We start from the raw sequence: 230,686 nt of genomic DNA on the forward strand, positions 1-230,686 counted from the left end.
CGGGCGACCATTCAGGCACCACGGGGACGGGAGGCGGCCCGAGTTTTTCAAACTCGACGCTGCCATAGACGATCTTGCCGTCGACGATGGTCAGTACCGATTCGATCCATTTGACCGCTTCATCCTCGATGTGGAAATAGTCCGCCGACAACGCAATCAAGTCGGCCAGTTGCCCGACCTTGATCTGGCCTTTTTTGCCTTGCTCGGAGGAAAACCAGGCACTGCCGTGGGTGAAGAGTTCCAGCGCGGTGTCGCGGCTCAAGCCTTGCGGGTACAGCGCCAGACCACCGACGGTGCGGCCGCTGATCAGCCAATACAGCGAAGTCCAGGGGTTGTAGCTGGACACGCGCGTGGCATCGGTGCCGGCGCCGACCGGAATGCCTTCGGCCAGCATACGAGCAATGGGCGGCGTGGCTTCGGCAGCCTTGGCGCCGTAACGGTCGACGAAATATTCGCCCTGGAATGCCATGCGGTCCTGGATCGCAATGCCACCGCCGAGGGCTTTGACCCGTTCGATGTTCTGCGGGGTGATCGTTTCCGCGTGGTCGAAGAACCACGGTAAACCGTCGAACGGAATGTCGCGATTAACCTTCTCGAACACGTCGAGCATGCGGCTGATGGATTCGTTGTACGTGGCGTGCAAACGGAACGGCCAGCGCTGTTCCACCAGATGGCGGACCACCGGTTCCAGTTCCTGCTCCATGGTTTGCGGCAGGTCGGGGCGGGGCTCGAGGAAGTCTTCGAAGTCGGCCGCCGAGAACACCAGCATTTCCCCGGCACCGTTGTGCCGGAGAAAATCATCGCCCTGACCGTAGTGGGAGGTGCTGGTCCAGTTTTTGAAGTCGGTCAGCTCTTCCTTGGGTTTTTGCGTGAACAGGTTGTAGGCAATGCGCACCGTGAGCTGCTGGTCTTTGGCCAGTTGCTGGATGACTTGATAGTCGTCCGGATAATTCTGGTAACCGCCGCCGGCGTCGATGGCGCTGGTGACACCCAGGCGATTGAGTTCGCGCATGAATTGGCGGGTGGAGTTGACCTGATATTCCAGCGGCAGTTTCGGCCCCTTGGCCAGGGTCGAGTAGAGAATCATCGCATTGGGCCGGGCGATCAGCATGCCCGTCGGGTCGCCATTGGCATCGCGCTGGATTTCGCCACCCGGCGGGTTCGGCGTGTCACGGGTATAACCGACCACTTTCAATGCCGCGCGGTTGAGCAGGGCACGGTCGTAGAGGTGCAGGACGAACACCGGTGTATCCGGCGCGGCCTTGTTCAATTCATCAATCGTCGGCAGGCGTTTTTCGGCGAACTGGAACTCGTTCCAGCCACCGACCACTCGCACCCATTGCGGCGTGGGCGTGCGGTCCGCCTGATCCTTGAGCATGCGCAACGCATCGGCCAGTGAGGGGACGCCTTCCCAGCGCAGTTCAAGGTTGTAGTTGAGGCCACCACGGATCAGGTGCAGGTGCGAGTCGTTGAGACCGGGAATCACCGTGCGGCCGTGCAGGTCGATAATGTGTGTGCCGGGGCCTTGCAGGGCCATGGCCTGGGCATCGCTGCCGACCACCACGAAGTGTCCGTCCTTGATCGCGACGGCGCTGGCTTGAGGTTTTTTGCGATCGACGGTGTGCAGGCGTCCGTTGTACAGGATGAGGTCGGCGGGGGCGTCGGGCATGGTTTTACTCCCTGCGAGTAGCGGGCTGATCCAGGCACCGACGGCGCCTGCCGAAAGGCCTTGCAGTACACGTCGGCGGTTAAATCCGTCGTGGTCGTCAGGTGGGCTCATGGGCAGTGCTCCGCGCAAGGTTCTTCATAAAAAAGCGAGGGCAAACAGCCGATGTCTGACGCATGCGGCCAGAAGGAATATAGACGGCAAATCCACAGGTAGCCGTTTTCCGATGGCGAAAAACGACGAATCCCGCCACGAGGGGCGGGATTCGTTTGCAGCCAGGCGTGCTCCCGAAGGTCGGGAGCGGCGCGCTTAGGCCGGGAACAGCTCGGACAGTTTCATGGCCAGCATCATGTCGCCTTCGGCGCGCAGTTTGCCGCCCATGAAGGCTTGCATGCCGTCAGTTTCGCCGCTGACGATGCCTTCCAGGGTTTCGCCGTCCATGACCAGAGTCACCTGGGCGTCCGGGTTTTCGCCTTCCTGGAGCTCGCAGGTGCTGTCTTTGACGATCAGCGAGAAGTTCTTGGTGTCGTCGATGCGGAAACCGAATACCAGGTCCAGACCGGCAGCAGCGGCTGGGTTGAACTTGGCTTTCATTGCTTGTACGGCATCAGCTACGGAGGTCATGGTTCGATCCTTTCTTGGGTAATAAGAGCTGGGTGAATACAGCCAGGGTCACACTAGTCCGGACTCAGCGAAACGTGATGAGTTCCGGGGTCTTCAACAGCTGCAGGTGCGCATGACTGTTGAAAGAAGACAGAGCCACCTCGCGACCGCGAAACTTCAGCAGGTTGAGCGAGGTGTTGACGATTTGCCAGTTCAGTTCAAACGCCTGCTTTGCCGGCATTTGCGTAATGAGGTGGAGCAGGGCCGTGATGGTACCGCCGGAGGTGAACACGGCGATTTTCTGGGTGTTGTCGGCGCTTTCGAGGATTCGCTGCAGACCGGCCTGCACCCGTTCGACAAACCCCAGCCAGCTTTCCAGCCCCGGTGTGTCATAGGTGCCGGCGAGCCAGCGTTCGATAATCAGGGCGAAGATGCGCTGGAACTCACCGCGGTTTTGCGCGGCGTTACGCAGGATGTGCAGCGCTTCGGGTTCGTCAGGTAGCATGGCCGGCAGCAGCGCGCGGATCACCGCGTCGGCGTCGAACTCATTGAAAGCAGAATCGATTTCCAGCGCGGGAACCGGCAGGCCTGCCGCAGCGAACTGTTCCAGAGCGCTGTTGGCCGTGTGTTGCTGGCGGCGCAGATCGCCCGAGAGGCAGCGATCGAAGCTGATACCCAGCTCAGCGAGGTGCTGGCCGAGGACTTCTGCCTGGCGAATACCGGTCGGCGACAGGACGTCATAGTCGTCTGCACCAAAGGAGGCCTGGCCATGTCGAATCAAATAGATACTGCCCACGTCCGCGTCATCCCGGTACGTTGAAGGTTCGGCGAGGTTATGAGGATGAAGGTGAGCTGTCAATGAAAAAACATACGCTTGTTTGAAATGCCCGTTACAGGGCTGTTGCCAGAGGTTACACGGCTGGCCGCCGGGGCGGCGCATGGGTATGCTGGAGGTATCCCGCGCGCGTTTTTGCAGCGCATCGTATTAAAGGAGTCCCTGTGGAGTTTTTTGCCGAGTACGCCGTTTTTCTGGCTAAGACCGTGACACTGGTGATCGCCATTCTGGTGGTCCTGGCCAGTTTCGCGGCGTTGCGCAGCAAAGGTCGACGCAAGTCGGTCGGCCAGTTGCAAGTCAGCAAACTCAACGATTTCTACAAAGGGCTGCGCGAACGCCTGGAGCAAACCCTGCTCGACAAGGACCAGCTCAAGGCCTTGCGCAAGGTCGAAGCTAAAACCGAGAAAAAGCAAAAGAAAAAACCCGAGATAGCCAAATCTCGGGTGTTCGTGCTGGATTTCGACGGCGACATCAAGGCGTCGGCCACCGAAAGCCTGCGCCATGAAATCACCGCGCTGCTGACCCTCGCCACGCCCAAGGATGAAGTGGTGCTGCGTCTGGAAAGCGGCGGCGGCATGGTTCACAGCTACGGCCTGGCGTCCTCGCAACTGGCGCGTATCCGTGATGCCGGTGTGCCGTTGACCGTGTGCATCGACAAGGTCGCGGCCAGCGGCGGCTACATGATGGCGTGCATCGGCGAGAAGATCATCAGTGCGCCGTTCGCGATTCTCGGCTCGATCGGCGTCGTGGCCCAGTTGCCTAACGTCAACCGCCTGCTGAAAAAGCACGACATCGACTTCGAAGTGCTGACCGCGGGCGAGTACAAGCGCACCCTGACGGTGTTTGGCGAAAACACCGAGAAGGGCCGCGAGAAGTTCCAGGAAGACCTGGACGTCACTCACCAGTTGTTCAAGAACTTCGTTTCCCGCTATCGCCCGCAACTGGCCATCGATGAAGTGGCCACCGGTGAAATCTGGCTCGGCGTCGCGGCGCTGGACAAGCAACTGGTGGACGAGCTGAAAACCAGCGATGAATACCTCGCCGAACGTGCGAAGAAGTCCGAGTTGTACCACTTGCACTACGCCGAACGTAAAAGTCTGCAGGAACGCATCGGCATGGCGGCCAGCGGCTCAGTCGATCGTGTGCTGCTGAGCTGGTGGAGCCGGTTGACCCAGCAACGCTTCTGGTAATACTCAAAAAGCATCGTCGTTCAAAAATGAAACCGTGGATACTTCCCCGGTTTCATTTTTTTTTGCGGGTTTTAAGCCCAAACGTTTTCCTTCCGGCGATTGCGAATTTTCCTGAGGTCATTGTCGATCGTTCCCGCTTCCGGTTGATCCGTGGTCAGTTAGGGTGGTGTTCCTGAAATGCTTGCAATGGAATGCACCATGCCTGACCACCCTCATAAAGACGACAATGCACCGACCTTGCCCGGCATGCGCGAGGCGCTGAAGTCCGTCGTGGATGCTGCGCTGCCGCAGACTCCCGGCCAATTTGGCGAACACCTGATCAAAGAAAAGTGGGGGCATGAAATAGCCCCGACAACCGCACAGCTGGTGACACTCGATTACGACTACGCCGGGCGTTCTGCGCAGAACGGCATCCATCAGGGGCGGGTGGCGAGTGCCATGTCCCTGGTACAGGTGCTGATTTCCAACTATCAAACTGTGGGTGACGGGCGCTTCGGCGAAACCGCGTTTGGCTTGTACACGCCACCCGATGTCGGGCCGTCCATCGTTGTTACGGGACGCGCCGATGAGTTGGCCGACCCCGGTAACGACTTTCACTACACCTACGAAGGAATTTATCGCCGAACCGTTCCGCAGCGCTACGGACCGCTGACCCAGATCGCCGTGAGGCCCGCTGACTTCAAGAAGTGGGTCTGGGAACTGGACCTCCAGGACCGATATCAGGCTTACCTCGATCAAACCTGGCCATCGGACGAAGTGATCGTCGCACCCAGCCCCCACGCACTGAAAACCTCGGTCAAATCCGCCTTCGTCATGGCTGCTTTTCTGCAGCGGTACGAGAACAGTCTGACCCCAAAGGGGTTCGAACTGGCCATGCAGGCGGCAGGGTTGCCGGCGGATCAGGCATGGTCAACGCTGACGATCGAACAATTGCAGGTGCCCACCAGGGGGCCCGCGATGCTCAAGATGGGGCGTTTGAAGCTCTATCGCTACACCGCGCAAGATATCTGGGGCTACCGTGATCCTGGCGGCAGGATTGTGGTGTACATCCCTGGTAATTCTTCGCCTCTGCACGCATTTGACGATTCCGGGCAATTGCACCAATGGGTTGTGAATCAGGGTAGGGATGACGATACGAAACGGGCCTTGGCCGCCCATTTTTCCGAGGATGATCGCAAGGACGGTACTTTCCATGCCGGTGTATTGACGGCGCTGGAAGGCATGGCGGTCTATCCGAAGGAACACCGGCTGACCAAAGAGGCGGGGTTCTTCAACGATGACGGCTTATGGGAACCAGCCCGATACATCGGTTTCGATGAATCGCCATCAGGCACCGATCTGTTTGCCCAGCTGGTACTGAGCATGAAAGAAGCCTCCCGGGCCAGTGTCAAAACCATTCGTGACGATGCGCAGGTCAACCGGGATAACTTGAGTGCGGTCGTTGAACCGGTCGTGCAGTGGATCAATCGATTTGGGCCTTTGGCGTTGTTTGTGCCCGGTGGTGAAGGGTTACTGGTGCTGGCAGGCATCATCGACGCCGGGTATGGCCTTGATCAGGCCGTCAACGGTGAAAGCTCAAGTGATCGATCGGCGGGTGTGACGCGCACGGTGTTTGGCTTGCTCAATGCGCTGCCGCTGGCAGGCGCAGGGGCGGCCCTCAGGAGTGAAACTGCCGAGGCCCGCGTCATTGCCGAAAGAGTGCGTGAACCTGGCGCAGCACCGGGGGAGGAGGTTGCCAGTCCGGCACCGGATCAGATTGTTGCCCCGACTTCCGGACCACCGAACCTGGCGCTGCCGAGTCGCGTGGAGCTTATCCGCGGAATCGGCCCGTCGGTGGCGTCTTTCAGCGATGAAGTGCTGGCGCAAATCGGCAAGGTCAGTGCAGTCGATGACGACATGCTGCGACTGATGCAGGCCAGGCGCCCGCCGACACCTTTGCTGGCCGATACCATCAGCCGCTTCAGGATTGATCAGGAGCTCGGGCAAGCCACCGTGTCGCAGGGCGAGCGAGTCGTACTGTTCAACAGCCGTTACGAAGCGCTTCAGCACTCGGAACATGAATGGGGCCGGCTGTTTCAGCGCCAATACCCAGGCCTCCCCAAAAGCGCCATTGAGCAGATGCTCGACCGCTATGGCGTGGACATCCAGAGTCCACCCGACCCGGTTCAGGTCCGGCAAGTGTTCAACCGTCTCGACAGCAAGGCCCGCCAGTATCAACAACATGTGCGGCTCAATCGTGCCTATGAAGGCTTGTACCTTCGGTCGGTGGTTAGCCCGGAGTCGGACATACTGGCCCTGCATTCCCTCAAAAATCTCCCCGGATGGCCAAAAAGCCTTCGAATTGAGGTGCACGACAGTTCCCTCGCAGGCCGGGTTCTGGACCGTAGCGGTGCGTTTGACGCCGCCAGTGTTCGACGGCTGATAAAGGTGGGAAACCGTTACCAGAGTCGCGATGTGCCAACGGACTTTTATGAAGCGGTCCTTGAAATCCTGTCCGGGGACGAACGTGAGGCGCTGCAACTTTCATCGCTTGATCCGGCCCGCGAGTTGCAGCTGAAAGTCGGCGACCGGGCAATGCCTCGCTCCGAACTCGTGCTCGGTCTGGACAGGATGGATTCCGGTCTGCCCTTCGAGGCGCAAGGGCTACGCGGCGGCTTCCCCGGTGCGCCACAGGGCGAAGGGTTGACGCACGAGATAATGAGGTTGCAGCTCAAGGAGCTTTATCCGGACTTCTCGAATGCTGAGGCCGATGAACTGCTACAGCGTGCGGGCGGCGGCGCTCAGGCACACATCGATCAGTTGAGACAACAATTTCAACAACTCCACATCGACTTGAGTAGCTGGATCGATCAGGTGACGGAAGACATTCAGGACATGGACATTCCCTTCCTGAACGAAGCTGACAACGAGGCACAGGGGCTGACTGATGAGCAGATTGAAGAACATAACGCTGACATGGTTCAGAACGCCATGCACTACGAGCGTGAAACCAGGATCGAGCTGGCTGAGGAGCTGATCGCTCTCTGGCAAAAGCGGGCATCGCAAGATCAACGCGTCTATTCAGGCGAACAGCTTGTGGGGTTCAAAGTCGACCTGGCGGGCGAGGACTATCATCGATTGCCGGCCATGAACATCCGGTTCAACGAGATCATCGAGTTGTCGATGCCACACTTCCATGTGACCGAGCGTGAAACCTTGAATGGGTTCCTCGAGTGTTTTCCGAATCTGCAGACCTTGAATCTTGAGAGTGCCGAGCTGACTCAATTCGACGCCCAGGGCAGGGCGCAGACCGTTCTGCCGACGGCCATGTTCAGCCTGACTCATCTCACGTCGCTGAATCTTAGGGCCACGGGCCTGGTGTTCACCGAAGAGACGGCGTCGCAGTTGGCCGGGTTGGTCAGGCTTCACACGCTGGACCTGAGTGAAAACCCATTGAGCGTACCCCCCGTGCTGCTCGGGATGAATGACTTGCGTCAGCTGAACCTGAGCGACACTCAGATTACCCGATGCCCGATCGGCATCAGGGATGAGCCCTACATGATCTCACTGGATTTGCGTGATAACCGCATTACCCGGGTTCCACCCGCGGTGATGAATCAGGCCGTCTCGGTGGATCGTGTGCTGCTGTGGGGTAATCCACTGACGGACGAGGACACGCTACACCGACTGATCAGTCATCGTGAGCAAACGGGAATCAATTTATGGCTGAGCGCGCCAGGCGCTGACTATGGACAGCCGACTGTGTGGCTACGAGATTGCGACGAACCGCTGCAACAGTCCCGACAAACCCTTTGGCAGCGGCTGGCAGGCAACCCCTCGGGTACGCGGTTTCTAAGCGCAATAGACAGGCTGAGTCTGACCGCCGACTTTCAGGTCAGTTATCAGTCGCTTCAGGCACGGGTCTGGCGACTCTTGGAAGAGGCAGATGTTTCAGACGAAGTATGGAGTCGATTGAGCGCGGTGCGTGGGCGGTTTGAAAACCCATTGGTGGCTTTCAGGGCGCTGGAGCAGCGCGCAGGTCTTTAAACGGATTTATCCGTGGGTTGTACAAGGAGGAAGCCTTGAACCCCGCGAAGGGGTTCAAGGTTTGACGATCAGCGGCGACGGAACAGCGGCAGCGGTTCGTCAGTAGCAGCCTGATAGGTCACCGAGAAGTCCTTGAGACCTTCCAGGGCTTCGTACGGGTCTTTATCGGCACGAATCGCAAAGGCGTCGAAACCGCAGCGGTGCAGGTAGAACAGCTGGTCGCGCAGAATATCGCCAATCGCCCGCAATTCGCCTTTGAAACCATAACGGTCACGCAGCAGGCGGGCGTTGGAGTAGTTGCGGCCGTCGGTGAAGGCAGGGAAGTTCAAGGCGATGACCTGGAAATTTTCCACGTCGTCACCGATTTCTTCCGCTTCTTCATCGGCATCCAGCCATACGCCCAGGCCGCCATCGCGGGCCTTGAGCATGCGGCTGTGTTCGCGCCACAGATGCAACGGGACGATCAGGTCGTCGCAGTTGCTGATCTCGTCGATGTTGAAATCTTTCGGCAGCAAGTGCCAGGTTTCGTCGACGACTTCGTTGTTCTTAATTATTCGCTGCATAGACGCGCTCCTTGAAGAGGTCGATGCCAATACGCTGATAGGTGTCGATGAAACGCTCGTCTTCGGTACGTTGTTCGATGTACACGTCGATCAGCTTTTCGATCACGTCAGGCATGGCTTCCTGGGCGAAAGACGGGCCGAGGATCTTGCCCAGGCTGGCGTCACGGCTGGCGCTGCCCCCCAGGGACACCTGGTAGAACTCTTCGCCTTTCTTGTCCACCCCGAGGATGCCGATGTGGCCGACGTGGTGGTGACCACAGGCGTTCATGCAACCGGAGATGTTCAGGTCCAGTTCGCCGATATCGAACAGGTAATCCAGGTCTTCGAAACGACGCTGGATCGACTCGGCGATCGGGATCGACTTGGCGTTGGCCAGGGAGCAGAAGTCGCCGCCCGGGCAGCAGATGATGTCGGTCAGCAAGCCGATGTTCGGCGTGGCGAAACCTTGCTCGCGCAACTCGCCCCACATCGCGAACAACTGACTTTGTTCAACGTCGGCCAGAATGATGTTCTGCTCGTGGGAGGTGCGCAGCTGACCGAAGCTGTAGCGATCGGCCAGGTCGGCAACGGCATCGAGCTGCTTGTCGGTGATGTCGCCCGGTGCAACACCGGTCGGCTTCAGGGACAGGGTCACGGCCACATAACCCGGCTTCTTGTGAGCCAGGGTATTGCGGGTGCGCCAGCGCGCGAAGCCCGGGTGTTCCTTATCGAGTTCAGCCAACGCCAAGGTCTGGTTGTCCAGCGCCTTGTACTCCGGGTCAACGAAGTGTTTGGCCACGCGATGTACTTCGGCATCGGTCAGCGTGGTCTGGCCACCGCGAAGGTGTTCCATTTCCGCATCGACTTTTTGTGCGAAGACTTCAGGGGTCAAGGCCTTGACCAGAATCTTGATCCGCGCCTTGTACTTGTTGTCACGACGGCCGTAGCGGTTGTAGACCCGCAGGATGGCGTCGAGGTAGCTCAACAGGTCTTGCCACGGCAGGAATTCATTGATGAACGCGCCGACCACCGGGGTACGGCCGAGACCGCCCCCCACCAGCACACGGAAGCCCAGCTCGCCTGCGGCGTTGTGCACCGGCTCAAGGCCGATGTCATGGACTTCGATGGCCGCACGGTCGGAAGTCGAACCGTTGATGGCGATCTTGAACTTGCGCGGCAAGTAAGCGAATTCAGGGTGGAACGTAGTCCATTGGCGGACGATCTCGCACCACGGGCGCGGATCGATCAGCTCGTCGGCAGCGACACCGGCGAACTGGTCGGTGGTGACGTTGCGCAAGCAGTTGCCGCTGGTCTGGATCGCGTGCATCTGCACGGTCGCCAGTTCGGCAAGGATGTCCGGGATGTCTTCCAGCGCCGGCCAGTTGAACTGTACGTTCTGCCGGGTGCTGATGTGGGCATAGCCCTTGTCATAGTCGCGGGCAATCTTCGCCATCATTCGCGTCTGGCGCGAAGTCAGTTGGCCGTAAGGCACCGCCACCCGCAACATCGGCGCGAAGCGCTGGATGTAAAGGCCATTTTGCAGGCGCAGGGGGCGGAATTCTTCTTCGCTCAGCTCGCCTGCCAGATAGCGTCGGGTCTGATCACGGAACTGCTTGACGCGGTCCTCGATGATCCGCTGATCGTACTCGTCGTATACGTACATATAAGTCCTGTTCTCAGGCTTGGGCCGGTCGGATCCAGTTGCGTTTTTCGCTTGGAAGTCTCCGATACTGCCTCGGCAATTCTGCGCGCACGGCCGCGCACTCCCAACGGAGCCGGGGCAAGATACCAGTTTGCAGTTATGCGCAAAAGTGATGTTTGAGTATATGTAAAGAACCAAAACGACTAATGAGATCCAATGAGGCAAAACCCACATTTGTGGTGCGGGCAATCATCGTCTTAACTGTGCTCGAGTCTTTATGCAATCACCGATAAAACCGACAAGAGGCGATGCAATGAGCAACCCTACCAAAACGTCAAAACCCGATAGCACGGTCGATGCTTGGGCCATTCTGTTCCTGATCATCCTGGTCGTGGGCACCGCGGTATTTTGGGTCAGCCATCAATAACCGACCCCGTCCGGGTCCCATTCCGACGATTGTCGGACAATAACCGGAATAAACGCCGTTTTCCGGGACTTCGCTGGCTATAATGCGCGGCGAATTGCCGGGGGGCTCGGACGATCAATGTTGAAGTTTTTCTACTCATTCCTGCTCATGTGCGGCGCGGTTTACGGACCCGGTGCGCGCGCGGAATCAGTGCTGTTTCTGAGTCCCGGGAAAACTGACGAAGCCTTCTGGATCAGCTATTCGCAATTCATGCAGGCGGCAGCCACGGATCTGGGCATTGATCTGCGAATTCTCTATTCCCGACGCATGCCGGAGCTCACGCTGGCGCAGGCCCGTCAGGCGCTGCAAGGCCCTGATCGTCCGGACTATCTGATGTTCGCCAACGAACAGTACGTCGCCCCGCAGATCATTCGCCTGGCCCAGGACAGTGGGGTAAAGCTGTTTATGGTCAATGCGTCCCTGACGGCCAATCAAATGAGCCTGCTGGGTGAGCGCCCCGAGCGCTTGGGCAGCCTGGTGCCCAACGACGAGGAGGGTGGCTACCTGATGATCAAGGAACTGATTCGCCAGCATCCGCCCGTGGCGCCCGGTCAGGTCATCGAGTTGCTGGCGTTTTCCGGTCTGAAGATCACCCCTTCGGCGCAACTGCGCGAGCAAGGCATGATGCGGGCCTTGGCCGAACACCCTGAAGTACGTTTGCGCCAACTGGTTTATAGCGGCTGGACCCGGGAGCGGGCGTATGAACAGGCCAAACTGCTGTTCAAGCGTTACCCGAAGGTCTCGCTGGTGTGGTCAGCCAATGACGAAATGGCGTTTGGCGCCATGCAGGCGTTTTCGGAGACGGGTGGGATACCCGGCAAGGATGCGTTGTTCAGCGCGGTCAACACCTCGCCGGCGGCGTTACAGGCGACGGTCGACGGACGCATCAGCGTGCTGTTGGGCGGGCACTTCACGTTGGGCGGCTGGGCGTTGGTAGAGTTGCATGATCTTGAGCTGGGCGTGGATCTCACCCATTACGGCGGCCGAGACCGGCGAATCCCGTTGCTGCAACTGATCGACAAGGCACAGGCCAGGCGATTGCTGGCCATGGGGGAATCACCGGATTACGGTGTGAACTTCCGTCGTCTTTCAGCCAAGGGCCGGCCCACGTCGTATCGCTATCCGTTCAGCCTGCAAACCTTGATGCGCTAAACCCCGGCCAGATGCACCACCAGTTGCACGATGCCATACAGCGTCAATGCGAACACCGCGGTGAACAAAATCCCCAAAATCACGAAATGACTGGGCTTGCCGTGAGTGAAGTCCCGCGCCCGGTTCTTCCCGCTCTGCACCCCGAACGCCGCCGCCACGACGCTGTGCAGCATCTGCCAGAAAGTGGGCGGCTTGTTGTCGCCTGGATCGTCCATAAACCCCTCGTCTCCCGTTTGAGTAAGACAAGCATAGACAACCCACGCAAAGAAGATCGCCCCCGGCGCTGCCCGGTATAAATATGTACCGCCCTGGACGACAAGCCTGCTGATTGACTGGTGCTTCATTTAACCGCATCAGGTATTGCCACATGAGTGGAATCCCACCGGCCCGGGAAAAGGGCCTTCACAACCATTTCATCAAAAAAAAGCTGCACGATCGGATACGCCACCTGACCCCGGCAAACATCCGGGCTCTGGATCGGGCGAGAACCCCGGGAAACCTGGCCGAAAATGTCATGCCGGACTGGTTTCAGAACGCCTCCAGCGACCTACGACAAACTGTACGGGACGACCAGAAGCGCAGTCGAACCTCCAATGAAACCCTGGCAAAAACACTTGCCGGGCTCAAAGGGGTCACCGAATTCGCGCAACCGTTGCTCGAAGCGGCGCTGCAAAAAAAGTTCGGATTGAAAGTTGATGTTGCGCAGACCTGGCTCTATGAGCCCTTTGCAGGCTCGCTGATCACTCACCAGACACTGCTGCAACTGGCACTGCGCAATTTTGAACAGGACCAGGCGTTTGATGAGCGTGACGTCATTGCTGAACGAGGTATACGGGCTGCCAATCTGGAAACCCAAGGAGGACCTTACGGTTGGGACTATCCGCAAAAGGGCCCTTCAACGCGCTACAGGATCAAGAAGCTGCCGATAAAACCCGCCGATTTCGCCTTGCTATGCCGTGAACTGGATATCGGCAAGCAGTATCAGGAACACCTGACGGCGATGTTTGACGCCGCGGACAGGGCGGCCACCGTGCGCACCCAAACGGTCGACGCGTGGAAGGACAGCCTGCGGGTGCATGCCCATATTGCCCATCTCAAATCGCTGATCACGCCATCGGCCTATCGCACATTGCTCGCGGTACTCAACGGCGACAAATCGCCAACACTGGACGGTGAGAGCGTCACTTGCAGTCAGTTGCATGTGCTCGGGTCGCCTGTCAGTGAGCTGTTTGTCATTGGCGCAAGACGGCGCAAAAGTAAAAAGGTCGACTTCAGCTGGACCCATCCCGGCGTAAACCTGTTTGACGTACTGGGTTACCGGGACTCGCGGATCATCGTCTGTATTCCGGGTGATCCGGTGGCGCCGGTCATGGAATATGCCTCGCTCAAGTCCTTTGAAAATGACCTGAGCTACAGGCTGCGCGATGTGAATTACCAGCGCTCTTTCCTCAGGCTCATCCCCCACGGTGATGCGGGCAAGTTTCTCGGCAAGACCAGGAATGCTCTGCAAACACTCAAATGGAACCCGGATTTCCCTTACCGTAAACAGACCCTCTTGGGGCACATAGACGGTATTTACGAAAATGTTTACCGGGACGCGCCGACTCTCGATATCAGCGAAGAATTTTTTGATACGCCGCTGTTCGGCGAGCTGTACATTCGGCACCAGACGCGCCTCAAGGAGACTGCCGAGCAACTGGCGGTGCCGACGGCCAAGGTCGATCATGACGCCTGGTATGAACGACTCGCCCACTATGCCGAGTGGGGACTGAGCATACTCAACGTGGCCGCATTTTTTGTGCCCGGCCTGGGCGAGGTAATGATGGCCGTGATGGCTGTGCAACTGACCACAGACATTTATCACGGGGTTGAAGCCTGGAGCATCGGGGACACGGATCAGGCCTGGAGTTATTTGAAGTCAGTGGCCGTGAACGTCGCATTCATGGCGGCTGTAGGCGCGGTTGCCAGTAAAGCGCCGAAGATGCTGTCCACACCCATTATCGATGGCCTGGTCAAGGTCAAATTGCCGTTTGGCAGCGAACAGTTGTGGCGGCCTGGCCTGAGGCCCTACCTGAGCGACAGGGTCTTGCCGGCGGGGCTCAAGCCCAACACGCTTGGGCAGTATGAAGTGGGCGGCAAGACCTGTCTCAGGCTCGACGGTAACGTCTACGAACAAACCTTCGACCCCACGCTGAACAAATGGCGTCTCAAACACCCGACGGACTCGAACGCTTACTCCCCCGTTCTTGAGCACAATGGAGAAGGCGCGTGGCGTCATCGTTTCGAGCGCCCGCTGGAGTGGGATCGTGCCACCTTGTTACGACGTCTTGGCCCGGTCACCGACGGTATTGACGCGGCGACGCTGGAGAAAATCGCCGATATCAGCGGTGTTGACGATGGCGTGCTGCGCAAGATCCATACGGATAACCTGCGCATGCCATCAGCGTTAGCCGACACGTTGCGGCAGTTTCAAATCGACCGTCAGCTCAATGAAATGATTGAACAGATTCGTCTCGGTCAGCCGGTGCCGGACAGCCGCTATAACGACGTCTTGCCGCAAGTCATCAATATGCCGCGTTGGCCGCAGGGGCGGGTGATCGACGTGTTCGACAACGCAAGCCTGAGCGGTGCTTCATCCCGCTACGGTAAGGCGTCGACGCCCGTGAAGCCGAGCATCAGGATTTCCCGTGAGGAGGTGTCTGCCGGGAAATTGCCCGAACGCGTGCTTGCGACACTGGATGAGGAAGAAATCGTTCGCTTGCTGGGGGGCGAAGGTGCGCGGGTCGATGCGGAGCGTGAATCGGTTTTTCGACAACAGCTTGGCGATCAGCTTTCGGCCAACAAAACTTCGTTGTTCGACAAACTCAGTCAGGACTCCACGGCAACAACGCGTGAAATTCAGGCGCTGCAACGTATTTTCCCCAGTCTATCGACGGACGCGGCGCAAGAAGTCCTGGCCAATGCCACCGCCAAGGAACGGCTGCACATCAAACACGCCGGGCGACTTCCCACCAGTCTGTTGCTCAAGGGGCGTGCGCGCGCCCGGGTGACTCGGCTGAACAAGGCCCTGGCCGGGTTGCAGCTGGAGAGCATGGCGTCATCCGACAGCCAGCGCCTGGCGCTGCACAGCCTGGAAAAACTCCCCGGCTGGTCGAAAAACCTGCGCCTGGAAGTTCGTCAGGGCGATTGCGATGGAAAACTGCTCGACAGCATCGGTAGCGAGACGGCGGAGCACCTCAAATACCTGGTCAAGGAAGGCAATCAACATCATCAAGCCAACCAGTTCCAGGCCTTCGACCAGCAAAAAAACGCGTTGAACAGCGTGCCGAAAGCAGGCGACAACTTCTTCTCTTCGGTCATGCATGCGTTGCCGGACGACGTCCGCACTAGGTTGGGCATGCCCAATGTGGCGCAGGGTGCCAAGTTACAAAAGACATTGGCCACCTATGCCATGGGCCACCGTGACCAGATGATGGCAACCCTCGTGCCCAATGCCGCCACGCCACGATTCCGTCCGCCGGTGCGACTGGTCGACGGCAGGGTCGGCTACCCCTTGAGCGGGCGAGGTGCCGGCGCAACGGTGAATCCCTCGTTGGTCTCCAGGTTGCGGGATGTTTATCCGAACTTCTCCGATGAGTTGGCGGAATCGATGGTCATCCAGCTTGCGCTGGATGGCATGACCGAAACGCAGATCGCCCATTTTCTGAGCATGCGGGGCCGGGAATACGAGGCACTGACGGCGCAGCTCGAACAATGGGTGCACAGCGGTGGCCAGAATACTGTCCGCCATCAAGTCGCACAGAACATTAAGAGCGTCTGGCAGCAGCGGGGTATTTACGATGGCGATGCCAGTGTTTCTCTGGACGTGGGTGCTGCAGACAGCCTGCCGGAACTGGCTGGCAATTTTCCTCACGTCAGTCGTCTGAATATGAGCGTTGGTGGCGTATTGAGTCAGACACCGGAAGCCTTTGTGCGCCAGTTCCCCAACGCCCGGTCGCTAACGTTGGGGATCCCGGATGGCGCCGATAGGGTTCAACTGGCCGAGAGGCTAAAGGCACTGCCGAGTATTCGTGAACTGCGGATGGCAGGGCCGCTGGGTCCGCAATTCACCGAAGCTGCCCAATCGGTGATAGACGCCATGCCACACCTGCAACGATTGGACGTGATCGGCATGGCGGACGAGCTGGATGTCAGTCGCCTGACTCAACTGCATTCGTTGAGTGTGAACGGGACGACAGAGGCCTGGCCGAAGGGCGCTCTGCAATTGCCACAGCTCAGGTCGCTGGATCTCACTCGCTCAAGCGTCAAGACACTTCCCCCGGAATGGCTCTCCGGGCATGAATCACTGTGGCCTGGCATGAAACTCAACTGGGCCGGGCTGGGCCCTGAGGACTTCGTGAGGGCTTACGAGTATGTGCACGACAATCCTGCGCATTTTCTGGATACCGGGCAAATGCTGGATCGTTATTGCCAAGGCACGCTACAGAAGGCTTTGGACACAAGTGACGAACTTTCGAAGATTGCCCTTGGGCGAATGAAGGCTGAGGGCTTGGCAGGGCGGGCGTTGCTGGCACGGGTCAATGCACTGCGCCAGGATGGACAGGCTTTGCGACAGCAACTGGAGGCGTGGCAGCAGCGAACAACAATAGCCAATGGTCGGCAAGTCAATATTCGGGAACGAGAATCCGTTGCCCGGCGAATCCGTGAGTGCTGGCGTGATGGTCTGCGTAAACGCTATGGCGGTACGCAGGAGGCACAGTCTTCGCAACCGCAGGCCGGGTCTTCAACGGTGCGGCCACGGCCTGTCATGCCGCGACAAATCATTTCATCGACGCTTGATTTGTCCGGCTGGGCGCTAGGCGATCTGCCTGAACTGCCGGCGTTGTCAGCAACGAATTTTGCTCATGTGCACACCCTGAAAATGTCGGGTGTGGTGGTCTCATCCGAGGATTTCAGTCGATTTTTGAGCGGTTTCACCGACATTCGCGAGTTGGATCTGAGTAGCAATCAACTGCAGGATCTTCCGTCGGCATTGGGCAACTTCGCGAAACTCACTGATCTGGAGCTGAGCCGAAATCACCTGACCATTACCCTGAGTGTGCAGCGACGCTTGAACCGGTTGTCTGCCCTTGAAAGCCTGGACTTGCGCTATAACCGGCTCGATTCGCTGGATGTCAGCGCCATGACCCGCTTGAAGACCTTGCGTGTGGGTCATACCGCTATTAAAGACTGGCCCGAAGGTGCGCTGGACTTGTCCGGCCTCGGCAAGCTCGAGTTGAACAACAGCGCGATCACGACGATTCCCGAGGCTGCCCTGACCGGCCATGACGCTTTATGGATTGATATGACTGGCTGTCGGTTGACGGTCAAGGCCCGCACCGATTTGCTGGCGAGTACACCTTCCGAAACACCCATGGGTATTCCCAGAACCGCCTTGCAGGTGGGCATTACCGTGGGTGAACCCGAGTATTTTCCGGTTCTGGTCGCGCAAAATCCGGACTTGTTATTGTCGCTGCCCGTTGTACCGGGCAATGACCTGACACGCTTGACCCCGCAAGCCCGCTTGCAAAGGCTTGACCCGGATCTGCCAGGCGCCGAGGCGATACAGGTGATTGATGAGTTGACGTTACGTCATGGCGGCGCTGGCCCCCTGTATGAGCAATTGGCGAAATGGGACAGCCAGCATCAGGCATTGACGAAGGTCCTGAACACATGGATCGAAACCCCACCCCAGCGGATGGGCGAATCCTCGCCTCCTGTGTGGATCGCAGCCACCGCGCGTCGTCAGGCAGCTGACCGGATAATGGCGTGCTGGAGGCAGAACCTTCGCGGGGCGCAGGCCGTGGAGAACGCATCGGGAGGTTATCCCCTTGATCTGTCCGAAAGCCCCTTGGGCAATCTCCCGGCTCTACCCGCCGACTTCGCTCATGTCGGTGCGTTGAACCTGAACAACGTGTATCTGAGAGAGGAGGGGCTAAGCGATTTCCTCGGTGCGTTTACCCATGTTCATACCCTGGCGCTGAATGCCATCGCGCTGTATGCCTTGCCGGAGTCAGTGACCTCGTTGAACAGCCTCAAGCGACTTTCGGCAGTCAATAACCGTTTTTCCAATGCGCTTCAGCTCCAGCGTCAGCTTGCAGGATTGAGCCACCTGGAGTCATTGAATCTGGCGGAAAACTGGCTTGAGTCGCTGGATGTCAGCCCTCTTGCCCGTTTGCAGGCCCTCGATTTGAGTGGCAATCGCCTGATCCTTTGGCCGCAGGGAGCGCTTCAGCTCCCTTCGCTCAGGGCACTGGATTTGCGCGACAACATGATCGAGTCCATTCCGCCGGTCCTGATGGCTGACGAGCACAGGGTATTGCGTGCAGGCACGAATCTGGCGAGCAACGAAACTCTGGATGATGCGAGCCTGCTAATGCTGCGTAATGAGGTGCAGGCGGGCGAGCAGATAGTGGGATGGACGCCAGAAGAGATTGACGAGGCGTTGGAGCAGTTTAACCGCAGCAGCGACGGTGGCAGCTCTAGCGACAGCGTTAGCGATGACTCGATCGCAAGTGACGTAGACGTGGATATGGATGAGGTGACAGGTACTGACGCCCGTGAGCGTTGGATCGCTCCGTCAGCAGCCGACTCAGAGGAATTGACACAGATATGGAACAACTTCGAGCAAGCGCACAACAGTAAGTTCTTCTTCAATCTGCTGACCAAAATGGAAGGTACGAATGACTTCCTCACGGGACGTGCTGATCTTGTGCGGCGGGTCCATACCGTATTGAGGGTGGCCCATAGCGACGCAGGTCTGAGGGATACGATATTCGAGATGGCGAGGTCTGGCGCCACCTGCGTTGATGGTCAAATCCTGTTGTTCAGCGATATAGAAGTGAAGGCTTTCGAATTTGAGACCGCGAAGTCAGTTTCCCCGGGCCAACAAGGCAGCGTTTTGTTCAGGCTTGGCAGGAGCCTGTTTCGCCTTGGCGAAGTCGAGAAAATCGCTAACCGCGACATTGTCCAGCGCCAGGCACAGCGCCGTTCAACTGATCCGGCGGAAGTGCGGCTGGCCTATCGTATCGGCCTTGCCGAGCGACTTGAGTTGCCGGGGCAACCAAGAGGCATGCGCTACAGCGGCAACGTTTCGTCTGCCATGCTGGATGCGGCCCATGCTGAAGTGATCGCCGCAGAAGAATCGTCGGCATTTATTGATGATTTGGTCGGCCACAAGTACTGGAGCGACTATTTGAAGGGCAAATACCCTGAACGGTTTGTCCAGGTGCGAGAGGGTTTCGCAGGCAGAGAGGATGAGGTAGACGAGGCGTATCCAAACTACGGCGAAGGCGCGCCGGAGCAGTACAAAACCGCCATGCGGGCGATAGAAGCAGACCTTCTTTTCGAGCAAGGAAAGTTGGTGCGCGAATTGTCTGAAAAAGAACGGACGCTGGTGGGGCTTTAACGTTTACTTGCAGCTTTGATAAGAACCCCGGGAGTCGCACCAGTCGACTCCCGGGACCACCATCAGTTGTCGTAACCCAGGTTCGGCGCCAACCAGCGCTCGGTCACGCTCAATTCCTGACCCTTGCGCGACGTGTAGCTCTGGACCTGATCCTTGTCGATCTTGCCCACGGCAAAATACTGCGCCTGCGGGTGAGCGAAGTACCAACCGCTGACCGCTGCCGCCGGGAACATGGCGTAGTGCTCGGTGAGGAACACGCCGCTGCGGCCGGCTTTCATTTCCGAGGCCTCAGGGTCCAGCAGTTTGAACAGCGTGGATTTCTCGGTGTGATCCGGGCAGGCCGGGTAGCCCGGGGCAGGGCGGATACCGGTGTATAGCTCTTTGATCAGCGCCTCGTTGTCGAGCGTCTCGTCCTTGGCATAACCCCAGTAGTCTTTACGGACCTGCTGGTGCAGCCACTCGGCGCACGCCTCGGCCAAACGGTCGGCCAGTGCCTTGACCATGATCGAGTTGTAGTCGTCGCCGGCATCCTGATAGGCCTTGGCCACTTCTTCGGCACCGATCCCGGCAGTGGTGATGAAACCACCCACGTAGTCGGTCACTTCGCTGTCCTTCGGTGCAACGAAGTCGGCCAGGGAGAAGTTCGGTTTGCCGTCGGTTTTGATGATCTGCTGGCGCAGGTGATGCAGCTTGGCAATCGGCTTGCCGTCATCGCCGTAGACTTCAATGTCATCCTCACGCACCTGGTTGGCCGGCCAGAAGCCGAACACCGCACGGGCGCTGATGAGTTTCTCGTCGATCAGCTTGGCGAGCATTTCCTGAGCATCGGCGAACAGCGCGGTGGCGGCTTCACCGACCACTTCATCCGTGAGGATGCGCGGGTACTTGCCGGCCAGGTCCCAGGAGATAAAGAACGGCGTCCAGTCGATGTATTCGGCCAGGACTTTCAGGTCGATGTTGTCCAGCACCTTGGCACCGGTGAACGTCGGTTTGACCGGCTCATAAGTGCTCCAGTCGAACTGCGGCTTCTTGGCGATGGCCGCCGGATAGCTCAGGCGTTCGGTACGGGCGCTGCGGTTGGCGGTGCGCTCGCGGACTTCGATGTATTCCAGGCGAGTCTTCTCGATGAACGCCGGCTTCAATTCCTTGGACAGCAACTGCGTCGCCACGCCCACGGCGCGGGAAGCGTCGGTGACGTAGATCACTGCGTCGTTGCTGTATTTCGGCTCGATCTTCACCGCCGTGTGCGCTTTCGAGGTGGTCGCGCCACCGATCATCAGCGGCAGGTGGAAGTCCTGACGCTGCATCTCGCGGGCGACGTGGACCATTTCATCCAGCGAAGGCGTGATCAGGCCGGAGAGGCCGATGATGTCGCACTTCTGCTCCTTGGCCACCTGCAGGATTTTCTCCGCCGGCACCATCACGCCGAGGTCGACGATGTCATAGCCGTTACAGCCCAGCACCACGCCAACGATGTTCTTGCCGATGTCGTGCACGTCGCCTTTTACCGTGGCCATGAGGATCTTGCCCTTGGCTTCCGGTTTGTCGCCTTTTTCCAGTTCGATGAACGGGATCAAGTGAGCCACGGCCTGCTTCATTACGCGGGCGGATTTCACCACTTGTGGCAGGAACATTTTGCCGGCGCCGAACAGGTCGCCGACGATGTTCATGCCGGACATCAGCGGGCCTTCGATCACTTCGATCGGGCGAGCGAACGACTGACGGGATTCTTCGGTGTCTTCAACGATGTGCGTGGTGATGCCTTTGACCAGCGCATGTTCCAGACGCTTGTTGACGTCCCAGCCGCGCCATTCTTCGGTCTCGGCTTCCTTGACGCTGCCGTCACCCTTGTACTTGTCGGCAATGGCGAGGAGGGCGTCGGTGCCTTCCGGGGTGCGGTTGAGCACTACGTCTTCCACGGCATCACGCAGCTCGGCCGGGATCTGGTCGTAGATCTCCAGCTGGCCAGCGTTGACGATACCCATGGTCAGGCCGTTGCGGATCGCATACAGCAGGAACACCGAGTGAATCGCCTCGCGCACCGGGTTGTTGCCGCGGAACGAGAACGACACGTTGGACACGCCACCGGAGGTCAGCGCGTACGGCAGTTCGTCACGGATGTAGGCACAGGCGTTGATGAAGTCGACAGCGTAGTTGTTGTGTTCTTCGATGCCGGTGGCGATGGCGAAGATGTTCGGGTCGAAGATGATGTCTTCCGGCGGGAAGCCGACTTCGTTGACCAGAATGTCGTAGGAGCGTTTGCAGATTTCTTTCTTGCGCGCTTCGGTGTCGGCCTGGCCGGCTTCGTCGAAGGCCATCACGACGACTGCGGCGCCGTAGCGTTTGCACAGTTTGGCGTGATGAATGAACTGCTCGACGCCTTCCTTCATGCTGATGGAGTTGACGATGCCCTTGCCCTGGATGCACTTGAGGCCGGCTTCGATCACTTCCCACTTGGAGGAGTCGATCATGATCGGTACGCGGGAAATGTCCGGCTCACCGGCAATCAGGTTGAGGAAGGTCACCATGGCCTTCTTCGAATCGAGCATCCCTTCGTCCATGTTGATGTCGATCACCTGGGCGCCGGCTTCGACCTGTTGCAGGGCGACTTCCAGGGCTTCGGTGTAGTTGTCTTCACGGATCAGGCGGGCGAACTTGGCGGAACCGGTGATGTTGGTCCGCTCGCCGACGTTGATGAACAACGAGTTGCGATCGATGGTGAACGGTTCCAGGCCCGACAGGCGGCAGGCCTTTGGAATGTCCGGGATTGCACGCGGCGCATAACCGGCCACCGCTTTGGCGATGGCTTCGATGTGACCCGGCGTGGTACCGCAGCAGCCGCCGACGATGTTGAGGAAGCCGCTTTGGGCAAACTCTTCGATGACCTTGGCCGTTTCCGCCGGCAGTTCGTCGTACTCGCCGAATTCGTTCGGCAGGCCGGCGTTCGGGTGCGCGGAAACGTGGGTGCTGGCCTTGTTCGACAGCTCTTCCAGGTACGGACGCAATTCGCTGGCGCCGAGGGCGCAGTTCAGGCCGACCGAAATCGGTTTGGCGTGGGCCACGGAGTTCCAGAACGCTTCGGTGGTCTGGCCCGAAAGCGTGCGGCCGGAGGCATCGGTGATGGTGCCGGAAATCATGATCGGCAGTTCGACGCCGAGTTCTTCGTACACACCTTGCACGGCGAAGATCGCCGCTTTGGCGTTCAGGGTGTCGAAAATGGTTTCGATCAGGATCAGGTCGGCGCCGCCTTCGATCAGGCCTTTGGTGGCCTCGGTGTAGTTTTCCACCAGTTCATCGAAGGTCACGTTGCGGTAGCCGGGGTTGTTCACGTCAGGCGACAGCGAGCAGGTGCGACTTGTAGGACCGAGCACGCCAGCGACGAAGCGCGGCTTGTCCGGGGTTTCCAGGGTCTTGGCGTCTGCAACCTTGCGCGCCAGACGTGCGCCTTCTACGTTTAGCTCATACGCCAGGCCCTGCATGCCGTAGTCAGCCTGGGACACCTGGGTGGCATTGAAGGTGTTGGTTTCCAGAATGTCGGCGCCGGCATCCAAGTAGGCTTTCTCGATGGCACCAATCACGTCCGGGCGCGTCAGGATCAACAGGTCGTTGTTACCCTTGACGTCACTTGGCCAGTCGGCGAAGCGTTTGCCGCGGTAATCCTGCTCCTCGAGCTTGTAGCTCTGGATCATCGTGCCCATGCCGCCATCGAGAATCAGGATGCGCTCTTTGAGGGCGTGCTTGAGAGCTTGAAGGCGAACACTGCGATCGGACATTTGGACTACTCGGAAAGACCATGACGAAGGGGCGGGATAATAGCAAACCTGTGCGGTTTTAGAGCATGTCCCGGTTTTGCATGAATATCGCTCATGTTGGAGTGGGGTGCAGATCGGTAGAATCGCGGCGTTTTTTCATGATCGGGACCAGGGATATGTCTTATCGCGTCATCAGCATGGTGTTGCTGTTTTTAAGCTGGGGCGCTGCCGCGCAGGATCCGGCGATTTCCTCTGCCATTTCCTACAGCCGCGATATACAACCGATCTTCACCGAAAAGTGTGTGGCCTGCCATGCCTGCTACGACGCCGCCTGTCAGCTCAATCTGGGCAGTGGCGAAGGGGCTGCTCGTGGCGCCACCAAGATCCCGGTCTACGACGGCGATCGCCGCCAGGCTGCCGCGCCGACCCGGCTGTTTTATGACGCCTTCGGTAAACGCGCCTGGCAGCAAAAGGACTTCTATTCGGTGCTCGACACTCAGGGCAGTCAGGCCGCGTTGATGGCGCGGATGCTTGAGTTGGGCCACAAAACTCCCTTGCAACCCAACGCCAGGTTGCCGGAGGACATCGTCCTTGGTCTGAACCGGGAAAACATGTGCGCCTTGCCGGCCGAATTCGACGGTTACGCCAAATCACATCCCCAAGAGGGCATGCCGCTGGCGGTCACCGGCCTGACCGACCAGCAGTACCAGACGCTGCAACGCTGGCTGGCGTCTGGTGCGCTAATTGACGAGCAAGGCCTGGTGCCGAGCGCCAAGGAAGCGTTGCAGGTGGTGCAGTGGGAGAACCTGCTCAATGCACCGGGCGCACGGCAAAGCCTGGTGGGGCGCTGGTTATTCGAGCATTGGTTTCTCGCTCATCTCTATTTCAAGGACGGCGAGCCGGGGCATTTCTTTCAGTGGGTGCGTTCGCGCACGCCGACCGGTCAGCCTATCGATCTGATCAACACACGCCGCCCGAATGACGACCCGGGCACTCAGGTGTATTACCGCTTGTGGCCGGTGCAAGGCGTGATTGTGCAGAAGACCCACATCACCTACCCGCTGAGCGCGGCGAAGATGGCACGGATCAAAAGCCTCTTCTATAACGGCAACTGGCAGGTCCACGCCTTGCCGGGCTACGGGCCGGAGCGTCGGGCCAATCCGTTCACTACGTTCGAGGCGATCCCGGCCCAGGCGCGTTATCAATTCATGCTCGATAACGCCGAATACTTCGTTCGTACGTTTATTCGCGGCCCGGTGTGCCGCGGCCAGATCGCCACCGACGTGATCCGCGATAACTTCTGGGCAATGTTCCAGGCGCCTGAGCACGACCTCTACATCATCGATCCGAAGTATCGCGGCCAGGCCACGCCGTTGCTGGCGATGCCGGGGCAGAACGACGATGTCGGCAGCATCCTGAGCCTGTGGCATGACTACCGCGACAAGCGTAACGAGTACGAGGTGTTGCGCCGTGACAGTTACGCCGATGCGCCGGCGCCGAGCTGGTCGACCTTATGGGCTGGCAACGATAACGCCTTGCTGACGATCTTCCGGCATTTCGACAGCGCCTCGGTGAGCAAAGGCCTGATCGGTGACGTGCCGCAAACGATGTGGTTGTTCGACTTCCCGCTGCTGGAGCGAACTTATTATCAGTTGGCAGTCAATTTTGACGTGTTCGGCAACGTCTCCCATCAGGCGCAAACCCGGCTGTATTTCGACCTGATCCGCAATGGCGCCGAGCAGAACTTCCTGCGCTTGATGCCCGCCGACTCGCGGGACGACTACCTCGACGACTGGTACCAGAGCGGCGGCAAATTCAAGATGTGGCTGAACTACGAGGCCATCGATAACGACAAAGAGACGGCGCTGGTACTGGACGAAAAAGACCCGAAACGCGATTTCGCCCTGCAGCTGCTCACCCGTTACGGCGACCTCAACGCCAAGCCTGATCCGATCAACCGTTGTGACGGCGCTTATTGCTCGCGGCCGAACATTGACCCGGCCTTGCAGAGCGCCGAGCAGGCCTTGAGTCGCCTGACTTCGCGTCCGGCGGCCGGGCTGAAGGTTATCGATCAGTTGCCGGAAGCGACCCTGCTGCGCATCGAAACCGCGAGCGGCAAGCGCGAGGTTTACAGCCTGCTGCGCAACCGCGCGCACAGTAACGTCGCGTTCCTGCTCGGTGAATCCCTGCGTTATCAACCGGGGCTCGACACGATTACCATTTTTCCGGGCGTGCTCAGCAGCTATCCGAACTTCATGTTCAATATTCCGGCCGAGCAAGTGCCTGAGTTCGTGGACGAGATGGAAAACGCCAAGGACGCCAATCGCTTCGAAAAAATCATCGAGCGCTGGGGCATTCGCCGCAGCCATCCGCAGTTCTGGTTCTACTTCCATGACCTGAGCCGGTACGTCCACGAGACCGATCCGGTGGAAGAGGGCGTGCTGGACATGAACCGGTACGAGAATCTTTGATCGACCTTTGACTGTTGGCCGGTGTCGGATTTATCAGGCACCGCAGATTCCAAGGGATCTGCGGTGGTTTAACTCCGGGATCGGGAGGGCCGTCGATGTTGATTTCAGTACAGGCACTGCGCGCGCTCGCGGCCTGGACGGTGGTCTGCCACCATTTCATGCAGATATTTTTCGACTTCCAGGCCCGTGGGCCGATAGGACAAATGTTCATCGACAAGGGGGCGGTGGGGGTCGACATCTTCTTCGTCATCAGTGGGCTGGTGATTTTCCTGTCCACCGAGGGCAAATCACTGCCGCCGGGGCGCTTTCTGCTGTATCGGCTGTTCCGCATCGTTCCGGCGTACTGGCTGTATACGGTGTTGATGGCGCTGTTGGTGGTATTCGCTCAACCGATTCTGCCGGATCAGACCGTCGACTGGTCGCATTTCCTGCTGTCGCTGTTGTTCATTCCCACGGAAAACCCTGGCGGCTACGGGATTTATCCGACGCTCAACGTCGGCTGGACCCTCAACTACGAAATGCTCTTCTACGTGCTGTTTGCCTGGGCGCTGCTGTTCCGCATGCAGGTTCGGCTGCTGATCGTCGCGGCGCTGCTGTTTGCGGTGTGTCAGGCCTGGACCGGCTACGGCTGGATCAGCGAGTTCTACCGCTCGGACATTGTTTATGAATTCTTGCTGGGGATGGCCATCGGCATGATTTACCGTCGCGGCTGGATCAAGCCCGGGTTCTGGCTCCCGTTGCTGGGCATTGGCGGCGCGTTGCTGGCGATTTATCACCTGGCGCCGCAGCCACGGTTGCTGGCCTGGGGCCTGCCGAGCGCGGTGCTGGTGATGGCGTGCATGGCGCTGGAGCGCTATTTCGAGCACAGCCGGGTGCTCAAACTGCTGGGCGACTGCTCCTACTCGGTGTACCTGATGCACGTGTTGGTGCTGTCCGCGGGTGGTTTTGTCGCACAGCGTTATGGCATCAATCCCTACGTGATGTTCGCCGTTTGCGTCGCGACAATCGGTCTGGGCTCGTGGGCAAGTTACGAATGGGTGGAAAAATGCAGCTATCGGTGGCTTAAAGGCCGAATCGACGGCGAATTGGCTATCGAGGCAGTCCCCGCTCTTTCCCGACAAAAATACTAGGACTTTGTACGGCGCGATGATTGGCGTAAACTGCGCCCAAGCCTGCGAGGAGTTTCCATGACCGCTATTACCATTACCGACGCCGCCCACGATTATCTGGCTGATCTGCTCTCCAAGCAGAACACCCCAGGCATCGGCATCCGCGTCTTTATCACCCAGCCTGGCACCCAGTACGCCGAAACCTGCATTGCTTATTGCAAGCCGGGCGAAGAAAAACCCGAAGACACGGCGCTGGGGCTCAAAAGCTTCACCGCTTACATCGACTCGTTCAGCGAAGCCTTCCTGGACGATGCGGTAGTCGATTACGCCACCGATCGTATGGGCGGCCAGCTCACCATCAAGGCGCCAAACGCCAAAGTGCCGATGGTCAACGCCGACAGCCCGATCAACGAGCGTATCAACTATTACCTGCAAACCGAGATCAACCCGGGGCTGGCCAGCCACGGCGGTCAGGTCAGCCTGATCGATGTGGTCGATGACGGCATCGCCGTGCTGAAGTTCGGCGGCGGTTGCCAGGGCTGCGGCCAGGCAGACGTCACCTTGCGCGAAGGCATCGAGCGCACCTTGCTCGAGCGCATTCCCGAGCTCAAGGGCGTTCGTGACGTCACCGACCACACGCAGAAAGAAAACGCCTACTACTAAGTAAGGTGTTCGCTGCAGACATAAAAAAACGGCGCCCCGTGAGCGCCGTTTTTTTATGGGTGAAGTCTTTAAAGATCGCAGCCTTCGGCAGCTCCTACAGGTATACGCATCCCATGTAGGAGCTGCCGAAGGCTGCGATCTTTTGATCTTATGGGCGATACAAATGCGCATGCCCGGCACGGTACAGCGATGACTCACTGAAGTGATCACTGCCCAACACCCGTCCCACCAAAATCAATGCCGTGCGCCGAAACCCCTTGGCTTCAACCTTCGCGGCAATGTCTTCCAGCGTCCCCACCACCCAATCCTGATCCGGCCAGGTCGCCCGGTGAATCACCGCGATCGGGCAGTCCGCGCCGTAATGCGGCAGCAACTCGGCCAGGATTTTCTCCAGATGATTGACCCCCAGATGGATCGCCATGGTCGCCCCGTGCTGCGCCAGGCTGCCGAGCGCTTCGCCGGCGGGCATCGCAGTCTTGTCGGCGTAGCGGGTCAGGATCACGCTTTGCGACACGTCCGGTAACGTCAGTTCCGCACCCAGAAGCGCCGCGCAGGCCGCCGTGGCCGTGACGCCGGGAATGATTTCAAACGGGATGTCGAGTTCGCGCAGGTAGCGGATCTGCTCGCCAATCGCACCGTAAAGACTCGGGTCGCCGGAGTGCACCCGGGCCACGTCCTGGCCCTTGGCATGGGCGGATTTGATCAGCTCGATGATCTGTTCCAGGTGCAGTTCGGCGCTGTTGACCACCTGCTCGGCGCGATGGCCATCCAGCACGGCGGTGGGCACCAGGGAGCCGGCATAGATGATCACCGGGCAGCTGCGAATCAGCCGTTGGCCTTTGACCGTGATGAGTTCCGGGTCGCCGGGACCTGCGCCAATGAAGTAGACGGTCATCGTCGGTTCCTGTGAGAAAAAGGGGCTGGGCAAGGCTTCAGATGAAGATTGCTCATGATCGAAGGCGGGGATTATCGAGGATTTCAGGCGGCGCCGGCCAATGCCAAGGTGGCCTGGGCATATTTTTGTCGTGGAATCAGCAACTTTGCTGGTGCCTGGGCCAGCTGTTCAGCCAGGGCCAGGGCGGCACTTTCCGCGACGCCGTAGCAGCCGGTGCGTTCGAACGCGATGTCCGAGCGGTGGCTGAGTTGCGGTTGATAGCCGGCCAGTTGTTCGCTGCTGAAGTACATCAGTGGGAGTGCGAGTTGTTCGGCCAGTTCGATCAAGCCAGGTTCTTCGCGCTTCAGGTCGATGCTGGCCAGGGCCTTGATCTGGTGAAGTCCGATTTTATGAGCCTGTAACGCCTGATCGAGCAGCGCCCGCAGCGTGCTGACGGGGCAGCCGCGCTGGCAGCCCAGGCCGACCACTAAAGTCGGCGCTGTGCTGATCTCAGTCATGCGTGGTATTGACCATCGCTTTTGCGGCGGAACAACCAGGCACTGATCAGGCCCAGGGCCAGCCAGAATGCCACGTTGGTCAGCTGCGAAGCGATTTTGAACTGAGCTTCCAGGGCTTCCGGTGCCATCATCGAGTGGACTTCCGGTTGTGGTGCGCCGATCACATGAGGAACAGCCAGAATGGCCACGCCGAGCACTTTCATCAGCCAGTGACGGCTGAACACGATCAATGCGATGCCGACCGCGGTGGAGGCAGCCGTGCCGATCCACCAGATCTGCCGCTGCGCCAAATCAGCCGCGGCAGTGCCCGGCAGCTCGGGCGGCAGACCAAGGGTCGGTGCCAGCACGAACGTGGCGTAACCGGCCAGGCCCCAAAGCAGGCCTTGGGAGGTTTTGGTCGGTGCGCGCAAGGTGTAAAGACCGGCCAGCATCAGGGCGAAACCGACCGCTACCACCAGGTTGCCGCCGGTGGTGGACAGCACGCGCTGCCAACCGTCTTCCGGTTCCCAGGCTTCGGCATCGTGAGTGTGAGCGGCGACAGCACCTGCGGCGTGTTCGTGAACTTCAACAGCAGCCGGCTCGGATTTTTCGTAGGTCTCGGCCTGCAGAATCAGCGGAGCCACCCAGAAGCTTTGCAGCAGGGTCAGCAACAGGGCGGCCAGAAGCCCGGTGAACCCTGCGGTTTGCGCAATACGCTTGATCATGTCATCAGGTCTCAATGGCACGGGAATGCAGAGCTGTGGCGGGTATCGTGAGCGGCGTTGTGCACTGCTTCGATGTGCGAGAAACCGGCGAAATACACAAGGCACGCACCCAGGATCGACGCGCATGCGGCGGCGGTCAGGCGTTGAGTCAGGGTAATGGTGGTGCTGGCGGTGCTCTTATCGGTGTTGCTGCCGGTACTGCTGATGATCGACATGGCGCTTCCCTCTGGTCTGTCAGCGGGTGATATAGAGCGCATGGAAGACCCCTGCGAATCGGGTACGCAGAGGTTCAAACAGCGCCCGCCCACCGCGGGTTTGTTATTCAGTGATCGTAATGGTCACTTTGTGTTGCGGGCCGGTCTCCGGGCTCACGAGGGGCACTGGCTTTCGCCTTGACCTGCAAGCATCACCTTCCCATGCCGAACTGCTGGCACAGTGGATCTGACGCTTCGCTCGCTTACCGTTGCGGGGGCAGCACCGGACTGACATGACTTTAGAGTAAAGCACATGATTCACCGGTTTCCCGTTTCACCCTGTGAAGGGCACCCGTAACAAGGCGTGTAGGAGAGCATGGGCGGGGGTTGGGCGTCAATTGGCAAGGGTTCTCAACTCGGTACCCAGGTGGATACCTGTGGTGAGGGGGGCGCAATCAACTTGCGGACATTGACCCGCCCCGACACGATGCGTAGCCTTGCGCTTTCGAGGTTCTTCGGCGTCTGCCGAAGCTAAGAAGGGAACGCGGTCGATGCCGCGGCTGCCCCCGCAACTGTGAACGGTGATGTTCGCTGCCACGCCACTGCAAGCCCTGTGCAACGGGTTCGCGGGAAGGCGCAGCGAATGCCAGGCCCACAAGCCCGGCAAACCGTCAGCCAGGAGACCTGCCTCGACACAGATTCTCACTACAACCGGGCGGGGTGATCCGGTGGCGAACTCTTCCGCGCGCGCATCCGTCGCAGCGATTGTCGTCCCGTATGCCCGCCACCTTGCCAAAGGGCATCCGATGAAAACACTGGCCAAACTCCCCGTCACCATCGTTACCGGCTTCCTCGGCTCGGGCAAAACCACCTTGCTGCGGCACATGCTCGACAACGCTCAGGGCCGTCGTATTGCGGTGATCGTCAACGAGTTCGGCGAGCTGGGCATCGACGGCGAGATCCTCAAGCAGTGCTCCATCGGCTGCACTGAAGAAGAAGCCAACGGCCGCGTCTACGAATTGGCCAACGGCTGCCTGTGCTGCACCGTTCAGGAAGAATTCTTCCCGGTGATGCGCGAATTGGTCGCCCGTCGCGGTGACCTCGACCACATCCTCATCGAAACCTCGGGCCTGGCCCTGCCAAAACCGCTGGTACAAGCCTTCCAGTGGCCGGAAATCCGCAGCGCCTGCACCGTTGACGCGGTCATCACCGTGGTCGACAGCCCGGCGGTCGCCGCTGGCACCTTCGCGGCGTTCCCGGACCAGGTCGATGCCCAGCGCAAACTCGACCCGAACCTGGACCACGAATCGCCGCTGCACGAACTGTTCGCCGACCAACTGGCCAGCGCCGACCTGGTGATCCTCAACAAGGCCGACCTGATCAGCCCTGAAGACCTGGCCCGTGTACGCCTGGAAGTCGCTGAAGAACTGCCGCCTGCGGTAAAAGTCATCGAAGCCAGCAGCGGTCGCGTGCCACTGGACGTGCTGATCGGCCTCGGCGCCGGCTCCGAAGAACACATCGACAGCCGTCACAGCCATCATGATCATCACCATGAGGGTGAAGACGATCACGATCACGATGCGTTCGACTCCATCTCCATCGAACTGCCGCAAGCCGACGAAAGCCTGCTGCTGGACGCGCTGACCCAATTGGTGGTTCAGCACGGCATTCTGCGCGTCAAAGGCTTTGCGGCGATCCCGAACAAGCCGATGCGCCTGCTGATCCAGGGCGTGGGCACCCGTTTCGATAAGCACTTCGACCGTCAGTGGGGCGCCGATGAAGCGCGCACCACGCGTCTGGTGTTGATCGGCCAGGAACTGGACGCCGCGCTGCTCGAATCGCAATTGCGCGCTGCGCTCAGCGTTTAAGCCATGCACCTGCTCAGGACCCAGCCCGGCGGTTTCGTGTCGGATGACAACATTGCCGACCTTGGACAAACCCCCGCCGAGCTGGTGATCCTGTGCAGCGGCGACTCCAGCCTCGCGCTGCTCGCCGAAGCTGCACAGCAGTTGCCCGACGATTACCCGAGCGTGCGCCTGGCCAACCCGATGCAGGTGCAGAATCACGCGTCGGTCGACCTGTATGTCGACGAAGTGCTGCGCCACGCCAAGGTGATTCTGATTTCGCTGCACGGCGGCATCGCCTATTGGCGTTACGGCGTCGAGCAACTGGTGCAACTGTCGGAGCGCGGCGTGCAGCTAATTCTGGTGCCCGGCGATGACCGCCCGGACCCGGAACTCAGCGACCTAAGCACGGTGGGCGCGGAAGACCGCGACCGCCTCTGGCAGTTTCTGCGTCAGGGCGGCATGAGCAATGCCCTGGATTTTTTCCGCTGCCTCGCCAATCGTTGGCTGGACCGCGACTACGCCTGGGCCGAGCCGCAAACCCTGCCGCGCACGGCGATTTACCACCCGCACAAAAGCCCCGCTGAACTGAAGGATTGGCAAGCCGATTGGCAGGCCGATCAACCGGTCGCGGCGGTGCTGTTCTACCGCTCGCATTTGCAAGCGGCCAACACTGGCTTCATCGATGTTTTCTGCCAGCGTTTGCAGGCGGCAGGGTTGAACCCGTTGCCAATTGCCCTGGCCAGTTTGAAAGAGCCCGGCTGCCTGACGGTGGTCGAGGACCTGTTGGACGAAGTCGAGGCCGGCGTGATTCTCAACACCACCGGTTTCGCGCAATCCAGCCCTGAAGCGCCGCACTTGCGACCGTTTCGCCGCAACATCCCGGTGATCCAGGCGATCTGCGCCCAGGATAACGAGCCCGGTTGGCGCGCCAGCGAACAGGGCCTCGGTCCACGTGATCTGGCAATGCACATTGCGCTGCCGGAACTGGACGGGCGGATCATCAGCCGACCGATCAGCTTCAAAGACCTGGCCTGGCGCAGCGAACGCAGCCAATCCGATGTGGTCTGCTATCGACCACAACCGGAACGCATGGATTTTGTCGCCGAACTGGCGCGGCGCTGGATTGATCTGGCGCGAGTGCCCAATGCTGAAAAACGCATCGCCTTGATCCTCGCCAATTATCCGACCCGCGACGGTCGCATCGGCAATGGTGTCGGCCTCGACACGCCGGCCGCGGCGCTGAACATCCTGCGTGCGCTGCATAAAGAAGGTTATCCGCTGCCCGCCGAATTGCCCGACACGGGCACCGCGTTGATCCAGCAATTGCTCGGCGGCGTCAGCAATCACCTCGACACCCTCGACCAGCGTCCGTGTCAGCAAAGTCTGTCGATGGACGACTACCTGCTGATGTTCAACGCCTTGCCCGAGTCCAATCGCCAAGCCGTGCTGGAACGTTGGGGCGCGCCGCAAATCGATCCGATGTGCCGTGGCGGGCGAATGATGATCGCCGGGCTGCGCTTTGGCCTGACCTTCGTCGGCATCCAACCGGCGCGGGGTTATCAGGTGGACCCGAGTGCGGTGTATCACGACCCGGACCTGGTGCCGCCTCACGGTTATCTGGCGTTCTATTTCTGGTTGCGCAACACCTACGGCGCCCACGGCGTGATCCACGTCGGCAAGCACGGCAACCTCGAATGGCTGCCGGGCAAAGGCGTCGGGCTGTCGGAGCATTGCTGGCCGGATGCGCTACTCGGTCCGCTGCCGAACATCTATCCCTTTATCGTCAACGATCCGGGCGAGGGCGCCCAGGCCAAGCGCCGTACGCAGGCGGTGATCATCGATCACCTGATGCCGCCGCTGACCCGCGGCGAAACGTACGGCCCGTTACGCAACCTCGAATTACTCGCCGACGAGTATTACGAAGCGCAATTGCTCGATCCGCGCCGTGCCCGGGAATTGCAGCGCGACATTCTGCAACTGGTGCGCGAGACGCACATCGACCGCGAACTGCAGCTGGACGAAAAACTCGACAGCGATGCCGATGCGGCGATCTGGCTGCCGCGTCTGGACACCTATTTGTGCGACTTGAAAGAGTCGCAGATTCGCGACGGCCTGCATGTGTTTGGCGAGTCGCCGACCGGGCGCTTGCGCATCGATACCTTGCTGGCGTTGTTGCGCATTCCGCGTGGCGATGGGCGTGGTGCGCAATCGAGTCTGCTGCGAGCCTTGGCCAAGGCGTTCACGTTGGGCTTCGATCCGCTAAATTGTGCGCTGGCCGAACCTTGGACCGGACCGCAGCCGATTGAACTGCAATCCCTCAGTGATGAAGTCTGGCGCACGGCGGGCGATACCCGCGAGCGTCTGGAGCTGTTCGCCGCGCAACTCATCACGCAAACCCTGAATACCAACGCCGAACCCTTTGGAAACGAGCCTTTGTGGCGAGGGAGCTTGCTCCCGTTGGTTCGCGAAGCGGACCCAAAAGATGGGACTGCTGCGCAGTCCAGCGGGAGCAAGCTCCCTCGCCACAAAGGCCTGCTCCCACAGGAGGCGAGTTGGGATGAGGTCAGCGCCATCATCGACAGCCTGCGCGAAGTCGTCGCGCCTAGGCTGGACGCCTGCGGCCCGGCGGAAATGCGCGGTCTGCTCGACGCCCTGAACGGCCGCTTCGTGCCGGCCGGCCCCAGCGGTGCGCCGAGTCGCGGTCGGCTCGATGTGCTGCCGACCGGGCGCAACTTCTATTCGGTGGACGTGCGTAACCTCCCGACCACCACCGCGTGGCGCATCGGTTTCCAGTCGGCCAACCTGATTCTTGAACGACACCTGCAAGACCACGGCGATCACCTGCGTCAGCTCGGCCTGTCGGTGTGGGGCACCGCGACCATGCGCACCGGTGGCGACGACATCGCCCAGGCCATGGCGCTGATGGGCGTGCGCCCGGTCTGGGCGACGGGCAGTCAGCGGGTCGACGACTTCGAAATTCTGCCGCTGAGTCTGCTGGACCGTCCGCGGGTGGATGTGACGTTGCGCGTCTCCGGATTCTTCCGCGATGCCTTTGCCAATCTGATCCGCCTGTTCGACGCCGCCGTGCAAGCGGTCGCCGCCCTCGACGAACCGGACGACCTCAACCCCTTGGCCGCCAAGGTGCGTGCCGAGCGCGAAGCGTTGATGCAATCGGGGCTGGATGAAGACGCGGCGAAGCGTCAGGCCGGTTGGCGCATCTTTGGCGCCAAGCCCGGTGCTTACGGCGCGGGCGTGCAGGGCGCCATCGATGGTCGTCTGTGGCAAAGCCGCGACGACCTGGCCGAGGTTTATCTGAACTGGGGCGGCTACGCTTACGGCGGCTCTGACGAAGGCACCGCGGCGCGAGAACAGTTCGCTCAGCGCCTGAGCCAGGTGCAAGCCGTGCTGCAAAACCAGGACAACCGTGAACACGACTTGCTCGATTCCAACGACTACTACCAATTCCAGGGCGGCATGCTCGCGGCGGTGGAAAGCCTCAGTGGTGAAGCGGCGGCCAGTTACCATGGCGACCACAGCCAGCCGGACTTGCCGAAGATCCGCACGTTGAAGGAAGAGCTGAACCGGGTGATTCGCTCCCGGGCAGCCAATCCGAAGTGGATCGACGGCGTGAAGCGCCACGGCTATAAGGGCGCGTTTGAACTGGCGGCGACGGTCGATAACCTGTTTGCTTTCGACGCTACAACGCAGCTGATCGACGATCACCAGTATGCGTTGCTGGCAGATGCGTACTTGCTGGATCCGGCGACCCGGGACTTTGTCCGCGAACATAATCCGCATGCGTTGCGCGACATGACTGAGCGAATGCTGGAGGCGCAGCAGCGGGGGATGTGGAAGGAGCCGGGCGAGTATCGCGAGGCGCTGGAGAATTTGTTGCTGGATATTGAGGAGGAGGGGTAGTGGTTGTTTCGGTATTTTTTACGGCCTGAAATCCACCCCTCTCCCCAGAGGGGAGAGGGGGCTGATCTACATCGTTTCCAAAACTTGAGTTCAACCTGAAGGCCCAGGTCGCAGAATTTCGTTTAAACAACCCGATCAGTCCCCTCTACCCTCTGGGGAGAGGGTTAGGGTGAGGGGGCGATCCCCCTGACACCCCACCACCAAATCAACGACCACGGACCCAGACAAACCATGACCGACACCCCCCATTTCCCGCTTTCCGCCGTGGTCGGCGCCGACGATCTCAAACTCGCCCTCTACCTGACCGCCATCGACCCGAAAATTGGCGGCGTGCTGATCGAAGGCCCGCGCGGCATGGCCAAATCGACCCTGGCCCGAGGCCTGGCGGATCTACTGGCCAGCGGCCAATTCGTCACCTTGCCGCTCGGCGCCACCGAAGAACGGCTGGTCGGCACCCTCGACCTGGACGCCGCCCTCAGCGAGGGTCGCGCACAGTTTTCCCCCGGTGTACTGGCCAAGGCTGACGGCGGCGTGCTCTACGTGGATGAGGTCAATTTATTGCCCGATCACCTGGTGGACCTGCTGCTGGATGTGGCCGCCAGCGGCACCAACCTGATCGAACGCGACGGCATTTCCCATCGGCATTCGGCGAAGTTCGTGCTGATCGGCACCATGAACCCGGAAGAGGGTGAGCTGCGTCCGCAACTGCTCGACCGCTTTGGCCTGAACGTCGCCCTCAGTGGCCATACAGCACCGACTGAGCGCGGCCAGATCATCCGCCGACGGCTGGATTTTGACAGCGATCCCCACAGCTTCTGCGCCGAATGGGAAAGCCAACAGCAGTCTCTGCGCGAACGTTGCCAGAAGGCGCGCAGCGCGCTGGCAAGCATCCCGCTCGACGATCATGCACTGGCGCAGATTACCGAGCGCTGCTTTGCCGCCGGTGTCGATGGCTTGCGGGCCGACCTGGTCTGGTTGCGCGCGGCGCGTGCCCACGCGGCGTGGCGTGGGGCGAGCAGCATCGCCGAGGAAGATATCGACGCCGTCGCCGAATTTGCCTTGCGCCATCGTCGCCGCGAGCAGTCGCCTCCGACACGGCAACAAAGCCAGCCGCCTTCCACCCAGCATTCCACCCCAAGCGAAGGCCAGGGCCAATGGGGGGAAATGCCCGCTCAGGCGCTCCCGGTCGGCGCACGACGTGACGTGCCGAGCTGGCCAAAAAAGCCCTAGGCATTCGCCCTCGATCTGACGCGGGGGCGAATGCCAGACCCCGCGCCGGACGGCTGGACAATGGCAAGCAGGGTAAACGTCACGCGGCGCGCAGCGGCTCGATCAACTGGCCGGGCACCTTGCTGAACGGCCGCCCGCGTCAGCGTGATGATGTCTTGTTTCACCTGCGCACCCGTTCGCCCCACGAACTGTGGCTGGTGATCGTCGACGCTTCGGCTTCGACTCGTCGCCATCAGGCGTTGAGCGATGCCAAGGGCTTGCTCGCGCAACTGTTCGACGATGCCTATCGCCAACGTGCGCGTCTGGCGTTGCTGACTGCCAGTGGTCATGTGCCGAAGTGGCAGGTGCAAGGGTTGAAAGCCTCCGCGGGTTTGCGCAACTGGCTTGATGGGCTGGGAGCTGGCGGTGGTACGCCGTTACTGGCGGCGCTGGGTGAGGCAGGGCGCTGGCTGGCGGCACGACAAAAACGTTTTCCGGCGGAACATCAGCGCTTGTTGCTGGTGACCGATGGCCGATTGAAGGACTGGTCGATGTTGCCGGCGCTTGATTGTCCGGGTCTGCTGATCGACATCGAACGCGGGCCGATTCGGCTTGGACGGTCTAAAATCCTGGCTGCCGACTTGCAGGCCGAGTACCGGCATATCGATGACATGTAGAGGTCGCAGCAGTCTTTCACAGGAGTGAACCATGCGCGTTCTAGCCGCCAACCATCAGGATGATTTTCGCGTCAAGGCCTACGCCGGTACCAATGGCGTGCTGTTGGCCATGGACCTGGCCGAACCCCGCCGCAAAGGCCTCTTGGGTTTCGCCATCGAAAAACAGCAAGGCCCCAAGCCCTGGCTGTTCCTGTTCAACAGCCTGACTTTCCCCGGCAAGGTGCATACGTTTCCCCAGTTTCATGCGACCCCCAGCGATATCGCACCGTTGCAGAAATTTCGCTGGGCCGATTACGCGGTCAATCCGGGGATGACGATCCATTACCGAATCCACCTGGCCTACGGCAGCGTTGATGCGCCGCAACTGGGTGAATTCCTGGAAGTGACGGTCACCTCCGACAATGGTCAGCCGAATCACCAAAGCGTGATCTTCAATCGCGCAGTGGCTGCCAGCCAGGCGTTCCAGCGCAAGTTTCCCGAACTCGACGCGCTGATCAGCGCCAACAAGAACCTGCCCATCGAAGCCTGGCCGGATGCCCCGCGGCAATGGCTGGAAAACGGTTTGCTCGGGCGTTTGCTAGGGTTTATCGAGCGTGCGGTGGATGGCCAATGGGCGCTGGACATTGCTATCTACGAGTATGAATTGCAGGCCATTGTCGATGCGGTCAATGCCGCGTTCGAGCGTGGGGTCAACGTTCGAGTCCTGTATCACGCTCAACCGGGTGATGAAGACACCACCATGAACGAAACCAGCCTGGAAAAAATCCCGGCAGAGAACAAGCGCGGGCGGGTCACCCACAATATCTTCCACAACAAATTCATGGTGCTGAGCCGGCTCGACGCGGCGGGGCAGCATCAACCCGAAGCGGTGCTGTGCGGCAGCACCAATTTCACGCCCAACGGCGTTTACCGCCAGGCCAACGTGGTGCATGTGCTGGACGACACACGCGTCAGCGCCAGCTATCTGCACACCTTCGAGCAGGTCTGGGCAAACCCGGCGGATGTCGGCGCCAGCCGAAACTGGATCACCCAAAACAACCCGATGGATCCGCTGCAACCGACGTTCGCCGGGTTCTCTCCACGCTCGGGCGGAGGGGATCTGGATGAGTTTGTCGAAATCATCAACGCCGCGAAAAAGGACGTGCTGTTCGTCACCGCGTTCGCCTTGCCCGACGACATCCTGAACGGTTTACTCGGCCAGCCCCACGACGATATTTTGCGTTACGGCCTGCAAAACACCGCCAGCCGTATCACCGGTTTTCACGCCGACCGCACCGCCGAATTCGCCGCCACCGCGCTGCTCAACACCGGGCTGGAAGGGTGGCTGCGAGAGAACATGAAGGGTCAGAAGGGCAACCTGCTGGTGCACACCAAAGCCGTCGTGACGGATTTCACCAGCGATGCGCCGACGATCATCAGCGGTAGCCACAACCTCAGTGCCGCGGCCAGCAATGGCAATGACGAGAACTACCTGATCATTCGCGGTGATACCGATCTGGCAGACCGTTATGGTCTGGAGCTGCTGCGGTTCTACGAGCATTACCGCTTTCGCTATTTCGCCAAGAAGCTTGCGCTCAAGCAGGTCCAGCCATTGGCGACGGATGACAGCTGGACTGATGATTACTATCGCGCGGGGGATTTGCGGATGCTGTCGAGAATGCGCTTCTCGGGGCGATAAGCGCTATGACCTGTTCATCGCCTGCCGGTACTGGCGAGTCCGCCGGGCGATGTACACGCGGTCGAGGATCAATGCCCATAACGCCGAAACGTCAGGATGGGTCTTGCGCCCGCGGCTCAGGCGATTGAGCTGGAATTTCACCACGGCCATGCTCGCCAGTGCTGCCAGGGGTTTGCGCTTCCAGAGAATCGGCGGCAGTTGCGGGTGACTGTTCTGGCCTTCGCGCCAGCGTTTGACCAGTTGAGGTTCAATCGCCAGCGCCGTGCCGATGCCGGCCATGGCGATGCCACTGTCGAGCACCTGTTCGACGATCGCCAGGCGTCGAATCCCGCCTGCGGCCATCACCGGCACGAAGGCATGGGCTGCGAAGCGAATGCCCAGCGGGTATTGGCGAGGTTCAAGCCTTAGCGCCGAGTGCTGCAGTCGAGGGGGCAGGGATCGGATTGCGCATCAGCGTGCCCACCACCAGCGCACCCAGTAATGCCAGCAAACCTGCAACCCAAAGCAGCAGGCTGAAACCACCGACGAAGGCTTGCCGGGCCAACGGCTCGACCACGGTGCGCGCGGTTTCTGGCAGCAGGCCCATCGCCGCCGTCATGTCGCCGGCCACCACCCGTGAAGCAATGCTCTGTGTTTGATCGAGCCATTGCGTGCCATGTTCCGACAGACTGGTGCGCAACAACAGCTCGGTATGACTGGACAGCAACGCGCCGAACACGCCGATGGCCAGCACGATGGCGCTGAAGCGCATGGTGGTGCTCATGCCTGAGGCCATGCCAGTGCGCTCCCGTGGCACGCAGGCCATGATGTTCTTTTGCGTATCGCCGTTTAGCAGCCCGGCACCGGCGCCCGTCACGGCAATCGCCAGGGCGAAGGGCAGGTAACCGCCGCTGCTGACCGCCCAGGCGCTGAGCAGGTTGCCGCTGCCGACCAGGGTCAAACTGGCGGCCATCAATGTGGCGGGGGCAAATCGATTCGCCAGACGTACGCCGATGCGCGGGCAAATCAGCATGGTCAGGGCAAACGGCAACATCCCCAGCCCTGAAGCGATGGCCGAGAAACCCAGGCCGTTTTGCAGGTAGAACGGCAGCAGGGTCATCATCACTTGGGCGCAACCGGCGTAGGCAAACATGCCCAATAGCGCGCCGATGAAACGCGGGATGCTTGAACAGTTGCAGGTCAACCATTGGCCGCCGCTGCAGCCGTTCAATCACTACGAACAGCCCCAGCAACAAGGCGCCTCCGATCAGCCGAGCGTAGGTCAGCGGGTTGCTCCAGCCGATCCGGTTCGCCTCGATCAGGCCCCAGATCAGGCACAACAAACTCGCACTGAACGCCAGGCTGCCCCAGGGATCGAGGCGTGCGGACTGAGTGTCGCGGGACTCCGGCACGGCGCGCCAGACCATCACCATCAGGAACACTCCGACGGGCAGGTTAAGGTAGAAAATCCAGCGCCAGCCCATGTATTCGGTGATCAGCCCGCCGACCGTCGGCGCGGCGGTCATCGCCACCCCCATGCACGCGCCCCAGAACGCCCAGGCCTTGGCCCGTTCCACTTCATCGTGAAAGGTGTGGCCGATGGAGGCGAGGGCCGAGGTCAGCAGCAAGGCCGCGCCGACACCCTTGATCGCCCGGGCGATGTCGAGGAACAGCGCATTGGGCGCGGCACCGCAACCGATGGACGCAAGGATGAAAATGCCCAGCCCACAGAGCAAGGTTTTTTGCCGGCCGAAGCGGTCGGCAATGCTGCCAGCCGGCAACAAAAGAGCGGCGAAGGCCAGCATGTAAGCGCTGACGACCCATTCGATGTCGGCAAAGTTAGCACCCAGGTCGCGGGCGATCGTGGGCAGGGTGACGGCGACAATGTTGGTGTCGAGAACGATCAGCGAGCAAACGCCTGAGGCTGTGAGTAACGTCAGTCGCGGACTTACCTTGGGTTTGACGGGCATGGCAGCGTTTCTCTACTGTAAAAGTCTGTGCAGCTTATCGCCGGCTGCTACTTTCCTTGTTAGGTACGCCTTGTCACTTCATTACCTTTGAGCTAACGCAACGATGGATATTCGGCATTTCCGCTATTTTCTGGCCGTTGCCCGGCAAGGCAACTTCACCCGCGCCGCCGAACAACTCGGTATCGCCCCGCCGACCTTGACTCGACAGATCCAGGACATGGAGAACGAACTCGGCACGCGATTGTTCGTGCGCCAGACACGTGAAGTCAGCCTGACCGAGGCCGGCGCCGCGCTGCTGATCGAAGCGGAGGCGACAGTGCGGCAATTCGAATACGCTCAGTACAACGCCCAGCGTGCCGGGCGCGGGGATATTGGCCATATCGAACTGGGTTACGTGGCTTCGGCGGTGTATTCGGGCTTGCTGCAGAAACAAGTGCAAGCCTTCAGCCGCGAGTGTCCTGACGTCAGCCTCAACGTACGGGAAAGTCCCATGGCGTCATTGCCGATGATGGTGGTCGAGGGGCGTTTCGATATTGGCTATGTCCGCTCACCCATGACCTTGCCGGAAGGCCTGGATGCCATTCGCCTGGATGCAGAAGGTTTTGTGCTGGCGGTGTCGGCCGAGTCCTGGCTGTGCCGATTGCCAGAGATTGGTCCGGAACATTTGCAGAACGAGACGTTCATCCTGCCGGAGCAAATCAGCGGCACCCTGCAAGTCGCCGCCGAGGGTGGATTTGCGCCGAAACTGGGGGCGCAACCGGGTGGGCTGGTGGCGGTCATTGCATTGGTGTCGTTGGGGCAGGGCGTTGCAGTCGTGCCTGAATCAGTGGTCGGGCATGTGGGTTTGCCCGGTGTGTTGTACCGGGCAATCAAAGGGTGCGAGGCGAGTTCGTGGTTGTCGTTGATTTATCGTCGGTTCGAGAAGTCTGCGGCGGTCGCCAGGTATATCGAGCAGGTCAAAAATCGCTAAGCGCGAAAGCAATCTAACAGCACACCCGCCGATTCAACTGCCGAGTTGCGCGAGGCACAGTGCGCAACATTCGCAGGGTCTGACGCAACCACGCCAGATCGTGAGCCGGTTTACGCTTCGTCGTTGTCGGTTTCACCTTGCCAATGTGCCTGGCGAAGTCTTCCTGCAGGGTTTGCTCAGTGCCGATTCCCTTGAGCTTCTTCAGCAGCTTCCCATCCTTGTAAAACAACACGGTCGGAGTGCCGGTGACGTTCGGGTGGCGGGGTGATTCGCTGGTATTGAGCATGTAGATGTTCGCGTGATGGCGATATCGCTCGCCGATCTGACGAAAAATCGGCCCGGCTGTTTCGCAGGCGGGGCAGTGCTGACTGCCGAAGTAGAGGATGACCGGACGCCAGGTTTTCAGGGCTTTGCGGTAGACCGGGGCCAGTGCTTTGCGCGCGTTTGTTGAGCTCATTGAAATCTCCTTTTTCACAGGGCACCAAGTGTCTGCTGACGGTAAAGGAGAGGGGAGGATAGGTCTACTGTCAAAAATTACAGGTCTATTTGGTCAGCGTAGGAGCGTCTGAAACAGATCGTGCCGTTGGTCGGTTAGTTGACAGACCTGTCAAGTTTGACAGTTGTGATTATTTTTGGCCCCGCGCTGAATAGCCGGACTGTTTTCATACGGTGCCATGCACTTTATGGAGCACAGGGAGGGACTTTTTCACACTGACAGGAGTTACACCATGACCGGTAAAAATTTAGTTGGAAGTAAAGATAATCTGATAGTCGATAGTGAGTTCACACAAGGCGAGAAATACTGGCAGATCCACCTGCCTCCCTCTACCCCCGCCTGGGCCGAATTTCGTGATGGTTACTGTCACGTGAAGGGTGGCGCTAACGTCGGACAAAATTTGGAGCTGAAACTTGGCAAGTACCATTTTTCATTCGAAGGTCTTTTTACAGATGTGACCACAAGCTACGCCAACCTAGCGCTAGAACTTTCAGGTCTGCGCAAGCAAATCGATGTAAAGAGTGGGTCCGACTTCACACCGTATGAGTTCAATTTTTCCGTAGACAAAACAGTAGCTGAGGGTGACTACGATTTTTTTAGTTTAATGCTGGTAGGGAATGAGAACGGTGGAAAATTTCGCAACTTGAAATTGGTTTTGGTGGGCTGAGGTTGAGACGAACCTCCCCGCTGAATCTTTGATTGGCATTCGAATTTTCTTGATTACTCAGGCACAAAACGATTTCGCCATAGCGGTCAACGTTGTGGCGTTATCGCCACACCGTTGACAATTTTCGCGGGGAAATTCTCCTTGTACTTTGAGTACCAGGATGTTGTTACACGCGTCATTTTGTTTCATGTCGACTCATCTCTGTAGCCAACGGTAGCGCTTTTCAGCCGCCGTGTGCGGTGACGTGGTTTGACCGGTCGCTGACATCTCCTTGATTCAAAACATTTTCCATTTCCTCTAAGACACTCTTCGTCGTCTGTGGCACACTTTCTGCTGTCTATTCCGTTGTTACATACCAATATCCGGTATAGCGGAATAAACATCACCCTGGAGTGCTTGCCATGCATCGCCGACCTTCCTTGTTTAAAGCGTGTGTTTTTGTTCTCGCGGCTTCGGCTGCTGTCATGGGTGTGGCCCAGGCGGCGGACAGCAAGCTCGATAGCGTGCTGGCCCGCGGGAAACTGATTGTGGGCACGGGCAGTACCAATGCGCCGTGGCACTTCCAGGGAGCGGACGGCAAGTTGCAGGGGTTTGATATCGATATCGCGCGGATGGTGGCCAAGGGGTTGTTCAACGATCCGAGCAAGGTCGAGTTCGTGGTGCAGTCGTCCGATGCGCGGATTCCCAACCTGCTGACCGACAAGGTCGACATGAGCTGCCAGTTCATCACCGTGACTGCCAGCCGAGCGCAGCAAGTGGCGTTCACGCTGCCGTACTACCGCGAAGGTGTCGGCCTGCTGTTGCCGGCCAACAGCAAGTACAAGGAAATCGAAGACCTTAAAGCTGCCGGTGACGGCGTGACCGTGGCGGTGTTGCAGAACGTGTACGCCGAAGAACTGGTGCATCAGGCGTTGCCCAAAGCCAAGGTCGATCAGTACGACAGCGTGGACCTGATGTATCAGGCGGTGAACTCCGGTCGTGCCGACGCCGCGGCCACCGATCAGTCGTCGGTGAAATACCTGATGGTGCAGAACCCAGGCCGCTATCGCAGCCCGACCTACGCCTGGAGCCCGCAAACCTACGCCTGCGCCGTCAAACGCGGCGATCAGGATTGGCTGAACTTCGTCAACACCGTTTTGCATGAAGGCATGACTGGCGTGGAGTTCCCGACCTACGCGGCGTCGTTCAAGCAGTGGTTCGGGGTCGATCTGCCGTCGCCAGCCATCGGTTTCCCCGTCGAATTCAAATGATCCCGTGAGAGCGGGGCGGTTCCGATCGCCCCGTTCAAGGTACTGCTGACCATGAACTATCAGTTGAATTTTGCCGCTGTGTGGCGCGATTTCGACACCTTGCTGGCGGGGCTCGGTCTGGGCCTTGAGCTGGCGTTGGTGTCGATCGCCATCGGTTGCGTGATCGGCCTGATGATGGCGTTTGCTTTGCTGTCAAAGCACCGCGCGTTGCGGGTGCTGGCGTCGGTGTATGTGACGGTGATCCGTAATACGCCGATTCTGGTGTTGATTCTGTTGATCTACTTCGCGTTGCCGAGCCTGGGGATTCGTCTGGACAAGATCCCGTCGTTCATCATCACGCTGTCGCTGTATGCCGGGGCCTATCTGACTGAAGTATTTCGCGGCGGGCTGTTGAGCATTCCCAAGGGGCAACGTGAGGCCGGGTTGGCGATCGGTCTGGGCGAGTGGCAGGTCAAGGCGTACGTTACGGTGCCGGTGATGCTGCGCAATGTGCTGCCGGCCTTGTCGAACAACTTCATTTCGCTGTTCAAGGACACCTCGCTGGCCGCGGCGATTGCCGTGCCGGAGCTGACCTATTACGCGCGCAAGATCAATGTCGAGAGCTACCGGGTGATTGAAACCTGGCTGGTGACCACAGCGCTCTATGTGGCGGCCTGTTACCTCATTGCCATGATGCTGCGTTACCTCGAGCAGCGTCTGGCGATTCGCCGATAGGAGGCCACATGTACGAATCCCCTAGTTGGTTGCATGAGTTGTGGGTTGCCCGGGAAGTGTTGTGGCAAGGCTTTTTGACCAGTGTGCAGGTCTCGGCCCTGGCGATTCTGTTGGGCACGATGGTCGGCATCGTCGCCGGCCTGGTGCTGACGTACGGCAAGTTCTGGATGCGCGCGCCGTTTCGGTTTTACGTCGACATCATTCGCGGCACGCCGGTGTTTGTCTTGGTGCTCGCCTGCTTCTATATGGCGCCCGCTCTGGGCTGGCAGATCAGTGCCTTTCAGGCCGGTGCGTTGGGGCTGACGCTGTTTTGTGGCTCTCACGTCGCCGAGATTGTGCGCGGCGCGTTGCAAGCACTGCCCAGCGGCCAGATGGAAGCGAGCAAGGCCATCGGCCTGACGTTTTATCAAGCGCTCGGTTACGTGTTGTTGCCTCAGGCGTTGCGGCAGATCTTGCCGACCTGGGTCAATTCCTCCACCGAGATCGTCAAGGCCTCGACGCTGTTGTCGGTGATCGGTGTGGCCGAGTTGCTGCTCAGTACGCAGCAGATTATCGCCCGGACGTTCATGACCCTGGAGTTTTACCTGTTCGCCGGATTTCTGTTTTTCGTCATCAACTACGCCATCGAATTACTCGGCCGGCACATTGAAAAGCGGGTGGCCTTGCCATGACTCAATCTTCGCTCTCTAACGCAAAAGATGCTCAAAACGGTCAGCCCCTGCTGGACATTCGCGGGTTGCACAAAAAGTACGGCCAGCTCGAAGTGCTCAAGGGCGTCGACCTGACTATGCAGCGCGGCAACGTCGTGACGCTGATCGGTTCCAGCGGTTCGGGCAAGACCACGCTGCTGCGTTGCGTGAACATGCTCGAAGAGTTCCAGGGCGGGCAGATCATGCTCGATGGCGAGTCCATCGGTTATGACGAGGTCAACGGCAAGCGCGTGCGGCACCCGGAAAAAGTCATCGCCCGGCATCGGGCCATGACCGGCATGGCGTTCCAGCAGTTCAACCTGTTTCCGCACCTCACGGCGTTGCAGAACGTCACCCTCGGTTTGCTCAAGGTCAAAAAGCTGCACAAGGATGAGGCGGTGGCCTTGGCAGAAAAATGGCTGGAGCGGGTCGGCTTGCTGGAAAGGCGCGATCACTTTCCCGGTCAGTTATCCGGTGGTCAGCAGCAGCGCGTGGCGATTGCCCGGGCGATTGCGATGAACCCGAGCCTGATGCTGTTCGACGAAGTCACTTCGGCCCTTGATCCGGAACTGGTGGGCGAAGTGCTGAGCGTGATCAAAGGCCTGGCCGAGGACGGCATGACCATGCTGTTGGTGACCCACGAAATGCGCTTCGCTTTCGAGGTCTCGGACAAAATCGTTTTCATGAATCAGGGGCGGATCGAAGAGCAGGGGCCACCCAAGGAACTGTTCGAACGCCCGCAATCACCGCGTCTGGCTGAATTTCTCAAGAACACGCGGTTCTGATTTTTTCAAAAGAAGTCTTTAACGTTTCAATCAGGAGAAACACTCATGAGCATTACTCGTTACGGCACTGGCAGTACTGCCGCTGGCGGTCAGCCTCGCCCTTTCGCCCGCGCCGTTGAAGCTGATGGCTGGCTGCACGTTTCCGGGCAGGTGCCGGCGATGGATGGCGAAATCATTGTCGGTGGTATCGTCGAGCAGACTCACCAGACCATGAAGAACCTGATCGCGATTCTCGAAGAGGCCGGTTATGGCCTGGAAGATGTGGTGCGTGCGGGTGTGTGGCTGGAGGACCCAAGGGATTTCACCAGTTTCAACAAGGTATTCTCCGAATACTTCAAACCCGAGCACGCCCCGGCCCGGGCCTGTGTGCAGGCGAACATGATGGTCGATTGCAAGGTCGAGATCGACTGCATCGCGTACAAGAAAAAGGCCTGAGATTTGCGGTGAGCTGAGGAGCGCCTTCACCCTAACCCTCTCCCGGAGGGCGAGGGGACTGATTTGTATCGATGCGGGTTGTGATGTCAGTCAGATATTCAAGCATCGATACGGTCAGGCTCCCTCTACCCCTTGGGGCGGTCCGACGTTTCGGGAGGGCGGGGGGTGAGGGGTGGTCCTGACTGACACCACCATCCCGGCCAGTTACTATCCCGGCGACTTTGTATGAGAACCACTGACATGACCGAAGACACCATCAAGCGCCGGGCTCGCGGTCTGGACCGGGCGTTCGATATCCTCGATTTCCTCAAGGAAGTCGGCAAGCCCCTGCGCCCGAACGAAATCGCCAGCGGCATCGGCAGCCCGAAATCCACGGTCTACGAGTTGGTTGCCTCCCTGCTGGAACGACGGATTCTGGAGGCCGTGGGCAAGGACGGTCACGTCTACCTCGGCCGTCAGCTGTATTTCCTCGGGCAGGCGCATTTACGCCATTTCGACCTGACCCGCGAGGCCGATCATGCCTTGCAGGAGATCGTCAGCCAGACCCGCGAAACCGCGCAGATGTGCCTGCTCAACGGGCGAAAATACACCGTGGCCTTGATGAAAGAGGGTGAGCGGCATTTCCGCATTTCCTCGGACATCGGCGAGAACGCGCCGATTCCCTGGACCGCTTCCGGGCGCCTGCTGCTGGCGCACTTGAGCGACCAGGAAATCGTCGACCTGATTGATCACGACGACTTCATCCTGCCCAACGGTGAACGCCTGCCGCTTGAACAGTTTCTCGGTGAAATCCGTCAGGCCGCTATCGACGGCTTCTTCTCTTTCGATAGCGTTGCCGACACCTTTACCCATTGCTTCGCCGCCCCGGTGAAAGACCCGAACGGCGTGGCCATTGCGACCCTGTGCATCGTCGCCCCACGGGCCGATGCCAAGAACAATTACAACGACTACCGCCGGGTGCTGATCGACAGTGCCAACAGCCTGGCCCGTCGCATCAACGAATAACCGCGGCTGCCCGCGGCCGCGAATGTGAGGAGTTCGACCATGTTTTCTGCCAAAAATACTGCCACCGTGGAAAAGGGCTTTGCCCACACAGGCGCCAATCTGGTGCGCGACGTCAGCCTGCCTGCGCTGGTGCTGCACCGCGAAGCGCTGGAACACAATATTCGCTGGATGCAGACCTTTGTCAGCAACAGCGGTGCCGAGCTCGCCCCCCACGGCAAAACCAGCATGACCCCGGCACTGTTTCGCCGCCAACTGGACGCCGGTGCCTGGGGCATCACCCTGGCCAGCGCCACGCAAACCCGCGCGGCTTACGCCCATGGCGTGCATCGGGTACTGATGGCCAACCAATTGGTCGGTACGCCAAACATGGCGCTGATCGCCGATCTGCTGGCCGATCCGGCCTTCGAATTCCATTGCATGGTCGATCACCCGGACAACGTCGCAGACCTTGGGGCGTATTTCGCCTCGCGTGGAGTGCGCTTGAACGTGATGATCGAGTACGGCGTGGTCGGCGGTCGTTGCGGTTGCCGCACGGAAGACGAAGTGGTCGCGCTGGCCAAAGCCATTGCTGCACAACCAGCCCTGGCGCTGACCGGGATCGAAGGTTACGAAGGGGTGATTCACGGCGATCACGCGGTGAGCGGCATCCGTGCGTTCGCTGATTCGTTGGTACGCCTGGCCGTGCAATTGCAGGACAGCGGCGCGTTCGCCATTCCCAAGCCGATCATCACGGCGTCGGGTTCGGCCTGGTATGACCTGATCGCTGAATCCTTCGAAGCGCAGAACGCCGGCGGGCGTTTCCTCAGCGTGCTGCGTCCCGGCAGCTACGTGGCCCACGATCACGGCATCTACAAAGAAGCACAATGTTGCGTGCTCGACCGCCGCAGCGACCTGCACGAAGGCCTGCGCCCGGCGCTGGAAGTCTGGGCTCACGTGCAGTCGTTGCCGGAACCGGGCTTTGCGGTGATCGCCCTGGGTAAACGCGACGTGGCCTACGATGCCGGGTTGCCGGTGCCGCTGTTGCGTTACAAGGCGGGCGTGGTGCCGGCGACGGGCGACGACGTCAGCGCCTGCAAGGTGACGGCAGTGATGGACCAGCATGCGTTCATGACCGTGGCGCCGGGGGTTGAGTTACGGGTGGGGGACATTATTTCCTTCGGCACTTCGCACCCGTGCCTGACGTTCGACAAGTGGCGTATCGGGTGCTTGGTGGATGAGCAGCTGAATGTCATCGAGACCATGGAAACCTGTTTCTAAGGCTTGATTCGCGTCCGGCCGTTTTGCGACCGCTTCGCGCTCGAACGCAGGCTTCGCCAGCGGCTACATAAAGCGGGTTCGCCACGCACGTGTAGCAGTTGCCGCAGGCTACGTCCGGCTGCGCAGCCGTCGTGAGCGGGTCAACATGAGAATTCAACAATGAACACCATCAGCACCCTCGGCCCCAACACCCCGCGCATCGCCCTGATCGGCGAATGCATGATCGAGTTGCAGCAACGCGCCGACGGCAGCCTGCAACAGAGTTTCGGTGGCGATACCTTGAACACGGCGGTCTACCTGTCCCGGGAGTTGGGCGAGGGCGGCACGGTGGATTACGTCACTGCGCTGGGCGACGACAGTTTCAGCGATGCCATGTGCCGGAGCTGGGCCGACGAAAACATCGGGCTCGGAATGGTCCAGCGCTTGCCCGGCCGATTGCCCGGCTTGTATTGCATTCAGACTGATGCTGCCGGCGAGCGGCGTTTTCTTTACTGGCGCAACGAGGCGGCAGTCCGTGATTGTTTCACCACCCCGGCCGCCGCGCCGATCCTGGCGGCACTGCCGGATTACGATGTGCTGTATTTCAGTGGCATCACCTTGGCGGTACTGGGTGTGCAAGGTCGGGAGAAGTTACTGGAAACCCTGATCGAAGCCCGGCAGCGGGATGCGCGGATCGTGTTCGACAACAATTACCGGCCACGTTTGTGGGCGTCGATCGAAGACGCACGGGCGGCCTATCGCAGCGTTCTGCCCTATGTCGACCTCGCGTTGCTGACCGTCGATGACGAGCAGGCGCTGTTTGATTTTTCCGATTGCGAGGCGGTATTTGCGGCTTACGAACAGATTGGCACGCCTGAAGTGGTACTCAAGCGCGGCGCCGAGGCGTGTCTGATTCGTTGTGATGGCGAGTCGTTTGAAGTGCCGGCGCAGGTGGTCGAGCGGGTCGTGGACACCACGGCGGCGGGGGATTCATTCAGCGCGGCGTATTTGGCCAGTCGCCTGAAAGGAGGCAGCCCGGTCGAGGCTGCTGAAGCGGGGCATCGGCTGGCGAGCCGGGTGATTCAGGTGCCCGGGGCACTGATCCCAAAAAATTGAAATGCAGATTTTGTGGCGAGGGAGCTTGCTCCCGCTTGAGTGCGCAGCGCTCACAAAAACTTGGGGCCGCTCCGCAGCCCAGCGGGAGCAAGCTCCCTCGCCACAGAGGCCCAAAGGCCAATCGATCAATCCCGGTAAAACACCTGCACCAGGTGATAGCCGAACTTGCTCTTGATCGGTCCGTGCACAACCCGCAACGGTTTTTTGAAGATCACGGCATCGATCACCCCGACCATCTGCCCGGGCCGCACTTCACCCAGATCGCCGCCGCGCTTGCCGGACGGGCAGGTGGAATACTTCTTGGCCAGCACATCGAAGGCTTCGCCCTTGGCGATGCGTTGTTTGAGCTGCTCGGCTTCTTCCGAGGTTTTCACCAGAATATGGCGGGCTTGAGCTTTCATTGGGGCAGGTACCTTACAACGGTGGTGACAGCATGGCGCGCGATTATGCCTCAACTCACTCCGGTTGGCCGATCATCGCGCGAATCTTGTTGGCCAACAGGTCCATGGAAAAGGGCTTGGCCACCATGTCCATGCCTTCCTCCAGGAAACCCTGGCGCTCAGCGGCTTTTTCCGCGTAACCGGTCATGAACAGCACTTTGAGCTCGGGGCGATGCTGGCGCGCAATCTCCGCCAGTTGCCGACCGTTCATTCCCGGCAGCCCGACATCGGTGACCAGCAAATCGACCCGCAGGTCGGATTCCAGCAGGGGCAGGGCGGTCTTCGCGTCTTCGGCTTCATGGGCGTGATAACCCAGCTCGTTGAGCAGGTCGAGCACCAGCATGCGCACCGCCGGATCGTCCTCCACCAACACCACGGTTTCACCGGCAATCGCGGCCGGCGCCTCGCTGGTGACCGGCATCAGGACGTTTTCGGGCTCTGCGGCGTGCAGCCGCGGCAGGTACAGGCGAACGCTGGTGCCCTGGCCCGGCAAGCTGAACAGGCTGACATGCCCGCCCGACTGTTGAGCAAAACCATAGATCATCGACAGCCCAAGACCGGTGCCCTGGCCGATGGGTTTGGTGGTGAAGAACGGGTCGAAGGCCTTGGCCAGCACCGACGGTGTCATGCCGGTGCCGTTGTCGCTGACGGCAATCATCAGGTAATCCCCGGCCTTGACCGGTTCCAGGGTGTTGATGTCACTGCTGTCGAGGTAAACGTTGGCCGTTTCGATCCGCAACTCGCCGCCATCGGGCATGGCGTCCCGGGCATTGATCACCAGATTGAGCAGGGCATTTTCCAGCTGGCTGACGTCGGTGCTGACCGGCCATACGTCATCGGCCAGTTGCAGTTTGAGCTCGATGTGGTCGCCCTTGGTCCGGCTGAGCAGATCTTCCAGGGAATGGATCAGATCATTGGCGTTCAGCGGTTTGCGGTCCAGTGACTGCCGCCGGGAAAACGCCAGCAGGCGATGGGTCAGGGCGGCGGCGCGGTTGGCCGAGGACACGGCCGCCTCGCTGAAACGGCCCACCTCGGCGGCGCGCCCGTCGGCGATGTAGCGCTGCATCAAGTCGAGGCTGCCGATGATCCCGGTGAGCATATTGTTGAAGTCATGGGCGATGCCACCGGTGAGCTGGCCGAGCGCTTCCATCTTCTGCGCATGCCGCAACGCCTCTTCGGCGCGCTCGCGTTCGAACATCTCGTTCTGCAGTCGCTGGTTGGCTTCGGCCAATTGTTGGGTGCGGGCGGCGACTCGTTCCTCGAGCGTTTCGTTGAGATTGCGCAGGGCTTCTTCGGTCTGTTTGCGCTCGGTTTCGTCGATCACAAAGATATAGAAACCATTCACCGCACCATCCGAACCGTGGCGTGGCAAGTAATTCATCAGGGCATGACGGATGCTGCCGTCACGGTGCGGGGTGCTGATGCTGAAACAACAAGGCTTGCCGGACAGTGCCTGGGCGATGTGCTCGGCGCGCAAGGCATAGGCTTCTTCACCCAGTACTTCACGGATGGTTTTGCCAAAGAGCTCCTGAGGTGTCAGCCCGTACCAGTCGAGGTAGGCCGCATTGTTCAGGCGAAAGCGTTCCTCGCTGTCCACGTAGCTGATCAGGATGGGCATGGCGTTGATGATCAGTTGCAGCTCGGTCTGGCTTTGCCGCAAGGCTTGTTCTGTGTGTTTACGTTCGGTCAGGTCCAGGGCGGCGCCGAGGAAGCGGATCGGCCGGCCATGGTGGTCCTTGTAGCAACGACCCCGGGCAAACACCCAGCGCAGCTGACCGTCGGCCTGCAACAGGCGATATTCCTCGGCATACTCGGTGCCATGGGTGATGGAGTACTTGATGCTGCGGGCGACCATGGCGCGGTCTTCCGGGTGCACGCCCTGAAGGTAGGCGCTGATGGGCAACTGGCTGGCGAGCAGCGGATCGATGCCGTGTAATTGGGCGAAGTGGGTGTCGGCAATGAAGCGGTCTTCGTTTATGTCCCAGTCCCAGGTACCGACGGCGTCGGTGGCCGCGAGGGCCAGTTGCAGACGCTCCTCGGTTTCGTGCTGGGCCTTGAGGCTGGCAGCCGAACGCTGTTCGAGTTCGAGGGCGATGCGTCGGCGTTCGTTGGTTTCGATGGCAGTGACCAGAATCCCGGCGACCTGGGCGCTTTCATCGCGGATGGGGCTGTAGGTCAGGTCCAGCCAGAAGTCGGAATCATGGCCATCACGCTGCAAGGTGAAGCGCTGTTCGCTGTAGGTCCGCACCTGTCCTTGTAGGACGGCGCTGTAAATGGGGTCGGTAAAGTCTTTTAACTCTGGCCAGATCAGGTGTGTCGGCTGTCCGAATGCGTGTGGATGCTTGCTGCCGGCCAGCAGGGCAAAGCCGTCGTTGTAGATCTGCGTGAGCTGCGGCCCCCACAGCAACAGCATGGGCATCGGCGAATGAATCACAATATCCACGGCGGTTCGCAGGCTTTGCGGCCAGGTACTGGCAGCGCCCAGCGGGCTGCGTCTCCAGTCCAGTCGGGCAATCAAGGCCTGGGCATCGCTGCCGGTCGGTGATGCGTTCATCAAAATGTCCTGCATTTAAGTCGGTGTAGCGGCGTCAACTATCCTTGTACCGCAGTAGACGCTGTATGACCCTTTTTGGGTCATTTTTATTCATTGAATGCTTCGCGGGTGCTTTTTGCCATGGAAATCGATGCACTGTTAAGGCTCCTGGCCAGCCAGAATGGCTCCGATCTTTATCTGTCTACCGGTGCGCCACCCAGCGCACGGTTCGAGGGTGTGCTCAAACCCTTGGCCGATCAGCCGTTCAAACCGGGAGAAGTCGCGGCCATTGCCGCGTCCATCATGGACGCCGAACAGCGTCTGGAGTTCGACCGGGAGCTGGAAATGAACCTGGCGATCTCTTTGACCGGTGTCGGGCGCTTTCGGGTCAACATCTTCAAACAACGCAACGATGTGTCAATCGTGGCACGCAATATCAAACTCGACATTCCGCGTTTCGAAGACCTCAAGCTGCCATCGGTGCTGCTCGAAACGGTGATGCTCAAACAAGGACTGATGCTGTTCGTCGGCGCCACCGACTCGGGCAAATCAACCTCGCTGGCGGCATTGATCGACTATCGCAATCGCCACAGCAGTGGCCACATCATCACCATCGAAGACCCGGTCGAGTACATCCATCGGCACAAGAAATCGATCATCAACCAGCGCGAGGTCGGCGTCGATACCCGCAGTTTTCATGCTGCACTGAAGAACACCCTGCGCCAGGCGCCGGATGTGGTGCTGATCGGCGAAATCCGTGACCGCGAAACCATGGAGCATGCACTGGCATTTGCCGATACCGGTCATCTGGTGATTTCCACCCTGCATGCCCACAACGCCCATCAGGCGCTGGACCGGATCATCAATTTCTTTCCCGAGGAGCGCCGCACGCAGCTGCTTCACGACCTGGGCAACAACCTCAAGGCGTTCGTGTCCCAGCGGTTGGTACACACCCGGGACGGTCAGCGACGGGCGGCGGTGGAAGTGATGATCGGCACGCCGACCATCGGCGACCTGATCCGGCGCAATGAGTTTTCAGAATTGAAAGGGATCATGGAGAAGTCTTCAGAGGCGGGGATGCAGACCTTCGATGGGGCGCTGTTCGAGCTGTTTGTCGAGGGTGCGATCGATGAAGCAGAGGCGTTGAAACATGCGGATTCATTGAACAACCTGCGCCTGCGGCTGAAAATGCACGCCGAAGCCACGCCCGGCCCCCATACACCACCGGGTGAATGGGGGCTGATGGACTGACCCCATAGGAGCTGTCTTCGGCAGCACCTATAACAAGTTAGTTGTCGCAGGTGTTGTCGGTGAAAAGAATTAAAGCATGCTGATTGTTGACTAATAATCTGAAGTTACATCTGGAACTTTAGGGGTGCCACTTTTGTAAGTTGCTTGACATTCGGAGCGCGTGATTTGATGGGCCGGTTTTTGGCTGGCTAGTTGTACTGTGGTTGGTCTGTTGGAAATGTTACTTAATAGATTTGCTCTGGATTGTTCGGTTTGAGTAAGTAAGATCGGCCAGGACTGAATAAGTCAGTCAGCTAATTTATTAAGGTTGGGCTATGTATTTTGAATTAAGTGATAAGTTCTATAAACCTCTGGGTGGTTTCGGCAGAGAAGAGGCATTGCGTCAAGACGCGGATGCCGCTGAGCGGAAATTGATTTTGGGTGAACTGAAAGCTTGTCTGGCAGATTATGAACAAAAATTGATTTTGGACAAACTGAACGGTTGTCTGACAGATTGCAGTAGCGACAAAACAATAGATTGGTTTGATTACGAGATGGAGTTAAAGCAGGGCTCGTCGTTGTATGAGATCTATGTGCCGGGAAGCGTTCTGTTCAACGAATTGCTCAATACGGTTGCAATAAGAAGCGCACTCACCCAGGAAAACATGGGTGACGCCGAACTTATTCGTGTTACCCATTCTGGCAAGCTGGAAGTGTATGACGGCCATGGTTGGAGAGACCTCGTCGCGCTGGGATATTTTGACCACCGTAAGGCTGTTCGAGCTTCAATGGAGATCTTGGCGGACATCGCCAAAGAGGCCGGAGGTTGCCTGTGGGCGGACAACATTGTGATTGTCGATCAGTGGCTTCAATTTTATGGCTTCCATGTGCCAAAGACCGTTGCGCAGCTCACAAACCTGATCGGTTACTTCGAGTTTGATTGTCCTGAAGTCGATCATTTTGGCAATTATTGGGGGCAGATCATCACCGATGATCAATCGTTGATCGTATTGTCTGCCGAGCAACTTAACGATATTCGTCAGGCCACTGCAAAACTTATAACTGCGGACAAAAAGCTGCTGGACACACTGTACCGCGAAACGGGTGGCACTGTTGCAACGCACGATAACGCCGCCGAATGTATCGTTCGGTTGGCCAAGTATCCGGCGGCCCAAGCCTGCGCCATGAAACTCCTGAAGGAACTGGACTGGTTCGGTGCAACATCCGGGCAAGACGTCTCTGCACAGGCTCTTGGGCAACTATTGATAACCGCTATTTTGCTGGAGGTGTATCCGCACATTGGTAACGCTCAAGCCAGAAAGAGTATCGGCGGGTTCGATTTGTATGCACCGACCCATGTCGAACGATCTTCGTCGGTCGTGCGCAAGGATCTGGAAACCTTTCTACACAGCAAAGGCTGGGTGAATCCTGTCGTGGCGCCATTGGCATCGCACCTGCTGCTGGCGGAAATCGCGCCAGAATTTCTGGTCAAGGGTGTCCCGTCGTCGCTGATGATGGGTTCGGTTGGCTGGGTATCCTTCTGCGTTGGAGTTGCCCTGGTGGAAGCGGTCACCAAGGGCGCTTCGCGGGTTTTGACGTATACGCAGATTATGGCGTATGCCGAACTGGAGCCCGTCAGTGATCCGCTGGCACGTCTGCGGGATTTGGCAATGCTCGATCCAATCGTTGACTGGGCCTTGATGAATGACGTGGTGACGACAACGGAACTTAAGCAAGCGGAAAAGGAAACGACTGAGCGGGCAATGACAAAGTTCGAGGAGTACGTGGATCGCACGCACCTTGCCCGCGCCTATACCAGCGCCATTCCAAGCAGAAAAGACATCGCACGGGCGGCGATCAGGGGTGTCGAGCCAACGTGTGCCCTGGAAGATAAAACGCTCTATCAGCAACCCGGCCTACCTGGCTCACATACCGCCATGTCTATGGTCGACCTGCATATGTCCGGTGACCTGGTGGGTGGCGAGTGGGATCTGCTTGGGGTGTTCCCCGACGAACACGCTTACGGTGCGCCCGATTTGCTTTCAAGTATTACTAATCAAAAACATGAAGGTTACTATGATCCATCCATCGTCAGCATTCACAAAAGCTATCCGAGGCTGCAGCGGCTGGAGCCTAATGATCATAAGTATCACCGCCAACTGCGGGGTTACCTCGGCAGTTTGAACAATGCGGTGGTCAGAAATGTGAAGATGGCCCTTTCACACATGCCTCCCTTCGATCTGGAAACTTTTCTGAAAGGCAAGATCACCTTCTTTACCCTTCGCGGCCCGGCGATAGAGACCTCTTCCAGCCGTTTTGGGGGGCCGTTTACAATTAAAAAAAACTACGAAACCCAACAAGGCAAAGATGCTGTCACGGGGCGTTTTGGTATTGTCATGTGCGCGGCTCATGGAAACACTGTTACGTGCTATGAACTGTTTACCTTGCGTGGTGAACTACGTAGAAACAACACGCTTGGTGCGCTGATCGCCAACACCGGAAAACTGCAGGGCGTCGCCAGAGTGGATTTTAAAGGTGATCTGACAGCGCAACAGATACCGATGGATCCAGAACGATTGCCGATTATCCTCAGTGAATACACTGATGGTCTTGTAGAGGACAGTTCAGCCAGCAGCAGCGTGGCGATAATTGACAAGTTGGGTGAACTTGCCGCGCCGGCTACGCCATCGGAGCGCAAGCAGAGCGTTTATCAGAATTTTGAAAATCCGCAGCTTGTTAGAATTGCCAAGTTCATCGTCAATCATCGTCCGATGATGACGTTTGACGAACTTGAAGCAGTAGCCACTGTGCCAACAGTGCTTGAAACCCAGCGCAAAAAAGGCGAAGAAACTGCGACGTATATTGTCGATCTGGTCGTTCCCTTTAAAAAGTGCATCGAGGATCTATCTTCCGGGGAGCACAATCGGATGGTCGATGGGATGTATGGCTGCGTTATGGATGTCATCGCAGTGGGTGGGGGGCTTGTGGGGGCTGGCGCCAAAGCACTCAGCATCTCGGCGAAGGCTATCTCCATGGCTTCCAAAGCCGTCCGCCTGACCAAGCTCGCTTTCGTCACATCTGTTTCCCTCTTCAACCCCGTGGATGGCGTGCCTACGGCATTGTTCGGAGTCGGGAAACTCGTCCATAAGGGGGCGCTACGCTTTAACAGGCAGGCTCAAGAGATGCTCGGACTGGCGCAGTCCCAGTTGCACAAACTCAATGGCCGTCATAAAACCTACGACCTGGTTCGCGCAGCCAATAGCGCCGATATCACCGGACAGGGTACCTGGCGACCCCATGGTGTAACCGGTAACGCGCTAACGGTGGTGGCCGGGCGGAAGGCCCACCAATGGTATGCCCTTGATCGACTGGGCAAACCCTGGGGGCCAAAACTGAAAAACTTCACCTTTCAGGCCCCTATCCGGTTGCCGCGATTCAATAAGACATTGCCCGTCAGCTATACCCGACGGTTCATTGAGCAAAGCTTGCCGCTGGCGCGTACAAAAATCGACAACGCGATCAACGTCTTGACCCGTCTTGACTTGACGAAGCAACGCAACGCAATCATCAAGGTAATGCTGGGAAGCAACTCGAGCGATGCATTCGAACGGTTGGTGAACTATCTGAGATTGGTCAGGGCAGACTTTGCAGGTCTTTCCATCAGTAATATTTTTCTCGATCCGCTCAAGAACACTAACAATATTGCTGCTTTCAACATGGACGATTACAAGCAATGGAAAGCTGCAAAAGACCAGGCCGACACGAAATTCATCGAAATCTATACGCCCAATATCAACAAGCACTTCATCGGTCTGGGCTTCAACCATGACGTCGTGGCAGACGACTTGATTCATGAGGTGTTCCACGGTGCTGCACAAACTGATGATGTCAGCTATGCCCGCGATGCAGGACGCAACGGCGAAAGAGGGCAATTGCTGGATGTGGCTGCACTGCTGAACCTGGCGTCGGGACATCTGCCGGTTTCAGATGAGGGCCGTGCCTGTCACGCCAGTTCCAAGGCCTTTGAAAATGCTGACTCACTGGCGGTGACCACCTCGCTGCTGAGCCAGCTGTTTACGGACAAGGGTAGTTATGAACTCAATATGTCCATCCTGCGCGGCGCGCTTGAAGCAAACCCCGGTAGCGCGATTGACGAGCCGGTTCTGATCACTCTAAACAACGCTATTGCGCCGAATCCTGACAGTGGAAGGCGCCCACCTGGTTCGCGCATGGATTAACACACACCCGCATGATTGTTTAAGTTCCGAGTTCCGGCCGATCCCGAAACTGCTCAAGCGCTTCGGGATTGGCCAAGGCATCGGTGTTTTTTACCTTCTCACCATGCACCACGTTGCGCACCGCCAGTTCCACGATTTTGCCGCTGATGGTGCGCGGTATATCGGTCACCGCGACAATCTTCGCCGGCACATGCCGCGGTGTGGTGTTGGCGCGGATCACCTGGCGAATCTGCTGCTGCAGTGCTTCGTCGAGTTCGACGCCCTCGCGCAATCGCACGAACAGCACCACCCGCACGTCATCCTGCCATTGCTGACCAATAGCCACGCTGTCCAACACTTGCGGGACTTTCTCCACCTGACGGTAGATTTCGGCGGTGCCGATGCGCACGCCGCCGGGGTTGAGCACGGCGTCGGAGCGTCCGTGGATCATCATCGCGCCATGGGGCAATTGTTCCGCGTAATCGCCTTGGGCCCAGACACCTGGGAACTGACTGAAATACGAGGCTCGGAGCTTTTCCTGCTGGGGGTCATTCCAGAATCCGATGGGGATTGCCGGGAAGTGCCGGGTGCACACCAGCTCACCTTTTTCGCCGATCACCGGCTGGCCGTTGTCGTTCCAGACTTCCACCGCCATGCCCAGGCTTTTGCCTTGTATCTCGCCACGGCGCACAGGTTGCAGCGGATTGCTGTTCACAAAACACGAAACGATGTCGGTGCCGCCAGACATCGAGGCCAGGCACAGGTCAGCTTTGACGTCGCGGTAAACGTAGTCGTAACTCTGCGGCGACAACGCGGAACCGGTGCAGAGCACGGTTTTGAGGCTACTCAGGTCATGGCTTTCGCGAGGTTTGATGCCGCTGCTTTCCAGGGTCGCGAGGTACTTGGGGCTGGTGCCGAAGACACTGATGCGTTCGTCGTCGATCAGGTCGATCAGGCGCTCGGGGGCGGGATAAAACGGCGAGCCGTCGTACAGCACCACCGCGCTGTCCACCGCCAACGCCGAGACCAGCCAGTTCCACATCATCCAGCCGCAGGTGGTGTAGTAGAACAACCGGTCGCCGGGGCCGAGGTCGCAATGCAGGCCATGTTCCTTGACGTGTTGCAGCAACACGCCGCCGGTACTGTGAATGATGCACTTCGGCACGCCAGTGGTGCCGCTGGAATAGAGGATGTACAGCGGATGCGCAAAGGGCACGGGGACGAAATCCGGCTCGCCGCCAGCGTCGTAGAAGTCATCCCAGAGCGTCACGTTGGCCCGGGTGTGGAAGTGTTCGATGTGCGCCTGCGGTCGGGCGTAAGGCACGACAATCAACTGCTGCAAGGACGGCAAGCGTTCGAGGATTTCATTGACCTTGGCGGTCTGGTCGATGTCCTTGCCGGCATAGCGGTAACCGGCGCAGGTGATCAGCACTTTGGGCTCGATCTGGCCGAAGCGATCGATGACGCCCTGGGTGCCGAAGTCCGGTGAGGAGCAGGACCAGATCGCTCCCAGACTGGTGGTGCCGAGCATCGCCACGAGGGTTTGCCAGGTATTGGGCATGCACGCCGCGACGCGGTCACCGAGGCCGACACCGGCGGCTTTCAGGCTGTTTTGGAAACCGGCGACATGCTCGGCCAGTTCGGCCCAGGTCAGGTGTTCACGCTGGCCGTTCTCGCCGATGGCAATGACCGCCACGGCATCGTCGCGACGGCGCATCAGGTGTTCGGCGAAGTTCAGGGTGGCGCCGGGAAACCATTGGGCGCTGGGCATTTGCGCGCCCTCGACCAGCACAGCGTCCGGTTGATCGTGGAAACGGATGTCGAAGAAATCGACGATGGCCTGCCAGAACGCTTCACGCTGATCGATGGACCATTGATGCAGGGCAGGGTAGTCGTCGACATGGAGGTTGTGTCGCTGATTGATGAAGCGCCGAAAGGCCTCCATGCGGGTTTTGCCGATGCGTTTGGCGCTGGGTTGCCAGAGGATGTCGGACATGGCTTGCCTCTTCTTTCTTATGTATACGCACACTGGCTTTTGTGGCGAGGGAGCTTGCTCCCTCGCCACAGGGATTGGTGGCGGGTTATTGCGCCAACCACCCACCATCGATATTCCACGCCGCGCCACGCACCTGGCTACCGGCCTCACTGCACAAAAACAGCACCAGTTCGCCCAATTGTGGCGGCGTCACAAACTCCAGGGAAGGCTGTTTCTCGGCCAGCAAATCATGCTGCGCCTGTTGCGGGTCGATCCCTTTGGCGATGCGATCATCAATCTGCTTCTGCACCAGTGGCGTCAACACCCAACCCGGGCAGATGGCGTTGCAGGTGACGTTGGTGGTCGCCGTTTCCAGGCCCACCACCTTGGTCAAACCGATGACCCCATGCTTGGCCGCGACGTAAGCCGCTTTGCCCACCGAGCCGACCTGGCCATGCACCGAAGCGATGTTGATGATCCGTCCCCAGCCCTTGGCGCGCATGCCTGGCAAACTCATACGGGTGCTGTGGAATACCGACGACAGGTTGATCGCAATGATCGAGTCCCAGCGCTCTGCCGGGAAGTCTTCCACCGGCGCCACATGCTGAATACCGGCGTTGTTGACCAGGATGTCCACGCCGCCGAATTCACGCTCGGCGTAGGCGATCATGTCGGCGATCTGCTCAGGGTTGCTCACGTCAGCCGGGTGATGGCCGACCTTGCCCCCGAATTGCTCGACCTCGGAAATCACTTTGGACGCATCACCGAAACCGTTGAGGATCAGGTTGGCGCCAGCCTTGGCCAGGCTGAGGGCGATGCCCAGGCCGATGCCGCTGGTGGAACCGGTGACCAGTGCAGTCTTGCCCGAAAGAGTCGTCATGAATACCTCACACAATGCCAGTGGCGTAGAAAGTACCGATCACCACAAAAACCGCCAGGGTCTTGATCAGCGTAATACAGAAAATGTCTTTGTAGGCTTCGCGGTGGGTCAGGCCGGTCACCGCCAGCAAGGTAATCACCGCGCCGTTGTGCGGCAGGGTGTCCATACCGCCACTGGCCATCGCGGCCACCCGGTGCAGCACTTCCAGCGGAATATTTGCCGCATGGGCCGCTGCGATGAAGTCATTGGCCATGGCTGCCAGCGCAATGCTCATGCCGCCCGACGCAGAACCGGTGATACCGGCCAGCAAGGTCACGGTAATCGCTTCGTTGACCAGCGGATTGGGGATGCTCTTGAGCCAGTCGGCCAATACCAGGAAGCCCGGCAAGGAGGCGATCACCGCACCAAAGCCGTACTCCGACGCGGTGTTCATCGCCGCCAGCAACGATCCGCTGACCGCACTTCTGCTGCCCTCGGCGAGTTTGCCTCGGATCGCCTGGAAGCCGAACACCAACACCATGATGATGCCGACCAGCAAGGCTGCCTGAACGGCCCAGATCGCGGTGAGCTTGGCGATGTCGGTGGTCACCGGCGCGGCCATGCCCGGCAGCGCGAGGCTGTGGGTCTTGCCGTACCACTGCGGAATCCACTGGGTGAACAACAGGTTCATGATGCCGACGGCCAACAGCGGCGACACGGCGATCCACGGGTTGGGCAGTTTGATGTCGGCAGCGGTTTCCGGCTCGTTGCGCAGTTCGGTGCCATAACCCTCACCGGCGCGCTGAGCCTTGTTGCGTTGGCGCTGCAGAAACAGCATGCCGGCGCAGACCACGAAGATCGCACCGATCAAGCCCAGCCAAGGCGCGGCCCAGGCGGTGGTGTTGAAGAAGGTGCTGGGGATGATGTTCTGGATTTGCGGGGTGCCGGGCAGGGCGTCCATGGTGAACGAGAATGCACCGAGGGCGATGGTCGCCGGGATGAGTCGCTTGGGAATATTGCTCTGGCGGAACATTTCAGCCGCAAACGGGTAGACCGCGAACACCACCACGAACAGCGACACGCCGCCGTAAGTCAGCAGGGCGCAGACCAGTACGATCACCAGCATTGCCTGGCGGGTGCCGAGCAGGCGAATCGCCGCTGCGACGATGGAACGCGAAAAGCCCGACAGCTCGATCAGCTTGCCGAACACTGCACCGAGCAGGAACACCGGGAAATACAGTTTGATGAAGCCGACCATTTTCTCCATGAACACCCCAGTGAAAGCGGGGGCGACGGCGGAAGGGTCGGTGAGCAGAACGGCGCCGAGGGCGGCAATCGGGGCAAAGAGGATAACGCTGTAGCCACGGTAGGCCGCGAGCATTAGCAGCGTGAGAGCTGCCAAGGCAATGATCACACTCATGGTGTGTCTCCTGGATTGTTATTTTTTTAGGGTGGATCTTGGTGGGAGAGGGCTATAGCGAGTTTCGTGCCAGACAGGCAAGCCGTTGAAATATAAGGAAATATGTAGATTGTTTGAGTGAGGTTTTGGTTGTTTGTCTCTATTTGGAGACTTGTGTCGGCAATGCCGGACTCATCGCGAGCAGGCTCGCTCCTACAGGTTGACCGAGTTGCGTGCACGAATGCGGTTAAATGTGGGGGCGAGCCTGCTTGCGAAGGTCTGTCTATCGATGGAGATTTGTGTCTCTTTATGGAGACTCCGCAATCCCCAACGCCACCATCTTCTTGTACAACGTCGACCGCCCCAGCCCCAATCGCGCTGCCGCTTCAATCACCTTCCCTCCGCATTGCGCGAGGGTGCTTTCAATCAACTGCCGATCAAACCGCTCACGAGCCTCACTAAACGTCTCATGCGCAACCGGCTCAATCGTTACCGACACCGCACGCTCTACCGGTGTGAACGTACCAATCGCCGCGCGGATATCCGTGGCATTCAGCATCAGGTCATCGCTGAGCAATGCCGCGCGCTCCAGCACATTGCGCAGCTCGCGAATATTCCCCGGCCAGGCATGTTGACCCAGCAGGTCCAGGGCTTCGCGGTTCAATTCGTGCTGACTGCGCAACTCCTCCAGAATCGCTTCACTGAGGGCTGGCAGGTCATCGAGTCGATCACGCAGCGGCGGGACCTGGATCGGCAGCACGTTGAGGCGGTAATACAGGTCGGCGCGAAATTCACCGCGTTTGATTGCGGCTTCCAGATCCGTGGAGGTCGCGGCAATCACCCGCACATCGCTCTGAATCACTTCGTTGGAACCCACCGGTTCGAATTCTTTCTCCTGCAGTACCCGCAGCAATTTGCTCTGCAGTGGCAACGGCATGTCGCCGATTTCATCGAGAAACAGGGTGCCGCCCTGGGCAATCTGTAACTTGCCGGCGCGGCCCTTGCGATCAGCACCGGTAAACGCGCCAGGCGCGGTGCCGAAGAATTCCGCTTCCAGCAACGATTCGGGAATCGCCGCGCTGTTGATGCTGACAAAGGCTTTGTGCGCGCGCGGCGAAGCGCCATGGATCGCCTGGGCCAGCAGTTCTTTGCCGGTGCCGGTTTCACCAAGCAGCAATACCGGAGACTCGGCGCTCGCGCTGCGCCGGGCGCGGCGTTTGACTTCGAGGCTGGCGGCGCTGGTGCCGATGAAGTGCGCGAAGTTGTACTTGGTCTGCCGCGCTCGCAACAGCGAGCGGGTGGACGCCAGTTCTTCCTGCATGCTCATGTAGCGCTTGAGCATCGGCGAGAGGCTGCGCAATTCGTCGAACAGCGCAAACCCGATGGCGCCGATCACCACGCCGGCGTCGTCATGAATCGGCAGGCGCATCACCACCAGCGGTTCTTTGGGGGTGTCCTGCATGTCGAGCAAAATCGGCCGACCGGTGCGCACCACCTCACGCAACAGACTGCCGGGGATCACGCTTTCGCAGGCCTTGCCGATCGCCACTTCCGCCGACTCCAGGCCAAAGCGTCGGGCATAGCGCTCGTTCATCCAGACGATGTTCGCATCGCGGTCGACAATCACCGTGCCTTCGCTGGACTGCTCGATGATCTCGAACAACGAACGGATCGCCAGCAAGCGAACGCGCTGATAGTCCTTGAGGCTTTCCGTGGTGTTCATTTGACGGCCCCAGGATGCGCCGCCGCCAACAGCTCTTTGGTATACGGATGCTGCGGTGAGTCGAACACTTCGTGGCTGGCACCGCTTTCCACCACTTTGCCGTCCTTGATCACGATCATGTCGTGAGCCAGCGCGCGGACCACCGCCAGGTCGTGGCTGATGAACAGGTAGGTCAGGCCATGTTTTTCCTGAAGTTGGCGGAGCAGGGCGACCACTTGTTTTTGCACCGTGCGATCCAGCGCGGAGGTCGGTTCGTCCAGCAGGATCAGCGCCGGTTTCAGCACCAGCGCCCGGGCGATGGCGATGCGTTGGCGTTGGCCGCCGGAAAACTCGTGCGGGTAGCGATGACGGCTTTGCGGGTCGAGGCCGACTTCTTCCAGCGCCCGAATCACTTCGGCCTTGCATTCGTCAGCCGTCAACTGGCTATGCACTTCAAGGCCTTCACTGATGATCTGCGCCACGGACATCCGCGGGCTGAGGCTGCCAAACGGGTCCTGGAATACCACCTGCATTTTCTTACGCCACGGCCGCAGCTGTTTTTGCGACAGGCCGTCCAGCACTGCACCCTGAAAGCGAATGCCGCCTTCGGAATCGAGCAAGCGCAGGATTGCTTGACCCAGCGTCGACTTGCCGGAGCCGGACTCGCCCACAATACCCAGCGTCTTGCCGCGCTGAATGTTCAGACTGATGCCGTCCACGGCCTTCAGGTAGGTCTTGCGCTGAAACAGCCCGCCACCGAGGGCGAACTGAACGCGCAGATTGTCCACTTCCAGCACGTTCTCGCGCTCGTCACGGGGCAGTGCTTCACCATCCGGTTCGGCGTTCAGCAAGACGCAGCTGTAAGGATGTTTCGGTTCGGTAAACAGTGTTTCGCAAGGTGCCTGCTCGACGATTTCCCCGGCCTTCATCACGCAGACTCGCTGGGCAATGCTGCGCACCAGATTGAGGTCGTGGCTGATCAGCAGCAGCGACATGCCGAGACGCTGTTGCAGGGATTTGAGCAGCAGCAGGATCTTGCGCTGCACCGTCACGTCCAGCGCTGTGGTCGGCTCGTCGGCGATCAGCAGCTCCGGTTCGCAGGCCAGGGCCATGGCGATCATCACCCGTTGCCGCTGGCCGCCGGACAATTGATGGGGATAGGCCTTGAGCCGCTCTTTGGGTTTCTGAATGCCGACCAGATGCAGCAACTCGAGAATCCGCTCTTGCGCGGCTTTACCGGCCAGGCCCTTGTGCAGCAACAGGGTTTCGCCGATCTGCTTTTCGATGCTGTGCAGCGGGTTGAGCGAGGTCATGGGCTCCTGGAAGATCATCGCGATGCGGTTACCCCGCAGTTCTCGCAACACCTTGGCCGGAGCGCCGACCAGCTCCCGGCCACGGTAGCGAATACTGCCCGTGGTTTCGGTGCCAGTCTCGGGCAGCAGTTGCAGGATCGAGTGAGCGGTCACCGACTTGCCGCAGCCCGACTCGCCCACCAATGCCAGGCATTCGCCAGGGCGGATGTCCAGGCACAGATTGCGCACCACGGTCTGGCCACTGAAGGCGACGCGCAGGTCACGGATTTCGATCAGGTTGTTACTCATATCAGCAGTCCGCTTCATGACCTTGGATCAAAGGCGTCACGTAACGCCTCGCCAATAAACACCAGTAAAGAAAGAATCAGCGCCAAGGTGAAAAACGCCGTCAGCCCCAGCCACGGCGCTTGCAGGTTCTGCTTGCCTTGACCGATCAACTCGCCCAGCGATGCACTGCCGGCGGGCATGCCGAAACCGAGGAAGTCCAGCGCTGTGAGGGTGGAAATCGCTCCGGTCAAAATGAACGGCAGATAACTCAGCGTCGCATTCATTGCGTTGGGCAGGATGTGCCGGACGATAACCTTGCGGTCGGTCAGGCCCAGCGCCCGCGCGGCTTTGACGTATTCCAGGTTGCGTCCGCGCAGGAACTCGGCGCGCACCACGTCCACCAGGGCCAGCCAGGAAAACAGCGCCATGATCCCCAGCAGCCACCAGAAATTGGGCTCGACGAAACCCGACAGGATAATCAGCAGGTACAGCACCGGCAGCCCCGACCAAACCTCCAGCAACCGTTGACCGATCAGGTCGACCCAGCCGCCGTAATAGCCTTGCAGGGCGCCGGCAGCGATGCCGATCAGTGCGCTGACAAACGTCAGCATCAAGGCAAACAGGATCGACACCCGCGCACCGAAAATCACTCGGGCCAACACGTCCCGTGCCTGGTCGTCGGTGCCCAACCAGTTGACCTTCGTCGGAGGGCTGGGCGCGGGTTGGTTGAGGTCGTAGTTCGGCGTGTCGTCGCTGAAGGGGATTGGCGGGAACAGCATCCAGCCACCGTCCTTGTGAATCAGCTTCTGCACATAATCGCTGCGGTAGTCCGCCTGGAACGGCAGCTGCCCGCCAAATTCCTGCTCGGTATGACGTTTCAAGGCCGGGAAGTAGAGGGAGCCCTGATAGCTGACGATCAGCGGTTTGTCGTTGGCGATCAGCTCGCCACCGAGGGTCAGCAGGAACAGGCCGACAAACAGCCACAGCGACCACCAGCCACGACGGTTTTTCTTGAAACGCTCAAAACGACGACGACCTAACGGCGAGAGTTTGAACATCAGGCGTTCCTCGCGGCGAAGTCGATACGCGGGTCCACGAGGGTGTAGCAGAGGTCGCCGACGATTTTTATCAAGAGACCGAACAGCGTGAAGATGAACAGCGAACCGAATACCACCGGATAGTCCCGTGAAACCGCGGCTTCGTAGCTCATGCGACCCAGGCCGTCGAGGGAGAAGATCACTTCGATCAGCAAGGAACCGGCGAAAAATACGCTGATGAACGCCTGGGGAATCCCTGAGACCACCAGCAGCATGGCGTTGCGAAACACGTGACCGTAGAGCACTCGGCGTTCGCTCAGGCCCTTGGCGCGGGCGGTAACCACGTATTGGCGCGTGATTTCATTGAGAAAGGAGTTCTTGGTCAGAATGGTCAGCGTGGCGAACCCGCCAATCACCAGCGCCGTCACCGGCAATACCAGGTGCCAGAAGTAATCGGCGATTTTGCCCACGGTCGACAGCGATTCGAAGTTGTCCGAGACCAGCCCGCGCACCGGGAACCAGTTCAACGAGGTGCCGCCGGCGAAGACCACGATCAGGAACATCGCGAACAGAAACGCCGGCATGGCGTAGCCGATGACGATCGCGGTGCTGCTCCAGATATCGAAGTGGCTGCCGTGGTGCACGGCCTTGCGGATGCCCAAGGGAATCGACACCAGGTAGGTGATCAGCGTCGCCCAGAGCCCAAGGGAGATGGTCACCGGCATTTTTTCCAGGATCAGGTCGGTGACGGTCGCGCCACGGAAAAAGCTCTTGCCGAAGTCCAGGCGCGCGTAACTGGTGAGCATCAGCCACAGGCGTTCGTGCGCCGGCTTATCGAAGCCGTACTGCTTTTCGATGTCCTTGATCAGTTGCGGGTCGAGGCCGCGACTGGATCGGGAGGTGCCGGACATGCGTTCGCTGGAACCGCCGCCGACACTCGCGCCGCCAATGCCTTGCAAGTGCGCGATAGCCTGTTCCACCGGGCCGCCCGGCGCGGCCTGGACGATGATGAAGTTGACCAGAAGAATGATCACCAACGTCGGAATGATCAGCAGCAAACGCCGCAGTATGTAAGCCCACATCAGTGCGGCCCTCCAGGTCTGCCACGGCTGATTTGCTCAGCGGTCATCTGTTGGTTGGTCAGCGGCGTGGTGCTGATTTCCCACCAGCTCTCGATGGCTTCGTCATTGCTCGCTTGCTCGTTGGGCCTGCCGAAACGATTCCACCACACGGTGGAGCTGCCCGGCGGGTAATAGTTGGGAATCCAGTAGTAGTTCCATTGCAGCACCCGGTCCAGGGCGTGGGCGTAGTGCAGCATTTCGGGTTGGGTGGTGGCGCGAATCAGCCCGGCGATCAGTGTGTCGACCGCCGGATTTTTCAACACCATGTAGTTATTGGCGCCAGGGTCGTTGGCCGAGACCGAGCCGAAGTAATTGAGCAGTTCACCCCCGGGCGACGTCGTGACCGGGTAGCCGGTGACGATCATGTCGTAGTCGCGGCTCATCAGGCGATTCACGTATTGGGACGAGTCGATGCGACGGATGTTCATGTCGATGCCGATCTGTTTCAGGGTGCGCTTATAAGGCAGCAGCAATCGGTCCATGCCGTTCTGGCTGACCAGGAAAGTGAAACTCAATGACTTGCCTTCGGCATTGACCAGTTGATCGCCATCGGGTTTCCAGCCGGCCTGTTTGAGCAAATCGAGTGCCTGCAACTGTTTGTCGCGTATCACGCCACTGCCATCGGTTTTCGGTGCCTGGAAAACCTGGGTGAAAACCTCGTCGGGGATCTGCCCGCGCAACGGTTCGAGAATCGCCAGTTCGCCGGCGTCCGGCAGTTGTCGAGCGGCGAGGTCGGTGTTGGAAAAGTAGCTCTGCTGGCGGATGTACATGTCGCGCATCATCTGCCGGTTGCTCCACTCGAAATCCCAGAGCATGGCCAGCGCCTGACGCACTCGACGGTCCTGGAACAGCGGGTTTTGCAGGTTGAACACAAAGCCTTGAGCCGTTTGGGGCGCTTGTGTTGCCAGGTGCGCCTTTTGTAGGCGGCCGTCGCTCAGGGCCGGGCTGTCGTAGCCGATGGAGTAAGCGGTGGCGGAAAATTCTCGGTTGTAGTCGTAGGCACCGCCGCGCAGCACCTGGCGGGCGACGTCGGTATCGCCGAAGTATTCGATGCTGAAAAGATCGAAGTTGTAGAGGCCACGGCTGACCGGTAGATCCTTGCCCCACCAATCGGCATTGCGCGTGAAGGTGATGCTGCGGCCGGAGTCGACTTTGCTCACCCTGTAGGGGCCACTGCCCAAAGGTGGTTCGTAACCGCCGCCATTGGCGAAGTCGCGAGTCTTCCACCAATGTTCGGGAAACACCGGCAGGGTCGCGATATCGAGGGGCAGGGTACGGTTTTCATTGCTTTTCAAGTCGAACCGAACCGTCAGGGGTGATTCCACTTCGACGCCTTTGACGTCGGCAAATTGGGTGCGATAACGCAGGCTGCCCTGGGTCATCAACAGGTCGAAGGTGTAGCGTACGTCTTGGGCCGTGATCGGTTTGCCGTCGGCGAAGCGGGCTTTGGGGTTCAGGTAGAAGCGCAGGAACAACCCGTCCTCCGAGCGCTCCATCTTCTCAGCCACCAGACCGTACACGGTGTAAGGCTCATCCAGTGAACGCTGGGCGAGGGGCGAGTAAAGCAGGCCGTCGACCTGTGTGACGCCAATGCCTTTATCGATATAGGGCAACATATGGTCGAAATGACCGATTTCGACGGCCGAACGGCGCATCGTGCCACCCTTGGGGGCTTGCGGGTTTGTGTAGGCAAAATGACTAAAGCCGGCAGGATACTTCGCCGGTTCACCGTACACGGTCAACGCATGTTGCGGTGCTGCAGTCACACCAGTGACGCTCAACAACAGGGCCACGGCCGTGAACAATAAAGTAGGGAACGCCAGTCGCATTGTCAGCCTTAGAGCCGGGTGGTCAGTAACCGCAATTTGTACGCTAGCGGCGCTTCCCTCGCCACTCGTATCACGTAACCGAAACACAACGGCCCACCAAAAGGCGGGCCGTTGTGTAGAAAACTTGAGGCTTGATCAGTCCTGACGGCTGGTCACTTCCAGCAGGTGGTAACCGAACTGGGTCTTGACCGGGCCTTGCACCACGTTGATCGGTGCGCTGAAGACCACGGTGTCGAATTCCTTGACCATCTGGCCTGGACCGAACGAACCCAGATCACCGCCCTGGCGGCTGGACGGGCAAGTGGAGTTGGCTTTGGCGACTTCGGCGAAATCGGCGCCGCCTTCGATCTGGGCTTTCAGTTCGTTGCACTTGGCTTCCGAGGCAACCAGGATGTGACGGGCAGTGGCTTTAGGCATGGGAAAATGCTCCTTTCAATGTTCAGTAAAGTGCTGAGCCTACCGGATTCAGTGGCCTATTTCTCCTCAAAGTTCCGTCCAGACCCTGGAGGCCGGTATGGCATTCCTTTATAGACCGGCATTTCTCAGACGCTCCGCATGCTGCACATACAGGGCAATCGGGTCGATGCCCTTGCGCAACGGACCGGCGGTCTGGCTGAGGCTGTCCAGATGATCCAGCGGATAGTCGGACCGGATGACTTTGCCCAAATGGGAGCTGTAGCGGCCAACCAGGCCGTCGTTCTGCTCGGGTTCGGTGGTGAAGTATCGGGAAAAGGCGCGGAGAAACCCGTGCAGTGGACTCAGTGCATCAAGCCCTTTGTCGAGAGTGTCGCCCTGCAAGGTGCCGCTCCAGGAGTAATAACGTACGCCGTCGACCCGTTCGCGACCCTTGCCACCCCAGGTTTTCGGTAAGCCCTGGGGGTATTTGTCGTTGAACGCGCCTACGCCTTCGGTGGTCAGGGCATTCAGAGCAGCGATGGCGTTCTGCGGCAGGTGACGGTGGCCGCTGAGCAACGATAGAAAGTCTGCAAACAACGTTGCGACCGTCGCGGCGACATGTTCCGGCAGGCGGCCGGGCGTCAGCGCCTTGCGCAGGAAGTCGGCCAGTTCCGAGCCGTGATTCGGACCGCTGACGGACGTCACCGAAGCGATGGCCTCCGGCGCTGTCGCTGCCGCATAACGTGCGGCGAGTGCGCCTTGGCTGTGGCCGATCAAGTTGACTTTGTTTGCACCGGTTCCTTCCAGTACCCGTTCGACCTGCGCCAGAAGTTGGTCGCCGCGGGCTTCATTGCTATGGGTAGCCGACAGGTGCGGGATAAACACTCTTGCGCCTGCACTCCTGAGGGCCTGCTTGACGTCATGAAAGAGTTCGACCTTGCCGATGCGATCGAAGCCGAAGAGCCCGTGGACCAACAGGATCGGATACTGAGTGGTTGCATTCCGTAGCATGTTCTTTCCTTTTTCGCAGTCGTTCAGAGGTGTGTTGATGGGCTCACTCTAAAGCACACCCACTGTTCGGCGTTGTATGAAAAAGCCGCTGTAACCTGCTGAAAACGGAATAGAAAATGTACGAAAGTTCGAAAGTACATGAGGTCTTGGTCGGAATATTTGGACATCTTTTTATCTGTAACAGCACGTTTTACCGCGATGGCCTACTTCGGGAACACCGTTTGCCTGTTCATCGTGTCTCGATTCCGACGTCCAGTCCTCGATGGGAGGACTGGAAGAGGGTATGGCTCACGCCGATTGTTGATCGCTGCTCTGCGCTCTGAGCCGATCGGCTGCCTGGCGCAACAACAATTCCGTCCCGTTCCAGCCAAGGCAGCCGTCCGTGACTGACACGCCGTAACGCATTGACGGGCCCAGCGGTTGGCAGCCTTCGAACAGGTGACTTTCGATCATCATGCCGATCAGTGAACGATCACCTTGCAGGCGCTGTTCAAGCACATCGTTGAACACCGCTGGCTGACGCAATGGGTCTTTGCCGCTGTTGGCATGGCTGCAGTCGACCATGATCCGGGTCGGGATCTTCAGTTTGGTCAAATCGCTGTTCACCTGAGCGACACTGTCGCGGTCGTAGTTCGGTCCACGGTGTCCGCCACGCAGCACCAGGTGGGTGTCGGGATTGCCCGGCGTCTGAATGATTGCCGGATGCCCCTGGCTGTCGACACCGAAATGGCGATGCGGATGGGCGGCCGAGCGCATGGCGTCGCTGGCCACACCGACACCGCCATCGGTGCCGTTCTTGAAGCCGACCGGCATGCCCAGGCCGCTGGCCATTTCACGGTGGATCTGCGACTCGGTGGTGCGAGCGCCAATAGCGACCCAGCTCAACAGGTCATCGAAGTAGCCGGCGGCCATCGGTTGCAGCAATTCGGTGGCAATCGGCAGTCCCAGGCGGAGCATTTCGCGCATCAGCTCGCGGGACAGCGTTAAACCGCCGGCCATGTCGTCGCTGCCATCAAGCTGCGGGTCGTAGGCCAGGCCTTTCCAGCCGATGGTGGTGCGGGGTTTTTCGACGTAGGCGCGCATCACCAGCAGCATTTCATTGCTGACATCGGCGGCGAGGCGGGCGAGGTTGCCGGCGTATTCGAGGGCGGACTTAGGATCGTGAATCGAGCAAGGGCCGACAATGACCAGCAGACGGGAGTCTTCACCGTTGAGGATCGCGCGAACCGCTTGGCGGTGGGCGGCGACTTGCTGGGTCAGGGCGTTGCTGAGGGGCAGTTGCTGTTTGAGTTGCAATGAGCTGGGCAGACGCAGAGTCAGCGCTTCATTGGCAGGGCTCAAGATGGACAGCGGCAGAGCAGAGACGGACGAGTTCATATTCGGGCTTCCTGGGCTGGCGGCGGGTTCGTTCCCGCGCACTCGGCCCTACTGGGGTGTTCGACAATTGGCCGGATTGGCTGCGTGTGTGTGCTTGCCACCTGTGGGTGACCGATCGGAGGCGGCAGGCTGTCCCGAGCGGAGGCTGCTAAATCGCCAGGCGGTAAAACTGTCGTAACGGTAATAAGTGGCGTAGTTCATTGTTGAATCCTCTGGTTGTCTGGTGTGTCGCTAAAAATGTGCGGGGCTGAAAAAACAAAACCCCCGGTCGGGAAGCCGACCGGGGGTTGAGAAATCTCTGGTGGCGACCCGTTTAAAGTGGGCGCCGTGTGGGTATCAGGCGCGCCAGTGGCTAAACCAATACCCAAAATAAAAGCTGACCGGAGCACAAACGTCATTCACCCGGGCAGCCGCCACCGAGCGCAGGGCGCTGACGGTACGAAGCTGTGAGAGGGTGCTGGACATGGTCTTTCTCCGATGAATGCGCCGAGCTTACTCGAGGCCGGTACACGGATTCAATCAGAAAATGCTATCGATCACCGACGGCATTTTCTATCGCTTGAGTGCGTCGCCGGTTGTGACACACTTTGTGCTCCGCTTATATACAACGTCACAAGGACGAACCATGACGCCCCTGATCATCGCCGCTGCTCAATCGATCTCCATCGCCGGGGACCTTGCCGCCAACATTGTGTGGCATCAGCGCTTCATGCAACTTGCCGCGGAGCAGGGCGTGCAATTGCTGGTGTTCCCGGAGTTATCGCTGACCGGGTACGAGCGTGGACTGGCGGCTGAATTGGCCATTGCGCCAGACGCCGGGGTTCTGCAGCCGCTGCGGGATTTGGCGCGGGAAGTCGGGGTGACGACTGTCGTCGGGATGCCGATACGGCTCTCGGAAGATTCTCCCGTATTGATTGGGGCGCTGGTGTTGGGCGCTGATGGATCGCTAGGGATCTATAGCAAACAGCATCTGCATCCAGGCGAGGAGGTGGCATTTGCACCGGGAACCGGCGGCTCGACCCTGACCCTAGGTGCCGATACGGTCGCGTTGGCGGTGTGCGCGGATTTCTCTCACGCCAGTCATGCCGCCGCAGCGGCGCAGCAAGGCGCCGATCTCTATGCGGCGGGCGTGCTGATCACGGAAAACGGCTACGCCCCGGATACCGCGTTGTTGCAAGGCTACGCCCGCACTCATGCGATGGCGGTCCTGATGGCCAACCATGGCGGTGCAACGGGTGGCTGGGAATCGGCAGGTCGCAGCGCGATCTGGTCCTCGGACGGCTCGCTGATTGCGTCTGCATCCGGAACCGGTAACCTGATGGTCGTTGCTCGACGCAACGCTGACGGCTGGAAAGGGCAATTAGTGGAGGTTGCATTGGGGTGATGGTATTTGAATTACGTCCGGCGACATCCCGGGACCTCGACTTCGCTCGTGAACTGACCCGCAACAACATGCTCCGCTATTACATTCAGCACGATCTGCTGTGGCAGGACGAAGGGTTCGATGTTGGCTGGGCAGGGCGCGAGAATTGGCTGATTGTAAGTGGCAGTACCGTGTTGGGCTTTTTCAGTCTGAGTCGTGACGCCCAAGCCCTGTACATCCGCGAACTGCACGTCCTCGAAGCGTTTCGAGGGCAGGGCGCCGGTTCCTGGGCGATTGATCAGGTATTCGCCATGGCGTGCAAGGAACGGCGTCCGGCATTGCGTTTGACGGTTTTTGAAAATAATCCCGCGCAAGCGTTGTATGCGAGAAAGGGCCTGAAGGTGGTCGGCACGGACGCGTGTTTCCTGAGAATGCAGCGTGATGTCAATGCCTCGCCCGGCTGAAACACGTATACGACAAGCCTTTCAAGATGAATTGAAACTTTTTATATGACGCTTGCCGCTAGGTCTGCCAGTTGCTTTTTGCTAAGGTGTCGGCAACCCAATAAGACCATTTCGCGAGGTGTCTGCTTGATTAGGGTGCTAGTAGTCGATGATCATGATCTCGTTCGTACAGGCATTACACGAATGCTGGCTGACATCGATGGCCTGCAAGTAGTCGGCCAGGCTGAGTCAGGCGAAGAATCCCTGCTCAAGGCGCGTGAGTTGAAACCCGATGTGGTACTGATGGACGTCAAGATGCCCGGCATCGGCGGTCTTGAAGCCACGCGCAAATTATTGCGCAGTCATCCGGATATCAAAGTCGTCGCGGTCACCGTGTGCGAAGAAGACCCGTTTCCGACCCGGTTGTTGCAGGCCGGGGCCGCGGGCTATCTGACCAAGGGCGCCGGGCTGCCGGAAATGGTCCAGGCTATCCGCCTGGTGTTTGCCGGGCAGCGCTACATTAGCCCGCAGATTGCACAGCAACTGGCGATCAAATCCTTCCAGCCGACCAACGATTCGCCTTTCGACGCCTTGTCGGAGCGTGAAATCCAGATCGCGCTGATGATTGTCGGCTGTCAGAAGGTCCAGATCATTTCCGACAAACTGTGTCTGTCGCCAAAAACCGTGAACACTTACCGTTACCGCATTTTCGAAAAGCTTTCGATCAGCAGCGACGTCGAGTTGACGCTGTTGGCGGTTCGTCACGGCATGGTCGATGCCAGCCTCTGAAAATGACTGAAGTCTTCGATCCAAGCGCCTTTCTGTCGACGGTCAGTGGGCGCCCCGGTGTGTATCGCATGTTCGACAGCGAGGCACGCCTGCTCTATGTCGGCAAGGCCAAGAACCTCAAGAATCGCCTGTCGAGTTACTTCCGCAAATCCGGTCTTGCGCCCAAGACCGCGGCGCTGGTCGCGCGTATCGCTCAGGTCGAAACGACGATTACGGCCAATGAAACCGAAGCCTTGTTGCTTGAGCAGACGCTGATCAAGGAATGGCGTCCGCCCTACAACATCCTGCTGCGCGACGATAAATCCTACCCCTACGTCTTTCTCTCGGATGGCCAGTTCCCTCGCTTGAGCATCCATCGCGGTGCAAAAAAGGCCAAGGGCAAGTATTTCGGCCCTTATCCCAGCGCCGGTGCGATTCGTGAAAGCCTGAGCCTGCTGCAAAAGACGTTTTTCGTTCGTCAGTGCGAAGACAGCTATTACAAGAACCGTACGCGTCCTTGCCTGCAATACCAGATCAAACGCTGCAAGGCGCCCTGTGTCGGGCTGGTGGAGCCTGAGGTATACGCTGAAGACGTACGGCACTCGGTGATGTTCCTTGAGGGGCGCAGCAATGCGCTGACGGATGAGTTGTCCGCAGGAATGGAAGAGGCGGCGATCAATCTCGAGTTCGAACGTGCGGCCGAGTTGCGGGATCAGATTTCATTACTGCGCCGGGTCCAGGACCAGCAAAGCATGGAAGGCGGGACCGGCGATGTCGATGTGATCGCCGCGTTTGTCAATCCGGGTGGTGCCTGTGTTCATTTGATCAGTGTGCGTGGCGGGCGGGTGCTGGGGAGCAAGAACTTCTTCCCGCAGGTGGGTATTGAAGAAGACGTTTCCGAAGTCATGGCGGCGTTTCTCGGCCAGTACTTTGTCAGCAGTCCCGAGCGCGACTTGCCGAGCGAACTGATCGTCAACGTGGTTCACGAAGATTTCCCGACCCTGATCGCGGCCATCGATGAGCTGCGCGGTCGCGAATTGACCATCAGTCATAGGGTTCGTGGTACGCGAGCACGCTGGCAACAGTTGGCGGTCACCAATGCCGAGCAGGCCCTGGGAGCGCGACTGGCCAACCGTCAACACGTTGCTGCACGTTTCGATGCCTTGGCGGAAGTGTTGAACCTGGATGAGCCACCGCAGCGCCTGGAGTGTTACGACATCAGTCACTCCAGTGGCGAAGCGACGGTGGCATCCTGCGTGGTGTTTGGCCCCGAAGGTCCGATCAAGTCCGACTACCGTCGCTACAACATTGAAGGCGTCACCCCGGGTGATGACTACGCTGCGATGCACCAGGCCCTGACCCGACGCTTCAGCAAGCTGAAGGACGGGGAGGGCAAGCTACCGGACATTTTGCTGGTGGACGGTGGCAAGGGGCAGCTGTCCATGGCCCGCGACGTGCTCAATGAACTGGCCGTGCCTGATCTGATTCTGCTGGGCGTGGCCAAGGGCGCCACGCGCAAGGCCGGTTTCGAAACCCTGTACCTGAACGATGCTGCCCACGAATTCACCTTGCGCGGCGATTCCCCCGCGTTGCATTTGATCCAGCAGATACGCGACGAAGCTCACCGTTTCGCGATTACCGGGCACCGCGCCCGTCGTGGAAAAACTCGCCGCACGTCTACACTGGAGGGCGTTGCCGGCGTCGGACCGACCCGTCGCCGCGATTTGTTGAAACATTTTGGTGGATTGCAGGAGCTGTCTCGTGCCAGCATCGAAGAGATCGCCAAAGCACCCGGGATCAGTAAAAAGCTCGCAGAGTTGATTTATGCCAATCTGCACAGCGAGTAGAATGCCCCCTCACCTCGTAGCCAGTTGTGCCGATGAATATCCCTAATCTGATTACCGTACTACGCGTCCTGCTCATACCGATCTTCATTTTACTGTTCTACCTGCCGTATCAATGGAGCTACCTGGCGTCCGCCTCGGTGTTCGCATTTGCCGCCGCCACAGACTGGCTGGATGGGTATCTGGCCCGCCGACTGGAACAAAGCACGCCGTTCGGGGCTTTCCTCGATCCCGTGGCTGACAAGCTGATGGTCGCCGTTGCGCTGGTATTGCTGGTGCAAGAACATGGCAACCTGTGGCTCACGCTGCCGGCCGCCGTGATCATCGGTCGCGAGATTGTCGTCTCGGCACTTCGCGAATGGATGGCCGAACTCGGCGCCCGCGCTCACGTCGCGGTGTCGAATCTGGGCAAATGGAAGACCGCCGCGCAAATGCTGGCGCTGGTGATCCTGCTGGCCAATCCGTCGGATTTCACGTTCTGGGTGCTGCTCGGTTACGCCTTGCTGCTGATATCCGCGGGCCTGACGTTGTGGTCCATGGTCCAGTATTTGCGGGCTGCCTGGCCGCATCTGAAGACCGACGTGGAAAAGAAATAAACTTTTTTGAATCAAGGGGTTGACGGGGCATCTGGATTCTATAGAATGCGCCTCACCAAGACGCGGGAATAGCTCAGTTGGTAGAGCACGACCTTGCCAAGGTCGGGGTCGCGAGTTCGAGTCTCGTTTCCCGCTCCAAATATTACGCTGCAGATTTCCACTGAATTCTGCAAGCGATTGAAATCAGGACCTTCGGGTCCTTTTTTCGTTCCGGCGAGAAAAACTGAAATCCAGCACTGTCCGGTGCGTTTAAGTTCAGGATTAAGTCCAGGATCCTGAGGTAAAGATCGGCGATGACTGGCAGCGGCTCTCTATGTGTCGAGCAACTTGCTGATTGTCGGTGCATCAATCCACTGCATAAGAAAGTCCCCAAAGTCCCCAAAGTGCCAGCAAGGGCTTGTCGGTTGACCTCATTGAATGGACCGCCGATGGTGGGTTGAACACCACACCGCCCGGCCCGGGATTCCACCAGCCGACATCGTCTCGGTACCAGTTACCTTCCGATAAAACGACATAAAACTCTGCTGGGGGGTGTTTGTGGTACGGATAGCAAAGTTCAGGCTCCATGACCGCTAACCCCACTGTCATAGTCGAACATTCAAGCAGTGCGCCCTTGCCGAGAATCAGCGCATGTCGGTGCTTTTCTTCGAAAGCAGCATCGTCCCCTTCTGAAGCGGATCGCTTTATCCAGCGACTACTGGGCAGCAGGGCCTCAAGAGCCGATAGGAGAATCTTGAAGTCCCGTTCTGTTCGGGGTGCATCAGCCAATGCCCGCGTTACCGTGGGTTCCAGGCAAGCGGGCAGGGAGGCGCCCGAGAAGGGAGGCAAGCCGATGTCCAGGCGCGCATTGCTCAGGGAGCGAACACAGATTTCTGTATCCACGCCATCAACGCCACTCACTTGAGAATGCCGGGCCAGGATTCGCACAAGTGCCTCCCGCATCACCACTCCCTGTATCAGGCGTTCTTGTTCCGACATCTGTGGTAACGACTGCATCACCTTTTACCTCTTGAACATAATGGTGAAATCGCGCCTGAACCGATTCGGTTAATTGCGAAGTAATCGAGCTGTCGCACTGACAAAAACCAGCAGAACACTTACGCAGCCAAGAGCGAATGACAAGGTACACAGATGGGCGACCGCTCCGATAAATACGGGACCTATCAGAATCCCCGCGTAGCCCATCGAGATGACAGCGGGGATGGCTACCGCCTGTGGCATACGTTGCTGGCGGCCTACAGCCGTAAAGAGCACCGGGACAATATTTGAGCATCCAGCACCGACCAGAGCGTAGCCAATCAGGGACGCGGCCCAGCCGTCGATTCCAAGCGACACGATCATGCCCGCGGCTGCGCAGAGTCCGCCAAGCGCAACGACGCGTACGCCGCCTAGTTTGCTGACGATGGCATCTCCTGTCAGGCGGCCCACCGTCATCGCAGCGGCGAAGGATGCGTAGCCCAAGCCGGCGATGCTCGGCTCTAACCCTCGGCTCGAGACTAGGAAAACCGCGCTCCAGTCGAGGATTGCGCCTTCAGTGAGGAAGACGATGAAACAGAGCGCCCCTAAAAACAGCACGATACCCCTGGGCACCGCGAACAGGGGTCCACCCCGTTCAGTGCCGTAAGTCAGCAAAGCAGGCGCAGCCTTGTAAAGCGATCCCAAAACGGCGGCAACGATACAAAGCGCCGCAATCAGCGGATCGAGCCCGAAGGTCAATAAAGCGGTCATCGCCCCGGCGCCCAATATGCCCCCGACGCTGTAAAGGCCATGGAAGCCGGATTGAAGTGCCTGGCCGCTGTTTTTCTCGACAATGACAGACTGAATGTTCATGGCGCAATCAAGCATCCCCATGCTGGCACCAAAGATAATGACAGCGATGACCAGGCCCGGTAGCCACACTACGGTGCTCAACAGCGGAAGAACGGCACACAAGACAATCGTCGCCCAGATGACGACCGGGCGGCATCCATAGTGTGCAGTGAGATAACCAGCGAAAGGCATGGCCACAATAGATCCACCGCCCAGGCCAAGCAGCAGCAACCCAAGGCCACCATCGTCCAGGCCAGTGCGGGCTTTAACCAATGGGACCAGAGGCGCCCATGCGGACATGAGTAAACCCGCGATAAGGAAGGCGATGCGAGTAGACATCCGCTCGCTGTAGTTAGCCGTGGGTACCAACACCGGCGATGGAGCATTCATAATTCTCGGTAATCCTTATCGATGATGCTAGCCATCGTTTGTTCGGCTTAGACAGTACGGGTTTCTTGTGTGTTTTTGGCGGGCCTGGGTTTCGGAAAACCTAGCGCCTGCGCTCATACGTTGCTCTATAACTACTCGGCGCTACGCCAAAGAAGTCACGAAAGCGCATATGAAAATTGGCGAAACTACAGAAGCCGGTCGCAATCGCGATATCGGTGATCGGCCGATTGCTCTGCAGAATAAGCTGGCGTGCTCGAGTCAAGCGCAGCTCAAGGTAGTAACGGGTGGGCGTGGCGCCCACGAAACGACAGAAGCGACGCTCCAATTGTCGTCGGGAAATGTTCACACATTCAGCCAGTTCATCGATCGATAGCGGCTCTTCGATGTTCTTTTGCATCAGTTCTAAAGCGAGTTTCAGGGTTTGGGGCAAGGTGGGGTCAGAGTCAACAATGACAGTCGATATCCCAGAGACTTCAGAGGTTTGATCGCAACTGAGTATTTCCTCGACAGCATGGGTCAGCGACACGCCTTGTTTGGCGGTGATGAGCTCCAGCATCATGCGTAACGAGCTGCTGGCGCCGGCGCACGTGATACGGTTTTTGTCTATTACGTGAGTTCGACAAGAGACCAGCACTTTGGGAAAAACATCCTCCATCATCGCTCGTCCGTCTGGATGGAAGGCACACTCGACACCGTCCATTAGCTGAGCTTCTGCCAGGAAAAATGCCCCGTTCCACAAGCCTCCCATGGTCGCGCCAAGAGAGGCGACGTTACGCAGCTTGCGCCGTAATAGCGGGTCGCTGATCAGCCTCACTCGCAATCCACCGGCGACGATGAGTACGTCGATACGATCCGGAAGTTGTGATAACTCCAGGTCTGCCGAAATCGCAATTCCCAGATCGCTCATGACCAGACGGCTCTTGATGCCGACAGTCAACACCTCAAACGCCGGTGTTTCGCTAATCAGGTTGGCGGTCACCAGCGCATCGATAGCGCCGGTAAATGACATCATCGAGAAATTGTTCAAAAGCACGAAAGCTACACGAGTCACCGCCTGCGGCTTTATTGGTTTCTCTGCCGTATAGGAGTACCCCATGTTCTTGTCTTTGAGCACGCTCTCGAATACGAATGACATAAATCCTCTTTGACACCTGAGCGAATAGCTAAGAAACCGTAGCGGATCTACGCAGCGGTTTTTGGAGCAGACAGCAACAAATCAAAGAATGATTGGCAGTCATCACTACCGGGCAATGCTTCAACGCTGTTTTTTATGGCATTGCTGAGCGTGGCTCCCAAACTGTCATCAGCCAGTAAATGGTATTTAGCGGTGAGTTCGTCACTCGACATAGGGTTGCCGGGGTCGCCCTTGGCCGTCGCTGTCGGGCTTGTAAGACGCGTGCCGTCTTTCAGGGTAACGGTGACGCGGGACAGAATTTCCTCCGGGAACCTGGCGGACAGGTCAGGCGCCTCGTGAAGGGTAATTTTCTCGCTGATGCTCAAGATGTCTGGCGCATGAATGGCATCCCCGGTGACCTCTTTAGGGCCCAGCTTCCCGCGAACGATCAAGGCAGCCAGCGGGAACGCCAGCGCATACTGGGCCTCGTCCGCATTCTTCGGAAAATGCCCCTGCAAGCACACAGACTCGTGGAACGTTTCCACATCAATGGTCTCGATCAACTCAGCAGTGATGGCCGGATGTGCTCGCATCAAATCGGTCATGGCGGTGAGTGCCGGTTGCGCCCAGCGACATACCGGCCAAGGCTTGAAATATTGCTCGTCGATCTCCCAACGGGTTCCGATGTCCTGCCAGAAAGTGGAAATCTCCAAAGGTTCAACGGTGGCAGCTGGAGCGCCAGTGACACCGAGCTGTGCCATCAGTAGTGCGTTGAGTCCGGCATACGCCCCGGCGCCGTGGGCATCACGCAACATCGTCGGAAAGCTCACCAGGCGCATCATCGGGCACCTCGGGCCGAAGTATTCTGCGATACCCAGCGCATGACGGAATGTCGTTTCATCAAGCTTCAGCAGGCGGGCACCGGCGCAAACGACTCCGATCCCGGAAAAGGCACCTGAGGCATGATATTCAGGGGCGGTGGCCATCAATGCCTGTCCCGCCCGTAAGGCGGTCTCGTAACCGATGCACAGTGCGCTGAGGAACTCTTCGCCGCTGATGTCTTTACCCTGACTGCGATACGCGTCTACCAAAGCAACAATGGCCGGGACAACGGTTGCACCCGCATGCCCCTTGGAGGTGAAGTGACCTTCGTGTGCATCCAGGCTATCAACGCAGAAACCGCCTGCGTACGCGGCACCCAAAGGATGCACGGCCCTGCCATCGAACCAAAGGCGGCTGGACAGCTTGTTGGCAGAGTAGTGAGTGTCAGCGTAGGTTTTGAGCATCACGCTGGTTTGATTGTCGCGAGCACCGGCGGCCACACCAATGATGTCGAGCAGGCAGGTTTTAACCAACTCGCGTATATGCAGGGGCGCGTCCTGGTAACTGAAATTCTGGACGAATGAATACAACTGCATTTCATGATTCCTGAATGATGAACGCCGAAACGGATAAAAAGTTGCCCGGGGAAGGGCAACCTTTTATGCAGATTTAAATGAAGGGATTAATTTTTTGCGGTGGCGGTATTAGCGGCGGCTCGTGCGTCTACCAGCCAGCTGTCGTATTTCGCGTGATGGGCCGCGATCCATTCTTTGGCGTGACGAGTAATGTCAGCTGCACTTTTTTCACCATTGTGCATTTTGAGATTTTGCGCGCTTTCATCGTCAGTAGAGATCTGCATTTCAGACAGGAACTTCACGGCAGCCGGATTTTTCTCGGCGAATTCTTTGTTGATGACCGCTCTGACAGTGTCTACCGCGAAACCAAGGTTTTTGCCATTGAAGGTAGTGTTGACATCGTTCTTACCGCCTGGAAGATCCGTACGTGGCACGGTTAACCAAACAACATCTTTACCTTCGACCAGAACACCGGAGATCCACTGAGGTACCCAGGTGTAATAGAGAATTGGCTTGCCTTCTTTATAACGAGCAATGGTGTCGGCCATCAGGGCAAAATAGGAGCCCTGGTTATTTGTGACAGTCTTATCCAGGCCATAGGCTTTCATATGGTGGGCAATGATCAGCTCACAGCCCCAGCCGGGGTTGCAACCAGTCATGTCCGCTTTACCGTCGCCGTTACTATCGAACAGCTTGGCAATCTCTGGCTTTTTCAAATCATCGAGAGAGGTGATGTGATACTGGTCAGCGGTTTTCTTATCGATCATGTAGCCCTGCAGTACGCCCGGCATAATATTGCCGGTTTTCACCATCGCTTCATCACCGCCGGCCTTCGCGTAGAACGATTTGTGCAGTTCCTCCCACAGATGAACCGAGAAATCAGCGTCACCATTGGCAAGTGCAATCATCATGGTGGAGTACTCGGTTTCCTTAGGCGTCTGAACGTCGTAGCCCAATTCCTTGAGCCCCGCCATTGCGATCTCTCCGCGAAATCGCTCTTCGGCAATTGACGGGAAAATTGGGGTGATTGATACACCTTTTCCGGGCTCCTGCGCCGTGGCGGCTGATGCGAAAACAGGGGATACCGCTAGTACTAAAAGCGCCACAGAGTGAATGAATTTCTGTTTTATTCCGAAGGTTGTGAAGTTCATTATCGTTTGCCTTGGCTGGATTAAAGAAGTTGGCATTTCTTTTGGTTCACGACACGCCGCTTAGCGGAGTTAGCTTTCTTTAGGACTGACTTCTATTTTCATGACAGTGTTTTTTCTTTTCAGGCGATAAATGACGCCCGCCGGTCCTGTCTGGTACCAGTGTTCACCTTTGGTTGCCCTGTTACTGCGTTCGCCCATTGCCTGGGTCAGTCGGTCGAGGAAAATCGCCAGCAATACCAGACCCAGTCCACCGACGGTTGCCAAGCCCATATCGAGGCGGCCAATCCCTCGAAGTACCATCATCCCCAGTCCACCAACCGATATCATTGAAGCGATCACCACCATGGACAGTGACAACATCAATGACTGATTCAGACCCGCCATGATCGTCGGAGCAGCTAAAGGAAGTTGAACCCGCCTCAGCATCTGGCGTGGGGTGCATCCGAAAGCACGGGCCGCCTCAACCTTGTCTTCCGGTACCTGGCGAATCCCCAGGTTGGTGAGCCTGACCAGTGGTGCGACCGAAAAGATGATCGTGACCAGGACTCCCGGTACGTTACCGATGCCAAACAGCATCACCACGGGCACCAGATAAACAAATGCAGGCAGTGTTTGCATTGCATCGAGTACCGGGCGAAGAAGCATCTCCAGCCGGTCACTTCGGGCACACAGGACGCCCAGCGGAATGCCAATAACTGCACAGAAAAACAGTGAAGTGAGCACTAGGGCGAGGGTGATCATGGCGTCATTCCATACCCCGATCACTCCTAAGAGGGTGAGGGTGACGAAACAAAGTATGCCTATCTTTTTCCCTCCTATCTGCCAGCCGAAGAGCGTTGCAATAATAATGAATATTGACGGAGGAATAGCCAACAAGCCGAACTGAATACCATTAAGTACTTGGTCGATTGGCCATCTTATCGATCGGAAAACCTCGCGGAAATTATGAACCAGAAAGTTCAGGGCAACTTCTACCCATTGGCCCAAAGGGACGTTGATGGATTGAAATGGGTCTAGGAAATTGAATTCGTTCATGTAATCACCTGAATGTCCGAGCCTGGCAAGCCAGCAAATAAAGCCTGTTAGTGACGGCTCATTGTCTGAAGCAGTAGGCTCTTGGAGATCGTGCCTTTGAACACACCCTGGCGATCCAGCACGGCAACTGGATTAACGGCATCAGCAACGATGTGAAAGACGTCCTGTAGGAGTACATCGTCGCGCAGCGTAGGAGTGGATTGATCCATGGCGTACGGATGCTCTGCGCAAATTTTGGCGACATCACCCGCCTTGAGGATCTTCGAGGCATCAAAGCCTTTAAAGAAAGCTCTGACGTAATCATTCGCGGGGTTGCAAAGCAGCTCTTGCGGGGTCCCGATCTGTACTACCCGGCCACCCTCCATGATCGCGATGCGATGGCCGATGCGAATCGCCTCATCAATGTCATGGGAGATGAAGATGATGGTGCGATGCTGTTCTGCCTGCAGGCGGATCAGTTCGCCCTGCATTTCGTGGCGAATCAACGGGTCGAGTGCCGAGAATGCTTCGTCCATCAGCAGGATGGCGGGGTCGTTGGCCAGCGCTCGGGCCAGGCCTACCCGCTGTTGCATACCGCCGGACAGTTGGTGCGGATAGCTGTAGGCGTGGCCATCGAGCCCCACCTGTTTAAGTGCCTCAAGTGCACGTTTATGCCGTTCACTTTCCTCGACACCAGAGATTTCCAGGCCGAAAGCAACGTTGTCGATCACACTCATGTGGGGCATCAGAGCAAACGACTGAAACACCATGCTCATGTCTTTGCGACGAACGCTGAGGAGATCAGCATCCGACAGACCGGTGATTTCATTACCGTTGAGATGGATCGTTCCGGAAGTTGGCTCGATCAGTCGATTGAACAACCGCACCATCGTCGACTTCCCGGAACCGGAAAGTCCCATGATGACGAAAATCTCTCCACGTTTTACGGAGAAACTGGCATCAAAAACGCCAACGACTTGACCGGTTTTGCTGAAAATTTCACTTTTATCAGCACCGCGAGCCAGCATCTCCATCGCGAGCTTTGGCTGAGTACCAAAGACTTTGTAAATGTTTTTTACCGAGAGTATCTCGTCACCAAGACTCATAACCCCTCCTGCTGCAATTACGACGTAAGATCAAGAACTTATGTGTACGTATCTTGATCAGTTAAGACGGTGCTTGTGAGGGCAGTCAAACTGTGAGAAAGGTTGGGAATTAGTCATTGTGACCATCCTCTTTATTATGTGATGTTTATTATTTTTGTTTTATCGGCTCTGAATTAAGCAGTTCCTTGAGAACCAAGTTATTACCTAATAGAGTCAGCGTCTAACAACATTTATTCCAGCCAATCAATAACGTGATGTTATCAATCATTTAATTATGTCAGTTTGCGACTGCGGCGGTGCTAGTTGCGAACACGAATGCCGCTGGCACTGTCTTAGACCCTGTGTTTCAGCTACGCTCCAGCGTAGGCTCTGGGCGGAACCCTCTCGCCGATTTCGTCCCTAACGGCCCTCCAAAGGGCCCCGAACCGGATATTCAATACTCTAGGTTATGGTTAAGCACATCGATCCAGACATGACGCTGCTGAAAATGCCGTCTCTGAAAGCAGTGAAGTCATTCGTAGCCGCCGCCAAATATCAGAGCTTTACGCGTGCGGCTGAAGCGCTGTGCGTTACTCAAGCGGCAATCAGCCGTCAGATTCGGGAGCTTGAGGCGTACCTTGGGGTGGATCTTTTCAAGAGGGTGGGTCGAGCGGTCGAGTTGACGGAAGCCGGATCCATTTTTTTTGATGCTGCACAGTTATCTTTCGTTAACATTTCCCAAGCGGCGGAGCGCATTCGAACCAACAACGCTGGCAAGCGCACGTTGACGCTTTGCTGTTCTCCCGCGTTCTCAGCCCTTTGGCTCGCAGCGAAGCTGCCGGGTTTTTTTACCAAGAATGCAGACATCGACCTCAATCTGGTAACCACTCAAAACTTTTTGTCGATGGAACCCGGTGTCACTCCAGACATCTTCATCACCAAAATGGCCAGGATTCAGGATGGATATCGTAGCTATCCCTTGTTCCATGACGTCATCTACCCGGTGTGCACACCTCGTTACAAAGAGGAGCACCCTGAGCTGTCCAGCCTTGAAGGAATACGTGACGGAGTTTTGCTAAACCTCAGTCCCTATGGCAGATCCCAGGTAGCGGAGCATGTTGACTGGGGCGTTTGGCTGGCTTATCACGATGTTGATATCGAGAAACGCCCCCACGACAGCCCTCACGTTTTCAACGCAAATGACTACAACCTGGTAATCAGCATGGTGTTGACCCATCAGGGCGTAGCGCTGGGATGGAATCACCTGGTTGCAAACCTGATCGAAAACGGCACGCTGATTCGTCCAATCGAAGAAGAAGTGGTTCTCCACGAAAGTCAGCACTATCTGACATTCCGTGAAGACCGGATCAATGATGACGCGTGTTGTCGGCTACGCGACTGGATTCTGGCCCAGTTTTCCAGAGATGTTTAGAAGAGTATTGGCAGCACAATGACTCGGATTACGGGAAAGGGAGAGCGGGGGATGCCGGTGGTGATCATTCGTGGCTCTCACCACCGGCAGTGTTGCACTTAGCCGACAGATCTTAACGGGATCGTGTCATTGAGCTGTTCAAGCATCGTTTTGCAGTACCAATCATCAAACTGACATACACCAATTTCGCTGGCCACCGACAATGGGCCTGGCTCGTAAGCCGGAGAACTGACGCCGACCTGTGCCCCTTCAACCAAGGTGCGATCCTGGTCATTGGTTGCAAGCCAAACCTTGGTCAGGCGATCGATGTCGTAGTCGACACCTTCCTGCGCGTCCTTCTTGACGATCCATTTTGTAGTGACCAACGTCTCGCCAGGACCGATCGGCAGAACGCGGAAGCTCAGCGCGTGATCGCCCAGAAAGTGGTTCCAGGTTGATGGGTAATTGAAATAAAGCAGCGCACCGATGTTGGCTTCACCGGTTGTGTCCAACCGGCCGGCGACCGCAGGCTTGCCATCCATTGTGTAGCTGACTGCCCCGGAAAACAGGGGGATGCGCGTCATTCGGAAACGACCCTCCTCATCCATGACCAATCGACTAGGCAGACCTGCCGCCTCGCAGCGATCCCAGTGCTCTTTGAGTTCGAGATCTTCATCGCCGCCGGCGCCGCCCACTGATGGGTTGTCCACGAATGAGTGCATCAATTCCGGGTGAGTACAATCGCAGTGGTAGCACTCACGGTTGTTCTCGAAAACCAGTTTCCAGTTGCCTTTCTCGATGATGTTCGACTCAAACGCGACTTTGCAGTCGTCCAGGTTATGAGGCGCAACGAAAGGAGTGACGGATTTTCTGAACGACGAAAAGTCTGGGGCGACATCTGCAACGCACACATAGATGTACGTTTCGACCACCTCACAATGCACGGACTTCAACCCATGCTGAGACTTGTCGAAATCGTCCCCCATGTTCCCGGCGAACAGCAGTCTGCCGTCCAGCTCGAATGTCCATTTGTGGTAAGGGCACACCAGTTTGGCAACTTTGCCGCTTGCTTCCGGGCACACCTTGGAACCGCGATGGCGGCAGGCGTTGTGGAAGGCACGAATCTGCTTGTCTGCGCCGCGCACGATAGCGACAGGGTAATCGCCGATTTGCAGCGATAGATACTGCCCCGACTTCTCCAGCTCAAATGTGTGCCCTGCGAAGATCCAGCTTTTGTGCCAGATCTGTTCCAGATCCTGCCTGTAAACGTCTGGATCGCTATAGAGGGCACCTGGCAGCGCGTGGTCAGGCTTGCGCTGCGCGATAAGATTTGAAACTGCCGATTTAGTGCTCACGGTCAACACACTCCAAAATACCAAGGGGACGACACGTTCAGCCTGCTCAGCGAGGTGAGGCCAAACGGTCTTGAGTTCGCAGTACCGTCTGTGGATGCAAGCCCATCAAACCGTGCTGCTTCTATCCGCGAACCGGTACGTTTTGCGACGTCCAGAAAGCGCCTTACGAAAAATGTGCCTTCTTGGATGGGGGTGCCATCCGTGCACTCATTTCGTCCGAGTCCTTACTAATGCAGACATTCCTGTAATGCCGATGTTTGCATCAATAGCAATTTTCTACAGTTTCTATTCGAGCCCGGGCAAATAAATTCAAACTAATGAAACGAAGGTGCGAGGAATTCTATTATCCAATTCGTCGGTAGAATATCGCTGTTGTAAGGCTACGTCGGTAATCATGCACCAACAAGAAACTTTTACTCTTATCAATGCATAAACAAATGTTATCGATTGACGTCGCGGCCTTGGCAGGGAAATTTCAAGCCTTTGATAGTTAAGGTAATTTTATTTTTCATGACGAGCAAAGATACACCCTGGAAATGCATGCGCTGGAAATACACTCTATTGACCGTCTTCTTGGCCCATGCCAGTCTGGATTCAACGGTTAACCGTACTAGTCGTGTGTTAAGCATTGGGAACTGTCCCGTGAAACATGGAAATTTTATCGCGCCTCATGGCATCCAAACTGACGCGCTCGTTTATCTTCCACCTAATTCGTATTCGGAGCATTTATCTTGAAATTTGAAGGTATTTATACGCCAGCAGTAACTCCTTATAACTCGGACGGGGAGATTGACTGGAATGTGTACTCGCAAGTTTTGGAGTCGCTGATTGAGGCGAAGGTGCACGGCATTATTATCGGCGGGTCGACCGGCGAGTATTATGCGCAGACGAGCGAAGAACGCACCGAGTTGGCGGCCTACGCCAAAGATGTGATCGGCACTCGGGTGCAACTGATCGTCAGTACTGGGGCGATTCGTACCGAAGATGCGGTTCAGTACGCCAAGGATGCGAAATCGATCAAAGCGGACGCCATTCTTGTCACGTCCCCGCCTTACGCGTTGCCAACCTCACAGGAAAACGCGATTCACGCGCTCACTATCGATCGCGCAGCGGACTTGCCGATCATGCTTTATAACTATCCGGGGCGCATGTGCGTTTCGATGGATGAAGAGTATTTCACGCGTGTCAGCCAATCGAAAAACGTCGTTGCCATCAAGGAAAGTTCTGGCGACATGGGTCAGGTGCATATGCTGGCTCGGCAGTTCCCCAACATCGCCTTGTCCTGCGGATGGGACGACCAGGCCCTCGAGTTTTTTGCCTGGGGCGCTCGCAGTTGGGTGTGCGCAGGTTCCAACTTCCTGCCCAAGGAACACGTTGCGCTTTATGAAGCCTGCGTGATCGAAAAGAACTTCGACAAAGGCCGTCAAATCATGTCGGCGATGATGCCGCTGATGAATGCTTTGGACGGCGGCAAGTTCGTGCAGTCGATCAAGTACGGTTGCGAAGTTGCCGGATTGAAAGTCGGTAACGTGCGCCTGCCATTGCAGCCACTTGAAGCGGACGAAAAGCAGAGTTTCGCGTCGGTCATTACTGAACTCAAACGTAACGTAGCCAACATTTCTTCGGGAGCCAGCCATGGGTGATCTTCTGAGCAAGGCCGACTATGCCGCTCTGGCCAAAGACATTTCATTGCCATCCAAAGCGTTCATCAATGGCGCGTATACACCTGCGATCTCTGGCAAAACCTTCGCCACGAATAATCCGGCGACGGGGGAGTTTCTGACTGACGTCGCTGCCTGTTCGTCCGAAGATGTCGACTTTGCGGTGAGCAATGCCAAGGAAGCCTTTGAGGATGGACGCTGGAGATCTATTTCTCCTCGGGAGCGCAAAGCAGTTCTGTTGAAGTTTGCAAACCTGCTTGAAAGCCATCAATACGAACTGGCCGTCCTCGAAAGTCTCGATAGCGGCAAACCAGTCAGTGAATGTCAGTTGGTCGACATCCCGGACACCATCCACACGATCCGTTGGCACGCAGAACTGATTGACAAGATTTATGACAACACCGCTCCGGTGGGCAGTGACGCGCTGACCATGGTGGTCCGGGAGCCGATCGGCGTGGTGGGCTGCGTATTGCCGTGGAACTTCCCACTGCTGATGCTGGCCTGGAAAATCGGTCCTGCGCTCGCTGCGGGCTGCTCGGTCATCGTCAAACCTGCTGAACAAACCTCGCTGACCACGTTGCGTGTCGCTCAGCTGGCGTTTGAAGCCGGTATACCTGCTGGTGTCCTCAACATTGTAACCGGCACGGGCAAAGACGTCGGTGAGCCCATTGGTTTGCACAACGATGTCGACATGGTGAGCTTCACCGGGTCCACCGCGACCGGCCGCCGCTTCCTGCATTACGCCGCCGATTCGAACCTGAAGCGCATCGTCCTTGAATGCGGCGGAAAGAATCCGGCCGTGGTGATGGACGATGCCCAGGACCTGGATCTCGTCGCTCAGCATGTCGTCAATGGCGCGTTCTGGAACATGGGCGAAAACTGCTCCGCAACTTCTCGTCTGATCGTCCATGCGTCCGTTAAAGACGAGCTGCTGGAGCGCATGGGCGCCTACATCCGCGAATGGAAGATGGGTGATCCACTCGATCCTCAGAACCGCGTAGGGTCGTTGGTCAGCCCAGAGCATTTCGCAAAAGTGAAGTCGTACCTTGAGCACGCCGCTGCCGGAAAGCTTCAAGTTGTTTACGGTGGCGCGACCAAAGACGGGGCCTTTGTAGAGCCAACCGTAATTGACGGTGTTGGCCGAGACAACCGGTTGTTCCAGGAAGAGATCTTCGGCCCAATTCTGTCGGTCACTACCTTCAACACGATTTCCGAAGCCATTGCGCTGGCCAATGACACGGTCTACGGCCTGGCCGCCTCGGTTTATACCGGCAGCCTGCGCCGGGCGATCAAGTTGTCGCGGGAAATTCGTGCCGGCATCGTCACCGTCAACTGCTTTGGCGAGGGCGACGCATCGACGCCATTCGGCGGCTACAAAGAGTCGGGCTTCGGGGGGCGGGACAAATCGATTTTTGCTCATGACCAGTACACCGAAATCAAAACGATCTGGATCGATGTGTCTGATCGGTCGGATGAAGAGACCGGAAAATGAGCAGCCATACCATCAAGCGCCTGCCGGTAGACACCGGGGTTTCAGGTTGGGAGGCGATTTCCGCACGCACTGCGCCTGTCCGCATGCTTGATGGAAACGTGACGGCGGATTGGCTGATTATCGGTGCCGGTTTTGCCGGCTTGTCCGCCGCTCGCAGACTTTCACAGTTACACCCGGGTGACAGCATTGTTGTGGTCGATGCTCATGAAGTCGCCAAGGGGCCGGCGGGCAGAAACTCTGGTTTCATGATCGATGTGCCGCACAGTCTGTCGTCCGGGGAATACTCCGTGGCGAGTGAGTCTGCAACGGCGATGGAGATCACGCAAAATCGCTTTGCGATCGATTTCGCTGCGCAGGCGGCACGCGAGTACGGCATGTCTGCCGACACCTTCGACCCTTCAGGAAAGATCAACGCGGCCGCCACTGAGCGGGGATTGAAGCTGAACGTTAATTACGCCAAATCCCTTGAGCGCATTGGCGAGAAGTTCGAGATGTTTGATGCCGCGCAAATGCGCGAAATCACCGGGTCCACCTACTACCACGGTGGGATCTACACGCCCGGCGCAGTGATGATTCAACCCGCGCAATACATCAGAGACCTGGCAGCAGGGCTCGACGGGAAAATCACGCTGTTCGAACGCTCTCCGATTATTGAGTTGACCAAGCAGGGAAGCGGTTGGAGCGCTCGATCTCATAACGGTACGGTGCACGCACCCAAGGTCATCCTGGGGGTTAACGGGCACATTGAAGACTTTGGCCATTATCAAGGACGCCTGCTGCACGTCTTCACTTACGCTTCCATGACGGCGGCGTACAGTGATGATGAATTCAGGAAAGAGGTGCCGGGCAAAGCCAAGTGGGCGTTGCTGCCGGCGGATCCAATGGGAGCGACCGTTCGCAAGATCTCTTCAGACGGTCTCTCGCGAATTGTCATTCGGACAAAGTTCACCTATGACCCGAGTATCCAGGTCACTCCAGAGCGGGTAGCCGCGGTGGCTAAGGAGCAGCGACATTCCCTGGATGCGCGCTTTCCCGAGTTGAAATCCACGGCGTTGGAATTCAGTTGGGCCGGCCGCCTGTGCCTAAGTCGTAACAGCGCTGCAGCATTTGGCGAGATTGAAGAAAACCTGTACTCGGCTTGCTGCGAAAATGGACTGGGTACTGTGAAAAGCACCCTGGCAGGTGTGATGGTTGCGGAGTTGGCATCGGGTACGCGTTCGGAGTTTCTCGATAGCTTCAGTCACGCGCCAGGCCCCAGCAAGCTACCCCCCAAGATAATAACGAAACTGGGCGTCAGTTCGGTTATTCGCTGGCATGAGTTTTGGGCCGGGCGAGAAGGTTAACCAATTTTAGTTGTCGGCTTTTCCAATAAAGGCCGTTTAACAAGTCACTAATAAGAACGGAATAATCCATGAGAAATATCTGGAAGGCATCCTGCAAAGGGGAAGGGCATGACCGAAGTGCAATTGAAGAGCGACCGAACAAAAAATACTGCGCCCACTGTTGCCGCTAATCCTGGGGTCGCGAAGCCCCAACTCGGGATCTTTCTATGCTTGTTTTCAATGCTTATCTTTGCGAGCCAGGACGGAATAACCAAGGTGCTTGTCAAAGACTTCCCGGTTGCCCAACTGGTCATGATGCGCTATTGGGTGTTTGTCGTTTTTGCCCTCGGATATGCCGCCTGCCAAGGCAGGGCAAAAGCGTCGTTTCGCAGTAAGCACCCCTGGCTGCAAATCATTCGAGCGTTGCTGGCCGTGGGTGAAACCCTACTGTTTGCAGTGGGGTTACGATATTTGGGCCTGGCCGAAATGCATGCGCTCTATGCCGTATTTCCGCTGATGACACTGGCATTGGCGGGGTCGGTGCTTGGGGAGTTCATAGGTCTGCGGCGCTGGGTTGCTGCGGCGATAGGGTTCACCGGCACACTGATCATTCTCCGGCCAGGCGCGGGCGTCTTTGAACTCGCGGCGCTGATCCCCCTGCTGGCTGCTTTGGCGTTCGCGGTGTTCAACGTACTGACGCGCCGGATTAGCCAACACGACTCCTTTGCTACGAACATGCTCTACATGGCAAGTGTGGGTGCCCTGACGGTCACATTTGCGGGGCTGCCCGCATGGGTTACTCCGACTCCAGTCCAGGGCCTCTTGATGGGGATCCTGGCATTGACGGGAGTAGTCGCACAGATTCTCTTCATTCAAGCACTGAAATACGCGACCGCTTCTTCCCTGCAGCCGTTCAACTATGCGCTTCTGGTGTTCGCCACGTTGATTGGTGTGATCGTTTTTGCCGAGCGCCCGGACACCTGGGTGGTTGTCGGTGCAGCGCTGGTGATTATTGGGGGGCTGTATGCGATTAAGGCAAAGGCGTGAACGTACCTGAGTGTATGAAGTAATCAATGTGTGGTTGGTTTTCAGGGCGAGACACGACGATAAAAAAGGGCAGCTCAAAGCTGCCCTTTTCCCAACCTACTCCTTATGCCGCGCTAAATAGCTTGTGCGGATCCATGACGAATTTCTTCGGCACCCCGGCGTCGAACTCGTGGTAACCGCGCGGCGCGTCGTCCAGGCTGATCACCTGCACGCCGACGACCTCGGCAATGTTGATCCGGTCCCACATGATCGCCTGCATCAGCTGACGGTTGTACTTCATCGTCGGGGTCTGGCCTGTGTGGAAGCTGTGGGACTTGGCCCAGCCGAGGCCGAAACGGATGTTCAGGCTGCCATGCTTAGCGGCTTTGTTGACTGCGCCGGGGTCTTCGGTGACATACAGACCGGGGATACCGATATTGCCGGCGACCCGCACCACGCCCATCAGCGCGTTGAGCACATCGGCCGGGGCCTCGTGCTGCGCGCCGTCATGGCCGTGGCCTCGGGCTTCGAAGCCGACCGCATCGACCGCACAGTCGACTTCCGGCTCACCGAGCAGGTCGGCGATTTGCTCGTGCAGTGGAGTGTCCTTGGTCAGGTCGGCGATCTCGAAGCCCTGGGCCTTGGCATGCGCCAGACGCAGCGGATTGACGTCGCCGACGATCACTACCGCCGCACCAAGCAGACGGGCGGAGGCGGCGGCAGCCAGTCCGACCGGGCCGGCGCCGGCGATATACACGGTGCTGCCAGGGCCGACACCGGCGGTCACCGCGCCGTGGTAGCCGGTTGGCAGGATATCGGAGAGGCAGGTCAGGTCGCGGATTTTCTCCATCGCCTTGTCGCGGTCGGGCAGCTTCAGCAGGTTGAAGTCGGCATACGGCACCAACACGTATTCGGCCTGGCCGCCAACCCAGTCGCCCATGTCCACATAGCCATAGGCACCGCCGGGGCGCGCCGGGTTGACCGTCAGGCAGACGCCGGTGTGCTGCTCCTTGCAACTGCGACAACGGCCGCAGGCGACGTTGAACGGCACCGAGACCAGGTCACCGATCTGCACGTTCTCCACGTCACGACCCTTCTCGATCACCTCGCCGGTGATCTCATGGCCAAGCACCAGCCCGACCTGGGCCGTGGTCCGGCCACGCACCATATGCTGGTCGGAGCCGCAGATATTGGTCGAGACCACGCGCAGAATCACGCCATGGTCAATGCGCTTGCCGCGCGGGTCTTGCATTTTCGGATAGGGGATGGTCTGCACCTCGACCTTGCCTGCGCCGAGATACACGACACCACGATTACCAGACATGATTGCACCTCGCTTTTGTTGTTGTGAGAACACGGCCCTTGTACTGCGAAGGGTCGCGTGGCCTTACAGTGCGGCGGTATATGTCTTGCGTTTGCGCGTGAATGCAGATGGGTTGGAAGTCACCTTCCAACGACGCGTGATTAGCCGTCATCGTATCGATCCTACGCCTGGTATCAGCACCCGGCGAGAGCATTTAGCACCCAATCACCACCAGTTTCAGGACTCTCAACTGTGCATACGCGAACTCTCGCGGCATCGTCAGTTCCGACCGAGCTGGGCGAATTCGATCAAAACGGCAGTGGCAGTTTCGCCGTGCGCCCCCCATCCACCACAAGCACTTGCCCGGTGATAAAGGCCGATGATTCGGAGGCCAGGAAAACGACTGTCCCGCCAACATCCGCCGGCAATCCGGTACGCCCGACCGGGTGAAGGCGCAGGAGTGCCTGGCGCGCGGCACGCGGATCAGCTTGAGCGGCGAGGTACGCATCACTCAACTCGGAATTGATCCACCCTGGAGCAATGGCATTGCAGCGGATCCCGTCCCGGCCGAGATCGATTGCCAAGGCTCGGGTCAGCCCATGGATGCCCGCCTTGGAGGCACAGTACGCGGCATGTTCAGGGTTGGCGCCTAGCCCTTCGATCGACCCGATATTGATAATGCTGCCACCGCCTCGCAGACGCATCTGTGGCACCAACGCCTTGCACAAGAACGCTGGCGCCCGCAGATTGACTGCCAACATGCGATCCCAGTCCTGCTCGGTCATATCATCAATGGATTTCTCGAACATGAACCCGGCGTTGTTAACCAAGACATCGATTCCGCCAAGCTGCTCCTGGGCGAACTGAGCAATCAAATTGGGTGACTCCATCGAGGCGAGATCAGCCTCGACGAAATAGACTTGAGGGTGATTTTGCAAGTCGGCGTCCAGAGCCTGACGCTGAGCGATCAACACAGAAGCTCCCGCCTCAAGCAATTGTTCGGTGATGCCTCGGCCAATCCCTCGGCCGCCCCCGGTCACCACTACATTTTTACCATTGAGCATCGCTACCTCTCCTTAGCCGGATACCGGCTTGGCGCCTGTGACTTCTACCGTTTCACCGGCGATGTACCTGGCCTCGTCGGACGCCAGAAATGCGATGACATCCGCAATGTCTTCAGGCTCGGCGATACGGCCTAATGGCACGCTCTTGTTCAGTTCTTGCACGGCTTTGTCTGGATCCAGGCCGCGACGCTCAAAGCCGCTGCGTATCATCGGGGTATTGATTTCGTGCGGGCACACGGCGTTGACGCGGATACCCAAAGGGGCACAATCGCGGCCCAGATTTTTGGTTAACGCCGCGACAGCCCCTTTGCTTGTGCAATACGCCACATGAGCGGGGCCTGGATAAATGCCCCAGACAGATGATGTGTTGACGATTGCGGCACCCGGGCGATTTTTCATGTGCGGTATCGCGGCACGGCAGATGAAGAACACCGCATTCAGGTTTACGCCCATGGCGTCGAACCACATATCGTCAGTGGTTTCCTCAATCGTGCCGCGGGGAATGATGCCCGCATTGTTCAATACGATGTCGATCCCCGAAAAAATATCGACGGCCGTTTGGACAATCGCTTCGCAATATTCTTTTCGGCGTAAATCGCCTGCCACGTAGTGCACTTCGGCGCCCAGGTCACGGACTTTGGCGGAAATTGATTTGCAACCGGCTTCATCAAGATCAGACAAGACAAGCTTTGCGCCTTCTCGGGCGAACAATAGTGCTAACGCCTGTCCGACACCGCCGGCAGCGCCGGTAATGACCACCACTTTATTATTGAATTTCATAGGGCAACCTACCTGAAGTTTTTGGCGCAGCCATTATTTGGTTTCAATGGATCGCAGCGTCCAACAACTTTTTTACTGGGCCAAAGATGACGTGGCGTTATCCAAAAAATCGCGCGCGCAACAAACATGCTCTTGGTATAGCGAACATATGTCTAAAAAATGTACGCCCATGTACATGCCGTGTACGCCACAGATCCTGCGGTGTACAGTGACGAGGAATTTTCAAAGAAAGGTCAACCCGAATGTCACAGACAGGAAGGGCGAAAACCAAAGCGCAGGACGCAGGCTGGCGAGGCTCCGTCGATGGTTGGCTGGATGCCGCCTACGACGCTCTTAAAGAGTCGGGTGTGGATGCTGTGCGGGTGATGCCGCTGGCCAAGCGCCTGAATTTGTCTCGTACCAGCTTCTACTGGTTCTATGAAGATCGGGAGCAGCTGTTAGCAGCGCTCCTCGCTCGATGGCGGGACAAGAACACCGGCGGTATGGTCAGCCAATGTGAGAGTTATGCAGAAAGTATTTCTGAAGCGATTCTCAACGTCTTCGAGTGCTGGCTGAACCCTGAGCTGTTTGACTCGCAGTTCGAATTTGCCGTGCGCAGTTGGGCGCTGCAATCGGACGAAGTCAAAGCTGAAATCGCTTTAGCCGATGAAGCGCGGATGAATGCCCTGGCCGCGATGTTCCGACGGTTTGGTTACGACGTCGAGGGGGCTGACGTTCGGGCCAGGACGATCTACCTCACACAGATCGGCTACATCTCGATGAAAACCGATGAAGATATTGTCGTGCGATTTCGACGGATTCCTCAGTACGTGAGCGTGTTTACCGGCAAAGTACCGAAGAGGCGCGAGCTGGACCGCTTTTATGGAAAGTTCGGCTACGCAGAAAAAGAGCCGGGCGTTTTCGTCCCCTTGGTAGAAACATTCGAGGAGTCTCCTGCCGATGGAGAATAGAACCCTGGGCATCATTGGGGGCACCGGCTGGCTCGGGCGCGCAATTGCCGAGGCGCTCCTTGAAAGCGGCTTCATCAAGCCTGACCATTTGTTGATCTCGAACCGCTCAGGCGTCAGTAACTTCGAGCCAGGCGTGAAGCTGCTGGCCGACAACCAGCAGTTGGTGGACCTCAGCGATATTGTCGTGCTGTCCATCCGGCCGGAGCAGTTTCGCGAACTGCTGATCAATGCCCGCGGCAAGCTAGTGATTTCTCTGATGGCCGGAGTTCCGGCGGCAGCCATCAGCGCCGCAACCGGTGCGGATGTAATAGTGCGGGCCATGCCGAATGCGGCCGTGGAAATCAGGCAGTCGTTCACGCCTTGGTACTGTGCCGGAAACCTTGTTGAACGCGACCGCCAGTGGGTGCAGCGACTCTTCGAGTGCGTAGGTTCGGCGGACGAAGTGCCTGATGAAGACTGTATTGATTACCTCAGCGCGTTGTCCGGGACTGGGCCGGCCTTCCCGGCGATGTTGCAAATGGCACTGACTAATCAGGCGGTGGCTGCGGGAATTCCCCTTGCCATCGCGCAGCGCGCTGCACAAGGCGTAGTGGTGGGGGGCGGCCAGATGCTTGCCAGCCGCGATCCGCGGCAAATGATTGAGTCGTTGATGGCTTACCGTGGCGTGACGGCGGCAGCGCTGCAGTCGATGGCCGATCAGAACATCGAGTCCATTGTGGGGCAGGCAGTAAAGGCAGGCGCTGAGGTTGCGCGGCGGGGAATGTAGCCAGGGCAGGGGATATACAGTGAAGGCCCGCTAAAGGGCCTTCACCGTAAAAGGCGTCATCGGTTGCGATTATTCGGCCTTGAAGCAGTAGACAGCCAGTTTGTTGCCATCAAGGTCCCGAGCGTAAGCGGCATAGGCATTTTCAGCCCAGCTACGCGAACCCGGTTGGCCTTCACAGATCCCACCGGCCGCGAGTGCGGTTTCGTGGAATGCATGTACCGCAGCGCGATTTGGCGCTTCGAAGCTCACAGTCACGCCATTGCCAACGTTGGCAGGATTGCCGTTGGCGGGTTTGAGCACGAAGAACGACGGTTTATCCACGCCCCAGATGGAGCCGGATTCATCAAGGTCGGCAACACGGTTGAGGCCAATTTCTTTGAGAACGCCATCATAGAAGGTCCGTGCTTTGGCAAGGTCATTGGTACCGACAGTGACATGGGTAAAAACAGACATTTTGATTTCCTTTGGGTTGTGATGCGGGTGTGAGCGCTGGCCGATATCACGGCAGTGCCTTGGTCAGAAATGAATGACGGTGCGAATGCTTTGCCCGGCATGCATCAATTCGAAAGCCTTGTTGATGTCCGAAAGGCCAAGGTTATGGGTGATGAAGGTTTCCAGCGGAATTTCGCCGATGCTCGCTTTCTCGACGTAGCTGGGAAGCTCCGTGCGGCCCTTGACTCCACCAAACGCGCTGCCCCGCCAGACGCGCCCGGTTACCAGTTGGAAAGGGCGGGTACTGATTTCCTGGCCCGCACCGGCGACACCGATGATGATCGATTCACCCCAGCCCTTGTGGCAGCACTCCAGAGCAGCTCGCATCAATTTGACGTTGCCGACACATTCAAACGAATAGTCCACGCCACCGTCGGTGAGCTCGACAATCACGTCCTGGATGGGCTTGTCATAATCCATGGGATTTATGAAGTCGGTCGCGCCGAGCGATAGGGCGACGTCCCGCTTGGCCGGGTTGATATCAATGGCGATGACTCGCCCGGCGTTGGCCATTTTCGCGCCGATGATGGCCGCCAGCCCGATTCCGCCGAGCCCGAATATCGCAACGCTTGCCCCAGCCTCGACCTTGGCAGTATTGAGTACGGCACCAATGCCTGTGGTCACGCCACAGCCCAGCAGGCAAACCTGCTCTAGAGGCGCATCCTTGGGGATTTTGGCCAGGGAGATCTCCGGCAATACCGTGTACTCGGAGAAGGTCGAGCAGCCCATGTAATGGAACACCGGCTGGCCCTGAAAGGAGAAGCGCGATGTTCCGTCAGGCATCAGGCCCTTGCCCTGTGTCGCTCTGACTGCCTGGCACAGGTTGGTCTTGCCCGATAGACAGAATTTGCATTGCCGGCACTCGGCCGTGTACAGCGGAATCACATGGTCGCCGACCGACAATGACGTCACGCCTTCGCCGATCGACTCGACGATCCCTCCGCCCTCATGACCCAGCACGGCAGGAAAGATCCCCTCGGGATCGTCGCCCGACAGGGTAAAAGCATCCGTGTGGCAGACACCGGTTGCCACGATTCGTACCCGTACTTCGCCAGCCTTGGGCGGTGCGACATCGATGTCCACCAGCTGTAACGGCTGTCCTGGGCCGAAAGCGACTGCCGCCTTCGATTTGATGGTCACTGCTGACATGGTTTCCCTCTTGTTCATGGCGAGCCTCCGTTCCAACCGGAATGGAGGTTCGGATTCAGATTTCTTTCACCAGGCGCAAAGCGTCGTAGATGGCCGCGTGGGTGTTGCGAGCAGACACGGCGTCGCCGATCCGGAACAGCTGGAAGCGTCCTTCGGGATTGGTGACGATGTTCTGTGCCGTGCCGGCGATCAGGTCATGCTGCTCTACCGCGCCGCCATTGGTGGAGAGAGGACGCAGGTCGAAGTACAAGTCATCCAGGGGAAGGGTGCCGTGGTTGACGACCACCTGATCGACCACGCGCTGTTTGTGGACCTGCCCGTAATCGCTGCCGAAGGTTGCAACGAGCCCGTCATCACTTTTTTCCACTGTATCGACCCGATAGGTGACGGTGAAGGTGACGTCCAGGTCCTGCAGGCTGCGCATGTAGGGCACCAGGTTCATGGCCATGACTTCAGGTGCAAACGAGCGGTCAGGGGTCACGATTTCTACTTTCGCGCCGCTATTGGCGATGACTTCGGCTGCCTGTAGAGCAGCATGATCCCCCGCATCGTCAAAGATCAGCACGTTGCGACCGGGCTTGATGTCGCCCGAGATGATGTCCCAGGTTGAAACCACTAATTCGTTGCCCTTGCTGAGCACCTCGGTATCCGGCAGGCCGCCGGTCGCAACGATGACCACGTCAGGCTCGAAGGCTTGCACGGTGTCGGCTTCGGCCCAGGTGTTGAAGTGAAACTTCACCCCCAGCCGTTCACATTGCGCCATGCGCCAATCAATGATGCTGATCATCTCGCGACGACGCTCGCTCAACGCAGTCAGACGAATCTGCCCGCCAGGTTGGTCAGCCGCCTCAAGCACCGTGACATCATGGCCGCGCTCACCGGCGACCCGCGCCGCTTCCAGCCCCGCAGGGCCGGTGCCGACCACCAGCACCTTGCGCTTGACGGCGGCTTTGGGAATGTCATGAGGCATGGTGGTTTCCCGCCCCGTCGCTGCGTTGTGGATGCAGTAGGCCGCGCCACCCTGGTAGATGCGATCCAGACAATAGTTGGCGCCCACGCACGGGCGAATGTCTTCTTCGCGCTTCTCGATGATTTTGCGCACGATGTGCGGATCGGTCATGTGCGCGCGGGTCATGCCCACCATGTCCACTTTGCCCGAGGCGATCGCGTAGCGCGCCGTGGCCACGTCGGGAATCTTCGCCGCGTGGAAGGTCGGGAAGCCTGTTGCCGAACGGATCTCGCCAGCGAAGTCGAGGTGGGGTGAATTGCGCATACCCTGAATCGGGATGACATCGGTCAGGCCGGCGTCCGTATCGATGTGGCCGCGTACCACGTTCAGGAAATCGACCAGTCCGCTGTCCTTGAGCATGTGGGATATCTGCATACCCTCACTGGCATTGAAGCCACCGGGCAGTTCTTCATCACCGGTGTAGCGAACCCCGAGCAGAAAATCTTCGCCGACCCGTTGGCGGATGCCACGCAGGATGTCGAAGGTAAAGCGCATGCGGTTTTCCAGCGAGCCGCCGTAAGGGCCGTCGAGGTCATTGGTCAACGGCGACCAGAACTGGTCCATCAAATGCCCATAAGCCTGAAGCTCCAGACCATCGAGACCTGCCGCCTTCATGCGTTCCGCAGCGTCTACATAGTCCTTGATGATCCGCTCAATGTCCCATTCCTCCATTTTCTTCGGGAAGGAGCGGTGTGAAGCCTCGCGACGGTGTGACGGCGACACCACCGGCAACCAGTCGGCCTTGTCCCAGCGGGTGCGACGGCCCAGGTGAGTCAACTGGATCATCACTGCCGCGCCATGTTCGTGGCATTCATCGGTCAGGTCCTTCAACCATCCGACCACTTCATCCTTGTAGGCGAGCACATTGTTGAACACCGGCGGGCTGTCTCGGGAGACGGCAGCGGAACCGGCGGTCATGGTCAGGGCGACACCGGCCTTTGCGCGCTCCACGTGGTAGGCGCGGTAGAGATCCTTGGGCATGCCGTCCACAGGGTAGGCCGGTTCATGGGAGGTGGTCATGATCCGGTTTCTGAGAGTCAGATTCTTGATTTTATAGGGTTGCAGCAAGGGATCGCTGGACATCGTGGTGCGCTCCAAAGTGGGCTTCATCAGGCTTGGTGACTTGAAATTAGGATAAATGTACACCTGTGTCAATGGTTGGTGACACAGGTGTACATTTTGCTTGCGCAACAAAAAATCCAGGATTAACATCCGTCAAAACAAGGACTGAACCGGCTCATCCACGCCTGTCATCCATTGCATCGATTGATGAGTGCCCGAGGAAATTATGAAAGTGCTCGTAGCGGTAAAACGCGCCATCGACCCGAACGTGAAAGCTCGTGTTAAAGGTGATGGTTCAGGCGTCGACCTGAATGGCGTTCGCTTTGTAAGCGAACAGCTGACGGTGAGCGAAAGGCCTGACCTGTCGAGCGCTCGTGTCGTCGTTTCCGGTGGCCGCGGGATGCAGAGCAAAGCGAATTTTGCATTGATCGAACGTGTGGCAGACAAACTCGGTGGCGCCGTAGGCGCATCACGCGCTGCAGTGGACGCAGGTTTTGCCCCAACTACTTGCAAGTCGGGCAGACGGGGAAAATAGTGGCACGGGATCTCTACATCGCCGCAGGTATCAGTGGCGCCATTCAACACCTGGCGGGTATGAGTGGATCAAAGGTAATCGTCGCGATCAACCAGGACGCTGAGGCGCCGATTGCTAATTGAAAGTTTAATATGAGTTTCGCCAAAGGGCGGAGGAGGGCCGAACGACAGAAATAATGATAAATGATGTCGCATAACTATAATTTATCCAGACATATTAAATTTCCTTGTGAATACGATGGTGTTTCACTTTTATGAGGAAGGTTCATGCTTCTGCTGTCCTGCCAATAACTATTAATACAGTACGCGGAGATGCACATGATTACATTGTTCAGTAAAAGGTGTACCGGCTGGCTTGCAGGTTTGGTTATGGCCTCCAGCAGCCTGATTGCTCAAGCCGAGGAGCCCGCGCCTATCCGTATTGGTTGGGTGAATTGGTCGGATACGGAGATTGCTGTAAAGCTGGCAGACACGGCGCTGCGAGATCACCTGAAGCAACCGGTTAAATTGGTTCTGGCCGATATTGGTATTCAGTTCCAGGCGCTGGCTAACGGTAATATCGACCTGATTCCTATGGTGTGGCTGCCAAGCACTCACAAGTCCTTTTATGACAAATACCGCGACAAGCTTGAAGACTTAGGGGTGCTTTATGAGGGGCGGATTGGCATGGCGGTGCCTACTTCTATTCCTGTCAGTGAAATCGCCAGTGTCGAAGACCTCAACAAGCCAGAGGTAAGGGAAAAACTCGGTGGCAAGATTTTGACTTCCGAAGTAGGTAATGGTCAGTACAAACTTACGGAAAAGGCCATTAAAGAATATCGTCTTGATGGTTATAAGATGGTCGCTTCGTCAGAATCTGGAATGTTGAGCGAGTTGGATCGTAATCTGAAACGTGACAAGTGGTCTTTGATTAACGCATGGAGCCCGCACTGGATGTTCTCCAAGTGGTCACTGCGATATTTGGATGATCCGAAGCAGATTTTCGGAGGCTCTGAGCAAATCCACGCGGTTGCCCGCAAAGGTTTTAGTGCAGAACATCCCGATGTTGCTCGATTCTTTGCCAATTTCAAAATTCCTAAAGCTGACCTTGAGAAAATGATGGCTACTGCGCGTGATAGCTCGGCAGATAAGGTAGTTGCAGAATACTACGCAGCCAACAAGCCTCTCTTCGCCGCAATGTTTGACGGCACGACTGCTGCAACAACAGCGGGCCAGTGACGACTGCCACTGTCTTGTCACTATTTTGCAGTTCGATGCCCTTTGCAGTGAGTGAAGGGTATTGAGTGTTCATCTTGGGATCGGGTTTTTATAGGCGCCGGACACAGCCCATTGTATTGCCTTGTGGCGTTTTATGATGAGTGGTTCTTGAACTTTAGATCGAAAGAAATAAACGAGCAGTAGCATGCGGGTACGCTGTTGAATCATGTGACTCAGTGAGATTAAAGAGGGCGCTATCGTGCTTTCTAAGTTTTCTACCTAATTGATATTTTGGAAAGGAGAGCATACGTGACAGAGTTATTTGATATTCGGCTGGCTAGCAAACAAACAGCTTTCACTGAAATTCCAGTCATAGATATATCGTCGCTCATAAACGGCGAAAATCCACTGAAGGTGGCAAGCCAAATAGGTGATGCCTGCGAAAAGGTGGGTTTTTTCTATATAAAAAACCATGGCATTGACCAGCAGTTAATAGATGAAATGTATGCGCTTACCAAAAGCTTTTTCAAGCTTCCTTTTGATGAGAAGAACAAGCTCAATGTCGTAAATTCCGGGCCCACGCTACGTGGTTATATACCGATGTACGCGGAAAACGTCGATCCTGCTAATACCCGTGATTTCAAAGAATGTTTTGATTGCGGAGCTCATTACGATGAGGTCTCTCCATTTTTTGGTCCTAATCAAATGCCGTCTGCACTGCCGCAATTTGAGAAGGTTGCCGAAGATTACCATTCCTCTGTATTGGCACTCGCGCGAATGCTTATTGGCGGGATCGCGCTGAGCTTGGGTTTACCACAAGATTACTTTGAACATCTTCAACGTAAGCCCATCACTATCCAACGAATTTTGCATTACCCGCCCCAGATCGGAAGGGTCTCCCAAGAGGAGATCGGCATTGGCGCACACACGGACTACGGTTTCTTGACGGTCCTGTCCCAAGATGCAGTTGGCGGTTTGCAAGTCAGGAACCGCGCAGGGGAGTGGGTTACTGCCCCACCCGTTGAAGGCACTTTTATTGTCAACATTGGTGATCTGGTTCAAACCCTCACCAACGATCGCTACACCTCGACAATGCATCGCGTCATCAACACTAGCGGTCTAGAGCGCTATTCAATACCTTTTTTTATTGATTTGGATTTCGATGCGGTGGTTGAACCTGTGCCAACCTGCGTGAGTGAGGCTTTACCCGCGAAGTATGAAGCGTACACGTGTGGTCAACATAAATTTAAGCGTTTCGTTGATAGCTATGCGCATCTGAAAGTCGAATAGGGAGTTTTCTATGTGCATCCTCTACATGGCCGACCCCGCCGATGCGCAGAAATGGCGAGATGGCCTGTCAACGCTCGCCCCTCAACTAGAGTTCCGCCAATGGCCTGATATCGGTAACCCGGCAGAGGTGCACTACATCCTGGCTTGGGAGCCTCTTGGCAGCCTTGTGGAGCAGTTTGGCAATCTTCGGCTCCTCTACGCTGCCGGGGCTGGAGTTGATCAGTTCGATTTGGCCCGTTTGCCTGCTAACGTGTCGCTCATACGGCTGGTAGATAGCTCGATGGCGGACATCATGGCTGAGTATGTTCTGTTTGGTGTTCTTGCCTTGCATCGAGACATCCTCGCTTACGAAGAGGATCAGCGCAGGGGTCGTTGGCAACCTCGACCAATCGTGCACGCTTCACAGCGACGTGTTGGTGTCATGGGGGTTGGTAATCTCGGACGCGCTACGCTTGATCGCCTTCAGCCATTGGGATTTCAGCTCAGTGGCTGGAGTCGTTCTTCGAAGGAGGTGCCAGGTGGTCACTGTTACGTCGGCCTGGACGAATTAGAGGAGTTTTTAGGGCAGTGCGACATCGTTGTGAATATGTTGCCGCTGACTCCCGAAACAGACGGAATACTCAATGCAGCAAGGCTTGATTGTCTCCGTCATGGCGCTGGACTGATTAACGTGGGACGTGGCGCCCACGTTGTAGACGCGGATCTGCTCTCTGCGTTGGATGAAGGCCGTCTGGGAGGTGCCGTGCTGGATGTTTTGGTACAAGAGCCTCCCGCTCAAGACAACCCACTCTGGAAACACCCTCGAGTGCTCCTGACTCCTCATGTTGCAAGCGATGTGCAGATTGAAGGTGGTGTGGCGGTGATTGTTGAGAATCTCCAAAGAGAGTGCGAGGGACTGCCTCTCTTGAATGTGGTTGATCGGTCTAAAGGCTATTAGATATTCCGCCTGCGACAGCGGCAACGGTGACGGTCTCACGCTCAATGTGGCGGCCAGCGGGGGAAAGATCTGGCTTTTCCGTTGGCTCAGACCTCGATGTTGTCGCACTCCCCGGCCCCCCCTGGTAATCAGTCTGGCGCGAATAGATCTCCGGTCAGAGGGTTCTTATCGATGAGCGTATCAAATGTGGAGCTGCTGGACCGGGCAGCTGTCACCCAACGTAATGGTACCGAGAATTATCTGGGTGACTGGGTTGATCCGCGGGCCAGCAGCCTGCTCGGATTCACGGCGCTTGCTGCTCTATTTCAAGCAAGATGCACAGGGCCGTTTGCTGCTTGGCGGGCGGGGGCCATTTTCGGAACCTTCCCGGCAGAGCGATTGGGGACACCTGGAGCGTTCGCTGAGCGCGCTGTTCCCTCAACTGGCGGATGTTCCTGTCGGGTACCGTTGGAGTGGTCGGATTGCGCTGACTCAGAGCTTTCTGCCGCATGTTCACGAGCCGGCCCCCGGTTTGTCGATGTTGCTCGGCTACAACGGTCGTGGCATTGCTCTGTCCACTGCGTTAGGGAGGCATCTGGCAGCAAAGCTGTCGGGAGCTACGGAGGACTTCCCGTTCCCGGTCACGCCGCTACGCAAAATTCCGTTCCATGCGTTGCAGCGTCTCTATCTTGCCGCCGGGATTACCTATTACCGGGTACTGGATACTTTGTTTTGAAAACTTGCTAAAGCGTCAGTACTGCGTTGCTCATTGATCGTGCGTCCACAAAAGCGAATTCGCTACACTGCGATGCTTAATTATTGGGGCGCGGTTATGAACCTCTCTGACGCAACACTAGTGCTGCTTCTGGCAGCTCGAATCCATGGGACGGACGAAGCTGTCAGGGCTTCGGCGAAGAGCGTTGTGAAGAAGCTGCCACGTAGCAAACGTGATCTCATCTACAAGGTGATTGAATCAAAAAGTCCACTTCAGCTAGTGGGCTTTATTGCTGAGAATCTGGACGACTGACGAATCCCCACCGGTAGGCTGCCACGAGCGTATCTAGATTTTAGCGTTGGCGGCTACGTCGAATTTCCTCACTCAATGATTCCGAACCTCCTGTTCTGGGTCGCGATATTTCTGCTTCCCTGTTGAGGAGGCTTGAGGAGGCTGCCCGAAATAAGTGACCTCAATTCTCGCCACATCCTCCATCGCGCGCCGAGTATTCCTACATTTTTCCTTCAGCGCATTTGCTAGCGTAAACGGCTTGATATGCACGTTCACTCAGTGAAGGCGGTGAACCGTCTTTGGCAGGAAAGAAGGATTGGAAGGTGATGGATCACTCGCTCCCATTGAAGGTTGTTGATCAGGGAAAAATTGAATCGTTGCGCGAACGGATGGATGACGCAGGATGCATTTTCGAGTTTGTGATTGTCGCTCCTGACAGTGATGCTGTGGTCGATGAGTCAACGCATCGACGAGCTTTGTATGAGCTTTACGAGCAGATAATGGTTGGCCAACTTGATTGGCATTTTAGGCTCGTACAGGAATTACCTGATGCCGAGTACCCAGTACCGACCATAACGTGGGATTTGGACAAGGCCATAGCCACTCCATTGACTCCGGCGCAGGTTCGTAATCTGACACTGACCGATCGTTATGAACCAGGGTCGCTGACGCTCTGCGGCCATTTTCGTGGGGCCGTGAATTCGAGCGAATTTGAGGGGGGCGAGGAGGACAAAGCGCTCTTTCTCGAGTGGATCGAGGTGCTCGGGCTTCAGGATCAGAGCGATGTTGTCGTGCTTAACTGGATCAACGGTCTTGGGAGCGAGAGGTTTCATGATGACGACCTCGTCTCTGTAAGTGAGCCATGGAGCGAATACTTCAGTTCCGGGGCGGAATGGCGGAGCGGTTGGTGTTTGACGATCTGGAATCCTCGACTGCGCTCGCTCAGTGCGATTGCTGCCAGCGGCTAACCGAAGGCAGGGCGTATGTCAGACCTCTCGAGTGCTGCTTAATTGTGATCTTTGGGAAGTCGGCTCCTGCCCTCCAGGAACATTGCTTCGATCTCGGTAGGTTCGGGCTTCAGAGCAGTAATTCAGGCATCGTCGGCGGCTCAATCCCACTGTTGCAACTGAAACACTGACGTAATATTCGGACCGTACATTTTTCGACACTGGAATAAAGGTGCAAGAGGTGAATCGGCCATCAAGATTCTTGCGAAAACTGCTCGACTCGGTCGCCTCCAACAATGAAGTCGCAGCATCAGATGTTATGCGCGCAACTGAGCAGTTGGAAGACGATGTGCTGCGCCAGCGGTTGTTAAACCTGATTCACCAGCTCAATCAGGATGAAAATGACTTGCGATTGGCGCGCGACGACGTCCAGGGCGTCTCTATCAAACTGGCGTGACCGATCTCCCGCGACCGGACGAAATCCCAGTTGTAGCAGCCTCATGCTTCGTGCATGCAGAGTGGAGGCTCCGACACCGTTGAGTCCTGGCTGACCAAGTGAGTTTGGTTTGAGTACGAAAAGGCCCGAGAGGGCCTTTTTTTCTGTGTGGATTTACTCAGAACCGGTCTTAACTTGCTCACCAATAAGTTGGGCCAGTATCCGCACCGGTTCAGTAAAGCTTTGGCGAGACCTGTGTACGAGCCCGATATCACGGTGGAAGGTGTGCTGTCCGAGATCGAGCGCTCGTACACCTACGGGCCATTCCTGATGGGTTGCTGTCTGCGGCACCAGCGCTACACCAACGCCATTTTCCACTAGCTTGATGATCGCCTCTAGTTCATCCAGCTCGCAAACCTCCCGCAAGGTGAAATGCATCTGCCGAAGAAAGCGATCCACCTGCCTGCCACCAAAGGATGATCGGTCGTACCGAATGAATGGTTGGGTGGAAAGTAGTTCTGACCAATCTTCTCCCGGCACGTCGCGCGGGACGATCAGCCGGTAGGGCTCAAGCGCCAAGGTCGTCCAGCGTAGATCGCTTTGAAGCGAGAAGGGTGGGCGAATGATTGCGGCCATGTCGATTTCGCCGGCATCCACGAGGTTGACCAACTCCATCGATAGTCCCGGGATCACGCGGGTTCGGCATTGCGGGCATTGCTGGTGAAACTTGGCTAGTGCATCTGGAAGATAGGAACGCTGTACGGAAGCGATAGCACCAATGTTCACCAGAACGCTGGGAAGTCCGACTGTGGTGGAGCCCAGATTGTCGTAAAGCCGAAGCAGCTCTTGCGCTTGCAGGAGTATTTGATGGCCCATCCTGTTTAGGTGGGCTGAGCGTCCCTTCCTGTCGAATATCTCAAAGCCGAGCTCGGCCTCCAGACGCTGAATTTGGGCGCTCACTGCTGCTTGGGTGAGGCCGATTTTATTCCCGGCAGCGGCAAACGTACCTTCCCGTGCAACGGCGATGAGTGTTTTGAGTTCTTTGATCATTCACAAATATTAATTATGTTTCTAAGAAAATTATATTGATTTTTTTGTTTTGTTGGCCGCCCTACGATGTGCCTGTCCCCCGGCAACTGCCCGAACCTATAAGCCGATGTCGGTGGGACGGCGGAACTTGAAATGTCGCGAAAAACCAACGGCCAGCATTCATACGCTCCGTCCTTCACCAACAAAAAAACTGTATTGGAGTTCTGATGAGCCTCTCGCCTTTCCATCTCGCAATCCCCGTTTACAACCTCGCCGGCGCCCGCACATTTTACGGCGAAGTGTTCGGCCTGGAAGAAGGTCGTTCCAGCAACCAGTGGGTCGACTTCAACTTTTATGGACACCAACTGGTTATTCACGAACACCCAAAAACCGCTTCCCAGGAAAGTGTCCATAGCAATCCGGTAGACGGCCACGACGTACCTGTTCCGCACTTCGGCATCATCCTGGGTTGGGAAGAGTGGGAAGCGCTGGCCGAGCGCTTGAAGTCTTTCGGCACGGAGTTTGTGATCGAACCCTACATTCGTTTCAAAGGGCAGGTCGGCGAGCAAGCCACCATGTTCCTGTTCGACCCGTGCGGTAACGCTCTTGAATTCAAGGCGTTCAAGGATATGAGCCAGCTCTTCGCAAAATAAGAAAAGTGTTGGCACAACAGCGTTGTGCCATTTGAACTCAAGTGAGCTGGAAGCTCATGACTCTAGCAACTGCCAGTTAACGCAGTCCTTTCATTCCAACAAGAAGGCTAGACATGAAACGTATTCCCTTGGTGTGGCAAATCATTGCCGGGCTGTTGCTTGGCGTGCTCGTCGGTTGGTATTTCAATACACATCCGCAATATCAATTGTGGGTCAGTGCAGAGATTCTGAAACCGCTTGGCGACATCTTCATCAAGATGATGAAGATGGTGGTTGTTCCTATTGTGTTCTGTTGCATGATCCTGGGCATCGCCGGAGGCGGCGATAACAAGTCATTTGGTCGTATGGGAATAAAGTCGCTGGGGTATTTTTTTGCGATCACCGGCCTGGCGATTGTGATGGGTCTTTGTTTCGCGAATATCTTCGAGCCTGGAACAGGCACTGATATTTCCGGCATTACCCATAGCGCTGCGTCCATCACGATGGAGCCTTCGAAAGGCGCTCTCGTGATTGTGCAGAACATCGTCCCGGACAACGTCTTTGTGGCGATGTCGGAAGCGAAGCTGCTGTCGGTGCTGTTCTTCGCTGTCCTGTTCGGCATGGCATTGAACTCGCTACCTAGAGAGAAAAGCGCGCCAGTGGTCGCGGTGGTTCAGGGTATTTCCGATGCGATGTTCAAAGTTGTCTCAATCGTCATGGCGTATGCACCGATAGGCGTATTTGGCATGATCGGCGCTACCGTCGCGACCTTCGGCTTTGCCTCACTATTACCCTTGCTCAAGCTGATTGGCGTGGTCTACCTGGCACTGATTGTCTTTGCGTTGGTGGTACTTGGCGGTATTTGCTATCTGATCGGCGAGAATATTTTCAAGCTGATCAAGTATTTCCGAAATGAGCTGATTCTTGCGTTTTCGAGTGCCGCATCGGCAGCGGTCATGCCGCAGCTGATGAGCAAGCTCGAGAGCTATGGTGTTCCGCGCCGCATCGTCAGTTTTGTTGTGCCGGTGGGTTATGCATTCAATCTGGATGGTGCGTCGATTTTCCTTGGCGTGGCGACGATTTTTGTTGCCCAACTCTATGGTATCGACCTGTCGCTTTCTCAGCAGATTCTGCTGGTGGTCACGATGGTGCTGACCTCCAAAGGTGCTGCAGGGGTACCAGGATTTGCCATCATTATCCTGTCTGCAACATTGGCGTCTGCCGGTCTTCCATTGGAAGGGGTGGCGCTTATCGCGGGGATCTTCAGGATTATCGATAGCGGAACCACTACGCTGAACGTGCTGGGTAATGCCATCGCACCGTTGGTAATCGCCAAATGGGAGAGGGCGGCCATTGAGCCTTCTCGAGTCAATCCGATAACGCAAAAAGCATAGCGATCCACGAGTAGACGTCTGACAGGAAACGCTAACGGCTCAGTCAGTTCATCTGGTGGGGTGAGAGTTTCTAGACGACCGGTCTAGTTTTGTATAGGCTGCCTTCCCTATGAAGAAACCTATCCAAGACATGCGACAGCACATCATCGATGTGGCCAAGTCGCTTATGACCAACAAGGGCTACACCGCCGTCGGTCTGTCGGAAGTGCTGACAACCGCTGGCGTGCCCAAAGGGTCGTTCTATCACTACTTCCGCTCGAAAGAGGAATTCGGTCAGGCGTTGCTCGAAGAGTACTTTCAGGAGTACATCGGGCGCGTCGATATCGTGATGGCTGCGCAAGGAACCGGAGCCGAGCGGCTTTTGGGTTATCTGCGCTACTGGGCGCGGACGCAAGCCTACGATCACCCGGAGGAGAAATGCCTGGTGGTGAAATTGGGCGCTGAAGTCTGCGACTTGTCCGAAGACATGCGCACAGTGCTGGAGGAAGGCACCGCGCTGATCATCCACCGCATCACACGCTGTGTTGAGCAGGGCATGGCCGATGGTTCTATCACTATGACCCAGGACGCGGCGACATTGGCCGAATCTCTGTATCAGCTATGGCTTGGCGCCTCGCTGTTGGTCAAAGTCAAGAAGACCACGGCTCCCTTTGAAACCGCACTGATCACAAGTAAACGCCTGCTGGCCTAGGGGCGTTTTTTTTAACTGGTTTACTAGACGACCGGTCTAATAGTATGGGTATTCAACATGATTGATAGCAGTCGTAACACCGACCTTTTTTCGCCTGTGCAGATGGGCGCCTTGCAACTGAGTAATCGTATCGTCATGGCTCCAGTGACACGTAGCCGGATGGCGGAAGATGGCGTGCCGAATGAGCTGCACGCCACTTACTACGCCCAGCGTGCCGGCGCAGGCCTGATCATCGCCGAGGCCACGAACATTTCTGCTCAGGGCCGCGGCTATGCCATGACGCCTGGTATCTGGTCGGAAGAACAGGTGGCAGGCTGGAAAAAAGTCACTGACGCGGTACACGCGTCAGGCGGCAAGATCGTCAGCCAGCTATGGCACGTAGGCCGCTTCTCCAGCGTCGAGTTACAGCCAAACGGCGAGGCGCCGGTTGCTCCCTCAGCAATCAAGGCCGAAGGTACCACCTACACCAACAATGGCATGGTCGAAGTGTCCATGCCTCGGGCGCTTCAGATTTCAGAGATCCCGGGGATCATCGAGCAGTACAGGCATGCGGCAGAAAATGCAAAACGCGCCGGTTTCGACGGCGTGGAAGTTCATTCCGCCAACAGCTATCTGCTCGACCAGTTTCTGCGCGATTCCACCAACCAGCGCACTGACCAGTACGGAGGCTCCATCGAGAACCGGACGCGGCTGACGCTTGAAGTCACCGAAGCCGTAGTTTCGATCTGGGGCAGTGACCGGGTCGGTATCCGTCTTTCGCCGGTGACACCAGATGCGGGTAACACGCCTCCTGACAGCAACGTCATGGCGACTTACGGTTATCTGATTCAACAGCTCAACAGATTCAACCTGGCCTATCTGCACTTCGTCGAAGGCGCCACCGCCACTTCTCGCACCGTTCCGGAAGGGGTGGATCTGGACGCGTTGAGTGCGCAGTTCGAAGGGCCGTTCATTGGTAACAACAACTATGACTTGGAGATGGCGCTGGAACGCCGGGCGCAAGGCCGGATTGACGCGGTAGCGTTTGGTCGTTTGTTCATTGCCAATCCAGACCTTGTAGAGCGCCTGCGTCGTGGTGCCGAACTGACCATCGCTCCACGTGAGAGTTACTACGGCGGAGGCGCCAAGGGCTACACCGATTGGCCAACGGCCAGCTCCAACTAATGAGAGGTTCCCCTTGCGTCAATTCGGTGCGGGGAGGCTCCGTCGCGAAAGCATTTCGCCGCACAAGAGGTACTCAAGTATGAATTATCTGCAAAACAAGGTTGCCATTGTCACTGGCGCATCTTCCGGCATTGGTGCTGCCACCACTCGTGCACTCGCCGCACAAGGTGTCCGCGTGGTAGCGGCAGCACTCGATCAGAAAGGGTTGGAAGCGCTTGTTGGAGAACTGCGTGAGTCAGGGAGCGACGTGGTTGCTTTCACCACAGACGTTACCTATCTGGATCAAACCAAAGCATTGGCGAAGTTTGCACACGACACCTACGGCACCGTGGACATCTTGGTCAACAACGCCGGTCTGATGCTCTTTTCCAACTGGGTCGATCTGGCCGTGCAGGATTGGGAAAAGATGATCGATGTGAACATCAAGGGTTACCTCAACGCTACTGCTGCGGTTCTGCCGTTCATGCTGGAGCAAAAGTCCGGGCAGATTCTCAACATGGACTCTGTTGCAGGTCATCAGGTCGGGCCGGCGGCGGGTGTTTACAGCGCTACCAAGTTTTTCGTCCAGGCCATGACCGAGTCCATGCGAAAGGAGTTGGGTGTGCAGCATGGCATCCGCGTCAACACCGTCAGCCCCGGCGTCATCAATACCGGCTGGGCGGACAAGGTCAGCGATCCTGAAGGGCGCAAGGCTGCTCAGGAGCTGAACCGGATTGCCATTGCGCCTGACGATATCGCCCGTGCCGTGATTTACGCGCTCAATCAGCCGGAAAACATCACCGTCAACGATCTGATTATCTCGCCGACTCGCCAGGATTGGTGATCGTTGGTTGGCCATGCTGCGCCCATCCAGACCTGATGGGTAATCGGAAAATCTTTCAATCAGGAGTCCATCATGAGCAATCCAACTTACGTCCAGGAATACAACGCGATCGTCGACGTGCTTAGCCAATACAACGAAGGTGGTGCCAAGGCTGACAGCGCTTTGATGAAACCCGCGTTCAACGAGCAGGCCACCATGTTTGGGGTCGACGGCGACAAGCTCGTCGGCGGCGCGATCCAGAATTTGTACGACGTCATCGACAATTCTTTCCGCCCATCTCCCGAAGCCAAAGTCGCGATCGTTCGCATCGACATCGTGGGCACTGCCGCCAGTGCTCGGGTCGATACCGACAACGTTTCGGGATTTCGCTTCACCGACTTCTTCAACCTGCTGAAGGTAGAAGGCAAGTGGACGATCGTCAGCAAGATTTACCACACCCACCCGAGCGTTTGATCCCTCGATCACCTCTGGCGAGGTGCGTTGCACCTCGTCCCCAATAAAAGGAGAGAACCATGTCAAAGAACATCAAGGCAGTACCAACCTCCGAGTACAACGCTGTCATCGCTACCGCCAATCAGTACGTTGAAGGGCTGCGGGTGGGTAGCGCAGAAGGCGTTGCGCAAGCATTCCATAAAGACGCGGTGATGTACGGTTTTACAAATGGTGAACTGCTCGGTGGCCCGATCAAAAATCTATTTGATTTCGTTCAGAACAACGGCAGCGCCCCAGAAATCACGACTCGGCTCGACATACTGGCGATCACGCCCACGACCGCCGTGGTGCGTGTCGATATGGAAAAGGATGCGATCGGTGCCGACTACAACGACTACCTGACCCTGATCAAAATCGACGGCACCTGGAAGGTGATCGCCAAGGTTTATCACCAGTTCGAAGGTGGAGCGTCCACCGATCCCGGTTGATCAATGCCGGGGTCGGAGCTCGTTCATCGTCAAATGGAGGCGCGATCATGAGTAAAGTTTTCATCATCGGTGCCGCTGGCAAAGTAGGGCAGCGATTGGTTAAGCAACTCGCCGGGCGAGGTCACGAAGCAATCGCATTGCATCGGAAACCGGAGCAGGGAAGTGAGCTTGCGGCACTGGGCGTGATGCCTGTTGAAGCTGATTTGCTTAAGCTCGACTCCGGGAAAATGGCGCAGCTTATGTCGGACAGTGATGTCGTGGTCTTCACGGCAGGGGCGGGCGGCGCAGGTATGGATCTGACCAATGCGATTGATGGACGAGGATTGGAGTTGGCAGTGGACGCAGCCATTCAAGCGGGTATCAGGCGTTTCATTCTGGTCTCGGCCTTCCCCGATGCGTTGCGTGGTAGCCAGATATCCGAAGGTTTCGAAAATTACATTGCCGTGAAAAAACGAGCAGATGCTCGCCTGATGGGGGCGGATTTGGATTGGGTGATTGTGCGCACAGGAACGCTTCTGGAAGACACCGGCACTGGAAAAATCCGTGCTGATGTCACTATTCCCCACGGTGAAGTTTCAAGAGATGACGTGGCAGCGACACTTGCCGAGTTGATCGACCAGCCCAAGGTGAGCCGGGTCATTATCGAACTCACTCAGGGTGACACGCTAGTCTCCGACGCGGTTCGCAGGCTTGATCGTGGGCGTTGCTCGCAATGAAGTTGGTATTGGTTGGCGCTACCGGTCTTGTTGGGTGCGAGCTACTGAAACAGGCGCTCGATGATCCACGAATCAGTCTGGTGGTTGCACCGACTCGCCGTCCGCTTGCTGCGCATCCCAAGTTACACGCGCCTCTAACCGACTTCGACAATCTACCGGAAACAGTCGACTGGTGGTGGGCGGATGCCGTGATCTGCACATTGGGTACGACGATGCGGCGCGCTGGATCGAGAGACAGTTTTCGACTTGTTGATTACGAGTACCCGTTGCGTGTGGCGCGCTTGGCCAGGATGAATGGCACCACAGCATACGTTCTCAATTCGGCCACTGGGGCGAACCCAAAATCGAGCTTTTTCTACAACCGGGTAAAGGGTGAGTTGGAGACATCTCTTGCAAGGCTTGGATTTGATTCGCTCTCCTATGTGAGGCCGGGTGTCATCGGTGGGACGCGCGACGAACTGCGGTTGGCTGAGCGAGCACTGGTAGGTGTGCTGGGCCTGGTGGGGAGATTGCTACCCGTTCGCTGGCAACTTAATCCCGCGTCGCGGATCGCCCAGGTGTTGCTCGAGTCAGCCCTTGAGCATAGACCGGGTATTCACATCATCACCTCCGAGCGCTGCATTTGAGCCGAGGTTAGCTGTTTTCAAAAATAGAAAATCAGAAGGGAGATACACGATGCCAATGGTTGAGTTTTCCGCTGTCTTGGACAGCGATGCAGGACACGTCTGGGGCGTGTTGAAGAAATTTGGTGAGATTCATAAATGGCATCCCTCGATTGTCGAATGCAGCATTGAGGACAACCAACCTGATGGATTGGTTGGCTGCATTCGCAAGCTCACTTTGGCCGATGGCGCAGTTGTCAGGGAGCGCCTGTTATCGGTCGATGATCGAAATACAACGCTTTCCTACCGCTTCGAGGAGGCCCCATTACCGTTGGACAACTATGTGGCAACCGTGAAATTGACCTCTCTTACTGGACAGTCCAAGACGTTCATCAATTGGTCTGCCAGCTTCGACCTGCAAGATCTGAATACCGCAGAACAGTACAAGGAGCTCATTCGAGGACTGATCGTGGATGGCCACAATAGTCTCCAGCTATTTCTTACCCAGCACTGAGCACTCAAGCAGGGCTCCGATAGGGTATGACTCACCCACATAGGTTACAAAACAGTTCAAGCACATAGGCAACAGTTTTTAACTGGCACTGGTCGATGCACTGGCTGATGAGGTTGTGTTCAGGCGGACACGTCCGTCAGTGCTCGCCTTGCTTAAATCAAAAAATGAATTTTGTAATGATATAAATCGATCTGTGATTTTTGATGTGACCATGAAACCCACGACTATCTCGAGACTGTCATTCGGCAAAAACCGGGCAGGGGTAAGCGAGCGCGATCCGTAAGGTCGCGCTTGGCGAGAAGCGAGAAGCGAGAAGGGGTGGAGGTTATTCGAACAGCGCAGGATCTACTTTTTTACGCCGGGCCTGCTCCAGGTGTTTGCGCATCAGGTCTGCTGCTGCCAACCGATCGCCACGTTCCAGGCAATCGAGGATAGCGAGATGCTCTTCCGCTTGGCCTTTGCGCGGGGCTCGTGTGCTGGCTTGACGGTATTCCACAAGTCGACGCAATTGGTCGAGACGGCGGACGGTTTGCTGCAGGAATCGATTGCCGGAGCACGCCGCCAGTGTCTCGTGAAACAGTGAGTTCGCCTCGAACAGTTCCTGAGGAGTCATGGTCAGGTAACCACCGTTGGCAATGAACTCCTGTTGTTTGCGACAGGTTGCAAGCGTCTCACGATCTATTTGAAATGTGGGTGAGAGCAGGCCAGAGGGCTCGATGGTTACGCGGAATGAATAGCTTTCTTCATACGCCTCTACTGAGTCGATCATGGGTAGAAGCCGCCATCCTTGACCAGCACGTTGTTCAACCCATCCTTCCTGCTGGATGCGTGAGAGAACCGCCCTCAGCGCGGCCCTGGACACATCAAACTGTCGCATGAACTCAATCTCGGTAAATAGCTCGGGAAGCTGTCTGCTGAGACGTAGTTCGGCAAATTTCAGGTAGAGCGGATCGTCACTGCTTTCCATGACTTCCGAGGCGAGATCTACGAGATCGTCGCTGGAGCGGGCTAGAAAAAAGCCTCGATTTCGGTCGTAGGTGAGCATGCCCTTTTCGACCAAATGGCCCATGGCAAACTTGACTGGAGTACGTGAAACGTTAAGCGTTGCCGCCAGCTGTGACTCGACCAGGTGATGTCCTATATCAAAGCGCTCACGACGCACGTGAGAAACAATGTCACGCGCAATGCGTGCTTGCAGAGGGCTTAGAGGCATTGGATCGAGAACCAAATTGAGCTGACCATAGAATCACCATTCTAGCGTGTCGGTAAGCTTAACGGCAGAGACCATTTTTTGCCTCTGCCGGTGTTTGTGTTGCTCTGAGCGCCTATTTTATCGAAGTTGGTAGAAGGGAAACGCTCCGAACAACAGGCCACCAGCGAGCAGGCCGAAGCTGGCAAAAACTGCCCACTTGAGAGCGAAGCGCTGGTGGTCACCTAGATCGACTTTTGCCAGTGCAACCAATAGGTACAGGGACGGTACCAACGGGCTCAGCAGATGGACAGGTTGGCCGACCACTGAGGCGCGGGCAATTTCAAGGGGTGTGATTCCATACTGAACGGCTGTCTGTGCGATCACGGGCAGAATGCCGAAGTAAAACGCATCATTGGACATGAAGAATGTGAACGGCATGCTGACCAATGCTGTGAATACGGCCAGGAACGGGCCGAAACTGTGTGGAATGACAGTGAGCAAGCTTTTGGCCATCGCATCCACCATGCCGGTTCCAGACAGGATGCCTGTGAATATCCCGGCGGCAAAGATCAGCGCGGTGACGGCCAGCACATTCGACGCATGGGAGGCGATCCGTTCCTTTTGGTGTTCAATACTTGGATAGTTGATCATGATTGCCAGTGCGAAGCCGACCATGAAAAGCACTTGGATTGGCATGGCGCCCACGACAAGGCAAGCGATCAAGGCGAGTGTGAGAATCAGGTTTGGCCAGAACATTTTTGGACGGCGATGCACGTCACACTCTTCTGCCGATCCATTCCCCAAAGCCATCGATCCATGGTGAAAGTCTTCGAGATGAAGCACTCCGAGTACGGCACGCTCTTTGCGACCCAGCATAATGGCCGTAAATATGAGGCAGGCCGCCCCCATCAGCATGGCAGGAATCATCGGTAGGAATATCTCAAGCGCATCGACATGCAGGGCGGCAGCGGCGCGTGCTGTTGGCCCACCCCAGGGTGAAATGTTCATGATGCCGCTGGCGATATTTACTACACAGACCATACCCAGCACGTTCATACCCAACCGCTGGTAAAGCGGCAGAAACGCTGCACAAGCGATCATGTAAGTGGTCGAACTGTCGCCGTCCAGGGATACCAGCATCGTCAGCACGGCAGTGCCCACCAGAACCTTCAGCGGGTCTCCTTTCACCAACTTCAAGATGAAGCGCACGAGCCCGTCAAAGAGCCCCGCGTCGATCATGATGCCGAAGTAGAGAATCGAAAACGTCAACATCACGCCCGTTGGTGCGAGGGTTTTGACACCGTCGAGCATCATGCCGCCGAGGCCCGCGTAATGGCCCCCGATCAAAGCGAAAACGATAGGTATCAGGATCAGCGCAATCAGCGCCGATAGGCGCTTTGTCATGATCAGGTACATGAAACAAATGACCATTGAAAAACCAAGGATTGTTAACACGGTCGTACTCCCACTTTTGTTAGACGTATGTGGTTCTCGTCAGCCGCGTGGCTGTTCTAGATCCATAGTTATCAAGTCGAGGCTGGCTCGAACAAAAGGGGAGTGAGGATGGCGCTGGGGCATGTGAGCTTGATCATGGTGAGCCTCGACTTTCTTATGTTTATTTTTTCTACCGAACCTGATTGGGCGCTGCGTCAGAGGAGCGACTGTGCACAGTAGAAATCGTTGGTTGGGATACGTCCGATCTCAGGGTTGAGATGAATCGGATGAATCAACATTGATCTATATCGCTACAAAGTGCAATATGGCCCTCAACAAAAACATTGCCCGTACAGCCTGTGAGGATTAGCCAATGCCAAAGTCAAAGGGTCGAACCGTTTCTGCCAACGGCATCGAGTACCGTGTCAGTGATATTCGCGGGGTTGTGACTGACCTGGGTGGTGACTACACCAGGCTGCCCTATAGCCTGCGAGTTCTTGCCGAGAACGTTTTGCGTGGTGAGGGCGATCCTGAAGCTGCACTGAAAGTGATATGTGCCCGTTCCAAAGAATTCGACATCCCGTTCCGCCCGGCCCGGGTTGTGCTGCAGGATCTGCTGGGTACGCCAGCACTCGTAGACCTCGCTGGTTTGAGAGATGCCGTCGCGGAGAAAGGCGGTAATCCGCGCTTGGTGAACCCGGTGACCCCAACCCACCTCGTTGTGGATCACTCGCTCAACGTCGAGCGTTGGGGCGATGCCAGTGCTCTTGCTGATAACGAGGCAATCGAGCGCGAACGCAATGCGGAGCGTTTCCAGTTCCTGGATTGGTGTAACAAGGCTTTCAGCAATCTCTCCATCATTCCCTCGGGCAAAGGCATCCTTCACCAGATCAACCTTGAGCGCCTGACCACAGTTGTGGGTACTCAGCGTCGTGGCAACGAGCTGTGGGCTTTCCCGGATACGCTGGTAGGTACTGATAGCCACACCACCATGATCAACGCCATTGGTGTCCTAGGCTGGGGCGTTGGCGGTATTGAGGCCGAAGCCGCGATGCTGGGCAAATCACTGATGCTGCGCCTGCCGGAAATCGTTGGTGTTCGGCTGGAAGGCACATTGCCTCAAGGCTATCTCGCTACCGACATCGCGTTGGCTTTGACTGAGCAGCTTCGTAAAGCAGGGGTGATCGGCTCCTTCCTTGAGTTCTTTGGCCCGGGCGTACCCCAGCTGTCACTGGCAGACCGTGGAACCTTGTCGAACATGGCCCCGGAATTCGGTGCCACAGCAGCAATGTTCGCCATTGATGATCGGACGCTGCACTACCTCCGTATGACGGGGCGTGGTGGTCAGATCTCAGGCCTGACGGAGGCTTACGCACGCGCACAAGGTCTCTGGCATGACAGTCTGGCCGATGCTGAATACAACCGTGTCGTGACACTTAATCTCAGTTCTGTTGCACGTTCGATAGCCGGGCCTAAGCAGCCACACCAACGTATCGTATTGGGACAAAAGGCACCTGCCACCAATCTTCCTACCGGTCTGGACAATGGTTCGGTGGTGCTCGCGGCCATAACCAGTTGCACCAACACTTCCAACCCGCGCGGGGTTATTGCTGCGGGGCTGGTTGCGCGTAACGCACGCAAGCGTGGACTGAAGAGAGCCCCCTGGGTGAAAACCTCGTTTGCTCCTGGTTCCATGGTGGTATCGGACTATCTTGAGCGGTCTGGCCTGAATGAAGATCTGGACGCTTTAGGTTTCAACCTGGTTGGCTACGGCTGCACCACCTGCAACGGTATGTCCGGCCCGTTGCTCAGTGCCGAAATCGAAGACGAAATTCGTGCTCGCAAGTTGGAGACTGTGGCTGCGACTTCAGGCAACCGTAACTTTGAAGGCCGAGTCCACCCACTGGCCCGCGAAGTTTTCATCATGTCGCCACCGTTGATCGTCGCTTATGCGATTGCCGGCACCTACTTGATTGACCCAGAAAAGGACGCATTGGGTCTCGACGACAAAGGCGTACCGGTCTACCTGCACGAGTTGTGGCCGAGCGATGAGGAACTGACGCAAATCGAAGCAGATAATTTGACTGCCGATTTGTTCGACAAGGCCTACGAGGATGTTCCGCGTGAAGCAGGCTTGATCGCCAGCGATCTGCGCGCCGGTGTCAGCGACCAATATGCCTGGCAAGAAAGCAGCACCTACATCCGCAAACCTCCGTATTGGAGCGATGCGGTGACTGCGACAGACACCGCCAAAGACCTCAGCAACATGCGTGTGTTGGCCATGCTCTCGGACAACATCACCACCGACCACATCTCACCATCTGGCGCGATTCTTCCAGAAAGCGATGCGGGCCAATACCTGCAATCGCACGGCATCGCAGCACCAGACTTCAACTCCTATGGTACGCGTCGTGGCAACCATGAAGCGGCGCAGCGTGCGACCTTCGCAAGCCCTCGTTTGAAAAACGAACTCCTTGAAGATGGCCGTGAGGGCCCGTGGACGTTGCTTCTGCCCGAGGAAGAGGTCACCACGATTTTCCAGGCCGCCGAGATCTACGCACAACGTAAGCAGTCACTGATCGTTGTCGCCGGTAAGGAGTACGGAAGTGGTTCCTCGCGCGACTGGGCTGCAAAAGGCCCCCGTCTGTTGGGCGTTCGTGTGGTCGTGGCCGAAAGCTTCGAGCGTATTCACCGCACCAACCTGGCTGGTCTCGGCATTCTTCCGCTGCAGTTTGAGGACGGTGTTTCTCGTCAGAGTCTGGGCCTCAACGGACGCGAAACATTCAGCGTTGAAGGCATCAGCGCAGACTTCCAACCGGGCGCAAAAATCACGCTGGTGATCGAGCGTGAGAATGGTGAGAAAGAGAACATCACGGTCGTCAGTCGTCTGGATACCTTCGAAGACGTCCGCTACTTCCGCAGCGGCGGTCTGCTGCCACAGCTTCTGATCGAAAGCATGAAGAACGCATCCGTTAACTGATGCAACGCTGATCCGTTGGAGTAAATACAAGATGACCCAAAGACGTATTCCTGCCGTTTACATGCGTGGCGGTTCGAGCAAAGGTGTGTTCTTCCTTGACGAGAGCCTGCCACCGGCAGGCGCGGAGCGTGATGCGATCCTGCTTCGTGTGATTGGCAGTCCCGATGTCTACGGCAAGCAGATTGATGGGATGGGCGGCGCTACCTCCAGTACGAGCAAGGTTGTGATTATCGGTAAATCCAGCCGTGATGACTGTGATGTGGATTACCTGTTTGGTGCGCCGGCGATTGAGACCCCTGTAATCGACTGGTCTGGTAACTGCGGAAATCTGAGCTCGGCGGTTGGCCCTTACGCGATTTCCGAAGGCTTGGTGGATGCACCTCGCGATGGCATGGCAGTTGTCCGCATCTGGCAAGCCAACATCCAGAAGCGAATCATCACCCACGTGCCAATGCGTAATGGTGAGGTTCAGGAAGAGGGGGATTTCGTACTCGATGGCGTAGCTTTTCCTGCTGCCGAAGTTGTCTTGGAGTTCCTCAATCCCGGTGGTTCAGATGGCAGCATTCTGCCAACCGGAAATGCCATCGACGAATTTGACATTCCGGGTGTCGGTAATCTTGCAGTGACACTGTTGAATGCTGGCAACCCGACCATATTCGTAGACGCGGATAAGGTGGGCCTGAAAGGCACCGAAACTCAAGACCAGGTTAACGGTGATGCACAGTTGCTTGTACGGCTTGAAATCATTCGCGCCCATTGCACGGTGGCCATGGGCTTGGCCGAGAGTGCGGAAGAAGCAACGCGATTGCGTCCGCACACTCCGAAACTTTGCATAGTTGCTAGACCTCAAACCTACAAGGCAGCGGGTGGCAAACAGGTTGATCCAGGTGACATCGACGTGATTGCTCGGATTCTTTCGATGGGCAAGCTTCACCATGCGATCACTGGCACAGGCGCTGTAGCTGTCGCAGTTGCAGCGGCTCTTGACGGCACGTTGGTTAATCGCATCGTCGGCGATATCGGAGATCGTCAGGTTCGCATTGGCCACACCGCAGGCAGCGTCGCTGTCGGTGCGAAAACGACCCTCGTAGACGGTGCCTGGACAGTCGAAAAAGCAATCATGAGCCGTAGTGCTCGCCGACTAATGGAAGGCTGGGTGCGCATCCCCGAAGTGGTTTGAATTGCCAGTGTCATGCCGGGCAACCCTCGGCATGAGCACACCTGATTCAATGTCGCATTCGACGTTGACAGCAATTCAGGTGGCCTCACTGAAAATGCCCAAGTGATTAAAACCGGCATCCCTGTTTGCATGATTTTCAAAACGACCTGACCGCCTGATTCGCAGAGACCTGGAGTGCTTACTTTGATCGAACTACTCAACTCGCCAACGTTCTGGCTGGCAGTGGTGCAAATCATCGCCATCGACATCTTGCTCGGAGGCGACAACGCGGTTGTCATTGCATTGGCGTGTCGCAAGCTCCCGGAAGCTCAGCGCAATCGCGCCATTCTTGGTGGCGCGCTGGGTGCCATAGTGCTCCGCATCGTGATGATTTTCTTTGCACTGCAATTGTTGGAATTGCCGTACCTCAAGCTCATCGGGGCAGCACTGCTTCTCTGGATTGGTATCAAAATGCTCGTTCCAGAGAAGGAGGATGCGCATGACAACCTTGCAGCCAGTCCTCGGCTGTGGGGGGCGATCAAGACAATCATTGTCGCTGATGCTGTCATGAGCCTGGATAACGTTGTCGCGGTCGCGGGAGCTTCTAAAGGAAGCCTGGAGCTGGTGATCTTTGGCATCGTCATCAGCATTCCAATCATCATCTGGGGCAGCAAGCTGGTGCTCCATTTTATGGATCGGTTTCCATTGGTCATCACACTTGGGGCGGCATTGCTGGGTTGGATCGCCGGAAGCATGGCTGTCGGTGACATCAGCTTGCCAAGCCTCCCGTCATGGTCGCACTACGCAGCTGGGGTGGTCGGTGCGATGTTGGTCTTGATTGTGGGCATGCTCGTGAAGCGTCGTCAGCAAACTCATGGCGAGCCGTCTCCAGAGTCTGAAAGAGGTGAGCAGTTATGAGTTTCGATATTGCAGCTGTGTGCGGCGATTTGGCCCCTGATGGCGAACTGCGGGTAGCCATCAATTTAGGTAATCCAGTCCTGGCCCAGCGCGATGAAACCACCGGCACTTTAGGAGGCGTCTCTGTTGCGTTGGCAAATGCATTGGCACAGGAGTTGGGTGTCGCGGTCAAGCTGACTGCATACGATGCCGCCGGGAAGGTGTTTGCTGCCTTGGATGACGGGCAGTGGGACTTGGCGTTTCTAGCTATTGAGCCAGTACGCGCGGAGAAGATCGCCTTTTCAGAACCTTATGTGAGCATCGACGGCACCTACCTCGTTCGTGAGGAAAGCCCTTTCCAAAGTGCATCTGACCTGGATGCGCAAGGTCACAGGATTTCTGTAGGCCGTGGTGCCGCGTATGACTTGTATCTCACACGCACTCTTCAGCGAGCTGAACTCGTCAGAGGGGAGACGTCAGTGAGCGCAATTGATCTCTTTCTTGAGCAGGGATTGGAGGCGGCAGCGGGAGTGCGACAGCCATTGGAGCGGTTTGCAAAGTCAGCTCAAGGAGTAAGGGTGCTGGCAGACAACTTCACTGAAATTCACCAGGCGATGGCTGTTCCGAAGGCTCGGAGCATCGCAGCTGCGTACATCCAGGATTTTATAAGTCGTCGCGTGAAAGATGGCTTCGTGGCAAATGCGCTAGCCGAAAGTGGGCAACATGATGCGCGAGTTGCACTGCCAAAAGGGTACTAATCCAGACAGCATTTTTCCTCCGCTCTTCGGACATGCGAGGCGCGGTATCGCCTTCATCACTTTAGGTAAATAGAAAATGGCTAAAGCCTCGGACATCGTTGTTCAGTGGTTGGAAAGTGAAGGCGTCGAGTACGTCTTTGGTATCCCCGGTGAAGAAAATCGGATCTTCTCGAATCGCTCCTTCGCTCCTAGATCAAGCTCGTGCCGACTCGCCATGAGCAATCAGCAGGCTTCATGGCTGCCAGCGTAAACACCGGGTTGATTTGCAGTGGCGCCATTCGGCGGCATCAAACGCTCTGGCGTGGGTTGTGAAGGCTCCAAGTACGGCATCGAAGATTACCTTGAAATCAGATATTTCTGTTTTAGCATGTAGTGATGAGGGTAAGAGTGGAAAGTAAAAGCTGGTTGAATTATCTCGGAGCGCCATTGGTGGGAGTCATCGGTGGTCTGCTGGCGAGTTGGGTTAACTGGCCCTTGCCTTGGATGATCGGTTCGCTCGTTGCCGTGATACTGATCAGGTGTTTCACTCCCTGGCAGACCTTCCCTCTACCTGGTGGCCGTAAGACAGGTCAGTGGGTTGTTGGTATAGGGATTGGGTTACATTTCAATGCCTACGTAATCGATCAGATTGCGCATAACTTCCTCCCCATTTTGATCGGGGCATTCATCACTTTGGCTGCAAGCGGTGCCGGAGTCTGGATGATGCGGTCAAGTGGAGAGGATAAGGCGACGGCATTTTTTTCCTCCATGCCTGGTGGTTCTGCGGAGATGGTCAATCTTGCACTGCGCAATGGTGCGCAGCTAAATCGAGTTGCAGCAGCCCAAAGCCTGCGCGTGGTTATCGTAGTTCTGACGGTGCCAGCGGCCTTCAAATTCTTTCTAGGAAATGGCTCTACGACACACGACATTGCGGACGTCAATTGGTATTGGCTGTTGGGGTTGTTTCCAGCCGGCGGGCTCGCGGCTTGGGTGCTGGAATACTTTCGGCAACCCAACCCGTGGATGTTTGGCCCATTGTTTGTAACTGCCTCGGCTAGCGTTTTTTTTGACCTGCACTTAGGTTTGCCGAACGGAGCGAGTCAGTTTGGACAGCTTATGATTGGGAGCAGTCTTGGATGTTACTTTGATAGGTCATTTTTCAGGTACGCGCCGTCTTTCCTAGCACGTAGTTTCATGCCGACATGTTTGATGCTTCTTGTAGCCTCGATTGCTGCTGCCGGGCTCGGCTGGATGACGTCTATGGATTTTCGTGCGCTGACGTTGGGGATGATCCCTGGTGGAATTGCTGAAATGAGTTTGACGGCTGAAACGCTTGCGTTGTCGGTACCCTTGGTTACCGCCATGCAAACGCTAAGGCTCGTGCTGGTGCTTTTTCTTGCGGAGCCTCTATACCGTTATTGGCGGAGAAGAGGGGAGCAAGCTGTGATGATCCTTCGTCAGGTGCGTTTTAATGGACATCGTTCACTCGATGCAGGTTTTCGTCAGCGTCATGGAAACCGGCAGTTTCACCAAGGCAGCACAGGCCTTACACCTTCACCGGCCTGCTGTTTCCAAAACGATTCAGCTTTTGGAGCTGCAACTGGGAGGGCGATTGCTTAATCGAACAACTCGCCAGGTGAGCTTCACCCCTGAGGGTGAAGTGTTCTACAACCGGTGCAAAGCCATCTTGGCCGAGGTCGATGAGACCATGGCGTCATTCGGTAATCGTCCAGCACGACTCACTGGAAAGCTGCGTGTAGATATGCCTGTCGCCTTGGGGAAACTGCTTATCATCCCGTCCCTGATGGAGTTTAAAAGCCAATATCCAGATATCGAACTGACCCTTGGCGCGAGTGACAAGCCGATCGACATGATCGCAGAGGGAGTGGATTGTGTGGTGCGGTTGGGGCCCCTTGAAGACTCGAGCATGGTCGCTACCGGCATAGGTTTTCTACCGATGGTGACATGTGCTGCGCCGGCTTACCTTGAGCGCTTTGGAGAGCCCCGCACATTAGCCGACCTGGACACCCATCAAGCAGTCAATTATTTCTCCGGAACCCATCCACGGCCAATCGAATGGATCTTCGTCGTGGACGGGCAGGTGAAGACCATGCGCCTTAATTCGGGAATCAACGTGAATGATAGCGAAGCGTTCGTTGCGTCGGCACTAGCCGGGTTTGGACTGCTTCAAGCGCTTGAGTTAACGGTGCGAGAGCATCTAAAAGACGGTTCGCTTGTTCGAGTGCTGGGCGGTTACCCGGTACCTTCCAAGCGGGTCTCTATTCTCTACCCCCACCGAGACCTATTGCCGCCAAAGGTCGAGGTCTTTGTGCAATGGCTGAAGGCTTTGATGGCCACACATAACCTGGCCTAGACCGGATTGTTATTTTTGGGATAACAGTCTGTGTCTCTGGCCGGTCTTCTGGGCGGTGCAGTGACGGATTACCTTTGACGCTTTCCAGATACCGGGAGTTTACCCATGTCAAAAGTCGTCCGTTTCCACCGCGTAGGTGGCCCAGAAGTGCTGCAGATCGATGAAGTCGATGTACGTGAACCCGACGCCGGAGAGGTTCGAATCAAGGTGAAAGCTTTGGGGCTGAACCGCGCCGAGGCGATGTACCGTTCCGGCCAATACGGGTTCGTTCCTGAAATGCCTGCTGTCTTGGGTTATGAAGCAGCTGGCACCGTTGAAAGCATCGGAGAAGGAGTGACTGAGTACGCTGTAGGCGATGAAGTCAACGTAATCCCCGCGTTTTCCTTTGCTGATTACGGCATGTATGGCGAACTGGTCATCGCTCCGCTACACGCTCTTGTAAAGCAGCCTACTGGTATGACGGCAGTCGAGGGAGCAGCAACCTGGATGCAGTTTGTTACGGCATACGGCGCCCTTATCGACATTGGAAAACTCCAAAAAGGCCAAACTGCACTGATCCGCGCAGCTTCCAGTAGCGTCGGTTTAGCTGCTATTCAGATCGCAAATCTGGTGGGCGCGGTGCCTGTTGCGCTCACCCGTACAAGTAAGAAACGACAGGCTCTTCTGGATGCCGGGGCTGCCTACGTGATCGCAACTCAAGAGCAGGATCTGGTCACTGAGGTTAACCGCATTACTGACGGAAAGGGCGCTCGTATGGCGTTCGACCCGGTCGGAGGAGCTGAGGTTGCAAACATTCTTCGCTCGCTGTCTACCCGGGGTATTTTCTTCCAGTACGGCGCTCTCGAAACCGTTGATATGAGCATTCCGGTATGGGAAGTACTCGGCAAGAACCTGACTATTCGCGGATATCAGCTATTTGAGGTCACTCAAGAACCTGAGCGCATGAGTCGAGCCAAAGCCTTCATCACCAAGGGCCTTGAGGCTGGTGCGCTGCATCCGCTGATCGCCAAAACGTTCCCGTTAGCCCAGATTGTTGAGGCTCATCAGTACATGGAATCCAACACCCAAATCGGCAAAATCGTTATAGAAGTTTGACGCAACAATCGGTAAAAAACGAGGATACTCAGTTCTCGTTGTCCTGAAGCGTTGGCGATTACCTACCTTCTGAATCACACATATTGGTCGCAGACAGGCCGCATAGGAGGAGGGGGCTAGTCGCTCCTTCGGGCCAACGAGGCCCGGCTAGCCTACCAAGCTCAAGAACTCACTCGGGCGTCATGAGCACCGCAAGCGTCATATTGATGAACTCCTCGTTCTTGCTGATTGCGTCCAAAGCACCACGAACATTACCAGCCACCTCTGCTGATCCGCGTTGCTCGACCCAGAGTGTCAGCTCCAAGATCGCGGCTTCGAGGGCGAGTAGGTATTGATTGATCTTGAAGAGTGGGGGAGGGAGCAGGTCTGAATTTGGCATCGCAATTCCTCCGTGGAAGGGGTCAGCGTAGCAGCAGGAGACTTTCTAGAAATAGGTGGCCTTTTCCAGTAAATAGAAGTGCGGGGTAGCGCATCACTTAAGCCTTTTTGCGATGCTGCCAACCGCTATAGGCCCGCTCGTGCTTCTCATCGGAAACTGTCGACGTTCATTTGCTGTGATGGCTTATAGCCGCTAATAGTAAAGGGGTGCTTGAAGAGGGCGTGAAGATGATTTCGAGATTTGTTGTTGTCCCTGCAATCCCAACGGAAACGGGATCAATGCGTAACGGATCGCGCTTCTACTGCCAGACCGCGCCTATAGGCTTCAACCTCTATGACAATGAGGAGAAGCTTCGGCTGAAGACTACCTATCAGACTCGAAAAAAAGCCGAGAGTGAGTGCCAGCGACTCAACCAGGAGCGCCTTTGCACCTACAGTTGCGGGGGCAGTTCCGATTGATGCATTAGTAGCATCACGGATTCTCTATCAATCCCATTTGGAAACCGGCGGCGGCATGGTAGTCGATCATGCCGCCTGAGGTGAATCTATGTCCTGATCAGAAGTATTTGAGCCAACTGATATCGCGACGACGAGCCTTCAGCGCGGCAAACCAACGCACTGGTAAGTACAGCGTTACGGCCAGGAGTACTGCCGTCAGCCACACAGCCCAAATGCCGTCAAAACCGAAATAGCTGCCTTGATTCAAGCCGAACAACGTCACGCTGACCAGGTAGAGCACTTTTAGTACGTAAAGGTGGAGCAAGTAGAAGAACATCGGCGCCGCGCCAAATACCGCTAATATGCTGATCCACCTGCGTTGCTGAGCCCGCTCAAAACAAAGAAGCAGCAACATACCCACCCCTAGCGTCAGAGAGAGGAACAGTAGGGAAGGTGGGTATTTTGTGATGTTGAAGAAACTCATAAGGGTTTGTGTTGTGCTTTCATAGGCAACCCATTGTGCCTCGCCATAACCGTTTACCAGGCGCAATGCGATGAAGCTGATCAATGCGCCGGCTCCAGCCAGCAACAGATAGCGCTGACGCACGGTTGCTGAGGCAGAACCTGCGAACCAGGGGCCGATGCAGTAACCCAAGGCGATGACACCGATCCATGGCAGTACGGGATAGGAACTGCGCAGGCGCAAACTTTCAGAGAATTCCATCCAGCCGCGATCATGCAAAATAGCCCAAGGCACGTGCATCGCTGTTCCGACCGGGAAGTGCAGCGAATCGAGCAGGTTGTGCCCGGCCACTATGGCCAAGCCCAAAACACACAGGATTGGCCGAGGCAGCCAGACCAGTGCGGCGAGAGAAATCATGCTGACGCCAATAGCCCAGATCACCTGCATGTAAATCACACTGGGTGGGAATTGGAATGTCCAAGCGAAATTCACCAGGGTGAATTCAAGCACTACCAAGAACAGGCCGCGCTTGAACAGGAAGGTCGCCACATCGCTCTTGCCGTGGTGCTTTTTGCCGTATAGGAAAGCTGACAATCCAGTGAGAAGTACGAACACTGGCGCACATAAATGAGCGAGAGTTCGGCTGAAAAATAATGCCGGCTCGGTGGTGTCGATGACCATCGGGTCGGCTACTTGTCTGTGCAGAAAGAACGTTTCGCGCACGTGATCCAGCAGCATAAAGATGATCACCAATCCCCTAAGGGCATCGATGGACATCAGGCGTTGACTTACGCTCGTGGTGGGCAGGATTTGAGTAAAATTTGTCATCAAAAGTCGCACGCAAGGAATGGTTAGCGCTGCCAGGAAATACCGACAGATCAGATATGGTTATCTTATAACATATCATTATGTTGTGGCTGTAGTGCTTACTAGACGGTAGGATCATTTCGGTGTCATGAGTACCGCGAGTGTCATTTTTATGAACTCCTCGTTTTTATTGATGGTGTCTAGAGCGCCCCGAACGTTACTAGCGACATCTGCTGATCCGCGCTGTTCGACCCAGAGGGCCAGCTCCATGATGGCGGACTCAAGAGCGAGTTGGTTCTGGTTGATCTTGAATAGCAGGGAAGGGAGCAGGTCTGAATTTGGCATCGTGATTCCTTCGTTGAAGAGGTCAGCGTAGCAGCAGGAGACTCTTTAGGAAGATATGGCCTTTCCAGCAAATAGAGGTGCTGTGGCTAGGGGAGAGCAGCAGTAGGGCGTGATACAGATTTAATATTTGCCTACCAGGACTCTTCATGTGCCCTTGGCATCGTCAAGTCGTCCGCTATCCCAGGCTTCAGTGAGTTCATCGATTCGATCCGCGATTTGAGGTGTCTTTGATAGGACAAGGCACCGTGTGTTGCCGACAAATTCTTCAATCAGATACACGGCGTCGCCGACATCCAGCTCCAGTTCCTGCAGAGCCTCATCGGGAATCCGAATTGCGCCGTCGCCATCCCATTCTTCGATGATGATTTTCATAGGTGGCTTTTTCACGTGTGCTCTCCATTGCTTTTGAATCGGCAATGGTAACGTGCTTTTGCTTCCAGGCTCATTGGGCAGCGAGCAAGCGTTCGAGCTGTTCACGCTCCCAGGCACTCAACAGTTCAACAGGATCGGCTCCGTCACTGTGGCTAACCCAAGTGTCCCGACTCAGCCATCAGGCGATCTGCAGTACTCGTAGGCTAGGGTGTCCCAGTCATTGAAGAGTGTGAGCTGCCAGCCATCAATCTCTACGAGTAGGCTGCATTCGGGGCATTGTGGATAGGCGCCCAACCACGGTTGGGCGCCATTTGACTCAGCCAGTGTGGTGACTCTCGGCAAGGCCATAGACGGATGTGTCGATGCCTTCGAAGCGCGCTTTTATCTGCAGCGCCAGATACAGCGAATAATGCCGTGACTGATGCAGGTTGCCACCGTGGAACCAGAGGTTTTCCTGCTGTGTTGGCTTCCACATGTTCCGCAGTTCGCCCTCGTACGGGCCAGGATCATTCGTGGTTCCAGAACCCAAGCCCCAGCAGCGGCCGACCTTGTCAGCTACTTCCTGGGAAATCAGCTTCGCCGCCCAACCATTCATTGAGCCATAGCCCGTGGCGTAGACGATCAGATCTGCCGGTAGTCGGCTGCCATCGTTGAGTACGACGGCATCTGCTTCGATGCGTTCGACACCCAGGCCAGGCGCGCTCTTGAGCCTGATCGTGCCGTTAGCGATCAGTTCGCAGGCGCCGACGTCGATGTAGTAACCAGAACCACGGCGTACATACTTCATGAAAAGGCCAGATTCATCGTCACCGAAATCTAGCATGAAGCCGGCCTTGGCCAAGCGCTCGTAGAAGTCCTTGTCGCGCTCCTTGATCGCGTCAAAGATGGGTTGATGAAAGCTTGGCATGACCTTGTAGGGGATTGAGGCGAACAGCATGTCAGCCTTGTCCGTGGTCAAACCCGTCTCCAGGGCGTCTTCAGAGTAGAGCCCGCCGAAGACGAGATCCATTAAACTGTCGGAGCGCACGATGTGGGTGCTGGAGCGTTGCACCATGGTCACCTCGGCGCCGTTCTCCACCAAGTCGGCGCAGATGTCGTGAGCCGAATTGTTCGCGCCGATGACCACCGCGCGCTTGCCGCTCCAGGCGTCTCCGCCGGGATGGCGGCTGGAATGATGCTGCTGGCCATTGAAAACCTCGGCACCCGGATAACTGGGAACATTGGGTACACCAGACATGCCGGTGGCGAGGATCAACTGGGTAGGCTGTAAAGTCACACGCTCGCCATCGCGCTGCACTTCAACCTTCCAGGTGCCACTTTGCTCGTCAAAGCTGGCGCTCACGCATTCCGTACGCGGCCAATAATTGAGCTCCATGACTTTGGTGTACATTTCCAGCCAGTCGCCAATCTGGTCTTTTGGGGTGAAGACTGGCCAGTGATCGGGGAAGGGCAGGTAAGGCATATGGTCGTACCAGACAGGGTCGTGCAGGCACAGCGACTTGTAGCGACCGCGCCACTGATCACCAGGACGCTCGGCCTTGTCGACGATCAGAGTTGGCACACCCATTCGCTTGAGCCGCGCAGCGAGCCCCAGCCCACCCTGGCCGCCACCCACGATCAGGCAGTATGGTTGGGTGGTGATGCCTAGCGAAGCTTCTTCATCGCGACGGCGCTCTAGCCAGTTGCGTTTGTCGGTGTTGGCGTGACCATGATTGGCACCCATTGGACGACGGCGGCCGCTGGGTTCTTCAAAGCCTTTGAGCTCGCGCATGGTCGTCAACAGCGTCCAGCACAGGCCCTCCTTTAGACGCACGTAGCCTTTACCTCGCGCCGCATCGGTTTCCACGCTGATCCAACCTTCGAGCACACCGTCATTCAGCGTCGCCTCACCTTCCAGTTTCCATCGCTCAGGACGAGTCTGGTCGAGGCGTGTTTCGAGCATGTCTCGGATGGCAGGCTTGCCTTCCAAGGTCACTAAGTTCCAGCTGAAAAGTAGTAGGTCACGCCAGTGACACTCTTCGGCAAACAGTTCCAGTACGCCGTCCACATCACGTTGGGCGAGACGCTCGCCGAGGTTTTCGATCCAAGCAGCGAGCTGAGCAGTTGGCGTGTGCAGAGGCGTTTCGACAGCGATGTTCATGGGGCTTCTCCAGATCTTGTTGTTTTTGTACAACTTGCTCCAGAGCAAGGCTCGGGCCACCTTCGCGAAAGCCCCATTGCAGAGCTGCTGCGGCAGTATTGCTCAGGCTTGGGTTCACCTCTCTGTCACGATTCTGGAAAGGGTGGATGACAGAGTGTCACTCGGTGCAAAAAGCGCTCGTTGCGATCTTTTCATATAAGCTGCGAACAGACCCGTGTCCTAACCGTAACGGAGAACAAGAACAATGAAGCCGGCCTTGATCAACGCCCATGCACAACAAGTGCTGCAAGCCGTGCAGGACACTCACGCCAGCCATGGCCCTATTGTTGACCGTGCCATCACACGATCTTGGCGTCGGTGCCTGGATCAGTATCAGCTCGATCCTGCCAGTCGCCGCGCACCGAACGTGGTTGAGCATCCACGCTTGCAGGATCACCGCGCGCCACTGGAACACATCATCGCTGTGGCGCACTGGCAGATGAGCAACCTGCACCAACAACTCGGACGTGATGGTCACGTGGTGCTACTCACCGATGCTCGCGGTGTGGCGATCGACAGTGTGTTTAACGAATCCGAACGAGCCGAATTTCAGCGTTCCGGGCTGTGGCTCGGCTCTGTATGGAGTGAAGATTGCGAAGGCACCAACGGTGTCGGCACCTGCTTGGTCGAGCGAGCGGACGTAACCATCCGTCGTGATGAGCATTTCCGTGGCAAGCACGTCGGTCTTACCTGTTCGGCGAGCCCGATATTTGATGCGAGTGGAGAGTTGCTAGCCGTGCTCAACCTCTCTTCTGTAAGGGACGACCACAGCCTTCAGCAACACTTCCAGGCCATGGCATTGACCAACCTATCGGCCAAGTTAATAGAGAGCTGTTTTTTCTTGGGGCATGATCCACAGCGTTATTTGCTGCGCTTCCACCCTGAGGCAGGCTTCGTTGGACTGTTGGGTGAAGGTCTGCTCAGTTTCGACGAGAGTGCCCGTATTTGCTCAGTCAATCATGCTGCACTGGATCTGTTGGGGCTCAGCCGTGATCAAGTGATCGGCCAGTCTCTAACAGCGCTGTTGGAAACACCTATTGAGCAGGTGATGAGCCAGGCCAGCGCTCAGCCGAGTGTCTGTTGGCCAGTGCGGCTGGTGGACGGACGCCAGTTCTATGGGCAGCTGCGAGAACCCGCGCACCAGGCGCCTTTAGTCATTCCCGCGACCCCCAAAATCAACGATGTGCACGTGTGCTTGGAAGACCCACGCCTGCAACGCGGCTTTGCTCGCGCATTACGTGTTTTGGAGCGTGACGTTCCGGTGTTTTTACAGGGCGAAACCGGTACTGGCAAAGAAGCTTTTGCTGCGGCGCTGCACCGCGCCAGCTCCCGAGCGACCCAGCCGTTTGTGGCGATCAATTGCGCAGCCATTCCAGAAGCGCTTATCGAAAGCGAGCTGTTCGGCTATCGCGGCGGCAGCTTCACCGGTGCACGTAAAGACGGGATGATCGGTAAGCTGGAACAGGCCCACGGCGGCATACTATTTCTTGATGAGATCGCCGATATGCCTCTGGCTTTACAGACTCGCCTGCTACGCGTGTTGGAGGAGCGTCAGGTGGTGCCCTTAGGCGGCGCGACGGCACGTCCGCTCGATGTTCGCCTCATCAGTGCCAGCCACCAGGATCTGCACGCCTGTGTGGCCGAAGGGCGCTTGCGCGAGGATCTGTTCTACCGCGTTGCCGGATTCGCCGTGCAGCTCCCACCGCTGCGTGAACGATCAGACAAGGGGCGTTTGCTGGACCTATTGCTGCGCGAGGAGGCAGCAGGGGTCAGGATTCGGCTAGAGGCGGGCGTCAGAGAGCGCCTGCTGACGCAGCCTTGGCCGGGCAATGTCCGGCAGTTGCGTACGTGCCTGCGCACACTGGTAGCGTTGGCATTGGAGGGGCGTGTCACCCTTGACGATTTGGCGGAGTTGCTGCCGGCAGTGCCAGCGACAGTTGCGCTGGCTGAAAATCCGCTAGGCGTATCCGAGCGGCAGACACTGCTCACATTGATTGAGGCGGAACACTGGCATATAGCCCATGTTGCCGCTCGCCTAGGGATCAGCCGCAATACGCTCTATCGCAAACTGCGTCATCACGGTATTTCACGACCCGGTTGAATGACATCGTCGCGTTTCCTGCCTCTATGAACTTGGACTGAGGGTAGATACGACATGTGTTCTCGACCTTATCGGTTGACCGGAGAGGGAAGGGCTCGTTTAAGCTTCGTTACGTGCCTCAGTCAGCGGTAGCACCTGATGTTGATTGTTGCTGTCGCGCCTTTGGGCAAGGCCCGGCTCGACGAAAGCCTTTCCGAAGTTCGGAGCACTATCTTGAGTCCGCGCGACTCAACTAATAACGAGACTGTGACAACAACCAGGCGTCTACCTTTTCCTGTTTATTGAGAACGCAAAGCTTCGGTCTTCCAATGCTAAGGAGGTCAAGCAACCGTTGGCTGTCCATATCCGTAGGGAACCACTCGTTGATTTCGACACTGCAGTACTGGGAGTCGCAAATGCCCATCTTGCGATCATGTCCGCAGCAGCCTTTGTGCAGGAAGAGAATCGGGGGCAGGGATGACCTCACCACAAGAGCGTATTCGGCTACCCGTAGATGATCCTTGAATGATAGGCGCCAGATGCCACCTGCAGTTTGCTCAGGCATGCAGCGGTTTCCGGTGCGAGTACGTTAATGCTAGCGAGACCGTCGGCACGCGGGTCAACTTGGCATCGGCGTCAACAGCTCCGGGTGAGTAGTAGGTAGATCACATTGCGATAGGGGTCGAAATACAAGCAGGAATGTGGTGATGAGTCCGCAGGTATGAACGCCCTCATCTGTTCGCGCGTCCTGAGCACGAGCTTCCAGTCCATGAAAGTTTCCATGTAGCCCCGCCCCCAGTTGTCCGGTGTAAAGTTTGCGATCAGGAGTTTACCTCCTGGATTCAGTTTACCCATCAGCCAAGCTGTAAGCGCCATTGCCTGGGCGCGATTTAGGTAGTCATAGATGCCAATACTGTAGATGAAGTCGAATCCATCGTAATCATCACTTGCAGGCAGCTTCTTGACATTGCACTGCCACTTGATGATTTCCGACCAAGTTAGAGTGGCAAGCTTCAGCGTCTCTAAGTCATTATCAAATGCGACGAAGCGCTGGATCCGCAGTCGGGTCTCGGGTTTGAGAAGCTCCAGCTCTCGGCAGTGGCCACAAGCGACGCTCATGATAGAAAGCGTTTCCCGACGGGATGCCAGCCGCTCAATCAAGCCTGCAATGTGCTCACGGCGCCAGCGTACGCTCAGTGCATTTGGGCTTGAGGTGACAACCTCGAATATCAATTTTCCGATCGCGCTGGAGTCGGGAGGCGGATTCTGAAAGTAGGCGTAATCCAGCATTACGGCATCCCCTGGGTAGCCTCTGGGCTTTTCGAAAGCTCGTGAGGTGTAGGGGTCTTCCTGGAGTAGTTGAAAAATCGGATGTTCACGGCATTGATCGACTATGTCGTCCTGCCAGAGCGTGTCGGGCAAACTTTGGCGGTATTCCGTTAGCAGCTCGGTCATGCAAGTGATGGCGTGCATATGGTCGCCACCGAGAATTTCTTGCTGGAAAATATCAAGTTCGCTAATCAGGCCTCTCATCATCAACCTCCGCTGCGCCGCAAAGTAGGTGAGCCACTGTCATAGATTAGTAGAACCGGTGCGGTGCAGTACCTCTCACGGAGAGAGGCGCAAGTCAAAAGCTTTCAAAGCTGCTTCTAATTGTTCAATTTTTGATGTGTGTAAAAAGTCCACTAGGCGATCACTCTGTGCCTGGTGCACGCCGAGCAACCGGCACAAGTCAGCCTTGCGCATATCTCGCTCCATCATGGCGTTCCATAGCGCGATCTTCGCCACGGTTACCGCTGGCAAACGGACTACATGCTCACCAGCCTCCGGCGCAGATGCTACTGGTATGACTCGTCGCTGATCGACGTAAATGGATAGAGTTGTCTCGATCGCGTCCAGGGCCTCGCTGATTGCGCTCTCCCGATCGTCGCCATAGCTGTTCAGCTCTGGAAGGTCGCGGCAGAACATGGCAAGTCCTGAAGCACTGCTTTCCTCAAAGCGGATTGCATAGTCGTACATGGTCACTCCTCGGAGGTCATCGCGGTAATTTCACTCGCGCGCTGCGTCGGTAGGCGAGTGAGAGCGTCCTTCAGGTAGGCATACGGATCATGGGGTAGATCACTCCGGTGTCATTTGCACCGCTAGAGTCATGGTGATTAACTCCTGATTCTTGCTGATCGTTTCCAGCGCACCACGTACGTTGCCTCCAACTTCGCCCGATCCACGCTGCTCAACCCAGAGTGTCAGTTCCATGATGGCGGCCTCAAGGGCGAGCTGGTTTTGATTGATCTTGAAGAGTAGGGAAGGGAGCAGGTCTGAATTTGGCATCGCGATTCCTCCGTGGAAGGGGGCAGCGCAGCAGCAGGAGACTCTTTAGGAATAGATGGCCTTCCCAGTAAATAGAAGTGCGGGGTAGCGCATCACTTAAGCCTTTTTGCGATGCTACCAACCACTATAGGCCCGCTCGTGCTTCTCATCGGAAACTGTCGACGTTCATTTGCTGTGGTGGCTTATAGCCGCTAATAGTAAAGGGGTGTTTGGAGAGGGCGTGAAGATGATTTCGAGATTTGTTGTTGTCCCTGCAATCCCAACGGAAACGGGATCAATGCGTAAGGGATCGCGCTTCTACTGCCAGACGGCACCTATAGGCTTCAACCTCTATGACAATGAGGAGAAGCTTCGGCTGAAGACTACCTATCAGACCCGAGAAGTAGCCGAGGGAGAGTGTCAGCGGCTTAATCTTGAGCGACTTCAAAGCGTCCTTTCGGAACGGGAATCCGTGACTGAGCTATAGGCATTCACTCCCGCATAGTCATCAGGCGCCCGGTTTCCTAAACGAGTGGGTCAGGAACTCGCGGAAGCACGGCCTACACCACTCTGATGTGGAGGCTCGGCATTCAGGCGCGAACAAACAACATCTGCCTCTGCCCTGATCTCGAACACGCCATGCTTGCTAGCTGAGCCTCCCTTGACAAGATCAACGACCCTGTATCGCTTACTGCCATCTTCCATTCCTGTGGTTTCGATGACTCTGAATCTTGGGTGCATGGTGCGTTCCCTGCTGAAGATGGAGCCCTACAAGTACCGGTAAGACTGCATGATTTCAACAAGCATGCAGGACTGAGCTGAGACAATTTATGACAGCCAGTCGGCTTATCATAAGGTGAGGGTGTCGTTGGTCTCGGCATTTCTGAGAAGCCTTAGGCACTTCATGCAGACAGTGCCCTAGGCTAGGGTTTCTTTAGCTCAGGCTGGCGTAGCTTTCAGACAGTGCGCTGCTCGGCCCTCCCATTTAGCAATCACCAACGGAGCCAAGGCATTTCCAAGCACGTTCAGAGCGGTCGTCGGCATTTCCATTAGGCGGTAAACCCCGGCAATGAACGCGATGCCTTCCAGTGGCAGCCCAGCACTGGCCAGTGTGGCTGAGAGAATCACGAACATGAATCCCGGCACACCAGCAGCCCCCTTGGACGTCAGAACCATGGTGACCACCAGCAAAGCCTGATCGCCAAAGCTCAGATCGATGCCATAGAGCTGTGCCACAAACAAGGTGCCGATGCCGAGGAACAGCGAAGCACCGTCAAGGTTGAAGGAGTAGCCTACCGGCACCACGAAACTGACCAGTGAAGGTGGAACACCGTAGATTTCCAATTTCTTCATCAACTGCGGCATCACCGCCGCCGAGCTAGCGCTGGAGAACGCCAAGATCAGCTCATCTTTGATGTGGCGCATCAGAGCGAACAGGTTAATTCCGCAGAATCGTGCCACCAAGTTCAGTACCACCAGGACGAAGAATGCAATCGCCACGTAGCTGACCATGATTAACTTGGCCAGTGGGAGGAGAGAGCTGAAACCGAAGTTGGCCACGGTCACGGAAATCATTCCGAACACGCCAATGGGCGAGTAGGCCATGATCATTGATGTGACCTTGAACATCGCTTCAGATACGCCACGCAGTAGCGTGATCACCGGTTCCTTTCGTTCGTTGCTCAGCTTGGAAACGCCGAGGCCAAACATCACGGCGAAGAACAGCACTGAAAGCAGGCTGCCTTGAGCCATGGCATTGACCACGTTGTCGGGGATGATTCCGACAATAATCTGCCCGAGGCTATGACCGGCTCCGCTGCTGGTTGGCAGAGTGATAGCGGCGGCTTTAAGGCTCGCCAAATCTGTGCCGGCTCCGGGTTTGAGTAGGTGGCCGATCACCAATCCGACGATGATCGCCAAGGTAGTAATGCTGAAGAAATAGGTCAGCGACTTGACCCCGATGCGCCCAAGGGATTTGCCGTCACCGTGACCGGCAATGCCAACCACCATGCAGGAAAACACTATGGGGACGACGATCATCTTCATCAGTTTGATGAAGATGTCGCCGGCTGGTCGCAGGAGGCTGTCAACCAGCCACGTGCGAGATTCAGGAAAACGGTGCAGCAGGGCGCCGATGGCAATGCCGGCGAGCAGGCCAATCATGATTTGCCATACCAGCGCGATACGGGGCTTGTGCATGGGGATGCCTCATTTGATGACAATGATTATGAGTGTTGTTCTAGGCAGTCAATGAGCAGCCGTCCGGTGGCTGTCGGGTGGTGCGATTTACCGTCAGCGCAATCGTTGACACGCTTCTTTGAGGCGACGGCAGCCTTCTTCGATTACGTCCAGTGAGCTGGCAAATGACAGTCGGATATAGGGCGACATGCCGTAAGCGGCGCCGCTAACCGTGGCCAATCCGTGCTCTTTGAGCAGGTAGGCAACAAGCTGCGAATCGCTGTTTAAGCGCTCACCACTTTCTGTGGTTTTACCCATCAGCCCGCTGACGTTGGCAAACACATAAAAGGCGCCGTCCGGTGGGATGAAGCTCAGACCGTTGATCGATTGCAGCAATGCCAGCATTTGATCGCGTCGTTGTCGGTACACCTCGCGCATGTCGGCAATCGGCCCCTGGTCGCCGGCAAACGCTGCCACCGCTGCGGCCTGACTTATAGAGCTGGGGCAGGTAGTGGTTTGCGAAAGCAATTTGCCAATGGCTCCAATCAACCACGCAGGCCCTGCGCCAAAGCCCAGTCGCCAACCAGTCATGGCGTAACCCTTGGATGCTCCGTTGACGATCAACGTGCGTGACTTGAGGTCTGGAGCGAGTCGGGTTAGTGACACATGTACGGCGTCGCCGTATACGAACTGTTCGTAAATTTCATCGGCCATGATCAATACGTGAGGATGCTGACGCAGCACGGCAGCGAGCGCTAGAAGTTCAGTTTCGTCGTAGACCGCACCGCTTGGGTTGTTTGGGGTGTTGAGAATCACCCATTTACTGCGCGGGGTAATGGCCTGCTCCAAAGCCTGGGGTGAAAGCTTGAAACCGTTGGATTCGTCCCCCGGGATGATCACCGGCGTGGCGTCGTTCAGTCGGGCGATGTCCGGGTAAGAAACCCAGTAAGGTGTGTGCACGATGACTTCATCACCTAGGTTCAAGGTCGCGGCCAAGGCGTGATAGATGATGTGTTTGCCGCCACAACCGGCGACGACTTCGTCGAGCCCGTAAGCCAGTCCATTGTCGCGCTCAAGCTTGTGGCAGATAGCCTGGCGCAGGGTGAGCGTGCCGGTGGTGGCGGTGTAATGGGTGTCACCGCTATGCATCGCGGCACTGGCGGCTCGGAGAATATGCTCCGGGGTGTCGAAGTCTGGTTCGCCTACGGTGAAGTTAACTATGTCCCGGCCTTGGGCGCGTAACTCAGTCACCAGTGCATTGGCAGCAATACTCGGCGAAGGCTCAATGCCCAGCACTCGATTAGACAAAAATGCATTGCTCATGATGTTCCCCTCAATCGGCCAGGCCGGCCTGTTTCAAGACCTTGTCCATCCAGCTTTGGCGGACAGCTCCGGTAGCGATTTCGGCTTTTACTTCTTCTTCGTGAGCTGCGTGCTGCGCGGCGCGGCGTAGAACCTCAGCGGCATCTGCCTGGGAGAAGGCCACAAGGCCATCTTCATCGCCCACCAGCAGATCACCTGGCTGGATCAACATGCCACCGATTGACACCGGCACGTTGATCTCTCCAGGGCCGCTTTTGTAGGGGCCACAGTGCACGACACTTCGGGCGTAGCAAGGGGTATCGTCGAAGCTGGCGACATCACGGATCGCGCCGTCGATGACGAAACCGACGCAACCTCGTTGCTGGGCGTAAAGCTTGACCAGCTCGCCGATCACCGCGTTGTTGGTGTCGCCCTGAGCATCAACCACCAGCACGTGACCGGGTTGCAACATGCTCATGGCCTTGTAGATCAGCAGGTTGTCGCCGGGGCGGGTTTTGACGGTCAGTGCGGTACCAACCAGTTTTCCGCTGCGGTTATAGCGGGTCAGTCCGCGAGCGCCGATGTGCCGACCGAGGTTGTCGCTTATGTGCGGGGTGACCACGTGGGCAAACGCTTCGAGCAATTCGGCAGCGGCTAGCGGCGGATTGGGAAGGATGCGTGAACCGGGCAAGGACATGGCTGATCTCCGAAAGAATGAGGTAGCAGCCGGTGAGGGCTGTGGCTCGATCTTAGGAGTGATAAATAAACAGTTTTAGCGATATTTTATTATGAAGTAGTATCGCTTTTTTTCATGTTGGTTTCTTGATGATCACCTTCAAACAAATTGACGCGCTGTACTGGATTGCCGAGTTGGGCAGCTTTGAAGCGGCAGCGAACAAGCTGAACATGTCTCAGTCGGCTATTTCCAAGCGCATCCAGGAGCTGGAAGAAACCTTCGACGTGGAGATTTTTGACCGCAGCAAGCGCAACGCTCGGTTGACCGAAAAGGGCGGGGAACTGCTCGATTACGCCAAGGACTTGCTTGAGCGTCGCGACTATTTGCTGGAGCGCGTAAGTGCCCGTGAAGTCTTGGTGCGAAGGTTTCGACTCGGTGTCACCGAACTGACTGCGCTGACCTGGTTGCCAGCGCTGGTAGAGGCGCTGCGACAAGCTTATCCAAAGGTGCAAATCGAGCCTTCGGTGGAACTGAGCAGTGAACTGTTTCGAAAGCTGGAAAACGATCAGCTTGATCTGGTCATCGTTCCGGACGTTTACAACGATGCTCGATTCGTAAGTACGCCACTGAAAAGCGTTGAGAATGCCTGGATGTGTGCTCCAAGCCTGATCGCCGATCCGGACCCTGTGAGCCTCGATGTCTTGGCCGGGTGCACGGTGCTGACCCAAGGTTCACAGTCCGGCACTGGCTTGATCTACGAACGATGGTTGGCCTCTCATAACGTGCAGATGCCCAAAACCATCACCAGTCACAACTTACTGGTGCAGGTAGGGCTAACTTTGTCCGGGGTGGGGGTCAGTTACCTGCCTAAGGCCTGTCTATCGCACTTGATCGACCGAGGTGCGTTGCGAGCATTGGTCACGACTCCAGGATTACCACGGATCCGTTATGCCGCGCTTCATCGTACAGACCGCCAGTTTGGACTGAATCAGAACGTGGCGCAGTTGGCACTGCAGTGCTGTGATTTTTCTCGACTGCTGTTGTAGGGAATCCCATTGCTACACAACATTGGCTGATCTATACCACTGTGTTTCGCAGAGACTTAAGTAGAAAACGAGCCTGAGATTACCGTATGGCAGGGCATGCGAAATCACCATTGAATTGATGCACAGCTTGCCTTACTTAAGCCCGGGTAATCATCAAGGGCAAGATTAGGCTTGTCGTCTTCAACCGCGTCGGATTCCGGTTTACGAATCACTCCGGCTTCAGCATCCGCACGCATCTGCTCGAGCTCCTTGTGAAATGCCTTGTCTTGAACCGTGGGCTTGTTGGTGTATGGCTTTCGTTCGGGTTCAGGCTGTGCTGCATAAGTCGTAACCGCGCCAGGGTCATGCTGTAGCTTTTCTTGAACTTGCGATTCGAGCATCGCACGTAGCGCGTCTTTGTCGGGCCGAGTTAGCAATTTGTCACTCCTATTAGGAAACCAGGCACCCAGTAATCGACTGGGCCAGTGGTCGGTTGGATAACATCCAATCGATCGTGTTGAAAATGTGGGCTGCAGATACAACCACAGGATTTCAGGTCGAAGAGAAGAGGCGGATCACCAATTTCTTCCAACACGGCGAACGTGTCAAATTGGGTACATGCCTGGGATGATTTCGTAGTCGACAGAAACATAGGTAGTGAGGGAGTACAAAGCTACAACCTCGTTACGATTTTTCCAGCGTGCTGATAATTGGTGTCGGCCTCGACGTGGGTATCGCTGGCTGCATCGTTGGATGGTCTGACTAAGGTGTGGAACCGAGCTACCTTCACTCGCTTGCTGGAGCATGCCTTGATCAACGCTCCTCAGGGGGTGGCATTGATCATGCTGGATGTCGATCATTTCAAGCAGTTCAATGACCGGTATGGCCATCCTTTGGGTGATCGCGTACTTGAGCATGTTGGTCAGATGTTACGGAGCTCAATCCCGCCTCAGGCCCTGGCGGCACGCTATGGTGGTGAAGAGTTCTGTGTAGTCCTGCAAGAGTGTTTTGATCTCACCAGTGCTCATACTTTTGCTGAGCAGCTGCGTCTGAAAATTCAGGCACTGCGGATCAAAGTTCGTGGCACGGATGAGGTGCTGGACACTGTTACTGCATCTTTTGGTTTCGCAATCGCCAAAGCGGGTGACGATGTGGAAAGCCTTCTGACCCGTGCCGATGATGCGCTCTATCTAGCCAAGCGCAGAGGGCGCAGCCGAGTGAACTGAAACTGGTGTACAGACTCTAGCGGCAATCACAATGATCTCCGCCGCGGGCTACTTCGGGCTCACGTTGCGCAGTTCGTATCAACTGGACGAAAGCGTTCGGAACGATCTTCTGGTACTCGAATATGGCGGCGTCAAAGAATCCGAGATTGAGCCGGCGGAGCTACAGCTCAGGCGCCTGTACGATGCCGTTGCTGTTCATTCAACGGTGGAGTGACAGGCGCGTTATTCTGTTCCGCAGAAACCATGTATCAGGCAACGTGTGCTTGGTGGAGAGGCTATGACTGAGCAGGTGAGAAAGGATTTATCAGACTGGCACCCTGATTGCGGACATTGCCCACCGCTCGGTCAACCTTAAACCACTCGAAGGCTTCGGTCGGCTCACCCTCGAGCAGCACGATCTGCTCGGCATGTTCTTTAGGTATGCCCGGGTCTAGCCATTCCCGGGCCAGTTCCGGCGATAACGTCACTGGCCGCCGGTCATGAATGTCCACCATGCCGCCGGCGCTGTCGGCGGTGATGATGACGAAACCGTCATGCTCGCCGGGCTCGTGTTCGCCGATGGGGTACTGACCGATCGCAGCACAGAGGATCGGCGTCTGGTCACAGTGGCGAATCAGGTAGGGCTGTTTCTTCGGACCGCCTTCGTAAACCCACTCAAACCAATTGTCGATCGCGATGATTGCCCGGTGCGGCCAGATGGCTTTGAAGAATGGCCCGTGGGCGACTTTCTCAACCCGAGCGTTAATTGGCGTGGTGCGGTCTTTGGCCCAATGCGGGCGCCATCCCCAGCGAACCATATCGGCGCGTAGAAACTGGCCTTCTTGGTGGAAGAGGGCGAGTTGAGTGGTCGGCGCGGCGTTATAGCGCTCAAAAGGCTGGTCGCCGGCATAGTTGATTAGGGCGTTGGGGATGCTGAGTGCCGCGACGAAGTCGTGAATGCCCCGATACTGGGAAAGGCGTCCGCACATGATTGCACCCTCCGGCTGTGTATTCAGAGTAGACCCGTGGCCGCTGGTTTCGTTACAAACCCTTGGCCAGCGCAGGTCGGGCAATCTTCATACCGGTCAAAGCGATCAAGGCAGGCCGGACAGGTGCCGAACCTTGCCAGATCGATAAGCGGTCGCACTCTTTCGAAGATGCGCAGATCGCGGCACTCCTGGGCGACTTGGGCGGCGTCCACCAATGCGCGGTAGAGGTCCGGATCCTCGATCGGCTCGTGGGTGACGCCCTCGACTGTTCTTCCAGTTTCTATGAGGTCGTACTGCTGCCCATCCGGTAGGGTCAAGGTAAGCCCGATGATTCTCGCCACGGTCCCGGACGGGGTGAACACAAGGTTCGCTCCAGTGGCATCGTGGTAGATCTTCCCGTCGTAGGAGAATCGCGTACGGTCGGCAAGCGTGCTCGCGGCATAGAAAATCGAACGCCCAATCTTGCCCATCAGCTCGGTGCTTCCGTGCCGCATGACGTCGTAGGTAGAGGCGCCGCAGTAGCGTCCCGGCGCGGTCTGCAATTCCTCCACGGCGTGCCAGTAGGCGGCGTTCGCCAATTCGTTCATGTCGAACTGCTGGAGTTCATCGATCAACCCCTCGATGACAAGGGTGGCGCTCATTGAATGAAGGGTCTGTCGGTGGGCCTCGGGGTTCTGCATTCGAAAGTCGTGGTCGTCGAGGGTCGAGCGCCACTGCTGAAGTCTCAGCGCTTTAGCCTGGTCGAAATTCATGTGATGGGATCGCTGTACAGATACTGGTTGTATGTACAGTAATGTAGCCGTGACGATCCGGCGAGGGGGAGGCGACGAGCAGTCGCTTTACGTCAATCCGGTGTTGTCAGGACGCCCGCCTCCCGAAAGACACAGGAAGGCGGCGACCATCTCCGCTGTGAGGATTTCTTGTTTCCGACCCGGTTGCACGGCTCAGATCATCTCTCCACCAGGCAGTACGCTCGAATAGTAAAAACATGGGTAACAGCCGTTGGCCTTGACCCAAACATGTACGGTACTCACTCGCTGCGGCGAACCAAGGTAGCGTTGATCTATCGCAGGACAAAGAACTTAAGAGCAATCCAACTCCTGCTTGGGCATACGAAGCTTGAAAGCACCGTTAGGTACCTGGGTATCGAGGTCGGTGATGCCCTGGAAATGGCTGAACAGACGGAGGTGTAATTCCCCAGCTACGGTCACAACTAAACTGTCGCCAATAGCTGCCAGTAAGGTGAACCGGACTGACTAACCGAATTCTCCTCGACATAACTGTTGACTGGCTCTTGGTGTGCAGTCGGTTAGCCGATGTCCAGTTTCTTCAATCGAGCCAGGCCTTGTTTGATATGACCGGCGTTTTCACCCATGGTCCACAGTGCGCCACGGACATTTCCGCCCACTTCCTGTGCCCCTTGCTCCTCAATCAGTAGGGTCAACTCCATAATGGCCGCCTCTAGGGCCTGCTGGTTTTCGAACAGCCTTTCCAGTACATCCGACAGTGAATAATCGCTTGGCATGGTGTCGATTCCTTTCGAGAGAGCCCAAGCATAGCAGCGACAGTGCCCCCAATTGGAACCTGCAATAGGTTGATTGGTGTATGGTCAGCTGACGAAGCTATTTACCGGTTACTTTTGACCCAAAACGGACTTTCGATCTTAATGAAAGATGCGGTATAGAGTTTATTCGTGGTGCGGCTCGCCAAGGAAAGTCAGCGAGCTGAACAAACTCTGCTTGTCTACCGGCGCGCCTTCGGGCATCGGGAGTGTGAATTGCGCGGCGATAATGTTCAGGCCTTCGTTGCGCACCTTGATACGTGCGCGTCCTTCCTTGTCAGTCTTGCCACTGACTTCGTGGGGTGCACTGCGGTAGTCGCCGACTAGTTCGATATCGGCAGTGGGCTTGCCGTCAACCAACACCTGCACTTCTAGTTCCTTGCCAACGCCGATCTTCGCAGGATCGCTTTGAGGAATAATCGCCAAGCGGAGCATTTCTAGCTTCGGTAGGTGCGCGCCTTCTTGATAGATCGCCAGACTGTATTTGAAACTATGGGTCGAGGCGATGGCGTCTTTCACCTGAGTACGGTCTTGATTGACCCATCGCTTGTCCAGAGTCTGCGACCAGGGACCATTGTCCAGTTCCACAGCCATGACCGCTGGTGAACTAAGCGGATGCAGGCGGGCGTGGTCTGCCAGGCGCTGGACGGTCACGGGGATCATTTTGCCAGTCACATCAAAGGCCCATCCACCTTTGATCTTCTCGGCTTTGAACGCATCGTCTTCGGCTCCATGGCCGTACACCACCTCGATATTGCCACGACGTTCCTCGGTCCACAGGCCGTGGGCGTTAGCCTGTGTGGAAGCAACGAGAGCCAGCACGGCGGCGATTTTAAATGAAGATTGCATGGTGATTCCTTTCGATCAGAGGTTGAGAGTCAGGCTGACGCTGAGGTTGCGTGGTTCGCCCGGCATGACCCAGACGCTGTTATAGGAACGTTCGTAATACTTGCGGTTGAACAGGTTGTTGAGGTTGAGACCGACAGTGATTTCTTCACTGGCTTTGTAATGGGCGAGAAGGTCGAGGGTGCTGTACGAGGGGAGGGTGAAAGTGCTGCCAGCCTGGCCCGAGCGCTCTCCGACGTAACTAATGGCTGCACCGACATCCGAGCCCTGCAGTACATCGCTCTGGAACTCGTGGACGGCCATCAGGCTGCCGCTGTTTCGGGCGATGCCGAGCAGGTCGCTGCCTTTGGGGATGGTAGCGTCGCCCTTGGTCACCTCGGCATCGATATAGGCATAGGCGCCGATGACGCGCAGGGCATCGGTGACCTGACCGCTGAACTGCAGGTCCAGACCCTGGCTGCGGGCTTTGCCTGCCGCAACGCTGTCGCCCAGGGCGTCGGTGGTGATGACGTTTTCTTTGTCGATTTGGAACAGGGCGATAGTCGCACCGATGCGGCTTTCAAAGAGATCAAGCTTCAGTCCGCTCTCATACCCCAGGCCTTTTTCGGGCTTGTACACCTGTCCCTGTGTGCCAAGGGTATTGGGCTTGAACGAGGTGGATACATTGGCAAACACGCCGACCTGCGGTGTTAGTTGATAGAGCAGGCCGATGCGCGGGGTGGCGACGTCCTTTTCCTGGCTGCTACTGACGCTTGTGGTCCGGTTCAGCGAGGTCTGTTCGATACGTTCCAGGCGCACGCCGATCAAACCTCGCAGGCGGTCTGTAAAGGCGATCTGGTCCTGGAGGTTGAGGGCGTAGCTCTCAGTGTGCTCGTAGAAATTGTTGGCACGGGTTAGAGCCGGTTTGGACTGGCCGTAAGCCGGATTATAGATATCCAAACCATAGCTGCGCAGCGTGGCGCTCTGAGGATACTTCTGACTGTTGCGGTAATTCTCGTACTCCAGTCCAATCAGTGTCTGGTGCCGCCAACCGGCGAGCTCAAAGTCTCCGTGGAGCTCGGCCTGGGTGATGTTGTCGTTCCACTCGAAATTCCGTTCTCGGTAGAAGCGGGTCAGGGTTGTACCGACCAACGCTTGGGGTTCCGAGCTCGCGCCTTTTAGCGTGCCTTGGGTGTAGTGATTGGCCAGGCGCAGTTTCCAATCGTCGCTCAGGTAGTGCTCTAGGGCGAGGTCGATAGTCTGGTTATCGTTGCGAATTTCGCCATCGTTGGGTTCGCCCATAAAGGTCGAGCGCTTGACCGATCCCAACTCGCCCTTGACGGCAGGAATGCCTCGGTCGAACACCGTTTCGGTACGGGAGAACTCGGTGTCCAGCACCAGCCGGGTATCTGGCGAAATCTGCCAGCTCAGCGAAGGGCTCACGATGCTTCGTTCGTTGCCGACGTAGTCGCGGAAGCTTCCGTTGTCCTCGATTGCGAGGTTGACCCGGGCCAACAAGTTGCCTTCGCTGTCGAGTGGAGTATTGACGTCCAGATTGCTCCGATAGCGATCCCAGGTACCAGCGCTGAAACCCAGAGTGCTGAAGGCTTCTCGCTGAGGACGTTTGGTGACGATGTTGACCAGGCCGCCAGGGTCGCCGCGACCGTAGAGGCTGGCAGCCGGCCCTTTGAGTACTTCGATGCGCTCGATGTTCGAGGTATCCGGCGAGCTGTAGCTGCCACGGTTGATAGCGAAGCCGTTCTTGTAGAGCTCTCCCGTGGTGAAGCCACGCACGCTGTAGTTGAGAAAAGTCAGGCCGCCGAAGTTGTTCTGTCGCGATACGCCCCCGGCGAAATCCAGTGCGCGGTCGATGCGGGAGGTATTAAGGTCCTGGATCACTTGGGCGGGGACGACTTCGATGCTTTGCGGCGTGTCACGGATGTCTGTGTCGGTGCGGGTGGCTGTACTCGAGCGGGTGGCGCGATAGCCGCGCACGGGGCCATCGGCACGCTCCTCGACGAAGACGTCGGTGATCGAGAGTTCGTCCAGTACCAAGCTTTCTGCCGCTGATAGCGGTTGTTCAAACAGTCCGAGCGTGAGTCCCGCCAGCAGTGGCGCAAAGTGTTTCAAAATGATCCCTCCATAAGCAATGTAATAACATACCATTTAATTAGGCGAGAGGCACTGCTTCTGCTTTAGCTTGGATGACCTAACGAATTGATCCTGGGAAGGGGGGCTCGACATCGACCTTGTAGAGAGAACGGTTAATCGCTGTCGACCTACATCCTATGGTCGCAACGCCTTCAAACAGCACCATTAAGTCCTCTGCCAACGCTTTGAGTATCTGGAGATAGTCAGAGTTGGACGCGATGGGACAGCGCAGCACTCAAAGATCCTCCTGCTCTGTTTGGTCTGTTCGACGGAACGACCAATTGTGGCAGACGCGAATTCGCTACACTGAAAACCTAAATTTTTGGGGCGTTGTTATGAACCTCTCTGACGCAACACTGGTGTTCTACTGGCGCTCGGATACATGGAGCAGACGAAGTCGTCAGGGCTTCTGCTAAGAGCGTCGTGAAGAAGCTGCAGCGAAGCAAACGTGATCTCATCTACAAAGTGATTGAGACAAAAAGCCCACTTCATCTTGTGGGCTTTATTGCTGAAAATCTGGATGAGTTATGAATACTCGTGGCCATATCGTCAGGAGCGTCGAATCTAGTCATGGAGTTACCGACTGAGTCGAATTTTCTCTCTCGATGATTTGTGTTTTTGGTCTTGGGTCGGGACATACTCGCTTCTCTGTTGAGAAGCTACCGACGTCAGCGGCCGCAATTTTCGCCGTATATGTGGGGCGTTTGCAGCCCATTGTCACAGACAGAAAACGGTTGTGGATTCAACCGGTCGACGTGACAGCCCTTAGCGATCCACTAGCACTGGTGTGAGGTAGCTGTTGGCTATGGCCGGCCCTTGCCATGGCGGGTTGCGATGTCAGAGCTGTTGATGCCGCATTTTTCGACGACATCCGGCTTATTGGAAGAGCCACAATTACACCTTCAGACGTCCTCGCCGAGCGTCACCCCGTTTTTTAAGAGCGATAGCGTGCTGCGGGTTGGGAGTTGCTGAAGCCCAGCACCAATACTCCGCGTTCGCGTTCGAAAGCTTCCCATGCAGCAAGGTCAGGCACGGGTGGAATGGTGACCAATTCCTTACGATCAAAGCCTACCAGGGCCGCATCCACAAGATCATCAACTTCCATGACGTCGGGCACCTTGCTGATGTCGCCGCCCGCACGTTCGTAAATTTCTGTACGCGTAGCTGCAGGCAGTACGGCTTGGACGTACACACCCTTCGACGCTACCTCACACTAAGTGCCGCCAATAACAATCTATTGTCGCCAGTACGGTTGCGGTCGGAACTGATCCTGGAGAAATCGCAAAAAGTTGCGCGCTCGCGCAGGCAGTCCCTCGCGTTGATGCGTCAGCGCAACAATATTGGCATCGGGCAGCTTCCAACCAGGCAGTAGTCGTATCAACGTCCCCTCCGCCAGCGCATCAGCAACATCCCATTCAGAACGCATGATGATGCCGCGCCCTTCGCACGCCCATTGCCGGATAACGCTTCCGTCGTTGCAGCTCAACGCTGGACGGATGCGCACGTTGAGCGTTTTACGTGCGCGTGTGAAATGCCAGAGCGTGACGTCTTCGTTGTTTTCGCGTAGAGCAATGCAGGGCAGGGTAGCCAGCTGGTCGGGGTGTTCCGGTAGACCATGTTGCTCAAGAAAGGCGGGTGAAGCGCATACGTAGCGACGGTTGGGGGCAATGGAATGACCCACCAGGTTGGAGGCGCGCAGTTCTCCAATATGGATAACGACATCAAACCGATCAGATGCTTCGACCATCGGCTGTTCGGACAAACTCAATGCAATCTCGATTTCTGGGTGCAAACTTTGAAACGCTGCCACCGCGGGCGCCACGTGCAGGCGCCCGAATCCGAACGGTGCGTTGACTTTCAGCTTGCCAACGAAGCCACTGCGCCGCTCATGCAGGTCCGCCAACAGGACATCGAACTGCTCAACCAGTTCAGCCCCACGCAAGCACAAAAACTCGCCCTCATCGGTAAAGCGCAGCTGACGGGCTGACCGATCCAGCAATCGAATAGACAGCTTTTTCTCCATTTGTTGAAGTCGCTGGGTCACCGCCGAGGGCGTCAGACCCAGCTTGCGTGACGCGGCCAACAAACTCTCGCTTTCCCGGATGACCAGAAGAAAGCGGATATCTAATGTCTCGTTCATTAAGAATCACTGAATATTAGAGTTAGTATTATTAAATATTAATCTGAAACTGGAGGCTTAGAATAGCGCTATTCCAGGAGACCAAACATGTCAGCACTCACTCATATCGAAACCCCCGCCCTATTGCTGGATCGCGATCGACTTGACGTCAACATCCAACGGATGCGCAATAAGCTGGCAGCATTCAATGTTGTATTGCGTCCACACGTGAAGACCAACAAATCGCTGGAAGTCACCGAGCGCCTGTTTGAAGGTGGGCGCGGGCCCATCACTGTTTCAACCCTGCGTGAGGCAGATTTCTTTTTCGAGGCCGGGTTTACCGACATCTTGTATGGCGTTGGCATTGCGCCGAACAAATTCGCTCATGCCGCCGCGTTGATCAGCAAAGGCGCGCAACTCAAGCTGGTACTCGACAATCTGGACACCGCTAGATTGTTGGCCGAATTCGCCCAAACATCGGGGCATATTTTCGAGGTCTTGCTGGAAATCGATTGCGACGGCCACCGTTCCGGTCTCGGCCCGCGATCACCCCTTTTGGTGGAAATCGCGGAGTTGTTGCGAGCCAACGGCGTCAGGCTCAGCGGCGTAATGACTCACGCCGGCAAGTCCTACGACAGCCAGTCGATCGCCGAAATAAGAGCCTGCGCCCGACAGGAGCGCGCGGCGATTGTCGATGCCAGCCAAATGCTGACGCGTGCAGGTTTCAACCTGTCGATTATCAGTATCGGTTCAACGCCCACAGCGCTTTTCACTGAGGAATTATCTGGGGTGACCGAAGTTCGTGCGGGGGTGTTCGCCTTCTTCGATCTGGTAATGGCGGGCTTGGGAGTCTGCAAGGTGCAGGATATTGCGGTCTCGGTTCTGACGACCGTCATTGGTCATCAGGCTGAGAAAGGCTGGATCATTACCGATGCAGGGTGGATGGCACTTTCCCGTGATCGTGGTACCGCCAGGCAAACGGTCGATCAGGGATATGGCGTCGTGTGTGACGCCGCCGGCCAACCGATTGGTGACCTGATTGTCAGCTCCACGAATCAAGAACACGGAATCATTTCATCGCGGGCCGGGACGCTTGAACCCGAGAGCTTGCTGCCGTTGGGCACGCTTTTGCGGATCTTGCCGAATCACGCCTGCGCCACGTCGGCGCAGCACGGTGGTTATCACGTTTTCAGTGAGGGAAGCAGTCTCGGTTACTGGCCACGCATTACGGGCTGGTAATTCATTCATTCACCAGAATTCAAAACTTGATCGGTCAAGGTGGGCACATGAAGTTGATTACAGCAGAGAAGCTGCCTGTACCGGGTGGGCATTACTCGCACGGTGCAATGGCAGGAAAACTTCTTTTCATTTCCGGCCAGTTGCCGTTTCCACCGGATGCTCATGAATTTCCTGATGGAATAGAAGCCCAGACTCTTCAGGCAATGGCCAATATGGAAGCTGTGCTTCAGGCCGCGGGTGCGTCGTTGAGTCATTTGGTCAGCGTACAAATCTACATCGTTGATGTTGCCTATTGGCCGATCGTCAACCTGGCTTATTCAACGCTAATGGGCGCGCACCGTCCCGCAAGAGTAATTATCCCGTGTGGTCCGCTCCATCATGGGGCTTTGGTGGAAATTTCAGCAGTCGCTGAACTTGCATGACTCTAAAGAAGGGCAGTCGTTATGAATTCAATTGAAAACAATGAACAGCAGGCTCCAGTCAAACTTGTCCTGTTCGATTTGCTCACAGCATTGCTGGACTCGTGGACGCTTTGGAATTCCGTTGCAGGTTCCGCTGAAATGGGGCGCACCTGGCGCATGGCTTATTTGAAGGCGACTTACGGCTGTGGCGCTTACCGGCCTTATGAGACGCTGGTTGAAGAGGCAGCGATCAGTGTCGGACTGGGTAAAGAGGCCGCGCAAAATCTGGAGGCACGCTGGACCGAATTACAACCCTGGCCTGAGGCTAAACGCGTGCTCACCGAGTTGGCGCCCCATTACAAACTGGGCGTGGTCACCAACTGTTCGGAGCGGTTGGGACGCATCGCGGCGGATCTTCTCGGAGTGCCGTTCGACGTGATTGTCACTTCTGAGCAGGCCGGTTTTTATAAACCCGATCCGCAACCTTACAGGCTCGCCCTGCAAGTAGCCGGTGTAGAGCCTGCTAACGCCTTATTCGTAGCGGGTTCGGCCTACGATTTATTTGGTACGGAGAAAGTTGGCTTGCCTACCTTTTGGCACAACAGAATAGGGCTCGATGCGCCCGCAGGTGCGCCTGATCCATTAATCATGCGCCCTACACTCGATAGTCTGTTTGTGGATATCAAATCCCTGAGCGGGAAATAACCGTGGTGTTGCTCATCGCCGTCCTCCGGTGCGTCACTCTTTAAATCAATACCGGCAGGGTGCTGCTGACAAAGGCGTCTTTGCCGGACCGCTCTTGAAACAGGCCGCGAGCGCACGCGGTTGTTCCTGGTTTGAGGCGCAGCTAATGCTCTTCGCCCAACTCAGCGGACTTTAACTTCAAAAACAAATTCTTCCATCAAAGGAAGGTGTCTGTAACGGGTGCTGTGGTCCGAGGACTACGCACGCGTCCCAAGCGAGGTTCCGCCATGTCTGCTGAAACCCATATCCGCAAACCGTTCTACAAGATTCTGTATCTTCAGGTCTTGTTCGCGATCGCAATCGGCATCCTGATTGGCCATTTCTATCCGGAAACCGGCACCACGTTAAAACCGCTTGGTGATGGTTTTATCAAGCTGATCAAAATGGTCATCGCCCCCATCATTTTCTGTACGGTGGTCACGGGTATCGCCGGTATGCAAAGCATGAAAGCGGTCGGAAAGACCGGTGGTTATGCGCTTCTTTACTTCGAGATCGTTTCCACAATTGCCCTGTTGATCGGGCTGGCCGTAGTCAACGTCGTGCAGCCGGGCGCGGGTATGCATATCGATCCATCCACGCTCGATGCGTCGGGGATCGCTGCGTACGCCGCCGCGGGAGAAAAACAGAGCACGATCCAGTTCCTGCTGCACATCATTCCCAATACGATTGTTGGCGCGTTTGCTGAGGGTGAGATCCTGCAGGTGTTGTTCTTCTCAGTACTGTTTGGTTACGCGCTGCATCGCATCGGTGACTATGGCCGTCGGGTGTTCGAGTTCATCGAGAGCATCTCCCAGGTGTTATTCAGCATCATGGGCGTGGTGATGAAAGTCGCGCCAATCGGTGCGCTGGGTGCTATGGCGTTCACAATCGGTAAGTACGGTGTAGGTTCTTTAGTCCAGTTGGGCTACCTGATGCTGTGCTTTTACTTCACCTGCGTGGTCTTCGTACTGGGAATATTGGGCACGATCGCACGCGTCCACGGGTTCAGCATCTTCAAGTTCATCAAGTACATCCGCGAAGAACTACTGATCGTCCTAGGTACTTCGTCGTCCGAGACGGCGTTGCCACTGATGATCGTCAAAATGCAAAAACTCGGTGCACATAAGTCCGTCGTTGGTCTAGTCATCCCGACCGGTTATTCCTTCAACCTCGATGGCACTTCCATTTACCTGACCATGGCAGCGGTTTTCCTTGCCCAAGCCACCGATACACCCATGGACATCACGCACCAAATCACTTTGTTGCTGGTCTTGCTCATTACATCAAAAGGCGCGGCGGGTGTTACGGGCAGTGGCTTCATCGTATTGGCGGCTACGCTGTCGTCGGTAGGGCATGTGCCGGTTGCGGCGCTGGCCTTGATTTTGGGTATCGACCGCTTCATGTCCGAAGCGCGGGCGTTGACCAATCTGATCGGCAATGGGATAGCGACAATCGTGGTCGCCAAGTGGTGTGGTCAGCTGGACGAAAAGGTGCTTCAACAAGGACTGGAAGAGGGCCCCGGAGCAGCGTCTACCGCGCCGCCGGATTCGCTAACTGACGGAGCAACTGTGCGTACCTGATTTAGTGCGGTAAAGAAAGCCCCGTCCTTGCGACGGGCTTTTGCGTTCTGTCCGCAACGCGGACCCGGTGTATTCGAAGTCTTCTCATCACCACAAGGGCGATCCCTGCGATGAAATCCTCAGAAATCATAGCAAGGGTTCGCGAAGGCGTTTTTACACACTCTGGGCCGATTGCTGCCTGTCGCGAAGGGCTACGATCGATTTTAGAACGCTGTCGTCACGTCATCGTTTCGATGAAGGACGATCACAAGCCTTGCATCGCCATGGTGCGTTTGTGGGCAGTGGCGATCGGGGCGGCCCTGCGCGTCTTTCAGGATAGGGCTGTCGACAGATCACTCGGGGCGACCTGAGTTGTTGGAGCGATATTGAACGTACTTCGTTCGTGTACGCCGTTTCCGCTATTGGTCACTGTTTGTTCCAATACCGAACTAAAGAGTTATGAGCTAATAACCGGTAGCTTATAGCTGTTCGTTAATTTCTATAGTGGTTTAGTTATATGGTCGATCTTATATCTTTATAATAAATGGTGATTAGTCACGGCCGCTTTTATGTCTTTATGATTGGTCCTACAACAACTCGTGAGACAGGAGGTAGCTCGATGACAATTCAAATCAAACCCGCTTCTGGTAGAATTGGTGCGCAACTGGAAGGTGTGAAGTTGGGTGGAAACATCAGTGCTGAGCAATTCGAATTTATTAACCAGGCGCTACTGAAATATAAAGTTCTGTTTTTTCGCGACCAACATCTGGATGACGCCGAGCACGAAGCTTTTTCCCGGCGTTTCGGTGATCAGGTACCGCATCCGACCGTACGTTCCGCCGAGAAAAGTGCCGCCATCCTACATCTGGATGCCAAGGAAACCCGAGCCAATTCCTGGCACACCGATGTGACCTTTGTTGCTAATTATCCGAAGATTTCCATCTTGCGCGGTGTGGTTATTCCACCTTACGGCGGTGACACGGTGTGGGCCAATACCGCCGCAGCTTACTCCGACTTGCCCGAGCCCTTAAAACAACTGGCAGATAGTTTGCGCGCGTTGCATACCAACTTATATGACTACGCGGCGCCACGTAATACTGACGAGTCGGGTATCAGACGTTATCGCGAACAGTTTACCGCCGAAGTCTATGAGACCGAACACCCTTTGGTGCGAGTGCATCCAGAGTCGGGCGAAAGGAGTTTGTTGTTGGGGCACTTTGTCAAACAGATTCAGGGCGTCAGCAATAGCGATTCGAAACAACTTATTCGCTTGTTCCACGATCGTATTACCCATGTCGACAACACCGTGCGCTGGCGCTGGCAGGAGGGTGACGTGGTGATCTGGGACAACCGCGCCACGCAGCACATCGCGATTAACGACTATGGCGATGCCCAACGAATCGTGCGCCGAACCACCATCAGCGGTGATGTGCCGGTTGGCGTTGACGGTCGCTTGAGCCAAGCGCTCAAGCCAAGCCCGGATACCCGCTCGCCGAAAACCGAAGCCGATAAAAAACACCTCGCTGCGTAACAAACGAGTCTCATCGACACAAGGAAGGTTTCTACATGGAACTTAAAGGTATCCCCCTGTTTCACAAAGGCCGCATCGCTGCAGTACTGGCTGCGCTTCTTGCAATACCCTTGGCGCAAGCCGATGTATTGCGCATTGGTGTAGCGACGGCCGGCGGCGGTGACCCGGTAACGTTCAGTGGCTCTACCTTGGGCATTGTGCGCAATCAGCAACTGTTGGAAAAGGCCTTCGCTGGAACCGGTACCGAGGTGCAATGGTTCTTTTTCAAAGGGGCTGGCCCCGCGGTAAACGAAGCCTTGTCGAACCAGCAACTTGATTTCGCCTACCAGGGCGATCTGCCTGCAGTAGTTGGGCGTTCCAATGGGCTGGACACCAAACTGCTGGCCGCACTGGGTGTACGTGCCAACCTTTACCTGGCAGTTCCCAAGGGCTCTCAGCTCAAAAGCATCGAAGATCTGAAAGGTAAAAAGGTGGCGGTCTTTCGTGGAACCAACGGCCATCTGGTGACGATCAATCTTTTGGCGGAGCATGGTTTGACCGAGCGCGATATCAAGGTAATCAACCTCGATACCGGAAGCACTCAGGCAGCATTGGTATCCAATGGAGTAGATGCCGCATTCGGCGGCCGCGAATTGTTCAAGCTTCGCGATCAAGGCCTGATCGACATCGTTTATGACAACCCCACCCAGGATGTGCGCTACACCCGGCAGACTGCACTGGTGGTTCGGGGTACCTATGAGAAAAAACATCCGGACAACGTGCAAAAGGTTGTCGATACGTTGGTGGATGCGGCGAAATGGACATCGGATGACAGCCATCGTGATGCTGTCTTCACTGAATGGGCCAAGAGTAATGAACCCGCAGAATCACTACGCGCCGACTTTACCGGTGTAAGTCTCAGGGACAGAGCCTCGCCTCTGGTCGACAACTTTCTGCTTGGCCGCTATCAGGCCGTGGCGGACCAAGCCAAGGAAGAAAAACTCATCCGTCGCCCCGTCAGCATCGATGGCTGGTTCGAGACCAGCTACTTGCAAAAATCCCTGAAAGCCAAGGGGCTTGAAACCTACTGGACGCCCTACGGCCCGGATGGCAAACAGCCCGCTGGCAATGCAGTAGCTGCCGCGACCAGCAGGCAAGGGAGCTAGGCAAATGGCCAGGGCACAGACCGTCAGACAAGAGCAGTACGCGACGCCGGCATTAACCATCGGCAACGTCAAACGCTTGCCACCGTCACCGGCCCGTTCAGTACGCAAGGTAGAGGTACTGCGCACGTCGGCCTGGTCCTTCAAACTGGGTGATAAAGCCTTGCCCTGGCTATTGCCGCTGGTGTTGCTCGGCTTATGGTACTTGGGAGTGGAACGCGGTTGGCTTTCAGAGCAGGTGCTACCACCGCCAGGCTACGTCTATCAAACCTTGTCGGACCTGGTCACCTCCGGTGACCTGTGGCTGAACGCGTTCGCCAGCTTGCAACGGGTGGTCGTCGGATTTGCGTTGGGTGCATTCGTCGGCATAGCTCTGGGCTTGGCCATGGGTCTTTCCAAAACTGTAGAGGATTATCTTTTACCCACCTTCAACGCGCTGGTGCAAATACCGGTACTGGGTTGGTTGCCGTTTGCCTTGTTGCTGTTCGGCATCGGCGAGACGCTCAAGTATGTGCTGATTGCCAAGGCGGCCATGGTGCCGATCACTCTGTGTACTTTGCAGGCTTTCCACCAGGCGCCCAAAGGGCTGTTGGAGGTCGGCCGGGCCTACGGCTTCAGTCGTCGGCAAAGCGTCACCTCCATCGTCTTTCCGGCGGCCATCCCGACGCTGTTCACCGGTTTGCGTCTGGGCTTCACCAAAGCCTGGTTGTCGCTCGTAGTGGTTGAGTTGGTGGCATCGAGTGAGGGGCTGGGTTACCTGATTGTCTATGGACGCCAGCTGTTTCAATTGGACTTGGTGATGGCGGCCGTTGTGGTGGTCGGTGCTCTCGGCCTGTTGATAGACCGCGGTTTCGACTACTTGGAACAACGCTTGAGTCGTGGTCGGCCAACTGCCGGGGGGCGACTGTCATGAGTGCGATCATGTCAGTAGGTAGCCGTAACCGCCGATATCGCGGATGGGTCTTGCCAGTTGCCGCCATTGCCGTGTGGTGGCTGGCTTCGAGCCAGGGCTGGAGCCAATCGGGCTTGCTCGTTTCGCCGGAAAAAGTCGCCACCACGGCTTGGGATCAAATTGCCTCGGGCAAATTCTGGCGGGCAATTTCTGCCAGCCTGGCGCGTAACCTCAGTGGCTTTTTTATCGGTACCACGCTTGGCCTGATATTGGGTTGCCTGCTGGGCCTGTCGCGCTATTTCCAACGTCTTGTAGGTCCGAGTTTCAATACCTTCAAACAAATTTCTCTGTTCGCCTGGATCCCGTTGATCTCGGTGTGGTTCGGCCTTGGCGATGTGGCCAAGGTAGTGTTCCTGTCACTGGCAGCGCTGGTGCCGGTGGTGGTGAATACCTGCGACGGTTTACGCAATGTCCCACCTAACTTGTTGGAAGTGGCGCGGGTATACGGCTTCACCCGTTGGCAAACCATCGTCGGGGTAATGCTTCCCGCCGCCTTGCCGTCGATTTTCACGGGGATTTACCTGGCACTGGTCTATTCCTGGCTGGCGACCATCGGTGCCGAATATCTGCTGGTATCGGGGGAGGGGATAGGCAACACGCTTATTGATGGCAGCGAACATTTCATGATGGACCTGGTGTTATTTGGAATGGTGGTTATCGGCCTGGTGGGCTGGGGCCTCAACGCATTGGCCCGGACACTTGAGCGGCGAATGCAGCGCCTGTACGGCATCGCTCCTCGTTGATTGGCACTTTCAAAAGGATTGCAACATGCTCAACAACAGCCTGACCCTCGAAAACATCAGCAAGCGTTTCGCTTCCCGACCGGGCAGTTCGACTCAATTGCAAGTACTCGACAACATCCGCCTAGACATCGCTCCTGGCGAGTTCATCAGCATCGTCGGTGCCAGCGGCTGCGGCAAATCTACGCTGCTGCGACTGATTCTTGGACTGGACGAAGAATATGACGGGCGCATCCTGCTGGATGGCAAACCCATCGAAGGCACTGGTCTGGAACGTGGCATCGTATTTCAGGATCACCGCTTATTCCCCTGGCTCAATGTGGAACAGAACGTCGCTGTTGGCCTCAAGAACTCACCCCTGAACGCCAAGCAGAAACGCGACACCGTGCGTGAGCACATTGAACTGGTCGGCCTGCAAGACTTTATCGATGCCTACCCTCATCAGATATCCGGCGGCATGGCGCAACGCGTGGCCATAGCCCGAGGGTTGGTCAATCGCCCGAGCGTGCTGCTACTGGATGAACCGCTGGGTGCTCTCGATGCCTTGACCCGTGCGCGCCTGCAGGGCGAGCTGCAAAACATCTGGGTCAAGGAAAAAATCACCATGATCCTGGTCACGCACGATGTTGATGAGGCGGTATTTCTGGGTGACCGCGTGGTGGTGATGCAGCCCAACCCCGGCCGCATCCGGCGCATCCTCGACATCGATCTGCCGCGTTCACGCAACCGCAGTGACAGCCGCTTCATTGCCCTGCGCGACGATGTGCTGAGCGATTTTGCCGAGCTGCACTGAGACTCTGCGCCTGACGCCGTGCGCAGGTTTGTTTTTCAAACTCAATTTTTTCAGGGAACGGGAAATGTCCGAACGCCAGCTCAGTCTCAACCTATTTATCTACCCGAACGGCCATCACGAAGCGGCCTGGCGTCACCCGCAGTCGGTGCCGGAATTGTCCATGGATATCGGCTATTACCAGCAACTGGCACTGCGCGCTGAACGCGAGAAACTTGATGCGATTTTCTTCGCGGATTCGCCGTCACTGGCTGAAAGCGGGCATGAGGGTTTGCGCATTCGTTTCGAACCCATCACCTGGCTGGCAGCGATTGCCGCAGTGACCCAACGCATAGGCCTGATCGCCACGGCCAGCACGACCTACAGCGAACCCTACAATTTGGCCCGCTCATTCAGTGCGCTGGACCACCTCAGCAAGGGGCGCGCCGGCTGGAACATCGTTACCACTTCCATGGCCGCTGCAGCCGCCAATTTTGGTCTGGATAAACATCCCTCGGCGTTTGACCGCTATGCTCAGGCCGAAGAATTCGTACAGGTGGTCGGTGACCTGTGGGACAGCTGGGAGGACGATGCGCTGGTGCTGGACAAGACTTCCGGGGTATTTGCCGATGGTGACAAGGTGCATGCGATCAACCACGTGGGTACCCACTACAAAGTAAAGGGCCCATTCAACTCTCCGCGCTCGCCACAGGGGCGGCCGGTGCAGGTGCAGGCTGGGTCTTCTGAAGATGGCCGTGATTTCGCCTCCAGGCATGCCGAAGCGATTTTCACCGCGCACCAGACCCTGCAAAGCGCGACCGAATTCGCCAACGATATCCGTGCTCGGGCGAAGGCGGCGGGGCGCGATCCTCGCCAGTTGAAAATTCTCCCGGGCATCAGCCCCTACATCGGTAGCAGCGAAGCCGAAGCCCAGCGCAAGTTCGACGAGCTCAACGAACTGGTGCTGCCGCACATCTCGTTAGGTCAGCTACGCCGCATGTTGGGGGTCGACCTGACCGGGCACGATCTGGATGCACCGTTCCCGCGCCACCTGATCAACTTCGACAGCAGCGAAAGCCAGTCAAGCCGTTTCAAATTGATCATCGACATTGTCGACCGCGAGAAACCGACGTTGCGCCAACTGATCAATCGCTTGGCTGGTGCTCGTGGGCATTGGGTGCCGGTAGGTACGCCGGTGCAGATTGCCGACTTGATCGAGCAGTGGTTCCGCAGTGGTGCCGCCGATGGCTTCAATGTGATGCCGCCGGCGTTCCCCGAAGGCTTTGAAGTGTTCCTCGATGAAGTGCTGCCGATACTGCGAAAGCGTGGCCTGTTCCGCAGTGAATATTCGGGTAGTACTCTGCGCGAGCATTACGGCTTGAATCGCCCGGATTCGCGTTTTTCCCTGAAGTCCGCCTGAGCGAAGGGCAGATAGTCTTAAACGACGCCCGAGGCTGCTCACGGGCGTTAGGTTCCTACAGGTGTGCGCATCTGGTCAGCTAATGACGAAGCCAGTCAGTAGCTCGACATGGGGCGCAACATCAGCAGTGAGAACCCCTGTTCTGCGACTAATCCACGGTCCAACTATGCCTAGATGCAGTCGGCCCTACAGATTTTTGATTCTAGGCTCTCAGTGGCTCCGCTTGTCGCAAACAATCCACTGAAAATTGACCGGATAACACCTTCTACAGATACTGTACATAAAACCAGTATTTGTAGAAGGCGTCGCCATGAGCTTTACCGTCCTAGGCCCTCTCATAGAAGGCGGCATTAAACTGCCTCGCTGCTCCTTTCGCGTACCCGCAGGCTTTCCTTCGCCAGCGGCTGACCACATCGAACAGCACATTTCCCTGGACGAGATCCTGAACATCCGTGCGCCGAATGTGTACCTGATCTCAATCGCGGGTGACAGCATGCAAGGTGCTGGAATCTTTGACGGTGACTTGGCGATCGTTGATCGCGCATTGGAAGCGGGCCACAACGACATCGTGGTGGCCTTGCTGAACAACGAACCTATGTGCAAGCGACTGTGCAAGCGCGGCACTCAGATGATCCTGCTTTCGGAAAATCCTAAGTACCCACCGAGGTACGTGCTTGAGGGCGATGAGCTTTCGATCTGGGGTGTGATCACCAGCAGCGTGCGCAGCCATGTCTAAAAAGCTAGAGCCGGTATTTGCGCTGATTGATTGCAACAGCTTCTACGCCAGCTGCGAGCGTGTGTTTCGGCCTGATTTGGCGCGTGTTCCCATCGTAGTGCTGAGCAACAACGATGGGTGTGTGATTGCCCGCAGCTATGACGCCAAACCCTTCGTGAAAATGGGGGAGCCGTACTTCCAGATCAAGCACAAACTCAGGCAACACGGCATCGTTCCTTTCTCCTCAAACTACGCGCTGTATGGCGACATGAGTGAGCGAGTGATGACGTTGATCGAATCGATGGTGCCGGCGGTGGAGGTCTACAGCATTGACGAAGCCTTTGCTGATTTAACGGGCATCTCGAACCTGGATGCGCTCGGGCGTCGTATTCGTAGTCAGGTACTGCGTTGCACTGGCATTCCCGTCGGCGTAGGGATCGCTCACACGAAGACGCTGGCCAAGCTCGCGAACCACACCGCAAAACGCCTTCAGGCTGAAACGGGCGGTGTGGTCGATATCTGTGACCCCTTCAAGCGCGACTGGGTGTTGCGCAACACGGATGTGTCTGAGGTGTGGGGTGTCGGTCGACGCATGAAAATGCACTTGGACGCGCTGGGCGTTAAAACCGCCATGGACCTGGCCAAGGCTGATCCGCGGATGCTGCGTAAGAAATTCAGTGTGGTGATCGAAAAGACAGCCAGGGAGTTGGCTGGAACGCCTTGCCTTGAATTGGATGAGCCGGATCCACCGAAGCAAGAGATCTGCTGTAGCCGAATGTTCGGAAAGCGTCTCACAGAGTTGGCGCCGATCAAGGAGGCAGTGGCAACCTACATGATGCGCGCCTCGGAAAAGCTTCGTGCTCAGGGCTCGGTATGCAAGAAGATCCGCGTCAGTATCCGCACGGGCATGTTCAATCCCGAGGAGGCCAAGTTCGCCAATGGGGTAGTGGTGGACCTACCTTATCCCACTGACGATGTGAGGCTGCTGACCAAAGCTGCGGTGGATGCGCTTGAACGTGTTTACCGGCCAGGTTTCAAGTACAGCAAGGCCGAGGTTCTGCTCCTCAACCTTTGCCAGCCAGGCGAGTACACGGATGATTTGTTCGCGGTCTCACAGCCATCAGAGGCGACCAAGGTGATGGCTGTGTTGGACAAGATTAATGGGCGGTGGGGAAGGGGAACGCTACGTGCGGCGAGTGTGCCGAGTAATCCTGATTGGGGGATGCGACGGGAGATGATGAGCCAGAGCTTCACCACGAGGATTGATCAGCTTTGGACGGTTCAGTGCTGATAAGTTTCAGTGGGACGTACACGACAAAGCTATCCACAAAATGGGTGGGTATATCTGTGGATAATGACCCGAGAAGCACAGAGCGCAGGGCCTGTCATGTGTTGGTCATTAATTGAGCATGGTGTGGGGAATACCGCCGAAAAGTATCAGCATCTTTGTAGTGGTGAAGGCACGATCCAGCAGCATTGCATTTTCAGATCCTTCAGCATCAGGCAGGAGTGCCGATAGGTGAGAGACGGAGCGCTGCTGCTCTGACACTCTTAATCCCGGATCAAGGATCGACTGCATATGCAGGATATTTCCCGCCTGAACCAAGCTATTAGCCAGTCCGAATCAGAAAGTAATTCACCGAATCAGACAGCGACAGTTAGGGCGCTCTGCGCGCTGGCAGTCGTTGCCTTTCTCCTAGTCGCCATTACTGGCTTCGCGGTTCGGTCAAGCACGCCTTACCCAACACTATTCATCCTCACACTCACTATATCGATGCTCATCAGCTTCTACATTCTGATGAGCCTTATCGAAATCAAACTTGCCCAGAAGCTCATGCACCTGAAATCGAGCTTGCTGATTTGGGCTGTTTTTTTAGGTGGGCTGAGCGTTTTCGCCAAGATCGATGCCCAGGCGGAAATCAACCAGATTTTTCATGTCGACTCATCTCTTCTACCGATGACATTGGCTGCAGCGACATTCATGCATGCCTTGGCAAAACTTGAGCCGATTCTCTATCTGATTTTTATAGCGTCTTTCATTCTCTTCGTTCTGTACGCAGAGGCAAGTCGCAAAGGTAAACGCGCCGCCGGCTATGCTGTCTGCCATTTATCAAACTGCTTGGTATTTCTGATTACTGCCATTTTTGTTACCCAAGTCATGGCATCAGATGAGCGGCGCGTTGGGGTTCTCTATCGTTTTGCGCATGTAGCTGACTTCAACAGTTTTTCACCGTGCACCAACGTCCGGTCTGACGAATTTGACGTGCTTTATCTCGACAGCAGTAGAAACAAAATACTCATCGCTCCCAAAATCACTGCCAGTGAAGATATCGAGCCTACGAAGTACCCTTTGTTGAAATACGTGCCGGTACCGCAGACATTCAGAACGTTGGTGTGTGAGTACGATACCCACGGTGAGACCTGATTTCGAACAGGCGAGGTGCTGATTGCCTCGCCGATTGGACTCTTAATCCCCATTGCGAGCTTCAGCCTGCAAGGACACCGGGATCTCCAATGGTGGCTGGACGATGGTCGATGCGGGCATGCTAAGACACGACGATTTTTTCCCTTCGACAATTGCGCTGCCTATCCCACCGCATCTTCTTTGACGTATTCAAGAAACTGCGAAGTCTTATTGGTGCCAGTGGGTCGGGAAAAAGCACCTTGCTGCGCTGCATCAACTTTCTGGAACAACCTGATGCTGGCGTGATAACGCTTGATGGTAAAAGCATTGAAATGTGCAATGCCAAAGGTGGTTACCAAGCACCTGATGCCAGGCAACTGCGAAGCTTGCGAACACGGCTGGCAATGGTGTTTCAGCAGTTCAATCTGTGGGGGCACATGACGGTTCTGGAAAACATCTGCATGGCGCCACAGCAGGTTCTGGGTTTGACGCGTCAGCAAACGCTGGAGCGCGCTTACAAGTATCTGGACAAGGTAGGTCTGGCTCGTCGTGTTGCCGAGCAGTATCCCGCTTTTCTTTCCGGAGGCCAGCAACAGCGTGTCGCCATCGCGAGAGCTTTGGCGATGGAGCCTGAGATTATTTTGTTTGACGAGCCCACCTCGGCTCTTGATCCGGAGTTGGTAGGTGAAGTGCTCAAGGTGATACAGGCATTAGCGGAGGAAGGGCGCACCATGATCATGGTCACCCATGAAATGGCCTTCGCTCGCCAAGTCTCCAGCCAGGTTTTGTTTCTTCACCAGGGACGTATAGAAGAGCAAGGCAATGCGAGCATATTGGATAATCCGCAAAGCGAACGACTGAAGCAGTTTCTGTCAAACCGATTGAAGTGACTCTTTTAGTAATATCCTACAGCGATCAATATCGATATGAGCCCCAACACCAATTCCAAGGAAAACCAGAATGATGCAATCAAAGATGCAGTCAAATAAAAAAGAAATTACTTACAAAGATCAGCATGAAGGTTCGCCGATAAACACAGGTATTAGAAAACTAGAGCTCTTCGCAGCCTAGGCTGAAACCTAGAAAACGGACGCACCGCTAACCACTGACCGGCAACAAATATCACGGGAATGTTTTTGCGTAGATTGACAAGAAATTATTATCAGCAACCGCAAAACATTCTTTACGGGCATTATGCCATCATCATATGCTAGCCGCATGATCAACCCATCAATGCTGTGGTAGTGACATGAAAGCTAAAAAAATATTTTCTGGATGCATCATTGGAATGACTCTGGCGGCAAATTCATTTGCTGACATCGCCAATAAGTCTTCCCAGCTCGATGCATCCCCTAGCCGACTCTACCTCGCCCAAGCACAGCCAGATACATCAGATGCTGAAGCGAGGCTATTGGCCGAACATAACGCCAAGGCTAAGGCAGCAGAAGATGCCAAGGCACAGGCGGAAAAAGATGCCAAGTCCAAGGCGGCTGCAAGCGCTGCTGCGGCTAAGGCACAGTCCAAGGCAATAGAAATCGCCAACGATGCGAAGTATTCGGGTGGACTATCGGAAGCGCTACAAAATAACAAAGATAAAGGGTTGGACTGGTTCAAAAACAAAATTTTCAAGCTGGACAAGGCCTCTGCTATCACCGCATGTGATCCAGGCATATGCTACATCTTTGCATTTAATGGGCTCTCACCCCTTGGGATAACCCAAGAAAACCAAGACTTCAACGGTCGACAACTGCAAGGGCAATTTGTTCGTGTTATTGGCACGGACCGATTCGGAAATATTGTGGTCACCAGATTAACCGCAAATGATAAATCCTCGCAGAAGTCACGCTCAAACACGCAAGAGAAACCAGCACAACAGCCAAGTCTAGCTAGTCCTGTGACTTCAAATTACGCTGAGATAGTGAATAGCATTGATGATTTGATCATAGGGCGAGTAGTTGAAAACTGGGCTCGCCCGCCGTCGGCGCGAAATGGCATGGTGGTCGTGCTACAGGTTGAGATGGTGCAGGATGGCACGATGAGGTCAGTCAATGTCGCCAAGTCCAGTGGCGATGTTCCTTACGATAACTCGGTGGTAGCGGCAGTCAAAAGTATCGGTCGCTTGTCGGAAATGCAGGAACTCAAGCCGAGTGATTTCCAGCCATACCGTTCATTCAAGATGACATTCACACCCGAAGATTTAGCCTTGTGATCAATGGCACCCGGCACCCGGCACCTGGCATGCGCGTAAGTTACGTCGACGATAGGCCGCAAATGAGTCATCGGCCAGTCGCTTCTCCTGCATGTCATGCTGCCTCAAGCCTACCTTGTGCCGGCTTTTGCTTTTGGATGATTTGATCGGCGTTCATGACCAGATTTGCCGATCCAACGCCTTGTGCTTTACTTCGGTTAGATATGGAAGTTTGTCGTCATATCGTTGCAGTTTTCAACGTTGGTAACTGTTCCAAGTGCTTGACAAAAACCTGCAAAAGCGAGGCGACAAAAGTGAAAATCCATTCGCTCGTATGCGTGCATGCTCTGTGTATTTCGGCCCTGTTCAGCTCCATTGCAATGGGGGCCGGCGCGCCTGTTGGAACAGATGCGCAATCCCTTGGTCTGACCAACCTTTCTGACGATCTGTCTCGGCAAGAGCTATTTAAAGAACTGCTCCCGCAGAATGCTGCTGAGAAGAGGATGTATGAGTCTTTTGCTGTCAAAAATGCCTTCAAGTTTCCGGCTGATGTCGGGTACGACGAGGCCTTGAATCAGCAGCGCAAGGATTCACTCTTTGGGGTCGACATCAGCCATCACAACGGGAAGAACTTCCCCATCGAGCATTTGAGGCCCAACAAGTCGCTGTTCTTGTACATGAAGGCCAGCCAGGGCACTCGCTTCCTCGATCCTCAGTTTGCCAATAACTGGAAGCGAGCTGGTGCCGCCAAGATCCACCGGGGCGCTTACCACTTCCTGTCCAGCGGGGAGCCAGGTCAAGACGCTACGGCATGGGGGCGCCAGCAGGCCCAAACCTTCATCAAGATCATCAAAGCCAATGGCGGGCTCCTTGGAACAGACATGCCGCCTGCGGTCGATGTTGAATGGGACAAGGGTTCTGCATCTGGTCCTGACAGGTGGTCTGCCAGAAAACCGGATGAGATCGTCGCCATGATCAAGGCGTTCTCGCAGCAGGTTGAGCTAGACCTAGGGCGTAAGCCGGTTATCTACACCGCGCATTCCTGGTGGGGGCCGCGGATGGGAGGGGAGGCCAGCTTCAGCAAGGTTGCTGACCACCAGCTTTGGCTCGCTGACTACTCCGCCAAATCCCAGGCGAGTGAAAAGCCTCGCACCATTAACAAAACGGTTTGGGCTCTCTGGCAGTTCACTGACAAGGCACGGCTAAATTCGAACGAGGCGTTACAGTTCGACGCGAGCATTTTCAAGGGAGTACCTGCAGACTTCTACTCGACGCTCGGGGTCAAGGAGTTCTAGGACATGAGCAAGCCATTCTGTGCCTGGATGGTAATGTTTGCCGCCCTGATGATCGCGGCGCCATCCTTCGCGAGCGAGGATGAAGACTTCTCAGCTGTCTGTGAAAATGGGGCACTCGCACCCAGTGAGTACTGCAAGTTCTTCGTTTTCTACCGGAAGGATGGCGGTGGGAGTCTTGATGTACGGGTCGGAGATGCGCTGAAGGTCACCAAGCCGGAGGAGACGCGAGCGATTGGCCTGGTTATCTCAATCTCTAAGTATCCGAACATCAAAGCTGATATTCAAGCTGCTGACGTAGATGGGGAGCGGATGGTTCATTTCCTGACGGGATCGCAGAAGTTTGATGAAGTTATTCACCTGAGGAACGAGGAGGCTACCAAGGACAATATCAACTGGTTTCTCGATACTTATTTGGTTAATAGAGCCGCAGCCTTCGATGGGAAAGCGCGTCTACTCATTATCTATTCCGGTCACGGACTGTATGGAGACAATAATGGGATTTCAGGGAAACAAGCGGCTTTTGTACTGAGTTCTGCGAAGAGTGATGCTGACCCGTCAGCCCTGTACAAGATGAGTGAATTGTCTGGAAGTCTCCAGAATCTGTCGCAAAAGTATTTCCATGTACTGACTCTGATTAATGCATGTTTTGGTGGTGGGCTATTTGGGGTGGGCAAGATGGGTGGTAATCCTGACGCGTTCACCAAGCCTGGTTCGTATGGAATAGCAGCTGGAGATGATAAGACCGAGGTCTACTCGCTGAACCCAACCCAGGGGAGCGTCTTCGTCGACACCCTGATTGATGGCATCACGTCCGGGAAGGCAGATACGCGATACAGGGCGTCCTACGTCATAAACGGTGGAGACGGCCGCCAGATTACGGCAGGGATCACGAGGACAAATCGGCTCTTCAACTACATCACCGACGTGTACGCGGACGTTAACCAAAAGCTGGCGCAGAGCAATGAGCATGTCCAACTGGTTGAGCCATGGCTTGGCTCCACGCAGAATGAGATTGCGCGTGGAGGCTTCTTCTTCCTAACTGATTTGCCTGTGGATGAATCGGGCAAAACTATCTCTCAGACATATGACATGATGCGTGACAAGATCAATATCGGCAGATACTCAATCGAAAGATTCGACGTATCGTTTGAACCAGCCAATCCAAATCCGAAGCCGAAATATAACGACAAGTTCGACATACCGTTCGGGCCTGTTAGTGGCATTCCAGGGCGGCCGGAGATTAAGATATTCAAGGCTCCTGATATTTACCCTATAGTTGGGTACGATATTTCTGCGATGGATGGAGTAATTAACTGGGATAAGTTAATTAAAGAGAGCGCTCCTCGATTTGTTTATGTCAGAGCGGTAGCAAATAAGGGTGAGGATGCTCGTTATAAAATTAACGCCGACAGTTTATCAAAGAACCATATCGACTATGGGGCCTACTTCAAGTTCAACTACTGTATGTCCCCAAAAGACCAATACAATCTTGCCATCTCTGCTGTTCCGTATGATAAGGACCTGCTTCCCCCGGTCATCAGGATCGTTAACCCGGCTGATGAGAAGGGGGAGCAGGAGGCGTGCTACAAGAAAAACCCGTTGAGGGTAGCCCAGGACGTCGCTGCGTTAGCTCAATTGCTGCTCGGGCACTACCACAAGACCCCTGTGATTTCTGGCACTCATTACAGCCTCTCGAAGTACCCTGGCGAGGAGTTAAAGCCCTACATGATCTGGGTAGCGTATTGGGGGACGGCTCAACTGAAGATGGGCGGGAGCAGCCCCTGGACTCTCTGGCAGTACTCGGGTCACGAGGTCGTGCCTGGCATCGGCGCCAACACCGAAGCCAATGTGTTTTTCGGCACCGAGACCCAATACTCCGAGTTCAAGGCAGGGAAGGGCAACGTCGCCCTGAGGGCTGTCCAGATGTAGCCCTCGGGGCGGTCTTCTGCTCTCAGTCATCCCCGAGTTCGGTCACGACTTTCCTACTTGGTCGAGGCCCAGTGATATTCCATCGGGAAAACCTTGTCTCACTGCTCAATCAAAGCTGCGAAGCGCGTGGCGAAGAACTCGCATTCTGCTCGGTCTGCTGCTCCGAAATCCTCAGTCAGAAGGCCCCGATATCGCTGTCGAAGCGATGGCTCATTTCAGCATCGGAAGTTGCTCTGGCCGCAATGTAATATGCAGCCAAGCTTGAAGCAATCTTCAATTTAGCCAAAGTGAGCATCTACGACCGGCCGCTAAACGATTTAACCAATCTGTTGCATCGACCGGTTGAATCCACAACCCATAGCTGCCACTCATACAGTCCTGTCCCAATAGAAATGGAGATACTCGTCTTCATACTCCGCGAACAGTGAAACGATGAACTCCGTTTTCATTTAGTACATCAATAGCGTTCCTACGAAACCGGTGGGCTTATGCAACGATTGTTTGAGCGGAGCAATCGAATCGATCGTCTGACAAGCATAAACACCATGAAGCACAGGGCCGTCAGCATTGTCGTTCTCTGACCGTTCATCCTGCCTCCGGTTTCAGGTTGGACGTAAGAACACATTGGCCAGTAGCTGCAGGCGGCCTAACGCCATTCGAAGTGATCCTCGTGAGGAGGATTTACTTTGCGCAAGTTTGTATTTCTGTCACTAGGTTTAAAACCATGACGCCGGCTGCGTCGTACACTTGCTGATTATCATCCTCAGCTGCGACTGCGAGCGCGGCAGGTCGGTACTTGGTTAACAATGCAAATAGCTCATCACGGCTAAGAACATTCGGAGTCATCCCCAGCAATGCATTGGTGTACTCCACGCGAACTGCATCTACTGCAGTTACGACCTTGGCGGTGAAGTTGACCGCCGCGTCTTGGGCAGCGGGATCCCTAGAATAGGTCGCCTGTGCTACGGTGACGTCGTTCGTTGAGTTCACTTTTCCGGTGATGCAGGCGAGTTTTTTTAGTGCCACCACATAGATCTGAGTCTGCTCACTGAATCGGTAGCGACTTGAGTTTGTAAGGCCTAGGGCTGCTAAACCCGCACCGGTGTTCATAAGGCCAACCTGATCCGCTAACGCTCCTGCTACCGCTGCGAGTCCTCCATAGGTGGTAACTCCAGTGGACTCATACTCGAGTTTGCTACGCTGAAGGGCGCGCTTAAATAGCTCGTCACGGTATTTGACGAGCTCTCGTTGCATTTGGGTTATCTGGTTTTTTGGGGTTTTGGGTACCGATTCCCATCTACTGTCGAAGGACTCCAGTTCCTCAACGTTAGGGAATGGCCCCCATCTCTCCGTCACAGTAGCGCAGCTGGTCAAAGCTATGATCAGTCCTGATGAAACAAGCATCCGTTTGCCTTGCATACATCGCTCCTATACTTACTGTGTTGAATCGTCTGATATTCCATGAAATTAGAGTAGACGCGAAATGAGAACGTGTTTCTCGGTTCGATTTTTTTTAAATACCTTGCATCTAGGTGGTTATTTCGACGCCCTCTGCTTAAATATTTATGGCGAAACAAAAAAAGGTAGGAAGACATGAAAGGTGCCAGCGTGATAGGACGAGTGCTTGTTGGGGGGCTGTTGTTAGCACCTCTTCACATTGGGAGTATCTCGGTGGCTGCTCCTACGTCATCAGGCGCGGAGGGAGAAACCACCATTACATTTGAACTTGCAAACGCAGTACTCAACGAATCCAGCATACAGGTAGCCAATGGAGTAGAAGTGTTTGCGAGCGACTGGCCGGCACTAATCATTGCTAGTTTTGAGGAGCAAACTATCTTTGGTAAGCGGCAAGGGAGCTGTACAGCGTCTTTGGTTGGGCCAAATGTTGCTCTTATGGCAGCACACTGTGTAGATCCCAAAGGGGGTGATCTCAACGACGTTACCCCGCTCACACCATCGCTTCGTGTTGGTGATCGTGTTATTCCTTTTCGATGTGAAATGCATCCTGATTACAGCAATCGTCCTCGGATGGCGTACTCGCCGAGGGGGAGTGAGGACTTTGCACTTTGCGTTCTCGAGGATAACGGCAACCGTCCACAAATTCTCAAAACAATGCAATTTGAGGTTGTCGATGACCAATCTAAACTGGCACCTGGCACACGGGTTCTCTTGACAGGGTACGGTTGTGAGAGTTTGCGGATTGTGGATGGCAGACCGCAAGGCACTAAAGCAGATGGGAAGCTTCGATTAGGGAATGTGGAGATTGATAAAGGGCCGGCTTCCATTCCTGGGGCCCCGGCGTATGTAACCATTCGTTCGAAATCGAATGTAGAGCCAGCATTGTGCCCTGGTGACTCCGGAGGGCCTTTGCTTTCCGGCATCACAGCTGAACATGCCAACAAACCTCGGCGTATCCGCGGGGTGAACTCAAGTATTTCGGTAACTGGAGATGTGTTCATCTCCAGTATTGCAGCGACAGGTACGACTATTTTTCGAAACTGGGCCGACCGTTGGTTGGTAAAAAACGCAAAATTCAAACCCGAAATATGTGGATTGAATGTTAGGGCTGGAGAACGTCAATGCAGGTACTAACCTGCACGGTATTTGCCTGTGCCATCTTCGCTGTATTACCTGCAGCAGCTCAAAGCGAGCAGGAAGATCGTTTCTTGACGTTACGGGCGGTCGGACCACACGTGACCGACGAGATCATACAACGTGTTGCAGAGCTTGGAGAGCCTGTCGTGCTGAACACTTCGCAGCACTTCGATGATCAGACAAGCACTCCTCGACACATCATTACCCAGCTGTGTGGGAGCATTCGTGACGTCTACGTGTCCGAAGCTGCGCGAGCCAACGACTTGCTAAATTTACCTCTGGACGAACCGCTCGGGCAGAAAGCCAGTTCGTTTAAGTGGCCTGCTTGCTTATATGTGCGTTCTACTCCGGAGCAGATCGAGGTGAAGCCAGGTGACACGGCTTACGACTTGTATCAAGCATACACAGGGGGAGGTGGCTCGCCTAAGGCAATTGCCCGGTTCTTTGATACGCCAATTCGAAAACTTAAATGGATACAACCTGGTACTACTCTTCAAGTACCGGCGTTTACTCGAACAGTACCGATCACTGCCCGCGATGGTCAGACAAACGAACTTTTGATGGAAATAATCAGGCTTGACCCAACGGGCAAGATGGTTAGAGATAACCCTCCAAGTGTTGAGGGTGAGATTGTGTTAGGGATGTCGGACGGCGCAACAGCGGCCGGTGGCGATTGTGAGGGCGCTCCCGAACTGCCTGACGCTGAGGCGATCGTAAATGCCTACCGTTTCGCGAAGTCTATAGCAAGTAGTGATGACATCAACATAGCGGGTGGGCGCGCCGAACTTGCGGTTGTGGATAATGGCTTCTTTGGTGCCCACCCTGTCACTAATTCAAGCAACAATCCGTTCGATGGGAGCCCCTTCAAACGCGCATACTTCAAATATGATCCTGACTCCACCATTGCCTCGTCCATGAAGCTCGGAGAGACAATATACCCACTCAACTATGCTAATGGGGTTGAGCCGGACCTGGAAAGCGGTCACGGTACGCATGTGACAGGTCTGATGCTTGGCGGACCAGCCTTTCGTCAGCATATAGATAAACTAGGGCCTGAGCCTTGGGCCTCAATTACTGTGCTTAATGTGGGGCGCGGAAAACGCAATTTAATTAAAGGCGCTTATGAGTTTTTGTTCCGACTTCTGGCCGATGGCGCTTGGCGAATCGTGAATCTTTCTATAACTCATGACGGACGTGCTGATCGACGGGTCGGTCCTAGCTATGGGAACCTGTTCGAAATGGCGCCTAATTCACTTTTTGTCGTAGCAGCGGGCAACAACTATGGGCTTGATGTTCGCGATCGCGGGATCTTCCCCGCTGCCTACGGCGGCATTGATAGATCCAATGTCATCACCGTCGCAGCCATAGACCGCAACGATCACCTGACCAAATTCAGTAACCGAGGCGGCCAAGCTGTAGATCTGGCGGCTCCAGGCTGCCGAATCAGTTCCTGGATCGCTTACGACAAACCAGCGGTGACCATGAGTGGCACTTCTCAGGCGGCTCCCGTCGTAACCTTCGGCGCCAGCCTCTTGCGGTCTATTGCGATCAAAGCTCGTCCGGCCACGCTGAAGAATAGGTTAGTAGCTAGTGGAGACCTATTGCCTAGTAGCGAACGCCGAGAAACTGCGTTCGAGGTGAAAATAAATATTCCTCGTGCGTTGTTATGGTTTCACGACGAGGTTGAGGTTGAGGAGGATGGGACTGTCCGTCGTTTGCTTGGCTCAATTCAAAGTATGGCCCCATTGGCTTGCAAGGAAGAACAACGTCAGATTGAAAAAAGCATAGAGGACATGTTCGCTCTTAAGCGCATCGAAGGCGTCTCATATTTCTATGGCGGGATGCTCACCCGAAAGGTGCAGAGTCCTTGCAAAGTAATCGATGTGGCTGGTGCCAGTGTGGCGTTCTCGGCAACGCATGAAGTTTTTTCTGATGGTCGCATAGAGCCTCTGAAGGCGATGATCGAACAAAACTGGCCGCTTGTTGCAGTACGCCAGCTCGTCGCCCGAACCCCCCTGACCGAACTCCAGTGAGCCATGGGAGGCCCACACAATGAAGCGACGCGATCTGATGTTGTTGGTGAGTGCCAGTACGGTCATTGCTGCTTGCGATCCCATAACGCGCCTAGTTTCACCTGCATCAAACCGCCAGCGGCCGCCACTGATTGATGTCCACGCTCATGTGTTCAATGCAAGCGACCTCCCTACCGTACGTTTTATCAAAATTGTATTTTTAAAGCACTATCCCAAACAGGCAATCAGTGTTTTAAATGTTGATGATCCCGACGCTATGGATCAGCTTGTTCAACTGTTCACGTATCTTGTAGGAAGTACTCGTGCTCCGACGGCGTTCGAAGAAGTGAAGGTGCTGGACAATGAGCAGAAGCTGGTCGCAGCTAACGCTGATCCAGCGGAAAATGACAAGGCAATGATCCGTGCACTTGCGGTTTTCACACAGGATCAGGGTGTGGCAGTCAGCGGGGATGGTAGTTCCATAAACCTCGATAAAATCAAACGCGCGATAAGAGAGGCTGGAAAATCAAATCAGATCAGCGTATCTAGCGAAAGTTTAAACGAAGCTGACGCAGCTACCGTAATGGCGTCTAACGCCTATTACTCATTTGACTTGGGCTTGGTGCTTCGTTGGTTTGGCCTATTCACTCGGTACCGGTACTCACTTGCTGAGCAGCTTGCGCGGGATCACGAAAAACAAGGGTTTACTGTGTCGCTTATCTGTCCGGCACTTGTGGATTATGACCATTGGCTTGGAGAATACGTAAAAGGTAAATATGCCTCTCCTTTACCCGACCAGGTCATTGCAATGGGGCGTATCTCTCGCCGCAAGACCGGACCAACAGTACATGGTTACGTTGGTTTTGATCCGCTACGTCAAGTGGCTTTTGACGCAGGTATTTTCAAGGACTATAACCCGCTTGCTTTAGTTCGCAAAGCACTTCGCGAGGAAGGCTTCCTCGGAGTCAAACTATACCCTCCAATGGGTTTCAGAGCGATGGGCAATGCAGATCCATGTCAGACGTACCCAGGAGAGAAGAGCCGAGTCGTCAAGCAACTCCTTGCACTTGCTCCTGACGACACCGCCACCACTGTGCAATGCAAACCTCGCCCGCTCCGCGGTTCACAGACATTGGGACGCCATTTGGACTCGGCAATGGCCAGGCTATTCGACGAGTGTGTAAAGGAGGATGGAGTCGTTTTGGCGCATACTAACGACAGTAATGGATCAAACGTAGGCTTTAGTCATCGTGCTGACCCTTACTATTGGATTGAAGTTTTTGAACGTTGGCCGACACTCCACGTTGCGTTAGCTCATTTCGGGTCGTTCAACGCGGAGTCTGCAGGCAAACCACTTGGGGCTTCTGGTGCGGAAGCTTCATGGGAGTGGACACTTGGGCGCTTTTTGAAAAGCAACCCAAACGCACCAGTTTTTTCTGATATCAGCTACTTAGTGGAAATCGTGGGGCGCAACCCCTCTGATCAGGATAAATACGACAAAGTAGTGCGATCCTGGGTAAGCACATTCGATCCTGAGTGTCGTCACCTAATGTTCGGCACGGACTGGATGATGCTGGGGTTGGACAAGTCATATGAAGGTTATACGGAGCAAATATACGGGTACTTTAAAAACCGTATCGGCTTCTCCCAACCAATGCTAGATAGACTTTTTGCTGGTAATGCCGGCACGTTCCTTGGTCTACGAAAAAACGATAGAGTTCGTGAGAGACTGTTGCAGTTTTACCGACGCTATCAAATACCAGAAAACCGGCTTCCTGAAATTTCAGTTACTTAGGCGGCATCGCGAGGAGTTACGGTTTTTTCGAGGTCTAGGTATTAGTTATAAACCAGCAAGCCTTTGCGCGGTGTGGCTTATCAATCAGTCGATTATCTGGGTCGGTACGTCCATTAATGGGTATTTCTGGGTCTCGTTTTCCAGAATTTTTGGCCTTACGAATTAATCTCTGAGCATCACCCCCTGAGTTTGTTGGCAATTGTCTGAAGTCCACTACTTCAAATTGTCTTCGTCCAATATTCCTCACGGGTTCGCCACAAATACTTCTTGAAGGATGAGGGCTCACCTTTTGTTTGAGCCAATCTGCTCTACGCTTAAATTTCCAGAAACTCGTTATGAGGATGCGGACATGCGGTTGATCGCCAAGATTCCACCACGGAAAAATGAGCCTGAGTGTGAGATTTGGGAAGATGATGATTTAAGGGTCTTTTACACTGCAGATGCAGATATTGATGCCGACGGCGCAAATGGTCAGAACGGGGCATTAGCTGCTTACATGATTGGGGATCAAGGTAGTGACTACCTCGAAAATGGCGGTATGTATGAGAAAAACGGTAAGGTTTATTGTACCGAGCAAGGAAACGACGATATCGCTATTCTTGATGATGACGGTCATCCGCGAATTTATGCAGGGGGCATTGTAGGATGCAAAACATCATACAGGGACCCAGCTAAATCGGAATCTGACCTGTCCGCATATGTGGATGCGGCGACCGTTCCTTATATCGTAGTTCCAAAACAGGTGGTCCGAAATACCCAGGGCATTGTGCTCGGTTGCCTCGCTCGCGCTAGCTACAAGGGAAAATCCGTTGACTGCGTTGTCGCGGATACCAGTTCAGAAAAAAAAGTGGGCGAGCTAAGTATCGCTGCCGCAGAGGCTTTGGGCATCAAATCCAGCCCTAGGAATGGAGGTACAGACGACCCCAATATTTTGTATGAGCTCTGGCCGGGAATCGCCGCGCCGGATTTTGTTCTGATCAAATCATAATGCCCCTTGTGGAACGGCGTTGATGGCGTTGCACGGGGATAGATTCTGTGAGAACTGAGCACTGCTCGGCCGTCTATTCGAGCTGGAGAGCCGAAAGGAACTGCGACAAGGCATAAAGGGGATTGAGTAATGGGCTATTTAGAGCAAGGTTTGAACCGAAATGGTCGGCGCCCGGCCGGCCGTTTGCAGGCTTCAACCAAAGTCGAAGTTGTCGGTATCGAGGTTACCCAGGCCATTCAAAACATGAAGCATGAGGTACGGCTTTTCGAAGGGAAAGCGACTGTAGTGCGAGTTTATGTTGATCCAAAATCCCTCAAGAGGAACACACGGGTTAGAGGCGAACTTGTAGTGGCTACCGGACCGGGGGCGCCCGGTAGATACATATCCTCAACAAATGAGATTGTACTTCGCTCGTCGCTGCATCCCTCCATTGCTGAGCAGCGCCGTGATGCGAATCTCTCCTTAAACTTCCTAGTACCTGAGCCGCCATCTGGGTCAATGTATCTCCAACTGAAGAGAGTCTCGGTGGTTTCAAGCGGCGAGGATATGCCTATCCTCGCTGGTGGAAATTCGGTGAGTGTCGACTTCGTTCCTGGGCCTGTTCTTCGGGTACGTGTACTAGGGATTCGCTACACTGACACCGGATCTGGCGCGCCCAAGAAACACGCACCTGACGTTATTCATTTTGACTATCTACGCTCATTTTTAAGTCGCTCCTATCCAGTTTCGCGTATCGAGTGGTCACAGTCTGTAGTAGATAGCCCTCCCAACTTTGTCCCCCCCTTCAGCGCGCCACTGCCTGATGACTCTGACCCTCTATGGGAGGCCCTGCTGCAAATGCTCCATCAGCAGATGCTCAGTATCAGGCAAGCAGATGTTGATGCCGGTTGGGATCCACGAACCCACTACTATGGTCTGGTTTCCGATGATTCAGGCTTCTTTCGTGGGGCCGCTAATCTTGTACCGAGTACACCGGCACCTAACACGGTTGCGGTGGGGCCTTGCGGTAGGCCGGGTGAAGGCTACTGGGATAAAGACGGGTCCTTTGGTGATTGGTACGCTGCTCATGAACTGGCCCACACGTTTGGACGTAATCACCCGGGTTTTTGCGGGCAGGGAGTTTTCGACCCTGACTACCCGCATGCCGAAGGGAAGATCTCAAGTGAAGCTGAGGACTGCATTGGGTTCGATGTTGGGGATCCCAGTCTCGGTATTCCCATGCAAGCTTGCCCCCATGAGCAGTGGGCGGATTTCATGACCTACTGTGATTGGCAGTGGATCTCGAAGCACACATATGACGGTCTGCATCAGCGATTGATAGATGAAGACCAGCTGTTTAGCCCAGAGCAGTGAGTCAGGGAGGTACGATGAGAAAGATGGAATACGGTGATTGGGCCCAGGTAATCGGGACTTTTGATCTTGCTACCCGCCGCGGCGAAATCCTGTCAATGCAACCCGCCAAGGTTGCGTTCACTTCCATTGAGGGTGGTGAGAATCGCGTTCGGATAAAGGGGCTGGATGAGGACGGCAAGGTTCTCTTTGACTTGGCCGTCAACCCTATGACCCCTTCGTGTGGCAATACCGGGACGAGTCGGATGTTCGAGGAGTTCGTTCCCGTTCAGGAACAGTTGAAGGTGGTTCGCCTGTATGTCGACGGCGCAGAGGCTGCAATCTATGCGCCAGGTATGGCGCAACAACACTTGAAGCTTTTCCTCGCGAATCCGCTGGCCGACAAACAGCATCGAATACCAATCGACGCCGAGGGTGCACCACCAATTGAAGCGAACGTGACCTATCTGCTGCAGGTGAAGCCAGAGGGTGATAAACGTTGGCACACCATGGCGACCGGCATGGAACGACCTGATGCCGTTGAGGTGGATGTTAATCAGTTCCCCGGAGCTAAGGCGCTTGAAATAAGGATTTTGCGCACAAACGGTTTAGCAACCACCACTGTTCTGGAGACCAGGCGAGAGTTCTGACTCCGCTTTGAGCACCCATGCGATTGTAATGGTTGGAGTCGAGTATTTATAAACCCTTAATGAGGACTTCAATTCAACCTACGATTGGCTTGGTGGGGGGAGACGGTAGTCCGGAGCCGCTTCTTGCGTCACCAGTACCGTTCTCAGCTCTCGTAAGGCTGGCAACTCGCGATAGCCGCGACCGACTAAAGCGTGAGTCGGGGGAATTTCGTACCTACGGGGGCGACAGGGAACGCGAGGTTGTTGCTGGGCTCAATTTAGATAACGCTGAGTGGCGTGGACTATCAATGTCGCTAATTCGAAGGACGCCAGATTTAAGTTTCGGCATGCCACGGACGTTCTCTCGTTAGCTGATAAGGCGGTAGAGCTTCGGGGAGCCCGGACAGTCAGACAGGAAGGAAGGGCTAGGTCCGCTATTGGCCCAGAGTGTGTGAAAAACGTTGAGATCAGTTTTGCAAAGCCCGCCAACCAGAAGTGTGATGAATGGGTGACCTACGCTCATAAGGTTGACGGCGAAGATGCCATGATTGGCCTCGAGAGCATGAAGGATTGGGACAGTATGTGCAGCGACGGACAGCAGCCACCAGCTTGAAACGCGTAACGAAGCCCGCCTAAAACTTTAGGCGGGCTCAAATTAATCCATGGGACATGGGGCTAGAATCAGTAGGCCGGTAGGCTAGCCCGCAATCGTCTCATTAGCCTGGCTGCGACATCCGGGCATTTCGATGCACGCAAGCCTTTTCGGTTTCAGACTTAAAGGCAGGAAAATTCATTTCCCGCATGATTCTTCCAATCTCAAATACGGCGGCTTTTCGCACATCCGTGACGGCTGCCGTTTTTTTTCCAGTGCGCGTATCGAAATAGTGCTTCCCGTCGCAGTGAAGATCATCAAGCAAGTACGTCATGTCATACACATAATCAGGTGTGATTTCGCCTTCGCCAGCTAGGATGCCGGCTGTGATGGAGTGATTGCCTCCATGCACGAAGCCTATGCCCCAAGGAAGCCAAAGTTCGACCCGATGGTTAATGTCTTGGCGCCAAGCCCCCTGATGAGCATTGTTCCATTTCGGCCCATCTTTAATCGTTTTGCTGGAGCCAATCGTCGCCAGCGCAGAGATGTATCGACCAACATTCCATGCCCACGGCAGTACCGTGTCGCGCGAAAGCTGCAGGCTGAATGTCATGTTATCCAAGTGCACGCCCCGCAAATCCATACCGTCAGCGGTAAACATCCGTGACCGTACAGAATCACCAAAGAAGGCATAAGCGTCGATGGTGGGTAACGCATCTTGCCCACGCTCAGCGACGCCTAACAGGTATTCAGATTGGAGCGGGCGCAGGATTGCGCGCACCAGGTCGACTAAGCCCCGCGGGTTGGTATCGGCAATAAGCCTGGCGGTTTTCATTAAGGAATCGAAGCGGGCTTGAGATCGTAATTTGAATTTTTTTGCTCGTGTTTCCGCTCTCTCTTGATGGTATCTATTCCACCAGCCCAGAAGGGAGGATCGTCGTTTGAAATTGTTTATTGATGGAAGTTCGTTGGTCATTTCAATCCTTGGAATGCGCATTTGATTGTTCATTTTCAGCCCAATGAATTGTCTCTGTATCCACCGTTTTTGCACATGGGCGGTTTGTAAAGCGTAGAGAATTATTCCCTGATATCATCGAGCCATTATTGCCGATGGTGCTGATTTTTGGCATTTCAAGAATGGAATCATCGCTTCTTGTCGAGCGGGATTACGAAAGGACCGTTTCATGAATCAGGCCGTCAAGGATGGATATTTACTCCACGTCGAACCCAGCGCCATTGATGGCATCGTGGTTGCCAGCACCTCGTTAGAAGAGTTGTTCAGATCCGAAAGAATTGTGGCCAGCGACGGCAGTCTGGTTTTCGGCAATTTGAATCTTCCTGAGTACCAGCGCCCTTATCGGTGGGGTGCCAAGCAACTTGAACGATTGCTTCAGGATCTGCGAGTGTTCTTTCCCAAGGATGTGGGTCAGCAATCGGCTTATTCCCACGATTTTTACCTAGGCAGCATCATCCTGCACCAGGTGGGAGGAAATGATCGCCGGCGTGGGCAGTTGAACATCATCGATGGGCAACAACGACTGACCAGCATGGCATTGCTTCGCTTTTTGCAGTCGAGTGGCAAATCGGTGCTTGATCTCCAGTTTTCTTCCCCAGAAAGCCAGAACCGAATTCGTCGGAATCTCGCTTGGCTGGAGGCGCAGGATTTACCGCTGGTTGACTTCAATCGAGTGAACATCAGTTTGGTGGTCACGCGTTCAGAAGATGATGCCTACCGTTTTTTTGAAACTCAGAACACCAGTGGTGTACGTCTGGGTGGGGCCGACATCATAAAGGCCTTCCATTTACGTAGCGTGCCCCGTGCCGGTCAGGATGCCTACGCCAGAACGTGGGAGTCGCTGGATGAACTCACGCCGCTGGTTGCCACACTGATGAAGTCCCGCTATTGGCAGAAATTGAAATGGCGAAATGTTGCCAGTGATCGAGAGCCGATTGCTGAGCGTGAGCAGATCGTGGAGGAATTGGCAGAGCGTACTCGTGCGGACGGGCGCGATGTGGCTTTCCGTCCTGCGCAGATCAATCACGATGTTAATGGAGAATCTTGGCAGGCAATCAAGCCAGGATATGGCATGCGCCAACCCCTGAGTACAGGGGTCAACGCCATACGATATGTACATCATTTTCATGAGCTTCAAGACCGCTTGTTGATCAAGCGTGATATGCCGGAGCTGACCTCTTTCTACCGCTATTACGATCAGCTTGTCGTGAACGCTCAAGGCAGTATGTTTCTCGGGCGATTGTATGACTGTGCGCTGTTGTTGTATGTGAATCAGTTCGGAACCTCGCAACTGCTTGAGGCAAGCGTGTGGCTGTTCCGAATGGTGTTCTCGTTACGCCTGATCAATGAGGTCAGTGTGCGTGAAAAGGGTGTCCAGAAATTTGTGCGTGAAAATCCCGTACTGGATTGGATTGCCAGCAGCTTCAATCATGAGCAGCTCATGCAGTGTCTACGTGATTACCAATACGAATTCAGCGATGTCGGTGTTCAAAGGAACAGCATCAAATCGCGCTTCATTAATTCGGTAGCCACAACGCTTAAATTGCACCTGCCCTGGGAGGATATGAAAGAAATGGCAACGGACTACGATCGGCAATTGCGAGAGGTCCTTGAATCGTTTCGCTTTGTAGACGAAAGCTTGCGTGGAGATCGTCGATGAACGCTCGTGTCCTTTCCCAAGTCCAGACAGCTGCCGCGCTTTGCCTAAACAAGGTCGAGCTGGTGATCCCCAGCTACCAGCGTCCCTATGTTTGGCCTAGCGAAGACGTCGTCGGATTGCTGGATCAGATCATCAATGCCTGCATGACGGGCGAAGACCATTACTACATTGGAACGGTACTGACGAGTCGCATCCCTCATCGCACCGGGTCTAGTGCTGCTATCACGTATGAGTTGATCGATGGCCAGCAGCGCATGACCACCTTGATGGTACTGGCGTTGGCATTTTTCGAAATATCGCCCACCCAACGGTTGAAGGATCTGGCGGTGTTGGGGACTACTCCGCGATTGGTATTTGCGATTCGTGAGGAAGTCCAGACTCAACTCGGTATTTGGGCTGGGTTGATAGCCAGTGAACAATCCACAGATCTGGAGAAGAAGCCATATCTGAAGCATCTCATCGCCGCCCACAAAGCCGCGAAGGATCGTTTGCAGATGTTGAGCAAGGATCACGGCCCCGTATGGCTCGCAGCGGTTGAGGAGTTTTTGTTCAACCAGGTTAAATGGGTGAACAACGTAATGCCTGCTGATATGGATCTGAACGGGCTTTTTGCGACACTCAACACCAGTGGCATTCAACTGGAGCAGACAGACATCCTGAAAGCACGTCTGATGGACAAGATCGTTCATCACAGGGCTTGCTATGAAGGCATCTGGCAGGCGTGTGAAGACATGGACAACTACTTCGAACGTAGTCTGCGACGTGTCTTCCCGGAAGCCGCTTGGGATCGCATGAAGTTTCCAAATCTTGAGTCCTACTCGCGAGAGATCTTTTCTCTGGAGCGCCCAGTGGAGGGGCGAGGTAACGGACTCACGATTGCTGAAATCAGCTTAAAGCGCGTGCCACGAAATGAAACTGACCCTGCATCTTCCGAAGAGACCGATGATGATGAAAACGATGAGGGGAGCGTTCAGTCGATCATCAGCTTCGGTTTGTTGCTCATGCATACCTACCGTATTTATCGACATCGACAGTGGGGTAAAGACATTGGCACTCCGCTCAACGACAGCCGCCTAAACAGCTGTTTCGAGGGTTTTGTGGACAACGCGAGCGTCGCACAAGCCAGGGAGTTTATCGAGTGTTTGTGGCAGGTTCGTTATCAGTTTGATTTGTGGATCGTGAAGTGGGTGCGTTTGGCCGAGGAGAAGGAAAAGCATCTTCGACTGACCACAATCAACAAGCGCACTGTCGGTAAATTGAGCGCCAGCCGAGCCCCTGAGTTGCACACGCCCGATCTCGCCCAACTTCAGAGCGTGCGTTATTTCACTGGTGATCGTAGTGCTCAGTATTGGTTAACCCCGTTTCTAGGGGCACTGATCGACAACCCCACCATGAACTCCAATCAGGTAGACGCGCTGTTGGAAAGGATCGACAACCAGCTGTCGATCATTCCGGATACCAGCACTCAGAAGACGGCCAGCTTCGTGTTGCTGTCGGGTGATTGTGTCTCTTCGGAGCACCTGTCACACAAGATTGCCTATCTCAAAGAACCCAATGGCACAGGCTTTGAGCATTATTGGTTCCAGAAAGTGGAATACATCCTATGGCGTGAGCGCCATAAGCTGGGCTGCTTCCAAAAGGAGTCGCTGGAGAGCTACCGAATAGCGTCAAGAAACTCGGTTGAGCACGTGCACCCTCAAAATGAAGAGTTCATGAACCGTCTTGAGGATGATTATCTGCATAGCTTTGGCAATCTGGTTCTGCTGAGTCCGGGTGAGAACTCCTCTTACAGCAATCAGGCCGTTCTGAAGAAGCAGGCGGACTTCCGGGCCAAGCCTCGTTATGACTCATTGAAGCTGGCGCATATGTTTTATGTATTGGGTAAAGGAGAGGACTGGGGACGGGAGCAAATTGAGCGTCACCGAGGGGAAATGATTGAAATGGTTGAGGCCCACTACCTGAGGTAATCGGGTTTCTAACTGATTGTTTTCCGTGACAGAGGAAGTGGCGTTGTAGATCTGGCGCTTCCTCCTCCCGAAAATTGCCACCCAGCTTCGAAAGGGTTTTCCATGCTCAGCGATCTGCGTGAACAGCTCAAGCCAACGTCTACGATGCGCGTGTACGATGCCGTTTCTGAAGCGGGCATCGATGTCAGCGACTGGCACAATATTTCTTCGAACAGATCACCAGCACAGAATCCCAATTACTGCTATCGGTGGGCATTTCAAGGAAACGACCGCGTGCTTGTGTGTCTCTGGTACGACGAACTGGATTTTCTGGCCAATGGTGTCGAATACAGAGGCAATGCGAGGGCTGAGTACAAGACTTATGACGAGAGAGCCAATGACCAGCGGGCTCCATCGCTCAAGCAACGGCTGAAGACATGGGCTGCTAGGGCGTTGCAGATGGATGTGGTCGTCAAGATTGCCCATTGGGAAGATCGGTTGGTGCGCGTGGCCTTGGTTCAAAGCAAGAGCCTCGTTCGGCGCGACGATGAGCGTGCGGCTGCTGATTTCAGGTTGCTTGATTCGGAGCCGTGGCATCTTGTGCAATACGATATGCAGACTGGCGCTTTTTTGCTGCGACGTGGCCCTAAGCCCTTACACGAAACACTCAAAGATATCGTAGTGTTTGGCGAAGAAGAGGGGGCCGCATCCGGGGCACCCTCTCAAGCGTTTCCCGAAATCACCCCGGACTCTTATGGCGTAGGAGTGGCGGATCAGTTCATTGGAAATGAAACCCCTGAGCGCACCGCGGTTTCAGCATTTGTCTGGGGGCGAAGCGCGAAAGTCAGGCAGGTGGTGTTGGCTCGATCCAAGGGGTGTTGTGAGCATTGTGGACGTCTTGGGTTTCTCAAAGTCAATGGTGAAATCTACATCGAAACTCACCATGTCGTACCGCTCAGTGAAGAGGGCGCTGACACTCCAGGTAATGTCATTGCTCTATGTCCCGAACATCATAGAGAGGCCCACTTTGGTTCTGAGCATGAAGCATTGAAGGCAAGTTTTCTCCAAATGCTTGTGGCTGTAGGCGCTTAATGCTGGCGTTTGGATTGTTGCTATCAAAGGTCAGGTGGAGTCCATTTTTGGGGAGCATACGTTGGCTTTTCCCAAGTCTTTTCAGGGAGAAAAATCGTGCAACGATTCGAACGCAGTAGTGAGCCACCGCCCAGTTTGTTGCAGAGCGTGGAATCCGGCGCTCAGCGAAAGGAGTTGGCCAACTACTTCTTTACGGATAAAGCGAAGAGGGCGCAGACCCGCACGCCGGACTTCCGGCTTGGTCTGGACGACGAGTCCGTCAAGGTGGGCCTGAGAAGGCTTTTTCGCGGTAAATGTGCCTTCTGTGAAAGTGCAATGCCTACGATGCCTTTCCGGTTTCGTCCCACCGGCGATGCTTCGCCGGTGAAGCGCAGCGCGGAAGCTCACCTTTATTACGCCTGGCTGAGTAATGCTTGGGAAAACCTTTACCCCATCTGTGAGGGATGTTATCCCAAACGGCCCGAGTATTTTCCGGTCAAAGGCAAACGAGCGGCGCTGCCCACAGAAACCCAACTTCAGACATATGTAGCCGAATCGCTCGGGCTATGGCGAGATCATCCGCCTAAGGAAAAGAATCTTCTGCTCGATCCTTGCGAGCCAAGTAACTTTGCCCTTCATCTAGCGGTCAGTCTCGACGGCTACCTTTTCCCCCATACCGAATGTGCCCGTGAAACGATTGACCACTATGATCTTAATCGCGAGGATTTGTATTCAAGGCGTGGCGCTCGTCTTAAGGAATACTTCGATCATCTGATTGAAAAAACTCTGCCCCAGATGCGCGATGGACGTGATGGACGCAATGAGTGGTCTGAGCTCTTCGATTTCGCCGGGTTGGAGTTCGGAGGGCTGTGGTATCTGATGTGCCGTGAGATTGCGTCGCTGTTGACGGGCGGCAAAGCGCACGGCATGTCATTTTCGCAAGCCCGTATTGGAGATACTCTTCAGAAGATCGCCCAAAGCAACAGCGAGTGGATGCCTCGTGAAGAGCTGGAAGCTCATGTTGACGGCAACGCGATTCGACTTTTCACTGACGATTCGCAGGTGATGCGTGGCTACATCGAAAATCCCCCCACCTTGGCCACCATTCGTCTTACAAACTTCAAAGGTGTCGAGGAATTGGAGTTGGTCGTGCCGGCGGCTCAGGCACCCACTGCCGAGTTACCAGAGCCGCTCCAGCCCGCGTTGTTGATCCTCGGGGAAAACGCCGCGGGCAAAAGCTCCATCCTCGAAGCCACAGCCTTGGCGCTGTCGTCTGATGAAGCGCGTGCCGAGCTGCGGTTGGATAGCTCGGCCTTGCTGCTCGATCCGGAGTTGCTGGGCGCGCGCTCTGCACCCCGCAGTGCGTCGGCCACGGTGCACTTGACGTTCGATGATGGCTCAACACGGACCCTGACCATCACTGGTGGACGCTACCGGATTGAGGGTAGCTCCGACTTGCCTCCTGTGTTCGCCTACGGCGCCTTCCGGCAGTACCAAAAGAAAATTCGGCGCCACAGCCATGGCAAGTCGATCATCAACCTGTTTCAGTCCGACAGGCTGCTCTCCAATCCCGAGAAGTGGCTACTGGGGCTGAAGCAGGTGGATTTCGACAGTGTGGTGAGGGTGCTTCGGGACATCCTCTCCATTGAGGGCGAATTCGAGGTCATGGAACGAGATTTCGTAAACCAACGCTGCCTGATCGTCACATCCGTCCTTGGCAACGATGCACGTAATCGCACGCCACTGAGCCTGGCGTCATCGGGTTACCGGTCGATGCTGGCGATGGTCTGCGACATCATCCAAGGGCTGATGAGCCGGCACCTCCATACCTATTTCGAAAGTCTGGAGATGGCCAGGGCGGTGGTGCTGATCGACGAGGTCGAGGCGCACCTGCATCCGCGTTGGAAGATCCAGATTATGCGAGCCCTGCGCAGTGCCCTGCCAAAGGTCACCTTCATCGCCACGACCCACGATCCGCTTTGCCTGCGCGGCATGCAGGACGGCGAAGTGATTGTCATGCAGCGGGTCGCCAGCTACAGGGGGGGCAACAGCGAGTGGCCGGTAATGGTGGAGCAGGTAGTGCGTTTGCCGGACGTTAGCTGGTTAACCATCGAGCAACTGTTGACCTCGGATTTCTTCAGCTTAACGTCCACCGACCAACCCGGTACCGAACGCGAGCTGGCGATGTTCGCCGATTTACTGGCAGCCCGGGAGAAGGGCGAACCGTTGACCGTTGATCAACAGGAGGCCTGGGGCCGCTTTGAGCTGGATATTCGGCAGGCCCTGCCGGTGGGCTCCACCGAGGTGCAACGACTAGTGCAAGAGGCGGTGGCGCAGTACCTGGAGAATCGCCGGAAAATGTCCGCCGTCAAGCTGGGCGAGCTGCGGGAGCAAGCTCGGAAGCGAATCGTCGCCATATTGGAGGAGATCTGAAGCATGCGTGCCGTCATCCGTAGAGATGCCCCGCAGCCCGATGCAATGACGGGGGATGATTCTCCGGCTCAGCGAGAGCTGACCAAGTTCAGACAGTATTTCGCTGCACCCGGTGATAGAGCGCCTGAGTTCGCGGTATACAAGTCCGACAGCGTTAAGAAGCAGCTCGATAAGCTGTTTCATGGCAAATGCGCCTACTGCGAAAGCTTTTTTGCATCGACAGCACCGGTGGACGTCGAGCACTACAGGCCCAAGGGAGCAGTAAACGAAGACGCCGATCATCCGGGGTATTGGTGGCTGGGCATGGACTGGGACAATCTTTTGCCCAGCTGCATCGATTGCAATCGCAAGCGCAAGCAGATGATGCCGGTGCTGTCAGCCAAACTACTGACACTGCAGGAGGGCCCGCGCGGTTTCAGCCATGGCGTGCTGTCGTCCAGCGGCAAGAAGGATAGCTTTCCGGTGCTGGGCACGCGTGCTGTGTTCGAAACCTCGGCTATCGCTAGCGAATACCCTCTGCTTATCGATCCATGCCGGGACAACCCAGATGAGCACCTGAGGTTCTACATCGACCGCGCCAACCTTATCGGTTTGGTCATTCCTCGATCTCATGCAGGCGCGGGGCTGCCGATTTTTGGCGTCAACGGGGCGGACGAGGCGATTCGGGCGGTTATCGATGAAGCTTTAGAGACCGGGCTAAGTCTCAAGGGCGTGGTATCCATTCATGTCTACGGTCTCAATCGCTTGGGACTGGTGCAAGAGCGCACGCGGCTTTTGCGTCAGCTGGAGTTTCTGGAGATGCTAGCTTTGGATGTCGGCTCGATGGCCCAGTCACTGGAGCCTGATCCAGCCAACCCTCAGCCCAACGATGTTCGCGATGAAGGCATCGCCCGGCGCCTTTATTTGCTCCAGGAGCAAGTTCTGCGCGAGATGGGGCGCATGGCCAAGCCCGATGCGCCGTATTCGGCCATGGTGCGGACCTGGATCGAAGGCTTCAAAGCGCGCCTGATGGGGCGCGGCGACTAAAAAATATTAGGCGATTTATCCAAAGGCGGAAAATAAACCATAAAGTGGGCCTAATGTGCATGAACGTGAGTGGCAGAACCTTCGAACGTTTTATTACTTCCTTTTCCTTTAGACGTTTCAGGCCTTCCAGAGGATTATGAGCAATACTCCGACGACCCAAGGCCAGTGGCGCTTAACAATCGCTATCAGATCGCTCGGGGTAGCAGTTTCATTTTCTTTCACTTGGCTATCTCTTTCCTGTCGAAGTTCAGTCTCAAGTTTTAACACTTGGCTCTCCAACCTCTCGCGACGATTCTCAAGTTCGTCGTAGGCCCCAGAGATAAGCGCGAGCTGTTCACGCAGGTGCGTACCCGCTGCTGCGGGAACAGAAGCCGAGAAATCACAAAGTAGGTCAGCCATTGCCAGATTGGCGGTATGTCCGATCCCCAATATTCGATAGCCTGGAAAAGACGCCAAAGCCTCTAGCACTAAAGGGTCATTGAATGCGGCGAAATCAGCGTCATCACCGCCCCCTCTGATAATAACCAAAACCTGAGCAGTGCTTTCCGATATCGCCTTGGCTACGGCCTCAGCCGAACCGATTCGGACTGGCACCGGCGTGATGAGAGAACGCTGGCTCTGGTTACCCAAAGCAGTTCTGAAATCCTCATCAACCCGTGCGTGGGTTGCTGAAGGATAAATTACAGATACGGACAGTTGATCCCGTTGAATCGGGAATGGGTGGCGTCTCGACTTTAGGCTCCGTAAGTATTGAAAATCCTGGATGACTTTACGACGCTGCTCCGTAATCTGTGTGCCTTCAAAGTGGCGAACATCAACCAACTCCAACTTGAAGGACAGTGCACCCTTGTAGACGTTTGCTACTGGGAATCCAACCACTTCCACGAAGTCGCCATTTTGAAATCCACTCATCAGACTCAGTGCGCCATCCAAGGTGACAGCGCCCTCATTTTCCAACTGAAATGCGTAGAGTTTTTGCCAGCCTTTGGTCTCGCTAGCGAGCCGCCGCTCATCAAGCAACCGTAGTGATCCACAGGTTTTCACGAGTAGATCAGGCTCTTTCCACTTCGCGAGTTCTCGACTAGCAATTGAGGTCAGTAAGTTGTCTAGCTCTCCAGCATTTAGGATAGGGATAGGTCGGTTTTCTAGGGCTGAATTCATAGCAATCCGTGTCACTCTAACGTCAAAAAACACCCATAAGCTTGGGGTAGTGGTCTTGCCGGAACTGGTCCTGGGCAAAGGTGCAAGCTGATTTTCGGCACTGCTTAAGGTTGCCTCTCCTTATCGAAAACCCTGACCAACAGTTCAGTAAAAACGCCCACTGAATTTGGCGAATGGTAGTTTCGGGGGGATGCAGCCGCGTTCGGCGTTGGCTCAGGAAATGGGTTCGCTCGAAGACCCAGGGGAGGGCAGAGGCGTGCGTGAAATTTCATTAGCCCTGGTGCCTTCAGGTCTGTATCGATTGAAAACCGAGACGCAGTTGGGATATCAACCCCCGAGATTACTGGGCACCTACGGGACTACCGAATCAAGCGGGGCTACAGCTTGGCCTATTCGCTCGCCGGTACAACTCTTTGTGTAGCCCCAGCAGGCGGCACATACCCTTCCATGCACATGATTCTGCCCCTGTAAAACAATTGTTGGAGTTACACCGTCGCGTGCAAAACCTTGTGTAGCTGTGATGGCTTCGCCAGTAGTGGATACAAACGCTACGCCTGTGCGTCCTACGTGTGCATACGTTTGCGCAAATGAATGCGCAACTTGGAGTGCATTTCCATTGCTACCATTTGGATGTGGCATCTTTTCTCCTTGGGTGACAACAACTAAATTGATGGAGCTCCGCGAGCGTAGCTTGCGGGTATCTTGATTTCAAACAGCATCATGTTAGCGGAGATCACGGCGAACAGAGTTGGGATCAGATCGTAGTGCCGGCCCCTTCAGTTTCTTTTTGGATTCCTGGAATCAGTGGCTCCGCTTGTCGCAAACAATCCTCTGCATTCGGAAGCGTTGGGTATCAAAACTGCGATGGATCTGGCCAGGGCTGATCCGTGGATGCTGCGCAAGAGATTCAGTGTGGTGATTGAGAAGACGGCGAGGGAGTTGGCGGGTGCGCCTTGTCTGGAGTTGGATGAGCCCTGATCTACCAAAGCAGGAGATTTGCCGTAGTCGAATGTTCGGGAAGCACCTCACAGAATTGCCACCGATCAAGGAGGCGGTGGCGACCTACATGATCCGTGCCTCAGAGAAATTTCGTGCCCAGGATTCGGCGGGCAAGAAGATTCGTGTCAGCATCCGAACGGGCATGTTCAATCCCGAGGAAGCCAATTTCGCGAATGGGGTAGTGGTAGACCTGCCATATCCTACCGTTAGCGGGCTCGTTCAACGGCATCCTTTATTCCCCTCTCCGATTTCGTCAACGTGCTTTTCGATGATAAATGTGCTCCATTCAAGGTATATTGCTGTTATCGAAGAACAAGAGTGAGGAAGGACCCGTGCTGTTGCTCCATATCGCCGATATCCATTTTAGATCACCGGATTGCCTCAATCCCGACCTAGACGCAGACCGCCCATACCGAACTCGTCTCGTACAAGATGTCAGATCCCGTGTTTCCGAACTGGGTCCAGTAGGTGCAATTCTTATCGGAGGAGATATCGCGTTTAAGGGGGCGCCCGAGGAATACCAAGCTGCTATGTCCTGGATTACCGAGCTAGCAGCGGTTGCCGGCTGCCCATTGGAACGCGTTTTTGTCGTACCAGGGAACCACGATGTGGATCGTGGGCTGATCCTTAGAACCCTTTCCACTCGAAATGCTCAGGCTGCAATCAAGCGTGCGCCGGATGATCGTCGAGAGCGTGAGTTGCGGAATCAAATTAGCGACGGTGACACTAGTCGAGCCTTGCTTGCCCCCCTTGCAGCCTACAACGACTTCGCGAAGCGCCTGAACTGCCAAGTTTATCTACCAGAACGCCTCTACTGGAAGCAGGACTTGGAACTTGAGAATAGCGTCGTACTACGAGTTCACGGCCTTACATCCGTAATTCTCTCAGGCGCTGAGGGGCGAGATGACACACGTGATAGCCTCTATCTCAGCCCGCTTCAGACTGTGCTTGACCCGGTAGATGATGTGGTGAACCTTGTGTTGTGCCACCATCCTCCAGATTGGTTCATGGACCAAGACGATGCCAGCGATGCATTTTGCGGTCGAGCAACGATTCATATGTTTGGGCATAAACACCGACAGCGCCTCCAGTTTGATCGCCAATATGTTCGCTTCAGTGCGGGGGCGGTAAATCCGGATAGGCAAGAACTTGGGTGGCAACCAGGTTACAACTTGGTTGAGGTGCATATAACTGGCTCGGGCCGAGACCGTCGGTTAACGGTCGCAGCGCATTTACGCCAATGGCAGACCAATCCAGACAAGTTTCGCGCAGTACTCACGCCTGAGGATGAGACAGTATTTTGCCATTCAATTAGGTTTCCTGGAGAGGAACGTGGGAACTCTCTTGCAGTGACTTCGGACGTGCCTGTTCTCCAAGTTGTCTCTCCCATCGCCGGGCAGGATTCAGAGGGAAAAGATGCTCTGGATCGTGAGCACGAAACCAACGGAGAAGCCGCCATGGGGGACGCCAGCACACGCAATCTAGTGTTCCGCTTCTGGAATCTAACTGCAAGCGAGCGTCGTGAGATCACATTACAGCTCGGGTTGATCGCGGAAGATGAGCTTCAGTTACCTGAGCCGGAGCGCTATGGGCGCGCGCTGATTCGCGCCAGCGAACGTGGCAAGTTGGACGAACTGGCCCTCGCGGTCATGCAAAGGGAGACGCAATAATGGCTGTTCCGGTGGAACCGATGCATCAAAATTTTGCTCAATGGTATGACTCTGTCAGCATGGGTGATGACACTGTTCGTCGGCACGGCCGCTGGGAAGGCCTACTGAACGTCGTTGCTAACGTAAACAGCGAGATAGTAGAAGCATTGCTTCGGTTGGCCTATGGAACCCGCCAGACGCCACTGCAATCAACCATCCAAACGATCCGTCAGCATTTTAAGACGGCGGATGAGACGTTTGAAATGGATGGTAATAACCGGGAACTTCAGGTGCTTGCCGGTGCTTGCCTAGCCGTTTTGATGGAAGACACAAACTCGAACCAAGCAGAGCGTGCCGCACTTGCTGTAACTACTGCGGCGCTCGGCAGGGGGCGAACAACCAATCTACCAATGGATCTTGCATCACTAGGAGAACAGGCGATTGACCTGCTTAGCGAGGCAAACCGCGAACGTCCTTCACTGACAACATCCAGGGAACATACCACGATTGATTTTGCGAAGTCAGTTGCGAAGGTAAATGAGCAGCCAGACTGGGCCGGTGTAGGACAAGCTTTCGAACTGGCAGCTGAAACTACGCGCACAGCGTTCAGTAGCCTGGCTAAACAGCAAACACAAGCAATCATCGCTACAGAACACTTTATTCGGGTTCAAGACGAAGAATTGCAAATGCTGTGGTGGCTCACCGGTCAGCGTAGCAAAGACTATAACTGTGCTTTCGATACTTTACCGGTCGATGCGCAGCCATTCGTGTTCGCGAGCGAATTGGCCAACGCAACAGAGTTCCTTCCTGGCCCGCCTTCAGTGAACGCCATCCTGTCACGAGCGGGTCTAAAGGAACGGAAGAAAATCGCGCTCACGGCGGCAGTTAATGCTCCTACCCCTCAGTGGCTGCAAGGGATGGTTGAAGAAATTGATCCATCGCCAGTTTCGACTCCAATCCACTATGCAATTAAGCGACAGCTGGAGATTGGTGCTGGGGATGCTTGGGTTGCGGCTTGGGCTTCGGCCACAGGCATTAATGCGGGACATTCGCTTTCACGGCTGACCTTAGGTGAGCTTTTTTATCGTGAGCGCTTGCTCATATTGTTCGGGTGAATCATGGCGGCTGAGGATGAGGACATCGAGACCATCGTTTGCGCAAATCCTGAATGTCGAGTATCGGAGACGGGGCGCTGTGTAGAAGGCCTGGAACTGGATGCCTGCCCTCACTATGGGGAGGAGCCCGACTATGACGACTCAGAAAGTGAAGAGTTAGAGGAGGACATTGATCAGAGCATCATGCTTCCTTCGGCAGAAACCCTGTCACCCGAGGGCGCATCGAAAATTCTCCGTCGGGGTGACAGCCGTGTAATTGCAGTTTTGGGGCCCAGTGACTCTGGGAAGACCAGCCTTATTGCTAGCCTCTACGATCTTTTTCAAGAGGGGCCTGTCGCTGGAGTTGAGTTTGCAAGATCACTGAGTCTGCATGCGTTCGAGCATGCCTGTCACGACGCTCGTGCTGCTTCGCGGCGAAGTATTCCTCACATGAACCGCACGCCTATCGGCGAGGTGAATTTCTATCACCTTGAAATCGCGGGAGTGGCGGATCGTAAACATCTAGTTCTCCTTCTCGGCGATAGAGCGGGTGAGGAGTATCGGGCAGCTGCAGACGATGTTAGCGTCGTAGCTGGCTTCATGGAGATCTCTCGTGCCGATACCCTTACCGTTCTCGTCGATGGGGAGCGCTTACTCGATGGCGGACGACATAATCTTAAAAGCGACATCATCATGATGCTTCAAGGGCTGCACGAAGGAGGCGGATTACGGTCTCACTCGCGTCTCGCTCTTGTTTTGACGAAATATGATGCCGTCACGGCCTCAGATCACGCGGAGCGTGCATTTAACGATTTCGACTTGTTGCTCGGCGATATCCGACTCTTTTTCGGTAGCACGTTAGCGGAAGTCGAGCCGTTCCAACTTGCCGCATCGCCAAAATCAAACGCAGTTCCGCGGGGAACGGGAGTGTCCGAATTGTTGACATTCTGGCTTAGACCAGCTGCTTCGACACGAGCATTGGCTTTCGCCCGACCTGAGTTTGGGCGAGCCTTCGCTAGATTGATGCCGCTCAATGAGACGGTGGAGGAGCCAAATGGCTGATCAATCGGTTGTTATAATCGGACTTCCATCGTCTGGGAAAACTACGTTCTTGGCTGCTCTTTGGCATCTTGTGACTGCACGTGACATACCAACAGCGTTACGTTTTGGCGGTCTTGGTGCTGGTGAAGCTTCGCACTTGAATGCTATAGCTCGACGTTGGCGGGACGCTAAAGTCCAGGACCGCACGGCGGTTGCGGGCAATCGACTCGTAAGCATAAATCTCCTAGACCAAACCGATAATGTTGTGCGCGCAACATTTCCAGATGTCCCCGGCGAAGCGTACAGGCGAATGTGGGAAGACCGGGATTGTGATCCAGAGATCGCTGATATCTTGCAGGCTGGGGGGGTCTTGTTGTTTATCCATTCGGATACAATTCGTGCACCGAAGTGGGTCGTTGACGAGGTTGAGCTCTCCAAAGAGCTCGGTCTAGAGGTTCCTGATAATGATAATGCACCTTGGCATCCAAGGCTCGCACCAACTCAGGTCCAGTTGATTGATTTGCTTCAGATGCTTCGGATGCCCCCCTTGGACATCGGTCCCCGCCGGCTAGCGATCTTGTTATCTGCTTGGGATAAGGCCCGTGGTGAAGGTTTAACACCAGAAGTGTATTTAAAGAGCAAACTCCCTATGCTTTGGCAGTATTTGGAACGGGGGGCCGACGGCTGGGTTTTTCAGATTTACGGATTAAGCGCACAGGGGGGGGATTACGACCCTGTCGAAGTGACCGCAAGGCCAGTAGCACAAGCTGAAGAATTGCGTGCTCTTGATAGCGCTTCGATGCGAATTCAGTTAGTGGGCCCAATTCCAGAAACACATGATCTTACGGAACCACTTAGATGGCTGATGGAGTGAAGGAATCGTCTAAGCCAATAGTCCATCAAGCTCTCCATGGTTATGCCGACGGGCACCAGCAGCTCGCAATTTCGGCGACATTGAAGCCTCGGGATCAGAAGATACTTCTTGCCTTAAGCGACATTTCCGGTCCTGGCGCTAGATTGGACGAGGACGGGTATCTGACTGGATACCCTTTGCCTGATTCGGGCTTCTTCGCGTTAGGTCGTACTTGGTCGGCACCGGAGATGCCACGACCTGGATGTGTATGGACTCACACACTACTCATCGACTTCAACGACCTAGCTGGTTTTGAGAACCTTTCGAGCCTATTGAAGCTTTTCAAGCGCCCCACGGGCTTGAGCAGCTTCCAGGAATATGCAAAACCTACGCGAATAAACATTGCATCCTTTTCAGAGCTATCGAGTGTCGCGGAAGCATGGGCGAAACCAGTGTTGGCGGCGCTATACGGAAAACCAAAGAACAGAGTTGTCGCCACTCGGTCAGGGCCTGAGGTTGATACCGCGGTACTAGCGATATGGTCACAGCAGTGGCCACGACTTCGGAGAAGTTTCAGATTCTGTACTTTCGCTGCCAGCGACAGGTCAGTCGAAGGAGCAAGTTTTGATCTCCAAATACTGCCGAACTCTGATCGAAGCGTGCGCAGTCGGTTTTCAGAAATTGTGGATGCGGACAGCGTAAAGTTGAACGTCTCCCCTTGGGTGGAAGATGCACTACTAGACTTAGTGCATCCCGATCAGAGTGGTCTTCGATCCTTTTTTCGCAGGTTAGGATCCGACGTCGCGGGAGGTCGTGAGGTTTTTCGTCCGCTTTGCCGACTACACCGGGCGGTTGAGATATCCCCACAAAGTCCAGTAGCAGTTCATGAAGCTATTAGCCTTCTGCAAGGCGAACTAGGGACGAAACAGGCGAGATCAGCGCGGGCTATCGTTGCCAAGTCGGCACTTGAGACAGTCGATACGTTAGACGAGATGTCATTCGACTTCCTCTGGGCTAACCTCAACCTCGTGGAGCCTGATGTTCTACACGCTCTGGCTACTCGACTCGGACGAGTGACTTGGAATCGTGATCCGCGAAAACTAGTTCAGCTCTTGAATAGCGAAAGCACCGAAAAAGTTGTTCTTCATAGAGTGATTGCCGATTTAGAAGCTGCTGAGCTTATCGAAGGCCTCAAGGTTATACCTGAGCTGTTTTCGCTCGTCTTAGCCCATCGTCCAGAACTTATCAAGGAGCCCAGCTTCTGGTTAAACATCAGAGCAACAGATGAGTCTTTCTGCGTCGCTGAGAACAAAGACCTACAATTCGATGCTGTTGCGGCCATGCTTACAGCGGGAAGAAGTGATCTTGCGCCTGCAACAGTTCAAACTTTCGGTCCGATAGTTGTTCTCGAAGCATTAAGTAGAGCGAAGGGTGTAAATAGTAACGACCTCAAATTCTGGGCTCAAGCGGCTTCAATTGACATCAAGTCTGTTGCTGAGTTTCTCGGTAGCCGTGCTAGTATCCCTCGGAAAATTATATATGTACTAGCAAAAATACTGCCCCCAGATTTAGTGCCGAATGACTACGGCGAGGATCCATGGTTCGTAGCTTGGCAAAACTCTACGGGCTCGATAGATGACTCCCAGGTCACATATATTTTGGCTTATTTCTTAAATCGAGCTCTTGGATGGAGATCTAAGTCTCAGGCCGAGCTTTTACAACTAAGCTTCGAGCCAATACATGATGCGCTCGCCCACAATAGCCTATCGGAGGATTGTTGGCGTACCTTTGAGCCACGGTTGCCTTGGTCAATATTCTGGCTCACATGGGATCGTTGCCAGAGGTTACGTGCCGGTGTCATAGATAGGTTCGTAGATCGCGATCTTTCACCTAACTGCTTTGCCCACCTAACCCACAGCGATGTTCTATTTTATGCACTAATAGGTGTCACAGCTCAGAGTGGCCGTGGGCGAACCTATCTTAAGAGTGTCTACTGGGCTATGAAAGGTGAAGGGGATGCTGCACTTGATCGTCGGATCCTTGCCATTGAGGAATTGGTAGGGCGAAAGGAGTTATGAATGCATCGAATATAATCAGTACTAGGAGGTAAAAAGTTGTATGGGTACATATTTTTTCGGATGTTATAGAGGAATTAGTCTCATTCAACTGCTGTTTAGAGAAGTAGATATTGGTAAGTGAATAGGCTGCCAGCCTGCCTAGTGGTTTCTAGTGATGTCGCAATGCTCGCGTTGCCTAAAGCAGGTCAGAGGCTGGACGCTAGCACTCCGAAAGAGACCAAGACTACTTCGGGTCTGGGTCGCCCCTATTTTTTGAACGGCTCAGTGTCATACAGTACCAGGGAATCGGGCATGGAGTGTCGTCCGATTATCAGTTCTGCTGTTGAGTGTTGTCGGGTACTTAATTTTTTCCTTCACGACATGCTCATGCGCAAGAGAGCATGACGTTTCCTGAAACTTTGCCTCTGGTTGCCTAGGCCATAAGGCAGGTTTTTACGATCGAAATTTAGCAATAGATAGCTTTGAGTCGAAAGCGGCGCTTGTGATCAACGGCTTATACAATAATCTTTCATCCGTAGCGAACCAAAGTGATCTAAATTCCGCTTGAAACTCTTGTGCCGAGCATCGGCAGTGCAGACGCCACGAGTGCGGGGAAACATGTAGTGCACTTTTTTATACGTCCTTTACTGGGGGGTGTTGTTTACCTAGACACTGATTTCTAAAATAATTAGTCATTTTAGGAGAAGTATCAATGCAAGGAATGCTGAAAATAAAACTGGTCTCGCTTCTTATTGTTCCTGTGATAGGCGCCTGTACCACACCTCAAACTGTGGACGTTTCAGATGGATCGACGAAACTCCAGCTGGCACAACCTTCAACCGTCGATAACTGTTCTGTAGGATGCCCATCTGGCGGTAGTGAACTGACACTCAACCGTCAGGCCTACACCCTAAACAACAACGGCTCAACAAAATTCGCCAACTGGGTCGCTTACAAAATCACAAAGGACACGCCAGCCAGCGGGCGCCCCCGCAACTGGAAAACTGACCCCGACGTTCCCATCGGAGAAACGCTAAACCCGGTCGACTACAACGGAGCCAGTGTGGCCCTGAAAATAGACAGGGGCCACCAGGCAAACCTCGCTTCTATGGGCGGCGTAACCGATTGGCAGACTCTGAACTATCTCACCAACATCACACCTCAAAAAGCCGACTTGAACCAAGGCGCATGGGCTCGCCTAGAGGATCAAGAACGCAACCTGAGCAAGGTACCTGACGTCGATGCAGTGTATGTGGCCACAGGTCCTCTCTACGAAAAGAACATCGGTTCGTTACCAGGCACAAACAAGATCCATACGATCCCCAGTGGCTACTGGAAGGTGATCTTCACTGGCAGCACGCCTGCCAATGGCCTCTATGCGGCTTTCATCATGGAGCAAAGCACCCCACGCTCTGCGAGCTTCTGTGACTTCCAGGTGACGGTAGAAGAGATAGAAGAACGTTCGGGTCTGACGCTGTGGAGCAATTTACCTCAAGACGTTCAGGCTGATCTGAAATCTAAACGCGGGCAGTTGCCTCAGAAAATTGGATGCGCTTCAGGCGCAGCCACCAGTAAATAGGCACGCATGAAAAAACCACCAGTCAAAAGACAGGTGGTTTCGGATTAGGTCTAGCCAGATTATCTAGTGAATGAACCTCATTGCGGCGATCATAATTCCAATGGCAGCTGACAGCATCACACCCATACGAATTGTCAGCTTCACATCAGCTTTAGCAATCTCTGCCGTTAGTCGATGTTCAAGAGTATTGATATCACTCTTAGTTGCGAGAAGGGTATGCATGTCCGACTCCAATGCTTCGATTACTGCGTGGGCTTTCCGCTCGGGGACGTTGATGGCTATCAACGCCTGATACAGAGCCAGTTCCATTTTCATAAGGCCTCCAAAAAAATACAAAGGCCTACCCCACAACGGGAAGGCCCGTCGTGGGTGAGAAAAACTGTGCTTCCATCGACTTAGTCGACTGACCGCGCTACCGGAAGCGATGCGGTCATTGGGATGGATCCTACGGTTGAACCGTAGCGCCGACTGAAAGATCCTGACGGCTGGGCATGTAGCTGATCAAGTCAGCAAAACATTGCCCTAAAGTGCTTTCATACGCGTTCTCTGTCAATCCACAAACCGGTTACTGAGTGTGTCCTGAAGGGGGTGGAGAATCTTCTGTTCGGCCAGGTTTCACTAGCTTCAGGTAGGGATTGTTCAGGGCAAGTTCGTTGAGTAGACCTCCGTGTGATTTGAGCAGGTATCCGTTCAGCCGCCTTGTTTTGCGTGGGCCTGTGACTTCGCATACCCAAATGTTCAGGCCGCTGCGTTGTTTGCGATGCAGCTTCATTTCTTCGAAGCGTTTCTGTATCCATTCCCAGTCGGACAATCCTTGCTGCTTAGCGATTTTGGCCAAGTGAGGAAACTCCTGTGCGTAGCGTCGGAAGATCCCGGGTGTGACTAGATAGAGCGTGTCGTTGACGCTATGGGCCAGTGCTCTCTTGTCATTCGTAATGATGCGATGTGACTGAACGCCCTTGGTAAACCACTCCATGAAGTGGGCTCCGGAAGGCTCGATTATGTTCGGGATGGTCTGTGTCTGTATGGCTTGTAGCTCCATGTCCTCTATGGCGTCTAGCTCCTCAAAATACGGAGGAGGGGAGCCGAACAGGTCCATCAATATATCGACTGAATCTGGTGCTGCTCGTCCAAGAGCAGGTGCTACTGGTGGGTTAGGTATTGATTGTGTTTGGCTTGTTGCATTTGCAGGTGGCGATGGCGGGTTTGAGATGACGTTGGCGGTGCCAGCAGAGTTGATCGGCTTATCCACTACGTCGACGGTGATGCTCCCGGTGAACGGTTCAGGGCGTGCTCCGGCTTCCCAGATCAGCGCCGGCGACAACTTCAGGAATGTGAAACTGTAAGACCAGCCGGTATCGCTTGTGACGGTGGCATTCCAGATGGCTTTTCCGTCGGCACTCGGTAGAGCGATACCGTGCTCTTGAAGGACGTTGAAGACGGCAATGTTTCTTTCTGGAATGCCGTCGACACCTTGCGAAAGCAGATGAGCACGCAGTTTGTCTGAGACTGTTTTGCTTACCAGCCACAGCGCGTCGTGGGTGAGCCAACCATCTGAGGCTTGAGGTTGATTGATCTTCAGTTCTTCGCTGACCAGGTAGCGGAGTCCTTCCAATAGCTTTCGCTGCAGTGCGTGTTTGGGCGCTGACATGGCCACGCTTGGGTCGCCACCGAGGGCTTGGGCTACTGACGCCTGGTCGGCTTGAGAGACAAGAGTGCCTAGCTCTCCGGCGTACTCTTGCTGGCCTGCCAGGTTGAACAGCAGCGAGGTCCAGAGTTCTGGGAACGTGCAGAGCCAATCCAAAATATCTTTGTTCAATACTTGGCAGATCAGCACGCCTGATACAGCGCCGTGTAACCGGTATTGGCGATCCTTTCTGTAGCGCAGTCGGTAGGGTCGTGACAAAGGACCGTGCCACGGATGCCAGAGCGTCCCGTCGGCATATTCGACGTGCACATCGACAGCGATTTTGCCCAGGTCGTGGCCAAGAGAGGCGTAGGCGATAGCTGCTGTCCAGGCTTCAGCTTGGGCGATCTGGGTTTCCGGTTGAGCACCTGTGGGAAGTAGTAGGGACTGCCTCAGTTTTAAGGCATAGGCAACTACTTCGAGGCCATGGTCCAGCATTCCGCCGGGATAGGCATGGTGGTGGCTTTCTGAGGCAGGAAGCAGCTGTACCAGTTCGGCATAGCGTCTGATGGGATCAAGGTAGAGCTTATTGAATTGATCACGGGAGAGTGCTGTTCGTTGCCAGATGTGGTTGAGCAATTTTTGTCGGCGGTTTGTTGCCAGCAGTGACAGAGCTGACATCGGAGCAGTGAGTCCTGTGGGAGTTGATTGCTCGGCTTGGGCAGTGTCCTTTTGAGTAGGTTTGGGCTTGCGATAGAAAATTGAAAGCATGTTTCCTCCTGTCAGCATGGTCTGGAGGAAGGACTTTTCTCCTTTTTGGGTAGGGCCTTTCCCCTTGTGCTCCATTCCCTTGGTCCTTTCCTTTTTTCCATTTACCTTTTGAGGCTGCGGCAATCTACTGGGTGGCCGCTACGTTGAATGGGCGAGCGAGTCGCCCCCTTTTTATGGACAGCAGTGTTCTGCGAACAGGGAGGTGTTTGAGATGGAGGGGGAACGAATTACGGGAGCGGCGCGATTTGGTAAATGGATGGGACGTCGCTGGAGAGGCATTCTATTATTTGAAAAGAACTCGCTGCTGTGGCTGCAGCGAGTCGGAGTGCCGATCAATGTGGCAAAGATCTATGGCTGGATTCTTAAAGCGGTTGTTCTCAGCGTACTGTTGTATCTAGCGTTTTGGATCGCATTGATAGCTCTCGCGATAGTTTTTGTGGTCCGTGCTGCCTTCAACTGCGATTTCAGGTCAGATTATGAAGAAAGTGATTGGAGGGATGGTCTATCCGGCTTCGGTCTCTATGATCGAACAGGAGTCCGAATAGACCCGCATGATCCCGATGAGATGCCCTAAGTTCTAGTTGAGCGCACCCCTCGCAATGGCGGCACCTTGAGAACCGGCTGATTTTGCTTCTGCGACGCCCTGTGTCAGGCCTTGAAGCATCCCACCTGCGCGGAGTCCAACCCATGACAATGCTGTAATCCAAAATGTCGGGAGGATTAAAAACATCGTAGCCATAACGAAGTTCAGCAGCATGTCGCCGAAGGAGTTGTTCAGACCCATCAGCACGTTGAAATTGCTGTGCGGTGAGTTCCAGCCGTAGAGGGCGTCGAGGATGGTGCTGTCGATCCAGCGGGCGAGTTGGAACCAGAAGTCGACGAAGAACAGGGCGAACTGAACGCAGCTGATGGTCATGAGGGCTTTGAGGTCGTAGGTGCCGATGACCAGGATCAGTGGGATGCAGATGGTCAGTGCCATCTTGAGGAAGGACAGGACCATAGGCAGAGCCTGGCGAACGACATCCATGGCCGGAAAGAAGGCTGTTGATCCAACGGTCAGACCCAAGTCTGAGGCAGCACGGGCGGCGATGTTTGACGCCTTCATGTCGATCTGTCCGCCGTAGCTGGAGTAAACCTGTCCTTGGTTCAGCGTCTGTTGACGTGGGGATACGACGGAGCGGATGACGGCGTCATCGGCTTCAGTTTTGCTCAGGAAGCCTGCCCACTTACTGAGTCGGGTGAGTAGGTCTGGATCGACCTGTAGCAGAAGCCTTGATCGCAATCCGTGGCCTGCGTCAGACCACCATTGCCGGCAGGTTGGATAACCTCCACCGCCTGGTACTTGAGCCAGTCCAGCGTCGCGCGCGGCGTTGAATGGCCAGTGGCTGCGGGGTGTCTTGGAGTGATACTTGTCGTAGTAGCCAGTGGTGTTTAGGAAGTGCTTTGAGCCAATCCAGTTGATGTCATCCATCATTTCATCGCTTAGGGTGGGTCGGCTCATGAACAGTTTGGCTCTTGCATGTCCATAGCAATCGTTACTGAAGTCAGCCACTTCCTGAGCCAGAATTGTGTTGTCGATGCGAGTAGCGTCGATGTCCATGCGTATCTGCCGCAGGTCCGTACCGCACGGAATGGCTGCGATGGACCCTCCGGTAATGGCCTTGGAAAGCGAGTGCATGAAGAACCACCAAATGGGTACCTTGGCACTTTGGTTGTTGAGCGTTGTGAAGCTGTTGGACCATCGAGTGTCTTGCGGCTTGGGGACGTTCACTTGGCATTGGGTGGAGCGGGTGCTGTCGAACTCGATGGTGTTCAGGTCGACATCAATGACAGGGATACCCGCAAACATGATGACGATGATGGCGACCCACACACGGTTTTCGATGCGCAATGAGGAGAGCACGCCTTTGTTGCCCTCATCGGCGCCTTCAGTACGAGCTCTGAGCCATTCCTGAAGAATGATCGCCAGAAAGGGCAGGGCAAATACGCCGCTGGCAACCAGAAGCTCCCAGATGCCGTTGTTGACGATCCATCCGACCAGGGTCAGGTAAAACTCCAGATAGTCATTTGTGTAGAGGGTCATGGGATCGTCCGTGGTCAGTTCGAGCTGAAGGTCATTAATTCGAGCAGTGCAATCGCGCAGACGGCGGCCGCCTCCGCGCACAGCAAGCGTTGATGCTGTGACGAGGTGAGTCCTTCATGAGCAAAGCGCTGTCGCATGCGATACCAGCTGTAAGCGGTTGCGCTGTAGAGGGTTAGCCGCCAGATCAGCAGGGCGGTTGCTTGGCTGCGAAGCCACTGGGTCCAGTCGTCTATACCGTTGGCTGCTTCGATGCCCAGTAAGCCTATGACGATGGCTGCAAGGGTGAGAAGGACTGTCCAGAGGATGACCTGCGCGCAAAGCGCACGACGAGTTTTAGGCTGTGTCATGGTTACTGATCCTTGGGAGCGGCTTGCTGGATCAGGTCCAGACGATTGCGTACAGGATCACCTTGGTAAACGCCGCGAGAGCCTGCTGCTCGGTTGCTTTGTCGCTGGAGCAGGGCCAAGGGTGAGTTGCCGGCCAGCGTGCGGCGCAGTTCGAGCTCGGTTTTTAGGCTGTTGATTTCCTGGGTCAGTGCATTGCTTTCCGAAGAAATGGCTTGCTGAGCCAGTTGATTGGCAGCGACGTTCGGCTCTTTGCTTCCGGTCATCAACGTTCGCTGCAGCAGAATGGCTTTTTCCATGACGCTGGCTAGCGCGACCTCTGAAGCCAGGCGACGCGCAAGCACGTCTTGGTCGGGTTCATCACGCAGGGCTTCGATGACACCCCGAGTGACGGGCAGTGACTGACTGCTGGCGGCGAGCAGGTTTTCGGTAGAGGTCGGCTTGCTGCCGTTCATCAAGCCTTCAAGGGCCTGCAGTTTGGTGTCGTACTCTTCCTGAATCAGAGGCGTGAGACCCACGCCTGGTTTGCTTTGAGTTTTGGTGCAGGTGTCGCACGTTTGGTGTTCGCGCTCACCCAACACACGAGTTGCCCAAGCCTCTGCTTCCTGTGGGGAGGACCAGGTTTGGCAGCTCTGACGATTGCCACAGGCAGATTTTGGTATGGCCGATTGGCTGCCGACCTCTTGACCATTGAGCAAGTTGTAGCCGGCGCGAGTGACGTCAGCCACCACTTTGATTGAGGGTTGACGTTTGCCGCCGGCGGGCCGACCTCCAACCCAGGGCACACCGTTATTGCCCTGTTGGGTTTCAGCCTGCTCTACAGCGGCAACGGCGTCCCGATTGCTGACTGTTTGAGTCAGGTTTATTCCTTCCGCCAGTTGTTCCCAGCCGAAATGACCACCTGCGATATCCGCCATGCGTCCAGCGATCGACCTGCATGTAGATTTGGATCGGTCGTAATCGAGCCTGGCTTGCAGGATTCCGTTGCTGAGCAGGTTGTACAACCCAGGGTCAGCCCGTTGAATGATGAGGGCAGGGAGTGAGGCCACGGCACCGGTGGCGTTCTGGATCACGCTACTCATCACTGACTTGAAGCCGCTTGTGGCGCCATTGAGTTGATTTTGGAGGGTCGTGCTCAGGTCCATCTTGCCGCACATCAGATTAGTGTCCCAACCAACACCGACGCTCACGCTGTCCATCTTAGCGGCACTGCCCATGGACACGGCGCTTCCTCCGCCGATGCTGTAAAGCACGTCGTCACCGATCGCTGCACCACTCTGGTTAATCTCGTATTTGCTCGCTGCATGAATAGTGGCTGCTGAGAGCAACAGAATTGCGAACAGGATGTTGGTGGGCTTGAGCGCCAGGGAGGGGCCAACACGTGGATACTCGTTCTTCATTGGTTCGCTCCTGCGAAGTCGGTACTTCCTAGAAAGACTTGGCCCTTACGCTCGCAGCAGCTGTAAGGCCGCCATAGCGCCCAGGCGTAGTCGCCGCGCGGGGATTGAATGCGAGGGAGGTTGTTAGGAAACACCGCACAGGTTTGGGACTGTTTAGGTGTCAGCTCCTGCCACTTCCCCGTAGCGGGATCGCTTTCCTTGAGTGGTCCTGCAGGCCAATACCCATCGCGCTTGTTGGCAAGCATTGGCTGATAGACATGGATCTGTCCGCGACGGGTGACGATGTCACCGGCTCTTTGAGCAACAACAGCTGCGCTTTTGTAGTCGTCGACTCCATGCAGGAATCCACCACGCGGATAGACCGCTCCCCATAGATTCGCACTGGTGCGACTGCCGATCTCACGCACACCAGGTGTGAGTGATTCGGGAAATACCAGTTCGGGGATGTTGTGACGCCAGGCGATGGTGTCCAGTGTGCTCAGAAAATAGGGCATGAGGATTTTGCCGGTGCCTGGGCAGGCGTATCCGGACTGGCCAGCGAATTGGCTGAATGCTGCGCCACCGGGATGGCCGATCACATCAGCGTTTTTGAATTTGGCGAGATCGTTTTCGTGGCTGATGCCAGTGTTGCCGTCGCCACCACCTCGGGCGGTGAAATTGGTCGAGCTCAGCACTCGGACTTCCGACCAGGGATTTTCTCCCGTGTTGCTATAGCTCGACACCACGGCATCAGGCACGTAGTGACGAACCTTGGGGGAGGTTTTGACTTGGCAACCAAAGTTGGTGCAGTAGAGCCAGTAACAGATACCAACCACGCGATAGGCCAGGCAATCGGGGGATAGGCTTGAGGTTGTGATCGTTACAGTGTTGAGGGCCGGTGCCGACAGAGGAAGCCCCATCGCTGTGACAAGTGCAATCAAACGGTAAGTCTTCGGATGGCTGTAGGTCATGGTTCGATCCTGCGCAAAAGCGGTGTGCGCAGTGAACCAGCGGCCGGGGGGCGTCTACCTGTATGAAACGGGTACGGCTTTGCACCTCATTGACATGGTGGGGGTCGTTGGTTCGAGTCCAATCGCGCCTACCAAACAAAATCCGCTCTGCTGGGCGGTCTAGAAGGGCTCACCGAAAGGTGGGCCCTTTTTTGTTGCTTCGGATTTCTTGCAGAACGTTCACAAAATATAGGCTTCGTTCACACTGGGCAATGTGAACGCCGATTGCGGTTGGGTTTTTGGCGTGCCGCAAGCAAGATCGCTCATGCCTGCGGCAACTGCTGAGAAGGGTAGTAAGCCGGGCTGTATAGCTTATTTGACGAGTGCGGATCACTCTATAGCGAGTGGCGCTGAATCATTGCCGAGCATAGGGTGGTCGCTGCCACTTGGTAGCTCTTCTGCTCGAGTCTGAGCAGTCCATGCAATTCCAGCCAGCTCTTTCATTCGATCCACAAGCGGTTTCGCATCCTTCCCAAGCTTCCCGAGCATCACTCCGGCGTCACCTACAAAGGCGTAAAACCTCTCCTACGTGCCCTAGAATGAATATCACACGAATAATTATAGAAAAGGACACATCATGAAATCAGGGTTGATGGCGGTTGCACTGGCGGGGATGCTGGGGAGTGGAGCTGCCATGGCAGCAGACGCAAGATTCGATGGGAACGAGTTATTAGTGCAGTGTCAGCATTTTGTAACGTTGGTGGACGGCGGCACCGCGAGAACTGATGTGCATTTTGATGCTGGTGTGTGTGGTGGCTTTGTGCAAGGAGTCGCTAACACGGTTTACTTCTATAGCGATGAACTTAAGAAAGATCAAAAGTTTTGTATCCCCGGCACTGCATCGGCTTCCCAGCTAGTGCGAGTGGTAGTCAAATATTTGAAGGATAATCCTAAGGATTTGAATGTTGCCAGAATGACCTTAGTGTGGCGGTCGTTTATGGATGCCTACCCTTGTAAATAGTGACTGAAAAAGGACTGATGAAATGACAGTTGAAGCTGCAAGTGTAGTGAGCGGTGTAATAACCAGCACGGATATAACGTTCTACCTGAGTATCGCTGCGGCACTGATTAGCCTTGCAACGTTTATTGTCGGTTACTCGCAAATGAGGATTGCAAGCGCCAAAATAAAGTTGGATTTGTACAATAAACGCTTCAATGCGTATTCGACGACACTTGCGTTCTTTCAGTCAACATATGACAAGGACGCCCGTAGCATGGAGACGAAGTATGATGAGTTCGCAAAGTGCTGTCGCGAATCGCAGTTTCTGTTCGACGAGAAGGATGGGGTTTTCGAAATTATGGGAAGGCTGATAAAAATCGGTGGCAATATACTTTCATATGATAGAAATTTATCTGGGGCAGACGCGGACGCAATTTTAATGCTCAATCAAAAGCGTGATGAGGCACAGGTGGCGTTTGGGAAAGAGGTGCTACTCCTAGAAGATCAGTTAACCAAGTACATCACTTTTAAAACTATTGCAGGGTGGTAGAACGTCCGCAAGTTACAAATGAACGCAATCGTTAAGACACTGTGATGGCTATGTCCTACTCTTCAGCAATCTCCGCTGCTGTCTTTCCATAGAAAAGCCCGCTCTAGGCGGGCTCTTGGGACGTTTTCTATACGGATTTCAAATCCCGCCGCTGGAGCGGCCTTGGCACTTCGTCAGTGTGCTGTGTGGTGGCTGGGGAAAATAAGCTGTGGCTTCGTCTCTGTGGGTCTTTCTGGAAACGGTCACGGCACGATAGGTACTCAGCAAGAAACGACGGGCTCAAATAGAAAGCTGACAAATCTCAAAATAAAGGTAGGTCGCTGGTAGCTCCTACAGCCTCAGAACGAGACGTTGAAAGCCAACATGAGACGACGTACTGCCGTTGGTGTGAACTCGCTTCCACGAGCGGTACGCAAGCCTTGAGCGTTGAGGCAATTGGCTACTGACTGAAGCGTGTTGATCTTGTCGTGCAGGTCGGGTTTTGGTCGTGCGATATCACTGACAGGGTTGTGGATGTCGATCAGCAATCCGCGTTTAGCGAACCTGTAAAACCGCGACATGAATGCGAGCTGCGTCCTGCACGTGGATGGTTTCACCTTCTTCAGTCGCATGATCTTGAAGTCGTTGATCATCTGCGGGGTGATTTCGTGAATGGGCTGCGTGAAGTGCCTGCCCAGATGCTCCACGATTTTCAGTGCGTGGTCGTAGCTGCCTTTGCCCTTGAGCATCGTTTCGCAGTACGTCATGCCCAACGTATAAATGGTGTGGTGCTTGCGATCCATCGTCACTGCTTCGATCTGGTTCGCCCATGACTCTGCTTCAGCTTTGGTGCTGAAGGTTTTCGACTGGGGAGGTTTGCCCTTTATCCGTACCTGAGCATTCCAGTTGCCGGACGGAAGTAAGCGGAAATTGGCCATTTTTAACGCCTCATAATGTGAATGGGCGTTCTGTGAAACCCTTGAGCACCAAGGCTTGCAGCTTGCTCAAGCAGACATTGACATGGAGGGGGTCGTTGGTTCGAGTCCGATCGCACATTTATGCGAGAGTGCAAGACACGCAGCCTGTGAAACTGCGTGTGGAGTGACTGTGAATAGTAGGGCGTTCGGATGACTTAACACGGTCGCCCACAATTGAGCGATCCGTATTATTTCGACTGCACGGTGGGTCGGGGGAACTGATCGTGTGCCGTTCTTCCCGCCGATCATATCGGCAATACGGTCATCGAGATGTAGACAGTCCAGGGTCAGCTTTCAGAATCACGACATTCCCTGCGAGGTTGGCCCTCGATCATTGTGGCGCACTGCCACCATCGGTCGGAATAGCGTGATACGGTACTGAATGTTTTGGCCGTCCCGCCGATCCACACAGTATTGGTTTCTAAGGAAGGCTCGCCATGCAGGCGGAAAAAAGGAAGAAGGCGCTGGTAGCTTGGCGGGAAGTACTTGACCGGTCAACGTCTTGGGAAGGTGCCGAAGAGCAATACCACGAACTGTTGAGATCGGCTGATGAGATGGAGAGAGACGGTCTGATCAGCAGTCACGAATGGCGCAAGTTAGCGCGTAAGGCAGCAGTAGTTTTTTCAAATGCCTCAAATAGCTGAGGTGATGGGTGCGGATGGTCGCAGTTGAGAAATTGCACTCCACTCGACCATCTGATTGCATCGGTACTGACCACTCGTTTGCATTGCACTTGACCAAGCGTTTGCATTGGATCTGACCACCGATTCCATCGGATTTTACCCGCACGCTTAGTCAACATGATCGGCGCAGAGCAGCCTATTGCTGACGGTGGCGACAGGCAGTTATCGACTGTGGATTCAACCGGTCTACGCAACACAACCAGATTCTGTGTAAGCAGAGGGCGTGTTGCAGATGAAGCAGAGACTTTAGATCTATTACACCGTCAGCCTAAAAAGCTGATGTGGGATCACTGGCAGAAAGGGGACTCTCTCCAGCAGATCGCCCAACTATTTGATCGAAACCACTCATCGATACAGCGCAACTTGGCGGAAACAGGGGTATCAGAACCGCTGTAAGGCGCAAGTCTCCGAATTGATGTGGCCCATCATGAACTGGGAGAGTCGGTTTCAATCTTCCTTGATTTCTCCACTTTGCTCTGGGTGGCTAATGGCTTTCCCTTTGGCGCTTGCAGGCTGGGCTATCAAAAAAATGCGCAATATCAGGCCGCACGCCCCAAGCGGTGCAAGCATCGTGTAGATTGAAATTGTAGCCATTGAGCATAGGACGCGAGGCACAGGCTCGATAGGCGTTGAAAAACGCCATTTCGAATAATAAAAAGAACGCTGATGCGCCCAGGAGATATGCCATGCGATCGCAACCGGTCCAGCAAACATCTCATCAAGCAGGCTCCTATCCTGGTGGTGTTCCGCTTTCGGCTGCCAATGAAGGTTTGCGCTGCGTTTCTGTCAGCGACGCGAATGTGTTGGCAAACTCTCTACCGGAGTGGCAGCAAGAGTACTTGCAGATCAGTCCGGGGCAGTTTGCAGGTTCGGTCACTGAAATTTCCGTGGGTGTGGTGCAGATCTTCCGCGAGGTGATGAACCAGGCGGTCGATCAGCACGGGCAGACACTGCCGGGCAAATTCGCCTTGGGCATTCCCATCTCGCTGCGCGGCCACGGTTATTGGTGTGGTAAAGAGCTTGATTGCATAGATTCGGTGTTCTTTCTGCGTCCGGATTCCGAGCTGAAGTTCAAGACCCCCGGCTACTCCGATATCTACGGCGCATCGGTCGATGTTGAGGCCTTCAGAAGATACTCTCTGGATGACGAATTTGATGACAAAAGTGTTATCGCTCTGACGAAAGAGGTCAGTCGGCTTCCGCCGGACAAGTGCGCCGCGTTCCGGCGAGGATTTGACAGTTTCTTCCGGGCAGTCGAGGCCAACCCTCTGATTCTTGAATCAGCGCCCGCTAGAAAGCAGCTGGCTTTCGACATCATGCATCTGCTTCTTGGCATGACCGCGGACTTGCCAGTGTCGAAGAAATCCCACGCCGACCAGTTCGTTCATCGCCATGTTGTAGACAGTGCACGCAGTTACATTCTTTCAAGAAAAAGTGAAGCGTTAACAGTGACCGATTTATGTGAAGGACTGCGAACCAGCCATCGTTCGCTGCATTACGCCTTCAACAAAGTCTTGGGTATCAGCCCCGTGACTTATCTGCGCTACATCCGTTTGAACGGCGTCAGGGCGGAACTTATTTTGAGCGATAAGTCGGCCTTGATCAGTGAAGTTGCAGCCCGGTGGGGCTTCTGGCACATGGGCATGTTCAGCGTCTACTACAAAAACCTGTTTGGCGAACGGCCTTCTGAAACACTGAAAAACTTCCGTACGCCGGCAAGTATTTAACTATCAAGTTTTGAACGCCATGTCTGGGGAGATGTACCCGGGCATGACGGGATTGCTTTGTCAAAAAAACGGAGAAAATCATGAATAAGTTACACGGAAAAGTGGCCTTGATTACCGGCGCCTCGAAAGGCATGGGTAAGTCTCATGCCACTATCTATGCCAAATACGGGGCTAATTTGATTCTGGTTGATCTCGATGAGTCAGTTAACCAAGTTGCAGCAGAAATTCAGAATAAATATGGCGTGGAAGTGCTTGCGCAAGTAGGCGACGTCACCGATCCTCAGGCCATGCGGCTGATTGCCGAAAAAGGCATGAAGCGGTTCGGCAAATTGAATGCACTGGTCTGCAATGCCGGAGTCTGCCGTCTCGGCAAGTTTCTTGAGTCCAGTGACGCTGAGCTGGACCTGCACATCAACGTCAACATCAAGGGGGCATGGCATACCGCGCGTGCGGTGCTGCCGCACATGATCGCATCCGGCGGCGGTGCAGTGGTTGTCATGTCGTCCGTGACTGGTGACATGACCGCTGATCCGGGCGAAGTGGCCTATGCGCTCTCCAAGTCCGCCCTGATTGGCTTCACCAAGGCGCTGGCGGTGGAGATGGCCCCCCATAACATTCGGGTGAATGCGATCTGCCCAGGCTTCATATGGACGCCAATGGCCGAACAGGTCGCCAGGCAAGTCAATCCGGATGATCCGAAGGCGGTTCTGGATGAACTGGCCACGGCGATTCCAATGAAACGCCTGGGCAGACCCGATGAAGTCGGTGAGTTGTCGGCATTCCTCGCTTCCGATGAGTCCAGTTATATCAACGGTGCGCAAATCGTGATCGATGGTGCCAGCACACTTCCCGAAACAGTCAGCATCGGGATGTAACAGGCGTTCATTTACAGCAAGGACGCTGCTGCATCGATGAATTCCGTGATTCATAAAAACAATAGCGTGGAGCGTGTGTGATGACAGAGCTAACCGAATCCTTGCATGAAGACGTGCCTCTGGCCGGCGAAAAACTGAAAGGCAATCTGGGTACTTTTCAGATAGCACTATTGGTCATTGCAGCTGCAGCACCTTTAGGCGCCGTGCTCACGGCAGCCCCCATTGGTTTTCAACTGGGCAACGGCGCCGGGCTTGCCGGAACATTCCTGATTGCGGGATTTTTGATGGTTTGTTTCTCGGTAGGTTATGGCGAACTGATTCGGGCGATTCCCGGCGCAGGCGCGTTTTACAAGTATCTGTCGGTGGTCTTTGGCTCAAGAGTTGGCGCGGGCGCGGCATGGGTCGCATTGGCCTCTTACCTGGCGATTACGATTGCCGTGGCGATTGTGTCTGGCTATTACACCAATTTGACCATGCAGACCTTTGGAATAAATATTGGCTGGATGTCATGGACAATAGTGTTTATGGCGCTGACGTCTTATTTAGGCCGGGCGAATATTGATTTTGCCGCCAAAGTGCTGGTGCCCTTGGTACTTTCAGAGTTCTTCATGCTGTTCTTGCTGGGCCTGTCCATTTTCCTGGATAAAGGCTTCGCCGCTTTTCCAGTCCAGGCGGTATCGATAGAGGCAATAACATCGCCGGGCCTAGGTGTGGGACTGATGGTCGCGCTGGCAGCGTTCCTCGGCGTCGAGTCCGCCGCGCTGTATGCAATGGAAGCCAAACGGCCAGAAAAATCCATTCCGGGTGCAACTCGTCTCGCCGTGGTGTTGGTCGCAGTGGCCTACTTTGTGATTATCTGGTTGATCGTTGGCGGGATCGGAGCCGATGCGATAAAAAGCGAAGCGGCAACGGCTCAAGGTGAGCTAATCATCAATCTATTCTCGACACGCCTCGGAACAACGACCGCCACCCTTGTTTCGATCATGTTGTGCACCAGCAATTTTGCCTGTCTGTTGTCACTTCACAATGCAGCTACTCGATACGTACAGGTCCTTGCCAAAGATAAGCACCTGCCGAGTGTGCTATCGAACATTCATCCGCAACGGAATTCCCCGGCCAATGCGAGTCTTTTAGTCACTGTGTTGGTCGCCGCCTGTATTGCCGTACCGACTTCGGTGGGTTACGACGCTTTTGTATTCCTGTTTCCGGTCACGCTGGCGTTTTCGACTCTAGGGCTGATCGGACTTCAGGCCTTTATTTCGCTGGCCGTCATTGCCCACTTCAAAAAAATCAGTGATCGCCGCTATCTCAAAATCCTGATCAGCCCACTCGTCGCGCTAGCGGGGCTTAGTCTGGCGGTTTACCTGATTTATGAGAATTACGGACTCCTGACTGGAAGTGAATCGGCATGGGTGAACGGAACCCCATTACTGCTGGTTGCGCTGTTTTTCTACGGCGTGATCAAAGGTCGTTCAAACACTATTTGATGCAAGACGCTGTAGCACCGCACTGGTGCAGTCTGCGCTTTGAAAGTGCATTTTCCATCGGGTTATGAAGGACATCTTGATTGCTGTACGCGGAGGAGGGTTGCCGACCTGCTCGCAGCGTTGCTGGATCCTGTATTCGTCCTGCCTTGAGTGACTCAGAAGCCAGAAACATGCCAGTTCTTTTAGTTGGCGAAGTGCTAGTGGGGTCCCGTTGCGAATCTGCCAATCTGTGTTAATGCGCCTGCATAAGTTGGTCGTAACCTTCACATGCCGACCTACCGCAGTGCTGCAGTTTCTTCATCGTCCGAATGCCTTTGCCCCCAAAGTTTATTTGAATGGAAGACTACGAAGCATGAACGTGAATATTAAAGTAACGACTGCGTCCCATCCGCTTGATCCACTTTCGCTACAGGAACTTGCCTTGGCGAGCAGCATCCTCAAGCGGGAAAAAAACCTTCACGATAAATGTCGCTTTCCTTATCTGCACCTCGCGGAGCCCGATAAAGTCGAAGTGTTGGCCCATGTTCCCGGCCAGGCATTTTCTCGACGCGTATTTGCGTTAGTGCTGGATAAGTTGACCGGCAATACATATGAAGCGCTGGTTGATTTAAATAACGAGACCCTTGTTCATTGGCAGTCGCTCGACATCGAAGCACAGGGCCATGCACCAATCATGATCGAGGAGTTCGACCTGTGTGTGGAGGCGGTGCAGAACGATCCCGCCTGGCGTGCTGCGGTCAAGCGTCGCGGCCTCAGCGATGCCGATATCGCAAACGTGCAGATTGATCCCTGGTCATTCGGGCATTTCGGAGATGACGAACGTTATCGTGGCAAGCGACTGATGCGCGGCGTCGCTTTTTACCGCGAACAGTTGACCGACAATGGCTATGCCCACCCGATCGAAGGGCTGGTTGCAATCATCGACCTGAATAAAGGGGAGGTGATTGAGCTGTTGGATGACGGCCGCCTGACGCCGATTCCGAAGGCAACGATCAACTACGATAAGGCTTCACTGGGCCAGCCGCGCGAAGGGCTCAAGCCTTTGCACATCACTCAGCCTGAAGGCGTGAGCTTTACCGTCGATGACTGGAAAGTGAGTTGGCAGAACTGGGAATTCCGCGTCGGCTTCACACCCCGTGAAGGTTTGGTGCTGCATCAACTGGGCTACAAGGACGGCGAGGTCGTTCGTCCGATCATGTACCGCGCCAGCGTCACCGACATGGGCGTTCCCTATTCGGATAACGAGCTGAACCATTACTGGAAATGCGCTTTCGACGGCGGCGAATACGGGCTCGGTCGGCTGGCCAACCAACTGGAGTTGGGCTGTGACTGCCTGGGCGCCATTCGCTATTTCGATGTGCCTTCGGTTAATGACAAGGGTGACCCCTTTGTCATGAGGAACGCCATCTGCATGCACGAGGAGGATTACGGCACATTGTGGAAACACTATGAGTTTCGTACCGGTGTGTTCGAGATGCGCCGTTCCCGGCGTCTGGTGATCAGCTTCTTCTGCACCGTGGCTAACTACGACTACGGTTTTTTCTGGTACCTCTATCAGGACGGCACCATTCAACTCGAGGCCAAGCTGACCGGGATCATCCAGACCGCGGCGCTGGCCCCCGGTCAACGCCCCGCCAGCGGCGGTGGCATGGTCACCCCGGAGTTCTACGGCCCCACCCACCAGCATTTCTTCAGTGCGCGCCTGCACATGATGGTCGACGGCGAGCATAACGCCGTCACCGAGACCAACTTCCAGTCGCGCCCACAAGGCGAGGGCAACACCTGGGGTAACGTCTTCGACAGCGTCACCACCACGTTTACCCACGAACTGGACGCGGCTCGCGAAGCCAGCGGCCAGACTGGGCGCTTCTGGAAAATCATCAATCCGAACGTCAAGAATGCCGTCGGCAATCACCCCGGCTACAAGCTGGTGACCGAGCACAACCCCGTCATGCTCGCCCATCCAGACAGCTCGTTTGGCCGACGCGCCGGATTTGCCAGCAAGCATTTGTGGGTGACGCCTTATGCTCCCAGCGAGCGTTACGGCTCGGGCGATTACCCCAACCAGCATCGGGGTGACGGCCTACCGGTGTACACGCAAAACAATCGCGAGATCCACAACCAGGACCTGGTGGTCTGGCACACCTTTGGCCACACCCACATCTGCAAGCCGGAAGATTTTCCGGTGATGCCTGTGGAGTACGTCGGCTTCAAGCTCAAGCCGAATAACTTCTTCAACGGCAACCCGGCCATGGATTTGCCCGCGAGCAGGGACCACGCAAGTGTCCAGGATGGCCAAGCGGCCAGTTGCTGCAAACACAACGCCTGATCAGGCCTCCATCAATGAATGCCCAAGTGCTCCGGCGCTTGGGTCGAAGGTGTTGTCATGTCTGAATTATCAGGTTGGGCTTGGCTAGAGTGGGTGGCGATAGCCGGGTTTGTTTGTTGGTCGAGCGGGGGCCCCAAAGGCTGCAAGCGTCAACCGCTGTTGCTGGGCGGCGCGGCGCTGGTATTTTTGCTGGGGATGCAGCCAGCGCTGGACGCCGTGGCACGTCAAAGTGTGTGGTTACACTGCCTGCAAAGCGCCTTGATCCATCACCTTGCGCCGATTCTTTTATTATTTGCCGTCGCCCGTGAACCCGCCGCTCCGGCGCGTTTCCGGAAGGAGGGTTGGGGTGCACGCATTGGCGTGATCATAGTCTTCAGTGCCATGAGCGGCGTATGGATGTTGCCGCAGATGCATCAAAGGCTGATGGACGATGCCACGCTGTATGCGTTGATGAAATGGGCCATGGCCATCAGCGGGCTGTGGTTGTGCCGGGTCATGGGCCGTTATTGCCGAAGCGCTGACGTTCCGTTGCACAAACAGTGGACGTTCAGTCTGGCGGTGGCGGTGGCGCTGCCGCAGATGCTGGTCGGTGTGTTGCTAGTGTTCAGCCCGCCTCTGTATCCCATGCCCGGACACTCGATGACGAGCATGCACGGTGCCGAGGACTTGAGCGTGCAACTGGACCAGCTTCTGGGCGGCGTGCTGATGTGCCTGTCGGCGTTACTGTTGCTGTGGGCCGACCGCGTCATGGAGCGCAAGCCTCAACCGCTGATCAACGGATTTGAGCCGAGGGTGAGTGCCCAAACAGACGTTTGTACTCCTGGCTGAAATAGCTGTGATGGGTGAATCCCCAGCGGTACGCCGCGTCGGCGACGCTGGGGGCTTGCTGTTCGGCAAGGCTACGCTGGGCGGCATTCAGGCGGATGGCGCGTAAATACGCGAGGGGCGAACTGCCGACGATTTTTTCGAAGCTGTAATGCAACGTACGGCGGGGGATCTTCAACTCCCGGCACAAGTCCAGAATCGATAGAGTTTCCCCGGTGGGGCTTTCGAGCACGCGCTCATGACAGTATTTGACGATGTACTGGTGGCTGCCTCCCAGGCCGATTATTCGCCCGGGCCATTGCGGCTCAAGTACGTCGAGCAGGGTTGCCAGCGTAAAGTCCTGAAGGGCCTGTTCACTGAATTCGTCAGCAGTTTCGAGCTGCTTGAGCAGCCCTGACATCGCGGTCTGAGCCATTTCAAGACGTTTGGCGGGCACTTTCATGCCGTAACCCCTGGGCCGCTGGTAGAACAGCTCGACGTCTTCGGCCACCAGCAGTTGCTCAAGTGTCTGGCATTCCAGCGAGACCACGATGTAGTCGGTATCCGGTGGCGTGATAAAGAAAAAATCGTCGTCATAGGGCAGGAAGTTCAGGCCGTCGGCGAGAATGCTTCGATTCGGTGCGGTGTCGGACTGACCGGGCAGGTTCACCGGCAGCAGCAGGTTTACGCAATGGGCAGGCGTGTGAGTGTGCTGGGCCACGCCACTGTTCATGGTTTCCCGGAACAATCGCACGCCGTTCAGTTGTACGTCCTGCAGATAGCCATGGAAAACACCGGGCGACAGCTTGTCGTAGTGCTGAGACCAATGTCGCAAGGAGGCGGCGTGCTCGATGATTTCGTCGAAGTATTGAGTTTGACTGTGCATGATGCGTCGCCCCTGAAGCTTGACCCTCTGCAAGCAGCAAGAATTAAGCCTTTTTATTCTCCAGCAGCAATCCGCAGGCCAATGCCAGGAAGCTTTCGGCTACATGCTCGGAAGCCGATTGTGGATCCTCGGCATTGGCAATCCACAAGGAAGCGCCGAGCAGGGCGCCCATGATCAGGCGTGCTGTCGCTTCGGTGTTGACCGCGCGAATCGTGCCCTCATCGATCAGCTTCTGGATGCTGCGCTGAGTGCTGCGGATACAGGCATTCTGGCTTGGCCATTGCGATGGATCGCCCAGCACCGACGGGCCGTCGAGGAACACAATGCGCTGGATTTCGGGTTCCAGGGACATCTTGATGTAAGCGATGGATTCATCGATAAAGCCGTCCCAGGTGGTGCTCGCGTCCGCGATGATGACCGACAGTCGCGCCGTCATCTCTTCATCAATTTGGGCAATGACGGCCTGTAGCAAGCCTTTCTTGTCACCAAAGTGATGGTAAAGCGCGCCACGGGTCAGCCCGGCTTTAGCGGTCAAATCATCCATCGAACTGTCCGCGTAGCCCTTCGCAGCGAATGCGTCCCGCGCCGCCTTGATCAGCTTGCCGCGGGTCTCGGTAATCATGTCCGCACGCTTCTGCGCCATCGGTCCTCTTCCTTATCAAAAAAATAACATTCGTGGCGTATGTGAGTTGACATACGCAGTGCATGTCGTATTGTGACTGACATACGTGGCGTATGCAATGTGTCTGGGCAGTGTGCTGCTCAAGCTTTGAAACGCCGTCATTCAGCACAGGATACCGAGCAATGCGTGAGCAGCGCGATTCCGATATTTCACGCCTTAGCGCCAGCCAGGGCAAAACCATCGGGCTGATTGTCAACCCTGTCGCCGGCATGGGCGGGCGTGTGGGCTTGAAGGGCACCGATGGTCCTGAAGTTCTGCAGGAAGCGATACGCCGTGGCGCGCGGCCTGTCTCAAGCGAACGGGCTGCTCTCGCGCTCAAGCGTCTGGCGGCCTCGGCCACGCCATTTCGATTGATGACCGGCGCTGGGGCGCTGGGCGAAGACATCGCCCGCGCCGCCGGTCTCGACCCTGTCGTCGTATACCGACCATCACCAGGATCGAGCCGGCCCGAAGACACTCGGAAGGCTGCGCTCGTCATGGCAGACGCCGCCGTCGATCTGCTGCTGTTCGCCGGGGGCGATGGGACTGCGCGTGATGTGCTGGAAATGGTCAGCGATCGAGTGCCCATCCTCGGTATCCCGACGGGCGTGAAAATGTATTCCGCCGTCTTCGCCACCAATCCCGAGAACGCTGGGAGCCTCGCGGCACGTGTTATGGCCGGCGAGTCCAAGGTGCGCTTTCGCGAGGCCGAGGTCATGGACATTGATGAGGCCGCCATGCGCACTGATCAAGTGTCGGCGCGCCTGTATGGCTACGCGCTCAGTCCGCACGAGCGTCACCTGGTGCAAAACGCCAAGGCCGGTTCCGTCCCCAATGAAAACCTGGCGCTCGACGCCGTGGCCCGGCAGGTCGTCCGCCAGATGAAGGTCGGCTGCCTTTACCTGCTGGGGCCCGGCACCACGACACGGCGGGTGATGACCGAACTCGGCCTGCCGTCGACGCTGCTTGGCGTCGACGCGGTCATGGACGGCGCGCTGGTAGACGCCGACCTCAACGAGCAAGCGTTGATCCGCCTGATGGACGGCCATGAGACACGGATCATCGTCGGCGTGCTTGGCGGCCATGGCAGCTTGTTCGGACGCGGCAATCAGCAGCTGAGCGCCGAGGTGATCCGCCGCACCGGGCGCGAAAACATCATCGTGATCACCTCGATGGACAAGCTCATTTCCCTCGACGCCGGCTGCCTGCGCGTCGACACCGGTGACGCTGAAGTCGACGCCATGCTCAGTGGCCATATACGTGTGCACACAGGACCTGACCGGTCCGTCTTTTTCAGGGTTCGATCCTGATCATTTGTTCCATCCGAAAAAACGAGGATAACCCCATGAGTAATCATGTCGCCCACCCTTACATGGCGAACTCTGTTCCCGCACTCAAGCAGGAGATGCTCGACTCGATCGGTGTCGACAGCATCGAGGAGCTGTTCCAACAAATTCCCGAAGGCCATCGCCTGCAACGTCCCATCAACCTACCGCCGGCACTGAACGAGAGCGAGCTGCGTCGGCACCTGGTCAGTACCCTGTCCAAGAACAAAACGTGTGAGCAGAACCTCAACTTTCTGGGCGCCGGCTGCTGGCAGCACCACGTTCCAGCAGCGTGCGACGAGGTTGTGCGCCGCAACGAGTGGCTGACGTCGGTGTTCGGCGAGCCAAGCTCCGACCATGGCCGCAACCAAGCTTGGTTTGAGTTCTGCAGCCAGCTGGGCGAGCTGCTGAACATGGACCTGGTGGGCCTGCCGGTGCGCAGCTGGGGCTGCGCCGCGGGCCACGCCATTCGCATGGCCACGCGCATCACCGGGCGCAACGAGGTGGCGGTGGTCCGCGCCATTGACCCGGAGCGGCTTTCGATCATTCGCAACTACTGCGAGCCGGTCGACATGCCGAGCCACATCGTCGTACGCCTCGTCGACTATGACCCGGCAACCGGCTTGCTCGACCTTGATCACCTTCGCGCCTCGATCGGCGAGCAAACGGCTGCCGTCTATTTCGAAACCCCGTCCTACTTCGGGGTGATCGAACAGCAAGGCGCCGAAATTGCCGCCATTGCCCATGCGGCGGGTGCCGAAGTGATCGTCGGTGTCGACCCTATTTCGCTGGGCGTGCTGGCCGCGCCGATCGATTTCGGAGCGGACATCGTGGTTGGCACCACGCAGCCGCTCGGGGTGCATATGAATTGCGGTGGCGGCGTCAGCGGCTTCATTGCCACCCGCGATGAAGAACTCTACGCCCACCAGTACCCGACGCTGTTCATCAGCATCGGCGAGACCACCAAGCCTGGTGAATATGGTTTTGGCCTCAGCCTGTTCGAGCAATCTTCATACGGCTTGCGTGACAAGGGAAACGATTGGACCGGGCACTCGGTGTACATGTGGGCCATCGCCAATGCCGTGTACATGGCAATGATGGGGCCCCAAGGCTTTGAAGACGTGGGCAATGTCATCCTGCAGCGGGCTCACTATGCCACGAAGCTGCTGGCTGACATTCCAGGCGTGCGCGTGACGTTTCCAAGCGGTTTCTTCAAGGAGTTCGTGGTGAATTTCGACGCGACCGGACTCAGTGTGAAGGACATCAACAAGCGGCTTCTCGCCTTCGGGATCTTCGGCGGCAAAGACCTGACACAGGACTTCCCGGAGTTGGGCGCCAGCGCCCTTTACTGCGTCACCGAGATTCACACCCAGGCAGACCTTGAGCGTCTGACCGCTGCACTCAAAAAGGTAATCGCACAATGAGCACAACACTCAAGGAATACCACGCTCCCGTGTGGAGCGAACCGGTCATTCTGGAGATGGGCTATCCTGGCCGTCGCGGAGTGATTTTTTCTGACGTGGAAGCCGAGGTTCAAGCCGCTGTCGGCAGTGCCGACGGCTTGATCCCCGCGAACATGCGCCGCACGCGCAAACCGGCGTTGCCGGAAATGTCCGAGCCCGAGGTGCTGTACCACTACCTGCGTTTGTCGCAACAGACTCTGGGCATGATGAACATCAGTCTGTTCGGAACCTGCACCATGAAGTACAACGCGCAGATCAACGAGGCGATGGCCTGGCGCCCGGAAATCACTCACGTACATCCTTATCAGGACGAAGACACCCTGCAAGGTGCGCTGGAAGTGGTGCATGGCATGGACACGATCCTGCGTGAATTGTCCGGGATGGATCAGTTCATCTTCCAGGCGGGTGGCGGTGCCGACGCGGCTTACACCAACTGCGCCGTGACCCGTGCCTACCACGCGTCCCGCGACGAACTAGCGCAGCGTGACGAGATCATCACCACGATCCAGACGCACCCGAGCAGTGCGGCGACCGCCGCTGCGGCCGGGTTCAAGGTGATCACGTTGATGATCGAGGAGAATGGTTACCCCTCGCTCGAATCCCTCAAAGCCGCCGTGTCTAATCGCACCGCAGCGCTGATGGTGAACAATCCCGATGACATGGGCGTATACAACCCGGAAATTCGCGAGTGGGTGCGGGTGGTGCACGAGGCGGGCGGCCTGTGCTTCTACGATCACGCCAACTTCAATGGCGCGATGACCAAGATCCGTGCCCGCGAACTCGGTTTCGATGCGTGCATGTTCATGCTGCACAAAACATTCGGCGCACCGAAAAGTGGAGTAGGCGGCCCGGCCGTGGGTGCCTACGGTTGTTCGGCGGAACTCGCGCCGTTCCTGCCGGCACCGGTGGTGGCGTTCGACGGTGAGCGCTACAGCCTTGATTACGATCGGCCGCAGAGCGCCGGCAAAATACGTGAATTTTGGGGCAACGTTCCCGTCATCCTTAAAGCCTACGCTTGGTCGCGCGCCATGGGCGCGGAAGGCATGGCCGAAGCGTCCGATATCTCGGTTCTGGCCAACAACTACATGGAAAAAGGTTTGCTGGCGATACGCGGCGTAACCCGTTCACACCCCGAGGCCACAAGTCCGCGGATGGAGATGACGCGCTACAGCCTTGAGCAACTCAAGGAAGACACCGGGGTCGACGTCCACGACGTGCAGAATCGCATGAGCGATTTCGGCATTGATCCGATGTGGAGCAGCCATCACCCGTGGTTGGTGCCGGAGCCTTTCACGCCCGAGGCGGGCGAGATGTATGGCAAGGAGGCGCTGGATACCTGGATTGCCGTGCTTGCGCACATTTCCGACGAGGCCTACTCGAACCCGGAGATCGTCAAGACGTCGCCGCATAACCAGGCGATCCACCGGTTGAAGGCCGCACCGCTGGAAGACCCGCTACGCTGGGCGATGACCTGGCGCTCGTACCTGCGCAAAAACAGCAAGAAGACTGCCTGAGCCGTTGCAGCGTCCCCGTCGATGAGGCGGGGACGTTATCGAAACCTAATCAGAGCTAACAATCAGCCATCGGAAGTTGCCAGCATCGCTGCACGGCTGGCGACTTCCCCACAGGAAAACGTCATGTCGATTTTCGAAACGGGCCTGGCGCCCTCGGCAGTCAACCATATTGCCCTCTCGCCTCTGAGCTTCATCGAGCGTACGGCCTCTGTCTACGGTCAGTATCCGGCGGTGATCCACGGCGCTGTACGGCGCAACTGGCAACAAACCTATGAACGCTGCCGACGCCTGGCCAGCGCGCTCAGTGGGCGAGGCATCGGCAAGGGCGATACGGTGGCGGTCATGCTGCCCAACATCCCGGCGATGCTCGAAGCGCACTTCGGTGTGCCGATGATCGGCGCGGTTCTCAATACTCTGAATATACGCCTGGATGCGCAGGTCATTGCCTTCATGCTGGAGCACGGCGAGGCCAAGGTGTTGATCACGGACCGTGAGTTCCACGCGGTGATCCGTGAGGCCTTGAGTGGACTTTCCAATCCGCCGCTGGTGGTGGATGTGAACGATCCGGAGTACGGCGAAGGCAGTGCCGTCAGCGCGCTGGACTACGAAGCGTTCCTCGCTGAGGGCGACCCGCAGTTCGCCTGGCAATGGCCCGAGGACGAGTGGCAAGCTATTTCCCTCAACTACACCTCCGGCACCACCGGTAACCCCAAGGGCGTGATTTATCACCACCGTGGCGCCTACCTCAATTCTCTGGGCAATCAGATGACCTGGGCCATGGGCAACCACCCGGTGTACCTCTGGACGTTGCCGATGTTCCATTGCAATGGTTGGTGCTATCCGTGGACCGTCACCGCGTTGGCCGGGACTCATGTGTTCCTGCGTCGGGTCGACCCGCAAAAAATTCTCACACTGATTCACGAACACCAGGTCAGCCATTTGTGTGGTGCGCCGATTGTCCTCAATGCGCTGGTCAACCTGCCGGACTCGGCCAAGACCGCCATCGACCATCCGGTCAATGCCATGGTGGCGGGCGCGGCGCCACCAGCCAAGGTCATTGGTGCGGTCGAGCAAATGGGCATCAAGATCACACACGTCTATGGCCTGACCGAGGTTTACGGCCCGGTGACGGTTTGCGCCTGGCGTGCGCACTGGGATGAACAGCCGCTGAACGAGCGCGCGAAGATCAAGTCACGCCAGGGCGTACGCTACCCGACCCTCGAAGGGCTGATGGTCGCCGACCCGCAAACCCTGGAACCCGTGCCTTGCGACGGCACCAGCATGGGTGAGATTTTCATGCGCGGTAATACGGTAATGAAGGGCTATCTGAAAAACGCCGAAGCTACAGCCGAAGCCTTCAAGGGCGGCTGGTTCCATACCGGCGACTTGGCGGTTCGGCACCCCGACGGCTATGTCGAAATCAAGGATCGCCTCAAGGACATCATCATCTCGGGCGGCGAGAACATTTCCACCATCGAAGTCGAAGACGTCCTCTATCGCCACCCGGCGGTACTGGAAGCGGCAGTGGTTGCGCGCCCGGATGACAAATGGGGCGAAACACCCTGCGCGTTTATCACGCTTAAAGTCGGGCATGAGGACACGCGAGAGGCCGACGTCATTCAGTTCTGCCGTGAGCATCTGGCGGGTTTCAAGCTACCCAAAACCGTGGTGTTCGGCGAGTTACCGAAAACCTCGACGGGCAAGATTCAGAAGTATTTGCTGCGCGACTCGGCCAAGGCACTCTGACAAGAGCGCCCCTTGGAAACACCTGCGTGGATCGTATGTTGCACATAGGCGGGGTCAGCCCACCCCGGTATGGCAACGGAGGAGGGCCGGCGACATGCCGGCTCGGTCCACAGGGTTCCACCGAGTGTCCGGAACATCCCGCTATCGTTCACTAGCAATCAGGTGACGCCACTGGCAGACCTTGTTGTGGTCGAGCAGGTGATGTCGGTAATTCGCGGAGTTCATTGGATTCCGTAGCGTCAGGCGCGCCGGCATCCACTTGCATCAAGGTATCGCAGGCAAAAAAATCGGCGGGTCGACAATGCTTCTCGAGAGAAGCATTGTCGAGATGAAAGGCATATGTTCTGAAAAAAGGCATCTGTGGCCTCCGGTGCAATTCCGATGGCGGGTTGATAAACAGGGGCGGGAAATCAAGATCGGTAATTGTTTGACCCGTTGGCTGCAATCCATTCGATTGATTGACGACTGAAGACAGCGATCAACAATGGACTGGCAGCATCAAAGGGCTTGGGGACCTTTTGGACCGGGAGATCTGGCTGACTACAGCCGGGCTACTTTCTGCGGTTCGCCACCGCCCCAATACAGCCAAGTCCAGCCGTCAACATTGCGATTGCGCTGAAAGACCCCGGTCGCAACATATTGGACGATCGTTGGCTCTTCGTTTTCAATCGTGTGTCCGTCGACGCGGATCTGTTCCCAAGCAATGTCTCCGCGCATCCAGGACACCACGAGCCGTGGTTCCCAGCGGATGTTTAAGGTGGTCACCCAGGTCACTCCATACTGCACTGCCTCGGCCCCCATGAAGTACTCGTCCAGGCCGGAGCCGGCGATCGCGACGTCCGGATCGGCGAAGTACTTGGCGACGTCCGAGCCAGGGATGGAAAACCCCTGCAGAACCTTCGTGATAAACGCATTGAGAGATTCCCAGGTTGCCGTGTCGATAATCATGGACGGCGACTGGTATTCAGCGAGGCTGTCGATCATAAATACTCCTGATTGCTTACGCGTTGGGTGGGGTTGTCTTCGGTTGACGATGTCTGTCCGTGCGGCAGGAAGTTCATACGCGTCGTATGTGTTTATGTTATTTGGCATACGCTCCGCATGTCAAGTTGCATGCATGTCGTATGTCCCTGCACAAACCTCCGCTGGGGAAGGACTGCGGCCTCTCCGACGGCGCGCATTTCTCCCGCGAACTTCGCTCCCGTTTCGGCCCGCGCCCACGGGAGTACCAGCGTCGGGAACGCTCGGATTGATCGAGCTCAACTTGCAGAACGTTCCATGGTGGCCTTGCGGTTGGCTACGCGAGAAACCGTGAGCCAGCCAGATGCCAGGGCCAGTACCAACGCTGCCGTGGAAAGCAGGCCGCCGGCCCAGTTGGGCGAGGCGTAGCCAAAGCCTTGGGCGATCACCCAACCGCCCAGCCACGCACCGATGGCGTTGCCCAGATTGAACAGGCCAATATTGAAGGAGGCGGCGAGGTTGGGCGCCCGGTGGCGCGGGCCTTGTCCCGATATGGAGTGAGCGTCAGCTTCTGGCCGTTCTCTGCCGGTCGTGGTTACGAAGCGTGCTAGTCAAGTACGATGCAAGTGGCTGGTCAGGTCGATTGCAAATAGGTGGTCAAGTCAGTGCAACTACCCAGCAGTCAATCCTCTGGATCTTCCTCTTTTTCCGGCCTCAACCTAGCTATCAGATCAGCCATCAATTCAGCAATGGCGTCAGTGTTGCCTTCCAGTACCTGTAGATGCGCGTTAATCCGGCTGGACGTTTCCGTGGATCCACGCTGATCAATCCATATGCCGATCTCCTCGACAGCAGACCCAAGAGCCGTGATGTTCTGGTTGATGCGATAGAGCAGGGCGGGGCTGGGATCGTCTGGCATGGCGTTTCCTCCATAGAGAAGGAAAGCGTAGCCCAGGAGAGAGGCGGGCGCGCCTCAGTAAAACATAGACAAAGAAAAGCCCGCGATGGGGATTAGCGGGCTTAAGGTCTTGCAAGGAGCAGGAACAACGCTACGTGCCGGAACGTGAAAATAGCATGATTTCAGAATAAAAAAGCCCGGCGCCTAGCCCTAGTTTTCAGTCGTTCGATGTTTACCTCAATCAAGCATCTGCCCACATGTAGTGGTCAACTAATCCCGGACACGACGTTAAGTTTTTCCTCGGCCTGCGCTGGTGCCAACCCATCGTTGAATTGATGAGGCCGAATCCAGTTGTAACGATGCATCAAAAAATGGCTGATATCGCGCTTTGCTTCCTGCGCAGTTCGATAGCCCACGGTCGGTATCCATTCTGTTTTCAAGCTGCGAAATACGCGTTCCATCGGTGCGTTATCCCAGCAGTTTCCTCGTCGACTCATGCTCTGGCGCATGCGGTATCGCCACAACCGCTGGCGAAAGAGTCGGCTTGCATATTGCGATCCCTGGTCCGAGTGGAATAGCAGATCCGAAGGCCTGCCACGCTGCTCGTAAGCCATATCCAGCGCTTTGATCACCAGCTCAGCATCTGGCTTTTCCGACAGCGCCCAGCCCACGATCCGACGCGTACAAAGATCCAGGACAACAGCCAGGTAATGCCACTTTCCTTGCGCCCAAATGTAGGTGATATCGCCGCACCAGACTTGATTGGGCGCTGGCACGTCGAACTCGCGGTTCAATGTGTTCGGGATATCCAGTCTTTCTACTGTTGCTCGTTTGTAGGCATGGGAGCCGGGTTGTTTGCTGACTAAATCAAGCTCGCGCATCAAGCTGCGCACTTTGAATCGACCGATCTGCTCACCGTCTTCACGCATCAGCGACAGAATGCTGCGACTGCCCGCAGAGCTGCGACTTTGCGAGAACAGCTCACTGACGCGACTACGTAATCGAAGCCGTTCAACATCGGGCGTGCGGCGCCGCAGGCGCTGGGCGTAGTAACACGAGCGAGTGACGTCCAACACCTTGCACAGCCAATCAACCGGTTCATGGGCACTCAACTGGTCAATCAGCGCGAACGCTCGTGATCTTCCGACATCAAGAGCGCGGTAGCCTTTTTTAATATGGATTTCTCTCGCTCAAGCCGAGCGATCCGGGCCTCCAGCTCCTGAATTTTTTGCTGTTCCGGCGTCAGCGCCTTGCTCTGCGGGGTGATGCCTTTATGTTCTTTCTGAATCTGGTCAACCCAGCGGCGCAATGCTGACTCACCAATGCCGAGTGAACGGCTGGCTTCGATGTAGCTGTAGTTTTGTTTGAGCACGAGGTCGGCAGCCTCGCGCTTGAATTCAGGAGTAAAGGAGCGGCGTTGTTTGGTCATCTGACACCTCGATCTGGCGAGCATTCTCGCCTAAATGGGTGTCCGGTTTCATTAGACCACTACAACACAATCCTTCCCTCTTTCACCTCATCAGCGTAAGCAGTCAGCCGATTTTCATCGGCATGGAACACGGTACACATCCTTAGCACGGCTTGGGCATCTGCCTCATTGCCGGCCAGGCTCAGCCGTTCGGCAACTCGCAACAATTCAACCGCCGACCACTTCAGATCAGATGCGACACCCTGGAGGTCGCGCTTCAGGTCTTGCTCTGGTTTATTGAGTCCCATCATCACTCCTTGCAAATCACCGCCACACCAATTCCTTCAGCCTGCCACAGCAATTCTCAGTGCTACCGCAGCCTCAAGCAGCTTATTCGCCTGGATCGACACAGCCGAAGCCAAGACATCATTTCCAGCATCCTTCAGCATTGCTGCCAAATCGAGCAGTTTCCCCACCTCGATCTCAACGACGCGAACGGATTCGGTTATCTGGTATTGAAGTGAATGCGCCATGCCATCAACCCTCTATACAGATCGGCCAAGGACTCCATTTGTATCAGGTGGTCCGCTGTGCCGCTAATGGTAGTCGCGACAACTGTTAACCGAGTTAACT

The 230,686-nt window shown here is 56.1% G+C and carries 186 protein-coding genes, 1 tRNA gene, 15 pseudogenes and 2 riboswitches (1 of these 204 running past the window's edge); of the genes and pseudogenes, 120 read left to right on the plus strand and 82 right to left on the minus strand.

Annotation, left to right across the window (positions count from 1 at the left end; translation table 11 throughout):
- From ABH912_RS01625 to ABH912_RS01635, 3 genes are all read right to left on the minus strand, one after another.
- Positions 1-1,669, minus strand: the 5' portion of a protein-coding gene (locus ABH912_RS01625; protein ID WP_429512993.1) for an amidohydrolase. Its footprint begins 179 nt before the window's first position; only the first 1,669 of its 1,848 coding nucleotides appear in the window; it begins with the start codon at positions 1,667-1,669; its stop codon lies off the left edge, out of view.
- A gap of 306 nt (positions 1,670-1,975) precedes the next feature.
- Positions 1,976-2,290 (minus strand): SCP2 sterol-binding domain-containing protein, encoded by a 315-nt coding sequence (locus tag ABH912_RS01630; protein WP_008154977.1) that lies wholly within the window; start codon positions 2,288-2,290, stop codon positions 1,976-1,978.
- Positions 2,291-2,354: 64 nt separating this feature from the next.
- Positions 2,355-3,065: a histidine phosphatase family protein gene (locus ABH912_RS01635; protein ID WP_033061635.1), complete on the minus strand. Its 711-nt coding sequence runs from the start codon at positions 3,063-3,065 to the stop codon at positions 2,355-2,357.
- 203 nt (positions 3,066-3,268) lie between these two features.
- On the opposite strand from ABH912_RS01635, the gene sohB reads away from it, so the two are divergent.
- The gene (sohB, locus tag ABH912_RS01640; protein WP_429509389.1) at positions 3,269-4,294 is read left to right on the plus strand and encodes a protease SohB; all 1,026 of its coding nucleotides are present in this window, start codon (positions 3,269-3,271) and stop codon (positions 4,292-4,294) included.
- Between the two features lie 198 nt (positions 4,295-4,492).
- The gene (locus tag ABH912_RS01645) at positions 4,493-8,320 is read left to right on the plus strand and encodes a dermonecrotic toxin domain-containing protein (RefSeq protein ID WP_429509390.1); all 3,828 of its coding nucleotides are present in this window, start codon (positions 4,493-4,495) and stop codon (positions 8,318-8,320) included.
- Positions 8,321-8,388: 68 nt separating this feature from the next.
- Here ABH912_RS01645 and ABH912_RS01650 read toward each other — a convergent pair whose 3' ends face one another.
- A complete protein-coding gene (locus ABH912_RS01650) occupies positions 8,389-8,883 on the minus strand; it encodes a DUF934 domain-containing protein (protein ID WP_033061638.1) in 495 nt (164 codons plus the stop codon).
- Entirely contained in the window at positions 8,867-10,525 is a 1,659-nt protein-coding gene (locus ABH912_RS01655) for a nitrite/sulfite reductase (protein WP_033061639.1), read from the minus strand. Before ABH912_RS01655 ends, ABH912_RS01650 begins: the two co-directional genes overlap by 17 nt.
- Positions 10,526-11,048: 523 nt before the next feature.
- On the opposite strand from ABH912_RS01655, the gene ABH912_RS01660 reads away from it, so the two are divergent.
- Positions 11,049-12,122: an ABC transporter substrate-binding protein gene (locus ABH912_RS01660; protein WP_033061640.1), complete on the plus strand. Its 1,074-nt coding sequence runs from the start codon at positions 11,049-11,051 to the stop codon at positions 12,120-12,122.
- Here the strand turns inward: ABH912_RS01660 and ABH912_RS01665 are convergent.
- Complete coding sequence (locus ABH912_RS01665) at positions 12,119-12,337, minus strand: DUF2970 domain-containing protein (RefSeq protein ID WP_033061641.1); 219 nt, start codon at positions 12,335-12,337, stop codon at positions 12,119-12,121. The two genes, ABH912_RS01660 and ABH912_RS01665, sit on opposite strands and share 4 nt — an antisense overlap.
- 299 nt (positions 12,338-12,636) lie before the next feature.
- Here ABH912_RS01665 and ABH912_RS01670 point away from each other — a divergent pair, with 299 nt between their 5' ends.
- Positions 12,637-19,569: an NEL-type E3 ubiquitin ligase domain-containing protein gene (locus ABH912_RS01670; RefSeq protein WP_429512995.1), complete on the plus strand. Its 6,933-nt coding sequence runs from the start codon at positions 12,637-12,639 to the stop codon at positions 19,567-19,569.
- 62 nt (positions 19,570-19,631) lie between these two features.
- Here ABH912_RS01670 and metH read toward each other — a convergent pair whose 3' ends face one another.
- Positions 19,632-23,342, minus strand: a complete 3,711-nt coding sequence (gene metH / locus ABH912_RS01675) for a methionine synthase (RefSeq protein WP_033061643.1) — start codon at positions 23,340-23,342, stop codon at positions 19,632-19,634.
- Positions 23,343-23,497: 155 nt separating this feature from the next.
- Here metH and ABH912_RS01680 point away from each other — a divergent pair, with 155 nt between their 5' ends.
- The 3 genes from ABH912_RS01680 to nfuA all read left to right on the plus strand — a co-directional run bounded on the left by ABH912_RS01680 (position 23,498) and on the right by nfuA (position 27,564).
- Positions 23,498-25,792 (plus strand): fatty acid cis/trans isomerase, encoded by a 2,295-nt coding sequence (locus tag ABH912_RS01680; protein ID WP_429509391.1) that lies wholly within the window; start codon positions 23,498-23,500, stop codon positions 25,790-25,792.
- 95 nt (positions 25,793-25,887) lie between these two features.
- Positions 25,888-26,922, plus strand: a complete 1,035-nt coding sequence (locus ABH912_RS01685) for an acyltransferase family protein (protein ID WP_429509392.1) — start codon at positions 25,888-25,890, stop codon at positions 26,920-26,922.
- 57 nt (positions 26,923-26,979) lie between these two features.
- Positions 26,980-27,564 (plus strand): Fe-S biogenesis protein NfuA, encoded by a 585-nt coding sequence (gene nfuA, locus ABH912_RS01690; RefSeq protein WP_008035804.1) that lies wholly within the window; start codon positions 26,980-26,982, stop codon positions 27,562-27,564.
- A 148-nt stretch (positions 27,565-27,712) separates the two neighbouring features.
- Here nfuA and cobM read toward each other — a convergent pair whose 3' ends face one another.
- From cobM to ABH912_RS01710, 4 genes are all read right to left on the minus strand, one after another.
- Positions 27,713-28,459, minus strand: a complete 747-nt coding sequence (gene cobM / locus ABH912_RS01695; protein WP_429509393.1) for a precorrin-4 C(11)-methyltransferase — start codon at positions 28,457-28,459, stop codon at positions 27,713-27,715.
- Between the two features lie 83 nt (positions 28,460-28,542).
- Positions 28,543-28,956, minus strand: coding sequence for a cobalamin biosynthesis protein (locus tag ABH912_RS01700; RefSeq protein WP_033061647.1), 414 nt, complete (start codon positions 28,954-28,956; stop codon positions 28,543-28,545).
- On the minus strand, positions 28,953-29,660 hold the full coding sequence (locus tag ABH912_RS01705; protein WP_033061648.1) for a CbtA family protein: 708 nt from the start codon (positions 29,658-29,660) through the stop codon (positions 28,953-28,955). Before ABH912_RS01705 ends, ABH912_RS01700 begins: the two co-directional genes overlap by 4 nt.
- 11 nt (positions 29,661-29,671) lie before the next feature.
- On the minus strand, positions 29,672-29,875 hold the full coding sequence (locus tag ABH912_RS01710; protein WP_033061649.1) for a CbtB domain-containing protein: 204 nt from the start codon (positions 29,873-29,875) through the stop codon (positions 29,672-29,674).
- Between the two features lie 121 nt (positions 29,876-29,996).
- Positions 29,997-30,225: riboswitch (cobalamin riboswitch) on the minus strand.
- A 120-nt stretch (positions 30,226-30,345) separates the two neighbouring features.
- Positions 30,346-30,560: riboswitch (cobalamin riboswitch) on the plus strand.
- Positions 30,561-30,660: 100 nt separating this feature from the next.
- On the opposite strand from ABH912_RS01710, the gene cobW reads away from it, so the two are divergent.
- The 5 genes from cobW to ABH912_RS01735 all read left to right on the plus strand — a co-directional run bounded on the left by cobW (position 30,661) and on the right by ABH912_RS01735 (position 39,183).
- Positions 30,661-31,722: a cobalamin biosynthesis protein CobW gene (gene cobW / locus ABH912_RS01715; RefSeq protein ID WP_429509394.1), complete on the plus strand. Its 1,062-nt coding sequence runs from the start codon at positions 30,661-30,663 to the stop codon at positions 31,720-31,722.
- A 3-nt stretch (positions 31,723-31,725) separates the two neighbouring features.
- The gene (gene cobN / locus ABH912_RS01720; RefSeq protein WP_429509395.1) at positions 31,726-35,619 is read left to right on the plus strand and encodes a cobaltochelatase subunit CobN; all 3,894 of its coding nucleotides are present in this window, start codon (positions 31,726-31,728) and stop codon (positions 35,617-35,619) included.
- 231 nt (positions 35,620-35,850) lie between these two features.
- Complete coding sequence (locus ABH912_RS01725) at positions 35,851-36,849, plus strand: ATP-binding protein (protein ID WP_429509396.1); 999 nt, start codon at positions 35,851-35,853, stop codon at positions 36,847-36,849.
- Positions 36,850-36,968: 119 nt separating this feature from the next.
- Positions 36,969-37,505, plus strand: a complete 537-nt coding sequence (locus tag ABH912_RS01730; RefSeq protein WP_429509397.1) for a vWA domain-containing protein — start codon at positions 36,969-36,971, stop codon at positions 37,503-37,505.
- 31 nt (positions 37,506-37,536) lie between these two features.
- Positions 37,537-39,183 (plus strand): phospholipase D-like domain-containing protein, encoded by a 1,647-nt coding sequence (locus ABH912_RS01735; RefSeq protein ID WP_429509398.1) that lies wholly within the window; start codon positions 37,537-37,539, stop codon positions 39,181-39,183.
- Between the two features lie 3 nt (positions 39,184-39,186).
- On the opposite strand, the pseudogene ABH912_RS01740 reads toward ABH912_RS01735, so the two are convergent.
- Together ABH912_RS01740 and ABH912_RS01745 are read right to left on the minus strand one after the other, a co-directional pair.
- Positions 39,187-39,549 (minus strand): annotated as a pseudogene (locus ABH912_RS01740) (HisA/HisF-related TIM barrel protein); the annotation flags it as partial.
- Between the two features lie 31 nt (positions 39,550-39,580).
- A pseudogene (locus ABH912_RS01745) lies at positions 39,581-41,132 on the minus strand (MFS transporter).
- Between the two features lie 103 nt (positions 41,133-41,235).
- Between ABH912_RS01745 and ABH912_RS01750 the strand changes: the two are divergent.
- Entirely contained in the window at positions 41,236-42,102 is an 867-nt protein-coding gene (locus ABH912_RS01750) for a LysR family transcriptional regulator (RefSeq protein WP_429509399.1), read from the plus strand.
- Positions 42,103-42,115: 13 nt separating this feature from the next.
- Here the strand turns inward: ABH912_RS01750 and ABH912_RS01755 are convergent, their stop codons facing one another.
- The gene (locus tag ABH912_RS01755) at positions 42,116-42,559 is read right to left on the minus strand and encodes a thioredoxin family protein (RefSeq protein ID WP_429509400.1); all 444 of its coding nucleotides are present in this window, start codon (positions 42,557-42,559) and stop codon (positions 42,116-42,118) included.
- A gap of 271 nt (positions 42,560-42,830) precedes the next feature.
- On the opposite strand from ABH912_RS01755, the gene ABH912_RS01760 reads away from it, so the two are divergent.
- The 9 genes from ABH912_RS01760 (at position 42,831) to ABH912_RS01800 (ending at position 50,495) form a co-directional block, all read left to right on the plus strand.
- On the plus strand, positions 42,831-43,265 hold the full coding sequence (locus tag ABH912_RS01760; protein WP_429509401.1) for a hypothetical protein: 435 nt from the start codon (positions 42,831-42,833) through the stop codon (positions 43,263-43,265).
- Between the two features lie 401 nt (positions 43,266-43,666).
- The gene (locus ABH912_RS01765) at positions 43,667-44,515 is read left to right on the plus strand and encodes a transporter substrate-binding domain-containing protein (RefSeq protein ID WP_033061661.1); all 849 of its coding nucleotides are present in this window, start codon (positions 43,667-43,669) and stop codon (positions 44,513-44,515) included.
- Positions 44,516-44,566: 51 nt separating this feature from the next.
- The gene (locus tag ABH912_RS01770; protein ID WP_008015908.1) at positions 44,567-45,229 is read left to right on the plus strand and encodes an amino acid ABC transporter permease; all 663 of its coding nucleotides are present in this window, start codon (positions 44,567-44,569) and stop codon (positions 45,227-45,229) included.
- A gap of 8 nt (positions 45,230-45,237) precedes the next feature.
- Positions 45,238-45,900, plus strand: a complete 663-nt coding sequence (locus ABH912_RS01775; protein WP_008033040.1) for an amino acid ABC transporter permease — start codon at positions 45,238-45,240, stop codon at positions 45,898-45,900.
- On the plus strand, positions 45,897-46,703 hold the full coding sequence (locus ABH912_RS01780; protein WP_033061662.1) for an amino acid ABC transporter ATP-binding protein: 807 nt from the start codon (positions 45,897-45,899) through the stop codon (positions 46,701-46,703). Before ABH912_RS01775 ends, ABH912_RS01780 begins: the two co-directional genes overlap by 4 nt.
- 45 nt (positions 46,704-46,748) lie before the next feature.
- Positions 46,749-47,138 carry a RidA family protein gene (locus ABH912_RS01785; RefSeq protein ID WP_033061663.1) on the plus strand — a complete coding sequence of 130 codons (390 nt, stop codon included), beginning with the start codon at positions 46,749-46,751 and terminating at the stop codon, positions 47,136-47,138.
- A 240-nt stretch (positions 47,139-47,378) separates the two neighbouring features.
- Positions 47,379-48,143, plus strand: coding sequence for an IclR family transcriptional regulator (locus ABH912_RS01790; protein ID WP_033061664.1), 765 nt, complete (start codon positions 47,379-47,381; stop codon positions 48,141-48,143).
- Between the two features lie 39 nt (positions 48,144-48,182).
- Positions 48,183-49,400 (plus strand): amino acid deaminase, encoded by a 1,218-nt coding sequence (locus ABH912_RS01795; RefSeq protein ID WP_429509402.1) that lies wholly within the window; start codon positions 48,183-48,185, stop codon positions 49,398-49,400.
- A 159-nt stretch (positions 49,401-49,559) separates the two neighbouring features.
- Positions 49,560-50,495: a sugar kinase gene (locus tag ABH912_RS01800; RefSeq protein WP_429509403.1), complete on the plus strand. Its 936-nt coding sequence runs from the start codon at positions 49,560-49,562 to the stop codon at positions 50,493-50,495.
- Positions 50,496-50,620: 125 nt separating this feature from the next.
- Here ABH912_RS01800 and ABH912_RS01805 read toward each other — a convergent pair whose 3' ends face one another.
- Both ABH912_RS01805 and ABH912_RS01810 read right to left on the minus strand, forming a co-directional pair.
- Positions 50,621-50,896, minus strand: coding sequence for a peptidylprolyl isomerase (locus ABH912_RS01805; protein ID WP_007898282.1), 276 nt, complete (start codon positions 50,894-50,896; stop codon positions 50,621-50,623).
- Positions 50,897-50,951: 55 nt separating this feature from the next.
- Entirely contained in the window at positions 50,952-53,489 is a 2,538-nt protein-coding gene (locus ABH912_RS01810; RefSeq protein ID WP_429509404.1) for a PAS domain S-box protein, read from the minus strand.
- A 120-nt stretch (positions 53,490-53,609) separates the two neighbouring features.
- Between ABH912_RS01810 and ABH912_RS01815 the strand changes: the two genes are divergently transcribed.
- Both ABH912_RS01815 and ABH912_RS01820 read left to right on the plus strand, forming a co-directional pair.
- Positions 53,610-54,719 (plus strand): PilT/PilU family type 4a pilus ATPase, encoded by a 1,110-nt coding sequence (locus ABH912_RS01815; protein ID WP_429509405.1) that lies wholly within the window; start codon positions 53,610-53,612, stop codon positions 54,717-54,719.
- Positions 54,720-55,033: 314 nt separating this feature from the next.
- Positions 55,034-58,936 (plus strand): hypothetical protein, encoded by a 3,903-nt coding sequence (locus ABH912_RS01820; RefSeq protein ID WP_429509406.1) that lies wholly within the window; start codon positions 55,034-55,036, stop codon positions 58,934-58,936.
- Positions 58,937-58,955: 19 nt separating this feature from the next.
- Here ABH912_RS01820 and ABH912_RS01825 read toward each other — a convergent pair whose 3' ends face one another.
- The 11 genes from ABH912_RS01825 to ABH912_RS01875 form a co-directional block, all read right to left on the minus strand.
- Positions 58,956-60,911: an acetoacetate--CoA ligase gene (locus ABH912_RS01825; protein WP_429509407.1), complete on the minus strand. Its 1,956-nt coding sequence runs from the start codon at positions 60,909-60,911 to the stop codon at positions 58,956-58,958.
- Between the two features lie 85 nt (positions 60,912-60,996).
- Positions 60,997-61,770 carry a 3-hydroxybutyrate dehydrogenase gene (locus ABH912_RS01830; RefSeq protein ID WP_033061669.1) on the minus strand — a complete coding sequence of 258 codons (774 nt, stop codon included), beginning with the start codon at positions 61,768-61,770 and terminating at the stop codon, positions 60,997-60,999.
- A 7-nt stretch (positions 61,771-61,777) separates the two neighbouring features.
- On the minus strand, positions 61,778-63,169 hold the full coding sequence (locus ABH912_RS01835) for a GntP family permease (protein ID WP_033061670.1): 1,392 nt from the start codon (positions 63,167-63,169) through the stop codon (positions 61,778-61,780).
- A gap of 286 nt (positions 63,170-63,455) precedes the next feature.
- On the minus strand, positions 63,456-64,871 hold the full coding sequence (locus ABH912_RS01840) for a sigma-54 interaction domain-containing protein (RefSeq protein ID WP_429509408.1): 1,416 nt from the start codon (positions 64,869-64,871) through the stop codon (positions 63,456-63,458).
- Positions 64,868-66,451, minus strand: a complete 1,584-nt coding sequence (locus ABH912_RS01845; protein WP_429509409.1) for an ABC transporter ATP-binding protein — start codon at positions 66,449-66,451, stop codon at positions 64,868-64,870. Before ABH912_RS01845 ends, ABH912_RS01840 begins: the two co-directional genes overlap by 4 nt.
- A gap of 14 nt (positions 66,452-66,465) precedes the next feature.
- Positions 66,466-67,488, minus strand: a complete 1,023-nt coding sequence (locus ABH912_RS01850) for an ABC transporter permease (protein ID WP_033061673.1) — start codon at positions 67,486-67,488, stop codon at positions 66,466-66,468.
- Positions 67,488-68,549 carry a microcin C ABC transporter permease YejB gene (locus ABH912_RS01855; protein ID WP_033061674.1) on the minus strand — a complete coding sequence of 354 codons (1,062 nt, stop codon included), beginning with the start codon at positions 68,547-68,549 and terminating at the stop codon, positions 67,488-67,490. Before ABH912_RS01855 ends, ABH912_RS01850 begins: the two co-directional genes overlap by 1 nt.
- Positions 68,549-70,417 (minus strand): extracellular solute-binding protein, encoded by a 1,869-nt coding sequence (locus tag ABH912_RS01860; protein WP_033061675.1) that lies wholly within the window; start codon positions 70,415-70,417, stop codon positions 68,549-68,551. Before ABH912_RS01860 ends, ABH912_RS01855 begins: the two co-directional genes overlap by 1 nt.
- Before the next feature lie 135 nt (positions 70,418-70,552).
- Entirely contained in the window at positions 70,553-70,834 is a 282-nt protein-coding gene (locus ABH912_RS01865; RefSeq protein WP_033061676.1) for a peptidylprolyl isomerase, read from the minus strand.
- Positions 70,835-70,942: 108 nt separating this feature from the next.
- A complete protein-coding gene (locus tag ABH912_RS01870) occupies positions 70,943-71,824 on the minus strand; it encodes a lipase family alpha/beta hydrolase (protein ID WP_429509410.1) in 882 nt (293 codons plus the stop codon).
- Between the two features lie 288 nt (positions 71,825-72,112).
- Positions 72,113-73,201 (minus strand): 3-deoxy-7-phosphoheptulonate synthase, encoded by a 1,089-nt coding sequence (locus ABH912_RS01875; RefSeq protein WP_429509411.1) that lies wholly within the window; start codon positions 73,199-73,201, stop codon positions 72,113-72,115.
- Between the two features lie 625 nt (positions 73,202-73,826).
- Between ABH912_RS01875 and ABH912_RS01880 the strand changes: the two genes are divergently transcribed.
- The 6 genes from ABH912_RS01880 to ABH912_RS01905 all read left to right on the plus strand — a co-directional run bounded on the left by ABH912_RS01880 (position 73,827) and on the right by ABH912_RS01905 (position 78,353).
- Entirely contained in the window at positions 73,827-74,585 is a 759-nt protein-coding gene (locus tag ABH912_RS01880) for a carbon-nitrogen hydrolase family protein (RefSeq protein WP_429509412.1), read from the plus strand.
- A complete protein-coding gene (locus ABH912_RS01885) occupies positions 74,585-75,028 on the plus strand; it encodes a GNAT family N-acetyltransferase (RefSeq protein ID WP_429512997.1) in 444 nt (147 codons plus the stop codon). Before ABH912_RS01880 ends, ABH912_RS01885 begins: the two co-directional genes overlap by 1 nt.
- A 126-nt stretch (positions 75,029-75,154) precedes the next feature.
- Positions 75,155-75,796, plus strand: coding sequence for a response regulator transcription factor GacA (gene gacA / locus ABH912_RS01890; protein WP_008015884.1), 642 nt, complete (start codon positions 75,155-75,157; stop codon positions 75,794-75,796).
- A 2-nt stretch (positions 75,797-75,798) separates the two neighbouring features.
- A complete protein-coding gene (gene uvrC, locus ABH912_RS01895; protein WP_033061681.1) occupies positions 75,799-77,622 on the plus strand; it encodes an excinuclease ABC subunit UvrC in 1,824 nt (607 codons plus the stop codon).
- A 32-nt stretch (positions 77,623-77,654) separates the two neighbouring features.
- Positions 77,655-78,215, plus strand: coding sequence for a CDP-diacylglycerol--glycerol-3-phosphate 3-phosphatidyltransferase (gene pgsA, locus ABH912_RS01900; protein ID WP_008150904.1), 561 nt, complete (start codon positions 77,655-77,657; stop codon positions 78,213-78,215).
- Positions 78,216-78,277: 62 nt separating this feature from the next.
- Positions 78,278-78,353, plus strand: a tRNA-Gly gene (locus ABH912_RS01905).
- A 207-nt stretch (positions 78,354-78,560) separates the two neighbouring features.
- Here ABH912_RS01905 and ABH912_RS01910 read toward each other — a convergent pair.
- The 7 genes from ABH912_RS01910 to ABH912_RS01940 form a co-directional block, all read right to left on the minus strand.
- The gene (locus tag ABH912_RS01910) at positions 78,561-79,211 is read right to left on the minus strand and encodes a dimethylsulfonioproprionate lyase family protein (protein WP_429509413.1); all 651 of its coding nucleotides are present in this window, start codon (positions 79,209-79,211) and stop codon (positions 78,561-78,563) included.
- 51 nt (positions 79,212-79,262) lie between these two features.
- The gene (locus tag ABH912_RS01915; RefSeq protein WP_429509414.1) at positions 79,263-80,414 is read right to left on the minus strand and encodes an MFS transporter; all 1,152 of its coding nucleotides are present in this window, start codon (positions 80,412-80,414) and stop codon (positions 79,263-79,265) included.
- 100 nt (positions 80,415-80,514) lie between these two features.
- Positions 80,515-81,549 (minus strand): GlxA family transcriptional regulator, encoded by a 1,035-nt coding sequence (locus ABH912_RS01920; protein WP_429509415.1) that lies wholly within the window; start codon positions 81,547-81,549, stop codon positions 80,515-80,517.
- 47 nt (positions 81,550-81,596) lie between these two features.
- Complete coding sequence (locus ABH912_RS01925; protein WP_429509416.1) at positions 81,597-82,946, minus strand: MmgE/PrpD family protein; 1,350 nt, start codon at positions 82,944-82,946, stop codon at positions 81,597-81,599.
- A gap of 86 nt (positions 82,947-83,032) precedes the next feature.
- Positions 83,033-84,076: a glycine betaine/L-proline ABC transporter substrate-binding protein ProX gene (gene proX / locus ABH912_RS01930; RefSeq protein ID WP_197281791.1), complete on the minus strand. Its 1,044-nt coding sequence runs from the start codon at positions 84,074-84,076 to the stop codon at positions 83,033-83,035.
- A gap of 69 nt (positions 84,077-84,145) precedes the next feature.
- Positions 84,146-85,150, minus strand: coding sequence for a glycine betaine/L-proline ABC transporter permease ProW (gene proW / locus ABH912_RS01935; protein WP_429512999.1), 1,005 nt, complete (start codon positions 85,148-85,150; stop codon positions 84,146-84,148).
- Positions 85,151-85,158: 8 nt separating this feature from the next.
- Complete coding sequence (locus ABH912_RS01940; protein WP_429509417.1) at positions 85,159-86,196, minus strand: quaternary amine ABC transporter ATP-binding protein; 1,038 nt, start codon at positions 86,194-86,196, stop codon at positions 85,159-85,161.
- Between the two features lie 448 nt (positions 86,197-86,644).
- Between ABH912_RS01940 and ABH912_RS01945 the strand changes: the two genes are divergently transcribed.
- Positions 86,645-87,607: a LysR family transcriptional regulator gene (locus tag ABH912_RS01945; RefSeq protein ID WP_429509418.1), complete on the plus strand. Its 963-nt coding sequence runs from the start codon at positions 86,645-86,647 to the stop codon at positions 87,605-87,607.
- A 98-nt stretch (positions 87,608-87,705) separates the two neighbouring features.
- On the opposite strand, the gene ABH912_RS01950 is transcribed toward ABH912_RS01945, so the two are convergent.
- On the minus strand, positions 87,706-88,941 hold the full coding sequence (locus tag ABH912_RS01950) for an aromatic ring-hydroxylating oxygenase subunit alpha (protein ID WP_033061690.1): 1,236 nt from the start codon (positions 88,939-88,941) through the stop codon (positions 87,706-87,708).
- 731 nt (positions 88,942-89,672) lie between these two features.
- On the opposite strand from ABH912_RS01950, the gene ABH912_RS01955 reads away from it, so the two are divergent.
- The 4 genes from ABH912_RS01955 to ABH912_RS01970 all read left to right on the plus strand — a co-directional run bounded on the left by ABH912_RS01955 (position 89,673) and on the right by ABH912_RS01970 (position 94,463).
- Entirely contained in the window at positions 89,673-90,584 is a 912-nt protein-coding gene (locus ABH912_RS01955) for a dihydrodipicolinate synthase family protein (RefSeq protein WP_183679607.1), read from the plus strand.
- Positions 90,577-92,094 carry an aldehyde dehydrogenase gene (locus tag ABH912_RS01960; RefSeq protein WP_429509419.1) on the plus strand — a complete coding sequence of 506 codons (1,518 nt, stop codon included), beginning with the start codon at positions 90,577-90,579 and terminating at the stop codon, positions 92,092-92,094. Before ABH912_RS01955 ends, ABH912_RS01960 begins: the two co-directional genes overlap by 8 nt.
- The gene (locus ABH912_RS01965; protein WP_429509420.1) at positions 92,091-93,437 is read left to right on the plus strand and encodes an NAD(P)/FAD-dependent oxidoreductase; all 1,347 of its coding nucleotides are present in this window, start codon (positions 92,091-92,093) and stop codon (positions 93,435-93,437) included. Before ABH912_RS01960 ends, ABH912_RS01965 begins: the two co-directional genes overlap by 4 nt.
- Positions 93,438-93,545: 108 nt before the next feature.
- Positions 93,546-94,463: a DMT family transporter gene (locus tag ABH912_RS01970; RefSeq protein ID WP_429509421.1), complete on the plus strand. Its 918-nt coding sequence runs from the start codon at positions 93,546-93,548 to the stop codon at positions 94,461-94,463.
- Positions 94,464-94,566: 103 nt separating this feature from the next.
- Here the strand turns inward: ABH912_RS01970 and fdhA are convergent, their stop codons facing one another.
- The 3 genes from fdhA to ABH912_RS01985 all read right to left on the minus strand — a co-directional run bounded on the left by fdhA (position 94,567) and on the right by ABH912_RS01985 (position 97,589).
- Entirely contained in the window at positions 94,567-95,766 is a 1,200-nt protein-coding gene (gene fdhA / locus ABH912_RS01975) for a formaldehyde dehydrogenase, glutathione-independent (RefSeq protein ID WP_033061695.1), read from the minus strand.
- A 287-nt stretch (positions 95,767-96,053) separates the two neighbouring features.
- On the minus strand, positions 96,054-96,809 hold the full coding sequence (locus ABH912_RS01980) for an SDR family NAD(P)-dependent oxidoreductase (RefSeq protein ID WP_429509422.1): 756 nt from the start codon (positions 96,807-96,809) through the stop codon (positions 96,054-96,056).
- Between the two features lie 12 nt (positions 96,810-96,821).
- Positions 96,822-97,589 carry an SDR family NAD(P)-dependent oxidoreductase gene (locus ABH912_RS01985; RefSeq protein ID WP_019690394.1) on the minus strand — a complete coding sequence of 256 codons (768 nt, stop codon included), beginning with the start codon at positions 97,587-97,589 and terminating at the stop codon, positions 96,822-96,824.
- 242 nt (positions 97,590-97,831) lie between these two features.
- Between ABH912_RS01985 and ABH912_RS01990 the strand changes: the two genes are divergently transcribed.
- Entirely contained in the window at positions 97,832-98,539 is a 708-nt protein-coding gene (locus ABH912_RS01990; RefSeq protein WP_429509423.1) for a TetR/AcrR family transcriptional regulator, read from the plus strand.
- Positions 98,529-99,305 (plus strand): pyrroline-5-carboxylate reductase family protein, encoded by a 777-nt coding sequence (locus ABH912_RS01995; RefSeq protein ID WP_429509424.1) that lies wholly within the window; start codon positions 98,529-98,531, stop codon positions 99,303-99,305. Before ABH912_RS01990 ends, ABH912_RS01995 begins: the two co-directional genes overlap by 11 nt.
- Before the next feature lie 69 nt (positions 99,306-99,374).
- Here the strand turns inward: ABH912_RS01995 and ABH912_RS02000 are convergent, their stop codons facing one another.
- The 3 genes from ABH912_RS02000 to ABH912_RS02010 all read right to left on the minus strand — a co-directional run bounded on the left by ABH912_RS02000 (position 99,375) and on the right by ABH912_RS02010 (position 103,038).
- Positions 99,375-99,758 (minus strand): VOC family protein, encoded by a 384-nt coding sequence (locus tag ABH912_RS02000; RefSeq protein ID WP_033061700.1) that lies wholly within the window; start codon positions 99,756-99,758, stop codon positions 99,375-99,377.
- A 63-nt stretch (positions 99,759-99,821) separates the two neighbouring features.
- Positions 99,822-100,946 (minus strand): S-(hydroxymethyl)glutathione dehydrogenase/class III alcohol dehydrogenase, encoded by a 1,125-nt coding sequence (locus ABH912_RS02005; RefSeq protein WP_429513001.1) that lies wholly within the window; start codon positions 100,944-100,946, stop codon positions 99,822-99,824.
- A 55-nt stretch (positions 100,947-101,001) separates the two neighbouring features.
- Positions 101,002-103,038: an FAD-dependent oxidoreductase gene (locus ABH912_RS02010; protein ID WP_429509425.1), complete on the minus strand. Its 2,037-nt coding sequence runs from the start codon at positions 103,036-103,038 to the stop codon at positions 101,002-101,004.
- Positions 103,039-103,339: 301 nt separating this feature from the next.
- Between ABH912_RS02010 and ABH912_RS02015 the strand changes: the two are divergent.
- The 8 genes and pseudogenes from ABH912_RS02015 to ABH912_RS02050 form a co-directional block, all read left to right on the plus strand.
- Positions 103,340-103,665, plus strand: a pseudogene (locus ABH912_RS02015) (electron transfer flavoprotein subunit alpha/FixB family protein); the annotation flags it as partial.
- A gap of 204 nt (positions 103,666-103,869) precedes the next feature.
- A complete protein-coding gene (locus ABH912_RS02020) occupies positions 103,870-104,769 on the plus strand; it encodes a glycine betaine ABC transporter substrate-binding protein (protein ID WP_429509426.1) in 900 nt (299 codons plus the stop codon).
- 288 nt (positions 104,770-105,057) lie between these two features.
- The gene (locus ABH912_RS02025; RefSeq protein ID WP_429509427.1) at positions 105,058-106,038 is read left to right on the plus strand and encodes an isopenicillin N synthase family dioxygenase; all 981 of its coding nucleotides are present in this window, start codon (positions 105,058-105,060) and stop codon (positions 106,036-106,038) included.
- 10 nt (positions 106,039-106,048) lie between these two features.
- The gene (locus ABH912_RS02030) at positions 106,049-106,975 is read left to right on the plus strand and encodes a 2-hydroxyacid dehydrogenase (protein ID WP_429509428.1); all 927 of its coding nucleotides are present in this window, start codon (positions 106,049-106,051) and stop codon (positions 106,973-106,975) included.
- Between the two features lie 268 nt (positions 106,976-107,243).
- Positions 107,244-107,690: pseudogene (locus tag ABH912_RS02035) on the plus strand (NAD(P)/FAD-dependent oxidoreductase); the annotation flags it as partial.
- 96 nt (positions 107,691-107,786) lie between these two features.
- A complete protein-coding gene (locus ABH912_RS02040; RefSeq protein ID WP_429509429.1) occupies positions 107,787-107,981 on the plus strand; it encodes a hypothetical protein in 195 nt (64 codons plus the stop codon).
- A gap of 305 nt (positions 107,982-108,286) precedes the next feature.
- A complete protein-coding gene (locus ABH912_RS02045) occupies positions 108,287-108,928 on the plus strand; it encodes a hypothetical protein (RefSeq protein WP_429509430.1) in 642 nt (213 codons plus the stop codon).
- Between the two features lie 220 nt (positions 108,929-109,148).
- Complete coding sequence (locus tag ABH912_RS02050; protein WP_429513003.1) at positions 109,149-109,364, plus strand: hypothetical protein; 216 nt, start codon at positions 109,149-109,151, stop codon at positions 109,362-109,364.
- Between the two features lie 153 nt (positions 109,365-109,517).
- On the opposite strand, the gene ABH912_RS02055 is transcribed toward ABH912_RS02050, so the two are convergent.
- Positions 109,518-110,393 carry a LysR substrate-binding domain-containing protein gene (locus ABH912_RS02055; RefSeq protein ID WP_429509431.1) on the minus strand — a complete coding sequence of 292 codons (876 nt, stop codon included), beginning with the start codon at positions 110,391-110,393 and terminating at the stop codon, positions 109,518-109,520.
- A gap of 206 nt (positions 110,394-110,599) precedes the next feature.
- Between ABH912_RS02055 and ABH912_RS02060 the strand changes: the two genes are divergently transcribed.
- From ABH912_RS02060 to ABH912_RS02105, 10 genes are all read left to right on the plus strand, one after another.
- On the plus strand, positions 110,600-111,025 hold the full coding sequence (locus ABH912_RS02060; protein ID WP_046054868.1) for a VOC family protein: 426 nt from the start codon (positions 110,600-110,602) through the stop codon (positions 111,023-111,025).
- Positions 111,026-111,138: 113 nt separating this feature from the next.
- Entirely contained in the window at positions 111,139-112,398 is a 1,260-nt protein-coding gene (locus ABH912_RS02065; RefSeq protein ID WP_429509432.1) for a cation:dicarboxylate symporter family transporter, read from the plus strand.
- Positions 112,399-112,507: 109 nt separating this feature from the next.
- On the plus strand, positions 112,508-113,089 hold the full coding sequence (locus tag ABH912_RS02070) for a TetR/AcrR family transcriptional regulator (protein WP_429509433.1): 582 nt from the start codon (positions 112,508-112,510) through the stop codon (positions 113,087-113,089).
- A 57-nt stretch (positions 113,090-113,146) separates the two neighbouring features.
- Positions 113,147-114,253, plus strand: coding sequence for an alkene reductase (locus tag ABH912_RS02075; RefSeq protein ID WP_429509434.1), 1,107 nt, complete (start codon positions 113,147-113,149; stop codon positions 114,251-114,253).
- A gap of 79 nt (positions 114,254-114,332) precedes the next feature.
- Positions 114,333-115,076 (plus strand): SDR family oxidoreductase, encoded by a 744-nt coding sequence (locus ABH912_RS02080; RefSeq protein WP_429509435.1) that lies wholly within the window; start codon positions 114,333-114,335, stop codon positions 115,074-115,076.
- Between the two features lie 72 nt (positions 115,077-115,148).
- Complete coding sequence (locus ABH912_RS02085; protein ID WP_429509436.1) at positions 115,149-115,529, plus strand: nuclear transport factor 2 family protein; 381 nt, start codon at positions 115,149-115,151, stop codon at positions 115,527-115,529.
- 59 nt (positions 115,530-115,588) lie between these two features.
- Positions 115,589-115,996, plus strand: a complete 408-nt coding sequence (locus ABH912_RS02090; protein WP_429509437.1) for a nuclear transport factor 2 family protein — start codon at positions 115,589-115,591, stop codon at positions 115,994-115,996.
- A 47-nt stretch (positions 115,997-116,043) separates the two neighbouring features.
- A complete protein-coding gene (locus tag ABH912_RS02095; protein WP_429509438.1) occupies positions 116,044-116,712 on the plus strand; it encodes an SDR family oxidoreductase in 669 nt (222 codons plus the stop codon).
- Positions 116,709-117,338, plus strand: a complete 630-nt coding sequence (locus tag ABH912_RS02100; protein WP_429509439.1) for an NAD-dependent dehydratase — start codon at positions 116,709-116,711, stop codon at positions 117,336-117,338. Before ABH912_RS02095 ends, ABH912_RS02100 begins: the two co-directional genes overlap by 4 nt.
- Positions 117,339-117,387: 49 nt before the next feature.
- Positions 117,388-117,828 (plus strand): SRPBCC family protein, encoded by a 441-nt coding sequence (locus ABH912_RS02105; protein WP_429509440.1) that lies wholly within the window; start codon positions 117,388-117,390, stop codon positions 117,826-117,828.
- Between the two features lie 325 nt (positions 117,829-118,153).
- On the opposite strand, the gene ABH912_RS02110 is transcribed toward ABH912_RS02105, so the two are convergent.
- Both ABH912_RS02110 and ABH912_RS02115 read right to left on the minus strand, forming a co-directional pair.
- A complete protein-coding gene (locus ABH912_RS02110; RefSeq protein ID WP_429509441.1) occupies positions 118,154-119,056 on the minus strand; it encodes a GntR family transcriptional regulator in 903 nt (300 codons plus the stop codon).
- 102 nt (positions 119,057-119,158) lie between these two features.
- Positions 119,159-120,475 carry a CitMHS family transporter gene (locus tag ABH912_RS02115; RefSeq protein ID WP_429509442.1) on the minus strand — a complete coding sequence of 439 codons (1,317 nt, stop codon included), beginning with the start codon at positions 120,473-120,475 and terminating at the stop codon, positions 119,159-119,161.
- A 352-nt stretch (positions 120,476-120,827) separates the two neighbouring features.
- Between ABH912_RS02115 and ABH912_RS02120 the strand changes: the two genes are divergently transcribed.
- The 9 genes and pseudogenes from ABH912_RS02120 (at position 120,828) to ABH912_RS02160 (ending at position 129,696) form a co-directional block, all read left to right on the plus strand.
- The gene (locus tag ABH912_RS02120) at positions 120,828-123,434 is read left to right on the plus strand and encodes an aconitate hydratase (protein WP_429509443.1); all 2,607 of its coding nucleotides are present in this window, start codon (positions 120,828-120,830) and stop codon (positions 123,432-123,434) included.
- A gap of 31 nt (positions 123,435-123,465) precedes the next feature.
- The gene (gene prpF, locus ABH912_RS02125; RefSeq protein ID WP_429509444.1) at positions 123,466-124,614 is read left to right on the plus strand and encodes a 2-methylaconitate cis-trans isomerase PrpF; all 1,149 of its coding nucleotides are present in this window, start codon (positions 123,466-123,468) and stop codon (positions 124,612-124,614) included.
- Positions 124,615-124,797: 183 nt separating this feature from the next.
- Positions 124,798-125,511 carry a TerC family protein gene (locus ABH912_RS02130; RefSeq protein WP_429509445.1) on the plus strand — a complete coding sequence of 238 codons (714 nt, stop codon included), beginning with the start codon at positions 124,798-124,800 and terminating at the stop codon, positions 125,509-125,511.
- A complete protein-coding gene (locus ABH912_RS02135) occupies positions 125,508-126,248 on the plus strand; it encodes an ABC transporter substrate-binding protein (protein ID WP_429509446.1) in 741 nt (246 codons plus the stop codon). Before ABH912_RS02130 ends, ABH912_RS02135 begins: the two co-directional genes overlap by 4 nt.
- 76 nt (positions 126,249-126,324) lie before the next feature.
- A pseudogene (locus tag ABH912_RS02140) lies at positions 126,325-126,437 on the plus strand (thiamine pyrophosphate-binding protein); the annotation flags it as partial.
- A gap of 79 nt (positions 126,438-126,516) precedes the next feature.
- Positions 126,517-126,621 (plus strand): annotated as a pseudogene (locus ABH912_RS02145) (aldehyde dehydrogenase family protein); the annotation flags it as partial.
- A 2-nt stretch (positions 126,622-126,623) separates the two neighbouring features.
- Positions 126,624-127,658: pseudogene (locus ABH912_RS02150) on the plus strand (AbrB family transcriptional regulator); the annotation flags it as partial.
- A gap of 79 nt (positions 127,659-127,737) precedes the next feature.
- Positions 127,738-128,601 (plus strand): LysR substrate-binding domain-containing protein, encoded by an 864-nt coding sequence (locus tag ABH912_RS02155; RefSeq protein WP_429513004.1) that lies wholly within the window; start codon positions 127,738-127,740, stop codon positions 128,599-128,601.
- Between the two features lie 105 nt (positions 128,602-128,706).
- The gene (locus ABH912_RS02160; RefSeq protein WP_429509447.1) at positions 128,707-129,696 is read left to right on the plus strand and encodes a zinc-dependent alcohol dehydrogenase family protein; all 990 of its coding nucleotides are present in this window, start codon (positions 128,707-128,709) and stop codon (positions 129,694-129,696) included.
- Between the two features lie 169 nt (positions 129,697-129,865).
- On the opposite strand, the gene ABH912_RS02165 is transcribed toward ABH912_RS02160, so the two are convergent.
- The 6 genes from ABH912_RS02165 to ABH912_RS02190 all read right to left on the minus strand — a co-directional run bounded on the left by ABH912_RS02165 (position 129,866) and on the right by ABH912_RS02190 (position 134,639).
- Positions 129,866-130,075, minus strand: coding sequence for a hypothetical protein (locus ABH912_RS02165; RefSeq protein ID WP_429509448.1), 210 nt, complete (start codon positions 130,073-130,075; stop codon positions 129,866-129,868).
- Positions 130,076-130,630: 555 nt separating this feature from the next.
- The gene (locus tag ABH912_RS02170) at positions 130,631-131,803 is read right to left on the minus strand and encodes a DUF1624 domain-containing protein (protein ID WP_429509449.1); all 1,173 of its coding nucleotides are present in this window, start codon (positions 131,801-131,803) and stop codon (positions 130,631-130,633) included.
- Positions 131,804-131,917: 114 nt separating this feature from the next.
- Positions 131,918-132,127 (minus strand): hypothetical protein, encoded by a 210-nt coding sequence (locus ABH912_RS02175; RefSeq protein ID WP_429509450.1) that lies wholly within the window; start codon positions 132,125-132,127, stop codon positions 131,918-131,920.
- 144 nt (positions 132,128-132,271) lie between these two features.
- Positions 132,272-132,514, minus strand: coding sequence for an AbrB/MazE/SpoVT family DNA-binding domain-containing protein (locus ABH912_RS02180; protein WP_033053916.1), 243 nt, complete (start codon positions 132,512-132,514; stop codon positions 132,272-132,274).
- 55 nt (positions 132,515-132,569) lie between these two features.
- Positions 132,570-132,674 carry a DUF7693 family protein gene (locus ABH912_RS02185; protein WP_429513006.1) on the minus strand — a complete coding sequence of 35 codons (105 nt, stop codon included), beginning with the start codon at positions 132,672-132,674 and terminating at the stop codon, positions 132,570-132,572.
- A 141-nt stretch (positions 132,675-132,815) separates the two neighbouring features.
- Entirely contained in the window at positions 132,816-134,639 is a 1,824-nt protein-coding gene (locus ABH912_RS02190; RefSeq protein ID WP_429509451.1) for an NAD(P)/FAD-dependent oxidoreductase, read from the minus strand.
- Between the two features lie 244 nt (positions 134,640-134,883).
- Here ABH912_RS02190 and ABH912_RS02195 point away from each other — a divergent pair, with 244 nt between their 5' ends.
- Positions 134,884-136,779: a sigma-54-dependent Fis family transcriptional regulator gene (locus ABH912_RS02195; protein ID WP_429509452.1), complete on the plus strand. Its 1,896-nt coding sequence runs from the start codon at positions 134,884-134,886 to the stop codon at positions 136,777-136,779.
- A gap of 615 nt (positions 136,780-137,394) precedes the next feature.
- Here ABH912_RS02195 and ABH912_RS02200 read toward each other — a convergent pair.
- The 6 genes from ABH912_RS02200 to ABH912_RS02225 form a co-directional block, all read right to left on the minus strand.
- The gene (locus ABH912_RS02200; RefSeq protein WP_033053920.1) at positions 137,395-138,291 is read right to left on the minus strand and encodes a class I SAM-dependent methyltransferase; all 897 of its coding nucleotides are present in this window, start codon (positions 138,289-138,291) and stop codon (positions 137,395-137,397) included.
- A gap of 75 nt (positions 138,292-138,366) precedes the next feature.
- A complete protein-coding gene (locus ABH912_RS02205) occupies positions 138,367-138,777 on the minus strand; it encodes a type II toxin-antitoxin system HicB family antitoxin (protein ID WP_033053921.1) in 411 nt (136 codons plus the stop codon).
- Between the two features lie 99 nt (positions 138,778-138,876).
- Positions 138,877-139,086 (minus strand): hypothetical protein, encoded by a 210-nt coding sequence (locus ABH912_RS02210; RefSeq protein ID WP_429509453.1) that lies wholly within the window; start codon positions 139,084-139,086, stop codon positions 138,877-138,879.
- 918 nt (positions 139,087-140,004) lie between these two features.
- Positions 140,005-141,264: a cation:dicarboxylate symporter family transporter gene (locus ABH912_RS02215; protein ID WP_429509454.1), complete on the minus strand. Its 1,260-nt coding sequence runs from the start codon at positions 141,262-141,264 to the stop codon at positions 140,005-140,007.
- A gap of 93 nt (positions 141,265-141,357) precedes the next feature.
- Complete coding sequence (locus ABH912_RS02220) at positions 141,358-142,566, minus strand: pyridoxal phosphate-dependent aminotransferase (protein WP_429509455.1); 1,209 nt, start codon at positions 142,564-142,566, stop codon at positions 141,358-141,360.
- 10 nt (positions 142,567-142,576) lie between these two features.
- Positions 142,577-143,242, minus strand: coding sequence for an RraA family protein (locus ABH912_RS02225; RefSeq protein ID WP_429509456.1), 666 nt, complete (start codon positions 143,240-143,242; stop codon positions 142,577-142,579).
- A 128-nt stretch (positions 143,243-143,370) separates the two neighbouring features.
- Between ABH912_RS02225 and ABH912_RS02230 the strand changes: the two genes are divergently transcribed.
- Positions 143,371-144,267, plus strand: coding sequence for a LysR family transcriptional regulator (locus tag ABH912_RS02230; RefSeq protein ID WP_033060758.1), 897 nt, complete (start codon positions 143,371-143,373; stop codon positions 144,265-144,267).
- 104 nt (positions 144,268-144,371) lie between these two features.
- On the opposite strand, the gene ABH912_RS02235 is transcribed toward ABH912_RS02230, so the two are convergent.
- The gene (locus ABH912_RS02235) at positions 144,372-144,647 is read right to left on the minus strand and encodes a hypothetical protein (protein ID WP_033060817.1); all 276 of its coding nucleotides are present in this window, start codon (positions 144,645-144,647) and stop codon (positions 144,372-144,374) included.
- 336 nt (positions 144,648-144,983) lie between these two features.
- On the opposite strand from ABH912_RS02235, the pseudogene ABH912_RS02240 reads away from it, so the two are divergent.
- Together ABH912_RS02240 and ABH912_RS02245 are read left to right on the plus strand one after the other, a co-directional pair.
- Positions 144,984-145,472, plus strand: a pseudogene (locus tag ABH912_RS02240) (GGDEF domain-containing protein); the annotation flags it as partial.
- Between the two features lie 31 nt (positions 145,473-145,503).
- A complete protein-coding gene (locus ABH912_RS02245) occupies positions 145,504-145,686 on the plus strand; it encodes a hypothetical protein (RefSeq protein WP_429509457.1) in 183 nt (60 codons plus the stop codon).
- Positions 145,687-145,747: 61 nt separating this feature from the next.
- On the opposite strand, the gene ABH912_RS02250 is transcribed toward ABH912_RS02245, so the two are convergent.
- Complete coding sequence (locus ABH912_RS02250) at positions 145,748-146,440, minus strand: SOS response-associated peptidase family protein (RefSeq protein ID WP_429509458.1); 693 nt, start codon at positions 146,438-146,440, stop codon at positions 145,748-145,750.
- A gap of 23 nt (positions 146,441-146,463) precedes the next feature.
- Positions 146,464-147,192 carry a hypothetical protein gene (locus ABH912_RS02255; RefSeq protein WP_429509459.1) on the minus strand — a complete coding sequence of 243 codons (729 nt, stop codon included), beginning with the start codon at positions 147,190-147,192 and terminating at the stop codon, positions 146,464-146,466.
- A 150-nt stretch (positions 147,193-147,342) separates the two neighbouring features.
- Between ABH912_RS02255 and ABH912_RS02260 the strand changes: the two are divergent.
- Positions 147,343-147,633: pseudogene (locus ABH912_RS02260) on the plus strand (tyrosine-type recombinase/integrase); the annotation flags it as partial.
- A gap of 116 nt (positions 147,634-147,749) precedes the next feature.
- On the opposite strand, the gene ABH912_RS02265 reads toward ABH912_RS02260, so the two are convergent.
- The 3 genes from ABH912_RS02265 to ABH912_RS02275 form a co-directional block, all read right to left on the minus strand.
- On the minus strand, positions 147,750-147,965 hold the full coding sequence (locus tag ABH912_RS02265; RefSeq protein WP_053184852.1) for a hypothetical protein: 216 nt from the start codon (positions 147,963-147,965) through the stop codon (positions 147,750-147,752).
- Positions 147,966-148,127: 162 nt separating this feature from the next.
- A complete protein-coding gene (locus ABH912_RS02270) occupies positions 148,128-148,850 on the minus strand; it encodes a DUF4198 domain-containing protein (RefSeq protein WP_429509460.1) in 723 nt (240 codons plus the stop codon).
- A gap of 15 nt (positions 148,851-148,865) precedes the next feature.
- Positions 148,866-150,992 (minus strand): TonB-dependent siderophore receptor, encoded by a 2,127-nt coding sequence (locus tag ABH912_RS02275; RefSeq protein WP_429509461.1) that lies wholly within the window; start codon positions 150,990-150,992, stop codon positions 148,866-148,868.
- Positions 150,993-151,312: 320 nt separating this feature from the next.
- Here ABH912_RS02275 and ABH912_RS02280 point away from each other — a divergent pair.
- Positions 151,313-151,508: pseudogene (locus ABH912_RS02280) on the plus strand (hypothetical protein).
- A 403-nt stretch (positions 151,509-151,911) separates the two neighbouring features.
- Here the strand turns inward: ABH912_RS02280 and ABH912_RS02285 are convergent.
- Together ABH912_RS02285 and ABH912_RS02290 are read right to left on the minus strand one after the other, a co-directional pair.
- Positions 151,912-152,187, minus strand: a pseudogene (locus tag ABH912_RS02285) (SDR family NAD(P)-dependent oxidoreductase); the annotation flags it as partial.
- A 24-nt stretch (positions 152,188-152,211) separates the two neighbouring features.
- Positions 152,212-153,117, minus strand: a complete 906-nt coding sequence (locus tag ABH912_RS02290; protein ID WP_429509462.1) for a LysR family transcriptional regulator — start codon at positions 153,115-153,117, stop codon at positions 152,212-152,214.
- 87 nt (positions 153,118-153,204) lie between these two features.
- On the opposite strand from ABH912_RS02290, the gene ABH912_RS02295 reads away from it, so the two are divergent.
- The 12 genes from ABH912_RS02295 (at position 153,205) to umuC (ending at position 165,578) form a co-directional block, all read left to right on the plus strand.
- Positions 153,205-154,335: an alanine racemase gene (locus ABH912_RS02295; RefSeq protein WP_429509463.1), complete on the plus strand. Its 1,131-nt coding sequence runs from the start codon at positions 153,205-153,207 to the stop codon at positions 154,333-154,335.
- A 47-nt stretch (positions 154,336-154,382) separates the two neighbouring features.
- Positions 154,383-154,757 carry a RidA family protein gene (locus ABH912_RS02300; RefSeq protein WP_429509464.1) on the plus strand — a complete coding sequence of 125 codons (375 nt, stop codon included), beginning with the start codon at positions 154,383-154,385 and terminating at the stop codon, positions 154,755-154,757.
- 21 nt (positions 154,758-154,778) lie between these two features.
- Positions 154,779-155,441 (plus strand): HAD-IA family hydrolase, encoded by a 663-nt coding sequence (locus ABH912_RS02305; RefSeq protein ID WP_429509465.1) that lies wholly within the window; start codon positions 154,779-154,781, stop codon positions 155,439-155,441.
- 266 nt (positions 155,442-155,707) lie between these two features.
- Entirely contained in the window at positions 155,708-157,039 is a 1,332-nt protein-coding gene (locus tag ABH912_RS02310; RefSeq protein WP_429509466.1) for a dicarboxylate/amino acid:cation symporter, read from the plus strand.
- Positions 157,040-157,637: 598 nt separating this feature from the next.
- Complete coding sequence (locus ABH912_RS02315) at positions 157,638-158,549, plus strand: TauD/TfdA dioxygenase family protein (RefSeq protein WP_429509467.1); 912 nt, start codon at positions 157,638-157,640, stop codon at positions 158,547-158,549.
- 35 nt (positions 158,550-158,584) lie between these two features.
- Positions 158,585-159,694 carry an ABC transporter substrate-binding protein gene (locus ABH912_RS02320; protein WP_429509468.1) on the plus strand — a complete coding sequence of 370 codons (1,110 nt, stop codon included), beginning with the start codon at positions 158,585-158,587 and terminating at the stop codon, positions 159,692-159,694.
- Between the two features lie 4 nt (positions 159,695-159,698).
- Positions 159,699-160,604 (plus strand): ABC transporter permease, encoded by a 906-nt coding sequence (locus tag ABH912_RS02325; protein ID WP_429509469.1) that lies wholly within the window; start codon positions 159,699-159,701, stop codon positions 160,602-160,604.
- Between the two features lie 8 nt (positions 160,605-160,612).
- Positions 160,613-161,386 carry an ABC transporter permease gene (locus ABH912_RS02330; RefSeq protein ID WP_429509470.1) on the plus strand — a complete coding sequence of 258 codons (774 nt, stop codon included), beginning with the start codon at positions 160,613-160,615 and terminating at the stop codon, positions 161,384-161,386.
- A gap of 25 nt (positions 161,387-161,411) precedes the next feature.
- Entirely contained in the window at positions 161,412-162,176 is a 765-nt protein-coding gene (locus ABH912_RS02335; RefSeq protein WP_429509471.1) for an ABC transporter ATP-binding protein, read from the plus strand.
- 64 nt (positions 162,177-162,240) lie between these two features.
- A complete protein-coding gene (locus ABH912_RS02340; RefSeq protein ID WP_429509472.1) occupies positions 162,241-163,572 on the plus strand; it encodes an LLM class flavin-dependent oxidoreductase in 1,332 nt (443 codons plus the stop codon).
- A 310-nt stretch (positions 163,573-163,882) separates the two neighbouring features.
- Positions 163,883-164,308: a LexA family protein gene (locus ABH912_RS02345; RefSeq protein WP_429509473.1), complete on the plus strand. Its 426-nt coding sequence runs from the start codon at positions 163,883-163,885 to the stop codon at positions 164,306-164,308.
- Positions 164,301-165,578: a translesion error-prone DNA polymerase V subunit UmuC gene (gene umuC / locus ABH912_RS02350; RefSeq protein ID WP_429509474.1), complete on the plus strand. Its 1,278-nt coding sequence runs from the start codon at positions 164,301-164,303 to the stop codon at positions 165,576-165,578. Before ABH912_RS02345 ends, umuC begins: the two co-directional genes overlap by 8 nt.
- Before the next feature lie 108 nt (positions 165,579-165,686).
- Here the strand turns inward: umuC and ABH912_RS02355 are convergent, their stop codons facing one another.
- Positions 165,687-165,866 (minus strand): hypothetical protein, encoded by a 180-nt coding sequence (locus ABH912_RS02355; protein WP_429509475.1) that lies wholly within the window; start codon positions 165,864-165,866, stop codon positions 165,687-165,689.
- Between ABH912_RS02355 and ABH912_RS02360 the strand changes: the two genes are divergently transcribed.
- From ABH912_RS02360 to ABH912_RS02380, 5 genes and pseudogenes are all read left to right on the plus strand, one after another.
- Positions 165,867-166,712, plus strand: coding sequence for a hypothetical protein (locus ABH912_RS02360; protein ID WP_429509476.1), 846 nt, complete (start codon positions 165,867-165,869; stop codon positions 166,710-166,712). It abuts the gene before it with no gap.
- A 203-nt stretch (positions 166,713-166,915) separates the two neighbouring features.
- A pseudogene (locus tag ABH912_RS02365) lies at positions 166,916-167,581 on the plus strand (ATP-binding cassette domain-containing protein); the annotation flags it as partial.
- A gap of 359 nt (positions 167,582-167,940) precedes the next feature.
- Positions 167,941-168,900: a TonB family protein gene (locus ABH912_RS02370; RefSeq protein ID WP_429509477.1), complete on the plus strand. Its 960-nt coding sequence runs from the start codon at positions 167,941-167,943 to the stop codon at positions 168,898-168,900.
- Positions 168,901-169,055: 155 nt separating this feature from the next.
- Entirely contained in the window at positions 169,056-170,174 is a 1,119-nt protein-coding gene (locus ABH912_RS02375; RefSeq protein ID WP_429509478.1) for a glycoside hydrolase family 25 protein, read from the plus strand.
- A 3-nt stretch (positions 170,175-170,177) separates the two neighbouring features.
- Positions 170,178-172,103 carry a GH25 family lysozyme gene (locus ABH912_RS02380; RefSeq protein ID WP_429509479.1) on the plus strand — a complete coding sequence of 642 codons (1,926 nt, stop codon included), beginning with the start codon at positions 170,178-170,180 and terminating at the stop codon, positions 172,101-172,103.
- A 681-nt stretch (positions 172,104-172,784) separates the two neighbouring features.
- Here ABH912_RS02380 and ABH912_RS02385 read toward each other — a convergent pair.
- A complete protein-coding gene (locus ABH912_RS02385) occupies positions 172,785-173,522 on the minus strand; it encodes a hypothetical protein (RefSeq protein WP_429509480.1) in 738 nt (245 codons plus the stop codon).
- Positions 173,523-173,696: 174 nt separating this feature from the next.
- Between ABH912_RS02385 and ABH912_RS02390 the strand changes: the two genes are divergently transcribed.
- From ABH912_RS02390 to ABH912_RS02415, 6 genes are all read left to right on the plus strand, one after another.
- A complete protein-coding gene (locus ABH912_RS02390; RefSeq protein WP_429509481.1) occupies positions 173,697-174,695 on the plus strand; it encodes a trypsin-like serine protease in 999 nt (332 codons plus the stop codon).
- Entirely contained in the window at positions 174,683-176,731 is a 2,049-nt protein-coding gene (locus ABH912_RS02395; RefSeq protein ID WP_429509482.1) for a S8 family serine peptidase, read from the plus strand. Before ABH912_RS02390 ends, ABH912_RS02395 begins: the two co-directional genes overlap by 13 nt.
- Positions 176,732-176,750: 19 nt before the next feature.
- Positions 176,751-178,505 carry an amidohydrolase family protein gene (locus ABH912_RS02400; protein ID WP_429509483.1) on the plus strand — a complete coding sequence of 585 codons (1,755 nt, stop codon included), beginning with the start codon at positions 176,751-176,753 and terminating at the stop codon, positions 178,503-178,505.
- Between the two features lie 349 nt (positions 178,506-178,854).
- Positions 178,855-179,493: a hypothetical protein gene (locus ABH912_RS02405; protein ID WP_429509484.1), complete on the plus strand. Its 639-nt coding sequence runs from the start codon at positions 178,855-178,857 to the stop codon at positions 179,491-179,493.
- A 129-nt stretch (positions 179,494-179,622) separates the two neighbouring features.
- Positions 179,623-180,846, plus strand: a complete 1,224-nt coding sequence (locus ABH912_RS02410) for a hypothetical protein (protein WP_429509485.1) — start codon at positions 179,623-179,625, stop codon at positions 180,844-180,846.
- A 14-nt stretch (positions 180,847-180,860) separates the two neighbouring features.
- Complete coding sequence (locus tag ABH912_RS02415; RefSeq protein ID WP_429509486.1) at positions 180,861-181,472, plus strand: hypothetical protein; 612 nt, start codon at positions 180,861-180,863, stop codon at positions 181,470-181,472.
- Between the two features lie 695 nt (positions 181,473-182,167).
- On the opposite strand, the gene ABH912_RS02420 is transcribed toward ABH912_RS02415, so the two are convergent.
- The gene (locus tag ABH912_RS02420) at positions 182,168-183,019 is read right to left on the minus strand and encodes a DUF6710 family protein (RefSeq protein WP_429509487.1); all 852 of its coding nucleotides are present in this window, start codon (positions 183,017-183,019) and stop codon (positions 182,168-182,170) included.
- Positions 183,020-183,227: 208 nt separating this feature from the next.
- Here ABH912_RS02420 and ABH912_RS02425 point away from each other — a divergent pair, with 208 nt between their 5' ends.
- The 5 genes from ABH912_RS02425 to ABH912_RS02445 all read left to right on the plus strand — a co-directional run bounded on the left by ABH912_RS02425 (position 183,228) and on the right by ABH912_RS02445 (position 191,194).
- Positions 183,228-184,718, plus strand: a complete 1,491-nt coding sequence (locus ABH912_RS02425) for a DUF262 domain-containing protein (RefSeq protein ID WP_429509488.1) — start codon at positions 183,228-183,230, stop codon at positions 184,716-184,718.
- A complete protein-coding gene (locus ABH912_RS02430; RefSeq protein ID WP_429509489.1) occupies positions 184,715-186,685 on the plus strand; it encodes a DUF262 domain-containing protein in 1,971 nt (656 codons plus the stop codon). The genes ABH912_RS02425 and ABH912_RS02430 overlap by 4 nt, the downstream gene beginning before the upstream one ends.
- A 102-nt stretch (positions 186,686-186,787) precedes the next feature.
- Positions 186,788-187,756: an HNH endonuclease gene (locus ABH912_RS02435; protein ID WP_429509490.1), complete on the plus strand. Its 969-nt coding sequence runs from the start codon at positions 186,788-186,790 to the stop codon at positions 187,754-187,756.
- A 96-nt stretch (positions 187,757-187,852) separates the two neighbouring features.
- Positions 187,853-190,168 carry an AAA family ATPase gene (locus ABH912_RS02440; protein ID WP_429509491.1) on the plus strand — a complete coding sequence of 772 codons (2,316 nt, stop codon included), beginning with the start codon at positions 187,853-187,855 and terminating at the stop codon, positions 190,166-190,168.
- Positions 190,169-190,171: 3 nt separating this feature from the next.
- The gene (locus tag ABH912_RS02445) at positions 190,172-191,194 is read left to right on the plus strand and encodes an endonuclease (RefSeq protein ID WP_429509492.1); all 1,023 of its coding nucleotides are present in this window, start codon (positions 190,172-190,174) and stop codon (positions 191,192-191,194) included.
- 117 nt (positions 191,195-191,311) lie between these two features.
- Here ABH912_RS02445 and ABH912_RS02450 read toward each other — a convergent pair whose 3' ends face one another.
- Positions 191,312-192,355, minus strand: a complete 1,044-nt coding sequence (locus ABH912_RS02450; protein WP_429509493.1) for an exodeoxyribonuclease VII large subunit — start codon at positions 192,353-192,355, stop codon at positions 191,312-191,314.
- An 831-nt stretch (positions 192,356-193,186) separates the two neighbouring features.
- Here ABH912_RS02450 and ABH912_RS02455 point away from each other — a divergent pair.
- The 8 genes and pseudogenes from ABH912_RS02455 to ABH912_RS02490 form a co-directional block, all read left to right on the plus strand.
- Positions 193,187-193,559, plus strand: a pseudogene (locus ABH912_RS02455) (DNA polymerase V subunit UmuC); the annotation flags it as partial.
- Positions 193,560-193,629: 70 nt separating this feature from the next.
- Positions 193,630-195,024, plus strand: coding sequence for a metallophosphoesterase (locus ABH912_RS02460; protein ID WP_429509494.1), 1,395 nt, complete (start codon positions 193,630-193,632; stop codon positions 195,022-195,024).
- Positions 195,024-196,118, plus strand: a complete 1,095-nt coding sequence (locus ABH912_RS02465) for a GTPase-associated system all-helical protein GASH (protein WP_429509495.1) — start codon at positions 195,024-195,026, stop codon at positions 196,116-196,118. The genes ABH912_RS02460 and ABH912_RS02465 overlap by 1 nt, the downstream gene beginning before the upstream one ends.
- Positions 196,119-196,121: 3 nt before the next feature.
- Entirely contained in the window at positions 196,122-197,159 is a 1,038-nt protein-coding gene (locus ABH912_RS02470) for a TRAFAC clade GTPase domain-containing protein (RefSeq protein ID WP_429509496.1), read from the plus strand.
- Positions 197,152-198,012: a TRAFAC clade GTPase domain-containing protein gene (locus ABH912_RS02475; RefSeq protein WP_429509497.1), complete on the plus strand. Its 861-nt coding sequence runs from the start codon at positions 197,152-197,154 to the stop codon at positions 198,010-198,012. Before ABH912_RS02470 ends, ABH912_RS02475 begins: the two co-directional genes overlap by 8 nt.
- Positions 197,997-198,323: pseudogene (locus tag ABH912_RS02480) on the plus strand (hypothetical protein); the annotation flags it as partial. The gene ABH912_RS02475 and the pseudogene ABH912_RS02480, both read left to right, overlap by 16 nt.
- 780 nt (positions 198,324-199,103) lie before the next feature.
- Positions 199,104-200,069 (plus strand): hypothetical protein, encoded by a 966-nt coding sequence (locus ABH912_RS02485; RefSeq protein ID WP_429513196.1) that lies wholly within the window; start codon positions 199,104-199,106, stop codon positions 200,067-200,069.
- A gap of 691 nt (positions 200,070-200,760) precedes the next feature.
- Entirely contained in the window at positions 200,761-201,627 is an 867-nt protein-coding gene (locus ABH912_RS02490) for a DNA/RNA non-specific endonuclease (protein ID WP_429509498.1), read from the plus strand.
- Between the two features lie 63 nt (positions 201,628-201,690).
- On the opposite strand, the gene ABH912_RS02495 is transcribed toward ABH912_RS02490, so the two are convergent.
- Together ABH912_RS02495 and mobH are read right to left on the minus strand one after the other, a co-directional pair.
- Entirely contained in the window at positions 201,691-201,942 is a 252-nt protein-coding gene (locus tag ABH912_RS02495) for a hypothetical protein (RefSeq protein WP_429509499.1), read from the minus strand.
- A gap of 250 nt (positions 201,943-202,192) precedes the next feature.
- A complete protein-coding gene (gene mobH, locus ABH912_RS02500; RefSeq protein WP_429513008.1) occupies positions 202,193-204,025 on the minus strand; it encodes a MobH family relaxase in 1,833 nt (610 codons plus the stop codon).
- A gap of 211 nt (positions 204,026-204,236) precedes the next feature.
- Here mobH and ABH912_RS02505 point away from each other — a divergent pair, with 211 nt between their 5' ends.
- Complete coding sequence (locus tag ABH912_RS02505) at positions 204,237-204,599, plus strand: DUF3742 family protein (protein WP_429509500.1); 363 nt, start codon at positions 204,237-204,239, stop codon at positions 204,597-204,599.
- A 3-nt stretch (positions 204,600-204,602) separates the two neighbouring features.
- Here the strand turns inward: ABH912_RS02505 and ABH912_RS02510 are convergent, their stop codons facing one another.
- Genes ABH912_RS02510 through ABH912_RS02525 form a run of 4 tightly spaced genes read right to left on the minus strand, consistent with a single transcriptional unit; the run spans position 204,603 to position 208,751 of the window.
- On the minus strand, positions 204,603-206,108 hold the full coding sequence (locus ABH912_RS02510) for a conjugal transfer protein TraG N-terminal domain-containing protein (protein ID WP_429509501.1): 1,506 nt from the start codon (positions 206,106-206,108) through the stop codon (positions 204,603-204,605).
- 14 nt (positions 206,109-206,122) lie between these two features.
- Positions 206,123-206,455: a hypothetical protein gene (locus tag ABH912_RS02515; protein WP_429509502.1), complete on the minus strand. Its 333-nt coding sequence runs from the start codon at positions 206,453-206,455 to the stop codon at positions 206,123-206,125.
- 2 nt (positions 206,456-206,457) lie between these two features.
- On the minus strand, positions 206,458-207,852 hold the full coding sequence (locus ABH912_RS02520) for an integrating conjugative element protein (RefSeq protein WP_429509503.1): 1,395 nt from the start codon (positions 207,850-207,852) through the stop codon (positions 206,458-206,460).
- Complete coding sequence (locus ABH912_RS02525) at positions 207,849-208,751, minus strand: TIGR03756 family integrating conjugative element protein (RefSeq protein WP_429513010.1); 903 nt, start codon at positions 208,749-208,751, stop codon at positions 207,849-207,851. The genes ABH912_RS02520 and ABH912_RS02525 overlap by 4 nt, the downstream gene beginning before the upstream one ends.
- Positions 208,752-209,418: 667 nt before the next feature.
- Here ABH912_RS02525 and ABH912_RS02530 point away from each other — a divergent pair.
- Complete coding sequence (locus ABH912_RS02530) at positions 209,419-209,802, plus strand: Rap1a/Tai family immunity protein (RefSeq protein ID WP_429509504.1); 384 nt, start codon at positions 209,419-209,421, stop codon at positions 209,800-209,802.
- 22 nt (positions 209,803-209,824) lie between these two features.
- Positions 209,825-210,331, plus strand: a complete 507-nt coding sequence (locus ABH912_RS02535; RefSeq protein ID WP_429509505.1) for a hypothetical protein — start codon at positions 209,825-209,827, stop codon at positions 210,329-210,331.
- 473 nt (positions 210,332-210,804) lie between these two features.
- Here the strand turns inward: ABH912_RS02535 and ABH912_RS02540 are convergent.
- Positions 210,805-211,248: pseudogene (locus tag ABH912_RS02540) on the minus strand (tyrosine-type recombinase/integrase); the annotation flags it as partial.
- Between the two features lie 476 nt (positions 211,249-211,724).
- Here ABH912_RS02540 and ABH912_RS02545 point away from each other — a divergent pair.
- The 6 genes from ABH912_RS02545 to ABH912_RS02570 all read left to right on the plus strand — a co-directional run bounded on the left by ABH912_RS02545 (position 211,725) and on the right by ABH912_RS02570 (position 219,216).
- Complete coding sequence (locus ABH912_RS02545; RefSeq protein WP_429509506.1) at positions 211,725-211,931, plus strand: hypothetical protein; 207 nt, start codon at positions 211,725-211,727, stop codon at positions 211,929-211,931.
- A 725-nt stretch (positions 211,932-212,656) separates the two neighbouring features.
- Positions 212,657-213,697, plus strand: a complete 1,041-nt coding sequence (locus tag ABH912_RS02550) for a helix-turn-helix domain-containing protein (protein WP_429509507.1) — start codon at positions 212,657-212,659, stop codon at positions 213,695-213,697.
- Between the two features lie 80 nt (positions 213,698-213,777).
- On the plus strand, positions 213,778-214,572 hold the full coding sequence (ucpA, locus tag ABH912_RS02555; RefSeq protein ID WP_429509508.1) for an SDR family oxidoreductase UcpA: 795 nt from the start codon (positions 213,778-213,780) through the stop codon (positions 214,570-214,572).
- Between the two features lie 80 nt (positions 214,573-214,652).
- Positions 214,653-216,059, plus strand: a complete 1,407-nt coding sequence (locus ABH912_RS02560; RefSeq protein WP_429509509.1) for an APC family permease — start codon at positions 214,653-214,655, stop codon at positions 216,057-216,059.
- A 352-nt stretch (positions 216,060-216,411) separates the two neighbouring features.
- Positions 216,412-218,388: a primary-amine oxidase gene (locus ABH912_RS02565; protein WP_429509510.1), complete on the plus strand. Its 1,977-nt coding sequence runs from the start codon at positions 216,412-216,414 to the stop codon at positions 218,386-218,388.
- A 57-nt stretch (positions 218,389-218,445) separates the two neighbouring features.
- On the plus strand, positions 218,446-219,216 hold the full coding sequence (locus ABH912_RS02570) for a cytochrome c oxidase assembly protein (protein ID WP_429509511.1): 771 nt from the start codon (positions 218,446-218,448) through the stop codon (positions 219,214-219,216).
- On the opposite strand, the gene ABH912_RS02575 is transcribed toward ABH912_RS02570, so the two are convergent.
- Positions 219,161-220,078: a helix-turn-helix domain-containing protein gene (locus ABH912_RS02575; protein WP_429509512.1), complete on the minus strand. Its 918-nt coding sequence runs from the start codon at positions 220,076-220,078 to the stop codon at positions 219,161-219,163. The genes ABH912_RS02570 and ABH912_RS02575 overlap by 56 nt on opposite strands.
- 43 nt (positions 220,079-220,121) lie before the next feature.
- A complete protein-coding gene (locus ABH912_RS02580) occupies positions 220,122-220,721 on the minus strand; it encodes a TetR/AcrR family transcriptional regulator (protein WP_429509513.1) in 600 nt (199 codons plus the stop codon).
- 161 nt (positions 220,722-220,882) lie between these two features.
- On the opposite strand from ABH912_RS02580, the gene ABH912_RS02585 reads away from it, so the two are divergent.
- From ABH912_RS02585 to ABH912_RS02600, 4 genes are all read left to right on the plus strand, one after another.
- On the plus strand, positions 220,883-222,049 hold the full coding sequence (locus tag ABH912_RS02585) for an ATP-NAD kinase family protein (protein ID WP_429509514.1): 1,167 nt from the start codon (positions 220,883-220,885) through the stop codon (positions 222,047-222,049).
- 35 nt (positions 222,050-222,084) lie between these two features.
- Positions 222,085-223,488, plus strand: coding sequence for an aminomethyl-transferring glycine dehydrogenase subunit GcvPA (gcvPA, locus tag ABH912_RS02590; RefSeq protein ID WP_429509515.1), 1,404 nt, complete (start codon positions 222,085-222,087; stop codon positions 223,486-223,488).
- Positions 223,485-225,041 carry an aminomethyl-transferring glycine dehydrogenase subunit GcvPB gene (gcvPB, locus tag ABH912_RS02595; protein WP_429509516.1) on the plus strand — a complete coding sequence of 519 codons (1,557 nt, stop codon included), beginning with the start codon at positions 223,485-223,487 and terminating at the stop codon, positions 225,039-225,041. The genes gcvPA and gcvPB overlap by 4 nt, the downstream gene beginning before the upstream one ends.
- A 123-nt stretch (positions 225,042-225,164) precedes the next feature.
- Positions 225,165-226,787 carry an acyl-CoA synthetase gene (locus ABH912_RS02600; RefSeq protein ID WP_429509517.1) on the plus strand — a complete coding sequence of 541 codons (1,623 nt, stop codon included), beginning with the start codon at positions 225,165-225,167 and terminating at the stop codon, positions 226,785-226,787.
- Between the two features lie 540 nt (positions 226,788-227,327).
- Here ABH912_RS02600 and ABH912_RS02605 read toward each other — a convergent pair.
- The gene (locus ABH912_RS02605; RefSeq protein WP_429509518.1) at positions 227,328-227,771 is read right to left on the minus strand and encodes a hypothetical protein; all 444 of its coding nucleotides are present in this window, start codon (positions 227,769-227,771) and stop codon (positions 227,328-227,330) included.
- Positions 227,772-228,184: 413 nt separating this feature from the next.
- Here ABH912_RS02605 and ABH912_RS02610 point away from each other — a divergent pair, with 413 nt between their 5' ends.
- Positions 228,185-228,358: a hypothetical protein gene (locus tag ABH912_RS02610; protein ID WP_429509519.1), complete on the plus strand. Its 174-nt coding sequence runs from the start codon at positions 228,185-228,187 to the stop codon at positions 228,356-228,358.
- Between the two features lie 71 nt (positions 228,359-228,429).
- Here the strand turns inward: ABH912_RS02610 and ABH912_RS02615 are convergent, their stop codons facing one another.
- The 4 genes from ABH912_RS02615 to ABH912_RS02630 form a co-directional block, all read right to left on the minus strand.
- A complete protein-coding gene (locus ABH912_RS02615; protein WP_429509520.1) occupies positions 228,430-228,666 on the minus strand; it encodes a hypothetical protein in 237 nt (78 codons plus the stop codon).
- A 245-nt stretch (positions 228,667-228,911) separates the two neighbouring features.
- Positions 228,912-230,074 (minus strand): IS3 family transposase gene (locus ABH912_RS02620; RefSeq protein ID WP_429509521.1). Its coding sequence is split into 2 segments (ribosomal slippage): positions 228,912-229,819 and positions 229,819-230,074, totalling 1,164 coding nucleotides; the frame shifts between segments, so codons are not numbered across the junction.
- 59 nt (positions 230,075-230,133) lie between these two features.
- Complete coding sequence (locus tag ABH912_RS02625) at positions 230,134-230,361, minus strand: hypothetical protein (RefSeq protein WP_429509522.1); 228 nt, start codon at positions 230,359-230,361, stop codon at positions 230,134-230,136.
- Positions 230,362-230,397: 36 nt separating this feature from the next.
- Positions 230,398-230,586 carry a hypothetical protein gene (locus ABH912_RS02630; RefSeq protein ID WP_429509523.1) on the minus strand — a complete coding sequence of 63 codons (189 nt, stop codon included), beginning with the start codon at positions 230,584-230,586 and terminating at the stop codon, positions 230,398-230,400.
- Positions 230,587-230,686: the final 100 nt, after the last annotated feature.

The organism is Pseudomonas sp. BT76 TE3572, from assembly GCF_050435365.1.
In the GTDB taxonomy this organism is placed as follows: Bacteria; Pseudomonadota; Gammaproteobacteria; order Pseudomonadales; family Pseudomonadaceae; genus Aquipseudomonas; species Aquipseudomonas fluorescens_W.

Coding starts and splice junctions, on each gene's coding strand:
- ABH912_RS02415 (WP_429509486.1), top strand. CDS start 180,861: ATGAGAAAGATGGAATACGGTGATTGGGCCCAGGTAATCGGGACTTTT.
- ABH912_RS02515 (WP_429509502.1), bottom strand. CDS start 206,455: ATGACACAGCCTAAAACTCGTCGTGCGCTTTGCGCGCAGGTCATCCTC.
- ABH912_RS02105 (WP_429509440.1), top strand. CDS start 117,388: ATGCCAATGGTTGAGTTTTCCGCTGTCTTGGACAGCGATGCAGGACAC.
- ABH912_RS02290 (WP_429509462.1), bottom strand. CDS start 153,117: ATGAACGAGACATTAGATATCCGCTTTCTTCTGGTCATCCGGGAAAGC.
- ABH912_RS02395 (WP_429509482.1), top strand. CDS start 174,683: ATGCAGGTACTAACCTGCACGGTATTTGCCTGTGCCATCTTCGCTGTA.
- ABH912_RS01830 (WP_033061669.1), bottom strand. CDS start 61,770: ATGACGACTCTTTCGGGCAAGACTGCACTGGTCACCGGTTCCACCAGC.
- ABH912_RS02225 (WP_429509456.1), bottom strand. CDS start 143,242: ATGTCCTTGCCCGGTTCACGCATCCTTCCCAATCCGCCGCTAGCCGCT.
- cobM (WP_429509393.1), bottom strand. CDS start 28,459: ATGACCGTCTACTTCATTGGCGCAGGTCCCGGCGACCCGGAACTCATC.
- ABH912_RS01960 (WP_429509419.1), top strand. CDS start 90,577: ATGGGTGATCTTCTGAGCAAGGCCGACTATGCCGCTCTGGCCAAAGAC.
- ABH912_RS02070 (WP_429509433.1), top strand. CDS start 112,508: ATGAAGAAACCTATCCAAGACATGCGACAGCACATCATCGATGTGGCC.
- ABH912_RS01665 (WP_033061641.1), bottom strand. CDS start 12,337: ATGGACGATCCAGGCGACAACAAGCCGCCCACTTTCTGGCAGATGCTG.
- ABH912_RS01800 (WP_429509403.1), top strand. CDS start 49,560: ATGAACACCATCAGCACCCTCGGCCCCAACACCCCGCGCATCGCCCTG.
- ABH912_RS02305 (WP_429509465.1), top strand. CDS start 154,779: ATGAATTCAATTGAAAACAATGAACAGCAGGCTCCAGTCAAACTTGTC.
- ABH912_RS02000 (WP_033061700.1), bottom strand. CDS start 99,758: ATGTCTGTTTTTACCCATGTCACTGTCGGTACCAATGACCTTGCCAAA.
- ABH912_RS02370 (WP_429509477.1), top strand. CDS start 167,941: ATGAAAGCTAAAAAAATATTTTCTGGATGCATCATTGGAATGACTCTG.
- ABH912_RS02010 (WP_429509425.1), bottom strand. CDS start 103,038: ATGTCCAGCGATCCCTTGCTGCAACCCTATAAAATCAAGAATCTGACT.
- ABH912_RS02425 (WP_429509488.1), top strand. CDS start 183,228: ATGAATCAGGCCGTCAAGGATGGATATTTACTCCACGTCGAACCCAGC.
- ABH912_RS02310 (WP_429509466.1), top strand. CDS start 155,708: ATGTCTGCTGAAACCCATATCCGCAAACCGTTCTACAAGATTCTGTAT.
- ABH912_RS01795 (WP_429509402.1), top strand. CDS start 48,183: ATGTTTTCTGCCAAAAATACTGCCACCGTGGAAAAGGGCTTTGCCCAC.
- ABH912_RS02355 (WP_429509475.1), bottom strand. CDS start 165,866: ATGCAGTCGATCCTTGATCCGGGATTAAGAGTGTCAGAGCAGCAGCGC.
- ABH912_RS01850 (WP_033061673.1), bottom strand. CDS start 67,488: ATGTTCAAACTCTCGCCGTTAGGTCGTCGTCGTTTTGAGCGTTTCAAG.
- ABH912_RS02200 (WP_033053920.1), bottom strand. CDS start 138,291: ATGAGAGGCCTGATTAGCGAACTTGATATTTTCCAGCAAGAAATTCTC.
- ABH912_RS02345 (WP_429509473.1), top strand. CDS start 163,883: ATGAGCTTTACCGTCCTAGGCCCTCTCATAGAAGGCGGCATTAAACTG.
- ABH912_RS02300 (WP_429509464.1), top strand. CDS start 154,383: ATGAAGTTGATTACAGCAGAGAAGCTGCCTGTACCGGGTGGGCATTAC.
- ABH912_RS01670 (WP_429512995.1), top strand. CDS start 12,637: ATGCCGGACTGGTTTCAGAACGCCTCCAGCGACCTACGACAAACTGTA.
- ABH912_RS02525 (WP_429513010.1), bottom strand. CDS start 208,751: ATGGGGCTTCCTCTGTCGGCACCGGCCCTCAACACTGTAACGATCACA.
- ABH912_RS02490 (WP_429509498.1), top strand. CDS start 200,761: ATGCAAGGAATGCTGAAAATAAAACTGGTCTCGCTTCTTATTGTTCCT.
- ABH912_RS01705 (WP_033061648.1), bottom strand. CDS start 29,660: ATGATCAAGCGTATTGCGCAAACCGCAGGGTTCACCGGGCTTCTGGCC.
- ABH912_RS01770 (WP_008015908.1), top strand. CDS start 44,567: ATGAACTATCAGTTGAATTTTGCCGCTGTGTGGCGCGATTTCGACACC.
- ABH912_RS01685 (WP_429509392.1), top strand. CDS start 25,888: ATGTTGATTTCAGTACAGGCACTGCGCGCGCTCGCGGCCTGGACGGTG.
- ABH912_RS02045 (WP_429509430.1), top strand. CDS start 108,287: ATGGATCACTCGCTCCCATTGAAGGTTGTTGATCAGGGAAAAATTGAA.
- ABH912_RS02190 (WP_429509451.1), bottom strand. CDS start 134,639: ATGAACATCGCTGTCGAAACGCCTCTGCACACGCCAACTGCTCAGCTC.
- ABH912_RS02400 (WP_429509483.1), top strand. CDS start 176,751: ATGAAGCGACGCGATCTGATGTTGTTGGTGAGTGCCAGTACGGTCATT.
- ABH912_RS02230 (WP_033060758.1), top strand. CDS start 143,371: ATGATCACCTTCAAACAAATTGACGCGCTGTACTGGATTGCCGAGTTG.
- ABH912_RS02245 (WP_429509457.1), top strand. CDS start 145,504: ATGATCTCCGCCGCGGGCTACTTCGGGCTCACGTTGCGCAGTTCGTAT.
- fdhA (WP_033061695.1), bottom strand. CDS start 95,766: ATGTCTGGTAATCGTGGTGTCGTGTATCTCGGCGCAGGCAAGGTCGAG.
- ABH912_RS02420 (WP_429509487.1), bottom strand. CDS start 183,019: ATGACCAACGAACTTCCATCAATAAACAATTTCAAACGACGATCCTCC.
- proX (WP_197281791.1), bottom strand. CDS start 84,076: ATGAACTTCACAACCTTCGGAATAAAACAGAAATTCATTCACTCTGTG.
- ABH912_RS02325 (WP_429509469.1), top strand. CDS start 159,699: ATGGCCAGGGCACAGACCGTCAGACAAGAGCAGTACGCGACGCCGGCA.
- ABH912_RS02600 (WP_429509517.1), top strand. CDS start 225,165: ATGTCGATTTTCGAAACGGGCCTGGCGCCCTCGGCAGTCAACCATATT.
- ABH912_RS02335 (WP_429509471.1), top strand. CDS start 161,412: ATGCTCAACAACAGCCTGACCCTCGAAAACATCAGCAAGCGTTTCGCT.
- ABH912_RS01970 (WP_429509421.1), top strand. CDS start 93,546: ATGACCGAAGTGCAATTGAAGAGCGACCGAACAAAAAATACTGCGCCC.
- gcvPA (WP_429509515.1), top strand. CDS start 222,085: ATGAGTAATCATGTCGCCCACCCTTACATGGCGAACTCTGTTCCCGCA.
- ABH912_RS02630 (WP_429509523.1), bottom strand. CDS start 230,586: ATGGCGCATTCACTTCAATACCAGATAACCGAATCCGTTCGCGTCGTT.
- ABH912_RS01910 (WP_429509413.1), bottom strand. CDS start 79,211: ATGCAGTCGTTACCACAGATGTCGGAACAAGAACGCCTGATACAGGGA.
- ABH912_RS01995 (WP_429509424.1), top strand. CDS start 98,529: ATGGAGAATAGAACCCTGGGCATCATTGGGGGCACCGGCTGGCTCGGG.
- ABH912_RS01845 (WP_429509409.1), bottom strand. CDS start 66,451: ATGAGTAACAACCTGATCGAAATCCGTGACCTGCGCGTCGCCTTCAGT.
- ABH912_RS02475 (WP_429509497.1), top strand. CDS start 197,152: ATGGCTGATCAATCGGTTGTTATAATCGGACTTCCATCGTCTGGGAAA.
- ABH912_RS02545 (WP_429509506.1), top strand. CDS start 211,725: ATGCAGGCGGAAAAAAGGAAGAAGGCGCTGGTAGCTTGGCGGGAAGTA.
- metH (WP_033061643.1), bottom strand. CDS start 23,342: ATGTCCGATCGCAGTGTTCGCCTTCAAGCTCTCAAGCACGCCCTCAAA.
- ABH912_RS01855 (WP_033061674.1), bottom strand. CDS start 68,549: ATGTGGGCTTACATACTGCGGCGTTTGCTGCTGATCATTCCGACGTTG.
- ABH912_RS02210 (WP_429509453.1), bottom strand. CDS start 139,086: ATGCCAAATTCAGACCTGCTCCCTTCCCTACTCTTCAAGATCAATCAA.
- ABH912_RS02165 (WP_429509448.1), bottom strand. CDS start 130,075: ATGCCAAATTCAGACCTGCTCCCTCCCCCACTCTTCAAGATCAATCAA.
- ABH912_RS02520 (WP_429509503.1), bottom strand. CDS start 207,852: ATGAAGAACGAGTATCCACGTGTTGGCCCCTCCCTGGCGCTCAAGCCC.
- ABH912_RS01760 (WP_429509401.1), top strand. CDS start 42,831: ATGACCGGTAAAAATTTAGTTGGAAGTAAAGATAATCTGATAGTCGAT.
- ABH912_RS02095 (WP_429509438.1), top strand. CDS start 116,044: ATGAGTAAAGTTTTCATCATCGGTGCCGCTGGCAAAGTAGGGCAGCGA.
- ABH912_RS02265 (WP_053184852.1), bottom strand. CDS start 147,965: ATGCCAAGCGATTATTCACTGTCGGATGTACTGGAAAGGCTGTTCGAA.
- ucpA (WP_429509508.1), top strand. CDS start 213,778: ATGAATAAGTTACACGGAAAAGTGGCCTTGATTACCGGCGCCTCGAAA.
- ABH912_RS02565 (WP_429509510.1), top strand. CDS start 216,412: ATGAACGTGAATATTAAAGTAACGACTGCGTCCCATCCGCTTGATCCA.
- pgsA (WP_008150904.1), top strand. CDS start 77,655: ATGAATATCCCTAATCTGATTACCGTACTACGCGTCCTGCTCATACCG.
- ABH912_RS02020 (WP_429509426.1), top strand. CDS start 103,870: ATGATTACATTGTTCAGTAAAAGGTGTACCGGCTGGCTTGCAGGTTTG.
- ABH912_RS02005 (WP_429513001.1), bottom strand. CDS start 100,946: ATGTCAGCAGTGACCATCAAATCGAAGGCGGCAGTCGCTTTCGGCCCA.
- ABH912_RS02615 (WP_429509520.1), bottom strand. CDS start 228,666: ATGCCAGACGATCCCAGCCCCGCCCTGCTCTATCGCATCAACCAGAAC.
- ABH912_RS01875 (WP_429509411.1), bottom strand. CDS start 73,201: ATGAACTCGTCCGTCTCTGCTCTGCCGCTGTCCATCTTGAGCCCTGCC.
- ABH912_RS02090 (WP_429509437.1), top strand. CDS start 115,589: ATGTCAAAGAACATCAAGGCAGTACCAACCTCCGAGTACAACGCTGTC.
- ABH912_RS01680 (WP_429509391.1), top strand. CDS start 23,498: ATGTCTTATCGCGTCATCAGCATGGTGTTGCTGTTTTTAAGCTGGGGC.
- ABH912_RS02255 (WP_429509459.1), bottom strand. CDS start 147,192: ATGAATTTCGACCAGGCTAAAGCGCTGAGACTTCAGCAGTGGCGCTCG.
- ABH912_RS01725 (WP_429509396.1), top strand. CDS start 35,851: ATGACCGACACCCCCCATTTCCCGCTTTCCGCCGTGGTCGGCGCCGAC.
- ABH912_RS01925 (WP_429509416.1), bottom strand. CDS start 82,946: ATGCAGTTGTATTCATTCGTCCAGAATTTCAGTTACCAGGACGCGCCC.
- ABH912_RS02430 (WP_429509489.1), top strand. CDS start 184,715: ATGAACGCTCGTGTCCTTTCCCAAGTCCAGACAGCTGCCGCGCTTTGC.
- ABH912_RS02570 (WP_429509511.1), top strand. CDS start 218,446: ATGTCTGAATTATCAGGTTGGGCTTGGCTAGAGTGGGTGGCGATAGCC.
- ABH912_RS02170 (WP_429509449.1), bottom strand. CDS start 131,803: ATGACAAATTTTACTCAAATCCTGCCCACCACGAGCGTAAGTCAACGC.
- uvrC (WP_033061681.1), top strand. CDS start 75,799: ATGACTGAAGTCTTCGATCCAAGCGCCTTTCTGTCGACGGTCAGTGGG.
- mobH (WP_429513008.1), bottom strand. CDS start 204,025: ATGCTTTCAATTTTCTATCGCAAGCCCAAACCTACTCAAAAGGACACT.
- cobW (WP_429509394.1), top strand. CDS start 30,661: ATGAAAACACTGGCCAAACTCCCCGTCACCATCGTTACCGGCTTCCTC.
- ABH912_RS01965 (WP_429509420.1), top strand. CDS start 92,091: ATGAGCAGCCATACCATCAAGCGCCTGCCGGTAGACACCGGGGTTTCA.
- ABH912_RS01985 (WP_019690394.1), bottom strand. CDS start 97,589: ATGAAATTCAATAATAAAGTGGTGGTCATTACCGGCGCTGCCGGCGGT.
- ABH912_RS02195 (WP_429509452.1), top strand. CDS start 134,884: ATGAAGCCGGCCTTGATCAACGCCCATGCACAACAAGTGCTGCAAGCC.
- ABH912_RS01805 (WP_007898282.1), bottom strand. CDS start 50,896: ATGAAAGCTCAAGCCCGCCATATTCTGGTGAAAACCTCGGAAGAAGCC.
- ABH912_RS02585 (WP_429509514.1), top strand. CDS start 220,883: ATGCGTGAGCAGCGCGATTCCGATATTTCACGCCTTAGCGCCAGCCAG.
- ABH912_RS02135 (WP_429509446.1), top strand. CDS start 125,508: ATGAGTTTCGATATTGCAGCTGTGTGCGGCGATTTGGCCCCTGATGGC.
- ABH912_RS02320 (WP_429509468.1), top strand. CDS start 158,585: ATGGAACTTAAAGGTATCCCCCTGTTTCACAAAGGCCGCATCGCTGCA.
- ABH912_RS01980 (WP_429509422.1), bottom strand. CDS start 96,809: ATGCTCAATGGTAAAAATGTAGTGGTGACCGGGGGCGGCCGAGGGATT.
- ABH912_RS01630 (WP_008154977.1), bottom strand. CDS start 2,290: ATGACCTCCGTAGCTGATGCCGTACAAGCAATGAAAGCCAAGTTCAAC.
- ABH912_RS02580 (WP_429509513.1), bottom strand. CDS start 220,721: ATGGCGCAGAAGCGTGCGGACATGATTACCGAGACCCGCGGCAAGCTG.
- ABH912_RS01880 (WP_429509412.1), top strand. CDS start 73,827: ATGACGCCCCTGATCATCGCCGCTGCTCAATCGATCTCCATCGCCGGG.
- ABH912_RS02055 (WP_429509431.1), bottom strand. CDS start 110,393: ATGATCAAAGAACTCAAAACACTCATCGCCGTTGCACGGGAAGGTACG.
- ABH912_RS02250 (WP_429509458.1), bottom strand. CDS start 146,440: ATGTGCGGACGCCTTTCCCAGTATCGGGGCATTCACGACTTCGTCGCG.
- ABH912_RS02385 (WP_429509480.1), bottom strand. CDS start 173,522: ATGCAAGGCAAACGGATGCTTGTTTCATCAGGACTGATCATAGCTTTG.
- ABH912_RS02235 (WP_033060817.1), bottom strand. CDS start 144,647: ATGCTCGAATCGCAAGTTCAAGAAAAGCTACAGCATGACCCTGGCGCG.
- ABH912_RS01840 (WP_429509408.1), bottom strand. CDS start 64,871: ATGAACACCACGGAAAGCCTCAAGGACTATCAGCGCGTTCGCTTGCTG.
- ABH912_RS01825 (WP_429509407.1), bottom strand. CDS start 60,911: ATGTCCGACATCCTCTGGCAACCCAGCGCCAAACGCATCGGCAAAACC.
- ABH912_RS02510 (WP_429509501.1), bottom strand. CDS start 206,108: ATGACCCTCTACACAAATGACTATCTGGAGTTTTACCTGACCCTGGTC.
- ABH912_RS01860 (WP_033061675.1), bottom strand. CDS start 70,417: ATGCGACTGGCGTTCCCTACTTTATTGTTCACGGCCGTGGCCCTGTTG.
- ABH912_RS02315 (WP_429509467.1), top strand. CDS start 157,638: ATGACAATTCAAATCAAACCCGCTTCTGGTAGAATTGGTGCGCAACTG.
- ABH912_RS02205 (WP_033053921.1), bottom strand. CDS start 138,777: ATGTACGACTATGCAATCCGCTTTGAGGAAAGCAGTGCTTCAGGACTT.
- ABH912_RS01915 (WP_429509414.1), bottom strand. CDS start 80,414: ATGAATGCTCCATCGCCGGTGTTGGTACCCACGGCTAACTACAGCGAG.
- ABH912_RS01865 (WP_033061676.1), bottom strand. CDS start 70,834: ATGCCTAAAGCCACTGCCCGTCACATCCTGGTTGCCTCGGAAGCCAAG.
- ABH912_RS02360 (WP_429509476.1), top strand. CDS start 165,867: ATGCAGGATATTTCCCGCCTGAACCAAGCTATTAGCCAGTCCGAATCA.
- nfuA (WP_008035804.1), top strand. CDS start 26,980: ATGACCGCTATTACCATTACCGACGCCGCCCACGATTATCTGGCTGAT.
- ABH912_RS02505 (WP_429509500.1), top strand. CDS start 204,237: ATGGAGGGGGAACGAATTACGGGAGCGGCGCGATTTGGTAAATGGATG.
- ABH912_RS02435 (WP_429509490.1), top strand. CDS start 186,788: ATGCTCAGCGATCTGCGTGAACAGCTCAAGCCAACGTCTACGATGCGC.
- ABH912_RS02470 (WP_429509496.1), top strand. CDS start 196,122: ATGGCGGCTGAGGATGAGGACATCGAGACCATCGTTTGCGCAAATCCT.
- ABH912_RS02575 (WP_429509512.1), bottom strand. CDS start 220,078: ATGCACAGTCAAACTCAATACTTCGACGAAATCATCGAGCACGCCGCC.
- ABH912_RS01835 (WP_033061670.1), bottom strand. CDS start 63,169: ATGAGTGTGATCATTGCCTTGGCAGCTCTCACGCTGCTAATGCTCGCG.
- ABH912_RS01700 (WP_033061647.1), bottom strand. CDS start 28,956: ATGACTGAGATCAGCACAGCGCCGACTTTAGTGGTCGGCCTGGGCTGC.
- ABH912_RS01945 (WP_429509418.1), top strand. CDS start 86,645: ATGGTTAAGCACATCGATCCAGACATGACGCTGCTGAAAATGCCGTCT.
- ABH912_RS02330 (WP_429509470.1), top strand. CDS start 160,613: ATGTCAGTAGGTAGCCGTAACCGCCGATATCGCGGATGGGTCTTGCCA.
- ABH912_RS01655 (WP_033061639.1), bottom strand. CDS start 10,525: ATGTACGTATACGACGAGTACGATCAGCGGATCATCGAGGACCGCGTC.
- ABH912_RS02040 (WP_429509429.1), top strand. CDS start 107,787: ATGAACCTCTCTGACGCAACACTAGTGCTGCTTCTGGCAGCTCGAATC.
- ABH912_RS02030 (WP_429509428.1), top strand. CDS start 106,049: ATGTGCATCCTCTACATGGCCGACCCCGCCGATGCGCAGAAATGGCGA.
- ABH912_RS02450 (WP_429509493.1), bottom strand. CDS start 192,355: ATGAATTCAGCCCTAGAAAACCGACCTATCCCTATCCTAAATGCTGGA.
- ABH912_RS02625 (WP_429509522.1), bottom strand. CDS start 230,361: ATGGGACTCAATAAACCAGAGCAAGACCTGAAGCGCGACCTCCAGGGT.
- ABH912_RS01785 (WP_033061663.1), top strand. CDS start 46,749: ATGAGCATTACTCGTTACGGCACTGGCAGTACTGCCGCTGGCGGTCAG.
- ABH912_RS02460 (WP_429509494.1), top strand. CDS start 193,630: ATGTGCTCCATTCAAGGTATATTGCTGTTATCGAAGAACAAGAGTGAG.
- ABH912_RS02340 (WP_429509472.1), top strand. CDS start 162,241: ATGTCCGAACGCCAGCTCAGTCTCAACCTATTTATCTACCCGAACGGC.
- ABH912_RS01755 (WP_429509400.1), bottom strand. CDS start 42,559: ATGAGCTCAACAAACGCGCGCAAAGCACTGGCCCCGGTCTACCGCAAA.
- ABH912_RS02270 (WP_429509460.1), bottom strand. CDS start 148,850: ATGCAATCTTCATTTAAAATCGCCGCCGTGCTGGCTCTCGTTGCTTCC.
- ABH912_RS02405 (WP_429509484.1), top strand. CDS start 178,855: ATGCGGTTGATCGCCAAGATTCCACCACGGAAAAATGAGCCTGAGTGT.
- ABH912_RS02220 (WP_429509455.1), bottom strand. CDS start 142,566: ATGAGCAATGCATTTTTGTCTAATCGAGTGCTGGGCATTGAGCCTTCG.
- ABH912_RS01645 (WP_429509390.1), top strand. CDS start 4,493: ATGCCTGACCACCCTCATAAAGACGACAATGCACCGACCTTGCCCGGC.
- ABH912_RS01790 (WP_033061664.1), top strand. CDS start 47,379: ATGACCGAAGACACCATCAAGCGCCGGGCTCGCGGTCTGGACCGGGCG.
- cobN (WP_429509395.1), top strand. CDS start 31,726: ATGCACCTGCTCAGGACCCAGCCCGGCGGTTTCGTGTCGGATGACAAC.
- ABH912_RS01940 (WP_429509417.1), bottom strand. CDS start 86,196: ATGAGTCTTGGTGACGAGATACTCTCGGTAAAAAACATTTACAAAGTC.
- ABH912_RS02530 (WP_429509504.1), top strand. CDS start 209,419: ATGAAATCAGGGTTGATGGCGGTTGCACTGGCGGGGATGCTGGGGAGT.
- ABH912_RS02390 (WP_429509481.1), top strand. CDS start 173,697: ATGAAAGGTGCCAGCGTGATAGGACGAGTGCTTGTTGGGGGGCTGTTG.
- ABH912_RS01870 (WP_429509410.1), bottom strand. CDS start 71,824: ATGCTACGGAATGCAACCACTCAGTATCCGATCCTGTTGGTCCACGGG.
- ABH912_RS01815 (WP_429509405.1), top strand. CDS start 53,610: ATGGAAATCGATGCACTGTTAAGGCTCCTGGCCAGCCAGAATGGCTCC.
- umuC (WP_429509474.1), top strand. CDS start 164,301: ATGTCTAAAAAGCTAGAGCCGGTATTTGCGCTGATTGATTGCAACAGC.
- gcvPB (WP_429509516.1), top strand. CDS start 223,485: ATGAGCACAACACTCAAGGAATACCACGCTCCCGTGTGGAGCGAACCG.
- prpF (WP_429509444.1), top strand. CDS start 123,466: ATGACCCAAAGACGTATTCCTGCCGTTTACATGCGTGGCGGTTCGAGC.
- ABH912_RS01710 (WP_033061649.1), bottom strand. CDS start 29,875: ATGTCGATCATCAGCAGTACCGGCAGCAACACCGATAAGAGCACCGCC.
- ABH912_RS02380 (WP_429509479.1), top strand. CDS start 170,178: ATGAGCAAGCCATTCTGTGCCTGGATGGTAATGTTTGCCGCCCTGATG.
- ABH912_RS02410 (WP_429509485.1), top strand. CDS start 179,623: ATGGGCTATTTAGAGCAAGGTTTGAACCGAAATGGTCGGCGCCCGGCC.
- ABH912_RS02120 (WP_429509443.1), top strand. CDS start 120,828: ATGCCAAAGTCAAAGGGTCGAACCGTTTCTGCCAACGGCATCGAGTAC.
- ABH912_RS01650 (WP_033061638.1), bottom strand. CDS start 8,883: ATGCAGCGAATAATTAAGAACAACGAAGTCGTCGACGAAACCTGGCAC.
- ABH912_RS01810 (WP_429509404.1), bottom strand. CDS start 53,489: ATGAACGCATCACCGACCGGCAGCGATGCCCAGGCCTTGATTGCCCGA.
- ABH912_RS02075 (WP_429509434.1), top strand. CDS start 113,147: ATGATTGATAGCAGTCGTAACACCGACCTTTTTTCGCCTGTGCAGATG.
- ABH912_RS01820 (WP_429509406.1), top strand. CDS start 55,034: ATGTATTTTGAATTAAGTGATAAGTTCTATAAACCTCTGGGTGGTTTC.
- ABH912_RS02605 (WP_429509518.1), bottom strand. CDS start 227,771: ATGATCGACAGCCTCGCTGAATACCAGTCGCCGTCCATGATTATCGAC.
- ABH912_RS02160 (WP_429509447.1), top strand. CDS start 128,707: ATGTCAAAAGTCGTCCGTTTCCACCGCGTAGGTGGCCCAGAAGTGCTG.
- ABH912_RS01765 (WP_033061661.1), top strand. CDS start 43,667: ATGCATCGCCGACCTTCCTTGTTTAAAGCGTGTGTTTTTGTTCTCGCG.
- ABH912_RS02100 (WP_429509439.1), top strand. CDS start 116,709: ATGAAGTTGGTATTGGTTGGCGCTACCGGTCTTGTTGGGTGCGAGCTA.
- ABH912_RS02080 (WP_429509435.1), top strand. CDS start 114,333: ATGAATTATCTGCAAAACAAGGTTGCCATTGTCACTGGCGCATCTTCC.
- ABH912_RS02215 (WP_429509454.1), bottom strand. CDS start 141,264: ATGCACAAGCCCCGTATCGCGCTGGTATGGCAAATCATGATTGGCCTG.
- ABH912_RS02060 (WP_046054868.1), top strand. CDS start 110,600: ATGAGCCTCTCGCCTTTCCATCTCGCAATCCCCGTTTACAACCTCGCC.
- ABH912_RS02375 (WP_429509478.1), top strand. CDS start 169,056: ATGACCAGATTTGCCGATCCAACGCCTTGTGCTTTACTTCGGTTAGAT.
- ABH912_RS02085 (WP_429509436.1), top strand. CDS start 115,149: ATGAGCAATCCAACTTACGTCCAGGAATACAACGCGATCGTCGACGTG.
- ABH912_RS01735 (WP_429509398.1), top strand. CDS start 37,537: ATGCGCGTTCTAGCCGCCAACCATCAGGATGATTTTCGCGTCAAGGCC.
- ABH912_RS01920 (WP_429509415.1), bottom strand. CDS start 81,549: ATGTCATTCGTATTCGAGAGCGTGCTCAAAGACAAGAACATGGGGTAC.
- ABH912_RS01775 (WP_008033040.1), top strand. CDS start 45,238: ATGTACGAATCCCCTAGTTGGTTGCATGAGTTGTGGGTTGCCCGGGAA.
- ABH912_RS02495 (WP_429509499.1), bottom strand. CDS start 201,942: ATGAAAATGGAACTGGCTCTGTATCAGGCGTTGATAGCCATCAACGTC.
- ABH912_RS02535 (WP_429509505.1), top strand. CDS start 209,825: ATGACAGTTGAAGCTGCAAGTGTAGTGAGCGGTGTAATAACCAGCACG.
- ABH912_RS02445 (WP_429509492.1), top strand. CDS start 190,172: ATGCGTGCCGTCATCCGTAGAGATGCCCCGCAGCCCGATGCAATGACG.
- ABH912_RS02175 (WP_429509450.1), bottom strand. CDS start 132,127: ATGCCAAATTCAGACCTGCTCCCTTCCCTGCTATTCAAGATCAACCAG.
- ABH912_RS02560 (WP_429509509.1), top strand. CDS start 214,653: ATGACAGAGCTAACCGAATCCTTGCATGAAGACGTGCCTCTGGCCGGC.
- ABH912_RS02550 (WP_429509507.1), top strand. CDS start 212,657: ATGCGATCGCAACCGGTCCAGCAAACATCTCATCAAGCAGGCTCCTAT.
- ABH912_RS02295 (WP_429509463.1), top strand. CDS start 153,205: ATGTCAGCACTCACTCATATCGAAACCCCCGCCCTATTGCTGGATCGC.
- ABH912_RS01990 (WP_429509423.1), top strand. CDS start 97,832: ATGTCACAGACAGGAAGGGCGAAAACCAAAGCGCAGGACGCAGGCTGG.
- ABH912_RS02065 (WP_429509432.1), top strand. CDS start 111,139: ATGAAACGTATTCCCTTGGTGTGGCAAATCATTGCCGGGCTGTTGCTT.
- ABH912_RS01750 (WP_429509399.1), top strand. CDS start 41,236: ATGGATATTCGGCATTTCCGCTATTTTCTGGCCGTTGCCCGGCAAGGC.
- ABH912_RS01780 (WP_033061662.1), top strand. CDS start 45,897: ATGACTCAATCTTCGCTCTCTAACGCAAAAGATGCTCAAAACGGTCAG.
- ABH912_RS01660 (WP_033061640.1), top strand. CDS start 11,049: ATGTTGAAGTTTTTCTACTCATTCCTGCTCATGTGCGGCGCGGTTTAC.
- ABH912_RS02275 (WP_429509461.1), bottom strand. CDS start 150,992: ATGGTATGTTATTACATTGCTTATGGAGGGATCATTTTGAAACACTTT.
- ABH912_RS01885 (WP_429512997.1), top strand. CDS start 74,585: ATGGTATTTGAATTACGTCCGGCGACATCCCGGGACCTCGACTTCGCT.
- ABH912_RS02155 (WP_429513004.1), top strand. CDS start 127,738: ATGGAAACCGGCAGTTTCACCAAGGCAGCACAGGCCTTACACCTTCAC.
- ABH912_RS02465 (WP_429509495.1), top strand. CDS start 195,024: ATGGCTGTTCCGGTGGAACCGATGCATCAAAATTTTGCTCAATGGTAT.